This window comes from Aureimonas sp. OT7, from assembly GCF_014844055.1.
In the GTDB taxonomy this organism is placed as follows: domain Bacteria; phylum Pseudomonadota; class Alphaproteobacteria; order Rhizobiales; family Rhizobiaceae; genus Aureimonas; species Aureimonas altamirensis_A.
Map to the genome: position 1 here is coordinate 1,061,568 of NZ_CP062167.1, position 224,299 is coordinate 1,285,866.

Sequence of the window (224,299 nt, forward strand, 5' to 3'; positions counted from 1 at the left end):
CCACGCCGACAGGCGTTCCCTTCACCTTCCTCGACATCCAGACCAACGAGATCCAGGGCATGATGGTGGACCTCGTTCGCGCGGTGGGCGAGGAAGCGGGCTTCGAGGTGACCGTGCAGCCGGTGGATTTCGGCTCGCTGATCCCTTCGCTCACGTCCGGGCGTATCGACATCATCGCCGCCGCCATGATCGCCACCGATGCCCGTCGCGAAGTGATCGACTTTTCGCAGGAAGTGATGCCCTACGGCGAGGGCGTCGTGGTGGCCGCCGGCTTCGAGGGCGGCATCTCTCCCACCTTCGAAGAGCTGCGCGGCGAGGTGATCGGAGTCCAGCAGGGCACCACCTATCTGGATCGGCTGCAATCCATGGATGTTTTCGGCGAGGTCCGCGTCTATGACTCGCTCGCCGATATCCTGAACGAGGTGAACCGCGGCCGGATCGCCGCCGGCATGGGCGATAAGCCCATCATGGCCTACCAGATGTCACAGGGCCGTTTTCCCGAGGTGAAGATGGCCGACTACGAGAGCCAGCAGACCGGATCGGTGGGCCTTGGCGTACGCAAGGACGACACGGCGCTTCTGGAGCGCATCGACGGCGCACTCGCCAAGCTCAAGGAAAACGGCACGGTGGACGAGCTTGCCGCCAAATGGGGCCTGAAGTGATCGCCGCCCGGGCCGCAAGGCGCTGAGCGATGGGAGCGTTCTGGCAGAACTCCGGGCAGTATCTGCCCATCCTGATGGAAGGCGTGGCGATTACCGTCACGCTGACCCTCGCGGCGCTGGTCATCTCCACCGCGCTCGGGCTTGTCTGGGCGCTGATGCGCTATTCGGGCATCTGGCCGCTGGTGCTGATTTCCAAGACGGTGGTCAACACCGTTCGCGGCATCCCGATCCTGGTGCAGCTCTTCTATATCTACTTCGTGCTGCCGGAATTCGGCATCGACCTGTCGGCCTTCCAGGCCGGTGCCATCGGCCTTGGCATCGCCTATTCCTGCTACATGGCCGAAAACTTCCGGGCCGGGCTGGAGGCCATCGACAAGGGCCAGATCGAAGCGGCGCATTCCATCGGCATGAAATGGTCCCTGATGATGCGCCGGGTGGTGCTGCCGCAGGCCCTGCGCACCGTGCTGCCGCCCTACGGCAACACGATGATCATGCTGCTCAAGGATACGTCGCAGGCATCCGTCATCACCGTTGCCGAACTGACGATGAAGGGCAAGCTCGTCGCTTCGGCCACATTCGACAACATGACCGTCTACACGCTCGTGGCGCTCCTTTATCTGGCCCTGTCCGTGCCGCTGATCGTGCTGGCATCCTATCTCGAGCGGAGGTTCGGCACGCGATGATCCAGCTTCAGAACATTCACAAGCGGTTCGGCAATATCGAGGTTCTGAAAGGGATCGACGGAGAGATCCGCCAAGGCGAGGTGGTCTGCCTGATCGGCGCTTCGGGATCCGGCAAGTCCACGCTGCTTCGCTGCATCAACGGATTGGAAAGCTACGAGAGCGGCCTGATCACGGTCGATGGCGTAACCGTGGATCGCAAGTCCCCGTCCATCCGCGAGATCCGCACATCCGTGACCATGGTCTTCCAGCGCTTCAACCTGTTTCCGCATCGCACGGCGCTGGAAAACGTCACCGAAGGGCCGATCCATGTGAAGGGCGAGAGCCGCAAGGCGGCGGAAGAGCATGGGCGTGCCCTTTTGGAACGCATGGGCCTTGCAGCCAAGGCAGACAGCTACCCTGCAGCCCTATCGGGCGGGCAGCAGCAGCGCGTGGCCATCGCGCGGTCGCTGGCCATGCGCCCGAAGGCCATCCTGTTCGACGAACCGACATCGGCGCTCGACCCGGAACTGGTCGGCGAGGTGCTGGCCGCCATGCGCGATCTGGCGGACGAGGGCATGACCATGCTGGTCGTGACGCATGAAATGGCTTTCGCGCGGGAGGTCGGTGACCGCGTCCTGTTCATGGACGGCGGGCTGATCGTGGAAGAGGGGCCGGCCAGCCGGGTGCTGACCGATCCGCAGCATGAGCGCACGCGCGATTTCCTTCGCCGCGTGCTGGACAAGTAGCAGGTGAACTCGTGACCGAACTTCGACTTCCCGCATCGCTTTGGGCGGCGACAGCCACGGCCGCCCCGCCGACCCTGCCGCTTCAGGCGGACATTTCGGTGGACGTCTGCGTCATCGGCGGTGGATACGCTGGCCTGTCCACTGCAATCCATCTGGCAAAGGCCGGGCGCAGCGTGCAGGTTCTGGAGGCAGGCGATATCGGCTTCGGCGCGTCCGGTCGCAGTGGTGGCCAGGTCATCCCCGGCATCAAGTACGATCCCGACCAGTTGGAGACGATGTTCGGCCCGGAGGCCGGACGAAGGGCCGCACTGGCATTCGGATCGACCGCAGCCAAGGTGTTCGAGCTCATCGACGAATTCGGGATCGATTGCGACGACACGCGGGCAGGCTGGGTGCAGCCGGCACATTCCAAAGCCGCCGAAGCCGGCGCGCTGGACCGATGCCGGCAATGGCGCGCGCTCGGCGCGGACGTGGCCGCGCTAAGTCGCGAGGAAGTTGCCGCGCTTCTCGGCACCAGGCGCTATCACGCAGGCTGGATCGATCGTCGCGGAGGCAGCGTACAGCCGCTGTCCTATACACGGGGGCTAGCGCGCGCCGCACTCGGCCTGGGGGCGGCCATCGCCACCCACACCAAGGCGAGTGCACTCGAAAACCGATCCGGCCGATGGGTCGTCGCGACGCAGGCGGGGCCGAGCGTCACCGCCGAGCGTGTCGTCGTCTGCACCAATGCCTATACGGATACGCTTTGGCCGCGCCTGTCGCGTACCGTCATCGCGGCCAACAGTTTCCAGGTGGCCACGGCGCCTTTGTCCGGCAATCTCGACAAGGCGGTGCTGAAGGGCGGTGTCGTCGCCTCGGATACGCGCAAGCTGCTGTCTTATTTCCGGCGCGACCGCGAGGGACGTTTCGTCATGGGTGGGCGCGGCACCTTCGCCGAGCCATCCGGGCCGGACGATTTCGCCCATGTGGAGCGGATGATCCGCATTGCCTATCCCATTCTGGCCGACCAGCCGATCCAGTACCGCTGGGGCGGCCGCGTCGCCATCACGCAGGATTTCCTGCCGCACCTGCACGAGCCGGAGAAGGGCCTGTTGTTCCAGCTCGGTTGCCAGGGCCGCGGCGTCGGGCTGCAGAGCAAGATGGGAGAGTGGATCGCCGATTACGTGCGGACCGGCGACCCTGCCGCATTGCCGCTCCCCGTCACCGCCATCGCGCCCATACCGCTGCACGGCTTGCGCCGGCTCTATGTTTCCGCAACGCTGGCTTACTACAAGGCGGTGGATCTGGTTCACTGACTTGAGCCGAGGCGACAAGGGGTAAGGCAGGGCCGTGTTCTGGCTGGGCTGGCGCAAGGGGATGGTGCGGCGCTCGCGGGCGCTTCTGGCCTCGCGGCGCATGTGGCGCATGCGGTTGGTGTTTTGGTGCGGCGCGCTTGCCATCGGCGTCGTGGCAACGGTCTTTGCCTACGCATCCGACGCCGCGCAGCACCTCTTCTTTCTTCTGACGGACCCGCGAACCGGCCCCTGGTTGCCTCTTCTGATGACGCCGGCCGGCTTCGTCGCCTGCGCGGTCATTGCCGAGCGGTTTTTCCCCGGGTCGCAGGGCAGCGGGATTCCGCAGGCCATGGCGGCGCGCCGGCTGGAGGGGCGCGCGCGCTTCACCTACTTCACCATCCGCATCGCCATCGGCAAGTTTGTCCTGACAGTTATGGGGCTGTTGTGCGGCGCGTCGATCGGGCGCGAAGGCCCGACCGTCCAGATCGGCGCGGCGCTGATGATGCTGTCGGCGCGGCTGGGTGGCATGTCCTATGCGCGGGGGCTGATCCTCGCCGGATCGGCCGCGGGCATCGCCGCCGCCTTCAACACTCCGCTGGCCGGCATCGTCTTCGCCATAGAGGAACTCGGGCGCGCTTATAGTGCCCGCACCAACGGGCTGGTCCTGTCGGCCGTCATCATTGCCGGCATCGCTTCCCTCGGGCTGGTCGGAAACTACACCTATTTCGGCGTCTCGGACGCGGTCGCGATGTTCCCGTCCGACTGGCCCCTGGTGATCCTGTCCGGCGTCTGCGGCGGCATCCTGGGCGCGGCCTTCAGCATCGCCACCCTGTCCTTGACCCGGAGCATCCGGCGCTGGCGCTCGGTGCCCGGCCGCTGGAAGGCGGCTATCGTTGCAGGGGGCGCAGGACTTGTGGTGGCCATCGTCGGTGTGGCTGCCGGCGGCGCCACCTTCGGCACCAGTTACGACATTGCGCGCGGCGCGTCGAGGGCGAGACACTGCCGGCCCTGTTCTTTGCGGCCAAGTTCGTGGCGACCCTCGCCTCCACTGTCTCGGGTATTCCTGGTGGCCTCTTCGCACCGTCGCTCGCCGTGGGCAGTGGCCTCGGCAGCACCATAGGCGCGTTTCTGGGCTCGCCGCCCGGCCTGGCAGCCATCCTGGGTATGGCGGGCTATTTCGCCGGCGTCGTCCAGGCACCGATGACAGCCTTTATCATCGTGCTGGAAATGACGGGAACCCAGACCAACGTGATCGCCATCATGACCGCATCGATGATCGGCTACGGCGTCTCGCGGCTGATTGCGCCGGAACCGCTCTATCATGGCCTGGCGCGGCTGTGGCTGGCCGATGCCCTGCGCGCGCAGCGGCATCACGACAAGCCGGACACCTGATCCGGGCAAGATTCATTCGGCATTTTCAGACCGCCGGTTATTGCGGCGCCCCAATGGGACGCCGCGATGCATGGGATGTCGCCGCCTAGAAGCGATAGGAGAAGGTCGCGCGGCCGCTATGGTCTTCCCCGCCATCGCCGAACTGTCCGCCATAGGAGATGTTCAGGCTGGCATCCGGCGACAGGTTCAGGCCGAGCCCGATTTCGACCACGGCTGCGTCGCTTGCGATCGGTGCGCCCGCGACACTGAAGGGCAGGCTCCCGGCCAAAGCGAAGGTGGAAACCGGCGTCCTGTCGTTGAAGGCATGGCGCCAGCCGAGCATGCCGTCCAGCGTTACCGTCTGGCTGCCGACGACGACATCCGTCGTTGCCCGCACGCCCAGGGTCGAGAAGGTCGTTTCGGTGTTGCCGCCGCCGCCCGACAGTGCCGCTGCACCGCCGGCTTCGCCGAACCCGTCGACGTCGAGGTTCACATAGGCGACGCCCGCGAACGGCTCGAAGGCCACGCTGCCGGCCTGCATGGCGTAGCCCGCTTCACCGAATAGCTGCACCGTGCCGGCGTCGTAATCGGCCGAAAGCGCATCGGTGAAGCCGCCGAAGGCCACCGCGCGGCTGGCTTCCACCGCGTGCCAGGTGTAGGCGATGCCGCCGCGAAGCCCGACGCCATGCACCTGCGTGCCGCCATAGAGGCCAAGGTGGTAGCTGTCCACATCGGCGGACGAGGACAGGTCGTCGACATCGAAGCTCGACCGGCTGTAGCCGGCCAGGAGGCCGAGCCGGACATCATTCGTGACGAAGCCGTCGATACCGGCGAGGAAGCCCCCGGTGTCGCGGTCGATCTGGCCGGAGGTGCCGTTGGCGTCGGTCGTGCCCCAGGAGCCGAACACGCGGCCCCAGGCGGCAGGCTCCAGCGCGGTGCCCGCCGGCTGCGCCGACTCCCAGGGGCCGGACGTGCTGGAAACGGAGGAAGGACCAGCGAAGGCCGCGCGAATACGATCCGTCGCGGCATCGCGGATCAGGCGGCTGTCCTCGATCAGGCCGGTTCTGACGGAGGCATGAACCTCGCCCGACAGGCCCGAGAAAGCCGCGCGGGCCGTGTCGGTCGTGCCGAAGGCGACGGTGCGGCCGAGCGTTCCGTTGATCGGCAGGCTCTCCAGCGCGTTGGCGACGGCGCGCTGGTTGTCGCCTTCGGCCACCGAGGCATAGGCGATGCCGTTACGCTGGATGGTCAGGTCGACGGAGGTTGCATCATAGGACAGGAGCGCCGACACGAAGGCGTAGCTTTCGGTGAAGGCCACCCCGTCGAACTGCGTGCCGCCAAGGCTGCCGGCCGTGAGGATCGTGTAGGGCGTGCCCACCAGATAGCCGCCGAGCGGGCTGACGGCCACGGAACCGGCAAGCGTTGCGGTGCCACCCACCGCAACCAGATCGGACGCGCCGGTGGCGTCGATCTCCACTTCATAGATGTGGCCTTGTGCCAAGGTCAGGTCGCCGCCGATGGTGACGACGCCGATGGAGTTGCCGGGGGTGATCGTTCCGGCGCTGGCGAGGCTGCCCGCTATGCTCCAGTTGCCGCCCATGACGGATTGCGGCCCGACCGCGACGTCGCCCTGGACCTCTATGGGGGTTTCGATGCTGCCGCCGGTGGTGCGCGCCGCGCCCTGCAGGCCGACATTGCCGGCGATGACGCCGCCGGCGCTGCTGAATGCGATGGTGGAACCGTTGCTGTTCAGATCGCCGTTCACCACTGCCCGCTCGGTAAAGTTCACCTCGCCGCCGGCCGCCGTGTTGAAGGCGTCGACGCCGCGCAGGACGCCGGTCCAGCGGGCATTTTCGCGCAGGTTCACGATCGTCTGGCCACTCGTCTTCGTGCCGTCGTCAACGATGTCGCCAGCCGATGTCGAGCCGGAATCGAGGTTCAGCGTCACGACGCCGGCTGCGCCGGCCACGTCGCGCTCCACCTGCATCAGCGTCCCGTTGTTTTCGGTCGCGACGGTGCCGGCGCCCAGCGTTACGCTGGCCTTGCCCTGGCCGGCGACGACGCCGATGGTCGCGGCATTGCCGGCTGCGAGCGTCGCTCCGGTGACGACGATCGTGCCGCCGTCGAGGATTGCGAGCGCCGTCGCACCTTCTCCCGCGGTGCGGATGCTGCCGCCGTCGACGAGGATCGTGCCGCCGTCGCCGGCAACGGCACCGGCCGCGCTTTCGCCACTGGTGACGACGGCCACATTCGAGGCGGACAGCACGCCGCCTGCCGTGGCCGCGTCATTATTGGCGATGAGGCCGAACGCGAAGGCCCCGCGCGTCTCGATGCTGCTGTCGGACAGGGCGATGGACGAATCGGATTCCGCGAAGGCGCCGAAGCCCAGAATGCCGTCGGTGACGATGGTTGCCCGTCCAGCGATCGCGCCGCCGTCGATGGCATGCAGACCATAGGCCTGCGCCCCGCCGGTGCTGATGGTCGCGCCGGTCAGCACGACGCTGGACCCGTCCTGTCCGCCGGTGCCGTTGGTTGTGCCGAGGCCGGACTGAACCCCATGCGCGGAGACGCCCGTGGTCACGATGGTGGCGGCGCTGGTGATCGTCGACCCGCGTCCGGCGAGAATGCCGTAGCCTCTTTGGCCGGACGTCGTGATCGTGCCGTCCGTCAGGGTGATAAGCCCGCCGCGATCGGCGAAGGCGCCATAGGCCGAAGCACCCGTCGTCGTGACGTCGATCGTGCCGGAAAAGGCCTGCTCGGCGCCGATGACCCGCAATGGTTCGGTTGCCTGCTGCGCCTGCGCCGCGCCGGCGGCGCACAGGCCGATGACCATCAACGACGCAGACTGCGCCAGACCGCGTCTGCCGCAGCGTCCAATATTACCTATCATTGGTTGAGCATCCCCTCGCCAATACCGCCAAAATACAACCAACGATTACAAATTGGATGATTTAAGAAGCAATCAAACGATATGTGATCCATATGGTTTTGGGCGTGAACGATGCAAAATCGCCACAATGGCGCCGGGTCTATCGACACACGCCGACACACTTTGAAACCTGATTCGCGGCATGTCGGCTGATATGACGGCAGGGAAGGGATGGCGGTTAGCCTCCACCAGGAAGAAGTCATGCTGCAGCGTCTCGATCCACTCGATCTCCCTCAAGCCACGCAGCCGCGTCGCGCGCGGCGCAGCGCCAGCCGACGCAGGCTGGCGGTCGTCGCCGTCATCTGCCTGGTCGCCGTGGCGGCGGCGGTCTGGTTCTTCGGGCAGGAGCGCAGCGCCGCCCCCGTCTATCGGTTCGCTCCGGTCACGCGCGGCGCGGTGGAAGATACCGTCGCCGCCGTCGGCGTGCTTGCGCCGATCCGCACCGTCGACGTCGGCGCGCAGATTTCGGGGCAGTTGAAAGCCGTCCACGTAGCCGTCGGCGACCGTGTCCAGGAAGGCCAGTTGCTGGCCGAGATGGACCCCGCCATCTACGAGTACACGGTGGAGGCGACAGAGGCGCAGATCGCCAACCTGGAGGCCCAGGTGGTCAATGCGCAGGCGCAACTGGTTCTGGCGGAGCAGACGCTGACCCGGCAGGAGACGCTGCGCCGCGCCAATACCTCGGCCGCCAGCGACTATGACGCCGCCGTGGCCGCCGTGGCCGCCGCGAAGGGAGCGCTCGACAGCCTCAATGCCCAGTTGCGCGAGCGCGGTTCCGACCTGCGGCGTGCCGAAACGAACCTCGGTTACACCAAGATCTATTCGCCGCTGACCGGAACCGTCGTTTCCCAGACCTCCGAGCAGGGGCAGACGCTGGCCGCCACGCAGACCGCGCCGGTCATCGTCACCGTTGCCGACCTGTCGACCATGACGGTCGAGGCCAAGGTGTCCGAGGCCGACATCGCCCGGCTGACGCCCGGCATGACGGGCTGGTTCACCACGCTGGGCGGCGACGACAAGCGCTGGGAGGGCACGCTGCGGCTGATCGAGCCCACCCCCGAGATCGAAAACAACGTCGTCTTGTACAAGGCGCTTTTCGATGTCCCCAATCCGGATGGGCGGCTGATGATCACGATGACGGCGCAGGTTTTCTTCGTCGTTGCGCAGGCGCAGGACGTGCTTACGGTGCCCGCCGCCGCCGTGCGGAACGGCCGTGACGGCAGCGTCGTCCAGGTGCGGCAGGACGACGGCACGGTAGCGCGGCGCACGGTGGAAACCGGGCTGGCGACGCGCGCCGTGGTCGAGATCCGCTCGGGCCTGAATGAGGGCGACGACGTGGTCGTTTCGTCGGACGGCGCCCCGTCGGGCGGACGCCCATCCCAATCCCAGTCCCAGTCCCAGCGGCGCGGGCCCGGCGGCCCGCCGATCTTCTGAGCGGGAGCGGCGTCATGAACCTGCATACGCCTCGAATGGAAGCTCCGCGTACGGCGCGGGTGTCGCCGGCGCACCTGGAATTGTCCGATATCGTGCGCCGGTTCGACAGCGGCGGCGAGCCGGTCGAGGTGCTGAAGGGCGTATCCCTGGACATCGCGCCCGGCGAGTTCGTCGCCATCATGGGCCAGTCGGGCAGCGGCAAGTCGACCCTGATGAACATCCTCGGCTGCCTCGACAGGCCGACATCCGGGCACTACCGCATCGGCGGCCGGGATGTCGCCACCCTGTCGCCCGATGCCCTGGCGGACCTGCGTCGCGACACGTTCGGCTTCATTTTCCAGAGCTACCATCTGATCGCAGGGTCCAGTGCCGTCGAGAATGTCGAGCTGCCGGGGATCTATTCGGGCATGGCTGCGGAGGCCCGCGCGGCCCGCGCCGAAGGGTTGCTCGCGGCGCTCGGGCTTGCCGACCGGCTGGAACACCATCCCAATCAGCTCTCGGGCGGCCAGCAGCAACGCGTGTCCATCGCGCGGGCGCTGATGAACGGCGGGTCCATCATCCTGGCCGACGAACCGACCGGCGCGCTCGACAGCGCCTCCGGGCGCGATGTGATGGCCCTTCTGCACCGCCTGCATGCGGCCGGCCACACGATCGTCGTCATCACCCATGACCGCAGCGTCGCCGAGGAAGCCGAGCGCCAGATCGAAATCAGCGACGGGCGCATCGTTTCCGACAGCGGGCGCGTATCCGCGCAAGCGGCGGATCGGCCGCAGGATGCAGGGGAGCGGAGCGGACGGCGGCTGTCGGGCCTCGGCGAAGCCGCCCGCATGGCCATGCGCTCGCTGTTCGCCAAGCCGCTGCGCACCTTGCTGACGCTTCTCGGCATGATGATCGGCGTGGCCGCCGTCATCGTCATGCTCGCCATCGGCAACGGATCGCGGCAGGATGTCGTGGACCGCATCAGCGCCATGGGCTCCAACCAGTTGCTGGTGCGCCCCGGATCGCCCGGGCAGCGGACCCCGGATGGCGTCACCGCGACGCTCGTGCCGGACGACGCGCGCGCGATCGCCGAACTGCCGAACGTCGCCCGCGTAGTGCCGGAGATACAGGGCAGCGTCACGCTGCGCGCCAATGGCGTGGACTACCAGTCGACCGCATCGGGCACGTGGCCCGACTTTCCCGAGGCGCGGAACTGGCCGTTGAGTACCGGCACGTTCGTCACGCCGCAGGATGAGAACAGCTATGCGCCGGTGGCCGTTCTCGGCCGGACCGTCGCGGAGGTCCTGTTTCCGCAGGGTCAGGACCCGGTCGGCCAGTACATCCTGGTCAACTCAAACCCGTTCCTCGTGGTCGGCACCATGAGCGAGAAGGGCGCTTCGCCCATGGGCACCGACCAGGACGATATCGTTTTCGTACCCCTGTCCACCGGCGGCCTGCGCCTGTTCGGCCAGCGACACCTGCGATCCATCTCGGTCGTGGTGGAGGATACGGCGCGCATCGACGAAACGCAGGCCGCCATCCAGGACCTCCTGGACCAGCGCCATCGCGTCCGCGATACGACCATCCGCAACATGGCCTCGCTGCTGACGGCCGTCAGCGAAACCGCTTCGACCATGACGATCCTGCTTGGCTCCGTGGCGGCCATCTCGCTGCTTGTCGGCGGCATCGGCATCATGAACATCATGCTGGTCAACGTGACGGAGCGCACGCGCGAGATCGGCATCCGCATGGCAACCGGCGCATCGCAGGGCGATATCCTGCGGCAGTTCAATACCGAGGCCGTGGTGGTTTCGGCCATCGGCGGTGGCATCGGCTGCGTTATCGGCATCTGTGTCGCACTGGCGCTCCAGCGCTTCGGCATATCGGCGGTGATTTCGCCGGGACCGATCGTGCTGGCCTTTGCCTCGGCGTTCCTGTCGGGCCTCGTCTTCGGCTACCTGCCTGCGCGCAAGGCCGCCGCAATGGACCCCGCTGCCGCACTATCGAGCTGACGGGCTATCCATCGCAAGGGTGTAGCGCGCATAGCGGCGTTCGCCGGTGCGGCGCATCGCTCCCTTGTCCACCAGATCCTGCAGGTCACGCGTGGCGGTCGAACGCGATGCCTGGGTGATGGCAATGTATTTTTCGGCGCTCATGCCGCCCTTGAAGCCGTCGGGCCCCTCCCGGAACATGCGGGCGATAGCCTTGTGCTGGCGTTCGTTGAAGAGGCCGTCAAACGACGCGTAGAAGCGTGCTCTTGCAAGAATGAAACCGATGCGCGCAAGAGTGGCGTTCTGGGCATCGAGTATCGTCTGGCCGAAATAGACGAGCCATCCCGTTACATCCAGACCGCGCTGATAGCGCTCCAGATTATCGTAGTAGGATTTTCGGTTGCGCTCTATGGTCTGGGAAAGGGCAATCAGGCTCGGCCGTCCGATGCTTTGCGCAAGCGACTTTTCCGCGAGTGCGCGCCCGATGCGTCCATTGCCGTCTTCGAACGGATGGATGCTCTCAAAATAGAGATGCGACAGCCCTGCCCGTGTCAGCGCCGGCATCACCGCCGAGCCGGCGGCGCCGGTGTCGTTGAACCACCTTACGAATTCAGCCATTTCCTGGGGGACGCGGGCGGACGGGGGGGCCTCGAAATGGATTTGAGGCCCCTCGAGTGCTCCCGATACGATCTGCATCGGCTGCACATGCGTGCGATAGCCGCCGATGATCTCGATATGGCGGGCGCCGGCAAGCATCATGCGATGCCAGCGAAACAGGGTCGCGTCGTCCAGTGCGGTCGCGAAGCAGCGGTAGACATCCGCCGTCATCTTGGCAATTCCGCGTTCCTTCAGGCCGCCGGGCTGTCCATGCGCGGCAAGGCCGAACTGTCGGCAAAGCGAGGATTGCACGCTCGCCCGGTCGAGAACCTCTCCTTCGATCCTCGACGTCGTCAGGGCCTCGTCGATGAGGATCTCGATCCTGAGCTCTTCGCGGGTTTCGGCATCCATATGGCGGATTGTGCCGGCGACTTCGCCCGTCGAGACGAGAAATGCGCGTTCGAGAGCCAGCATGGCGTCACCATCGAAGGTGAAATGCGGCCAGTCGTCGAATGTCCAGTTCCATGCCATGGGCTATAGAATCCGTTTCTATAGCCCAGAAATAGCGCTATTCATGAGCAATAGAAAGCGGTTCTATAGCCCGCGGGCATCCCAGAGCCGATCGTAGACCGCACGGATTTCCGCAGCTTCGCGCTCCAGCGGGAAGTTGCGCCGGGCCGTTTCCAGCGATTGCACGGCGCCATCGCGGCGCCTGTCGCCATCATCCATCCAGCGCGCCGCCGCCGCGGTCATCGCCTGGAGATCGCCCGCCGGGACGATCTCGCCCGTGCCGGGCCCGACCACATCGGAAAACACCCCGGCATCGGCGGCAACCACCGGCACGCCGCTGGCCATGGCTTCCAGCGGCGTCAAGCCGAAGCCTTCCCAGCGCTGCGGCGCCACGAACAGGTCGAGCGCGCGATAATAGGGGGCGACGTCGGAAAACTCGCCGAGAAACAGGATGCGCTCGGAAAGCCCGGCATCGGCCACCTTGCGCTTCAGCTCCGCTTCGAAGCCGGCATGCTCGGCCGTCGCCCGCCCGCACAGGATGGCCTGCCAGCCGGGACGCTCGGGCAACAGCGCGATCATGGAATCGACGAAGAGGTCGCTGCCCTTCTGATGGCGGATGCGGCCGAAGCAACCGACCGTCTTCAGGTCGGCAAGGCCGAGCGACCTTCGGGCGCTGCCCGTGTCTTCGGCCGGATGGAACCGGTCGAGGTCGATGCCATGGGTTACGACGCTGTGCGGGACCGAAAGGTAGGCGCCGCTGCGGCGGCTGGTTGCTATCACCGCGTCCATGCGTGCGATCAGCCAACGCGTATAGGCGGTATGTCGCCGCTGCGACGCGGATGTGAAGACGAGCCTCAGCGGCATACGCAGCACGTCGCGCATGAGGATGCCGGGCAGCATCTCGACATTGCGGCGCGCGTGCCAGATGCGGAAGGGGCGGGTGCGCGGCCGCTTCCAGAGCCCGGCCAACTGCCAGCCATGCAGCTTGGGCAGGGTCTTCGGCAGGCCCGGGCCGAAGGCCACGACGGGCAGGGATCTGGCCTGCAGCGGCACCAGCTGGATGATGGTGGAGGTGACGCCCGACAGCCGCCGCTTGAAATTGGGAGCGATGACCAGAATGTCGGACGTCCGCATGGATCAGGCCCAGCGAATCTGCAGCACCTCGTAAGAGCGCGCGCCGCCGGGAGCGGCCACTTCCACCGTGTCGCCCTCGGACTTGCCGATGAGCGCGCGTGCGATGGGCGAGGAGATTGAAATACGGCCGTTCTTCACGTCGGCTTCCTGCTCGCCGACGATCTGGTAGACCTTCTCTTCCTCGGTATCCTCGTCCACCAGCTTGACCGTCGCCCCGAACTTGACCCGGTCGCCCGAAAGCTTCGTCACGTCGATCACTTCGGCACGGGCGGTCAGATCTTCCAACTCGGCGATCCGGCCCTCGTTGAGGCTCTGCGCCTCCTTGGCGGAGTGATATTCCGCGTTTTCGGAAAGATCGCCATGCGCCCGCGCTTCCGCGATCGCGGCGATGATGCGGGGGCGCTCTTCCTGCTGCCGGCGGCGGAGCTCTTCTCTGAGAGCCTCGAAGCCACCCGTGGTCATCGGAACCTTTTCCATGCCGTCATTCCTTGCCCGCGGCGGGAGACGCATCCGCCCCGCAATTCCGCGACCTGAATTTAAAAGAAAGACTGGCGCCCGAGGGCGCCAGCCTCAACAGAATCACTTCTGACGTACCAATCAAACACCCCGGAGGGGGGAAGTTCAAGCAGAGTGAAAGTATGACTGGAGCGGGCGGACTTCAAGGCTGCCGGCCTTCAGCGCGGCGATCGCTTCCGCGGCGGCCACCATGCCGGCAAGCGTGGTGTAGTAGGGCACCTTGTGCATCAGCGCCGCACGCCGCAGCGACCGCGAGTCGGACAGCGCCTTGGCGCCCTCGGTCGTGTTCATGACCAGCTGTACCTGCCGGTTGCGGATGGCGTCCTCGATATGCGGGCGACCCTCCAGCACCTTGTTGACGCGTTCCGCCTTGACGCCGTTTTCTTCCAGGAAGAGCTGCGTGCCCTTGGTGGCCGAAATGGTGAAGCCAAGCTCCACAAGACGGCGCACCGGGGCCAGGACCGCTTCCTTGTCGCCGTCGCGCACGGACACGAACACCGTGCCGTCACGCGGAAGGTCCACGCCGGCACCCAGCTGCGCCTTGGCGAAGGCCAGCGCATAGTCTACGTCGAGGCCCATGACCTCGCCGGTCGAGCGCATCTCCGGTCCCAGAAGCGTATCCACGCCCGGGAAGCGCGCGAAGGGGAACACAGCTTCCTTGACGGCGATGTGCTTGAGGTTCTTGACGTCCGGCCGGCCGCCATAGGCCGCGAAGGCGGCGTCCAGCGTCTCGCCGGCCATGATGCGGGCAGCGATCTTGGCAACCGGCGCGCCGATCGTCTTGGCGACGAAGGGCACGGTGCGCGACGCGCGTGGGTTGACCTCGAGCACGTAGATGTCGTCGCCCTTGATGGCGAACTGCACGTTCATCAGGCCACCGACATCGAGCGCGAGGGCCATCTCCTGGGTCTGCCGCTCGAGCTCGTCGGTCACGGATTTGGACAGGGAGTGGACGGGCAGCGAGCAGGCCGAGTCGCCGGAATGGATGCCGGCTTCCTCGATATGCTCCATGATGCCGACGACGAAGGTGTCCTTGCCGTCGCACAGGCAATCCACATCCACCTCGATGGCATCGGACAGGTAGGAATCGATCAGCACGGGGGACTTGCCCGAAACCACGACCGCTTCCTTCATGTAGCGCTCGAATTGCGCGTCGCCGCGCACGATCTCCATCGCGCGGCCGCCCAGCACGTAGGACGGGCGGATGACGACCGGATAGCCGATCCGGTCCACGATGGTGCGCGCTTCCTCGACCGAGCGGGCGATGCCGTTGTTGGGCTGGCGCAGGTCCAGCTTGTGCAGCAGCTTCTGGAAGCGGTCGCGATCCTCGGCAAGGTCGATCGCGTCGGGCGACGTCCCCAGGATCGGGATGCCGGCGGCCTCCAGCGCATTGGCGAGCTTGAGCGGCGTCTGGCCGCCGAACTGCACGATGACGCCCACCAGTTCGCCGCGCGCCTGCTCGGCGTGGAGGATCTCAAGAACGTCCTCGGCCGTGAGCGGCTCGAAATACAGCCGGTCGGACGTGTCATAGTCGGTCGATACGGTCTCCGGGTTGCAGTTGATCATGATCGACTCGAAGCCGGCGTCCTTCAGCGCGAAAGCCGCGTGGCAGCAGCAATAATCGAACTCGATTCCCTGGCCGATGCGGTTGGGTCCGCCGCCGAGGATCACGACCTTGCGCTTGTCCGATACCTCGGCTTCCGAGCGGGGCCGGCCGGCAAAGGGCGTTTCGTAGCTCGAATACATGTAGGGCGTGGGCGAGGCGAACTCCGCGGCGCAGGTGTCGATGCGCTTGAACACGGGTCGCACGTCGAGCCGAGAGCGCAAGGCAGCCACGTCCGCTTCCTCGGCGCCGGCGAGCTTCGCCAGCCGCGCGTCGGAAAAGCCCATGGACTTCAGCATCCGCAGATTGTCGGCATCCTGCGGCAGTCCATGCTGGCGCACGCGGTCTTCCATGGCGACGATCTCCTGCAGCCGGTCCAGGAACCAGGGATCGATCTTGCAGGCCTGATGGATCTGCGCCTTCGGCATGCCGATGCGCAACGCCTGCGCCACCATGCGCAGCCGGTCCGGCGTCGGCCGGCCGAGCGCCTCGAGCACGGCGTTGGTGTCGTCGCCTTCGCCAAGGCCGGGGATATCGATCTCGTCGAGCCCGTCCAGGCCCGTTTCAAGGCCACGCAACGCCTTCTGCAGGGATTCGGAGAAGGTCCGGCCGATGGCCATGACCTCGCCGACCGACTTCATGGCCGTCGTCAGCGTGGGCTCGGCGCCGGGGAATTTCTCGAATGCGAAACGCGGGATCTTGGTGACGACATAGTCGATGCTCGGCTCGAAGCTGGCCGGCGTCGCGCCGCCGGTGATGTCGTTCTTCAACTCGTCCAGCGTATAGCCCACGGCCAGCTTTGCCGCGACCTTGGCGATGGGGAAGCCGGTGGCCTTGGATGCCAGCGCGGAGGAGCGCGACACGCGCGGGTTCATCTCGATGACGACCAGCCGGCCATCGGCCGGGTTGACGGCGAACTGGACGTTGGAGCCGCCGGTCTCCACGCCGATCTCGCGCAGCACCGCGATGGAGGCGTTGCGCATGACCTGGTATTCCTTGTCGGTCAGCGTCAGCGCCGGCGCGACGGTGATCGAATCGCCGGTATGCACGCCCATCGGGTCGATATTCTCGATGGAGCAGACGATGATGCAGTTGTCGGCGCGGTCGCGCACGACTTCCATCTCGTATTCCTTCCAGCCGAGGACCGATTCCTCGATGAGCACCTCGGTCGTGGGCGAGGCGTCGAGGCCCCCCTCCACGATCTCGAAGAACTCGGACCGGTTGTAGGCGATGCCGCCGCCGGTGCCGCCCATGGTGAAGGATGGGCGGATGATGGCCGGCAGGCCGACATGCTCGAGCCCTTCGGCAGCGGCGCCCATGGCGCGGGCCATGTAACGCTGCTTGCGGTCGGTCTCGGCCAGGTTCCACTGCTGCTCCAGGTCGGCAAGCGCCTTGTCGCGCGCCGGGCCGGCCGCAATATCGCGGATGATGTCGCCGCGCTTCTCCTCGTGGGCGAGGCGGTCGGCGTGCTTAGCCTCGGTCGCGTTGGCCAGGAAGGACCTTGGCGTGGCGAGGCCGATGCGGGCCATCGCCTCGCGGAAGAGGGCGCGATCCTCGGCCATGTCGATGGCGGCGGCGTCCGCGCCGATCATCTCGACACCGTATTTTTCAAGGACGCCCATCCGCTTCAGGGACAGGGCGGTGTTGAGCGCCGTCTGGCCGCCCATCGTCGGAAGGATGGCGTCCGGCCGCTCCCTGGCGATGATGCGCGCGACCACTTCGGGCGTGATCGGCTCGATATAGGTTGCGTCGGCGAGATCGGGATCGGTCATGATCGTCGCCGGGTTCGAGTTGACGAGAACGATCCGGTAGCCTTCCTCGCGGAGGGCCTTGCAGGCCTGCGTGCCGGAATAGTCGAATTCGCATGCCTGCCCGATGATGATGGGACCCGCGCCGACGATGAGGATGGTTTTGATATCGTTGCGTTTGGGCATCTGCGATCCGTCTCGTTTGTTCGTGCGCGAAGACACCCGTGCCGCACGCGGCCGGGGTTCTGGAAATCTCTAAGGTCTGGCTAAGCCCGCCTTATAGGTGAGACAGCCGGTGGAAGGAAGGGGCAATCACCCCTTTCCTCAGGCAGCCTTGCGGCGGTGCTCGTCGATCAGGTGGAAGAAGCGCTGGAACAGGTAGTGCGAGTCCTGCGGGCCGGGCGAGGCTTCCGGGTGATGCTGTACCGAAAAGACCGGCTGGTCCTTGAGGCGGATGCCGCAATTGCTGCCGTCGAACAGCGAGACATGCGTTTCCTCGACATTGCCGGGCAGCGAGCCGCGATCCACCGCGAAGCCGTGGTTCATGGACACGATCTCGACCTTGCCCGTGGTGAAGTCCTTGACCGGGTGGTTGGCGCCATGATGGCCCTGGTGCATCTTCTCGGTCCGGGCGCCCAGCGCCAGCGCGAGGAGCTGGTGACCGAGGCAGATCCCGAACATCGGAATGCCCGTATCGGCCAGCGCGCGGATGGTAGGCGCCGCATATTGCGCGGTGGCGGCCGGGTCGCCCGGGCCGTTGGACAGGAAGATGCCGTCCGGCTTGTGGGCCAGCACCTCCTCGGCCGTTGCGGATGGCGGCAGGATGACGACCTGTGCGCCATGTCCCGACATCAGCCGCAGAATGTTGCGCTTGGCGCCGTAGTCGATGGCGACGACGGTATAGGCGGCTTCCGGATTGGCCGCATAACCCGAGTTCCACGCCCACGGACCTTCGGTCCAGACTTCCGCGCGGTCGGATGCGGCATCGAGGGCAAGGTCCAGCCCGACGAGGCCCGACCAGTCGGCCGCCTGCCGCTGCAGCGCCGGAATATCGAAGACGCCGTCCGGATGGTGGGCGATGACGCCGTTGGGCATGCCCTTGTCGCGAATCAGCGCGGTGAGGGCGCGTGTATCGACGCCCGACATGGCGACGACGCCGCGTGCCTTGAGCCAGCTGTCGAGGCTTTCGGCGGAGCGGTAGTTGGACGGGTCGGACACGGTGGCACGGAAGATGGCCCCGACCGCGCCGACGGCGTTCTCGGGCGCGAGATCCTCGAGATCCTCGAGGTTTGCGCCGACATTGCCGATATGCGGAAAGGTGAAGGTTACGATCTGCCGGGCATAGGACGGATCGGTCAGGATTTCCTGGTAGCCGGTCAGCGCCGTGTTGAAGCAGACTTCTCCCAACGCCGCGCCGGTGGCGCCGATGCCGTCTCCCTCGATCACCGTTCCATCGGCAAGGACGAGAAGCGCAGTCGGTTTCCTGCGTGTCCAGCCTTCGCTCATCGCGATCTTCCTTCGTCTGCGCGGCATGGCGCACGTGCCGGGCGCTTTCGCTGCGCCAGCCCGTTCGCGATTGTCATGCCTGATCGTTTCGGTCGAGCTATGCATATCGCTGCAACCAGCCTCCCGCGCAACCCCTTGCAGACGACCGGAGGCGATATTAATCAATATGCCCGAAACAAGGCGCGCTCCGCCCGGCTGCCCAAGGGCCCGGCGAGACAGTCATGAAAGTTCCCGAAATGCGAGAATGCCTCGCGGCCGCGCTGGATGACGCACGATCCGGCAACGATCCGCAACGCCTGTGTACGCTTCGCCTGGTGGCGACCGCCATCAAGGACAGGGATATCGCCCTTCGGGCCGAGGGGCGCGAGCGCCTCTGCGACGAGGAGATCGCCCGGCTGCTGCAACGCATGGCCTGCCAGCACGAAGAGAAGGCGGCCGCACTGGAGGCCGCCGGCGATGTCGCCCGCGCCGCCGACCAGCGCCGGCTTGCCGGAATCGTCGCCGAGCTCATGCCGCCATCGATGGATGCCGTCTCGATTCTCGCCGCCTGCGAGACGGCGGTCGCCGAAACCGGCGCGCGCGGCCTGCGTGACATCGGCCGCTGCATGGATGCCCTCAAGCGCAGGCATGGCACGGCACTGGACCTGCCCGCCGCCGGGGCGGTGGTGCGCGGCATGTTGCGCTGAGGCATAGCCGCGCCGACCGCTCTGTGGACAGCTGTGGACAGCTGTGGACAGCTGTGGACAGCGGGGGGATTTCCCGCCGGGCGGGAGAATGTCTGGATTTGTCCGCCGCTCTGGCCGATATGTCTGCCATGAGGTTTCCCCCGCACTTCCTTGAAGAGATCAAGAGCCGCATCCCGATCTCGGAGGTCATCGGCCGGCGCGTCACCTGGGACCGCCGCAAGTCACAGGCCGGCAAGGGCGACTACTGGGCCTGCTGCCCGTTCCATGGCGAAAAGACCCCGTCCTTCCACTGCGAGGACTCCAAGGGACGCTATCACTGCTTCGGCTGCGGCGTGTCGGGCGATCATTTCCGCTTCCTGACGGACCTGGAGGGAATGAGCTTTCCCGAGGCGGTGGAACGCCTTGCGGGCGAGGCCGGGCTGCCGATGCCCGAGCGCGACCCCGAGGCCGAACTGCGTCAGGAGGCGCGCACCAGCCAGATCGACGCGCTGGCCCTGGCGCGCGACTATTTCCGCCAGGCCCTGCAGGAGTCCGATGGCGCCAAGGCGCGCGCCTATCTGCGCGACCGGGGCATCGGTAGTGCGGCGCAGGCGGCCTTTTCCATCGGATACGCGCCGGACAGCCGGTCGCGCCTGAAGGAGTTTCTGGCCGGTCGCGGTGTCGGCCGCGCCGTGATCGAGGCCGCCGGCCTCGTCGTGCACGGCGATGGCATCGCCGTTTCCTACGACCGTTTCCGCGACCGGATCATGTTTCCGATCGAGGACGCGCGCGAGAAGGTGATCGCCTTCGGCGGACGCGCCTTGTCACCCGGCGCACCGGCCAAATACCTGAACTCGCCGGAGACCGACGTCTTCCACAAGGGCGCGACGCTGTACAATCTGGCGCGGGCGCGCCGCGCCGCGCGCGATGGCGGCACGCTGATCGTGGTGGAGGGCTATGTCGACGTCATCGCCCTGCACCAGGCCGGCATCGGCCACGCGGTGGCGCCGCTGGGCACGGCGTTGACCGACCGCCAGCTCGATCTCCTGTGGCGCACCACGCCGGAACCGATCCTGTGCTTCGACGGCGACGCGGCGGGCGTCAAGGCGGCCCAGCGCGCCGCCGACGTCGCCCTGCCGCTGCTCAAGCCGGGCCGCTCGCTGCGCTTCGCCCTTCTTCCAGGGGGACGGGATCCGGACGATGTCGTCCGCGAAGGGGGGGCGGACGCGTTCGACGCGATCCTGGCCGGCGCCCGGCCGCTGGCGGACATGCTGTGGACGCGCGAGACGGCCGGCGGGGTCTTCGATACGCCCGAGCGGCGGGCCGAGCTGGAAAGCCGCCTGCGGACGTTGAGCCGGCAGATCGCCGACGAGAGCGTGCGCCGCCATTACCAGCAGGATCTCCAGGAGCGCCTTTCGGGGTTTTTCGGCCCTCCGCCCGGCCAGGGGCGTGGCGGCATGCGCCGCGGCGAAGCCGGGGGGCGGGGCCCACAGCGGGCCGGCGCGCCGCGCCGCTCGGCCGTGTCCGATCGCCTGATCCGCTCCGGCCTGGCTTCATCGGCCGGCCGGGCAGATCAGGGGTCGATGCGCGAGGTCGGCATCGTCGTCGGCTTCATCAACCATCCATTGCTGATCGCGGAAGCCTTCGACTATCTCGCCGAGCTGGAACTGCCCGACGGCGCGTTGTCGCGCCTGCGCTCGGCGGTTCTGGACGTGGCGATGACGGCCCCGGCGCTGGACCGGCAGGCGATCCTGTCGGCACTGGAGGGGCGGGGGTTGCGGGGGGTCTTCGACGCGCTGGAGGCGCGGGTGCGCGCCAACAGGGACTGGATGTTCCTGGCGGAGGCCGCCGTGGAAGATGCCCGTGAGGCGCTTCGTCAGGCGCTTCACTTGCAGCATCGCCAGCGTTTCCTACATAGGGAACTCCGGAACGCGGAAGTGGCTTTTGCCGCCGAGCAGACGGAGCAGGCTTATGCGCAGATCGTCGCGATCAAGCAGGAAATGGATAATCTTGCCGGTACCGAGGCGTTGATCGACGGTTTCGGGCTGCTGTCCGGTCGTCCGGCCCGCAGCATCTAGGCGCGGTCCCTGTTTTTTTAGCGCATGGCCTTGACTCCAAAGGGTGAAATCGAAAGAGACGGTGCTCATAGCGGCATCTTCGGAATTATGGATTGTTATAATTGGCGTAGCCGGGCGGTTCTTGAGCGAATCGCCGGAGCTGCAAGTCGGGCGGTTTCGGCCGCCTGTCCGGTTCATCGAGAATTTACCGCCTTGGCGCTAGTCATGTGGCGGTTCGCCGGACGCGGCTGACGCGAATTGGAGAGATACGCGAATGGCGACTAGGGTCAAGGAAAGCGAAGCGGCCGTCGAAGAGCGTCCGGAGACGCCAGACAGTCCTCTGCTGGACCTGTCGGACGACGCCGTCAAGAAGATGATCAAGGCCGCCAAGAAGCGCGGCTTCGTCACCATGGAAAAGCTCAATTCCGTCCTGACGGCGGATGACGTGACCTCCGAGCAGATCGAGGACACGATGGCCATGTTGAACGACATGGGCATCAACGTCGTCGAGGAAGACGAGTCGGAAGAGGCCGAGGAGCGCGACACCGAGGAATCGAGCACCGAAGTCGCCGAGACGGGCGCCGGCAGCGCGGTTGCCACCACCCAGAAGCGCGAGGCCGGCGACCGGACGGACGATCCGGTGCGGATGTACCTGCGCGAGATGGGCTCGGTGGAGCTTCTGTCGCGCGAGGGCGAGATCGCCATCGCCAAGCGTATCGAAGCCGGCCGCGAAACGATGATCGCCGGGCTGTGCGAAAGCCCGTTGACCTTCCAGGCCATCATCATCTGGCGCGACGAGCTGAACGAGGGCAACATCATGTTGCGCGAGGTCGTCGACCTCGAGGCGACCTATGCCGGCCCCGAGGCGAAGATGCCGGCCGCGCCCGCGCCGACCGCCGATGAGGTCCAGCCCGAACCGGAGCCCGGCGGCGGTGAGGAAGAAGACGAGGACGATGACCTCGAGAGCAACATGTCGCTTGCGGCCATGGAGGCGGAGATCCGTCCCCAGGTGATGGCGACGTTCGACCTCGTCGCGGACAATTACAAGCGGCTGCGCAAGTTGCAGGACCAGCAGGTCGAGAACCGGCTGGCGGCACAGGGCACGTTGTCGCCCGCGCAGGAGCGCAGCTACCGCAAGTTCAAGGAAGACCTCATAGCGCAGGTCAAGTCGCTGTCGCTGAACCAGAATCGTATCGATGCGCTGGTGGCGCAGCTCTACGATATCAACAAGCGTCTCGTCAGCAGCGAGGGCAAGCTGTTGCGGCTGGCCGAGAGCCATGGCGTCAAGCGCGAGGAATTCCTGAAGAGCTACCACGGCGCCGAGCTGGACCCGAACTGGACCCGGCATATCGCCAATCTGTCGGGCAAGGGCTGGACGAAGTTCGCGCAGGGCGAAAAGGAAAACATCCGGGGCCTGCGTCAGGAAATCCAGAACCTTGCCACCGAGACGGGGCTGGAGATCACCGAATTCCGCCGTATCGTGCACATGGTGCAGAAGGGCGAGCGGGAGGCGCGGCAGGCCAAGAAGGAAATGGTGGAAGCCAACCTGCGCCTGGTCATCTCCATCGCGAAAAAATACACCAATCGCGGCCTGCAATTCCTGGACCTGATCCAGGAGGGCAACATCGGCCTGATGAAGGCGGTGGACAAGTTCGAGTATCGGCGCGGCTATAAATTCTCCACCTATGCGACATGGTGGATCCGGCAGGCCATCACCCGCTCCATCGCGGACCAGGCCCGCACCATCCGCATTCCGGTGCACATGATCGAGACGATCAACAAGATCGTGCGCACCAGCCGCCAGATGCTGCATGAGATCGGACGCGAGCCCACACCGGAAGAGCTGGCCGAAAAGCTGGCCATGCCGCTGGAAAAGGTGCGCAAGGTCCTGAAGATCGCCAAGGAGCCGATCAGCCTCGAGACGCCGGTCGGTGACGAGGAAGATTCGCATCTCGGCGACTTCATCGAGGACAAGAACGCGATCCTGCCCATCGATGCAGCGATCCAGGCCAACCTGCGCGAGACGACCACGCGCGTCCTGGCGTCGCTGACCCCGCGCGAGGAACGTGTGTTGCGCATGCGCTTCGGCATCGGCATGAACACCGACCATACGCTGGAAGAGGTGGGGCAGCAGTTCTCGGTCACGCGCGAGCGTATCCGGCAGATCGAGGCGAAGGCCCTGCGCAAGCTCAAGCATCCCTCGCGGTCCCGCAAGCTGCGCAGCTTCCTCGACAGCTAAGCCGTTCGCCGCAGTATCATATAGTCCAAGGCCGGGCGCCCAGCGCCCGGCCTTTCTGCATCGTGGGTGAACGCCGGCTGAACGGACCCTTCCACATCGGTTCAGTCGCCACGGCGCAAGGTCACGTTCGAAGGCCCGGACAGCCGGGCAGAACAGACCTTGAAGGAGGCCCCATCATGTTCGGCAAACTCATTCGTTCCGCCATGCTGACCCTGGCTCTGGCCGGCGGCGCAACCGCAGCGGCAGGTGGCCTCGCAGGCATGTCCGCCGCTGCGCAGGAACTGCGTATCGGCGTCGGCTCCGCCCCGGTCATCCAGGTGCAGGGCCGAGGCTACGATCATCGGCACGACCGCTGGCGCGAGCGGGAGCGCGGCGGTTGCGATGCCCGGCAGGCTTTGCGCAAGGCCGACCACATGGGCTTGCGCCGTGCCCGCGTCGTTGACGCCGGCCGGCGCACGGTCACCGTGGCGGGCAGGGACCGTGGTGGGCGTGCGATGGTGCGCTTCGCCAATGCGCGCGGCTGCCCCGTGATCGGCCAGCGCTGACGGACCCCCGCCGCGCGCATGGCTGCCATGCGCAGGGCGGACTACCTCGTCGGCCGTCACTATGCGATCAACGTCGCCAGCGGGCTACCTCCTCCCAGCCCGCAACTTTAAGAGCCCGCCCGGTCCTCCCCCGGTGCGGGCTTTTCTTTTTGCCGGGAACAAATTTCGTAATCGACAGTTGAGCGTTCGTGTTCGTTCACCGCCGGCGTGCGCGCGCCGGCCTGTCGATGAAAGGCGTACCCAGATGAGGAAAGTGACGATTGCCGGCTGTGCGGCGCTGTTGATGGCGGTGGCGGGTTGCCAGTCCGTCGATCGGGACATAGCGGCTCCGGCCGCAATCGGCGGGTTGGGTGGCGCGGCGATCGGCGCGGCCGCATCCGGCGACCTTGGCGGTGCGTTGATCGGTGGCGCCCTGGGCACTGCGGCGGGTGCGCTGATCGGCTCGGCAAGCCGGCCCAACGAATGCGTTTACCGCGACAGTAACGGAAGCCGTTACGTGGCGGCCTGTCCGCGCGGCTATCGCGGATGACAGGGTCCACGTCGAAGTGGCGGGCAGTGATCGCGTTTTGCCTGTTCGCCGGCAACTGGGCCCTGGCTCCCTTGCCGGCGGCCGCAGCCACGATTGCGCGACCCGCTCCAGTCGAGACGTCCTCCCGGCCGGTGATCATGGCGCAGGGTGACTTCCGCGAGATCATGCGCGGGGTGCAACGCCGCGAGGAATGGCGCAACCGTGGTGGACCGCGCTACCAGGACCGGCGTTACGACCGCGACAGGCGCTGGGAGCGCGACCGCAGACGCTACGAGCGCGACCGCTGGGAACGCCGGGGCCCGCCGTCGGCCTACCGGGGGCTCAGCTCTCACCAGGTTGCCTGCTCGCGCCGATACCGGACATACGATCCGCGCACCAACACCTACTTCATCCGGCCGGGCGTCCGCGCCGTATGCCGGTAAGTCCTTCAAAATAGCATGTCCAAGGCCGCCTGACCCGTTCAGGCGGCCTCTTTCATGCCCGGCCGGTCTTCTTGCCGCCGGCGATGGTGATGATGGCGATGATGATGAGCCCGGTGACGAGCAGCCTCAGCCCGGCACTGACGCCATAGGTGTTCAACATCGTGACCAGCAGATACATGAACAGCGAAGCGCCCCACAACCCTGCGACATTGGCCTGCCCGCCGGCCACGGACGTACCGCCAACGACGACGACGGCAATGGACGCCAGCAGATACTCTTCCCCCATGTTGAGGGACGCCCCGCCGGAAAAACCGGCCAGGACGGCGCCGCACAACCCCGCCAGGGCGGCCGAAAGCACATAGGTCGCCCAGCGCACGCGATCCACGCGGATGCCGGCCAGCCCTGCGGCACGGCTGTTCTGACCGATAGCGGTGACCGACCGGCCGTATACCGTCCGGTGCAGAAGCACGGCCATCGCGACGGTCAGCAGAAGCGTGGCAATGGCAAGGATCGGAATGCCGGCTATCCGTCCCGTCGCGAAGTCGGCGAAAGCCGAGGGCGGGCGCACGCGCAGGCCGCGGCCGAAGGCGATGGCGCTCGACATGACCAGGAAGCTGGCCGAGAGGGTGGCGATGATCGGCGGGATCGATAGAAGGCGGATCAGCCCGTAGTTAAAGCAACCGACAGCCGCACCGACGGCGAGGGCCGAGGCGACGCCTGGCAGGATCATGGCGTTGTCGCCGTTCATCACCCGCATGGCCACGGCGCCGGCAAGTGCAATCGTGGCCGGTATGGACAGGTCTATGTTGCCGGGCCCGGTGGTGATGACGAACATCTGGCCGAGGCCGACGATGACATACATGGTGGCGAAGGTGAGCGCCGTCGTCAGCACCTGCCCGGACCCCGCGCCGCCCGAGGCGGCGATGGTGGCGAAGAAGATCACGACCGCCCCGGCAAAGGAAAAGGCCGAAGGAACGCGTTGGCCGAAATCCCGGATTGCGGCAAGGGCGCTCATGCGGATGTCCTTTCGGCACGGTTGACGAGGGCGCGCAGCGCCAGCACCAGGATGAGGATGGCGCCCTGCGCGCCGATCTGCCAGTCGGGCGAGATGCGCAGGAAGGCAAGTAGCGACCCAGCCAGCGTCAGGGTGAGCGCACCGATGACGGCCCCGACGGGAGAGATCCGTCCGCCCGTGAACTCGCCGCCGCCTAGAATGACGCCGGCAATGGACAGAAGCGTATAGCGCAGCGCGATATTGGCATCGGCCGCGGTCGTCAGGCCCACCAGGGCCAGCCCGGCCAGCACGCCGAAGAAGCCGGCCAGCGCATACATGGTCATCCGCACCTTCAGCAGCGACCAGCCGGCCCGCGCCATCGCCTGCGGATTGCCGCCGGCGCCACGCAGGACGGTGCCGATCGAGGAGCGCATCAGGAACAGGTGGACCGCCAGGGCCAGGATCGCGCTGGCCACCAGGGCGAACGGAACGATGGGCGTGCGGAACTTGACGATGGCCTGCAGCCATGCCGGGGCACTGCCACCGGGCGATGGCAGGATCAGGACCGCAGCGCCGAGCCAGACGAACGACATGCCCAGCGTGACCACGATGGAAGGCAGGTTGCGCCATTGCACGAGGGCACCGACCAGCGCGTAGACCGCGATGCAGCCGGCGAGGGCGGCGATACCCAAAAGGGGAGTATCGTTCAGGAGCGTCGCGCCGATGCAGGCCACGAACGAAACGAAACTGCCGATCGACAGGTCGATGTCGTTGATGGCGATGATGAACATCTGCGCGATGGTGGCGAGCGCGATGGGCAGCGCCAGGTTGAGCATCAGGTTGAGGCCCATGAAACTCATGGCCCTCGGCTGGATGATGAAGATCGCCGTCAGCAGCAGGGCGAGGGAGACGGGTGGAAGAAGCGCCCGCATGACGCGCGGCGATGTCGGGTCCAGCTTCAAGCCGCATCCTCCGCAAAGGAACTCTGCAGCACGCGGGCCTCGGTCAGTTCGTCGCGCGGCATGTCCGCGACGATCCGCCCGGACCTGAAGACGTAGGCATGGTCGCAACTCAGCAACTCGTCGAACTCCGTCGTGTACCAGATGAAGGTGCGACCGCGCGCCGCCTCGGCGCGGATCAGGGCGTAGACATCCTGCTTTGTGCCTATGTCGACGCCGCGCATCGGATCGTCCATCAGGATGATGTCGGCGTCGGATGCGAGCGCCCGGGCAAACAGCGCCTTCTGCTGGTTGCCGCCCGACAAAGTGAGGATGTTGTTGTCCATGTCGGGAGAACGGATACCGATGCGTGTACGCCAGTCCGACGCCATGCCGGCCTCCGCGGCCTTGTCGATCAACCCCATCTTTCGAAGCGCGGGGAGCGAGCGGACGGTGATGTTCTGCCCGATGGACCAGAGCGGAAAGACCCCGTCGCTCTGCCGGTCTCCGGCAACGAAGGCGACCTTGCCCGACAGCCGCGCGAAGCGGGAGCCGCGCGCACCGGCATTCTGCATCAGGACCAGAAGCGCCGTCTGGCCGTGTCCGGCAAGGCCGGCAAGGCCCACGATCTCGCCCTTGTGCGCGACAAGGCGCCGGTCGTTGCCCTGACGCGGCGGTGCGGCCGTCGCGACGACCGGCCCGGTCCGCGCCTTCGCCTGCGGGCCGGCATGGGCGGTCTCGGCCACGACATGGCCCATCGCCTCCACCAGCGATACCCGGTCGAATTGCGCGGCAGGTCGCAACTGCGTGATCCGGCCATCGCTCATCACGGCGATCCGGTCGCATGTGGCGAGGATTTCCCCGAGGATGTGGGATATCAGGACGATGCTGCCGCCACCTTCGACGAAGCGGCGCACATGCGCCAGCAACTGCGCCGCCACCGTCTGGTCGAGCGAGGAGGTGGGTTCGTCCAGGATGATCAGGCGCGGCGCCAAATCGGAAACGGCGAAGACGATGGAGATCTCCACCATCTGCCGCTGGCCGAGCGCCAGATCGGAGAGGAGATCATCCGCGCCGATGCCATGTCCGGGGAAGATCGTATCGAGGCTGCTGCGCGACAGCGCCGCCGCACGGCGACGCCAGCCGAAGCCCTTCAGCGACGGATGCCGGATCCGCATGTTTTCGGCGACCGTCAGATTCGGGCAGAGCGACAGTTCCTGGAACACGCAGCGAATGCCGGCGCGATTGGCGGCGGCGACGCCGAAGCCGTCGGAAACCGGCGAACCGTCGATGGATAAACGCCCGGTATCGGGCATCAAATTGCCGGCCAGCACCTGCATCAGCGTCGACTTGCCGGCACCATTATGCCCGGCGAGCCCGATGCACTCCCCCCGCTTCAGGTCGAGGCTGACGCCGCCCAGCGCCTTGACGGCGCCGAAGCTTTTGGCGATGTCGCCCAGCGATACCAGTGGCGGGGAGGCCCGGTCGTCCATTGCGGTCATGATGTCGTGTCCGTCCTGTCGGGGCCTCCGCGCGCGGCAGGTGCCGCACGCGGAACGCCAAAGCGCTTACTTTGCCTCGGCGATGACCTTGCGGGCATCGTCCAGCGTGTACTCGACGTTGGCGACGCCGCCTTCCTGGGTCGTTTCCAACGCCTTTTCGAGGCCCGCCTGGTCGATGGACAGGAAGGGAACCACCAGGTCCTTCGGGACCTCCTCGCCGTCCAGGATCTGCTGCGCAACCCAGAAGGCGAGGGTGGATACGCCCGGCGCAATCGAAACCGACATGGTCTCGTAGCCGTTCGCATCCTTCTGCTGCTTCCACCAGAGAAGCTCATCCTGCCGGTTGCCCATGATGATGGTGGGCATGTCGCGGCCGGCGGCCGCGAAGGCTTCCGCCGCGCCGAAACCGTCGCCGCCCTGCGTCACCACGCCGACGACCTGCGGTATCGAGGGCAGCACACCGGCTACGGAGCGCTGGGCGACGGTCTGGGTCCAGTCGCCCTGCACCTCGGATACGATCTTGAAGCTGGGATGCTTCTGTACGCCCGCCGCGATGCCCTCGTGGATCTCGGAGTCGACCGAGGTTCCCGGCAGGCCGCGGATCTCGAGCAGGTTGCCGCCGTCCGGATAGCGGCCGGCAAGATAGTCGAGCTGGTCGGACCCCATCTTGCGGAAGTCCACCGCAACGCGCCATGCACAAGGCTCCGTCACGATGCCGTCGAACGAAACGACGGTGATGCCGGCGTCGCAGGCTTCCTTGACGGCACCATTCAGCGCGGTCGGCGATGCGGCGTTGATGACGATGGCATCGTAACCCTGCAGGATCATGTTCTGGATCTGCGCGGCCTGCTCGGTGGCCTGGTTTTCGGCGGTGGTGAAGGCGTCGGCCGCGGCGACGACGCCATCGGCGACGGCCTTCCCGGTAACGGTCTTCCAGCTTTCCAGCATGGCCTGCCGCCACGAATTGCCGGCGTAGTTGTTGGAAAGGGCGATGGTCTTATCGGCGGTCTCGGCGCTGGCCGCCAGCGGCGTTGCCAGAAGCGTGGCGGTCGACAACAAAAGGATGCTGCGTCGGATCATGGGTTCCTCCCTGTTCGAATGCGTCGCGCGGCCTCCCGTACCTGGCCCTGGACAGCGTGTGTCCGGCCGCGACCCGATGCGAAGTCTTTCCGCTCCCGCCGTTCCTGTCCAACCCTTTCATCGCAGATGCTTTGCGGGTTCGCGCAAGTGGCGTGCCAGGGGCCGGTCGATTTGCGCTAGGATGCGCGTAGGCAGGACAGGCGAAAGGTGATGCGCTGGACCCATGGCGACGATGCGATACAGTGATGCGGCGGAAGAAGTGCGACGGACGGCGCGCCGTCCCGCCATGCGGCACGAAGCGGTGTTCCGTCACCTTCTGCGTATTTCCCGCGCCATGGCCGGCCGGCTGGATTTCCAGTCCGCCATCCAGGCCGTCTCGCATGAGATGCAGGAGGTGCTGCCGCACGACCATCTGGACGTGTGCATCGTCCATCGCGACATGCATGTCGCCTATGAGGCGGGACTGCATACGGATTGGGGCCTGACGCCGGCCATGCACCCGGTGGTCGGCAGCCCGATCCGCGATCTCCTGATGGGCGTCGAGCCCTTCCTCATCAGCGACGATGCCGTGAACGATCCGCGCTTCTGCTTCGACGGCGCCTTCAACCACCCGATCCACGACCAGAACCTGCGCAGCCGGCTGCATGTGCCGCTGATCGTGCATGGCGACATCATCGGGGCGCTGTCCTGCTCGAAGCACGACAAAGGGTTCTATCGCCGCACCGATATCCCGCTGGCGCAGCATCTGGCCGATACGCTGGCGCCTTACCTCTATGCCCTGCGCGCCGCCGAGGAGCTTCGCCGTTCCGCCATCGAGGAGGCCGCCGTGCGCGCCCGGGAAGAGGGCCTGCGGGAAGGGGCCCTGCGGCTGACGGAGGAGTTGGAGCACGAGCGCCAGCGGATCGGCATGGACCTGCACGACCAGACCCTGGCGGACCTGACGCGGATCGAGCGCCGCCTCGCCCGGCTGGAGGCGGTCGACGATGCCCGCAAGGGCGAGATCGCTGCGCTGTCCGGAGCGATGCAGCGCTGCATGGCGGGCTTGCGCGAGATCATCGACGATGCCCGGCCCAACATCCTCGAACTGTTCGGCTTCGCCGACGGGGTCGAGGATTTCCTGCAGCGAGCCCTCGGCGATTCCGGAAGCGGTATCGAGGGACGTTTCGTCGACCGCAGCGCCGGGGCCGTCGACCGGCTTGCGCCGGCCCTGCGCATCGCCTTGTTCCGCATCGTGCAGGAGGCCGTCAACAACGCCGTGCGGCATGCCGAACCGTCCCGCATCGAGGTGGAGGTGGAGGTGCGCATGGTGCCCGGCGGGCACCATGCGCTGTATATCGGTGTCCGGGACGATGGGGTGGGCTTCGATTCGCCGTTGCGCCGCCGACGTGCCGGCGGCATCCGCAACATGCAGACGCGGGCACGGCTGGTATCGGCCGAACTCGAGATCGAGCGGCGGAGCGACGGAACGGGAACGCAGGTCACCCTGTCGCTGGCTTTGGAGGAGGATGCCCGATGGAGGTCCTGATCGTGGAGGACGATGCCGTCCACCGGGCGTTCCTGCGCGACGTGATCGCGGCTGCGCTGCCCGACAGCAGCCTTTACGAAGCCTCCGACGGCGAAGAAGGCGAGGCGATCGCCCGGCGCCTCGGCGCGCGCAACGTGGTGGTGGACCTGCAGATGCCCCGGCGCACCGGCGTCGACATGGCCCGCACGCTGTGGCGCGAGCGGCCGGACACGGCGATCATGTTCTGGTCCAACTATGCCGACGAAGCCTATGTGCGCGGCGTTTCGCGCATCGTACCGCCCGGCGCGGCCTACGGCTATGTACTCAAATCCGCTTCCGAGGAACGACTGACCCTGGCGGTGCGCGGGATCTTCGTGGAAGGCCAATGCGTCATCGACCGCGAAATCCGCACGGTGCAGCAAAAGGCCGCCAGCCATTTCGAGGGGTTGTCGGACGTCGAATACGAGATTCTGGTGGACGTCGCGCTGGGCCTGACGGACCGGCTGATCGCGGAGCGGCGCGGTCTGTCGTTGCGCAGCGTGCAGAACCGGCTGCAGCAGGTTTACGACAAGCTCGGCATCTATGGCGAGGACATGCCCGCTGAAGCGATCAATTTCCGGACGCGGGCCGTAAGCCTTGCACTGCTGCGGCGGCTTATCAACCGCTCGGGCCTGGAAGAGGCCGAAGCGGACCTTGCGCGCTGGTTGAAAGGCCGGTCCCGGCGCTGACGCTCAGCCGGACAGGGCATGTGCGCGGAAGAGTTCGATGGCCATGGCGTCGGCGTGTTCGCGGTGCGACTGAAGCGCCTGTGTCGCCAGGGACTCGTCCCCCGACACGAGAACATCCACAAGGCGGCGATGCTCCATATTGGAGCGGACGGGCAGGGGGCGATACGGAACGATGGCCATGCGCGCCCGAAACTGCTCGGCCCAATAGGTCCTCAGAGTCGCCTGCAGGCGCTCATTGCCGCTGGCCTCCGTGATCGCCCAGTGAAACGCGTCGTCGAGTTCCGACCAGCCGGCGACATCCTCCTTCTCGGTCGCGCGCTCCATCGCCGTCATCAACTGGTTCAGCCGCGCGTGTACTCCGGGCGCAAGCCCTTCGCGCGCGACGATCCGGCAGGCCATGGCCTCGAGCGCCGAGAACACTTCGTAGATCTGCATCAGGTCCTTCAGCGACTGCCGGCGCACCGTCATCCCACGGCGCGGACGGATATCGATCAGATGCTCGCCCTCCAGCATGATCAGGGCCTCGCGCACCGGTGTCCGGCTCATCGACAGAAGCGAGGCTACCTCCGATTCAAGCAGAGTCGTTCCCGGCGCCAGATGCCCGAGCAATATCCTTTGCCGCAGGCTTTCGTAGGCCCGCTCGCGCGCTGAGGCCGTCCCACGCTGCTCATGCTCGACACTTGTCATCGCCGAAATTCAATCCACGATGTATACATTGACAAGATGGTACGTACTAAGGATAGTTCTTGGCAAGAGGCCGAAACAGGCCCGCAGGAAACGGTCAGCGGCGACAGGTCGCCATCAATGTATCCATTGTATGGGTACACGCGGAGGTATCATGCACAGACGGACATTTATCGCATCCTCGCTCCTGGCGCTGATGGCAGCCGGCGTTCTGCCGGCCGCGGCCCAGTCGGATTTTCCGCAGCGCCCGATCCAGATGATCGTGCCGTGGGGTGCCGGCGGCGGGACCGACGCGGTCGGCCGCATCGTCGCCACGCTGCTGCAGCAGGAACTCGGCGTGCCGATAAACGTCGTCAACCGCACCGGCGGCTCGGGCGTGGTCGGGCATAGCGCCATCGCCAATGCCCGCCCGGACGGCTACACGATCGGCATCATGACGATCGAGATCGACATGATGCACTGGATGGGCCTGACCCAGATGACCTATGAGGATTTCGACATCCTCGCCATGATGAATTCCGATCCGGCCGGCCTGATGGTATCGGCGGATTCTCCCTATCAGGATGCGCCGGCTCTTCTGGCGGCCATCAAGCAACAGCCCGCCGGCACCTTCAAGGCCTCGGGCACGGGGCAGGGCGGCATCTGGCATCTCGGCCTTGCCGGCTGGCTGCTGTCGCACGATCTGGCGCCGAACCACGTCACCTTCGTACCCAGCCAGGGAGCGGCTTCCGGGATCACCGATATGGTGGCCGGCGGCGTCGACCTGATCCCCTCGTCGCTTGCCGAGGGGCGCTCCATGATCGAGGCCGGCCGCGTCAAGGCGCTCGGCACCATGTCGGAAAGCCGGCAGGAGGCCTTCCCCGACGTGCCGACGATCAAGGAGGCGCTGGATTCGGACTGGACCCTGTCCGTCTGGCGCACCGTTGCCGCGCCCAAGGGCCTTCCCGACGATGTGAAGGCCAAGCTCGAGGCGGCCCTGGAGAAGGTCTACAACACCGACGAGTACCAGACCTTCATGCGCGACCGTGGCTTCGGCGTCCGCTGGGCCGGTGGCGCGGAAGCCACCCAGATCGTCGCGCAGGACGATGCGACGCTCGGCGAAGTGATGAAGAAGGCCGGGCTCGCCAAGTAGCGGGCCCTTCTTCGCGGTTACCACCGGGGTTCAGGCATGATCAGATTGAGCGAATTCCAGCTCGGCGTCCTTACCGCCGTGCTGGCCGCAGGGTTGCTCTATGCATCGAGCGCCTTCGCCCCCATACCGGGGCAGGACTACGGCGCCGGGACCATGCCGCGGCTGATCGCCTGGTGCGGCATCGCGCTCGGGCTTTACATGATGGCGATGAGCTTCAGGACGCTGCCGGCGGCCCTGAAGCCGCATCTGTCCGAGTGGACGGGGTCACGCCGCTCGGTGCTGTCGGCGCTGGCGGTGCTGGCCGTCATCCTGTTCTATATTTTCTTCTCGTAAACGCTCGGCTTCATCCCCACCAGCTTCATCGGCCTGTTCGCGCTGATGCTGGCACTGGGCAGCCGGGCGCATATCGCGGCGCTGGCCAGCATCGCGACGACGCTCGTCGTCTACTACGCCTTCTCACGCATGCTCCTGGTGCCGCTGCCGCGCACCGAATGGCTCTCGTTCCTCGGGTGATTCCATGATGATTATCGAACAGGCGGCGGCCCTCGTCTTCCAGCCCTATGTTCTGGGCGTGATCCTGCTGTCGGCCATCTTCGGCATGTTCGTCGGGGCCATCCCCGGGCTGACGGCCACCATGGCGACCGCCCTGCTGGTGCCGCTGACCTTCTTCATGGAACCGGTGCCGGCCATCGCCGCCATCGTGACGGCGACGGCGATGGCCATCTTTGCCGGCGATATACCGGCCGCGATGCTGCGCATGCCCGGAACGCCCGCCAATGCCGCCTATGTCGAAGACGCCTACCGCATGACGGTCAGCGGAAGGGGCGATGACGCCCTCGGGGCGGCGCTTGTGTTTTCGGCCATCGGCGGGCTGTTCGGGTCCATCGTCCTGATGACCCTGTCGCCTGTGCTGGCGGAGATCGCGCTGAAATTCAGCTCCGAGGAATATTTCTTTCTGGTTCTGCTGGGGCTGTCCTGTGCCGTCTTCGTGTCGCCGGGTTCGCCGACGCGTGGCCTGATCTCGCTGCTCATCGGCCTGTTCTTCGCCACCATCGGCATCGACAATCCGTCGGGAGAGCCGCGCTTCGCCTTCGGCAACGTCGAACTGATGGCTGGCATCCAGTTCATTCCGGCGATGATCGGCCTGTTCGCCGTGTCGGAGGTGCTGCGCACCGTGACGTCGACGACGCCGCGCGGCGTGGTGCCCAGGATGGACGGCGGGGGCATCTTCAAGTCGCAGTGGAAGAACCTGAAGACCTACCCGGTGCAGGCGGCGCGGGGCAGCATAACGGGCACGGCGCTTGGTATCCTGCCGGGGGCCGGCGCCGATATCGCCGCCTGGATATCCTACGCCATTTCCAAACGTTTCTCGAAGCACAGGGAAAAATTCGGCAAGGGCCATGTCGAGGGCCTGGTTGAGGCCGGTTCGGCGAACAATTCGTCCGTCAGCGGCGCCTGGATCCCCGCTCTCGTGTTCGGCATCCCGGGTGATTCCATCACCGCCATCGTGATCGGCGTGCTGTATGTGAAGGGCATCAACCCCGGCCCCGCGATCTTCATCAACGATCCGTCGTCGATCTACGCGATCTTCATCGTCTTCCTGGTGGCCAACATCATCATGTTGCCCCTCGGCTGGCTGGCGATCCGTGGCGCGCGGCCGATCCTGTCGATCCCGCCGGCAATGCTGATGCCGATGATCCTGATGTTCTGCATCGTCGGGGCGTTCGCCATCAACAACTCCATGGCCGGCATCGTCATGATGCTGTTCTTCGGACTGCTGGGCTTCTTCATGGAAGAGAACGACATTCCCATCGCCCCCGCCATCCTGGGCCTGGTGCTCGGCCCCATGCTGGAGCAGAACTTCATCTCTTCGATGATCAAGGCGGACGGCAACCCGATGGGCTTCTTCGAGCGGCCGATCGCGGCCGGCCTCGGCGTCTTTACGATCCTGGTCTGGCTTCTGCCGCTGGCCCTGTGGGCCTGGCGTCAGGCGCACCGGCCCGCGCGGGCGGCCTGAGCGGGTGGCCCTGAGCGGGCAGCCTGAGCGCCTCTGCTCAGCAGTCCTCGCCGAAGCGATTGGCGACGAGGTCGGCGATCGCCTCTATGGCGCCCTCGGCCTCCGGCCCGGTGGCCGTCACCTCGATCGTGCTGCCCTGGCTGGCCGCCAGCATCATCAGGCCCATGATGGATCGCCCGCCGACCGAGAAGCCGTCGCGGCTGATCGTCAATTCGGCGTCGAAGCCCTCGGCGGTCTGGACGAACTTGGCGGACGCGCGCGCATGCAGCCCGCGCTTGTTGATGATGGACAAGGTCCTCGATGTTGCGATTGTGGCCGGGCCCGGTTGCGTCACAGCATCGACCATCATCTATTTCCCTGCGAGAATGCGGCTTGCCACCGCTATGTACTTGCGGCCGGCCTCCTGCGCTTCGACCAGCGCGGCTTCCATGGGACGGTTCTCCCGAACGCGGGCAAGCTTGATCAGCATCGGCAGGTTGACGCCGGCCAATACGTCGACATTCCCCTCGTCCATCACGGAGATGGCAAGGTTGGACGGGGTGCCGCCGAACATGTCGGTGAGAATGATGACGCCATCGCCTTTCTCGGCGGCGCGCACGGCGGTGACGATGTCCTCACGTCGCTGCTCCATGTCGTCGTCCGGTCCGATCGATACCGTCTCGAAAGCCTCCTGCGGACCTACGACATGCTCCACAGCGGCCTTGAACTCCTTGGCGAGTTGGCCGTGGGTTACGAGAACCAGTCCGATCATGCTTGTCGATAGTCTCCACGCTTGCGCAATTCCGAGGCAGCCTTCGATTGTGCGCCTGCTTCCTGCGGGCCGCAAGATGCCGGACGACAACAGATGGAATTATTCGAGATTACAACGAAAATTGATGCAAACCGCCCTTTCGCGGGTGTTCTCGGCGCCGCACGGGCGGCGCGATTTGTGTGCGGTGCAACCTTAAGTTTCAGGTTACCCCAGCACTTCGAGGATGATTTCCGCGCCAAGCGTCGCCTCCCGGCTGTGCAGATGCACCTGGCGAATCGGTAGGCCGCACAATTCGGCGGTGGGCAGGTCCGGCAGGCGGGGAGGCTCCGTCGACAGGGTCGCGACCAGCGATATCTCCGCTTCGGGCAGGGTGGCCTGCTGAACGATGCCGACACCGGAAATTTCCAGAAGCCCGGCGATGGAGGCCGGCGATACACCGACCAGCCGGTCGCCTTCCCGTCGCAGCAGAACCTGATCGTCGGCCACGAGGGCGGCTTGCCGTCCCTCGCGGCGGGCCAGGCGGATCAGACAGAGCGCCAGGGCCGATTTGCCGGACCGCGCCGCTCCGAGGATCAGGACACCCCGACCGTCGATGGCGACGAGGCACCCATGCCGGTTGCCGCCGCTCATGCGGCCGGCAGAGAGATGATGAAGCGAGCTCCGGCAACGCCTCCCGGCGCGGTGTCCGACCGGATGTTCTCGGCGGTCAGCGTACCGGCATGCGCCTCGACGATCTGCCGGCTGATGGACAGGCCGAGGCCGGAATTCTGGCCGAAGGCCTCGCCGGCCGGCCGGTCGGTGTAGAAGCGCTCGAAGATGCGTTCGATCTTCTCGGCCTGTATGCCCGGGCCGTTATCTTCCACGATCAGGATCACCCGCGTCCTGGATCGCTTCAGCCGCACGCCGACCCGGCCGCCCGGCTCGGCCGCGAACGATCGCGCATTGTCGATGAGATTGGTCAGGACCTGGCTGAGGCGCAGATCGTGGCCGGCCACGGCAAATCCCTTCAAGCCCTGGGGGGGCGGTTCCACGGCAAGGTCGATGGCGACCTGGCGCCCGTCGCGGCTGTGCGCGCGCGCGCCATCCACGACGGAAGCCGCCAGCCTGTCCATATGCACGATGTCCGACAGGTCGCGCGCAAGCTCGGCGTCGAGGCGGGATGCGTCGGATATGTCGGTGATCAGCCTGTCGAGCCGCTTCACGTCGTGCTGGATGACGGCCAGAAGGCGTTGCCGCGACTCCTCGTTGCGCGCCAGCGGCAATGTCTCGACCGCGCTGCGCAGCGAGGTCAGCGGGTTCTTCAATTCATGGCTGACATCGGCGGCAAAGGATTCGATGGCATCCATGCGCGCATAAAGCGCGTTCGTCATGTCGCGAAGCGATGTTGCCAGATGCCCCACCTCGTCGGCGCGGTCTCCGAAGTCGGGGATCTCCTCGCGGGCGTTGACGGAGCGCCGCACGCGCACCGCCGCGGCCGATAGCCGGCGCAGCGGCGTCGCTATGGTGGAGGCCAGGAAGATCGACAGAAACACCGTCACCGCCGCGGCAACGGCAAAGGTGCGCACGATGGCCATCCGCTCGGCCTGCACGATCTTGTCGATGTCGCCGCCCTGCGTCGACAGCAGCAGTACGCCCAGCACGGCGCGGAACCGCTGGATCGGGACGGCGACGGACACGATCAACTCGCCGTTCTCCGTCGAGCGGACAACGGTCGACGGGCCGCCGGTCAAGGCGCTCAGCACCTCCGGATAGGTGCTGCCGGAGCCGCCGGGCGTCTCGTGATAGATGGGCAGGCTGGAATTGCGGAAGAGCTTGCCGACCTCGTCACCCAGCCATTCGAAGCCGCCGCGTTCGGCCGGTTCCACCGGCGGCAGATTGTACCGCAGGATCTGGCCGCGCGAATAGAGATGGCGCGAATCGAGGATCAGGTTGGTGTCGCGGTCGTAGATGCGGGCGCGCGTGCGCGTGGGGGAGATCAGGCGACGCAGGAGCGGCGCGACCCGTTCGGGGTTGATGGGAAAGTCGAGGCTGTCCGACAGGTCCATGCCCGGTGTCAGCGTGGCGCCGGCCTGCAGTTCCAGCAGGCGCTCCGGATCGAGCGAGATGGAGTTGGTTTCCACCGTCGCCGACGAGGCGATGGCGCTGGCGATGATCTCGCCTTGCGTCAGCAGGCTTTCCACCCGCGCATCGATCAGCCCCGCCCGGAACTGGTTGAGATAGAGTATGCCGGAGACCAGCACCAGCAAAGCAACCAGGTTCAGGAAGATGATGCGGCGCGTGAGCGACGAAAAGATCGTATGGCCGAGCACCCAGCGGAAGCGCAGGAGCGCGCGCCGCACGAAGGGTACCCGCCGCCAACGCGCGCGGCGGGCGGACCTGCGGGGCTCTTCGCGCATGTCCGTCGTTGATACCAAGGCACAATTCCTGTTTCTTGTCCGTGCCTTAGCACTCGCGCGTCGAATGCGCGACAGCAAAATTCGTCAAATTTCGCGGAAGCGGTAGCCGACGCCGTAGAGCGTTTCGATCATGTCGAAATCGTCGTCGATGGCCTTGAACTTCTTGCGCAGCCGCTTGATGTGGCTGTCGATGGTGCGGTCGTCGACATAGACCTGCTCGTCATAGGCCGCATCCATCAAGGCATCGCGGCTTTTGACGACACCCGGCCGCTGCGCCAGCGAATGCAGGATCAGGAATTCGGTTACGGTCAGCGTGACCGGCTTTCCCATCCAGGTGCAGGTGTGGCGCTCCTGGTCCATGACAAGCTGGCCGCGCTCCAGCGAAGCCTCGGGGTTGGCGCCCGGCTTGGCCGTCGCGTCGCGCGGGGCGCCGCGCCGAAGGATGGCCTTGACGCGCTCGACCAGAAGCCGCTGCGAAAACGGTTTGCGGATGTAGTCGTCGGCGCCCATCTTGAGGCCGAACAGTTCGTCGATCTCCTCGTCCTTGGACGTCAGGAATATGACGGGCAGGTCGGACTTCTGGCGAAGACGCCGCAGAAGCTCCATGCCGTCCATGCGCGGCATCTTGATATCGAAGATCGCCAGATGCGGGGGTCTGGCCTGAAGCCCCTCCAGCGCCGACGCCCCGTCCGTATAGGTTTCGACCCGGTAGCCTTCGCTCTCGAGCGCGATCGAAACCGACGTCAGGATGTTCCGGTCGTCGTCGACCAGTGCGATGGTGGGCATGTGCGAAGAATCTCCTAAAATCGCGATCGCCTGCATATCTGGCGGGCAATTGTGGCATTTCTACCACAATTATCGCCGAGCATGCCAGCGGTCTCCCCAAGCTGGACGCGAACGGGCCTTCGACGAGCGGTGACCGCCCGGTCGGCGCTTTCCGGATGCCCGGTGGACAGGCAGTTCATGATAAACCGGTGATTAAATAATAGCCGGGGGTCTGATGCGCCAAAGGAAGAATAAAACGATTTAAATCATGAGATAAATTTTTGAAACGATTGAATTACTGTCGGATGATAGTAACCCTTTAAAAATGCCTTGCTGTTTCTGTTGCGGCCACGTATTTGCCGATGCAGAGGCTGGGGCGTTGTCCTGGCCGGGGCCGCCCGCGCGGCCTCGCAACTTTGCGGAGCGACATGACGATGGAAGAAATCGGGCAGAGAAATCCGGCCAGCGGCATCGAGACGACGGGGCTTTCCGGCCTGGCTTCCGTACGCTGGAACCTGACCGAAGCCGATCTGGTCGAGGCCGCCATCCGCCGGGGCGAAGGCCGGCTGACGGCCCATGGCGCCTTCCTGGCCACGACGGGGCAGCACACCGGGCGCTCCCCCAAGGACAAGTATGTCGTGCGCGACGGCGAGTCCGATGCGCGCATCTGGTGGGACAACAACAATGCGATGGAGCCCGCCGCGTTCGAGCAGCTCTACGCCGACTTCAAGGCCCATGCCGAAGGGCGCGATCTCTTCGTGCAGGACCTCGTCGGCGGCGCCGACAAGGACTACGCGATCAACACGCGGGTCGTCACCGAATTCGCCTGGCATTCGCTGTTCATCCGCAACCTGCTCATCCGTCCGGACGCGCAGGCGCTGGCAAGCTTCGTGCCGGACCTGACCATCATCGACCTGCCGTCCTTCCGCGCCGACCCGGCCAAATACGGCGTCCGCTCCGAGACGGTCATCGCCTGCGACCTGACCCGCAAGATCATCCTGATCGGCGGCACGGCCTATGCCGGCGAGATGAAGAAATCCGTCTTCACGGTGCTCAACTATCTTCTGCCCGAACAGCACGTAATGCCTATGCACTGCTCGGCCAATGTCGGCGCCGATGGCGATGTGGCCGTGTTCTTCGGCCTGTCCGGTACCGGCAAGACGACGCTGTCGGCCGACCCGCACCGCACGCTGATCGGTGACGACGAGCATGGATGGGGCGAGCACGGCGTCTTCAACTTCGAAGGCGGCTGCTATGCCAAGACGATCCGCCTGTCGGCCGAGGCCGAGCCGGAGATCTTCTCCACCACGCGCCGCTTCGGCACGGTGCTGGAAAATGTGGTTCTGGACGACCGCCGCGTGCCCGACTTCGACGATGGCAGCCTGACCGAGAATACCCGCGCGGCCTACCCGCTGCACTACATCGCCAACGCGAGCGAAACCGGGCGTGCCGGCCATCCGCGCAACATCGTCATGCTGACGGCCGATGCCTTCGGCGTGTTGCCTCCCATCGCCCGGCTGACCCCGGCCGAGGCGATGTACCATTTCCTGTCCGGTTATACCGCAAAGGTGGCCGGCACGGAGCGTGGCGTGACCGAGCCCGAGGCGACCTTCTCCACATGCTTCGGCGCGCCGTTCATGCCGCGCCATCCTTCGGAATACGGCAATCTGCTGCGCGACCTGATCGCCGAGCATCGGGTGGACTGCTGGCTGGTGTCCACCGGCTGGACGGGCGGCGCCTACGGCACCGGCAAGCGGATGCCGATCCGCGTGACGCGTACGCTGCTTGCCAGCGCCCTCGACGGATCGCTTCGCAATGTCGAGTTCCGCACCGATCCGAATTTCGGCTTCGAGGTGCCGGTCGCCGTACCCGGCGTCGAAGACGCGATCCTCGATCCGCGCGAGACCTGGGCGGACAAGGCTGCGTACGACGCCCAGGCGCGTCGCCTTTCCGAGATGTTCCGCAAGAACTTCCAGAAGTTCGAGGCGCATGTGGACGCCGATGTGCTGAAGGCCGCGCCCAGCATCGCGCTGGCTGCCGAGTAGGCCGCCCGCCCCGGGGCACCGCGTCGAAGCAGGATTTGCCCGCCGCACGCCTTGCGTGCGGCGGGCATTTTCGTGGATAGAGACATGCCACGGCTGGCGGAGGATGGTTCGATTTCTGACGATCGCGACGACAACAGGCCGGGAGGCGACCTTGCCGTTTCGCGCCGTGTCGTCATACCTGCGGCCGAACTGGAGGAAAATTTCATCCGGGCCGGTGGCCCCGGCGGGCAGAACGTCAACAAGGTGGCGACCGCCGTGCAACTGCGCTTTCTAGCGGCGTCGTCCTGCGTCCTGTCGGATGAAGTGAAGGCGCGCCTGCAGAAGCTTGCCGGGCAACGGGGCACGAAGGATGGCGACGTCCTCATCGAGGCGTCCCGCTTTCGCCTGCAGGAGCGCAATAGGCAGGATGCGCGGGAGCGCCTCGCCGAGCTTGTGCGGCAGGCCCTGGTGCCACCGCCGCCGCCACGACGCAAGACGAAGCCCTCCAAAGGCGCGATCGAGCGCCGCCTGAAGGAAAAGAAGGGGCGTTCGGGTATCAAGCGCATGCGCGGCCGCGTCGACGATTGAGGATCGCGAAAGCGTGTTCCCCTTTGCCATCCAATCGCCCCGATCCATATCAGGATAACCATGTGCAACACTTTGGGGAGCCAAGGCCAATGATCGGCCGACGAACGTTCCTGGCGGGCGGTGCCGTCGCCCTGGGTGCCGCCGTGAGCGGCATCGCATTCCGTACGGGTGCGCAGGAGGCGAGCTTCCCCGTAACCATGACGGACGCCGAATGGCGGCAGAAGCTGAGTGCGGACCAGTATGCGGTTCTGCGCCAGGAGGCGACGGAGCGCCCCTATTCCAGTCCGCTCAACAGCCAGAAGCGGCGCGGCATCTATCGCTGCGCCGGTTGTGACAGCGACGTCTACAACTCGTCCGCGAAATACGACTCGGGCACCGGCTGGCCGAGCTTCTACGAGGCGGTCGACGGTGCGGTCGGGACCCGGTCGGACTATAAGCTCGTGGTGCCGCGAACCGAAGTCCATTGCGCCGCCTGTGGCGGGCATCTGGGACATGTGTTCGATGACGGACCGCCGCCTACAGGCAAGCGCCATTGCATCAACGGAGTGGCCCTTACCTTCTCGGCCGGTACGCGGCTGGGTTGACGCCTTAACCCTTCATTCATTCTGGGGGCTCATCGTGATCCAACGGGGATGTTGAAGAGCCCGGGTAAGGTTGCCATATATCTGCAGAAGGGATGGGAGTGCCGATCTTGGGCTCTCATCCACAAAGTCGCTTGATACAAGGACTTGTCGCAGATGAGCAGGATGACTCCGTTTTCAAACCCACTTTTGCTCGGCTTCGACAGCGTCGAGCGGACGCTCGAACGCCTGCAGAAGAACGGTGACGGATATCCGCCCTATAACATCGAACGCATCCATGCGGGTGCCGGAGATGATCGCATCCACGCGGATGCAGGGGGCGGCGATACGGTCATCCGGATCACGCTGGCCGTTGCCGGTTTCGGACCCGGCGACCTCGATATAACGACCGAGGAAAACCAGCTTACGATCCGCGGCTCGCAGGCCGACCAGAAGGACCGCGACTTCCTCTACCGGGGTATCGCCTCCCGTCAGTTCCAGAGGAGCTTCCTCTTCGCGGACGGTATGCGGATTCTGGGGGCGGAGCTTCGCAACGGTCTTCTTTCGATCGACCTGGCAAGGCCGAAACCCGAGCGTGTCGTCAAGAAAATCGACATCGTCGTCGCCGACTGACGATCTCGAACCTGCTCGAAGGAGGAGCCAACATGACCAATGTCCATTCCGGCCCTTACACCGACAGCGAACTGGCTGCCCTGGGCGAGGGACACATCGCATATCTTCGCCGCATGTCCTCCGATGACATCCGCGCGAAGTTTCCGTCCGCTCAGTCGATCCGCCCCGGGTTGAACCTATGGGCGCTCTTCTCGGCAGATGGCACGCCGCTTGCCGTTTCCGACGACCGTGGCAGCATCCTGGCCAGCGCCAGCGAGAACGAGCTTCTGACGGTCAGCCTGCATTGACGGCCGGCCCCGCTGCCTGTCAGGCGGATACGCCGCCTGACAGCATCAGCCCATAGATGCCCTGGCGGTCGTCGGCGCCACGCAGTGCCGCGACCGTGTCGGGATTGCGCAGCATCCGCGCCACGCGCGACAACGCCTTGAGGTGATCGGCCCCGGCTTCCTCGGGGGCAAGCAGCAGGAAGAAAAGATCGACCGGCTCGTCGTCCAGCGCCTCGAAATCGACGGGCTTGGGCGCACGGCCGAAGACGCCGACCATCCGATCCAGATTGCGCATCTTGCCGTGCGGTATGGCGATCCCGTTCCCCACGCCCGTCGAACCGAGTTTCTCGCGCCTGACGACGGCCTCGAATATCTCGCGCTCGTCCAGGCCGCTCAGTCTGGCGGCGCGTTCGGACAGTTCCTGCAGGATCTGCTTCTTGGAGTGTCCCCTCAGCGCCGGGATGATGGCATCCTGATTGATGAAGTCGAGCGGCATGGGCAGGATTCGAGCTTTCTGTTCCGGGCATGGGCGGAGCGCGGCATGCGTCCCCGTCGCAGAGCGGGCATGCTGTAGAACAAAGCGCGGACAATTGGAACCGGAGATTACCTCGCGCCCCGCGACCGCAGCCGTCCTGGAGACGAGGGTGGAGCATTATAACGGTCCTTCAAGCCGTTCGGGCGCCGGATCGCCGGAATGTGAAAGGCCCCCGCACCGGAGCGGGCGGGGGCCGCATTGCGCTCAGACGCGATCGCGCAACGTGGATGGGTCCACCCAGCCCACATTGCCGTCCGGACGGCGATAGACGATGTTGATTTCGCCGCTGCCGGCATTCTTGAACACCACCACCGGGCTGTCGCGCCGGTCGAGTTCCATCACCGCGCCGGCAACCGAAAAGATGCCGACGGGAAAGGATGTCTCGGCCACGATGGCGGGGGCGTAGTCCTCCGGAATATCGTCGTCTTCGTCGGGGATCGGGGCAAAGACGGAATATGCCACATCCGAACTTTTGCCGTTCAGCCCCGCCTTATGGTCTTTGAGACGCCGCTTGTACCGGCGCAGGCGCTTCTCGATGCGCTCGCAAGCCTCCTGGAAACTGTTCTCGGGATCATGCGCCATTCCGGCGGCCTGGAAGGTTACGCCTGTGTCGAGGCGCAGGGAGCAATCGGTGTTGTAGCGTGACGACTCCTTGGACAGGACGACGGAACCCGAGTAGTTGCCGTCAAAATATTTCGCGACCTGTTCCTTGAGCCGGTCTTCGATCCGGGTCCGAAACGATTCACCGACATCCATGTGCCGGCCCGATACGCGAATTGTCATTCCTTTTCCCTTCCCTTGTATATGTGCGGAGCGTGTCCCGACACCGTCGAAGCAGCCCGCAGCACAGGAGCGTAATCCCAATGCAGGCAGGAGCAAGCGAAACTTGGCGGTGCCTGCGGGACAGCCACCTGAGCAACGCACGAGGATGGGGCGGTGTTGCGGCGCGAGGGCACAATCGACAGTGATCGGGGAGTCAGGAGGCGCGGCACTTGGCATTCAGTTCGCGGCGCCGCTGGATCGACGACGAGAGGCCAAGCGCCTCGCGGTACTTGGCCACGGTTCGCCGCGCCAGCTCGATGCCGTCATCCTTGAGTTTCAATGCGATATCGTCGTCCGACAGCACATTGCCGACCGTCTCGCCCGCGATGAGCCGCTGGATCCGCAGTTTGACGCTTTCGGCCGAATGCGCGTCGCCGCCATCCGTGGCGGCGATGGCGACCGTAAAAAAGAACTTCAACTCGAAGGTGCCACGCGGGGTCGCCATGAACTTGTTGGCGGTTACCCGGCTGACCGTGGATTCGTGCAACGAGACCGCCTCGGCCACCGAGGCCAGCGTCATCGGACGCAGGCCCTGCACGCCGCGCTTGAGGAACTCCTCCTGCCGGCGGACGATCTCGGCCGTCACCTTGAGTATGGTCCGGGCGCGCTGGTCCAGGGAGCGGATCAGCCAGCCGGCGGAATTCTGGCATTGTGCCAGATACTCCCGGTCACCCGCCGACGCCGCGCGGGAAACGATGTCGCGGTAGTCGTTATGCATGATCAGGCGCGGCAAGGCGCGGCTGTTCAGCCGTATGCGCCAGCCGGACCCGCCATTAGACGATACGAAGACATCGGGCACGACGCTGTGGATGGCCCGGTCGCCGAACTGCAGGCCGGGCTTCGGGTCCAGGCGGCGGATTTCCGACAGCGCTTCCATCAGGCCGTCCTCGTCCTCGCCCGTCAGGCGCCGCAGGGCTGCGAAGTCGCGCCGGGCCAGCAAATCGAGGTTGGACAGGATGCCGGCCATGACCGGGTCCATTCGGCCCTGTCGTGACAACTGGATCGACAGGCACTCGGCAAGGCTTCCGGCAAACAGCCCGGCCGGCTCGATTGCCCGTCGAATGCGCTCCAGGCAATCGACGACCTGTGTGACGGGACAGCCGAGGGAAGCCGCGATATCCTCGGCGGGGGTGCGCATGTAGCCGGCTTCGTCGAGATGCATGGCGAGCGTCTCGCCGATCGCCCTGTCGCCGGGCGGCAGTATATCGCCCAGCTCCGCCACGGCATGCGCGAGCAGGCCGGGCCTGTCGTCGGCGATGTCTTCCATCGTCGGCAGGCTGCCGACCGAAAATTCCGGTCCATGCCCACGCCGCGGCCCGCCCACATCGTCGTCGCCGCCGCCGCGCGCGGCAGGCGCCTGCGGTAGCGCGGATGCCGCCCGCTCCGCCGACGGGACCATTTCCAGAAGGGGGTTCTGCTCGATCTCGCGCTCGATGAAGCCCTGCAACTCCAACGCCCCGAACTGCAGCAGCCGGATCGACTGGAGCAACTGGGGGGTCATCACCAGAGATTGGCTCTGGCGGACCTGAAGCTTCATGGACAGGTTCATGCGCTATCGATCGCTGCACGATGAGAAACGGCCCAAGGAAACTGGTCCGCATCTTGCATGTCAAGCTGCCGGCGCGCTTTACAGCCGCGCAGCATCAATTAGTAGGTGAATTGCTCGCCCAGATAGATACGCCTGACATCGGAATTGGCGACGATCTCGTCCGGCCGGCCATGGGTCAGCACCGCACCGGCATGCATGATATAGGCGCGGTCGATCAAACCGAGCGTCTCGCGGACGTTGTGATCGGTGATCAGCACGCCGATCCCGCGCCTGGTCAGGTGGCGGACCAACTCCTGGATATCGGAGACGGCGATGGGGTCGACACCGGCGAAGGGCTCGTCGAGCAGCATGAAGCTTGGCCGCGAGGCGAGGGCGCGCGCGATCTCGCAGCGTCGCCGCTCGCCGCCGGAAAGCGCCGTCGAGGGCTGCTTTCGCAGGTGCGCGATGCCGAATTCCTCAAGAAGCGCCGTCAGTTGCCGCTCTCTCTCCTTGCGGTCCGGCTCGACCACCTCCAGGACCGCGCGGACGTTCTCCTCGACCGTCAGCCCCCGGAATATCGAGGCTTCCTGCGGCAGGTAGCCGATGCCGAGACGCGCCCGCCGGTACATCGGCACCCGCGTGATGTCGTGGCCGTCGAGCTCTATGCGCCCGCTGTCCACCGGCACGAGGCCGGTGATCATGTAGAAGCAGGTCGTCTTGCCGGCCCCGTTGGGGCCGAGCAGGCCCACCGCCTCGCCACGCCGGACGCCGACCTCCACGCCATCCACGACGCGGCGTCCGCGATAGGTCTTGGTGATGCCGCGCGCCACGAGGGTGCCGGCGGGGTAGGCTGCGCGCGCGGTGGCCGTGCGTGCCGCCGCATCATCCGTCGTCATGCTCATCCGTTCGGCTGGCTCCCGGGAGACAGCAGCATGCGTACGCGGCCGCCACCCGAAGCCGGCGCCCCGCCGCCGCAATTCTGGCTCTGCAGTTGCGCCACGCTGGTTTCCATGTTGATCGTCAGCCGGCAGCCCGTGGCCACGTTGGGACCCTGAGTCAGCACCACGTCGCCCGTCATGACGACGATCTGCGTTTTCATGTCGAAATCGGCGCGATTGGACGTCGCGACCTGGTCGGCCGACTTGACGTAGACGTCGCCCTCGGCCTCGAGGCGGTCGATGTCGCTGGAGTTGCCGGGCATGTTGCCCGCGGCGGCCGGCTGGGCACCGGCCTGGCCCTCGGCGTTGCGGACATAATGGACGATCAGCCGCGCCGTCCGCAGCAGGGTCTCTCCCTGGACGACTTCGACATCCCCCGAGAAGGTGGCCACCGATTGCGCGTCGTCGACGTCGAGCTGGTTCGATTCGATCGTGATCGGCTGGTCTCCCTGCACCTGGAGGCCGCCGAAGCTGTTGCCGAATCCTCCGGCCTGTTGGGCGACCGCAAGGTTGGGAGCCAGAAGCAGGGCGCCCGTCAGGCAGGCTCGAACAAGGTTATTCATCAAATCTACTCGCCGTTGGCTGCCCGTTGATCGCCATCCGTCGCCGGGTGCAGCGTCAACTTTACCCGATCCCCGAAGGTCAACCTGTTTCCACTATTCTGGATTGTGACGTTGCCAGACTGCAAGGTCTGATTGGGAGTTTGGATAATGACCGGTCCGCGACCTTCGAGCCGACCGTCGTTGAGCACGATGTCGGCGCTCGTCAACCGGATGGTCACGTCGTTGGACGTTCGAACGCTGATATTGTCGTAGAGCCGCAACGTCTCGGCCTTCGGGTCGTATCGGCCGGCGGCCGCGACGATGTCGGCGGTCGTCTCCGGATCGAGCGTCAGGTTGGCGTTGATCTCTTCCAGATCCACCGATCCGGTCCGGTCGAGCGCCTGCATGGCGCGGCGCGCGACGACGGTGAAGGGGCGGTCGTTCTTGTCCTTGCCGGACATGCGGGGATCTTCCATCACGAGGCGTCCATCCTGGATGGACGTTGCCGCGACGGCGATGTCGACGGGTACGGAGCGCGCCAGCCACGTGGCGAAGAGGCCCGCAGCCACGATCCCCACCGCGACGATCGGCAGGGTTATGCGCAGGATGCGCACGCGGCGCGCGTTCCGATGGGCGCGACGGAAATCCGCAGCCGAGCGGGCGCCCGCGCCAAGGGCGATCGTGTCGTCGGCGGCTCGTTTCGGCCTCTTGCCTTCCATCGTCCCTGTTCCGATCGTGAACCCGGCAATCACGCACTGTGTATGCCTGCATCGGCGCGTTACGACGCATATGCGGCTTTTGAGTGATAATTGGAAGGTGTCGAACGGGTTTTTGGGCGACTTGGCAATCATCCCGCAACGCGTTATCCCGCCTGTCAGCAACTAGCCGGGGTGAATGGCCATGAGCGCACAGGACTGGATCGACAGGCGCCGCCTGCGCCGCAAGCTGGGCTTCTGGCGGTTGGCGGCGATCCTGCTTCTCGTCGCAGGGCTGCTGGCCATTCCCTTCCTGATGACGGGCGGTACCGATGCGCTGCGCGGCCCCCAGATCGCCTCCGTCGAGATATCGGGGGTCATCACCGAGGATGACGAGCGGCTGGCGCTGCTGGAGGATCTGGCTGACAACCCACGCGTGCGCGCCGTGATCCTGAAGGTGAATTCGCCCGGTGGAACCACCGTCGGCGGCGAGACGCTCTATAATGCGGTCCGACGGCTGGCCGAGGCCAAGCCGGTCGTGGCCGAGATCGGCACGCTGGGGGCTTCGGCCGCCTACATGGTGTCGCTTGGGGCCGATCGGATCGTGGCCCATGATTCGTCCATTGTGGGCTCCATCGGGGTGATTTTCCAGTACGCGGACGCATCGCGCCTTCTGGACACCATCGGGCTGCGGGTCGACGCCGTGCGGTCCGCGCCGCTGAAGGCGGAGCCGTCGCCTTTCGCGCCCGCACCGCCGGAGGCGCTGGAGATGATCCGGCGGCTAGTATCGTCGAGCTTCGACTGGTTCGTCGGGCTTGTCGTCGAACGGCGGCCGCTGGACGAGCCCGCGGTGCGCCGCCTGGCGGACGGGTCGATCTTCACCGGCCTGCAGGGGTTGCAGAACGGCCTGGTCGACGCCCTGGGCGGCGAAGCGGAATCGCGCCGCTGGCTGGAACAGGAGCGGGGCGTCGAGCCGGGGCTCGATATCGTAGAGCACGAACCGCAGCGCAAGGGGCGCTACGGCTTCCTGCGAAGTGCGACCTTTTCGCTTCTGGGGCTTGACCCGGCCGCCTCCAGCCTTCAGGACGCGCTCTTCGGAACGGGCGCTCGCCTTGACGGTCTCCTGTCCCTCTGGCAGCCTCCCACGGGCTGACCATCGCGTGGCACGGGGCCAAGGTCGTCCCAAGCCGATCGGTTGGCCCTCCGGGCCGGTTCCAACGAGGATTGAAGTTTCGTGATCAAGTCCGAACTCGTGCAGATCATCGCAAGCCGGAACCCGCACCTCTACCAGCGGGACGTGGAAACGATCGTCAATGCGATCTTCGACGAGATCACCGACGCGCTCTGCCAGTCCAACCGCGTCGAACTGCGCGGTTTCGGGGCATTCTCGGTCAAGAACCGTCCGCCGCGCGCCGGCCGCAACCCACGCACCGGCGAGGCTGTCAACGTCGAGGAAAAGTGGGTGCCGTTCTTCAAGGCCGGCAAGGAACTGCGTGAGCGGCTCAACGGCGAGTAAGCGGCCGGCGGCGGATTGACGCCAGCGCGACGGGCGTTACCTACCGCGCCAGGGCATTGCGGCCATGCACCCGGCCAGCGGATCGATCCAGGGGACCAAGACAGGCATGTTGTCCAAGCTTCTGACATTTCTCATCGGGTTGCCCCTCGCGGTGCTGCTCATCGTCTTTTGCGTGGTCAACCGCCAGCCGACGACGATCAGCCTCGACATGTTCGGAACGACGCCGTCCCTGTCGCTGACGCTGCCGCTTTTCGTGCTGCTGCTCCTGTGCGTCATCATCGGCCTCTTGCTCGGCGGCGTCGGCACCTGGCTCACCCAATCGCATTATCGCGCCAAATCGGCCCGCCGCCGCCGCGAGATCGAGGGCCTGAGGCACGAGGTCGAGGTTTCGCAGGAGCGTCTGCGCCGGCTGCGCGAAGAGCGCGACCGGGATTTGTCGGCGGGTCCGGCGCTTGCCGCGCCGGCCGGGCGGCCGGCCATCGCCGCTTCGCAGCGCTGACCGCCCGTCAGAAATTGCCTTCTTCGATGCGCGCCTGAAAGCGCTGAAAGAAGCGCTCCGCCAGCTTGCGGCCGGCCTTTTCGATCCATGCCTGGCCAAATTCGGCAAGCTTGCCGCCGGCCGAGGCTTCGGCCCGGTAGGCGAGGCGCGTTCCGCCATCGGCGTCGGACAAGTGCACATGCGCACGCCCGGACGCCGCGCCGGCAATGCCGCGGCCTTCTCCGTTGAGGACGTATCGTTCGGCAGGCACGACGTCCGACAAGCGGATCGTGCCATGAAACCGGACCCTGGCGATGGACACCTTCACGGCGACGGTGGCCTCCAGGAGGTCCGGCCCGACCCATTCCAGGTGCTCACAGGCGTGGATGCAATCCTTCAGGACGCCGGGGTCGTTGAGGCCCTGCCAGACGCGCTCGCGTTCCAGCGGCAGCCATACCTCGCCCTCGATCTTCATCATGTACGCTCCACGACATCGGCGTCCTCTTGATAGGGATGCAGGGCCGGCGCTTCAAGCAAGGGGCCCGGGGAATTCCGCTGCGGCCGAAAATGCTCTACAGCACCATCCCATGAAGAAACCACATGACAGACGGGCCGGTGGCGCAACCGGCCGCAAGGCCGAGCGGCACGAGGGCAAGGCGCGGCCACAGGCCGCGCCGCCGCGTGTTCAGGCACGCAAGCCCGCCCCGCCCGAGCCGGAGGCGGCCCCGCGCCTCAGCGCCGCGGAGAAGGGCGAGGAGGCGCGCGCCGCGCGGCCGCCTCTGCGCTATCCGGAAGGGCCCCTGCCGGCATTGTCCATGCCGGTCATCCTGACCGTCGAGCCCACCGAGGAATACGCCCTGATCGATTCCGGCGATGGCGAAAAGCTGGAGCGCTACGGATCGCTGACGCTGCGCCGGCCGGAAAACCAGGCCATCTGGCGACCGCGCCTGGCGTCCAAGGCCTGGGACGCCGCCGACGCCGCCTTTACCGGCGACACCGACGAGGAGGGCATGGGCCGCTGGCGCTTTGCGTCGGGCAATCTCAACGAGACCTGGCCGATGACGCAGGATGGGCTGCCCTATTGGGGCCGCTTCACCTCGTTCCGGCATGTCGGGGTTTTTCCCGAGCAGGCGGCGCACTGGCGCTTCGTCACCGATGTCATCGCCCGCGCCGGCCGCCCCGTGCGGCTTTTGAACCTGTTCGGCTATACGGGCGTCGCCTCGCTGCTGGCGGCGCGGGCAGGGGCCGAGGTCACGCATGTCGACGCCTCGCGCAAGGCCATCGGCTGGGCCCGCGAGAACCAGGCCCACGCCGGCCTCGACGACAGGCCCATCCGCTGGATCTGCGAGGACGCCGTGCGCTACGCCGAGCGCGAGGCGCGCCGCGGCTCGACCTACGACATCATCCTTCTCGATCCGCCGAAATTCGGCCGTGGCCCCAAGGGCGAGGTCTGGCAGCTCTTCGAGGACCTGCCCTACCTCCTGTCGCTGATGCGCACGCTGATGTCGGACGATCCGCTGGCCCTCGTGCTGACGGCCTATTCCATCCGGGCGTCGTTCTACTCCCTCGCCGCCTTGATGGCCGATCATTGCCGGGGCCTCGGCGGGCGGATCGAATCCGGCGAACTCGTCATAAGGGAGGCGGGGGAAGAGCCGCGCCTTCTGTCCACGTCCCTTTACTCCAGATGGGTGGCCGCAGAATGAACGATGGCAGGACAGAGCCGCGCGGACGCCCGCTTTCCGCGCCGGGCCGGGTCAAGGAAGTCACCAGCGTCTCCAACCCGATCGTAAAGGGCATCCGCAACCTTGCCATGCGCAAGACCCGCGACGAGACGGGGCTGTTCATGGCCGAAGGGCTGAAGCTGGTTTTCGACGCACTCGAGGCCGGCTGGAAGATCGATACGCTGATCGTGTCCCGCAACCAGTTGGCCGACAGTCCGCACCTGACGCGGGCCGCCGCGCGGACGGTCGCCGCGGGCGCCGACGTGCTGGAGGCCTCCGACAAGGTGTTGGCCGCCATCTCGCGCCGCGACAATCCGCAGCCGGCCATCGGCATCTTTCGCCAGCATCTGGCCGAACTGCCTTCGCTGGACCTCGGAAAGGACGGGCTCGTCGTCGCGCTGGACAGGGTGCGCGACCCCGGCAACCTCGGCACCATCCTGCGCACCGCCGACGCGGCGGGCGTCAAGGGCGTCGTACTGATCGGCGACACGGTCGATCCGTTCTCGCTGGAGGCGGTCCGCGCCACGATGGGCTCGATCTTCTCGGTGCCGGTTGCCCGCATGGGCGAGGCCGCCTTCCTGAAATGGCGCGGCGGCTTCAAGGGCCTTGTGGCCGGCACGCACATGGCCGGCACGGTCGATTACCGCAAGCCGGACTACGCCGCGCGGCCGAGCGTCCTTCTGATGGGCAACGAGCAGGCGGGGCTGTCGGAGGCGCTCGCCGCCGCCTGCGACGTCCTGGTGCGGATACCGCAGGTCGGCAAGGCGGACAGCCTCAATCTTGCCATCGCGACCGGCCTGATGATCTTCGAGGCGCGACGGCCTCTCCTGACACTCGGTTCGGATGGATGATGACGTGAAGTTCGTTCTCGGCAACGTATTCCTGGTCGTCATGGCGATCTTCCTCGACCAGTTCGTCAAGCTTGTCGTGGTGGCGACCATGCCGCTCGGCTCGGCCATCCCCATCCTGCCCTTCTTCGCGCTGCTGCACGCGCGCAACGAGGGGATCGCCTTCTCGATGTTTTCCAGCCTCAGCGGCTGGACGCTGGCCGCGGCGTCGTGCGTGGTGCTGCTGTTCGTGCTGTGGCTGTGGTGGAACACGCCCCGCAATCGCATGCTCACCCATGTCGCCTTCGCGATGATCTTCGGCGGCGCGGTCGGCAACCTGATAGACCGGGTGACGCTCGGCTATGTCACCGATTACCTCTATTTCCACACGCCGGTCTGGTCCTTCGCGGTGTTCAATCTCGCCGACACGTTCATAACCGTCGGAGCGGGGCTCATCATCCTCGACGAGTTCGTACTGCAGCCCCGCGACGCGCGGCGCAAGCGCGCGATTGCCGGTGACGGCAAGCAGGAGTAAGCTCTGCGGAAAACGGGCCCGGGCGCGGTCATCAAAACTTTGCGATCCGTCGCTAGATGAGGCCGCATGCGCCGGGCGTCCCGGCGCGAATGACTGGGGAGGGGCGTATCTTGAGCGTCTATCGTGCGGATGGAGCGGTCGGCAGGGGGTTCTCGGCATATCGGCTCCTGCCTGACAGGTTGCGCCGGTCAGGCCTGGCGTCCGCCGAACCGGTGCTTGGCCGCATCGGCGACCTGGAGGTTCGCGTCGCGGCATCCAGGACTGAGGTTCGGGCCGCGCAGGCCTTGCGCTACCAGGTCTTCTACAGCCAGGGCGGAGCGAAGCCTTCGGCGCTCCAGCGTGTGACGCGCCTCGACAAGGATGCGTTCGACCGCATCTGCGACCACCTGATCGTGCTGGACAAGAGCCTGCCCGGCAGCACCGCACAACAGATCGTCGGCACTTACCGCCTGCTCCGGCAGGAGAGGCTGCCCGTCGGCGGACGCTTCTATACCGAGCAGGAATTCGAGATCGGATCGCTCGTCCGCCGCCACCCGCACAAACGCTTCCTGGAACTTGGCCGCTCTTGCGTCCTGAAGAATTATCGCGGCAAACGGACCGTGGAACTCTTGTGGCAGGGCATCTGGGCCTATGTGCTGCGCCATCGGATCGACGTCCTGTTCGGCTGCGCATCGCTGGCCGGAACGGACCTCGCCACCCTGGAGACCTCCCTGTCATTCCTGCGCGAGAACGCGTCGGCACCCGACGAATGGCAGGTCAGTGCCCTGCCGCATCGGCACGTTGCGATGGGCGCCAGCCGCTGCGCAGACCCGCGCCGTGCGCTTGGCGGGCTGCCTCCGCTCCTGAAGGGGTATCTGAGGCTCGGGGGGTACATCGGGGACGGCGCAGTCGTCGACCGGCAGTTCGGCACGACCGATGTGCTCGTCGTCCTGCCCGTTTCGCGTATCAGCGCACGCTATGTCAGCCATTACGGCGAGGATGCGGGCCGCTTCGCCGCCTAGCCGATGCGGACGATGGAGCGCGTGGTCATGTCCACCACGATGGGGCGGCCTTCATAGTAGAAGTAGCCGTAGACGCCATTGCCGCCTTCGGCCTGATGCACCTCCACGTTCTGCGGCACCGAGGCACCGACGGAGGGCGGCGAGGGAAGCCGGGCGTCTTCGGTCGGGTGCTGGAGGGCATAGTCGTAGATCGACGGGGCGGAGTCCTGCGCCAGCGCGGCGCCGGCAAGGCAAAAGAGGGCCACGACGGCGAAGCCGAGTTTGCGCATCATACCAACCATCCCTTCGAACAGACCCTAAACTAGCATTCGCCGCTGAACGCTGCATGAACGCTTTCTGCTCATATCGTGCGTTTGCGCCCGGCTGCAAGAACCCGTCCGTTGATGTGGACGAGGCGCCGCCGCCGCTTCCCACGCCGAGGCTCGGCGGATAGAAGTCCGGCATGAGGCAGAGCGCATTTTCACCCCGGACCTTGCGATGAGCGAAGCGGACACCGCCCCGACGCCCATGATGGCGCAGTACCTTGCCATCAAGGAGGCCAATCCGGACTGCCTCCTGTTCTACCGGATGGGCGATTTCTACGAGCTGTTCTTCGACGATGCGGTCAAGGCGGCCGCGGCGCTGGGAATCGCACTGACCAAGCGCGGCAAGCATCGGGGAGAGGATATCCCGATGGCCGGCGTTCCGGTGGTTTCATCCGAGGATTATCTGCAGCGCCTGATCGCCGAAGGCTTCAGGGTCGCGGTCTGCGAGCAGACCGAAGACCCGGCCGAGGCGAAGAAGCGCGGTTCCAAATCGGTCGTCGCAAGAGACGTCGTGCGGCTGGTCACGCCGGGCACCATCACCGAGGAAACCCTGCTGGAGCCGGGCCGCCCCAACTACCTTGCGGCCATCGCGCGGCTCGGGGGCAGCGGCGCCGGTGCCGAGTATGCCATCGCCTGGACGGATCTCTCGACCGGCCATTTCCGCATCGCCGGTACCGACCGGGACAGGCTTTCGACCGATATATCGGCGCTCGAGCCGAGCGAGCTGATCTATCCGGACCAACTTTCAGGCGAGCCCGAAATCGTGCCGCTGGTGCGCCGCCTGCAACGCGCTGCCCGGGCGGAGCCGTCGGTCCTGTTCGACGGCGCGACGGCCGGTGAGCGGTTGTGCCGCTTCTTCGGCGTGTCCACCCTGGCCGGGTTCGGCGCGTTTTCGCGGGCCGAGCTTTCGGCCGGCGCGGCGCTGGTATCCTATCTCGGCAAGACGCAGTTTTCGGCACGGCCGGCGCTCGAGCGTCCGCGCAAGGTGGTTCCCGGCTCGACCATGCTGATCGATCCGGCAACCAGGGCCAGCCTGGAGTTGACGCGCACCCTGTCGGGCCGCAGGCAGGGTTCGCTTCTGGCAACCATCGACAGGACGCGGACGGGGGCGGGCGCCCGGCTTCTGGCGGCGCGCCTCGCCCAGCCCCTGACAGACCCTGCCGCCATCCGCGAGCGGCACGATTCCGTGGGGTTCTTCGTTGAGGAACCGGCCATCGCCACGGCGCTTCGGCTGACCATAAAGGGTGCGCCGGATCTGGAGCGCGCGCTGTCGCGCCTGTCGCTGGACCGGGCCGGCCCCCGCGACCTCGGCGCCGTGCTCCAGACGCTCGACCGGTTCCGCCAACTGCAGGACCTCATGGCAGGAGCGGTCTTGCCGGCCGAACTGGCCGCAGCCCTCGGCGCCATTGCCGCCGTACCGGCCGAGCTGGAGCGGCTGCTATGCACCCTTCTGGCCGACGAGCTGCCGCTGCAGAAGCGCGACGGCGGCTTCATCGCAAGCGGGGCGATCGGGCCTCTGGACGATGCCCGCGCCCTTCGCGACGAGTCGCGCCAGTATATCGCCGCGCTGCAGGCCCGCTATATCGAGGAAACCGGCGTGCGGAGCCTGAAGGTCAAGCACAACAACGTGCTCGGCTACTTCATCGAGGTGCCGGAGGCGCAGGGCAAGTCGCTGCTCGGCTCCTATGCGGGCTTTACGCACCGGCAGACCATGGCCAGCGCCATGCGCTTCGCGACGGTAGAGCTGGCCGATCTCGAGGCCCGTATCGTCGAGGCCGGGTCCACCGCACTCAAGCTGGAGCTCGAGGCGTTCGACCACCTGCGCGCGGCGGTGCTGGCCGACATGGCAGCCTTGCGGGCCGCTGCCGATGGCGTTGCGGTTCTGGACGTGTCGTCAGCCCTCGCCGATCTTGCGCGCAGCGACGCCTGGGTGCGGCCCGAGGTGGACGATACCCTGTCCTTCTGCATCGAATGCGGCCGCCATCCGGTGGTGGAGGCGGCGCTCAAGGCCGCTGGCGGGGAGGCGTTCGTGGCCAATGATTGCGACCTGTCGCCACCCGCCGGGTCCGGTGGCAAGGGCGGCGCGATCTGGCTTCTGACGGGGCCGAACATGGGCGGCAAGTCCACCTTCCTGCGGCAGAACGCGCTGATGGCCGTTCTGGCCCAGATGGGCGCCTTCGTGCCGGCCACCAAGGCGCGCATCGGCATCGTCGACCGCCTCTTCTCCCGCGTGGGGGCTTCCGACGACCTCGCGGAGGGTCGGTCCACCTTCATGGTCGAGATGGTGGAGACCGCCGCGATCCTGAACCAGGCGGGGCCGCGGACGCTGGTGATCCTGGACGAAATCGGGCGCGGTACGGCAACCTATGACGGGTTGTCCATCGCGTTTGCCGCGGTCGAGCACCTGCATGAGGCCAATCGCTGTCGCGCGCTGTTCGCCACCCATTTCCACGAGCTGACGGCGCTTGCCGCGCGCCTCGGCCGGCTCAGCAACGCGACCATGCGCGTGAAGGAGTGGGAAGGGGAAGTGATCTTCCTGCACGAGGTGAAGCCGGGCGTCGCCGACCGCTCCTACGGCATCCAGGTGGCGCGGCTGGCGGGGCTTCCGGCGGCCGTCGTGGAGCGTGCGCGCCATGTGCTTTCAGAACTGGAGAAGGGTGAGCAAGGCGAGAAGCGCACTGCCTTCGTGGACGACCTGCCTCTGTTCTCCATGCTGTCGAAGCCCGCTCCCGTGGCGGTGCCACCGAGGGTGGAGCCGGTGCTGGAAGCCTTGAAGGCACTGGAACCGGACGCCATGACGCCGCGCCAGGCGATGGATGCCCTGTACGAGTTGAAGCGGCTGGAGCGCTCTGCGGCTTTGCCGCAGGGGAGAAAGGGGCTATAGCCGCGCCAGACCTATTTCAGACGGATATCCATGGCCTCTCACGATGCCCGACCCCGCCGCGGCGGAGCGCATGTCCAGGACCAGCTCCGCATCGCCGAGATCGTCGACGTCGCCCAGCTGACGGCGGACCTTGACAGGATCGGCGCGGCGCGCGGGGACAGTCGGCCGGCCCTGCTGCAGCGTTTGCGCCAGGCCAAGGACGAAGGGCGCGCGGAGGCCGAGCGCATGCTCTTCGAGGACGGCAGCGGCCTGCTTTGCGCACAGCGCATCAGCGTGCTCCAGGACATCCTGATCCGCGCCATCAGCGAATTCGCGCTGGACCATGTCTTCGAGGCGCAGAACCTGTCCGCCGCGGAACGCGTAGCCGTGCTGGCGGTGGGCGGCTACGGGCGCGGCACGCTGGCGCCGGGCTCCGACATCGACCTTCTGTTCCTGCTGCCCTACAAGCAGACGGCGCTGGGCGAGCAGTGCGCCGAATACCTGCTCTACCTGTTGTGGGATCTCGGCTTCAAGGTCGGGCATGCCACCCGATCGGTGGAAGAGTGCATCCGGCTGTCGCAAAGCGACTTCACCATCCGCACCGCGATCCTGGACCGGCGGCTGATCGTCGGCAACGCGGCGCTGTTCGACGAATTGTCGCAGCGCTACGACAAGGAGATCGTCGCCGGCACCAGCGCCGAGTTCATCGCGGCCAAGCTGGCCGAGCGCGATGCCCGCCACGCCCGCTCGGGCGATACGCGCTATCTGGTCGAGCCGAACGTCAAGGAAGGCAAGGGCGGCCTGCGCGACCTGAACACGCTGTTCTGGATCGCCAAGTATCACTACGGCGTCGGCACCCCGGGCGAGCTGGTGACCGCCGGCGTCCTGTCGCGGCGCGAGGGACGCCTCTTCGACAAGGCGGAGGATTTCCTGTGGGCCGTCCGCTGCCACATGCATTTCCTGACCGGCAAGGCGGAGGAGCGCCTGTCCTTCGATATCCAGCCCGAAATCGCCGACCGCCTCGGCTACAGCACCCACCCCGGCCTGCGGGAGGTGGAGCGGTTCATGAAGCACTACTTCCTCATCGCCAAGGATGTCGGCGACCTGACGGGCATCCTCTGCGCCGCCCTGGAAGAGGAAAACGCCAAGCCACCCTCGGGCATGGTCCGACTGTTGGGCAGTCTGCGCGGCCGGTCCCGGTCGATCCCCGGAACGCTGGCCTTCCAGATCGACAATGGGCGCATAAACGTCACCTCCCGGACCGTCTTCTCGGACGATCCGGTCAACCTGATCCGCATGTTTCGCCTGGCGGCGCGGCATGAACTGGACTACCACCCCGACGCTCTGAAACTGGTGCGCCGCTCGCTGCGCCTGATCGATGCGAAGCTGCGCGACAATGCCGAGGCCAACAGCCTTTTCATCGACGTCCTGACCGATCGCCACAATCCCGAACTGCATCTGCGCCGCATGAGCGAGGCAGGTGTGCTGGGACGCTTCATCCCCGATTTCGGACGCATCGTCGCGATGATGCAGTTCAACATGTATCACCACTACACGGTGGACGAGCATCTGTTGCGCTCCATCGACATCCTGTCGCGCATCGAGCGGGGCCTCTACCGGGACGAGCTGCCGCTGATCGCCGGCATCATCGGTACGATCAAGGATCGCACGGCGCTCTACGTGGCGCTGCTGCTGCACGATATCGCCAAGGGCCGCCCGCAGGATCATTCCATCGCCGGAGCGGCGATCGCGCGCCGCCTGTGCCCGCGCTTCGGGCTCGACGAACGCGAGACCGAACTGGTCGAGTGGCTGGTTCAGGAACACCTGACCATGTCCATGGTGGCCCAGCAGCGCGACCTCAACGACCGCAAGACGATCCTCGATTTCGCCGAGAAGGTGCAGTCTCTGGACAGGCTTCGCCTGCTCGTCATCTTGACCGTGTGCGATATCCGCGCCGTGGGGCCGGGCGTATGGAACGGCTGGAAGGGCCAGTTGATCCGCACCCTCTATTGGGAGACCGAGCCGGTGTTGACGGGCGGCTTCACGCAGATGTCGCGGTCCAACCGGGTGGCGCTGGCGCGGAGCGAGCTGGAAGCGCGGCTTGCCGAATGGCCGGAGGCAGACCGCAAGGCAGCCCTGGAGAGCCATTACGACAATTACTTCCTGACCGTGCCGCTGGAGGACCAGGTGCGGCTGGCCGAGTTCATCCGCGGGACGCAAAGCGCTTCGCTGGCCACCGACATCCGGACGGACCGCTTCCGCGGCATGACGGAAATCACCGTCATCGCTCCGGACCATCCGCGCCTCCTGTCCATCATCGCAGGCGGCTGCGCCGCCGCCGGGGCCAACATCGCGGATGCGCAGGTGTTCACCATGGTGGACGGGCGCGCCCTCGATATCGTCACGATCAGCCGCGCCTTCCCGGACGACGAGGATGAGTTGCGCCGTGCCGAGCGCGTCGTGCGCAATATCCGCGACCTTCTCGGCGGCAAGGAGGCCATGCCCACGATGCTGGCGCGCCGCCGCACGCGCGACCTCTCCACCTTCGCCGTGGCGCCGCAGGTGCGGATCGACAATGCCCTGTCCAACACGCTCACCGTCATCGAGGTCGAGGGGCTGGACCGGCCGGGATTGCTGAGCGACCTGACGGGCGCGATCTCCGATCTCAACCTCGACATCCGCTCGGCCCACATCTCGACCTATGGCGAGAAGGCGGTCGACGTCTTCTATGTCACCGACCTGATCGGCATGAAGATCACCGGGGAAAACCGTATCGAGCGGATCGAAAGGCGGCTGGCCAGCGTGCTCGAAAGCGCCGAGGGAGAGTTGAGCTCGAGCACCGCAAGCCGCGAACCCTCGATGTCGGGACTGGGACGCGCGTGAGCCTGGTATCCAAATTCGCGACTGTCGGCGGCGCAACGCTCGTATCGCGCATTTTCGGCTTCGCGCGGGAAATGATGATGGCGTCGGCGCTCGGCGTCGGGCCCGTGGCCGACGCCTTCAACCTGGCGTTTCGCTTCCCCAACCTGTTCCGCCGTTTCTTCGCCGAGGGTGCGCTGAACGCCGCTTTCGTGCCGCTGTTCTCTCGCGCGCTGGAGGAGGAGGGCGAGGCCGGTGCACGGCGCTTCGCCACGGAGATTTTCTCCTCGCTGACGCTGGTGCTGTTTACGCTGACCATACCGGCCATCGTCTTCATGCCGTTCCTGGTGCGCACCATCATCGCACCCGGCCTCAACCTGTGCATCGATGAGGCGGCGGCCGCGCAGGCGCTGAGCTGCGCCGACCGGTTCGACATAACCGTCGCCTTCTCGCGCATCATGTTTCCCTACCTGGCCTCCATGTCGCTCGTGGCCATGGTGAGCGGCATCCTGAACGCCTATCGCCGGTTCTTCGCAGCGGCGGCGGCGCCGGCGCTGCTGAACGTCTTCCTGATCGCCGTTCTCGGCTGGTCGCTCTGGACCGGACAGACCACGCGAACACTCGGCTTTGCCATGAGCTGGGGCGTTTTGGCCGCCGGCGTCGCGCAATTCGTGATGGTGGCCGTCGCCATGCGCATGGCCGGCTTCTCGATCGCGCTGCAACGCCCGCGCTGGACGCCGGGGCTGAAGCGGCTCCTGGTGCTGGCGGGGCCGGCGGCGCTGATCGGCGGCATCACGCAGATCAACCTCTTCGTCGGGCAGGCCGTCGCGTCCTTCAAACCGGGCGCGGTGTCCATTCTCACCTATGCCGACCGCCCCTACCAGTTGCCGCTCGGCATGGTCGGCGTGGCCATCGGCGTCGTGCTGTTGCCGGAGCTGTCGCGCGCCTTGAAGGGCGGGCGCCTCGCCGAGGCCCAGCACACGCAGAACCGCAGCCTGGAGTTCGCGCTGTTCCTGACACTCCCGGCAGCCGTCGCCCTGTTCATCATTCCAGAGCCGATCGTCCGTGTCATCTACGAGCGCGGTGCCTTCGGCCCGGATACGACGGCGGCGGTGGCCGCCGTCCTCGGCATCTATGCGTTGGGCCTGCCGGCCTTCGTGATGATCCGCGTGTTCACGCCCGGCTATTTCGCCCGGGAGGATACGCGACGCCCGATGCTGGTGACGGTGGCGTCCGCCGTCGCCAACACGGTGCTGTCCGTCGGCCTTTTCTTCGTGATGGAAGAGAAGGGCATAGCGCTCGCCACGACGCTGGCCGGATGGCTGAACGCCCTTCTGCTGTTTCATGGCCTGTATGCACGCGGCCTCTGGGCCGTCGACGGACCATTGGTGCGCCGATGCCTGATGCTGCTGGTCTGCGCCCTTGCCATGGGCGGCCTCTTGATATTCGCGATGCCCCTGCTGGACGGATGGATCATGCCGTCGGCCGGGCTGCACCGGCAGCTGGCCGGCATTGGCGTCCTGGTGTTGATCGCCATGGCGGCCTATTTCGCGTTGTGCCTTCTGACCGGGGGTGCCGATCGGCAGACGGTGGGCCGGCTGCAGCGGCTCAGGCGGCCACGTCGCGGCGCTTGATCGCGGCGGCGCGGCGATCCATAAGACGCCCGTCACGAAAGGACGAAGCGTCATGGCGGAATTCACGCAGCGGGTATTTTCAGGCGTCCAGCCGAGCGGCAATCTGCATCTGGGCAACTATCTGGGCGCGGTCCGCCGGTGGGTGGAGCTGCAGGACAGGTATCCGTGCATCTTCTGCGTCGTCGACCTGCATGCGATCACCGTCTACCAGGAGCCGAAGGCACTGGAACACGCCACCCGCGAAGTGGCCGCCGCCTACATCGCCGCCGGCATCGACGCGAAGAAGCACATCGTCTTCAACCAGAGCCGCGTGCCGGAGCACGCCGAGCTGGCATGGCTGTTCAACTGCGTCGTTCGCCTTGGCTGGCTGAACCGCATGACGCAGTTCAAGGACAAGGCGGGCAAGGACAGGGAGGCGGCCTCGGCCGGGCTCTACGTCTACCCGTCGCTGATGGCGGCCGATATCCTCGCCTATCGCGCCACGCACGTGCCGGTCGGCGAAGACCAGAAGCAGCATTTGGAACTGACGCGCGACATCGCCGCCAAGTTCAACCACGACTATGCCGAACGCATCGCCGAGCGCGGTGTCGGCGTGCCGACGACGATCGGCGAGGAGACCGTGGATGCCTGGTTTCCGCTGACGGAACCGTTGATCGACGGTCCGGCGACGCGCGTGATGAGCCTGCGCGACGGCACCAAGAAGATGTCTAAATCCGACCCTTCCGACCTGTCGCGCATCAACCTGACCGACGACGCGGAGCAGATTTCCCGTAAGATCCGCAAGGCCAAGACCGATCCGGACGGCCTTCCCTCCGAGCTCGCCGGGCTGGCCGGCCGGCCCGAGGCCGACAACCTGGTGGGCATCTATGCGGCCCTGGCCGGCAAGGGCCGGCAGGACGTGCTGGCCGAGTTCGGCGGCCGCCAGTTTTCCGAGTTCAAGCCGGTGCTGGCCGACCTTGCGGTGGAGGTGCTGTCGCCGATCTCGGCCCGTATGCGCGAGCTTCTGGCCGATCCGGCCGGTATCGACGCGACCCTGCGGGATGGTGCCGGCCGCGCCCGCGAGATCGCAACCGCCACGATCGCCGAGACGAAGGCGATCATGGGGCTGATCGACAATTGACATGAACAGCGCGGCTGCCCGCTTGCGGGCGGCCGCTGCGACTGCCATTTTGCCGCCATGGTTTCAAAACGCATCGGCCGCCACGAAGGCGGCAAACGAAAATTCCTGGCCGTCATCGACGAGACGCCCGAATGCACCAGGGCGGCGTCCTATGCCGCGCGGCGCGCCAAGGCCAGCGGCGGCGGCGCGGTCTTCCTCTATGTCATCGAGCAGGACGAGTTCCAGCACTGGGCCGGGGTCGAGAAGATCATGCGGGCGGAGGCTCAGGCCGAGGCGGATTCGCGCCTGTCGCGCATTGCCGAAACCCTGCGCGCCGAAGTCGGCATCGAGCCGGAACTCGTCGTGCGCGAAGGCAAGAAGGAAGAAGAAATCCACAAGCTGATCGAGGCCGACCGCGAGATCGCCATCCTGGTGCTGGCGACCAGCCAGGGGAACGAGGGCCCGGGCCCGCTCGTCTCCGCCGTCGCCGGGCGGTCGGGTGGCTTCGCCATCCCCGTGACGATCGTACCGGGCGCCCTGACCGAGGAAGAGATCGAAAGCCTCTCCTGACCGTGCCGGTTGCGCACTGTTGCCACCGGACTTACATGATGTTCACACATTTCCGACGACAAAGGCCCTGAAGCCATGTTCATCCAGACCGAAACGACACCGAACCCGCAGACGCTGAAGTTCCTGCCAGGTCGTGTGGTGCTGGAACAGGGCACCGCTGAATTTCTCGACGCCGAAGACGCAGCTCGCCGCTCGCCGCTGGCCGCGCGCCTGTTGGGTATCGACGGCGTGACCGGCGTCTTCTTCGGATTCGACTTCATCACCGTCACCCGCGACGACACGGCATGGCAGCATCTGAAGCCGGCGATCCTGGCCGGCATCATGGAGCATTTCATGTCGAACCAGTCCGTCATGGCGGACGATGCCGGCCATGCGCCCTCCGGCTCGGATGCCGGCGAAGAGTTCTACGAGCCGGGCGACGAGTCGGTCGTGGCGACCATCAAGGAACTGATCGAGACCCGCGTGCGGCCTGCCGTGGCGCAGGATGGCGGCGATATCACCTTCAAGGGATTCCGCGAAGGAACCGTGTTCCTCAACATGCGCGGGGCCTGCGCCGGCTGTCCGTCGTCCACGGCGACGCTGAAGCACGGTATCGAAAACCTGCTGCGCCACTTCGTGCCCGAGGTCGAGGCTGTCGAAGCCGTGGCCGCCTGACGCGAACCCGCAGCTCTGATGACTGCCGTGAGCCGCGACTCATCGTACGATAATCGCTACTGCCTCCTCCTCGACACCGCCGCGGCCCGTTCCGCGGCGGCGGTCTATGACATGCAGGCCATGCAGATCGTGTCCTGCGTCGACAGCCTGATCGGCAAGGGCCACGCGGAACTGCTGCTCGACCAGGTCGCCGAGGCTCTGGTCGGGGCCGGTATCGTCATGCGCGACCTGTCGCGGATCGGCGTCACCGTCGGGCCCGGATCGTTCACGGGGCTCAGGGTGGGCATCTCCGCCGCGCGCGGCCTGGCGTTGGCGCTCGATATAGAGGCGGTCGGGGTCGGGACTCTCGAAGCCCTGGCTTTTCCCTGGCTGCGGCAGGGAGGGCCGGTGCTGGCCGTGCAGGATGCGCGGCGCGGCGAAGTCTTCGCGGCCCTGTACGACGCCGACGGCGGCGTGATGGCCCCCGCCGCGGCGCTGTCGCCGGCGGCGGCCGCTTCCCTCGTGCCGCAGGACGGTCGGCTGCTGCATATCACGGGTTCCGGTGCGGAACTCGTCGGGCCTCTGATCGCCGGCGGTTTCAAGCAGCTTCACGATTACGAGGGCTTTCCGCAGGTGGCCGCGATCGGGGCCATCGCGGCGACGCGGCAGCCGGGAGAGCCGGTGCGACCGCTGTATCTGCGCGGGGCGGATGCCAAGCCGCAGGCCCCGGTTGCCGGAATCAGCCGAACGGGGCTTCCATCCGCCTGAATCGGCTTCTACAGGATGTCCGAAGGGATATCCCGAGGGGCACGCATGGTTTGGCATCTTCCCTTGAACTGGACACTGGCATTCTGGGAGGGGCTCTTGGGGCAGGGCGGTTCCTATGTCGCGACGGCGCTCGTCAGCGAGCAGGACCTGGCGGCCGTTGCGGCTGTCCATGGCGGTGCCTTCGCCCATGCCTGGGATGAGGACGAGTTCGCGGCGCTCATTGCCCAGCCCGGCACGTTCGGCTTCGTGGCGCGGCGCGCCGGCCATCGCGAGCCGGAAGGGCTCGTGCTGGCACGTCTTGTCGTGGACGAGGCGGAAATCCTCACCATCGCGGTCGACCGGAGCGCGCGCGGCAAGGGTGTCGGGCGCCTGCTGATGGACATGGTCCTGCAACATCTGCATGCCGAACGCGCGCTGGCCCTGTTTCTCGAGGTCGACGAAACCAACGTGCCTGCGCTTGCGCTGTATCGCCGGTTGCGGTTCGAAGAGGTGGGCCGCCGCCCTGCCTATTATCCCGGCCCCGATGGCCAGCGCACCAGCGCGCTGATCATGAAGCGCACCCTGCGCGGCTGAGGGCGCGATGCCGGGGCGCTTGCGAATCGCTGTCGTCGCCGTCGGCCTCGCCGGGTTGACCGCCGTGCTTGCGCCCCTCCAGCTGCTGGCCATGCGGTTCCAGTGGCCGCTGGCGCGTCGGCTGCCGTTCCTGTGGCATAGGGTCGCCGCCCGCCTGTGCGGCATGCGGGTGCATGTGCGCGGCCAGGCCGAGTCGGGCCGCCCCCTGCTGATTGCCGCCAACCATCAGTCATGGGCCGACATCGTGGCGCTGGGCAGCGTCATGCCGCTGAGTTTCATCGCAAAGTCCGAGGTCGGCACCTGGCCCGTCTTCTCCGTTCTCGCCCGCCTGCAGCGCACCGTCTTCGTGACGCGCGGCGAGCGGCGCCAGACGGGGCGACAGGCCGCGTCCATCGCCGAACGGCTGCGCACGGGCGACGTCATGGTGCTGTTTGCCGAGGGGACGACCTCGGATGGCAACCGGGTGCTGCCCTTCAAGACGGCGCTGTTCGGCGCGGCCCAGGCGGCGCTGCGGGGCGCCGGGCAGGATCGTGTGTTGATTCAACCCGTGGCCGTAGCCTATACGCAGGCGCATGGACTGCCGCTGGGTTTTCATGGGCGTCCGCTTGCGGCCTGGCCGGGACACGTCGCGCTGATGCCGCATCTTCTGGCGTTCCTGCGCTGCGGCGCGGTGGACGTGGAGGTTTCGTTCGGGGATCCGGTCGAATTCTCCGAAGGCTCGGACCGCAAGATCGTGGCGCGGCGGTGCGAGGCCGGCGTCCGCGTCATGCTGGAGGCCAGCCTTTACGGCCGGCGCCCGCAGGAAAGCATCGCAAAGCATGGGGACGGAACCTGAGGGCGCTTGCGCAGCCGCCTTATCGGGCCGATATTGAAGGACGTGGGCCGGCTCGCCGGCATCCCGGAAGGATCGATGACCGAAACAGCGAACGAAGGTAAGTCGGGCAGCAATAGCCGCAAGGTCTTCATCCGGACCTATGGTTGCCAGATGAACGTCTACGACAGCCAGCGCATGGGCGATGCGTTGTCGCGCGACGGGTACGAACCCACGGACACGATCGAGAACGCCGACCTCGTCCTCATCAACACGTGCCACATCCGTGAAAAGGCAGCCGAGAAGATCTACTCGGAACTTGGCCGCATCCGCGAGCTGAAGGCCGAGCGCGCCGAGCGCGGCGAGGCCATGACCATAGGCGTCACGGGCTGCGTGGCGCAGGCCGAGGGCGCCGAGATCATGGCGCGCGCGCCGGTGGTGGACCTCGTCGTCGGCCCCCAGACCTACCACCGTCTGCCCGAGGCGCTGGGCCGCGTGGCCCGCGGCGAGCGCGTCGTCGATACCGATTATGCCGTGGAGGACAAGTTCCGCCATCTCCCCGGGCAAAACCGGAAGCAGATCGCCAGCCGCGGCGTCACCGCGTTCCTGACCGTGCAGGAGGGCTGCGACAAATTCTGCACCTTCTGCGTGGTGCCCTATACGCGCGGCGCGGAAGTCTCGCGGCCGATGGCCGACGTCGTCGAAGAGGCGCGGCGCCTTGCCGATGCCGGCGTCCGCGAGTTGACCTTGCTTGGCCAGAACGTCAACGCCTGGACCGGCGCGACCGGCGATTTCGCCGACCTGCTCCATGCGCTGGCAGAGGTGCCGGGCATCGCGCGCCTGCGCTACACGACGTCCCATCCGCGCGATATGGACGATGCGTTGATCGCGGCGCATCGCGACCTGCCGCAACTCATGCCGTATCTGCACCTGCCGGTCCAATCCGGTTCCGATGCGATCCTGAAGGCGATGAACCGTCGTCACAAGGCGGCGGACTACGTCCGGCTGGTCGCGCGCATTCGCGCAGCGCGTCCCGACCTGGCGTTGTCGGGCGATTTCATCGTGGGTTTCCCGGGCGAGACGGACGCCGATTTCGAGGCGACTTTGCAGATCGTGCGCGAGATCGGCTATGCGCAGGCTTACTCCTTCAAGTATTCGCCGCGCCCCGGCACGCCGGGCGCCACGATGGACGGCCATGTCGCCGAGGCCGTGAAGTCCGAGCGCCTCGAACGGCTGCAGGCCCTGCTGCGGGAACAGCAGGTAGCCTTCCAGGAAAGCTTCGTCGGCCGCACCACCGACGTGCTCATCGAGAAGTCCGGCCGGCACGCCGGGCAGATGGTTGGGCGCTCGCCCTTCCTGCTGCCGGTGGTCGTGCCCGATAGCGCCGGCGCGGTCGGCGACATCGTATCCGTTCGGATCGCCTCTTCACTGCCCAATTCGCTGATGGCAGAGGGCGCCGAGCCCCGGGTCCAAGGCGTCCGTGCCGGCGCCGCCGGAAACTTCACCCAACACGACCTGAGGGAGAGCGCATGACACCAGCGCGCGGCATGTCACCGGCTTCCGGTGCTTCGGACATGGCCCATATCGTGCTGACCTTCGACGATAATCGTCTTGCAGGGGCGCTTTTCGGAAAGTTCGACGAGAATCTCGCCCTTCTGGAGCAGAAACTGCATGTCGATGCGCGTGCGCGCGGCAACCAGGTGGAGCTTCGCGGCGAGCCCATGGCCTGCGAACAGGCCCGCCGGACACTCGATATGCTCTATGCCCGCCTTCAGGCAGGGCACGATATCCAGCCGTCCGACGTCGAAGGGGCCATTCGCATGGCCGTGGCGCAGGACGACCAACTCGTCCTTCCGACGCTCGAGAAGAAGGGTCGAATGGCGTTGGCCCAGATATCCACCCGCAAGAAGACCATCCACGCCCGCACGCCGACCCAGGACGCCTACATGCGGGCGATGGAGCGGGCCGAACTCGTATTCGGCGTCGGGCCGGCCGGCACCGGCAAGACTTACCTTGCGGTAGCCTACGCTGCCCAACTGCTGGAGCGCGGGCAGGTGGAGCGGATCATCCTGTCGCGTCCGGCCGTGGAAGCCGGCGAGCGGCTGGGCTTCCTGCCCGGCGACATGAAGGAGAAGGTCGACCCCTATCTGCGCCCGCTCTACGACGCGCTTTACGACATGATGCCCGCCGAAAAGGTGGAGCGGGCCATCGCGGCCGGCGCCATCGAGATCGCGCCGCTCGCCTTCATGCGTGGCCGCACCCTGGCCAACGCCGCCGTGATCCTGGACGAGGCGCAGAACACGACCACCATGCAGATGAAGATGTTCCTGACCCGCCTTGGCGAAAACGCCCGTATGGTGGTGACGGGCGATCCGTCCCAGATCGATCTGCCGCCCGGCCAGAAGTCCGGCCTGGTGGAGGCGCTTCGCGTGCTGGCCGGCGTATCCAACATCGTGACGGTGCGCTTCCAGTCCGCTGACGTGGTGCGGCACAAGCTGGTCCAGGCCATCGTCGAAGCCTATGAGGGCGATGCAACACGCCAGCGGGAAGCGGTCCAGGCGGGAGCCGCATCGCCGGCATGAACGATGAGCCGTTGCACGCGGCCGGCTATCCGTCGGTCGATCTGATCCTGTCGATCGAAGACGCGGATTGGAACAGCATCCTGCCGGATGCGGCGCAGCTCGCGGTCGAGGCCGTGGGCGCGGCCCTGGCCGGGGCCGGCATGATGCCAAGCCTCGTCACCGAGGTCGGCGTCACGCTTGCCGACGATACGATGCTGCGCGCTTTGAACGGCCAGTGGCGCGGCAAGGACAAGCCGACGAACATCCTTTCGTTTCCCATCGTGCAACTGGCGCCCGGCGACACGCCCGGAGCCATGGCGGGAGACCTGGTGCTGGCGCGCCAGACGCTGGAGCGGGAGGCGCTGCGCGACGGAAAATCGCTGGCGGATCATTTCCGTCATCTGGTCGTTCATGGCATGCTGCACCTTCTGGGCTACGATCATGAAGAGGCCGAGGAGGCCGAACAGATGGAGCGTCTTGAGGTTCTTGTGCTTTCGACGCTTGCAATTGCCGATCCTTACGCCGATTCTGGCGGGGTAGCCGGTGTGGATCCGGTCGACTGAGATGTTGAACATACGATGGATAAAGGGATGAACAGGACCGCGAGCGGCAGCACGTCTGCCGACAACGCGCATGACTCGGTCGAGGCCGCCTATAGCGATGGCGACGCCGCCAACGAAGACCGAAGTCCGCGCCCCGACGAGCGCAAATCGTCGGAACCCGGCTTTTTCGAGCAGTTTCTCTCGCTGCTCAAGCCGAAGGTACCCCTACCTCTGAGAGAAAAGATCGCCGAGGCACTCATGAATGCCGAGGAGGGATCCGGCCTGACCGGCGAAGAGCAGGTCATGCTGACCAATATTCTCGGGCTTCACGAAGTTCGCGTCGAAGACGCGATGGTGCCGCGATCCGAGATCGAGGCCGTCGACATCAACGCCACGATGGGCGAGTTGCTCGTGAAGTTCCGAGAGTGCGGCCATTCCCGCCTGCCGGTCTATGGCGATGGCCTGGACGACCCGCGCGGCATGGTGCACATCCGCGACCTGGTCGACCATATCACCGAGTGCGCACTGGGAGCCGAGGGTGGGGGAGCCCCGGCACTGAACCTTGCTGCCGTGCGCCTGGACAAGCCGCTTTCCGAGCTGGCCCTGATTCGCAAGGTTCTGTTCGTCCCGCCTTCGATGCCCGCGCTCGAACTGATGAGCCGCATGAAGGTCAGCCATATCCAGATCGCCCTCGTGATCGACGAGTATGGTGGTACGGACGGTCTGGTTTCCATGGAAGACCTCCTCGAGATCGTCGTCGGCGACATCGAGGACGAGCATGACGACGAGGACAAGCTGATCCAGCCCGAGGCCGATGGCGTGTTCATGGTCGACGCGCGTGCCGACCTCGACGACGTCCGCGACCGCGTCGGGGTCGATTTCGACATCGCGCCCTATGCGGACGAAGCCGATACGATCGGCGGGCTCGTCGTGCTCGAATACGGCGATATACCGCCCGAAGGCGTCATCATCGACGCCATCAGCGGCTATCGGCTCGAAGTCCTCGAGGCCGACAGCCGCCGTGTCCGCAAGGTACGTATCCTGCGCAACGTCGATGGAGCCGCCAACGCCGTGGCGTTGCACGCTTGACGCTGCCGGCCGGGGTGCCTGCGGCCGTCATTGAACGGCCGTTCGGCGCGGCTGGCTGGCGCCGCGCCGCGCTGGCCGCCCTGGCGGGCGCCATCGCCACGTTGGGCCTGGCGCCGTATCATATCGTGCCGGCGGCCTTCATCGCTTTTCCCATGCTGGTCCTGGCCATCGACGGTCTGGCGCGACGGGGCGAGGGATTGGCTGCCGCCTTCCGACTCGGCTGGTGGTTCGGCTTCGGCTATTTCATCGGTGGACTCTGGTGGCTCGGCGCCGCCATGCTGGTGGATGCCGCCGCCTTCTGGTGGGCGCTGCCGCTGGCCGTCCTGGGCCTGCCGGCGGTGCTGGCCGTGTATTTCGGCCTGGCCGTCGCCACCGCACGGCGTTTCTGGTCGTCGGGTGCCGAACGCATCCTCGTGCTGGCGCTGGCCTTCACGCTGGCCGAATTTCTACGCGCCCGGCTGTTGACCGGCTTTCCCTGGAACGAAATCGGCATGATGGCGGCGCCCTGGCCGCTGTTCATGCAGTCCGCGGCGATATGGGGCACGCACGGGCTGACGCTGGTGGGCGTCGTGGTGTTTTCGCTGCCCGTGCTGGCCCTCCGCAGGCAGGCAGGACGGCCGACGGTGGCGGCTATCGGCCTGTCCCTTCTTGCGTTTCACAGCGTGTACGGGGCGTGTCGCCTGGCGGCGGAGCTGCCCGCGCCGGAGCCGGAGCCCGCTCATGTCCGGATCGTCCAGCCGGCGATCGACCAGAGCCGCAAATGGGACCCGGCCGAAGCGAACGCGATCTTGCGGCTGCTGATGGACATGACCGCCCCCCGCGCGGACAGCCCCCCGGACGAGATCGTCGTGTGGCCGGAATCGTCCTTTCCATACCTGATCTCCGACAGGTCGCCCGTCGTCGATGCCGTCGCGCAGAGCCTGGGCCCGGGTGCCCGGCTTCTGGCCGGCGCCGCCCGCATGGAAGAGCGCGCCGGCGCCGAGCCGCGCTACTACAATTCCATCCTGGCGATCCGGCCGGACGGCACGGTCGACGGCCGCTTCGACAAGCTGCACCTCGTCCCCTTCGGCGAGTATCTACCGTTCCAGTCGTTGCTGGAGCAGCTCGGGATCATGCAGCTGACGCAGCTCCCGGGTGGCTTCTCGGCCGCGCAGGAGCGGCGATCGGGCAAAGTGGACGGCGTTCCTCCCTTCCTGCCGCTGATCTGCTACGAAGTGATCTTCCCGGGCGAAATCCGGCGACAGCCCGGCGACGCGTTCGTCCTCAACGTCACAAACGATGCCTGGTACGGCGATACGCCCGGCCCCTACCAGCATCTCGCCCATGCCCGGCTGACGGCCCTGGCGCTGGGCCTGCCGCTGGTGCGGGCGGCCAATTCGGGCATCTCGGTCGTCACCGATTCGGTTGGCCGGGACGTGGCGCGCATGGACCTCGGCGAACGTGGAACCATCGCCGCCGCATTGCCGGCGCCAGGCCCGGAAACGATGGTCTCGAAACATGGAAACCTCGTCGCCTGGCTGTTGTCGGCAGCCGCACTGCTGACGGTCGTCGCCCTCCGCCGCAGCCATTCCTGATCGCCATTGACGGTTGCGCAATTCTGCGCAATAAACATAATCCTATAGAGTAAGATGGATATTGTTGGATAAATATGGTTACAAGGAAATTGGTGGAGACAGAGGTATTGAAGCCCATGGATTTGACAGTGCAGCAAAATCAATTGCCCGAAGGTCGGGTCAACAAGAAAAAGCCCGACGAGGCCGACGTCATCGTCGGTCGTCAGATCCAGGCGATCCGGATGCGCGCCCGCGTCAGCCGCGAATGGCTCGGAGATCGTCTCGGCATCACGTTCCAGCAGGTGCAGAAGTACGAGAACGCCACCAACCGCATTACGGTTGGCCGTCTCTGCGATATCGCACGCGTCCTGGAAGTGCCGCTGATGCGCTTCTTCGAAGGGGTTCCGGCGGTGGCGTCGGCCCGTGGCGGCATGGCCGAGGGCGAGGGAAGCGGCTGGATCGGTGGCGACAGCCTTTCGGCCGAAGAGGCCCGGTTGCTGGAGCGGTTCCGCGATATCAGCGATCCGAACGTCCGGCGCATGGTCCTGGAGCTCGCCGACACGCTGGCCGCAACCAACCGCAAGCCGCAGCGCGGTTTCCGGCAGTAAGCCCCGGTAACGGACTGAACGGGCGTTCAGGCGCCCGTTCGCATCTTCCCCCTTGACGCGGAAGCCGCGTCTCGCCAAACCCCTTGCGTTGAACGATCGTGCCTCCCGCACCGTCGTTCCCCCGTCGATCGGCCGGTTCCGCCGGCTGTCCAGGGCCCTTGGGCCGCGTCATTCCGCTTCGGCGGCAAGGTTTGGCATTCATGCAGCGCAACGAGTTCTTCTTCACGTCCGAGAGTGTGTCGGAAGGCCATCCGGACAAGATTTGCGACCGCATATCCGACGAGGTCGTGGACCTGTTCTACCGCGAGGCAAAGAAGATCGGCATGGACGCCGGCCAGATCCGCGTCGCCTGCGAGACACTTGCAACCACCAATCGGGTCATCATCGCCGGTGAGGTGCGATGCTCGCTCGACGAGCGGCAGATCCGCTCCAAGGTGCGGGCCGCGGCGCGCCGCGCGATCAAGGCGATCGGCTACGAGCAGGAAGGCTTCCACTGGAAGAAAGTCAAGATCGACGTTCTGCTGCATGCCCAGTCCGCCGATATCGCGCAGGGCGTGGACGCAGGCAACAAGGCCAGCGAAGGCGCCGGCGACCAGGGCATCATGTTCGGTTATGCCTGCCGGGAGACCGCCGAGCTGATGCCGGCACCGATCTATTATTCGCACAAGATCCTCGAGCGCCTGACGCAGGCCCGCAAGGCAGGCGAGGGGGAGGCCGGCAAGCTCGGCCCCGATGCGAAGACGCAGGTGACGGTTCACTACAAGGACGGCGCCCCTTCGGCGATCAGCTCGATCGTCCTGTCGACGCAGCATTTCGACGAGTCCCTCGGCTCCGAGGATATCCGCCGCATCGTCGAGCCCTTCGTGCGCGAAGCCACGGCCGAGCTTCCCATCGCCGAGGACTGCGTCTGGCACGTCAACCCGACCGGCAAGTTCGTCATTGGCGGTCCCGATGGCGATGCCGGGCTGACCGGCCGCAAGATCATTGTCGATACCTATGGCGGCGCGGCACCCCATGGCGGCGGCGCCTTTTCCGGCAAGGATCCGACCAAGGTGGACCGGTCCGCCGCCTATGCGGCGCGCTATCTGGCCAAGAACGTCGTCGCGGCCAGGCTGGCCGATCGCTGCACGATCCAGCTTTCCTACGCGATCGGCATCGCCGAGCCCGTCTCCATCTATGTCGACCTGCACGATACCGGCAAGGTTGGCGAGGATGTCGTGGAAAAGGCAATTCGCGACGTCATGAAGCTGACGCCGCGCGGCATCCGCGAGCATCTCCAGCTTGCCCGTCCGATCTATGCGCGCACCTCCGCCTATGGACATTTCGGCCGCAAGCCCGGCCGCGACGGTGCGTTCTCCTGGGAGAAGACCGATCTTGCGCCCAGGCTGAAGGCGGCAGTGGCAGCGGCCAGGGCGTGATGTCGCACCCCGTACGCTCGCGGGAGGCCTTCTTCGGCCGCCACAAGGGCAAGACGCTGACGGCATGGCAGCAAGGCCTGATCGATGGCCGTCTGCCGAACCTTGCCGTGGACCTGTCGAAACCCGCCCCGGCGCGGACGGAGGAGTTGTTCGCCCGCCCGGTCGAAGCCGTCAGGCTGGAGATCGGCTTCGGGGGCGGCGAGCATCTGCGTCACGAGGCGGCGCGGTTTCCCGATGTCGGCTTCATCGGCGTCGAACCCTTCGTCAACGGCATGGCCAAGATGCTGGCTGCGTTGGAGGCCGATCCGCTTCCCAACCTGCGCCTGTACGGCGACGACGCGACCCGGCTGCTCGACTGGCTGCCGGAAGCCTCGCTTGCCGGCATCGATCTCTTCTATCCGGACCCCTGGCCCAAGAAGCGGCATTTCAAGCGGCGCTTCGTCAATCCGCGCAATCTGGACCGGTTCGCCCGGGTGCTGCGGCCCGGCGCAAGGTTCCGGTTTGCGTCCGACATCGATACCTATGTCAACTGGACACTCGCCCATATCGACGCGCATGCCGCCTTCGACTGGGCGGCAACGAGCGCCCGCGACTGGCACACGCCCTACGAGGCGTGGCCCGGCACGCGCTACGAGGCGAAGGCTTTCCGGGAGGGGCGTCGGCCCGCCTATCTGACCTTCCTGCGCCGGGACATTGCCTGATTGGCTTGAAAAGACGGGCCGGAGTGGGTATATGCCATCTCAAATTCTCTGCGATGTCTTCGTGAGAGTGGGTCCAGCCGGTCCCGCTCTTTTTTGTTGATAGGGCTTCGCAGCGATGAATCCCTGTCGGGGGTCTCCCCGGCACGATCGCTTTTCCGGAGTGTCCGTGAACGTAGACAACCGCATCATCGTCGAGGAAGGGCTCGAAGGGCGCATCGCCGCCATCGTCGAGCCCGTCATCGAGCAATTGGGGTATCGCCTCGTCCGCATCCGCATGTCGGGCCTTAACGGTACGACGCTGCAGATCATGGCGGAGCGGCCGGACGGCACCATGACCGTCGAGGATTGCGAGGCCGTCAGCCGCGGCGTTTCGCCGGTGCTCGACGTGGAAGACCCGCTGGATCGGGCCTACCATCTCGAAGTGTCCTCGCCCGGCATCGACAGGCCGCTGGTGCGTCGCAACGACTTCGAAGTCTGGGCCGGGCATCTGATGAAGCTGGAGACGAACCGCCTGCTCGATGGCCGCAAGCGGTTTCGCGGCAAGGTCACGGGTGTCGAGGGCGATTCGATCCGCCTCGACCGCGATCAGCCCGCCTATGGCGAGGAGGCCAGCGTTCTCGTGCCTCTCGATGCCATTGCCGAGGCCCGTCTGATCCTGACGGATGAACTGATCCAGGCATCGCTGCGCCACGAGAAGATGGCGCGCAAGGGCGTGGCCGGCGATGGCGGTGACGATGCGGATATCGGGGCGCGCCAGTAGGTCGGCCCCGACGCCCAGAGTTGGACAGCGCCGCCATTGGCGAGCGCCAAGCGGCCGGCATGACAGCCCGGCGGGCCGGAAGGCCGCGAACAGGAGATGACGTCAATGGCAGTCAGTGCGAACAGGCTTGAGCTTCTGCAGATCGCAGACGCCGTCGCGCGCGAGAAGTCTATCGACCGCGAGATCGTGATCGCGGCCATGGCCGACGCGATCCAGAAAGCGGCGCGGGCCCGGTACGGGCAGGACACCAATATTCGCGTGGACATCAACTCCCGCACCGGCGAGATCAAGCTCCAGCGCCTGCTGGAAGTGGTCCACGATGTGGACGATCCCTCGACGCAGATCTACCTGGAGTTGGCGCGCGACAAGAACCCCGACGCCGAGCCGGGCGACTTCATCGCCGAGCAGTTGCCGCCGATGGAATTCGGCCGCATCGCGGCCCAGTCGGCCAAGCAGGTCATCGTGCAGAAGGTGCGCGAGGCCGAGCGCGACAAGCAGTACGAGGAATACCGCGACCGCGTCGGCGAGATCGTCAACGGCACGGTCAAGCGCGTGGAATACGGCAACGTCATCGTCGATCTCGGCAAGGGCGAGGGCATCATCCGCCGCGATGAGCAGATCCCGCGCGAGATCTTCAGCTATGGCGACCGCGTGCGCGCCTATGTCTACGATGTCCGCCGCGAGCAGCGCGGCCCGCAGATCTTCCTGTCGCGGACGCATCCGCAATTCATGGCGAAGCTGTTCACCATGGAGGTTCCGGAGATCTACGATGGCATCATCGAGATCCGGGCCGTGGCCCGCGATCCCGGCTCGCGCGCCAAGATCGCCGTGGTCTCGCGCGATTCGTCCATCGACCCGGTCGGCGCCTGCGTCGGCATGCGCGGCTCTCGCGTGCAGGCGGTCGTCGGCGAGTTGCAGGGCGAAAAGATCGACATCATCCCCTGGTCGCCGGATGCCGCGTCCTTCCTGGTCAACGCCCTGCAGCCGGCCGAAGTCGCCAAGGTCGTGCTGGACGAGGACGCCGAGCGTATTGAAGTCGTCGTTCCGGATGACCAGCTATCCCTTGCGATCGGTCGCCGGGGCCAGAACGTGCGCCTTGCTTCGCAGCTGACCGGCTGGGATATCGACATCCTGACCGAGCAGGAAGAATCGGAACGCCGACAGAAGGAATTCGTCGAGCGGTCGGCGCTGTTCATGGACGCGCTCAACGTCGACGAGATGGTCGGCCAGCTTTTGGCGTCGGAAGGCTTTTCCTCGGTAGAGGAAGTAGCTTATGTTGATTCGGACGAGGTGTCTGCAATCGAAGGTTTCGACGAGGATACGGCTTCGGAAATCCAGACCCGGGCGCGTGAGTATCTCGATCAGCGCGAGGCGGAGCTGGACGCACGTCGCCGCGAACTCGGCGTTTCAGACGATCTGCGTGAGATCGACGGGCTGACGACACCCATGCTCGTGGCCCTCGGCGAGGACGATGTGAAGTCGCTCGAGGATTTCGCCGGTTGCGCCGCGGACGACCTCGTCGGCTGGACCGAGCGCAAGGACGGAGAAACCAAGCGTTTTACCGGCGCCCTCTCGGCCTTCGATGTCAGCCGCGCGGATGCCGAAGCCATGGTCATGCAGGCGCGCATCAAGGCGGGCTGGATTTCGGCCGACGCCGTCGAGGAAGCCGAGACGGCCGAAGACGAGGAAGCCTGACCGACACCTATCGGCGCAGGCAGGACGGGAACGAGGTGACGAACGGTGGAAGAGGAGGTGCAGTTGAACGATCGCATGTGCATCCTCTCCCGCACGACCATGCATCCGGACGCGCTTGTCCGGCTGGTCGCGGCGCCGGACGGCACCGTCGTACCGGATTTGCGGCGGCGGTTGCCCGGACGCGGCGCGCACGTCGAGGCGCGGCGCAGGGTGGTGGAGGAGGTCGTCCGCAAGGGGCTTCTGAAACGGGCGCTGCGCCAGGACGTGAAGGCCGGGCCGGAACTGGCCGATACGGTGGACGCGGCTCTGTCGCGCTCTGCGCTCGGATCCCTCGGGATGGCCCGCAAGGCCGGCCAGGTGGTGACGGGCGCATCCAAGGTCGATGCCGCCATCCGTGGCGGCAAGGCCGTCGCGCTGATCCACGCGCTGGATGGTGCGCCCGACGGAATCCGCAAGCTCGATGGCGCCGTCAAGGCGGCGACGGCGGGCGGGGTGAAGCCGGTATCGGTGTTCAGTTCCTTTTCCAGCGACGAAATGGGTTTGGCACTCGGCGGCGATAATGTGATACATGCTGCCGTTCTTGCCGGAAGTGCGGGTACGGCGTGCCTGAAGCGCCTTCGGGCGCTGGCGAATTTCAGGGAGCAAGGCTCCGATGAGAACGGGTTGCCGGAGCGGGATGCCGCCCGGGGCGACACGGTCTCGAACGAACATGCAGGGAAGCCCGGCTATCTCTGCGGCACGGACGATAGGCGTGGGACGACACCCACGCAGGAAGCGGAAGCGTAAATGAGCGATACCAAATCCGGCGACGACAAGACTCTGAGCGTCAATTCGAAGAAGACTCTGTCGATCAAGCCCGGTGGGGTCCAGCAATCCACCGTGCGGCAGAATTTTTCGCATGGGCGCACGAAGAATGTCGTGGTCGAAACGAAGAAGCGCAAGTTCTCCAAGCCCGAGGATGCGCGTCCCGGCGATGGCGCTGCCCGGAGCGGCCTGACGCCGGCGCAGGCGCAGGCGCTTGCCAATGCGCAGGCCGAGGACGAAGCGAAGGCGGCACGCGCCGCCGCCGAGGAATTGGCACGGCAGGAAGGGGCCCGCAAGGCCGCCGAGGCTGAGGCAGCAGAGGCTGCAGCGGCGGCAGCAGCCGCCGCCAGCGCCGCGGCAGCCGAAGCGGACACGGCGCGCCGTGCCGCCGAGGCCGAAGCTGCGGCCGCCAAGGCCGCCGAGCCCGTTGCCGAAGCACCGAAGCCGGCCCCGACGCCCGCCCCGGCGGCGCGTGAGGCGGCGCCTGCCGTTGCCGCTCCGGCTCCGGCCGCCCCGGCTGCGGCCACCACGGCCCCGGCGACCACGCCCCCTGCCGCAACGGCACGTCCGGCAAACCCGGCGGCTTCGCGCCCCGCGGCGCCGGCGTCCTCTGCCGGCGCTCCGCGCCAGGATGCATCCCGCCAGGATCGCGGGGGTGGCAATATGGCCTACCGCAACCGCGGGACGACACCCGGCCGATCCGGCCCGGGTGGCCAGGGCAATCGTGACGGCAACCGCGGTGCACCGGCCCCGGCCGGCCGGCAGCCGCGTGGCGCCGTACTGTCCGATCTGTCGTCCAAGGAAATGGATGCGCGCAAGCGCGCCCTCGAACTGGCGCGCCAGCGCGAGGTAGAAGACCGCCGCCTGTTCCAGGAAGCGGAAGCACGCCGCATCGGTGAAGACCAGCGCCGCCGTGCCGAACTCGAGGAAAGCGAGCGTCGGCAGGCCGAAGAGGCGGCGCGCGTCGAGATGGAAGCAGCGGCGCGCCGCAAGGCCGAGGAGGATGCCGCACGGCGTGCCCAGGCCAAGCCGCAGAAGCGCGGCGGCGGTGTTGCCGAAACGGTCATCCCCGGGCCGCCGCCCGTCGATGACGGGCTGGGCCTCAAGCCGGCGGCCCGCAGCGATCTGTCGCGTGGAAGCCGCCGTGCCACCGAGGACGACGACAGCGCCAACCGGGCAGGTGCGCGCCGTCGCAGCCCCGGCCCCGGTGCCGGAGTGGCGGCGGATGCCGCCCGTCCCGCCCGCACGCGCGGCACGGACGACCGGCGCGCCGGCCGGGTCAACCTCGACCGCGCGCTGTCCGACGAGGATTCACGCGGACGTTCCCTCTCCTCGATGCGTCGTCGTCAGGAGAAGTTCAGGCGTTCCCAGCAGTCGCAAAGCCGAGAGAAGATTTCCAGAGAAGTGATTATTCCAGAGACGATCACCATCCAGGAACTGGCCAACCGCATGTCGGAACGTGCGGTAGACGTGATCAAGTACCTGATGCAGCAAGGCCAGATGATGAAGCCGGGCGACGTCATCGACGCCGACCTTGCCGAGATCATCGCCGGAGAATTCGGCCATACGGCGAAGCGCGTGGCGGAGTCCGACGTCGAGGAAGGCTTCTTCAACGTCGTCGACAACCCCGACAAGATGCTGCCCCGCGCGCCGGTCGTGACCATCATGGGTCACGTCGACCACGGCAAAACGTCGCTTCTGGACGCGATCCGCAAGACCAGCGTCGTCTCCGGCGAAGCCGGCGGCATCACGCAGCACATCGGCGCCTACCAGATCGAGCATAACGGGCAGAAGGTGACCTTCATCGACACGCCCGGCCACGAGGCGTTCTCGGCGATGCGTGCCCGCGGCGCCCAGGCGACCGACATAGCCGTCCTGGTGGTGGCGGCCGACGACAGCGTCATGCCGCAGACGATCGAGTCCATAAAGCACGCCAAGGCCGCGAACGTGCCGATCATCGTGGCGATCAACAAGATCGACAAGCCGTCGGCCGATCCGTCCAAGGTGCGCAACGGCCTGCTGCAGCACGAGGTCTTCGTCGAATCGATGGGCGGCGAAGTGCTGGACGTCGAAGTGTCGGCCAAGGCCGGCACGAACCTCAACAAGCTGATCGATGCGATCCTGCTGCAGTCCGAAGTGCTCGAACTGAAGGCCGATCCGGACCGGCCGGCAGAAGGCGTCGTCATCGAGGCCCAGCTGGACCGCGGTCGCGGCCCGGTGGCCACCGTTCTGGTGCAGGCGGGTACGCTGCGCACCGGCGACATCATCGTGGCCGGCAACGAGTGGGGCAAGGTGCGTGCGCTGGTCGACGATCAGGGCCGCCAGGTAAAGGAAGCCGCGCCGTCGATGCCCGTCGAGGTTCTCGGCATGCAGGGCACGCCCCGTGCGGGCGATCGTTTTGCCGTCGTGCAGAACGAGGCGCAGGCCCGCCAGATCGCCGAGTACCGCCAGCGCGTCTCCCGCGAGAAGGCCGTCGCCAAGTCGGCCGGTCAGCGCGGCTCGCTCGAGCAGATGATGAGCCAGCTTCAGGCGACCGGCCTGAAGGAATTCCCGCTCGTCATCAAGGGTGACGTGCAGGGTTCGGTCGAAGCCATCGCCGGGGCGCTCGAAAAGATCAGCACCGACGAAGTCGCGGCACGCCTGGTGCATTCCGGTGCCGGCGCGATCACCGAGTCGGATGTGGCGCTGGCCGCCGCCTCCAATGCGGCGATCATCGGCTTCAACGTCCGCGCCAACGCACAGGCCCGGCAGGCCGCCGAGCGCGAAGGCATCGAGATCCGCTACTACAACATCATCTACGATCTGGTGGATGACGTTAAGCAGGCGATGTCGGGCCTCCTGTCGCCGGAGCGCCGCGAGACGTTCCTCGGCAATGCGGAGATCCTCGAGGTCTTCCACATCACCAAGGTCGGCAAGGTTGCCGGTTGCCGGGTCACCGAGGGCCGCGTCGAGCGCGGCGCCGGGGTGCGCCTCATCCGCGACGGTGTCGTCATCCACGAGGGCAAGCTGTCGACGCTCAAGCGCTTCAAGGACGAAGTGGCGGAAGTGCCGGCCGGCCAGGAGTGCGGCATGGCCTTCGAGCGGTACGACGCCATCCGCCAGGGCGACGTCATCGAATGCTTCCGCGTGGAGCACATCGCCCGCTCGCTCTAGGGGCGTCTTCGGCGGCAATGCTTTCGGCCCGGCGTCATGCGCCGGGCCTCTTGCCGTTATCGCTCAACGTCGCTCCCGGCCGGCATGGTCGGCGGGTGCGTCCATCGATTTCCATCATGCCAGGCTGAACGACGTAACATGGCCCGAAGCCCCAATCCCTCCAAGGCGCCCTCGCAGCGCCAGCTCAGCGTCGGCGAAAAGGTTCGCCACGCGCTGACCGAAATTCTGCAACGCGGCGAGTTGCGCGATCCGCTCCTGGAGCGGGCGGTCGTGTCCGTCACGGAAGTGCGCATGACGCCCGACCTGAAACTGGCGACCGCCTATGTGACGGTGCTTGGCCAGGAGGATTGCGAACCCTTCGTCGCCGCGCTGAACCAGAACCGGAAATACCTGCGGGGCCGCGCCACGCCCGCTCTCAGACAGATGAAGTACATGCCCGATATCCGCTTTCGCGCCGACGACAGTTTCGACAATTTCGCCCGTATCGACGCTATTCTGCGCTCACCTGCCGTTGCCCGCGATCTCGACGACGCGGACGACGACGATACCGGCGGGGAGGGACGCTGATGGCCCGCCGCGGCAAGCCGAAAGGGCGCCCGATCTCGGGCTGGGTCATCCTGGACAAGCCGAAGGGCCTCGGCTCTACGGATGCGGTCTCCAAGCTGAAATGGCTGTATTTCGCGCAGAAGGCGGGCCATGCAGGCACGTTGGACCCGTTGGCATCCGGGATGCTGCCCATCGCCTTCGGCGACGCGACCAAGACCGTGCCCTATGTCATGGATGGCCAGAAGGTCTATCGCTTCACCGTCCGGTGGGGTGCCGAGACGGCGACCGACGATACCGAAGGCCCGGTGCTGCGGGCGAGCGACCTGCGCCCGGAACAGGCTGCCATCGAGCAGGTGATGCACGCCTATCGCGGCGAAATCTCGCAGGTGCCGCCCCAGTACTCGGCCATCAAGATCGATGGGGAGCGGGCCTACGACCTCGCCCGGGGCGGTGAATCGGTCGAGATCGCCGCGCGCGGCGTGACGATCCACCGGCTCGACATCGTGTCCATGCCCGACGCCCAGACCACGATTTTCGAGGCGGAATGCGGCAAGGGCACCTATGTCCGCGCCCTGGCGCGCGACATGGGCCGCGACCTTGGTTGCTTCGGGCATGTGATCGACCTTCGGCGCCTCAGCGTCGGCGCCTTCGACGAGGCCGACATGGTGACGCTGGAGGAGCTGGAAGCCGCCGCCGACGAAGGCCGCGAAACCCTGGGCGAGGAGGCCGTGACGGCGGGCGCGCGGGCGCGGGTCGTGGACTTCACGCCGCTCGACGATTATCTCCTGGACGCATCCGAGGCGCTCGGCGAGTTGTACGAAGTCAGCCTCAGCGACGAGCAGTCGGCGCGGGTCCTGTCCGGCAACCCCGTGCTGCTGCGCGGCCGCGACGCGCCGGCCTTCTGCGACGAGGCGTTCGCCACGGGGCTTGGGCGGCTGATCGCCATCGGCACGATCGAGCAGGGCTCCTTCCATCCGCGCCGCGTCTTCGGCGGTCGCTGACGCGGGCATGATGCGGCCCGCATGGGGCGGGCTGGCATTTCGAACGGTTTTGGCTTATATCCCGCCGATCGCCGGCCCACGGGCCAGAGCGAGTAACGACCCATGCTGGACGACATCCCGGCTTTGGGTGTCCCGACCCTCCTGAATACGAAAGGGAAACACGATGTCGATCACGCTTGAGCGCAAGGCCGAGCTTATGAAGGAATTCGCGACCAAGGAAGGCGACACCGGTTCGCCGGAAGTGCAGGTAGCCCTGCTTTCCGAGCGCATCGCCAACCTGACCGAGCACTTCAAAGGCCACAAGAAGGACAACCACTCGCGTCGCGGCCTCCTGAAGATGGTCTCGCAGCGTCGTCGTCTTCTTGACTACCTGAAGAGCCGCGAAGAAGAGCGCTACCAGGCGCTGATCTCGCGCCTCGGCCTGCGTCGCTAAAGACTGAAAGTGGCGGGTTTCCTGACGGAGCCCGCCCTTTCGATATCTGCCCCAGGCGCCCATGGGGCAGGATTGCCGGATGCTTGCGCCGCCCTTGCGCAGTGGAAGCCTCCCGCCGTCTTGCCCATGTGCGTTTCCAACCAACGGAACGCCGGCGGCGCCCTTTGCGCCGCGGCAATCAGAAGAGAACGATTCAACGATGTTCAACACCCATAAAGTGGAAATCGAATGGGCCGGCCGCCCGCTGACGCTTGAGACGGGCAAGATCGCCCGGCAGGCCGACGGCGCCGTCCTTGCCACCTACGGCGAGACCACGGTCCTGGCGACCGTCGTCTCCGCCAAGGCGCCCAAGCCCGGCTTCGACTTCTTCCCGCTGACCGTCAACTACCAGGAAAAGGCCTTTGCGGCCGGTCGCATCCCCGGTGGTTACTTCAAGCGCGAAGGCCGCCCGTCCGAGAAGGAGACGCTCGTCTCCCGCCTGATCGACCGGCCGATCCGCCCGCTCTTCGCCGAAGGCTACAAGAACGACACGCAGGTCGTGGTCACCGTTCTGCAGCACGACCTCGAGAACGATCCGGACGTCGTGTCCATGGTGGCCGCATCCGCCGCGCTGACGCTGTCGGGCGTGCCCTTCATGGGCCCCATCGGCGCGGCGCGCGTCGGCCTCATCGGCGGGGAGTTCAAGTTGAACCCGCATGTCGATGAAATGGTCGAATCCAAGCTGGATCTCATCGTTGCCGGCACGCAGGACGCCGTCCTGATGGTCGAGTCCGAAGCGCAGGAGCTCGACGAAGAGACGATGCTCGGCGCCGTCATGTTCGGTCATCGCGGCTTCCAGCCGGTGATCGACGCGATCATCCAGCTGGCCGAGCATGCGGCCAAGGAGCCGCGCGATCATGCCGCGCCGGACTACTCCGCCCTCGAAGGCGAGATGCTGAAGCTGGCCGAAACCGAACTGCGCGACGCCTACAAGATCACTGACAAGCAGGCTCGTTATGCCGCCGTCGACGCCGTCAAGGCAAAGGTCTCGGCGCATTTCCTGCCCGAGGGCGACGAAGCCCCGCGCTTCACGAAGGAAGAGATCGGCTCGGTCTTCAAGGAGCTCCAGGCCAAGATCGTGCGCTGGAACATCCTCGACACCAAGAGCCGCATCGACGGCCGCAGCCTCGATACGGTCCGCCCGATCGTCGCCGAAGCCGGCCTTCTGCCGCGGACGCACGGCTCGGCCCTGTTCACGCGTGGCGAGACGCAGGCCCTCGTAGTGGCGACGCTCGGCACCGGCGAGGACGAGCAGTATGTCGACTCGCTGACGGGGACCTACAAGGAAACCTTCCTGCTGCACTACAACTTCCCGCCCTATTCCGTCGGCGAGACGGGCCGCATGGGCTCGCCCGGCCGCCGCGAGATCGGCCACGGCAAGCTGGCCTGGCGGGCGATCCGGCCGATGCTGCCGGCGAAGGAAGCCTTCCCCTACACGCTGCGCGTCGTGTCCGAAGTCACCGAATCCAACGGCTCCTCGTCGATGGCCACGGTGTGCGGCACCTCGCTGGCGCTGATGGATGCCGGCGTGCCGCTCGGCCGTCCGGTTGCGGGTATCGCCATGGGCCTCATCAAGGAAGACGAGCGCTTCGCCGTTCTGTCGGATATCCTCGGTGACGAGGATCACCTCGGCGACATGGACTTCAAGGTGGCCGGTACGGACGAGGGCATCACCTCGCTCCAGATGGACATTAAGATCCAGGGCATCACCGAGGAGATCATGAAGATCGCCCTCGAGCAGGCCCGTGGCGGACGTATCCATATCCTCGGCGAGATGGCCAAGGCCCTGTCCCAGAGCCGTTCCGAGCTGGGCGAGTTCGCCCCGCGCATCGAGGTGATGCAGATCCCGACCGACAAGATCCGCGACGTGATCGGCTCCGGTGGCAAGGTGATCCGCGAGATCGTCGAGAAGACCGGCGCCAAGATCAACATCGAGGATGACGGCACGGTGAAGATCGCGTCGTCCTCCGGCAAGGAGATCGAGGCGGCCCGCAAGTGGATTCACTCCATCGTGGCGGAGCCGGAAGTCGGCGGCGTCTACGAAGGCACGGTCGTCAAGACGGTCGAGTTCGGCGCATTCGTCAACTTCTTCGGTTCGCGCGATGGTCTCGTCCATATCAGTCAGCTCGGCGCCGACCGCGTCGCCAAGACGACCGACGTCGTCAAGGAAGGCGACAAGGTATGGGTGAAGCTGATGGGCTTCGACGAGCGCGGCAAGGTCCGCCTGTCGATGAAGGTCGTCGACCAGGCGTCCGGCCAGGAAATCCGCAAGGACGCGGAAGACGCCGCCTAAGCTGCGCTTGCGTCAAAACTATCGGAAAGGCCGGGGCGACCCGGCCTTTTCGTGTTCAGGCGTTCAGGCTTCCGCATCCGGCGCGATCATTGGCGCGTCAGCCGCCCCCGGACATGATGGCGTCGATCAGGGCGCGCGCATCGGCATCGGCCAGCTCGGCGCCGACCGCGTCGCCAAGACGACCGACGTCGTCAAGGAAGGCGACAAGGTATGGGTGAAGCTGATGGGCTTCGACGAGCGCGGCAAGGTCCGCCTGTCGATGAAGGTCGTCGACCAGGCGTCCGGCCAGGAAATCCGCAAGGACGCGGAAGACGCCGCCTAAGCTGCGCTTGCGTCAAAACTATCGGAAAGGCCGGGGCGACCCGGCCTTTTTGCGTTCAGGCGTTCAGGCTTCCGCATCCGGCGCGATCGTTACGCGTCAGCCGCCCCCGGACATGAAGGCGTCGATCAGGGCGCGCGCATCGGCATCGGCCAGCTCGGCGCCGACCGCGTCGCCAAGACGACCGACGTCGTCAAGGAAGGCGACAGGGTGTGGGTGAAGCTGATGGGCTTCGACGAGCGCGGCAAGGTCCGCCTGTCGATGAAGGTCGCCGACCAGGCGTCCGGCCAGGAAATCCGCAAGGACGCGGAAGACGCCGCCTAAGCTGCACTTGCGTCAAGACTATCGGAAAGGCCGGGGCAACCCGGCCTTTTCGCGTTCAGGCGTTCAGGCTTTCGCATCCGGCACGATCATTGGCGCGTCAGCCGCCCCCGGACATGAAGGCGTCGATCAGGGCGCGCGCATCGGCCCCGGCCCATTCGGCCGGCCCGTTCATGACGCCGCGGGCACAGCCCGTCTTGTCGACGAGCATGGTGACCGGCATGCCGAAGGCGACTCCGTTGCCCTTCAGATCGTTGAAGAGTTTCAGCGTTTCGTCCCGGTACATGGGCAGATGGGTCAGCCCGATCTCGTCGTAGAAGGCCTGCGGCTTGTCGGTCTCGCCGAGATCCAGGTTGATCGGCACCACCGCGAAGGCATCGCTGCCCGCTTCCGCCTGGAGACGGTCGAGCTCCGGCATTTCGACCCGGCAGGGCACGCACCACGTTGCCCACAGGTTGACCAGCAGCGTCTGCCCGGCCATCGCGCCGATGCTGGTCTGCACGCCGTCCGCATCCTTGAAGGCCAGCGCGGTGGCATCGAAGGGCGTGTCCATGGCCACCATCGCCGCCACTTCGCCGCGCGCGGCCGCGTCGATCCGCGCCTTCAACTGATCGTCGACGGGGCAATTGCCCGCAACTTCGTTGCCAGAGCGGCTTTCGATCACGTATACGCCAAGTGCGCCGGCCGCGACGCCGGCAAAGAGCGCCAGGGTGCCGAAGCTGAAAAGCGAGCGCTTGCGCGGCTCCTTGCCGGGGGACGGTTGCTGCGGCGACGACTGCATGATGGAAAACCTTCAGGACGCATGAGCCAGGAGACCGGAATGACCAGAAAGCCTGGCAACGAAATGTGGGGCGGCCGGTTCGCACAGGGGCCGGACGCGATCATGGAAGCCATCAACGCCTCCATCGACTTCGACAAGAGGCTTTACCGCGAGGATATTGCAGGGTCGATGGCCCATGCCGCCATGCTGGCCGAAAACGGCATCATTTCGGCAGAAGATGTCGCTGCCATTCACAAGGGCCTGACCGATATCCGTGCCGAGATCGAGGAGGGGCGCTTCCCCTTCTCGCGCGAGCGCGAAGACATCCACATGAATATCGAGGCGCGGCTTGCGGAATTGATCGGTCCGGCAGCCGGCCGGCTGCATACCGCCCGTTCGCGGAACGATCAGGTGGCGGTGGACTTCCGCCTCTACGTCAAGCGTGCCCTGCAGGAGCTGGAAGCCGGGCTGGGCGCCTATATGGGGGCACTGCTGGCGCGCGCGCAGGAGCACGCGGCAACCGTCATGCCGGGCTTCACCCATCTGCAGGCGGCCCAGCCGGTAACCTTCGGCCATCACTGCCTAGCCTATGTGGAGATGGCGGGCCGCGACCGATCACGCGTGCGGGATGCAATCCGCCGCATGGACGAATCGCCGCTCGGCGCGGCCGCGCTGGCCGGCACCGGGTTCCCGATCGACCGGCATCGCACGGCCCACGAACTGGGCTTCCGGGAGCCGACCCGCAACTCCCTGGACTCCGTCTCCGACCGCGATTTCGCCATCGAGTTTCTGGCCTTGGCCGCGATGACGGCCATGCACCTGTCGCGTCTGGCGGAAGAGATCGTCATCTGGTCGACGCCGCAATTCGATTTCGTTCGCCTGTCGGACGCTTTCTCGACCGGCTCGTCCATCATGCCCCAGAAGAAGAACCCCGATGCCGCCGAGCTGGTGCGCGCCAAGACCGGCCGCATCAATGGCGGCCTCGTTGCGCTGCTGACGGTGATGAAGGGTCTGCCGCTGTCCTATTCGAAGGATATGCAGGAGGACAAGGAACAGGTGTTCGACGCCATCGACTCGCTGTCGCTGGCCCTTTCGGCCATGACGGGCATGGTCCGCGACCTCGAAGTGAACGTGGCGCGGATGCGGGCCGCCGCCGGCGCCGGCTTCTCTACCGCAACCGACCTTGCCGATTTCCTGGTGCGCGGCGCGGGCCTGCCGTTCCGCGAGGCGCATCATGTGACGGGCCGGGTGGTGGCTCTGGCGGAATCGCGTAAGGTCGCGCTGGAGGATCTGCCGCTGGAGGCCCTGCAGGCGATCGACGGGCGGATCGGGCGCGAGGTCTTCGACGTGCTGTCGGTCGATGCATCGGTGGCCAGCCGCAAGAGCTTCGGCGGCACGGCCCCCGACAATGTCCGCCAACAGGTTGCCTATTGGCAGCAACGCCTGTCCACGGGCGAGTGAGTTCTGATCGGGAGTGATGGGCGATGCGAGTAATGACCCTTGTAAGCGTGGCGCTGATGCTCGGCCTCGCCGCCTGCGGACGCAAGAACCTGCCGGTGCCGCCAACGCCCGAAGGCCAGCCGGCACGGCCCTATGTCGTCGCACCGGGCGCCGACGGGCTGGCGCGCGCGCCCGAAATCACCAATCGCTCGTCCGAGACGTCGGTGGTGCCGAAAGAGGTGACACGCAATCCCGGGGCGCCGGATCGGCGCTTCCTCCTCGACGGCCTGTTGAACTGACGATCCATTTAAGAAGCACGCCATGAACCATTTTGACTATGTCGACGGCGTCCTGCACGCCGAGGACGTCGATATCCGCACGATCGCGGACACCGTCGGCACGCCCTTCTATTGCTATTCCACGGCGACGCTCGAACGGCATTACCGCGTCTTCGCGGAGGCATTCTCCGATATCGACGCGCTCGTCTGCTACGCTATGAAGGCCAATTCCAACCAGGCCGTGCTGAAGACGCTGGCAGCTCTGGGCGCAGGCGCGGACGTCGTGTCCGACGGCGAGTTGAAGCGCGCTTTGATGGCCGGCATCCCGGCCGAACGGATCATGTTTTCCGGGGTGGGCAAGACGGATTCCGAGATCGATGCCGCCCTCGATGCGGGGATATTCTGCTTCAACGCGGAGTCCGAACCCGAACTGGAGGCGATCTCGCGGCGGGCGGCGGCATCGGGGCGCGTGGCGCACATCTCGTGCCGCATCAACCCCGACGTCGATGCGCGCACGCACGCCAAGATTTCCACCGGCAAGAAGGCCGACAAGTTCGGCATCGCCTTCGACCGCGCGGAAGAGGTGTACGATCTGGCCGCGCGGCTGCCCGGCCTGAAGGTGTCGGGCATCGATATGCATATCGGCAGCCAGATCACCGAACTGGAGCCCTTCGACGAAGCCTTTGGCCGTCTGGCCGATCTCGTTCGCCGCCTGCGCGCGCTCGGCCACCGGATTACGCATGTGGATCTGGGCGGCGGCCTCGGCGTGCCCTACCGGCGCGATAACATGCCGCCCCCGGAGCCGCCCGCCTATGCCGAGATCGTCAAGCGCCATGTGCGCGATCTCGGTACCCGCGTGATCTTCGAGCCGGGGCGCCTGATCGCCGGCAATGCCGGCATTCTCGTCGCGCGCGTCATTTACGTGAAGCGCGAGAGCGGGCGCACCTTCGTCATCGTCGACGGGGCGATGAACGACCTCATCCGCCCGACCCTCTACGATGCCTGGCACGATATCGCCCCGGTGCTCGAACCGGCCGCAGGGGCACCGGTGCAGCGCGTGGATGTCGTCGGCCCGGTGTGCGAAAGCGGCGATTTCTTCGCGCGGGACCGGGATCTGCCGGAGTTGAAGGCAGGCGACCTCGTCTACGTGTCGACGGCCGGAGCATACGGGGCCGTTCAGTCCGGGACGTACAATACCCGCCCCCTGATCGCCGAAATTCTCGTCAAGGGAGACGCCTTCCACGCGGTGCGGCCAAGGCAGACGCTCGAAGAATTGATCGGACTCGACCGCATTCCGCCCTGGCTTTGACGGCAAGCAAGGGGCGCGCCTCGCCTTCGCCTTAAAAGCTGGTAAGCTCGGTGTGGGCGGCGCGCCGTCCGATCCAGCCGCCGGAACGAAGGCCCGCGCCATGGCATCAGCCGACAGCAACGACCAGAACCGCGGACAGGGCGGCGACCCGGGCTTCATGCCGGCCCGACTGTCGGCCTGGTTCTCGATCGCGGTCGAACGGTTCTGGCCGCTCGTCCTGGGCCTGTCGAGCCTTGTCGGCCTGTTCCTCATTCTGGCCTGGACGGGCTTCTTCGCCGCCATGCCGGCGCCGGCGCGCATTGCCGTCCTGGCCGCGCTCTGCCTTGCGGCGCTGGGCGTTGCATGGCGCAGCCGTCACCTGCGTCTGCCGGGGGCAGGCGCCGTGACGGCGCGTGTGGAAGAGGCGAGCCGCCTCGCCAACCAACCGCTGCGCGCCCAGGAAGAGCGCGCCATGGGCGACGACCCGGTCTCCATGGCGCTTTGGCGAATTCACCAGAGACGCATGGCCGAACGCTTGACGGGGCTGACCGGCGGGCTTCCCAACACGCGGACGGAACGGCTGGACCCCTATGGGCTGCGCGTTCTTGTCGCCCTCGGCGTCGCGACGGCCTTCGCCTATTCCTTCGGGCCCGGTGGCGGGCGTATCTCCGATGCCATGACGCCGCTCGAAGGGACCGTGCTGGCCGCGGCGCGCGTCGACGCCTGGGTGACGCCCCCGGGATATACGGGCCGTGCTCCCGTCTTCCTGACCGGGGCGCAGGAGTCCGGGCCGCTCAGCGTACCGGCGGGCAGCGTTCTGTCCGTGCGCGTATCGGACGGCAATGGCGTCGATATGAGCTTCCGAGGGGCCGACGCGGCGGAAGCCGACATCGTCCCGCGCGCGGTCGATGCACCCACGGATGGCGAAGCCGCTTCGCCGGCATCTACCGTCGGTGCCGCCGAATACGAGCTTACGCTGGATCGCTCCGGTGCGGTGGCCGTGGAAACCCGGTTCCGGACACTAGGCTCGTGGCGCTTCGAGGTGGTACCCGATGCCGTGCCCATCATCGCCTTCGACGGCGAGCCCCGTTCCGCGCGCAACGGCGCGTTGGAAATCGGCTTCACCGTGGAGGACGACTATGGGGCGCCCCAGGGGCAGGCGTCGATCGAGCCGGTGGACGTGGCCGAGGATGCCCGTGCGCTGATCGAGCCGCCATCGATCAACCTTGCCATGCCCAGGCGCACGAAAGGCATTGCCAGGGGGCGCACATCGGCCAATCTGGTGGACAGCCCCTATGCCGGGGCAACCGTCCGCATGACGCTGGCGGCGCGGGACGATGCCGGGCAGGAGGGCCGCTCCGACCCGCTCGAGCTCGTGCTGCCGCAACGCCCCTTCAACAACCCGCTGGCGCGGGCCGTAGTGGAACAACGCCGTATCCTGGCGTTGGACGCCAATGCGGCGCGGCGCGTGGTCGATCTTCTCGATGCCGTCACGCTGCATGCCGACAGTTTCATCCCGCGCACCGCCGATTACCTCGCCCTGCGCGCAGCGCGCGAGCGCATCGCCCATGCCGCCAGTGACGACGATCTTCGCTCGTCGGTCGACTTCCTGTGGGAAATCGCGCTCGGCATCGAGGACGGCGACTTGTCGTTTGCGGAACGCCGCCTTCGCGATGCCCGGCAAGCCTTGTCGGAAGCCTTGCAGAACGGGGCTTCGGAAGAGGAAATCGCCGAGTTGATGCAGGAACTGCGCGAGGCGATGCAGGAGTTCATGCAAGCCATGGCAGAGGCCATGCGTAACCAGCCGCCGCAGAATTTGGGCCAGATGGATAATGCGCAGGAGATCAGCCCGCAGGACCTGCAGCGCATGATGGACCGGATCGAGGATCTGGCGCGCTCGGGTTCGCGGGAGGCGGCGCAGCAGCTTTTGTCCGAGTTGCAGGACATGATGAACAATCTGCAGATGGCACAGCCCGGGCAGCAGCAGCCACAGGGCGAGAGCCCGATGCAGCAGCAGATGAACGAGATGGGAGAGCTTCTGCAGCAGCAGCAGCAGTTGATGGACCAGACGTTCGAACTGGGCCGGGAGGATCTGCGTCGGCAGATGCAGGAGGGCATGGAAGGAATGCCGCAGCCACCGGGCGCGCAAGGGGGTGAGGGTGCCGAGCCTCCGTCGGCCGAGGAGTTGCGCCAGCGGATGGAAGACCTGCAGCGGCGGCAGGGCCAGCTGCAGGAAAGGCTTGAGGCGCTGCAGCGGCAGATGGAGGAGTCCGGGCTCGAACCCGGCGACGGCATGGGACGCGCCGGCGAGGCCATGGGCCAGGCAGAGGGCGCCCTTGGCCGTGGCAGCGACGGCGAGGCCGTGGACCGGCAGGGCGAGGCTCTGCAGGCCCTGCGCGAAGGCGCCCAGGACATGATGCGGCAGATGCAGGAAGCCATGCAGGGGCAGCCTGGCCAGATGGGGCCGCAGCAGGGCGGTACGATGGGGCAGGGCGCGGCGCCCGGCGAGCAGCGCTCCGGCCGCGATCCGCTGGGCCGTCAACGCCAGACGCAGGGCCCGGATTTCGGTCAGGATGTCGATATACCCGACGAGATCGACATACAGCGCGCACGGCGCATCCTGGACCAGATCCGAGAGAAACTCGGTGACAGGCTGTCACCCCAGCAGGAGCGCGACTATCTGGAGAGGCTGTTGAGGGCCCAGTAAGGGCTTTCAGCCGGCGCGGCGGATAGGCTCGGCGCGTGTCCGGGGCGGATGCGCGGCGAAGAGATCGTCCATGGCACGGCGGATCTGCGTCAGGGTGAATGGCTTCTCGACGACGCCAAAAACGATGCGGGTCAGGCTCTCGGCCGCTTCCTTCTGCTCCGCATAGCCGGTCATCAGCAGGATCGGCATATCCGGAAAGACAGCCTTGACGGCGTGCGCAAGCTCGATCCCGGTCAAGGCCGGCATGCGGATATCGGACAGGACGGCATCGAACCCGTCATTGTCGGCGGCGATGACTTCGAGCGCTTCCTCGCCATCCGCTGCGGTGACGATGTCGTGGCCTTCGAGGGTAAGGGCGCGCGCTACGAGAAGGCGTATTCCCGCTTCATCTTCGGCGATCAGGATCCTGGCCATCGCTCACTCCGGCAAGTCGGCCCCCATCCCATTGATCGGCATGAGAGATTTCGCAATGCATAGACGCACGGACCAGCAGGTCCGTTCCCCTATTATGCAGAAAATTCTTTCCCAGAACTTTCAGCCGTTGCTCAAATGCAACCCTGACGAAATATTCTGACGATCGAAGCCTATTCGACGACGCGACCGACGAAAGGCAGCTCGCGGAACGCGTGGCCGACATCCATGCCATAGCCGACGACGAAGTAGTCGGGGCAGTCGAAGCCGATATGATCGGCCTCGATTTCGGATTTCCGGCGCATGCGCTTGTCCAGCAGAACGGCGATCTCGGCCCGCGCCGCGCCGCGCTCGAGCATCAGGTCGCGGGCATATTTCAGCGTGCGGCCGGATTCCAGGATATCGTCGACAAGCAGAACCTGCCGGCCCCGCACATCGCTTTCGATGTCGCGCAGGATACGGACCTCACCGCCGACGGTGCCGGCGCCGTAGCTGGACAGGGTTATGAACTCGACTTCCGGGGCAACCCCGGCCCGGTGAAGGGCGCGGATGAGATCGGCCGCGAAGACGAAGGAGCCTTTCAGCACGGAGACGACGAGCAGATCGTCGCTTGAGGTGGCGGCAACCTCGGCTGCGACGCGCTCCACGGCCGAGGCGATCTCGGATTCGGAGTAGAGGGTGTCGATCTGCTTGCCGCGAACTTCGATCATGGAACAGCCGTTTCCATCCTGGATTGACAGGATGACTGCCTACATCGCCACGTCATGGAATGCGAGCCCCACATGCTCAGCCCCTGCAGAAGCGCCCGAGCCTGCGGACCGCTTCCCGGAACGCGGCGGCAAACCCGCGCTTCAGCGGCACGGGGCGCCGCAGCTCCGGGCCGGCTGGCCTGCGAACGGTCCAGCACTCCGCGTCGATGATGCGCCATTGTGGACGGCGGGCGGCGCTGCTGCGAGACGTCTGTGCCATCGACCCTCTCCGGCGCTTCAAAGACGATTGCGAAAAGGTTAACGACGGGTGGTTAATGAACGGTAAAGGAATTGACGTCACACTTCGGGTTGCGTCATGCCCGGCCGTCACCACGGCGTAGGCGGCGGAGGGACAGGATCTTGATCAGGTTCGAGAATGTTGGGCTAAGATACGACATGGGGCCGGAGGTTCTGCGCGACCTCAGCTTCCGCATCGACGCCCAGTCGTTCCAGTTCCTGTGCGGCCCTTCCGGCGCCGGCAAGACAAGCCTGATGCGTATGCTGTTCCTGGCCCTGCGGCCGACGCGTGGCATGGTGACGGTGATGGGGCGCGACGCGGCCACCATGCGCCGCGACGAGCTGCCGGAATTGCGGCGGCGCATCGGCATCGTCTTCCAGGACTTCCGGCTTCTCGACCACCTGACCACCTACGAGAACGTGGCGCTTCCGCTGCGGGTGCGCGGCCGCGAGGAAGCGACCTACCGCCAGGATGTCGTGGACCTTCTGCGCTGGGTCGGCCTGGGCGACCGCATGGACGCGCCGCCCATCGTGCTGTCGGGCGGCGAAAAGCAGCGGGCCGCGATCGCCCGCGCGCTGATCGACCGGCCGGACCTTCTGTTGGCCGACGAGCCCACCGGGAATGTCGATCCGCCGCTTGCGCGCCGGCTGCTGCGCCTGTTTCTGGAGATGCACAGGCTGGGGACTTCGGTTGTCATCGCCACGCACGACGTGAGCCTGATGGAGCAGGCGCCGGCCCGTCGGCTGGTGCTGGCGGACGGGCGGATGAGCATCCATGACTGAGCTGCGCGAACGCCTGGTCTTCGGCTTCGGAACGCTGTCGCGACGGGTGTCGGCGCTGGCGCGGCGATCGGCCGCAAGGCGCCCCGTGCCGATCGTGCCGGCGCGCAGCGTAACGAGCACGGCGCTGATGGCCGTCATCGCCATCATGACCTTCCTTGCCAGCCTGACGCTCGGCGGCGTCCTGATGGTCTCGGACACGGCGCGCGCATGGCGCGACGACATCGCCCGCGAGGCGACGATCCAGATCGAGCCGGAGCCCGGCCTCGATATGCAGGCGGCGATCGGCGAGTTGCAGCTCCTGGCACTGTCGACCCCGGGGGTGACGGCCGCCATGCCCGTCGGCGAGGACGAGGCCGGGGCGATGCTGCGGCCCTGGCTGGGCGGTCTGGACGTGGCCGGTCTGCCCATGCCGCGCATGATCGCGGTGGAAATAGACCCGGCATCGCCGCCGGATTTCGATGCGCTGCGCGAGGCGGTAGAGCGCGCCGTGCCACAGGCGACGCTGGACGATCATCGTATGTGGATGTCGCGCCTCGTCGCCATGGCGCAGGCCACCGTGCTTGCCGGAATCGCCATACTGGTGCTGGTGGTGATCGCGGCCGTGCTGACGGTGGTGTTCGCAACGCGAGGGGCTATGGCCGGCAACCGCCACATCATCGAGGTGCTGCATTTCGTGGGCGCCCGGCATGGCTTCGTCGCGGCACAGTTCCAGCGCCATTTCCTGCGACTGGGGCTGATCGGGGGCGCCATCGGCGGGCTGGCGGCGCTGGGCATCTTCGCCCTGGCAGGCTGGTACGCGGCCCCGGATGCCGTCTCGGCCGAGGGCGATCAGCTTCGAGCCCTGTTCGGAACGTTCAGGCTGGGGCCGTGGGGTTACTTCGCCGTCGCGCTGCTGGCGTTCGCCGCCGCGCTGTTGACGGCACTGACATCGCGCTTCACCGTTCGTGCGCAACTTTCGGAGATGGACATCCTGTCGCCTGCCGGCACGGCTTGAACGGCTTGGAAACCACAAGGCTCGGGCATAGTTCCTTGCTCATATGTACGGATTGGACAGTGTACGCAGGCAGGCACATGCAGGCAGACGGAAACAGGGCGGGGCGCAGGGGCGGTACACGGCCCGGGATGCGCCTTGGCCTGCTTCTGTCGCTGGCGTTCCTTGGCCTTGCCGCCTATCTGGCCGGGGGCTTCCTGCGCTTCGCCAACGACGTGGCGAGCCTGCGGGCGCCGGCGTCCATCGCCGATGTCGGTGGCATCGTGGTGCTGACCGGCGGCGAAATGCGGCTTCAGCAGGCGGTGGATCTGTTGACCAGGGACAGCGGCCAGCGGTTGCTGATCAGCGGCGTCAACCCCGGCACCAGCCTGTCGACGCTGGCGCGCATCACCGGCGGCGACCCGACATTGTTCCAGTGCTGCGTCGACCTGGACTATGCCGCGCTCGACACGATCGGCAACGCGCGCATGACGGTGGAATGGGCGCGGTCGCACGGTATCGACCGGATCGCCCTGGTAACGAGCGACTATCATATTCCGCGGGCGATGACGGAGCTCGGCGGCGTTTCCGGCGCACCGGAGATCGTGCCGTATCCCGTCTCGCCGCAGAAGTTGTGGCGCGCCAATGGTTTCCCGAGCCGGCTGGGCCTCCGGCTGCTGCTGAGCGAGTACGTCAAGGTGCTTGCAGCGCGCGCCCGTCTTGCAACGGGGTTCGACATCGTCGATACGCTGGGGCAGCGCGTGACGTCGCAGGGCCATACCGGCCACGGGTGAAGCGCCGGCCACTCGAGATACAAGCGGGACAGCCATACAGATGATCGCCCTGCGCTCCCTTGCGTTCCAGATCCTGTTCTACGCCAACCTGATCGGGCAGCTTCTGTTCTTCTCCCCGGTCTTTTTCCTGCTGCCCGAGCGGACCTGCTGGCGGATCGTCAAGAACTGGGCACGCTCCTCGCTGTGGCTTTTGCACCGGGTGGCCGGCGCGAGATCCGAGATCGTCGGGCAGGAGCATCTGCCGGCCGGCGCCACCATCATAGCCTCCAAGCACCAGTCCTTCTGGGAAACCTTCGCGCTGGTTCCGGAGCTCGATCGCCCGACCTTCATCCTGAAGAAGGAGCTGATGGCCATACCCGTCTTCGGGGCCTACTGCCGCCGCATGGGGATGATCCCGGTGGACCGCAGCCGTCGCGGGGCCGTGCTGGCCAGCATGCTGGAGGATGTAGAGAAAGCGATGGCCGAAGGGCGGCAGATCATCATCTTTCCGGAAGGCACCCGCAGCGCACCCGGCGCCGCGCCGAACTACCGGCCGGGCATCCATTTTCTCTACAACGCGACCCATGTGCCCGTGACGCCGGTCGCGCTGAATTCCGGGCTGTTCTGGCCGCGTCAGGCCTTCTACCGCCGACCGGGCACCATCCGCGCCGAGTTCCTGCCGCCCATCGAGCCGGGCCTGGACCGCGCGACCTTCCTGGCGCGCCTGACGGACGAGATCGAGGCGCGGTCCATCGCGCTGATCCGGCGGGCCTACGAGGACCAGCCCGAGCTGCCGATGAGCAAGCTTGTGGCAAGCCGACTGGGGCAGGATGGGTTTGCGGCCGGTAACGTCGAAGCTTGAGTCTTTCGGTGGAATGGCCCATAAATGAAAAATTCTGCATGATGACGTTTATATGATCCGCTCTTGATGGCGGACCGACGCCGGGCAAGGGGTGAGCCGATGGCATATGCGGATTTTCTGTCATTTCCCGACCGGGCGCCGACATTGCCCGCCTGGTTCGCCGAGCCACGGGTGCTAAGCCTGGATCGGCATGCCGATCTCGGCGTGCGGCGCAGCGGCAACCTGCGCTTTGCCGCCACTATCGAGACGGCGCCCCTGGCCTTGAGCGAATTCGGTGCAGCCATGCGCTGCTATCCCATCTGCTTCACGCAGGGCGACGACCCCGCGCCTGTGGCGGTCATGGCGCTCGAAAAGGGGCGCAACCTTTTCGTCGATGCGCTCGGCGGCTGGAAGCGAGACCACCATGTTCCCTCCTGCCTCAGCCGATACCCGCTTGCCGCGCTGGCGGGCCATGACGGCAGGATCCGGCTCTACGCCGATTTTTCCAGTGGCCGCCTCGTCCGGATGCGGCCCGGCATGGACGAGGACGTCGACCCCATCTTCGAGCCATCCGGCGGTTTGTCCTCCTTCGGAAAATCGTCGGTCATTCGCAGCCAGCTTGCAGAGCGAAGCCTTGCTGATTCCGCCGAACTGGGGCGGGCGCTTGCCGAGGCAGGCGCCCTGACGCCCTGTAAGGCGCCGGGTATCGGCGATGCCGGACAGGCGCTCCGCGAAGATCTCCTCTGCGTCGACGAGGGGGCCCTGAACAGCCTGCCGGCGGCGCTGCTGGCCGAATTCGCCCGCCGAGGCTGGCTCGAGCCGATCGTCCTGTCCATCGTCTCGCGCCAGAACTGGCACGCCCTGGCCCAGATGGCCCATCGATACAACCCGACGGGGCGCGCCCGCGCCGCCTGAGGGCGTCGTCTAGAACGGGCGCGGCCCCATCAGCTCCGCGTCGGCCCGTGCCGGTGCATCGGCGTAGCCGGACACAGCAAGGTTGAAGGCCCGGGCACCGGAGGTGTCGGCGCCGGGCCAGACCGGCCGGACAAGGCCGCCCTCCATCAGCAGCACCAACGACTGGTTCAAAAGCCCGGGCCGGCCGGAAAACGGCTGGAGACGCTGCAACTCGTCGAAGCTCCGGTCGCCTGCCGCGAAGGCGTCGAGAAGCGGAGCGAAGATCGCGGCGGCGCCCTCCACGGGCCCCACCCGGGTCTGAACCGTGACGGCACCGCCGGCAATGTCCGCCATGCGGCGGAACCGCAAGCCGGCAAGCGCCTCCATATGAGCCTGGGGGGTAAGTGGCCGGCCGTTCTTCACATAGAGATCGCGGCGCAGGGCCTGGTCCCGGGCGATGTCCTTCAACACTTCGCGCAGGGGCACGCGATCGAGCCCGTCCAGCGCGGCGAGGCAATCCTGAGGCAGGGACATGCGGTCGACATTCTCGATGGGGGTGGCGCTGCCGGCGAAGGTGCATCCGCGCGCCGCCATCGCTGCGATCACATCGCCGCTCGACAGGGGCTCGAACGTATCGCCTGCCAGTTCGTGAGCGATATAGGCATCGGGCTGGTTCGCCAGACTGTCCCATGATGTCCCGGCCTGGGGATGGGCGAGGAACAGGCCCGCGCCACGCCGCATGCGCGCCAGAAGCGGCCGGGTCTTGTCAAGGCGCTCCATCGGCGTGCCACCCGGCGCCGCGGCCCGCATCGCGGCGTTGAGCGCGGAGAAGGTGGAGGCGCCCGGCTGGCAGGCATAATGAAGATAGGCGATGCCTCCATCCTTCAACGCCGCGCCGACAAACCGGAAGATCGCTTCGCGGACATCCGCCGGCACCCAGGACAGGACGCCATGCACGACGACGATATCGTAGGTGCGGGGCGGGTTCTCCGCGAGCCGGCGGATGTCGGCGGTGGCGAAGCGGATATTGCCGAGGCCGGCGCTGTCCGCCAGCCGTCCCGCCATTTCGATATGGCCCGCATCGGCATCGAAGCCATCGACCTCGGCGGACGGCACGGACGCCGCTGTCAGCGCCGCCGAATAGCCGGTGCCGCAAGCCAGGTCGCAAATGGCGAGCGGGCCGGCGGCCGGATGGCGGAAACCCAGCATGGCGGCAAGCGCCAGGAGCCATCCCGGAGAGGTCTCCCGCCAGGCGGTATGGATATAGGCTTGCGTGCGCGGCAACATTGCAACGCCCCCTCGATCGTGGCCGGACCCTGCCCGTCAACGATGCGTGACCAGCAATGTTGCCTTTTGGCATCACAAGTCACCAGTTGCAATAGTTGAGTATCCGAATCTACTTTTAGGTTTCGGGCTCCTGTGTCACATGGGAGCGAACCTGAAAGTCCGGGCAGTAGCCGCCGCCAGTCGCCACGGTTTTCCATTCCAGTTCTTCACCGGATCCCGGCTTCTCCCAAAAGCCGGGAAACGGCCTGCCTATGGAGATTCACCATGTCGCGTACTCTTTCCAGCCGAACCGTCCTTCGCTCCGGTACCGCCCTCGGGCTGCTCGTCGCGCTTTCCGGGCCGATCGGCCACGCCGCAGCCCAGGAAGGGGTCGTTGCGCAGGAACAGATCGAGGAAGGCGAAAGCGTCCTTCCGGCGGGCGAGGCCATCGCGCTCGACGAGGTGCTGGTGCTTTCCGCGGACGAACAGTTGAAGCAGGCGCCGGGCGTTTCGATCATCACGGCCACCGACATCGATCATCGGCCGCCGGTCAACGATCTGTCCGACATCATCCGCCGGCAGCCGGGCGTGAATCTCACGGGCAACTCGGCCTCGGGCGTGCGAGGCAACAACCGTCAGATCGATATTCGCGGCATGGGGCCGGAAAACACCCTGATCCTGATCGACGGCAAGCCTGTCCTGTCGCGCAATGCCATAAGGTACGGCCGCTCCGGCGAGCGTGACACGCGTGGCGATTCGAACTGGGTGCCGCCCGAGGCGGTGGAGCGCATCGAGGTGCTGCGCGGCCCGGCCGCCGCACGCTACGGCTCCGGCGCTGCCGGCGGTGTCGTCAACATCATCACCAAGCGTCCGGCCGAGCAGAGCGTCACCGTTTCTAGCTACGTCAACATTCCGCAGCACTCGGAAGAGGGCAAGACCTTCCGCGGCAACGTTTTCGCGGGCGGGCCACTGGGGCAGGACTTCGCCTATCGGGTCTATGGCAGCTACAGCAAGACCGACGCCGACGACCCGGCGATCAACGCCGAAGCGGCGCTGTTGCCGACCGACATTCCAGCCGGACGCGAGGGAGTCGTCAACAAGGACGTGCGCGGCGTACTGACCTGGTACGCCAACGAGTCCAACGAGTTCGAATTCGAGGCGGGCTACAGCCGGCAGGGCAACATCTTTACCGGCGACCGGCAGCTTTCCGGCACGACGGATGTCATCGAGGAACTGGCCGGCCAGGGCGAGGAGACCAACACGCTCTACCGGACCACGCTGGCGCTGACGCATCGCGGCAATTACGAGTTCGGCACCTCGAACTCCTATGTGCAATGGGAGAACACCCGCAACAACCGCTTCCTGGAGGGAACGGCCGGAAGCGGTGAAGGGGCGATCAGCAGCAATCTGGAGAAGGGCACGATCACGCTCGACAACTGGGCGGCGAAGTCGGAGTTCAACATCCCCTTCACCTATCACTTCGACCAGAACGTCACGGTGGGCGCCGAATTCCGCGGCGAGTACATGGACGACCCCGTGTCGCTGCGACAGGGGGTTGCCAGTGGCGTGGTCATCCCGGGCGTCCCGTCCAATCCCGCCGAACGCGACTCAAAGATCGACGCGCAGCTCTATGGCCTGTATCTCGAGGACAATATCCACGTCACGGACAAACTGATCGTGACGCCGGGCATAAGGGGCGATTATCACAGCGAGTTCGGCGGCAATGCCAGCCCCAGCCTCAACGCCTCCTACGACCTGACCGACGAGATTTCGCTGAAGGCGGGTATCGCCCGCGCCTTCAAGGCGCCGAACCTGTACCAGCTGAACGAGAACTACGTCTATTTCACCATGGGCAATGGCTGCCCCATCAACTTCCCGTCGCTCGGGCTCGGGTGCTACGTCATCGGCAATCCCGACCTGAAGGCCGAGACGAGCGTCAACAAGGAAGTCGGCATCAACTACATCAACGACGCCGGATGGCAGGCGGGCCTGACCTACTTCCACAACGACTACAAGGACCGCATCACGGCGGGCGTGGTGCCGGTGGGTATTCTGGGGCGTGCGCAGCTTTTCCAGTGGGACAACACGCCGAAGGCGGTACTGTCCGGGCTCGAGGGCAACCTGCTGGTGCCGCTGCTGGACACCGTGAACTGGCGCACCAATGCCACCTACATGCTGGAATCGGAAGACAAGGAAACCGGCAATCCGCTGTCCCTCGTGCCGGAATACACGATCAACACCGCGCTGGAATGGCAGGCCACGGAGCGCCTGTTCACCGCCCTGACACTCACCCATTACGGCAAGACGGAAGCGCCGTCCCGTAACGTCGTGACAGGCAGCCTCGCCGCCAATACGGACGACCTCGATCCCTATACGCTGGTGGGCTTCAACGTGGACTTCCAGGCCAACGAGCAATTGCGGATCGGCGCCGGCGTCAGCAACATCTTCGACGAGCGGCTGTTCCGCAAAGGCAGCGGCAACGCGGCCGGCGCCGCGACCTTCAACGAACCCGGCCGCTCCTTCTACCTCAGGGTCAGCACGACGTTCTGAGGCGGCGGGCGGCGAAATATCCGCACGCACACCTTGTGCCACCGTGTTCCCCGCACCTATGAGTGGGGAGCACGAGGGGGAACGACATGATCGATATCGCAATGGGGGAGGCGATCTGGCTCGCCTTGGCGCTTCTGGCCGGTGGGGCGGTCACCGGCCTCCTGGCCGGGGTATTCGGCGTCGGCGGCGGCGCCGTGGCGGTGCCGATCCTGTACGAGCTCTTCCGCATCCTGGGCGTTCCGGAAGATGTGCGCATGCCGCTGTGCATCGGCACATCCCTCGCCATCATCATCCCGACCTCGATCCGCTCCTTCAGCGCGCACCGGCGGCGCGGCGCGGTGGACATGTCGATCCTGAAAGTATGGGCGATACCGGTGGTACTGGGCGTTGCAGCCGGCAGCTTCATCGCCCGCTATGCCCCGGCCGACCTGTTCAAGATCGTCTTCATCGTCGTGGCGGGCATATCGGCCGTCAAACTCCTGTTCGGCCGGGAAAGCTGGCGCCTCGGCCTGGACATGCCCGGCCGAGTGGTGATGGTGATCTATGGCTGGATCATCGGCATCCTGTCGGCATTGATGGGCATCGGCGGCGGCCAGCTTTCGTCGCTTTTCATGACCTTCTACAGCCGCCCCATCCATCAGGCTGTGGCAACCTCGTCGGGGCTTGGCGTCATCATCTCCATTCCCGGGACGATCGGCTACATCTATGCCGGCTGGCCGGCGGCGGCACAGTTCCCCGGTGTCGCGGCGCTGCAGCCCCCGCTTGCATTCGGCTACGTCTCGGTGATCGGCTTCGCGCTGTTTTCCGTCACCAGCGTCATCACCGCGCCGATGGGCGCCGCGCTGGCCCACAGGCTGAACAAGAAGCGGCTGGAAATGGCCTTCGGCGTCTTCCTGCTGCTGATCTGTGCGCGTTTCCTCTATTCGCTTTTCGCCTGAGGTAGATTTCGATGGTCGCGATCGACATCGCAACGCGCGTCTGGAACCATACGTTCAAGCTGGATCCGATCATCCGGAGCCTTCTCGATACCGATTTCTACAAGCTCCTGATGCTGCAGCTCATCTGGGGCCGCTATCGCGATACGCAGGTCACCTTCGAGCTGATCAACCGGACGGCCTCGGTGCGCATCGCCGACGAGATCGACGAAGCGGAGCTGCGCGCCCAACTGGACCATGCGCGCACGATCCGCTTCTCCAAGCGCGAGATGATCTGGCTGGCCGGCAACAGCTTCTACGGCAAATCGCAGATCTTCCGCTCCGACTTCCTGGACTGGTTGAGCGGCTTCGAATTGCCGCCCTACGAACTCAGCCGGCGCGACGGCCAGTATGAGCTGCAGTTCCATGGCCCATGGACCCATACGATGATGTGGGAGATCCCGGCGCTCGCCATCATCAACGAGCTGCGCTCGCGCGCGGCGATGCGCGGCTTCAAGCGCTTCGAGCTGGACGTGCTCTACGCGCGCGCCAAGACGAAGATGTGGGAGAAGGTCGAGCGGCTGGCCGAGCTTCCCGATATCCGCATCTCGGATTTCGGCACGCGCAGGCGCCATTCCTTCCTGTGGCAGCGCTGGTGCGTGGAAGCGTTGAAGGAAAAGCTCGGAAGCCGCTTCTCCGGCTCGAGCAACGTGCTTCTGGCCATGGAAACCGACCTTGAGGCCATCGGCACCAACGCGCACGAGCTGCCGATGGTGGCCGCCGCGCTTTCGACGGACGACGCCAGCCTTCGCGAAGCGCCCTATCGCATGATGCAGGAGTGGCAGGACTGGTACGACGGCAACCTTCTGGTGGTGCTGCCCGATACATTCGGAACCCGGTCTTTCCTGGACAATGCGCCGGACTGGGTTGCCGACTGGACAGGCTTCCGGCCCGATTCCGCGCCGCCCATCGATGGCGGGGAGACGATCATGGACTGGTGGCGGCAGCGCGGGGTGGACCCCAGGGAGCGACTTCTGGTCTTTTCCGACGGGCTCGATATCGAGACCATCGAGGAAACCTACCGCCATTTCCATGGCCGCGTCCGCATGAGCTTCGGCTGGGGCACGAACCTGACCAACGATTTCAGGGGCGTCGCGCCTGAGCCGACCAACGGGCTGAAGCCCATTTCGCTCGTCTGCAAGGTCAAGGATGCGAACGGCCGCCCGGCGGTGAAGCTGTCGGACAACCCGGCCAAGGCGACGGGGCTGCCCTCCGAAATCGAGCGGTATCGCCGCGTCTTCGGAACCGAAGGGGCCATTCCACGCAAGGTGGAAGTTTAAGAAAAATCTTTCTCGCAATAGGATGGTTTCTGCGGCATGAACGCCTCGTATGCCGCCAGAACGTCCAGATAACGCCAAAGGCCGAACGACATGAACGCTATCGTCAAGCCGCAGGATGAGGCGCAGCCGGTATTCCCTGTGCCCGCGAACGTCTTCGCCGAGACGGTGACGGAAGTCCACCACTATACGGACAGCCTGTTCCGCTTCCGCATGACGCGGCCGGCCAGCTTCCGGTTCCGGACCGGCGAGTTTGCCATGATCGGCCTTCCCAATGCCGAAAAGCCGGTGTTTCGGGCCTATTCCATCGCCAGCCCGTCCTGGGACGAGGAACTGGAATTCTTCTCGATCAAGGTGCCGGGCGGCCCGCTGACCGAGCATCTGCAGAAGATCAAACCGGGCGATACGGTGCTGATGCGCAAGAAGCCCACGGGAACGCTCGTGCTCGACGCGCTCATTCCGGGCCGGCGCCTGTACCTGTTCTCGACCGGCACGGGCATCGCGCCGTTCGCCGGGGTCATCCGCGATCCCGAGACCTACGAGAAGTTCGAGAAGGTCATCCTGACGCACACGACCCGCGAGACCGCGGAACTGCAGTACGGCAAGGATCTCGTGGCTTCCATCGCGGAAGACGAGATCCTGTCCGAGATCGTCGGGGACAAGCTTCTCTATCATGGGTCGGCCACCCGCGAGGGCGAGCCGCGCGGCCAGCGCATCACGACCATGATCGAGAATGGCTCGCTGTTCTCCGGCCTCGGCCTGCCGCCGCTGGACCCGGCCATCGACCGCGCCATGATCTGTGGCTCCATGGCGATGCTGAAGGATACGGCGGCACTCCTGGAGAAGGCCGGCCTGGAGGAAGGGGCCAACAACAAGCCCGCCACCTACGTGGTTGAACGCGCCTTCGTCGATTGATAGCAAGGGGCGGGGTGCCGCAGTGCGGCGCCCTTCTCGCAACGCTTTAAACGGGGGCACGCCGTGCGCGCCATCTTCGTCCAGTTCAAGTGCCGGCCGGGCCGGGCCTATGCCGTGGCCGAAGCCCTCGTCGAGACGGTGGAGGAACTGTCGGAGGTTTATTCCACGTCCGGCCAGTTCGACCTGATCGCGAAGTTCTATCTCGATCCCGACAGCGATACGGGGCATTTCGTGACGGAGCGGCTGCAGACGGTGGACGGCGTGTCGGACACGTTCACCACCGTCGCCTTCAAGGCGTTCCGGTAGTTTTCCCCGGCCGAATCGGGAAATCTTCCCGAAATCGTTTCCGAAATTCCCTTGGCCTTCCCATGATGGTGCGGACGGCATAGCGTTTGCCCCGGGCACCGATGCGTCTTGAGGGAGGATAGCGTGACACGTAGCCTGGTCGCGTTGACACTGGCCCTGACGGTCCTGCCGGGCATTGCCCTTGCGCACGGCCCGTCGCGGCAGAAGCATGCCACGTCCATCGAAGTCGACATGGCGCCGGCCGCCGTATGGCAGAAGATCGGCAATTTCGACGATCTGTCGTGGAATCCGCTGGTTGCCTCGGTCAAGGCCGAACCCGGCAACGCGGTGAACAGCGTGCGCGAGGTCACGTTGAAGGATGGCGGTGTCCTGCGACAGGAGCTTTACAAATACGATGCCAAGCGCATGAGCTACCAGATCCAGATGCCCGAGGTGGACACCGCGGTCCTGCCCGTGACCAATTACAGCGAGTTCCTGACGGTAAAGCCCGTGGCCGGAAGCGAGAAATCCGAAATCGAGATCCGCAGCGCCTATTACCGGGGTTATCCGAACAACGAGCCGCCGGAAAACCTCAATGACAAGGCCGCCAACGATGCCGTCGCGGCCATGCAGGAAAAGGTTGTGGAGGGGCTGAAGGCCAGCCTGGAAAACGGGTCCTGATCCCATGTCGGCGTCGGTCCTTGGCTGCATGGCGCTGGCGGCCGCCCTCCTGACGGCAACACACGCCCGGGCGGACACGGCCTATGTCACCAACCAGTCGAGCGATGATCTGTCCGTCGTGGACCTGACGTCCATGCGTGTCGTGGCGACCATTCCCATCGGCGGCAAGCCCGCGGGTGTCGCCGTGCCGCCGGATGGGCGCCATGCCTATGTGACCAGCCCGGAATCCGGGACGCTCACCGTAATCGACACCGCGGCGGCCAGTGTTGCCCGCCGCATCGAGGTGAAGGGCGGGCCGCTGGGTGTCGCGGTGCATCCATCGGGGGCGCCGGTCTATGTGGCGGACTGGTATGACCATCGATTGTCGGTCGTAGACCCCAGGGATGGGCGCATCGTCGCCGAGGTGGCGACCGGCCTTTCGCCATCGGGCGTCGCGGTATCGCCGGACGGCAAGCTGGTCGTGACGGCAGACCGGGATTCCAACCGGATCTCCGTTTTCGAAACCGGCGGAATGTCGCTCGTGGGAACCGTCGCGGTGGGCGAGCGCCCGTTCGGCGTCGAGTTCTCGCCCGATGGCCGCCGGCTGCATGTCGCCAACGTCGTCTCCAACGACGTCAGCGTCGTCGATGTGGCCTCGCTGACGATACTGGCCAGCGTGCCCGTCGGCGACAGGCCCTATGCGACGGCCACCGCATCCGGCCAGGTCTTCGCTACCGACCAGCACGGTGCGACGGTGAGCGTCTTCGACGCCGAAACCTTCGCGCCCACCGGGACGGTCGATGTCGGGGAATATCCGGAGGGCATCGCGGCTGCCGGGGATGGACGCGCGCTCTATGTCGTCAACTGGTTCGACAATACGTTGATGAAGATCGATGCTGTGACGTTGCAGCGTGTGGGCGAGGTGACGGTGGGCGACGGCCCGCGCGCCTTCGGCAAGTTCGTCGCCTATGACGGCGGACAGGGGAGGTCCGAATGAAGAAGCGATCCACCGGCCGTGTGGCCATCCTGGCATGGGGGCTGGCCGCCGCACCCTCACAGGCCATCACGACCGACTATCCGACGGATGCCGTTGCCGACTACGTCTTTGCCTGCATGCAGACCAACGGACAGACGCAGCAGGCGCTGCGCCAGTGCGCCTGCTCGTTCGACGTGGTCGCCTCGATCGTTCCATACGACCGCTATGTCGAAGCCAGCACCTATCTGTCGATGGGGCAGGTGACCGGTGAAAAGGGCGTGGTCTTCCGCACGTCCGCCCCGGCGAAAGCTGCCATCGGCGATCTACGCCGCGCGCAGGCCGAGGCCGAGGTGCGCTGCTTCTGACCGGCCGTCAGCCCTCGCCGGGGCTGAACGCCCGGGCGAAGGTCTGCCCTTCGGTGTCCGATGCGATCACCTTGAACACGCCATCCGGCCCGTCGTAGCGGAAGCGGAAATTCGGGTCCTCGGAAATACTGATCCCACCGCTCATGGACAGGAACGGCTTGTCGTCCAGCCGGATTTCCAGGTCGGAAACGAAGTGCGCCGGAATGTAGAGATGCGTTACCTGATCGCGCTGCAGCCCGGAATTGTTGGGATGGCGGATCATCAATTGGGCTTCCTGCGTCTGGCCGTTCGCCGCTTCCAGCAGCCGTCGCAGACGCATCTCGCCCAGGGTCGACGCGGCCTCGGCAGGGTTGCGGGCCGCAGGCGCGGCGCAGCCGCCCGATGCCTTCACATAGACGACCGACTCGTGCAGCGATCCGTCGGCCGTCTCGGCAACGGCCCGCACATTGCTGTAGGCGTTGATCCGCAACCGCGTTTCGATGGAGCGGATGCCCGTATCCGGCCCGAGCGTGAAGGTGGCGGCGACGGGCGCCGGGTTTTCATCGACGATGAGTGTCAGCTGCCTGATCGCCGCATCTTCGGATAGCCGGATGACAACGGGCACGACCGCCGGGTCGGTGGCCCGGGACGGCGCTTCCAGCGCGACGACGCGATCGTCCGCGATGGCCCGATCCCCGAAAATGGCGCCCTTCAACTCGCTCCAGCTATCGGCCGCATAAGCTGGCCGGGCCCCCGCCGCGACCGACAGGCACAGGACGAGCGCGGCAAGAGCCGCCCTTGAAAGGCGGTTGATAGGCATGGCGGCCATGTCCGATCCTCCCGATCGACGGTGCCCATCATGAATGTGGCGTGCCGCGACGAAATTGGGAAGCCTATTCCCATTCGAGCTCGGTGAAGGCGGCGGAAACGTTCTGACCCTGATACGCATCGAAAAGCGCCCATCGATCCCGTTCGGACGCCGCGGCGCCCGCCTGGGCGGCGCCGATCGAACCGCCGGACGCGATCTGCGCCCTGATGTCGCGGGCAAGAACGGCAAGGTAACGGGACTCGTCCTGGAGCGCATCCGGCCAGGGCCGTGGAGCGGGGCCATGACCGGGCACGACCTGCCGGGCAGGAAGGGCCGCCAGCCGCGGCCAGGCGGCGATCCAGCCTTTCAGGCTGCCATCGAGCGTCGGCACGTGATCGACGAAAACGAGATCGCCGGCGATCAACGTCCCGGACGCCTCGTCAAGCACGGTCAGGTCGCTCGCCGTATGGGCGACCGGCCAGGATGTCAGCCGCAGCCGCCGGTTGCCGAGGTCGATGATACGATCGCCCTCCACCACCTCGTCGGCGACGGGGAAAAAGAACGCCTCCGGATCACCGGCCTGCCGCCGAACTTCGAGATCGCGGTAGAAGTCGCGGCGCGGCGCAATGGAGGCTTCGTACCCTGCATGCGCGATCACGGTTGCCCCCGCTTCCACCAGCGGGCCGGATCCGGCGACATGATCGGGATGCATATGCGTCAGAATCAGCCAGCCGACCGGCTTGTCCGTTACCGTCCGGATCGCGGCCAGCGTGGCCTGCCCGACAGCCCGGCTGCCGCCGGCATCCACGACCGCCACCATGTCGTCGCCGACGACGAAGGCGATGTTGGAGGTGTCGCCCTGATTCGCGCTGTCCGGCAGCGCGACATGGCCGACATGGATGTACAGGCCAGGCTCTGCCTCGTAAAACTCGATGGGCTCGGCGGCTTGCGACAAACCCATGCCGCAGGACATCAGGACGGCCGCAAAGGCCTGCGCTGCTTGAAATCGGGAAAAAGTCCATGTCGGATTCTGGATACGAATCATAATAGAATCTTTCCATTAGGCGGAAGCAAAGGGGGCTGGGAAACAATTCAAGGTTGCATCTCCGGACCCCAGACGCTCAACCGAAGTTCATCGAGCCCGCCGATGCCAGCTTAGACCTCTGTCCATCCGGCCGGTTCAAAGCCGATCTTCGATATGGCGCTTCGTTTAGACACGATTTAATCTTGTATTGATGGGCGTTGTCGACGACATTTACTTACATTATTTTTTATAATGCGATGCAACGATATATCTGTTTGCATTGCAGCAACACTTTCTTGCAATTGATACTTGCACAATCGGAAAACTCGGCCTAGCCTCATCCTTGGTTTCCGGCTTCAAGGCTGTCGATGTTGGGAGCGTCGACAGATCTCGAAGGCCTCGGTAGGGCGAACTTTAACGGTGCCCACCAGGACCCCTATTGGCGGTCGTGACACGCTGCCGGAAACCGTCCCCAATAAACATTGCGATGTTGTTCGTGCGGTTCCGCGACCGCGCTTGGCTTGCTGATGCTTGCTTTGGGAGGAATCCGTGCTGAAATCCATCACGAAGGCGGCCGCCGCCTCGACAATGCTGCTTGCCCTGAGTTCCGGTGCGGGGGCCAACGACGCCCTGGCCGAACTCGGCAAGGATACCGCCAACTGGGTCATGCAGTCGGGCGACTACGCCAATACCCGGTACTCGCCGCTCAAGAACATCGACAAGGACAATGTGGGCGATCTCCAGGTCGCCTGGTCGTTCTCGACCGGCGTCCTGCGCGGCCATGAAGGCGGCCCCCTCGTGATCGGCGACACGATGTTCGTGCATACGCCATTCCCCAACATCGTCTATGCGCTCGACCTTTCCGAGGACGGCGCCATCAAGTGGAAATACGAGCCCCGTCAGGATGCCAACGTCATCCCCGTCATGTGCTGCGACACCGTCAACCGCGGCGTCGCCTATGTCCCGGCCGAGGGCGATCAGCCGGCCAAGGTGATCCTGCATCAGGCCGACACCTCGGTGGTCGCGCTCAATGCCGAGACGGGCGAGCAGCTATGGTCGGTCAAGAATGGCGACGCATCCAAGGGCGAAACCGGCACGGCCGCGCCGCTTGTGGTGAAGGACAAGGTCTATATCGGGATTTCCGGCGGTGAATTCGGCGTGCGCGGCTCGCTGACCGCCTACAACCTGAAGGACGGTTCCGTTGCCTGGCGCGCCTATTCGACCGGGCCAGACGAGGAGATGCTCTTCGATCCGGAAAAGACGACCGAACTCGGGAAGCCGGTGGGCAAGGACTCGTCCCTGAAGACGTGGGAAGGCGATCAGTGGAAGATCGGCGGCGGCACGACCTGGGGCTGGTTCTCCTACGATCCGGACACCAACCTCGTCTATTACGGCTCGGGCAACCCGTCGACCTGGAACCCGTCGCAACGCCCTGGCGACAACAAGTGGTCGATGACGATTTTCGCCCGTGATGCCGACACCGGCATGGCAAAGTGGGTCTACCAGATGACGCCCCATGACGAGTGGGATTTCGACGGCGTCAACGAGATGATCCTGGCGGATATTCCGGTGGACGGACAGGAGCGCAAGGCGCTCGTGCATTTCGACCGGAACGGCTTCGCCTACACGCTCGACCGGGTAAGCGGCGAGTTGCTGGTGGCCAAGAAGTACGACCCGGTGGTGAACTGGGCGACCGAAGTGGTGATGGACAAGAATTCCGACCAGTACGGGCGGCCACAGGTGGTGGACCAGTACTCGACGGAATTCAACGGTGAGGACGTCAACACCACGGGCATCTGTCCGGCGGCCCTGGGCACCAAGGACCAGCAGCCGGCTGCCTTCTCGCCGGACACGGGCATGTTCTATGTTCCGACCAATCACGTCTGCATGGATTACGAGCCGTTCCGCGTGGCCTACACGGCCGGACAGCCGTATGTCGGCGCAACCCTGTCGATGTATCCGGCGCCCGACAGCCATGGCGGCATGGGCAATTTCATCGCCTGGGATGCGGGCACGGGCGAGATCAAATGGTCGATCCCCGAAAAGTTCTCGGTATGGTCGGGCGCCTTGGCCACTGGCGGCGGCGTCGTCTTCTACGGAACGCTGGAAGGCTACCTGAAGGCTGTCGACGCGGAAACGGGCAAGGAGCTGTACAGCTTCAAGACGCCGTCCGGCATCATCGGCAACGTCACGACCTACGAGCGTGACGGGCAGCAGTACGTGGCCGTCCTGTCGGGCATCGGTGGCTGGGCCGGAATCGGCCTCGCGGCTGGCCTGACCGATGCCAATGACGGCCTCGGCGCGGTCGGCGGCTATGCTTCCCTGTCCCGATATACGGCACTGGGCGGGCAGCTCACCGTCTTCACCGTACCCGACCAGACAGCCTCCGCCACCGATGCCAATTGAGATCAGAGACGGTTTGTCGATGAAGAGAGTAATCATGGCATTTGCCGGCGTCGTCCTCCTCACAATGGGGACGGCGTCGGCCCAGCAGCCTTCGGCCCATCCGTCACTCGACACCGTCAATAACGGTGCCGAGGCGACGGAGGGCGAGAACGGCAAGTTCGAGGATTCCGCCGGGGTGCCGACCTATTCGCTCCAGGAGGATGGGACCGCCGATTTCTATACCTGGCGCGGCTACAAGAAATACACGGCCAACTGCATGCAGTGCCATGGCCCGGACGGGCAGGGGTCGTCCTTCGCGCCCAACCTGACGGACTCCCTCAAGCAGATGGACTACTACGCCTTCACCGGCGTCGTCGTCGGTGGTCAGCAGAACGTCTGGAACACCAGCGGCAACTCGGTCATGCCGGCCTGGGGCGAAGACAAGAACGTCATGTGCTATCTCGATGCCATCTACGTGTACCTCAGGGCCCGTACGGACGGCGTCGTCGGCAAGGGAGAGCCGAAGCGTCCGCCGATCAACGAAGCGGCGCGCGCGGCGGAAAACGAATGCCTCGGCTTCTGACCTGCGTGATGGCGCTCGTGGTGGCCGGCGCCTTCGCACCGGCTTCCGCCCGCGCGCAGGACAGGGATTTCGGCGGCGCCATCGAGCTGGTCGATCCGGATGTGCTGCGCGTCTGCGCCGACCCCAATTCCATGCCCTATTCCAACCAGAAGGGCGAAGGGTTCGAGAACGAGCTTGCGACCTTCCTGGCGGGCAAGCTCGGCCGCAAGTCGGTCAGCTATACCTATTTCCCGCAGGCAACCGGCTTCGTGCGGATGACGCTCGGCCTGCACCGCTGCGATATCATCATGAGCTATCCGCAGGGCGACGAGCTGGTCCAGAACACCAACGCCTATTACCGCACCGCCTATGCGCTCGTGTATCGCAAGGGCAGCGGGCTCGACGGCGTCGATACGCTTGAGGACGCGCGGCTGAAGGACAAGACGGTCGGCGTTGTGGCCGGCACCCCGCCGGCCACCTTCATCGCCAAGGCCGGTCTGATGGGCAAGGCCAAGGGTTACCAGCTGATGGTCGATACGCGGATCGACAATTCCGCAGCCGACATGATGGCGGATCTGGAAAACGGCGTCATCGATGCAGCCGTGCTCTGGGGCCCGCTTGCCGCTTATCAGGCCCGCAGGGGCGGCAACGACTACGTCGTCGTGCCGCTGCTGAAAGAGCCGCGCGGACCCGCGATGGTGTTTCGCATCACGATGGGCGTCCGGCCGAGCGACCAGGAGTGGAAGCGAACCTTGAACCGGGTGATCGCGGAGAACCAGGACGAGATCAACAAGATCCTGTTGTCCTACGGCGTCCCGCTGCTGGACGAGCAGAACCGGCCCATCACTCCGGTGCAGGGCGGATAAGGCCATGCGGCGCTCCGCACCAGCCATGCTGGCGCTGCTGTCGGTGATCTTCGGCGCGCAGGCGGGCGCTGAGGTGAGCGAACCCGGCGATTATCGTCGCTCCGACTATCGTGCGCCCACACCGGTCACGCTGGCCGGGGCGCGCGTATTGACCACCGGGGAAGCGGTCGCGCTCTGGCGCGACGGAGAGGCGGTGTTCGTCGATGTGCTCCCGCGCGCGCCGAAGCCCGCCAAGCTGCCGGAAGGGACCATCTGGCATTCCGCGCGTCGAGACGCCATTCCGGGCTCCATCTGGCTTGCCGATACGGGCTATGGCGATCTCGCCCCGCAGGTGGAGCGCTACTTCAGCGAGGGACTCGCGAGGGCCAGTGGTGGCGACCCGGCGCATCCGCTGGTCTTCTATTGCCAGCGGGATTGCTGGATGAGCTGGAATGCCGCCCGGCGCGCCATCGCGATGGGCTACACCTCCGTCGCATGGTATCCGGAGGGCACCGACGGCTGGTCGGAGGCCGGGCAGCCCATGCAGCCGCACGAGCCGCAATAGGCGACACCGCCGCCGCCGGGCGGCATCGGGAAACTCCCGCCAAATTGCCGGAACCTCGCCTTGCCAAGCAGGGTCGCAAGGCAAGATAGATGACCGTCGGGACGCGACGGGATTCGACTGTGAGGGACTGGGCATGAGTATCGGACTGATCGCGCTTCTGGACGACATCGTCGCCCTGACCAAGGTTGCGGCGGCATCGCTGGACGATGTCGCGGCGCAGGCGGCGAAGGCCGGCGCCAAGGCGGCCGGCGTCGTCATCGACGATGCGGCGGTGACGCCGCGCTACGTCGTCGGCTTTTCCGCCGACCGGGAGCTTCCCATCGTCTGGCGTATCGCCCGTGGCTCGCTGATCAACAAGCTGCTCTTTCTTCTGCCCGGTGGGCTTGTGCTGAGCAGCTTCGCGCCGTGGGCGATCACGCCCCTCCTGATGCTGGGCGGACTCTACCTCGCTTATGAGGGTGCGGAAAAAGTCTACGAGAAGATCGCCCCGCACAAGGCGCACAAGCACGAGGCGAAGATCGGCACCGTCGCCCCCGATGCACGGACGCTGGAAGACGAGCGCGTTGCCAGCGCCATCAAGACGGACTTCATCCTGTCGGCCGAGATCATGGCGATCACCTTGGCGGGCCTTGGACCGGACACCGTGTGGATGCGCGCGGCCGTGATGGCGGTGGTGGCCATCGGCATCACGGTCGCCGTCTATGGTGCCGTTGCGCTGATCGTGAAGGCCGACGACGTCGGCCTGGCGATGGCCAGACGCGGCAATGGAGCGTTGGCCACGATCGGGCGGGGACTGGTGCGCGGCATGCCGGGCTTCCTCAAGGGGCTCGCCATTCTCGGTACGGCTGCGATGGTCTGGGTGGGCGGCGGAATCATCGTCCACAGCCTGGCCGGCTATGGGATCGCCGCGCCCGAACATTTCATCCACGATATCGCCGTAGCCGCGGGCGGCCTCGTGCCTGCAGCGTCCGGCGCGGTGACCTGGGCGGTCACGGCCATCGGATCGGGCGTCGTCGGCCTTGCCGCCGGCTTCGCGTTGATTCCGATCGTCGAGAAAGTCCTCGGGCCCCTCTGGAAGGCGGCGACGGGCCTGCGCTCCATCAAGGAGAAGAAAGCCTAGCGAGGTCTGGCCGCCGGTCGGCCGGGCGTCCATAATGGCCGCATGAACACGAACCATCCGGGCGTTACGGTCGAGGAGGACGGCATCATGCTGGATGCCGGCTTCCTGGCCGCGCGTTTTTCCCTCACCGAGGCGCAGATGCGCGGCCTGATGGCCAGGCGGTTGGTGCAGAGCCGCGTGGAACGCGGCGAGGGCGAGGATGTCGGCCGCTGGCGGTTGACCGTGCGGATCGGCAACCGCGTCTGGCGCGGTGTCGTGGCGGCGGATGGCGCCCTGCAGTCGGAATCGATGGGCCTGTCGCCCGCCAGGTCTATCGATCGTTTGCCGCAAAATCCCTGAGCACCCGGCCGAGCGCGAACATGCGCTGCTCGATCAGGACAGGCACCTCGCAGACATATGTCAGGGATTGGCGGCGCTCGTCGAAGATCCGGGTCTGCCAAAGGAGCGCCTCCTGCTCCCGGGCGACTTCGTTCTGGTCGGGCGTGGGTTGGCTCATCAACCTGTCGAACTTCGCCGTCTCGGCGCGGATGCTTTCGGCAAGGGTCTTCTGCTTGCCGGCATAGCGGCCGATGCCGTTGATGACGTCGGCCCGCTCGCGGTTCAATTCATGCAGCAGATCGATGAAGACCGTTTCGGCGGCGGCCCTGCGCCGTTCCGGCGGCAACGCCGACAGATGGTCGGTCAGGCGCTGGCGCGCATCGGGAATCGGCACGCGACGCTGGGCGATCTCGCGGACAAGCTGGCGTTCGGCCGGCGTGCGCTCCTGCTCTACGGCGGTTTCAGGCGGGGCGGGCCAGATCTGCGCGGCGTCCATCCGCGCAACCTTGCGCTGGATGCAGGGCCAGTCGGCGCTGCCATGATGCTCCGGCGCGGCCAGGACGGGGTTTGCGGCGGCATTGCCCGTGGGGGGCGGACCGGGCAGGACGAAGCCTTCGGGAATGTCGCGCGGGGCCGGCGCCTGGGCCAGCGCCAGGGTGGGGAGGAGCCAGAGCCCGCAGGCGATGAGGGCGGGAATGCGCATTAGGCATCTCCTGTTCAGCTTGCGGGACGCGCCTCGCCCTTGCGGGCGATCGTTCCGCGCATGGGGTCGTAGGCAAGGACGGCAAGGCCCAGAAAGGCCGCCGTGCAGGCCGTGACGATGGCGAGGGCGGGTAGATTGAGCTGTCCGTACAGCGCGAAGCGGATCAGCTCGACCGCATGGGTGAAGGGGTTCAACTGGCAGATGTGGTAGAGCAGCGGCGAGGACTCCCGCACCCGCCACAGCGGGTACAGCGCCGACGAGGCGAAATACATCGGGAAGATGACGAAGTTCATCACGCCGGCGAAATTCTCGAGCTGGCGCACCAGTGACGACAGCAGCATGCCGAGCGCGCCCAGCATCAGGCCCGACAGGATAATGGCGGGCAATACGGTGAGGTAGCCGAGCTCGGGCGGACGGACGCGCCAGAACCAGGCGATGGCGAGGAACACGTAAGCCTGCAGCACTGCGACCATCACCCCCGCCGCAAGCTTGGACACCAGCAGGAACCAGCGGGGCAGCGGGCTGACGAGCAACGTCTTCATCGAGCCGGATTCGCGGTCATAGACCATCGACAGCGAGGATTGCATGCCGTTGAACAGGAGGATCATGCCGATCAGCCCCGGCGTTATGAAGACCTCGTAGAGAATGTAGGTGCGGTAGGGCGGAATGATGGAAACGCCCAGCACCTGCCGGAAGCCGGCGGCGAAGATGAAGAGCCAGAGCAGCGGGCGCACCAGGGCGGAGACGAACCGCTCGCGCTGGTGCAGGAAGCGCAGCGCCTCGCGCACCACGATTCCGGAGAAGCAACGCCAGTAGACGATCATGGCGCCCTCGCAGCCTGCACGGGCGCAAGCGCCGTCAGTCTTGCGAAGGCCTCGCCGATGGAGCCGGCGCCCTCCGCTTCGATCACGTCGCGGCAGCCGCCTTCGGCCAGGACCTGGCCGCGATGCAGCACCACGACGCGGTCCTCATCCTCGATCTCGTCGATGAGGTGGGTTGCCCACAGCACGCTGACACCTTCTTCGCGCACCAGCCGGCGCACGGTGCGGATGATCTCCGCCCGAGAGGCGATGTCCAGCCCCACCGTCGGCTCATCCAGCAGGATCAGGCGCGGTCGATGCATGTAGGCCCGGACGATTTCCACCCGTCGCAACTGGCCGCCGGACAAGGCGCGCCCCTTGTCGCGCAGGCGGTCCAGAAGTTCCGATCCGTCCAGGATCTCGCGCGCCCGCGCCCGCGCCTCGCGCCCGGACATACCGTGCAGGGCGGCATGATAGGCAAGGTTCTGGCCGATCGACAGATCGAGATCCAGCGTCCTGCCCTGGAAGACCACGCCCAGATGCCGCAACGCGTGCCCAGGGTGCCGCGACAGATCGTGGCCCAGGATGCGGATCGTGCCTTCGCGCGCGTTGAACAGGCGGGTGACGAGAGAGAAGAGCGTGCTCTTGCCGGCCCCGTTGGGGCCGATCAGCGCAGTGAAGCTGCCCTGCGGCACGACGAAGGACACCTCGTCGAGCGCGCGCCGCCGGCCATAGGCATGGCCGACGCCGTCGACTTCCAGCGCCTGCGGGCGGGTCGCTGTTGCGGAGGGCGGCACGATAGCCTCAGGGAACGACGGTGATGGTGCCCTTCATGGCTTGCGCCCCGTCGAGCCCATCGATCCACCACTCGAAATTGCCGGGGCGGACCGTGTTGAACTGGATTTGGATCGTGCCCTTGGCGTCATATTCGAGCCATGCGGGTGGCCCGGCCATATGCAGCTCCAGGTCGCTTATGACAATCTGGTTGAACCAGATGTTGCGGAAGAAATCCGGCGCGCGGAACTTGTATTCCAGGGCGCCGTCGGAGCTGATGCGCCAGCGATAGGCCTGCCCGGCCCGCATGACGAAATCCTTCTTGTTCACCGCGAAATCGCTGTCGGCGCTGCCGAGAACCAGCTCCTCCACATCCTGGCTCGACCGGGACAGCGGCGGCAGCCCCAGCGCGTCTGCCGACATGGCGCTCGCGGGCATCTGTGCGTTGCCCGCGCCGGCCGGTGCGGCCGCAGCCGGCGCCTCTGCCGCGTCATCGTCGTCGTCATCATCGTCGTCGGCCTGTACCTGCGCCGCATTGCCGCCCTGCGCATGCGCCGCGACATGCGGTGCGAAGGCAAGGCAAGCGGCCATCAGCGTCAGCCAGTGCGCCCTGATCGTCATTCTGTTCCTCCCTCTCGTATCCGGTCGTCCTGACCCTTTATTGCGTGTCCGCCACCGCGACGCCCCAGGGCTGCTCCCCGACCTGCACGGACTGGATCACCTCGTCCCTCGCGGTATCGATGATCGAAATGTCGTTGGAGATGCCGTTGGTGGAAAACAGATGGCTGCCATCGGGCGAGAAGGCCAGTTGCCACACCCGCTGGCCCACCAGCAGATAGTCCTTCACCTCATAGGTATTGGCATCCACCACGGCGACCCGGTTGGCGGGGCCGAGGGCGACATAGGCCTTGGACCCATCCTCAGTGATCCGCACGCCCACCGGCTGGATCAGTTCCGCGCTGATGCCCGGGATGTCGAAGGTCACCTTGTGCTTGATGTCACGCGTCGCGGCATCGATCACGCTGACGGTGCCCCCGATTTCCGCCGATACCCAGACCTCGGAATTGTCTGCCTTGAACTCGGCGAAGCGCGGCCTGGAATCCACCAGCACATTGGCCACGATCTGCTGGGAATCGCGGTCGATGAAGTGCGCCATGTTGGTGGTTTCGGAGGTGTTGACGATGATCTTTCCGTCGGGGGAGACACCCATGCCCTCCGGCTCGACGCCGACGGGGATCTCCACCACCCGGCTGCCGGTCTTAAGGTCGATGACGGTGACGAGGTTGTCGTCTTCGTTGGCGACGTACATCAGCGTTCCGTCCGGTGACACGACCATCAGTTCCGGGTCCGGCCCCGAAGGGAGCGTGCCGGTGATCTGGTGCGTGGCCGTATCGATGACCTCGATCGTGTCGTCGTCGCTGGCGCAGACGTAAAGCTTGGTCCCATCGGGCGAGACGACGATACCGCGCGGGCGTTGGCCCACCTTGATCGTTTCGACCACCTCGAACGTCGCGGAATCGAGCACGGTGACATCGTTGCCGCGCTCGTTCGATACGTAGATCTTGTAGGCGAATGCCGGGCTTGCCGACATGCAGAGCACGGCGGCCATCGCCGCCAGAACAGGCTTCGTCATCGATCCTCCCCACGCGCTTCTTTTCCTGGACGCTAGGGAATAATGTCACCGCGACCCATGGGAATAGTTCCCGTAATGGGCGGCACCCGCGCTAAATACGACCGGCAATGCTCAGATACCGCCCACGAGCCGGCCGCCGCGCGTCTCGACCGCGAAGCGGATCAGGTCCGAGGTTCGCTCCAGGCCGAGCTTTTCCTTGATGCGGGTCGAGCTGTTGGCGATCGTCTTGTAGGCGACGCCGAGGCCGGAGGCGATGTCGTTGAGGCTCTGGCCCTCGCCCAGCATATGCAGGATTTCAAGCTCGCGCGTCGAAAGCCGCGCCGCCACGTTGACGGCGGCGTTTTCCTGCGCCGCCGCCGTGACGCAGTCCACATAGGATTCGCCGCGCAGGGCGCGGCGGATGGCCGTCAGCAACTCGTCGGATGGCGCGCTCTTGGACACATAGGCGAGCGCGCCCTCGCGCCGGGCCGAGGTAGCGTAGACGAGGTCCGAATACATCGAGAACACGACGATGCGGGCCCTGGAGTCGTCCGCGTGGAGCCGGCGCAGGACTTCCAACCCGCTGCCGCCGCGCAGGTTGATATCCAGGATCACCAGGTCCGGCCGCGTCCGCCGGAATGCGTCCAGCGCGTCGCGCGGGGTCTCGGCCTCGGCAATGGCTTCGGGATGCAGGGGGGCGATCAGCCGGCGGACGCCGTCGCGGACCACCATGTGGTCGTCGACGATCAAAACCTTGGTCATGCCGCGGCCTCCAGTCTGTGCACGCGGTCGTCTACCGCGATGGGAAGACGGCCTTCGACGCGCAGCCCGGCAGGCGCGTCCACGGCCATGATGCGCAGCCTGCCACCGGCGGCCTCGACCCGCTCGCGCATGCCGATGATGCCGAAGCCGTCGGCGCCCGCATCGCGGCCGCCGCCATCGTCGACGACCGAAAATTCGGCCTGGCCGGCGATGGCGCGCACACTGACGTCCAGCCGTGTCGGCTCGCCGTGGCGCAGGGCGTTCAGCATCGCCTCCCGCAGCACCATCAGAAGCGTCGCGTCCGTCTGGGCGTCGAACCCCTCCTCCGGCACGGCAATTCGAATGCGGATACCCGGGCGACGGCTTTCGAAGTCGTGGGCGAGATGCATGAGGGTTTCCCGCAGGCCGAGGCCGGGCAGGAGGCCGGGGCGAAGGTCGGCCAGGATGCGGCGCACGGCCTGTCGGGCCCGCGCCGTCGCCTGGCGGATCGCGCCGGCGCGCTCCTCGTTGACAGCGGCGGCCGGCTCCCGCTCGATGGCCGCGGCGTCGACATCGATGGTAAAGAGGAAGGGCCCGACCTCGTCATGCAGGTCACGGGCGAGTTCGGCGCGCTCTTCCTCCTGCATCCGGTACACGAGTTCGCCGAGGCGGCGGTTGTCCGCCGACATCGCGGACAATCGCGCCGCCATGTCGTTGCAGCTCTGTGCAAGGGCCCGGATTTCCGGAGGCCCGGCCAGGGCTGCCCGCTCGTCCGTACGGCCATGCCCGATGGCGCCGAGCGTGTGCCGCAACGCGTTAAGCGGTTTCAGCGACGTGCGGGCGATCACCCAGACCAGCGCCAGCGTCGTCACCACGAACAGGCCGAGCAAGGTGAGGCCGAGCCCGAGGTCGGTCCACACGTCGCGTGTGTGGCTGGCCGGGTCCACCGTCAGCTCCAGCGCGGCGACCGGCCCCGGGACCGGCAGCGGAATGATGCTCACCTCCGGCCCGGGCGCGAACAACGCCGCGAACCACGCCGGCGCGGGGTGTCGGGGGCCGTCGAGATGCGAGCGCATGATCGTCCGTCCATCGCGGCCGATGAGCGAAAGGCGGGCATGGCGGTCGCTGTCGAAGGTGCGGATGAGGGCCCGGAACTTGGCTTCATGATCCATCGTCGCGGGCAGTTCGGCGATCTGCCGCGCGACGCGATGTTCGGCAACGATATGGGCGGAGCGCATCTCCAACTCGATGCGCTCGCGCACGTGCAGGACGGTTGCGAGACCACCCAGCAGCAGCATGGCGCCAAGCGCACCCAGAATGGCGAGAATCAGCCTCGTGTGCAGCGACACCCTCGATCGAGCCTCCCATTGCGGATCGTGCGTCGATCACAGATTGCAGCTTTCGCGGTGTTTTGTCACGGCACGAGATGACAGGCGGTCTCTGGCCGGTCGACGCCCAATGTATCGAGTTCCGTCGTCTGGTGCAGGAACCCCTCCTGGGGGGACGCGGAAACGACCGACCGGCCTTCGCCGAGCAGGATCGGCTGGCGCAACTGCCAGTTCCAGTCCCGGAAGGTCAGCTTCTGGCCCTTGAAGGCGGCGATGGAGAAGTCCGGATTCTTGATATAGTCCAGGATCTTGTCCGGTTCCGCCGATTGGGTGCGGGTCGCGGCCTCGCCCACGATGCGGATCGCGGTCCATACCTGCATGTCCTTCGCCAGCATGCGGCGGCCGGCCATCTTCTCGAAGCGGTTCTGGATCTGCGCGCCGCCCCACTGCTCGCTGGCCGGGTGCCAGGAGGCGGCGACAAGCCCCGCGGTGCCCGCGACCGGGCGAGGCAGCCATGTGCGCCAGGGTATGAAACTGCCGAAGACCTCGCTCTCGTCGGCCACCAGCACCACGTCATGATCAGGCAGGCCCTGCATGAAGACGGGGATCTGACGTTGCACCTGTGCCTGTCCGGAATCCGTGGCGCGGGCGCCGCCCGCATCCTCGAACGTACGCTCTTCCAGGATGTCGCCGCCGAACTTGCGGGCGGACGCCCTCATCGCGTCGGCGAAAAGCCGGTCGTTCTCGTGCTCGCCCGCGATCAGTACCCAGTTGCGCCACTGTTTCCACATCAGATACTGCGCCAGCGCATCGGTCAGCATCGAACGGGTCGGCGCCGTATGAAGCATGTTGGACCGGCAGTTTTCTTCGCGCAGGCTGTCGTCGGTCGCCCCGGCATTCAGCACGCTTGACCCGGCCACCCGGGCCAGGTCGGCCGCTTTCAGCGTATCGGCAGCCGGCAGGTCCGTGACGATGAAGTGCACGCCGGCATCGGCGAAGGCCTGCATGGCCGGACCGATGTCCTCGCCCGGCTTGAGGGTCGAGACGGTCAGCTCGAAATCCTGGCCCATGAACGCGCCGGTCGTGTCGTTGTCCGCGATGCCGAGTTCCGCCCCGGCGATGCCGATCGTCTCCGGCGGGATATCCAGCGCCGAGAGGGCCAGCACGGGCTCGTAGGCGCGCAGCAGGCCGATACGGATGACGGTGGTTTCCGGGCCCGGCTGCTGGGCCTCTGCCACGCCGGCAAGGCCGAGGGCCATCGCGGCGACCAGGGTGGCGATGGGTATCTTCATGGTCGAGCCTCCCCCCGAAGTTTTGCCCAAGGGAAAGGCATAAAGATGCCCAGCCGCAAGGTGACTTTTTCCCGTTCGTCGCCCTGTCCCTGTTCAAGAACGGGCGCTGCGGCCTATAGGGAGATTGGCCCCGCAGCGATGGATGACCCGAGATCATGGCGACGAAATTCCTGGCAAGCGTCCGAAACCGCGCCGAGGCCCTGACCGCCTTGGAAAACGGCGCCGACATCATCGACGTGAAGGAACCCGATGCCGGCGCGCTGGGGGCGGCCGACCCGGAAAGCCTGGCCGACGTGCTGGCGGCGGTTGCCGGGCGCACGCCCGTTTCCGCCGTCGCCGGAACGCTGTCCATGGCGCCGGAGGCGCTCGCGGCCGCAGTCGCCGCGCGGCGGCAGGCGGACTTCGTCAAGGTGGGGCTTTCGACGCCGGACACCGCGCAACTGGATGCGGCCCTTGAAAAACTTGCAGCACATGCCGGCGCGACGCGGCTGATCGCGGTCCTGTTTGCCGACGAGGGCGTCGATCTCCGGTTGCTGGACCGCATCGCGGCAGCTGGATTTGCCGGCGTCATGCTGGATACGGCGCGCAAGGACGGTCGCCGCCTGATCGACCATGCGCCGCTTCCTACCCTGTCGGCTTTCGTGGAAGCGTCGCGCAGCCTCGACCTTTTCTGCGGGCTTGCCGGAGCACTCGAGGCTCCAGACGTGCCCCGCCTGATGCCGCTGCGCCCGGATTATCTCGGCTTTCGCGGCGCCCTGACCGACGGCAAGCGGGGAGGCGGCATCGCGGCGGCGCGGGTGGCCGACATTGCCGCACTCGTGCATCCGCGGGCGGGCCCGGCGGCGGAAGGATCGGCGGGGGCCGGCCCGGTGGACCGGGTCTTCATCCGCGACTTCGTCCATGACATGGAGATCGGGGCCTATGGCTTCGAGCGCGGGCGGCGGCAACGCGTGCGATTTTCCATCGAGGCCGAGGTTCCGAGACGGAAGACCGGTCCGGGCGGGATGGCCGACATCTACTCCTACGACCTCATGATGGATGCCGTGCGCGGCATCGTGGCGCGCGGGCACGTCGATCTCGTGGAAACGATCGCGGAAGAACTCGCCGCCACGATCCTTATGGACAGCCGCGTGGCCGCCGTGACCGTGAAGGTCGAGAAACTCGATCTCGGACCGGAGGCGGCAGGCATAGAAATCCGGCGCGAAGCCAGCGCGGCATGCTGCGGCGCAGCATCGAATTGATCGGCCGTCACCCTTGCCCTTCGTCGGAAAAAGGCGAAAGAGTGGCGGCCGGCCGCACGGTGCCTTCCGGGATCGCCGCGCGCCTTGCCTGAACGATCAAGGAGTCCGCAGAGTGAAGGACCTGCTCATCGTCAAAGTCGGAGGAAGCTCGATTTCTTCTCCCGACCTGAAACTGTGGGTCGCAAGCATGGAAAAGGCGTCCCGGCCGCTGGTCCTGGTGCCCGGAGGCGGACCCTTCGCGGATGTGGTGCGCCGGTTCCAGCCGGTGATCGGCTTTGACGACGATGCGGCCCACCACATGGCCATCCTGGCCATGGAACAGTTTGGCCGCGCCCTTGCGAGTCTTGGCGACAGGCTTGTGGCCGTCGCCTCGATGGAGGCCATCCGGCGCGAGCTGGATGCCGGCCGAATACCGGTCTGGATGCCTGCGAAGCTGGCCCTGCGTGCCGGCGAGATTCCACGCAACTGGAGCGTGACGTCCGACAGCCTGGCCGCGTGGCTGGCGGGGCAGTTCTCCGGCTGCTCGCTCTGCCTCATCAAGCAGCTCGACATGCCCGAAGGCTCGACGCTCGACGCCATCTCGGCGGCGGGCGTGGTGGATTCCTCCTTCGTCAAGCTGCTTCAGCCGGAGACGAGCGTCTATGTAGCCGGCCCTTCGGACCTGACCCTGGCGGCCAAGCGGCTTTCAGGAGGAGGCGTCCCGGGCCGCGCCATTCGGCGCAGCACGCCGCCCGGGTCCTACGCCGTCGAAGCGGCGGAGTGAACGGGGCGCCGCCGCCTGCAAGTCCGTTTACCGGCCAGCGCCTCCTGTTCCTGACCGGACGGCTGGCGCTGCCCCGGCTGGAGCGCGTCCTGGCCGAGATGGGGCCGACCGACTTCCATTTCTCCATCCGCGACATGGGCGTAAAGGTCGCCGCGCTGTTGACGGGCGATATCATCCGGCGGCGGCTGGAACTGCCGGTCGATACCGACAGGATCGTCGTACCGGGTCGATGCCGCGCCGATCTCGAAAGCCTGGAGCGGCATTTCGGCGTCGCCGTCACCCGCGGGCCGGACGAGGTCGCGGACCTGCCGCAGTTCCTGGGGCGAGGCCGCAAGGCGGCGGACCTATCCAGGCACGACATGCGCATATTCGCCGAGATCGTCGATGCCTCCGCCCTGTCACTGCCCGCCATCGTCGAAAGGGCGCGGGCCATGGCATTGTCCGGCGCCGATGTGATCGATCTCGGCTGCCTGCCGGATACGCCCTTTCCGCATCTGGAGGATGCGGTGCACGCGCTGAAGGCGGAAGGGCTGGCCGTCAGCGTCGACAGTGCCAACAGGGGAGAGTTGGTACGCGCGGCGCGCGCGGGCGCCGATTTCCTGTTGAGCCTGACCGAACATACGCTCGACATCGCGCAGGAAGGCGATTGCATTCCGATTCTCGTGCCGGCCGAGCCGCGCGACCTCGGATCGCTCCTGCGCGCGGTGGACGCCGCGACGGATCGCGGCCTGTCCTTCATCGCCGATCCGGTCCTCGACCCGATCCATTTCGGTTTCACCGACTCGCTGGCGCGCTATCACGCGTTGCGCGCGGCGCGGCCCCATATCGACATCATGATGGGGACCGGCAACCTGACGGAACTGACCGAGGCCGACAGCTCCGGCATCACGGCGCTGCTGCTGGGCATCGCCTCCGAGCTGTTCGTTCGTAACCTGCTCGTCGTGCATGTCAGCGCCCACACACGCCGCACCATCGAGGAACACGACATCGCCCGCCGCATCATGCATGCCGCGCGCGCCGACAACGCTCTGCCGCGCGGCTATTCCCCGGCGCTGTCGCAGGTGCACGACCTGAGGCCGGTGGCCAACAGCGCCGCCGACATTGCGGAGCAGGCCGCTGCGGTGCGCGACCGCAACTACCGTATCGAGGTGGCCGAGGACGGCATCCACCTTTTCACGCGCGGGCAGCATGCGGTGCATGGCGATGCCTTCTCGTTCTATCCGCTGCTGGACGTGGCGGGAGACCCGGCCCACGCTTTCTATCTGGGTGCCGAACTGCAGAAGGCGGAGATCGCCTTTCGCCTCGGCAAGCGCTTCGCGCAGGACGAGCCCCTGCGGTTCGGGGTGGCGACGCCGGAAGCCGGGGACGAGGATCGCACCCGCCTCGCGGAGGCGGGCCACACGCTGAAGGCCCGGCGCGACGGGGCGGGCGAGCCATGATCCGGGAAACGATCCTGACCAGCGTGTCGGCAGCGGGCCGCGTTCATATCGCCCCGCTGGGCATCATCGCGGCGGGCGAGGATGAGGCTGGGCAATGGATCGTCGCGCCGTTCCGCCCGTCGACGACGCTCGCGAACATCGAGGAGACGGGCTTCGCCGTCGCCAATTATACCGACGACGTGCTGATCTTCGCCGGCTGCCTGACCGGTCGGAAAGACTGGCCGCTGGTGCCGCTGGACAATTGCCCCGTGCCGCGCCTTGCCGCGGCGCTGGCCCATGACGTGCTGCGGGTCGAGCATGTGGAAGAGGATGCGGTACGACCGAGATACCATTGCCGGGTCGTCGCATCCGCCGCGCATGCGCCCTTCACCGGCATGAACCGGGCACGTGCCGCGGTGCTGGAACTGGCCATCCTGGCCAGCCGCCTGTCGATGCTGCCGCGCCGGAAAGTAGAGGATGAGATCGCCTACCTGCAGATCGCGGTGGACAAGACCGCCGGTCCGCGCGAAAGGCAGGCTTGGGACTGGCTGATGGACAAGGTTGCGGCATTCTACCGCGACGAGCGCGCCGGAACCTGATCGGGGCAGGGGCGGCATGAGGGGCTATGATGAGCGATAAAGGCGGTTACTTCCCGCGCTGGACGTTGAAGACCGAAGGGCGGATCCTGCCCGACGAGCGACTGCCGGCCGGCCAGACGGTCGTGCTGGGGCTCCAGCACGTCGTGGCCATGTTCGGCTCCACCGTCCTTGCGCCGATCCTCATGGGTTTCGACCCCAATGTGTCGATCCTGTTTTCCGGCATCTCCACGCTGATCTTCTTCATCGCCGTCGGCGGGCGCGTGCCGAGCTATCTGGGCTCCTCCTTCGCCTTCATCGGACCGGTCCTCGTGGCCACCGGCGCGATGGCCGGCGCACCCAACCCCAATATCGCCCTGGCGCTGGGCGGCATCATCGTCGCCGGCGCGATCTACGCGCTAATCGGCCTTGTCGTGATGGCGGCAGGACATCGCTGGATCGAGCGCCTGATGCCTCCGGTGCTGACGGGCGCGATCGTGGCCGCCATCGGCCTCGTGCTCGCACCCATCGCCATCGCAAGCGCATCGGGCATATCGCCGGCCAGCCCGGATGGCGACCAGCTGTCGCGCTGGGTGGCCATCGCCACGGTTGCCGCCGTCGGGCTTGTGGCCGTGTATGCGCCCGGCATGGCGCGGCGGCTGCCGATCCTGATCGGCGGGGCAGCCGCGTATATCCTCTATCTCGTCCTTGCCAATGGCATGGGCCTCGGCGCGCCGGTGGATTTTTCCGGCGTCGCGGCGGCGGCGTGGTTCGGGCTGCCGCGCTTTACGGCACCCGTCTTCTCGGCGTCGGCCGTCACGCTCATTGCCCCGGTCGTCATCATTCTGGTGGCCGAGAACCTCGGACACATCAAGGCCATCGGCGCGATGACCGGCCGCAACCTCGATCCCTATCTCGGCCGCGCCTTCATCGGCGACGGCATCGCGACGATGGTGTCGGGTTCGTTCGGCGGAACCGGCATGACGACCTATGCCGAGAACATGGGCGTCATGGCCGTCACGCGCATCTTCTCGACGCTCCTGTTCCTGGTGGCCGCTGCCATCGCCGTCCTGCTCGGCTTCTCGCCGAAATTCGGCGCGCTCATCCAGACCATCCCCGGGCCGGTGCTTGGCGGATTGTCCGTCGTCGTCTTCGGCCTCATCGCCGCGACGGCCGGCCGCATCTGGGTGGAGAACAAGGTGGACTTCGCCGATCCGCGCAACCTGATCACGGTGGGGGTGGCGCTCGTTCTGGGCGCCGGCAATTTCAAGCTGGATGTCGCCGGCTTTACGCTGGACGGCATCGGCACCGCCACCATCGGCGCCATCGTCCTCTACCATGCGCTGGGATGGGGCCGCGCGCCGCGCGGCGAATGAGGCCATAGCGCACGGTACCGTCGGACGGCTCTGAAAGCCGTCCGCTAACGGCCGGGCGCCTTACCTTACGGTCAGGCTTGCCGGCCCCCGCAGGCAAGGGCAACGGCCGGTGCGGCACGGCTGGCCGCCTCGCGCAGGCCGGGCCGGCAGTCCGCCAGATCGGCAAACTCTATGACGCCCCGGTCCAGGCGCTGCGCAAGCCGGCGCAACAGCGGACGGCCCGTACCGGCGATGACCAGCGGGGCGTCCGGCGCCAGATCCCCCCGCGACAGGACAAGCGACAGGGCGTCGTGGACGAGCCGCAACTGTGCTTCCGTGAGGGCCTGTGCAACGCCGCGCCAGTCCTCGTCGCTGCCGTCGGCCGCATCCGCGCCCAGCATGCGGGCCAGACGGGCCCGCGAATGGGCCGGCGTCTTGTCCCGGCCGTCGGCCGTGGGCATCTGGTCGTCCTCCTCGTCCAGATGGCCGGCCAACCGCGCCGCATCCGCCATGGTTGCGAAATGCTCGGCCATCAGCGGCGCCATCCGGCCCTGGAAGGGAACCGCGCGCGCCACCGCCATCAGGCTGGTGCGCGTGAAGCCCTGGTAGACGAGTTCTCCGCAGGCCAGCCGCTCGCTGTCCGTGTAGCCGGCATTGCGTACCGCCCGGCCGGCGATTGGAACGATATCCGTGGTCGTCGACCCCATGTCCAGGAAAAGCGCGGTTTCGACCGTATGGGCAACGAAGGCGGCGCTGGCATGCCAGTTGGCCGAGCCCACCAGCCCCGGGTGCCGGGCGGCGTCGGCCGCCGACAGCAACCCGCGCGGGCCGGCATGAACGAGCAGTTCTTCGCCCAGCCGGGCGGCCAGCCGCTGGCACAGGAGCCGCACCCCGCTGGCCCTGTCCTGAAAGATGTCGGCCAATTCGCCCGTCATCGTCAGGTGGTGGCGCTGGACGGCGCCTGTCGCGGCAAGGATGCGGTCGAGTGCCGAATCGAGGTGTTCCAGCCCCCGCCACAACGGGGAGGGCTCCTGCCAGACGCCGACGAGCCGCCCGTTTTCGAAGAGCGCGGCCTTCAGATGGGCCCCGCCCACATCCCAGCCGAGCCGCCGTTCCATGCCGGTCATTGCCTTTGCGTACCTGCGCCTGTTTGCGACAAGGTCCGAAAGGACCGTAAAATGGCATGAAAGGAAAGAGGCGAATGCGGATCGTTCCGGTTCTGGACCTGATGGGCGGCGTCGTCGTGCATGGGCGCGGCGGGCGGCGCGAAGCCTATGCGCCGATCCGCACGCCGCTCGGCTGCGCCGACGATGCGCCCGACCTCGCCGCCGGGCTGGTGCGCGCAGCCGGTGCGGACACGCTCTACGTCGCCGACCTCGATGCGATCATGGGCGGCGCGTTGCAGCGGGATCTTCTGGCGCGCATCGGCATGCGCGTGCCGGGCGTGGACATCTGGGTGGATGGTGGCTTCGGCGCGCCCGGGCACGCGGCCCGGCTGCCGGACGGCATGCGCCCGGTCTTCGGCACGGAAAGCTTGGCCCCGGCCGCGGTGGAACTGCCATCGGAGGCGGTGCTGTCGCTGGATTTCTCCGCCGTGGGTTTCCTTGGAGGGCCCTCCTGGCTGACCGCCTGCCGCTCCTGGCCGACGCGCGTCATCTGCATGACGATGGCCGCGGTGGGCAGCGGCGCGGGACCGCAGATCGACACCATACGGGCGGTCCTGGACCGTGCGGAGGGACGGGACGTATATGCCGCCGGCGGCGTCCGCCATGCCGACGATCTCGAGACGCTGGCAAGGCAGGGATGCGCCGGGGCCCTGGTGGCCACGGCGCTTCACGATGGGCGGATCGGCGCCCTCTACTGAAACCCGAATATGGCGGCCAATCGCCGAAGAAGGCCTGCTTTCATCGCCGGTTCGTCTTCCTCGGGATGGTCTCGTGTCTAGGCGCCCGCTCCGGCGAAGGGGTGGTGCGCGGCGCCCTTCTGCGCCACCACTTCGGCGGCCGTCGGCTTGCCGTTGACGGCGCGCTCGATGGATTCCAGCGTGGCGCGATAGTTGTAATCCCGGATCTTGGCGTCGTCCTCGGCTTCCCAGTGGATGAAGACGCCGACGCAGATGAAGATGTCGTCGGCCTCGTCCTGCGGGATGATCCCCTTTTCGACGGCGTCGGCAACGGCGCGCGCCACGGCGGTCTGCGCCGGACCGAACATCTGCACGGCCTGCTTGGCGCCCTTGATCGTCACCTTGTTGAACATGACCGTGTTGGGCTTGGTCACGAGATTGGGCGCGATGACGGCGAGCAGCGAGGTGAAGCCGTCCTTGTTGTTGGTCAGCGCGTTGCAGAAGGCGCTTTCGGCGGCCGAGCCGCGCGGCCCCATGATGAGGTCGATATGCGCGACTTCGTTGCCCTCGCCGACAAGCGACTCGCCGACCAGAACCTTATTGATCTTCGCCATGGTCAATGTCTCTCCCTGGTTGTTCACGATCCGGCTGGTGCCGGCGCGATGCCGGACCCCCGTCGGAACAGTCGTGCGGAATGGAAAGACGCCCCTCGCGGCGCACGAATTTCCCCCCGCAAACCCGACCCTCCTCCGGGTTGGTCCTGACTGCCCTTGTTCTCAACGTCCGTGGGGGACCGGTTAGCCAGACAGTTGGCAAGAGACTGACCTCCAGTTGCGGCCTCGTCAATCCTTTCCATGGCTCCAAGGCCGTGTTCCGCATGGCGTCGACGCTTTTTCGTCCAGCGCGGCGGCAAACAGCGACGCAACCGTCATGTCCGCGCTGGTGCCGGGGTTCAACCCCTCGGCCTTCAGCACGCGATCGAAGGTCGCCAACGCCTCCTGCGGGGCGCCGGCCAGGGCGCGAAAGCGATACATCAGGTCGGTCGCCGTTGCATGGCCGAACTTGCGGGCGACATGGCTGTCGGGTGCCGCCGTGGCGAAGGCCAGGAAGACGTCCTGTGCCGCCCTTTCCATGGGGCGGCCCGCCGCGAGCGGAACGCCGATATCGAAGATGTCCGCAAAGCCGTTCGCATATTGGCGCGCGATGAGGTCACGGTCGGCGGCAAGGCGCATCGCCGCGCGCAGGCCGATGTGCGGCTGTTGGCGGACGTCCGCCTCGGGCGCCGTGCCGAGCCCGCCGGGAGCGGCCAGCGCGATGGCGCGGAACGTGTCTTCGGCATCCTGCGGGCTCATATCGGCAAGCACCGTTTGAAGTTGCGTGCGCAGCGGCCCTTCCGTCCGCTCGGCCGCCTTCGCCAGTGGGGCGCAGAGCAGCAGGATGCCGAGATTGGTGTTCTGGCCCACAGCCTTGCGCGTGGCCGAGACCGCCCGAAGGACACGCGCGCCGACGCCGGCGCCCCGAGCGCAGAGAAACGGCGCCGATATATCGGCGCTCGTCTCGAAATCCTCGACCGTCATGCCGTGGCCGGCTTCGAAGCGATGCACGTTGCCCGGCTTCAGCGCTTCCAGTTCGGCGCGGCATGCCATTATGAACAGGGCCGCGATCTCGTCCGCGCTTTTCACCGCACGCTCCGGATGCGACGCCGGTCTTCTGCGCGAAGCGCGGCGACGAGGTCGCGGGCGCGGATGGCGGCGACGTCGATGCCGGTTGCCTGTTCCATCCCGGTCCAGGCCGGCATGGAATTGACTTCGATCACCTGCGCCGCGCCATCGGCGTCCCGTATCAGGTCGACGCCGCAGAACTGCGCTCCCACCGCGTCCGCCGCAGCGACGGCAAGCCGCTCCAGCTCGGGATCCGGCGCGATGCCGACGGCCTCCGCGCCCTGGGCGACATTGGTGATCCAACTGGCCGGCGAGCGACGCATCATGGCGCCTACCGCCACCCCCCGCGATACCAGGACGCGATAGTCGCACCATGCCCCTGCACGCCGATGGCCGATAAACTCCTGGAGATAGTACACGCCGCCGACATCGGCGGGCTCTGGCAGGTCGTCCGGCGTTTCCACCAGCCGGATGCCCTTTCCCTGTGCGCCGAACAGCGGCTTCAGCACCAGGGGCCCCGGTGCCGCGGCCAGGATGGCCAGCGCCTGATCGCGCGTCTCCACCGCATGGCTGCGCGGGGAGGGCAGCCCGGCCCGCGCCAGCAGGAAGCTCGTCATCGATTTGTCGGTACAGCGCTCCACCGTCCGCGCGTCGTTGGACACCACGACGCCGAGCGCCGAAAGGGCATGCAGGATGGCGAGACGACGGGTGATCGCCTCGAAGCTGCCGCCGGCCATGGTGCGCAGGCAGACGGCGTCGGGCAACGCCTCGCCCAGCCACGGCATGACGACGCCGTGGGCAGCGCCGGTGTCGAAGCCGATCTGCGCCGTTTCGAAGCGGCGGCAGTCGCAGCCGAGCGCCGAGAATGCCTTTTCCAACTGCCGCGCATGTCGGTCGGGCGCGGCGGACAGAAGCACGATGCGCATCGTGGCCTCAACCGAAGGATTTGTCGACGAGCCGTTCGTCGAGCCCGCCGGACCGGAAGGTTTCGCCGGTTTCGAGCGCCACGACCGTCACCTCCGCAGGCGAGAAGAGCGTCGGATCGATCTTGTAGAAATCGCCGTTGAAGCGGCGGAATATCTCCGCGAAAGGTTCTCCGTAATCCTTGCACATGCTGCTGGGCAGGTCTTGTGCCAGGCGTCGCGCCTCGGCAGCCGGCCCTTTGACATGCAGACGGATACGCCCGCCATAGATGACGGCATCGTTGGTGCGCCCCATGGCGGTGATGAAGTCGGGGTGGGGCGGCGGCAGCGGGGCGGTGCCGATGCCTTCGACGATGTCGGCAAGGGCGAACCCCATCTCATGGGCCTTGTGCAGCGCCACTTCGACCACCCGCCCCACGATCTGCACCGTCCCGGCAAGGCTTTGCGTCGGGGCATAGATCAGTGTCAGGTTTGCCGGCTCAACGCCGCAATCCTCGCACAGGCGGCGCACCAGGGCCTCCGGCGGTGCACTCGACGTCTCCAGCACCAATGTCGCGGCATCGCTGTCGTCCCGGTAGTCGATATCCTTGAACAGGGGTTCGCGGCGGGCCAATGCGCGGGCCGGGCCGGAGCCCATGGCGAAATAGCCCTCCTTACCCGTGCCATGCGTCAGTTGCCAGCCGGCATATTGGCTGGCAAGGCAGGCGAGTACGGGCCGCGAGGTGGCCACGGTGACGCCGAAGGGGTGGTTGGGCAGCCCCGTGCCGGTATCGAGCCGCACGGTGCCGAGGCCGCCCAGGCAAATTTCCGCGATGACCCGGCCCGCCTCGATGCTGCCCTGCGTCCGGGCCCCGGCATCGATGAGGGTTTCGCCGGCTGCGCCTTGCGAGACCGCAACGCGCAGCGCGGCGGCGTGCCGCTTCAGCCTGTCGACGAGCGGCAGCGCCCCCCGGTTGACGGAAACATGGTCGCTCGTCATGCGGCATCCCTTCTGAGACTGGAGAGAAGATGGGCGCGCCGGCTGTCGAAAAGCCGGCGGGCATCTGCCTCCCCTCCGTCGTGGGCCCCGTCTTCCACGCAGACGGTGCATAGCGGTTCCCCGGCGGCGACCTGCGCACCGTCGGCAGGCAGGTCGGCCGCCCAGCCGGGCCACGCGAAGGCCCTGTCCACGATGCCGGCTTCGCTGGCCCAGGCCAGGCCGCTGGCCCGGATGCCCGGCCGCTTCGGCCGCCACCGGCTGCCCAGGCCCTGCACGGCTGCAAGGTGATGGACCAGCAGCGGATCGTCCGGGGTATCGTGGACATCCAGCGTGGCCCCGGGGCGCGGGTTGAGTTCCAGTAGGGTCGCTACCGAGCCGTCGACCACGAAATCGGCGCTGCCGATGCCGATCAGCGGAATCCGGCCGAGCACGCCTTCGACGGCCTCGGCGAGCTGCGTCTCGACGCCGAGGTCCAGCGGCCCGACGGCCCCGCCATACCGGTAGGGGGCAGACGCCACCGGATCGCACCATTGGCGCGTGATGCCGAGGCTGGCGATATGGCTGCCGTGCGCGACGAAGCCCAGCGACAGGCGCTCGCCCGGAACGATGCGCTGGAAGTAATGGCCGGCCGGGTCCACCAGGCTTTCGGCGGGCACGACATGCCCGCCGCCGGCGCCGCCTTGCCGCTTGGCCAGCCAGCCACGCCTGTCGGCCGGCGGTGTCATGCGCGTTTCCGGGTGCGGCACGCCGGCCGCCGCGCAGGCTCCGGCAAACAGGATGGGGTCCTTGATGCGGCGCACGGTCGCGGCATCGTTGCCCAGTACCGGCCAGAACCGCGCGATCTCGCTGAGAAGGTCGGGCCGATCCTCGAATCCGGCGCCGTAGACGAAGCCGAAGGGGCGCCGCCCTTCGGCCAAACGCGTCAGCGCAGCCATCAGCGCCGGGCCTGAAAAGCCGTCCGGATAGTCGCCCGGGAGGCATTCGCTGGCAAGGCACAAGGGGGCCAGGTCCCTGTCGTTGAAGAAATCGACCGCAAGGACGTCGTAACCCGCCGCGACGGCCGAGCGGGCGATCTGGCGGGCGGAGAACGCCGCGACGAGGAGACAGGCTGTCGCCACCCTATCCAACCTTGATCTGGCGGGCGAAGGCGAAGGCGTCGCGGAAGTCGAGGACCAGCGGCGCATCGCTTTCGATCATCCGTTTGAACAGCCCGGATTCGGTCTTGTACTTGACGTTGCCTATGGCCAGCGCACCGATGCCCACGGCATTCGTGCCTTCGATGGGCTTGCCGTCGTCGAACGGGTCGATGCCCTCGATGCCGGCGGGCGGAACCGCGTTGACATCGGCGGCGACGCGCAGGCTGTCCGAACCCTGCAGAACGCTGCGATCCAACACGCGGACGCCCGCCTTGGCAGCGGCCAGCGCCACGTCGACCCTGCCTAGTATGTCTGCCTTGGCGGTGTCGTCCGGCCCATCCACCGCATCGACGGTCACGTCGAAGCGCGCCTTCATCTCGTCGGCCCGCTTGCGCACCCTCTCTACCCCGTTGTGCCCGACAAGGGTTACGCGGGCGCCCTCGAGGGCGGCGATGACGGCGGCGCAATAGCCGACGACGCCGGTTGCGCCGAATACGGCCACCGAACTCTGCCCGAGCGTCTTGCCTTGCCCGGCCTTCAACACGGATTCGACGGATGCCACCATGGCGGCCGCGGTGGTGAAGGAGCCGGCGGGATCGGCGAAGAGGTGGACACCGAACGGCGGCACCATCGCCTTGCGCGCCGCTTCCATCATGTCGAGGGCCAGGACCGCGTCGTCGCCGCCGAAGAAGATCGCCGTCGAGCGCCCCCATTTCGGCGGACGCGAGAATATGGCGTCCTGGACCAGATCCGCCACCTCCGACAACTCCACCGATTCATAGGGAAGCACGACGCCGAAGCCCGCATCGACAGCCATGTTCACGTCGAACGGGCTGACATGCTTGTGCGGCGTCAGCATGTGCAGAATTTTCGCTTCGCTCATCGGGCTCCCTCCATCCTGTCATGTTCCATGCCCTCCAGCCCGTGCGAGACGGTCTCGACGACCGCTCCGCCACCACGCGCCGCAACGACGCGTATGTCGAGGCCGTCGGCCAGGCCCCTGCCGACGAGACCGCGCCGGAGATTCTGCGCGGTATCCTCGCTGTCGGCGAAGGCAAATCCCGTCGGCCCCCAGGAGCTTTGCCCGGTACCGTGAGCACCCATGGCATCCAGGGCCGCCATGGCCGCGCCGACGCGCGGGCTGGTGAAGACGCCGCCCTGGGCCGGGGCGAAGTGCGCGCCGACCATGCGCTGGATTTCGTGGACGGCGGCGCCGAACCCCTCGATGTCACGTTCCGCGACGCATGGCAGCATCTGCATCAGGGTGAGGCGGCAGATGCGCGCCGCATCGCCCTCCGGGAAGGGAGGGAGCCGCTGGAAGGCCTGCGTCTCGGCCGCACCGTGGATGCCTTCATCGTTGCTGTCCATGACCAGGAGCACGCGCCAGTCGGACGGAAACTGCAGATGCGACACGATGGGCGGAGGCGTATCCCGGCTGCCCTTGCCGCCATCCACCATCAAGCCGCCACGGCGGAACAGGCCGGCCCCCAGGCCGGAGCGCAGACCCCGGCCAAGCCGCGCCGCATCGCCCTCCGGATCCAGCGGCAGTTTCTGCAGATGGCGCACCGCCGCCGCGACGGAGAGCGCCAGTTGCGTGCCGGAGCCGAGCCCCGCATGAGAGGGAATGGCCTGCGATACATGTAGCGAGAAGGGGCCCGGCAGCGCCAGTTGATGCGAGATCGCCTCCAGGTAGCGCGCGGCGCGCCGACCTTCCATTCCGGTAATGCTGTGGGCTCTACCCGCGGCATGGCACAGGGTCAGGCATGTCAGGGGCTCGGCAATGCCAAGCCCGATGCCACCGAATGTGCGGCCAAGACTGCCGCTCATGTCAAGAAAGCCAAGATGTAGGCGCGCCGGAGCCAAGACGCGGACGACGTCCGTTTTCACGAATCCCCCTGCCATCGCGTGCCCAGGGGTATTATGAGTCAAAAGATTGCAACCGCCAAGACAAGTCGCGCTTGCCGCCATTGCGCATTGCAGCACCTTTTTGCGCTTCACCTCCATGGCCGCCTCGACTAGAAATCGTTTCAGGGCGCCAGAAAGCGATCAAGTTGGGCAGTGCATTCGTTGCGGGGGCCGAGATTGCCCTCGATCAAGCCATCGACGCCGCGGCCCTGGCCCTTGTCCAGGCGAGGCACGTCCTGGTGACCGGGCTGGATGCGGACGCCAACGTCGTGCGCTCGGCCCACCGCCTCGCCCGTGCCTGCGGCGGTGTCATCGACCACGCCGGGTCTGGCCGCATCTATCCGTTTCTGTCCGCATTCCGCGATCATGGGTTGATCCTGGGCGTGCCGTCGGAAGTGCGCCGCCGCGCCGACCGGGTGCTGGTGGTGGGCGCCGACGCCGCGGCGCCGGCGCCCGGCTTTCTGGAGGGCCTTGCAAAGGCCGGGCCGGACCTGCCGGCACCGCAGCCAGGCCCAAGGCGCCTTTTCTGGCTGGGCCCGGCAAGCCCACCCTGCGCCATTCCCGCGATGATCGAGGCGGAGTTCGCCGCCTGTCCGCCGGACCGCCTGACGGAGGCCCTTGCCGTTCTGCGCGCCTCTCTCAAGGGACAGCGCCACGGTTCCGGCCCGCTGGCAGAGGCGGATCACGCGCGGCTTCTCGGCTTCGTGCAGGGGGGCCGGTTCGGTGTGGTCGTCTGGCCGGCGGCTGCGACCGACGCGATCGGCAACGAGATGGCGGCCGGGCTGGTGGACGATCTGAATACGGGACGTCGCTTTACCGCCATGCCGCTTTTGCCGGACGATGGCGCCTATGGCGCGGCGCTCCTCTCCACGTCCATCACCGGCTTCCCTCTGCGCGTATCCTACGCGGGCGGAGCGCCGCACCACGACCCCTATGCGTTCGACGGCAGGCGCATGATCGCGGACGGAGAATGCGACCTCGTAGTGGCCGTATCCGAAAAGGCCGACGTCATCGACGGCAGCCATATCGCCATCGGGCCGGCGTTCCGGGACGATGCCGCCGGCATCGTCATCCGTGCCGCCGTGCCCGACCGGCCCGTCTATTATCGCCCGCAACTCGGCAGTTTCGGCCAGAGCTCCACGGCCGAGCAACCGGCGAGGACCGCGATGCATCAGGTGCTGCGTGCCCTCGAGCAGGCGGTGCGACAGCAGGTTTCAGCGGAGGGGCGGCCATGACGATCCTGTTGAAGGGCGGCCGCGTCCTGGACCCGGCCGCAGGGCGCGACGCGGTCGGAGATGTCGTCGTCGCCGATGGCCGGATCGCGGAAGGCGCTTCCGGCACGGTCGAGGCAATCGACTGCACCGGCCTTGTCGTGATGGCCGGCGGCATCGACATCCATTCCCATATCGCCGGCGGTTTGGTGAATACGGCGCGGCTCCTGCTGCCCGAGTTTCACCCGGCCCATGCGCCGCGTCCGGCCGGAACGCCCCTTTCGCAGGTGGGGTGGACCACCTGGGAAACCGGTACACGCTATGCCCAGATGGGCTTTACCATGGTGGTGGAACCGGCCATGGGGCCGTCGGGCGCGCTGCATACGCATCTGGAACTGGCCGATATCCCGATCATCGACCGTGCGGCGCTGGTGGTCCTGGGCAATGACGACTTCCTGCTGTCACGCTTGCGGGACGGCGCAAGCGAGGCCGAAATCGACGATTATGTCGCCTGGCAGGTTTCCGCCGCCGGGGCTCTCGGCGTCAAATGCATCAATGCCGGCGGGTCAGCCGCCTTCAAGGCCGATGTGCGAAGCTTCGGTTTCGACGACGAGGTGCCCGGCTACGGGCTCTCGTCGCGGCGTATCGTCAAGGCCCTGCAGGACAGCGTACAGAGGCTGGGCATAGCCCATCCCCTGCACGTCCACTGCAACAATCTGGGAGTGCCGGGCGACGGAGAGGCCGCCGCGGAGGCGACGATGATTGCCGCCGAAGGCGTTCCGATGCACCTGGCTCATATCCAGTTCTACGGCTACGGCACCGATGGCCGGCGTGGCTTCTCTTCGCTGGCACGGCGGCTCGCCGACCTCGTCAACGCCCGGCCGGAACTGACCGTGGACATCGGCCAGGTCATGTTCGGCCAGACCGTTACCGTCTCGTCCGATGAATTGCGCCAGTTCGCCGGGCGGCCGCTGGCCCGCCCGCGCAAATCGGCCATCATCGACGGCGATGCCAATGGCGGCGGCGCGGTCCCGATGAACTATCGTCAGACGGACTACTACAACGCCATGCAGTGGGCGATCGGGCTCGAACTGTTCCTGATGATCGACGATCCGTGGCGGGTCTTCTTTACCACCGACCACCCCAACGGGGCTCCCTTCACCACCTATCCGGATCTTTTCGCGCTGCTGATGAGCCGCGACCTGCGGGCCGAGTGGCTGAACGCCCTGCCGCCGGGCGTGCGCAGGCGCAGCGCGCTGGCGGACCTTTCGCGCGAATACACGCTGCCGGAAATCGCCATCATGACGCGCGCCGCCCCGGCGCGGCTGCTGGGCCTGCCGGACCGGGGCACGCTGGCGCCCGGCGCACGCGCCGATATCGCCGTCTATCGCCCGGGCGCGGATGTCGCCGCGATGTTCGGCGCAGCCGAGCATGTGCTGAAGGATGGCGTCCCGGTGGTGCGCGGCGGACGGGTAACCGCCACGCCCGCCGGCCATACGATGGCGCTGTCGCGCCCTCGCGACCGCGCGATGGTGCGTCGGCTGGAGACCTTCTACGACGAAAAATACGGCCTGCCCCTCCATTGGTTCGAGGTGGAGGACGACGCCCTCGGCGGCGACGTGCTGGAGGTCGTGCCATGAGCGCGCGGGTCGTCAATGGCGTGACCGTGGACGACACGTTCGCCGAGGCGTTCCCGATGCGGGGCACGGCCATCGTGATCACGGCGGTCGACGCGGCATGGGCCATGGAGGCAGCCCGCTCCTTCACCGGTTTTGCCACATCGGTCATCGCCTGTGGGTGCGAGGCCGCCATCGATGCCGTCCTGTCGCCGGGCGATACGCCGGACGGGCGGCCGGGCGTGCGCATCCTGATCTTCGCGATGGATAGCAAGGGTTTGGAGAAGCAGCTCGCCACCCGCCTTGGCCAGTGCATCCTGACCAGCCCGTCCTCGGCCTGCTACGCGGGGCTGGACGGTGCGACGCGGCTGCCGCTTGGCGACGCGATCCGCTATTTCGCCGATGGCTGGCAGGTCTCCAAGCGTATCGGCGCACGCCATTTCTGGCGGCTGCCGGTGATGGAGGGCGAGTTCCTGTGCGAGGCCACGACCGGGTTGACGAAGGAGGCGGTCGGCGGCGGCAACCTGCTGCTGCTGGCGGCCGATGCGGCTCGCGCACTGGCGGCGGCCGAGGCCGCACGCGATGCCATCGCCGCCCTGGACGGCTGCATCATGCCGTTTCCCGGCGGCATCGTGCGGTCCGGCTCCAAGATCGGCGGCAAGTACAAGGGCATGATGGCCTCCACCAATGACGCCTACTGCCCGACATTGAAGGGCACGGTCGACAGCGCCCTGTCGCCCGACATCGGCTCGGTGCTGGAGATCGTCATCGACGGCCTGAGCTTCGACCACGTCGCCGCAGCGATGCGCGCCGGGCTGTCCGCCGCCGTCGCGCTCGGGCCCGACAGGGGCGCCACGCGCATCTCGGCCGGCAATTACGGCGGCAAGCTCGGCCCCCATCACTTCAAACTTCTGGATCTCCTGCCATGACCCGGTCCATCCTTTCCTTGCGTGCATCGCCGGGCGAGCGGCTGGACCTGTCGCGACTGGACCCGGTGGCGTTCGCGGCATCGACACAGGGGGAGGTCGCCCGGTTGCCCGTCGGCATGGGTGGCGGAGGGCCGCTGCTGGGCGATCTTTTCGATATCCGCCTCGGCGACGAGGATACGCTTGTGATCGAGGGTGGATCGCCGCGCTTCGACCGGCTCGGACAAGGGCTGGCGGCCGGCACGATCCGCGTCGTCGGCGATGTCGGGCAACTTGTCGGTCGCGGCATGACGGGAGGACACCTCGACATCGAGGGCGCGGCCGGGCCGTTGGCAGGCTCCGGCATGGCAGGGGGCAGCATCCGCATCGGCGGCGATGCCGACGATTGTCTGGGCGGGACGATGCCGGGCGAGATGGCCGGAATGCGTGGCGGGCAGATCGTCGTCGAGGGCAATGCCGGCCTGCGCGCCGGCGACAGGATGCGGCGCGGCACGATCATCGTTGCCGGAAGTGCCGGGGCCTATGCCGGATCGCGCATGATTGCCGGCACGCTGGTTGTCGGCGGTGGCTGCGGAGCAGGGGTCGGGCAGCTTATGCGGCGCGGCACGATCATCCTTGCGGCTGCGCCGGCGTCGGTTCCCGCGAGCTTCGTCGACAACGGCGTCGCCGAACTCCTGTTCATCCGACTGCTGACCGGCCTGGATCCGCGGATGCCGGCCTTGCCCTCCAGGCTGAGACGGTTGACTGGCGACATGGCGACCATTGGTAAAGGCGAAATCCTGTTGCCTACCGAATGATCGATCGCGGCCGAGAGCACACCAGGTGGGCGCAATGCTCAAATAATGACCTGCGGTTGCGGGGCGATCCTGCCGCTTTTGATGCCGCCGCGGTCTCCTGCGAATAAAATAGGCTTTCGTTTCAGGTGCCGGGTCAGATCATGGATCGAGTATCGGGACTTGGCATGAGGCTTGCAAATCCATCCGTCAGAAACCGCATGTCGCGGTCGATGGAATGGAGATGGGGATGACTTCTGCTTTGCAATGGGTGCGGGGGGCGCTCGGCGCCACCGTGATTACGGCGGCAAGCCTGTCGGGAGCCTTCGCGCAGGATGCCGCCGCGCCGCAGGGCGAGCCGATCAAGGTCGGTGTTCTGCATTCCTTGTCCGGCACGATGGCCATTTCCGAAACGACGTTGAAAGACGCCATGCTCATGCTCATCGACGAGCAGAACAAGAAAGGCGGCCTCCTCGGACGGCCGCTCGAGGCAGTGGTGGTCGATCCGGCGTCCGACTGGCCGCGCTTTGCGGAACTGTCGCGCCAGCTCCTGACGCAGGACAAGGTCGCCGCCGTCTTCGGCGCCTGGACATCCGTGTCGCGCAAGTCGGCCCTGCCGGTCTTCGAAGAGTTGAACGGCATCTTGTTCTACCCCGTCCAGTACGAGGGCGAGGAATCCTCCCGCAACATCTTCTACACGGGCGCGGCCCCCAACCAGCAGGCCATTCCGGCTGTCGACTACCTGGCGCAGGAAGAAGGCGTCGAGCGCTGGGTCCTTGCGGGCACCGACTATGTCTATCCGCGCACGACGAACCGCATCCTGGAAACCTACCTGAAGGACCAGCTCGGTGTCGCCCAGGAAGACATCATGATCAACTATACGCCGTTCGGCCAGTCCGACTGGCAGTCGATCGTTTCCGAGATCAAGGCCTTCGGCAGCGCCGGCAAGCGGACCGCCGTCGTATCCACCATCAATGGCGATGCCAACGTGCCCTTCTACCGCGAGCTGGCCAACCAGGGCGTGAAGGCCGAGGACATCCCGGTCGTGGCGTTTTCCGTCGGCGAGGAAGAGCTTGCCGGTATCGATACCGCGCCGCTGGTCGGCCATCTGGCGGCCTGGAACTACTTCATGAGCGTCGATACGCCCGAGAATGAAGAGTTCATCAAGAACTGGCACGCCTTCATCGGCAACGAGGACCGCGTGACCAACGACCCGATGGAGGCCCACTACATCGGCTTCAACATGTGGATCAAGGCCGTCGAGAAGGCCGGCACGACCGATCCGGACGCCGTCATCGACGCCATGGTCGGCGTCTCGGTGCCGAACCTGTCGGGCGGTTACTCCAGCATGATGCCGAACCATCACATCACCAAGCCGGTGCTGATCGGCGAGATCCAGGACGACGGCCAGTTCGAGACCGTGTTCGAAACGCCCGGCCTTGTCGTGGCGCAGGAATGGTCCCCCTATCTCGAAGGCTCCAAGGACCTGATCTCCGACTGGCGCAAGCCCATGTCCTGCGGCAATTTCAATGTCGTGACCGGCAAGTGCGGCGGCCAGGGTGAACAGGCGGCCGCCCAGTAAGGGCGCTCCCCGGTAAACCACCCATCCACCCTACGGCGCGCCGGGCCATGCCCCGGCGCGCTTCTTGCCAGGGCGAACGGAACAAGATGCTCCGCACCATCATCGCAACCACGCTTCTATGGCTGGCCTGCCTATGCCTGCCGACCGCCGCGCTTGCGCAGGACGATCTTAACGCGCTCGTCGACGCGCTCGGCCAGGGCAACTACAACCAGACCGAAGCAGCCATCGGGGCGCTCGCCGCCACCGGACGGCCGGAAGCCGCCCGCGTCCTGAACGAGCTGGAAGCGGGCAATCTCGTCGCGCGCAAGGCCGACGGCGCCGTCTTCATCGGCACGCGCGACGGCAGTGTCTACGAGCTCGAGAACCCGTTGACGGGCGCGGCCGCCGGACAGGCGCAGCGCAGTGCGGTGGAGGCGATCCGCGTCAACAACCGTATCCGGCGCGCAGTGCGCGCGGCCATGGGCTCGCTGACGCTGCAGAGTGCGGACGCCGCCCAGCGCCGCGCGGCCGCCAACGCCATCTTCGCGGGCCGCGACCCGGAGGCGATCGGGGCGCTGGATGCAGCCATCGCCGCCGAGCCGGATGCCGGCATCGCCACCGTGATGCGCCAGGCCCGGGCCAGCGCCATCCTCAACTCCGACCGGCCAGAGGCCGAAAAGATCGAGGCGGTGACCGTCATCGGCGCGCGCGGCGACCGCGACGCGCTGGTGATCCTGACGCCGCTGGCCGAGGGCGAAGGCGCGCTTGCGCAGGCCGCCGGCAGCGCATTGGAGGCGGTGCAGGGCCGGTTGGCGCTGATCGACATCGCGCAGAACGTCTTCTTCGGGCTGTCGCTCGGCTCCGTGCTGCTTCTGGCTGCCATCGGCCTTGCCGTCACCTTCGGCGTCATGGGCGTCATCAACATGGCGCATGGCGAGATGGTGATGCTTGGCGCCTACACCACCTTCATGGTGCAGCAACTGCTGCGCGACCACGCGCCGGCCCTGTTCGATCTGTCGCTGCTGATCGCGCTGCCGGCAGCCTTTCTGGTGGCCGGCCTGGTCGGCGTCGCGATCGAGCGCGGCGTAATCCGCTTCCTGTACGGTCGCCCGCTGGAAACGCTGCTCGCCACATGGGGCGTCAGCCTGATCCTGCAGCAGGGCGTCCGCACGCTGTTCGGCGCGTCCAACCGCGAGGTCTCCTCGCCGTCCTGGATGTCGGGCACCATCGACGTGTTCGGCGCAAGCCTGACCGTCAATCGCCTGGTCATCATCCTGTTCGCCATGGCGGTGCTGGCCGGGCTGATGCTGCTTCTGAAGGCGACGCGCTTTGGATTGTCCATCCGCGCCGTGACGCAGAACCGGCGTATGGCGGCGGCCATGGGCATACGGACGCCCTGGGTGGATGCGATGACTTTCGGCCTCGGCTCGGGCATTGCGGGTGTCGCCGGCGTCGCGCTCAGCCAGATCGACAATGTCAGCCCCAATCTCGGCCAGAGCTACATCATCGATTCCTTCCTGGTCGTCGTCTTCGGCGGTGTCGGATCGCTGTGGGGCACGCTGACCGCCGCGATGTCGCTGGGCGTCGTCAACAAGTTCCTCGAACCCTATGCCGGCGCGGTGCTGGCCAAGATCTTCATCCTGGTGCTCGTGATCCTGTTTATCCAGAAACGTCCGCGCGGTCTCTTCGCGCAGAAGGGAAGGGCGGTGGAAGCATGATCGCCAAGCGTCTCTTCGGCGGGCCAGGCGGCCTCGTCTTCGTTGCCGTGCTCCTGTCCATCGCGGTCTATGTGCCGCTGGCCAACATCGTCTTCGGGCCGGATTCCCCGGCCTCGCTGCCGACTACCTGGGTGGTCCTTCTGGGTCGCTGGCTGGCCTTCGCCATGCTTGCGCTGGCGCTGGACCTCGTCTGGGGCTATTGCGGCATCCTGTCGCTCGGCCACGGCGCGTTCTTCGCACTCGGCGGTTACGCCATGGGCATGTACCTGATGCGGCAGATCGGCTCGCGCGGGGTCTATGGCAACCCGGATCTGCCCGACTTCATGGTGTTCCTGAACTGGTCGGAGCTACCCTGGTACTGGTGGGGCATGGGCAATTTCGGATTCGCCATGCTGATGGTGGTGCTGGTGCCGGGCCTGCTCGCCTTCGGCTTCGGCTGGCTGGCCTTCCGCTCGCGCGTTACCGGCGTCTACCTGTCCATCATCACGCAGGCGCTGACATTCGCGCTGATGCTGGCCTTCTTCCGCAACGAAATGGGCTTCGGCGGCAATAACGGCCTGACCGACTTCCGCGATCTCCTCGGCTTCGACCTGCGTTCCCGCGAAACGCGCATTGCGCTGTTTTCCATCACGGCGCTGACGCTGGCCGCCGCCTTCCTGCTGGCGCGCGGCATCGTCACATCCAAACTGGGCATCGTGCTGGTTGCGATCCGTGATGCGGAAAGCCGCACGCGCTTCCTCGGCTACCGGGTGGAGCGGTTCAAACTGTTCGTCTTCACCGTTTCGGCCATGCTGGCCGGGGTGGCCGGCGCGCTCTACGTGCCGCAGACCGGCATCATCAACCCCAGCGAGTTCGCGCCGGCCAATTCCATCGAAGCGGTCATCTGGGTCGCTGTCGGCGGGCGCGGAACCCTTTGGGGCGCGGCGCTGGGCGGCCTCGTCGTCAACGCCGCGAAAAGCTGGCTGACGGGCGTCGCGCCGGGCCTGTGGCTGTTTTTCCTCGGCGGCATGTTCATCGCCGTCACCATCCTGCTGCCGCGCGGCATCGTTGGCACCGCCCAGCACGGCTGGACCGCGCTGTCGGACAGGCGCCGCGCGATGCGGGCGGAAAAAGGCGTGATCGCGGAAAGCGCGGCGGAGTAGGTGGATATGAGCACGCAGATCATCGGCATGCCGAGCCAGCCCGACAAGGGCGGCTCGCTTCTCTACCTCGACAACGTCTCCAAGAGCTTCGACGGCTTCAGGGCCATCAATGCCCTGTCGCTGGTGATCGGCAAGGGTGAGATGCGGGCCATCATCGGTCCCAATGGCGCCGGCAAGACGACGATGATGGACATCATCACCGGCAAGACCCGGCCCGATACGGGCGAAGTCTTTTTTCGAGGCTCGGTCGACCTGACGCGCCACGACGAGGCGGAGATCGCCAATCTCGGCATCGGACGCAAATTCCAGAAGCCGACCGTCTTCGAGAACCTGACCGTCACCGACAATCTCAGCCTGGCCATGGCAGGCACGCGCGGGGTCTTCGGAACCCTGTTCTTCAATGCCTACGCGACCCAGTCCAGGCGCATCGCCGCCATATTGGACGTGACGCGGCTGACGGCAAGGCGCACCGTCATGGCGGCGGACCTCAGCCACGGGCAGAAGCAGTGGCTGGAGATCGGCATGCTGCTGGCGCAGGACCCGGAGCTGCTGCTGATCGACGAGCCGGTGGCCGGCATGACCGACGCCGAAACGGAAGAAACCGCCCGCCTGCTGCGCGAGATCGCCGAGACGCGGTCCGTCGTGGTCGTGGAGCACGACATGCATTTCGTGCGGGAGCTTGGCGTCAAGGTGACGTGCCTGCACGAGGGCCATGTGCTGGCGGAAGGCACGCTCGACGCGGTCTCGGCCGATCCGCGCGTCATCGAAGTCTATCTGGGGCGCTGAGGACATGCTGAAAGTCGACGATATCGACCTGTATTACGGCGCGGCGCAGGCGCTGCGCGGCGTCTCGCTGACGGCGGGACAGGGCCAGATCACCTGTGTCCTGGGGCGCAACGGCGTCGGCAAGACCAGCCTAATGCGCGCCATCGTGGGGCAGCAGGCCATACGGCGGGGCGCCATCGGCTTCGACGGCGCCGACATCGCCGGCGAAGCGCCCTACCGCCGCGCCCGGCGCGGTATCGGCTTCGTGCCGCAGGGGCGCGAGATATTTCCACTGCTGACGGTGCGCGAGAACCTGATGACCGGATATGCGCCGCTGAAACGCGCCGACATGACGATTCCCGACCATGTCTTCGAACTGTTCCCCGTACTGAAGAGTATGCTGGGCCGGCGCGGCGGCGACCTGTCGGGCGGCCAGCAGCAGCAACTGGCCATAGGGCGGGCACTCGTCGCCCGGCCGCGCCTCCTGGTGCTGGACGAGCCGACCGAGGGCATCCAGCCATCCATCATCAAGGACATCGGGCGGGCCATCCGCTTCCTGAAGGAAGAGGCGGGGCTGGCGATATTGCTGGTGGAACAGTATCTGGATTTCTGCCGCGATCTGGCAGACAAGGTCTACATCATGGATCGCGGGCAAATCGTATTCAATGGTGTGGGCGAGGATCTGGACGATCCGTCCGTGCGCAGGCACCTGACCGTCTAGGCGACCATGCGCCGCCGCGTCAGCGCGGTAGGTCCGCGACCATGCCTCCGTCCTTCTCGACGAAGCGGTAGCGCCCTTCAATGGCGGAATAGAAGGCAGGCCCGGTCCGGTCGCCTATGGTGACGATGCGGGTCGTGTCGGACGCGCCCGTTCCGGCCGCGCCGGACGACAAGGCTACCAGGGTCAGCCCTCCGGCGAGGGCGATGAGGGGTTTCATGGTTTCCGTTTCCACCAGTCGGTGATGCGGGGCCTGAATACGCTTGCAATGCAAACTTGTCTTCATATGTGACCGGCCCACGCACCGTTCAATACGCTTATGGTTAACGGAAACGATGGTCATTCGGTTGCGTCAGCGCGCTGGATGGCGCGAATGCGCCACCCTCAGGATCCGTCCGGCTTCGGTGTCGCGCTCGGCCACATGCGGAGCGCAGAGCGGATCTCTTCCAATTGCACGCCGACATGCGGGCGCGGGATGTCGTAGAGGCGGGAAGGGCCCGTCCCGGCCAGAGACTGGAAATCATCCGTGCCGCCATAGGCGCCGCCAATGCCGGTGGCCGCCCCGAAATCCCCCGTGCGGGCGGCATCGTCGACATTCAGGCTGTTGATGCTGGACGAGCCGGCAGAAGCCGCCGGGCTGGGTCCGGCGCCGACGCCGCTGGCCGTTCCGCCCACGGAAACGCCCGCGCCGCCGAGGCTCGGCGTCGAGCCGCCGCCGGCACCCGCTCCGCCGAGGTCCTGCGCCACGGCGGGAAGGCTGAAGCCCAGGGCCGTCACGATTGCTATGGAAAACCTGGATACGGCCATGGCTAAGATCCTTGTGTTGGAAGCGGAACCGTCGACTCAACTTGTGCGAGAGTGACGTGGTTCCGTCCGGTTGCAAAGCCCTATTCCACGATGCGGGCGCGGTCCCTGACACGGGGTGGCTTCAACTGCGGGCGGGTGACGCCGCTGCGGCTGATGACCCCCGGGTCCGACCGCGAGAAGACGCCGGAATTGATGGTGTTGAGATCGGACCGGCCCTCCGTTGCCCGCAATTCCACGGGAGGGGCGGCACGAGGCTGCACGACCTTCGGGCGCAGGTAGCTGTCGTCGTACTCGCGCCCGTAGGCACGCTCCTCCACAGTGTCGCCGAACACCTTGGCGCGCGGAATGTCGACATTGCGCCGGACGCGTGGCGCACCGTCGATCCGCATGCCGGAAACGGAAGAGCCCGGCACCCGGCCAAGGGGACCCGGCTCATAGGGCTGTGCCGCCGTTTCAGCGGCAAGCATCGTCGCAAGGGCGGTCAGCCCCGCAAGAACGAGGCCTGTTCGGGTATCCATGGGAGTCTCCCTTCCCTTGCCTGTGCCGCCCGATCGTCGAGATCGGGCCCGACCATAACCATCTAGGGCGATTGCGAGAAGTTTTGCGGCCGCAGGCCGATCCGCATTGGCGCAAGCACTATTTCCTGTTCGCAATCGGACTTTATCTAAGGTGAGGAGACTATCGCAACGGAGCGCCCGCCATGTACCGCCTCTTTGCCGCCGCCATGCTGCTCGCGCCGGTGGCCGCGTCCGCCGCCCCGGTCGAGCTGAATCTGCCCGGACAGGTCCAGCGGACGAGCGTCGCCTATTCATGTTCCGACGGCGTCGACCGTACCGCGGACTATATCAATGTAGGCGAGAACAGCCTGGCGGTCGTCGACATCGACGGCGCGCCCATCGTGTTCGTCAACGTGATGTCCGGCTCGGGCGCGCGCTACGCTGCGCGCCAGTATGTGTGGTGGGGCAAGGGGGACAGCGTGACGTTGTCCGACGAGATGAAAACCGACGATGCTCCCGTGACATGCACGCAGAAGAAGGCTTGAAACCGGCGTGATCGAAGCTGAAACCATTATTGCCCGCGAGGCCGGGCCAGGTCCCCTAGCCGATACCATAACCCTGGACGAAAGCCAGCGGATGAGACGCCGCATGGCCATGGTTTCGGATGGCGGCATCGCCTTCCTGCTGAACCTCGCACAGGCCGTGACGCTTCGGGCAGGCGATGCCATCGTGCTGGGTGACGGGCGGCTGGTGGAGGTGCGCCCCAAGCCGGAAGAGGTCTATGCCGTGCGCGGTCGCGACACGGCGCACCTTTTGGAACTGGCCTGGCACCTTGGCAACCGCCATCTGCCGACCGCGATTTCCGACGATCGCCTGCTGATCAGGCGCGACGATGCAATTGCCGAGATGGTACGCGGGCTTGGCGGCACGCTGGATGAGGTGGAAGCCGTCTTCGAACCGGCCGCCGGTGCGACGGCGGATGTGAGGTGATGTATGCCGCAGGCATCCGCGCAATGGCCGACGATCGCGGCATGATCGTGCCGGCGGCCATCCATATGGGGCGCGGGAATGGGCTGGACGTCACCCTCGCCATCCTCGAAGATGCGGCTTGTCCGATCCGACCCGCCGCCGCTCAGGAGCGCGCATGACCGCCATCCGTTTCCTGCTCAATGGGGAAGAGCGCCATGCCGAGGGCATCGCGCCCACCACCACGGTGCTCAATCATCTGCGCTACGGGGAGCGCCTGACAGGCACCAAGGAAGGCTGCGCCGAGGGCGACTGCGGGGCGTGCACGATCCTTGTCAGCGAGCCGGACGGCGCGGGCGGCATCCGTCGCCGCGCGATGAACAGTTGCATCCTGTTCATGCCGGCGCTGCACGGAAAGGCGGTCGAGACGGTGGAGCATCTGGCGCGTGACGGGCTGAACCCGCTGCAGGAGGCGATGGTGCGCCACCATGCGAGCCAGTGCGGTTTTTGTACGCCGGGTTTCGTGATGCAGCTACACACCGCATGGCTGAACGGCGCGCTCGGCGACCGGCAGTCGGTGAAGGACGCCGTGTCCGGCAATCTGTGCCGCTGCACCGGTTACGGGCCCATCGTCGATGCGGGCGCGGAGCTGGCAAGCCTGACACCGCCCGATACGGCGCAGGGCGACGCGGCGCTGGCGACCCGGCTGGACGCGCTGCGCGGGCCTGGAGTGCAGGCCTATTGCGCGGCTGGCGGCGTCTGGTACGGACCGCGCGACAGCGACGACCTCGCCGATCTCTATGCAGCCAATCCGGACGCCATCCTGGTGGCCGGCGCAACGGATGTCGGCCTTTGGGTGACCAAGCAGCATCGCCATCTGCCGGTGCTGATCGATGTTTCCAGGGTGTGGGATCTGGCGATGATCGAGGAGGCGGCCGGCCGCGTCTATCTCGGCGCGGCGGTGACGCATGGGCAGGCGCTGGCAACGCTGGCCGACATCCACCCGGCGCTCGGCGCGATGATGCGCCGCTTCGCCGGCTATCAGGTGCGCAGCGCCGGAACGATCGGCGGCAATATCGCCAACGGCTCTCCAATCGGCGACCTGCCGCCCGCCCTGATCGCCCTGGGCGCACGGCTGCACCTGCGCAGGGGCGACGACGCGCGCAGCATCGCTTTGGAGGATTTCTTCATCGATTACGGGCGGCAGGACCGTCAGGAGGGCGAATTCGTCGCCGCCGTGGAAGTGCCGCGCCCGGCGGACGACGAGGATATCGCCGTCTACAAGATTTCCAAGCGGATGGACTCCGACATATCGGCCGTGCTTGCCGCCTTCCTCCTGAAGCGCGGGGCCGATGGCCGCGTCGTGGAGGCGCGGCTTGCCTATGGCGGAATGGCGGGCACGCCGAAGCGGGCGCGTGCGGCGGAGGCCGCGTTGCTGGGCCGGCCTTTCGATGCGGCGGCGGTCGCCGGCGCGCGGCTTGCCCTGGCCGAGGATTTTTCGCCGCTCACCGACATGCGGGCCAGCGCGGCCTACCGTCTGGAGGTGGCCGGAGCCTGCCTCGAACGATTCCGGCTCGAACTCGAAGGCGCGCCGACGCGCCTGTCGGAGCTGACATGATGGACGAGACCCGCATCCAGGACAGGGGCGAGGCCGGCACCGTGCCGCCGGAGGCCTTGCACGAGAAACCGCCCGAGCCGCGCGCGCATCTCAAGGGCGGCGTCGGACAGGCGATCCCGCACGATAGCGGGCCCCTGCATGTCAGCGGGGCGGCGCGCTACACCGACGACGACCCGGAACTGCCCGGCACGCTGCAGGTGCACATCGCCATGTCGGGGCGCGCCCATGCGCGCATCGCCGCGATGGACCTGTCGGCGGTGCGCTCGCATGCCGGCGTGGCCGTCGTGCTGGCGGCGGCGGATGTGCCCGGCAGGAACGACTATTCCCCCGTCTTCGGCGACGATCCGATCTTTGCGGAAGGGTATGTCTTCTATGTCGGCCAGCCGCTGTTCGCGGTGGCGGCGAGGGATCTGGCCACCGCACGCGCGGCGGCCGCGCTGGCAATCGTGGACTACGAGAATCTGCCGGCGGCCAACACCATCGACGAGGCCATCGCGCTCGCCGATGCCGAGGGAGAAGACCTTCTGCCCCCGCATGAGATGCTGCTCGGCGACGTGGCCGCCGCCATGGCTGCCGCGCCGCGCCGGGTGGAAGGGCAGGTCGAGACCGGCGGTCAGGATCATTTCTACCTGGAGGGGCAGGTGGCCTATGCCCTGCCCCAGGAAAACGGCGACATCGTCGTGCGGTCGTCGACGCAGCACCCTTCGGAAGTGCAGCACAATGTGGCCAAGGCGCTGGGCCTGGCGGACCATGCCGTGACGGTGGACGTGCGCCGCATGGGTGGAGGCTTCGGGGGCAAGGAAAGCCAGCCGGCGCTGATGGCCAGCGTTGCGGCGCTTGTGGCGGCGCGCACGGGCCGGCCCGCCAAATGCCGTCTCGACCGCGACGACGACATGGAGATGACCGGCAAGCGACACGAGATGCGCACGGTCTACGCCGTGGGCTTCGACGAGGCCGGCCGGGTGCTGGCCGCCGACTTCGCCCATGCCGTGCGATGCGGCTATTCCCGCGATCTTTCCGCGGCCATCGCCGACCGCGCGATGTTTCATGCGGACAACGCCTATTGGCTGCCGGCCGCGCGCATCCACTCGCGCAGGTTGAAGACGCATACCGTCTCCAATACCGCCTTCCGCGGATTTGGCGGGCCGCAGGGCATGGTGGCCATCGAACGCGCCATGGATCGCATCGCCTTCGAGCTGGGCGTCGATCCACTCGATGTGCGGCGGCGCAATTTCTACCCGGCGGGTGGCGATGCGGTGACGCCCTACCACATGCCCGTCACGGACAGCATCATCGGCGAGATCGTCGACGAGCTGGAGAAAACATCGGATTATCGCGCGCGGCGCGCCGCCGTCCGCGCGTTCAACGCCGACAGCCCCGTGTTGAAGAAGGGCATTGCGCTGACGCCGGTCAAATTCGGCATCTCGTTCACGACCTCGCATCTGAACCAGGCCGGCGCGCTGGTGCATGTCTACAAGGATGGATCGGTGCAGCTGAACCATGGCGGCACCGAGATGGGGCAGGGCCTGTTCACCAAGGTCGCGCAGGTGGTCGCCGAGGAATTCCAGATCGACGTGGAGCGCATCCGCATCACCGGCACCAGCACGGGCAAGGTGCCGAACACATCGGCTACGGCGGCCTCCTCGGGCACGGACCTGAACGGCATGGCGGCGCAGGCCGCGGCCCGCACCATCCGCGACCGGCTGGTCGCCTATGCGGTGTCGCGCTACGCGGTTTCCGCCGGGCAGGTGGCGTTCCTGCCGGGTCGCGTGCGCATCGGCGACAAGGAATTGCGCTTCGAGGATCTGGTCGGGGAGGCCTATCTTGCGCGGGTTTCCCTGTCTGCCACCGGGTTCTACGCCACGCCCGGCATCCACTACGACCGGGAGAGCGCCAGCGGCGTGCCCTTCTATTACTTCGTCTATGGGGCGGCCGTTTCCGAGGTCGCCATCGATACGCTGACGGGCGAGAACCGGTTGCTGCGCGCCGATATCATCCACGATGTCGGCACGTCGCTCAATCCTGCCATCGACCTCGGGCAGGTGGAGGGCGGTTTCATCCAGGGTATGGGATGGCTGACGACCGAGGAGTTGTGGTGGGATGCGAAGGGCCGCCTGCGCACGCATGCGCCCTCGACCTACAAGATCCCCACCGCCAACGACCGCCCCGACGACCTGCGCATCCGACTGTGGGACAAGGGGCGCAATCCGGCCGCCACCATCTACCGCTCCAAGGCCGTCGGCGAGCCGCCCTTCATGCTGGCCCTATCGGTCTTTTCGGCCCTGTCCGATGCCGTGCTGGCCGCCGGTGACTACCGGACGTTTCCGGCGCTCGACGCGCCGGCGACGCCGGAACGCGTCCTGGCCGCCGTCAACGCGGTGCGCGCCCGATGAAGCTGTCGGTCGCCCTGGCGGATCGGCTCGCGGCGGGGGAGCCTGCCGTATTGGTTCGTATCCTGGCCGCGCACGGCTCCACCCCGCGCGAGGCGGGTGCGGCGATGATGGTGACGCCGGACGGCTCCAAGGGCACGATCGGCGGCGGCGCGCTGGAAATGGAGGCCATCCGCAAGGCCCGGTCGATGATCGCCTCCGGCACGGCGGATGGCTTCATGGACGTGCCGCTCGGCCCCGCCATCGGGCAGTGCTGCGGTGGACGGGTCGAGCTTTCGCTCGAACGCCTGGATGCGGGGGTGCTGGACGGCGTCCGCCGGGCGGAGGCGGCGGCAAGCGGCAGCGCCATACCGGTTCTTGTCTTCGGTGCCGGCCATACCGGCCGCGCCATCGCCCTCGCGCTGCAGCCGCTGCCCTTCCACGTCACCGTGGTCGACACCCGGCCGCAGCTTCTGGCCGAACTGCCCTCCGACATCGATTCGCGCGCGATGCCGCTGCCGGAGCAGGCAGTGGCCGCGGCGCCCGCGCAGGCCGCCTTCCTTGTGGTCACGCATGACCATGCCCTGGATTTCCATATTGCCGCGTCGGCGCTGGCGCGCGCGGATGCCGCCTATGTCGGCATGATCGGCTCCGCCACCAAGCGGGTCCGGTTCAACCGGCATCTGGAGGAAGCGGGGCTGGGCGGTCAGGCGATGCGCCTGCATCTTCCGATCGGCGGTCGCCAGGTGCGCGACAAGCGCCCCGAAGTCATTGCCGCCATGGTTGCATCCGAGCTTCTCGTTCACTTCATGGGTACAGACGTGGAAAACCCGATGCACAGGCTTTGCACATGCCCATAGGCCGTGCATAAAACAAACATTCCAGCCTTCGCGCGGGATGTCGATCGATAACGGGAGTACCATGCCGCCACGGCTCGAGCTCAGCCATGTGACGAAGCGCTATCCAGGTGTGGTGGCCAACAGCGACGTCTCCTTCGCCGTCGAGCCGGGGCGCATCCATGCGCTGCTGGGCGAAAACGGCGCCGGCAAGTCGACCCTGGTGAAGATCATCTACGGCGTCCAGAAGGCCGACGAAGGCAGCGTATCCATCGACGGCACGATGGTGGACATCGCCTCCCCACGGGAAGCGCGGGCCCATGGCATCGGCATGGTGTTCCAGCACTTCTGCCTGTTCGAGGCGATGACCGTGCTGGAAAACATCGCCCTCGGCATGGACGAGCCGCCGCCCCGCCGCGAACTGGAGGGACGGATCGCCGAAGTGATGCTGGCCTATGGGCTGGAACTCGATCCGCATCGCGACGTCCACACCTTGTCCGTCGGCGAGCGCCAGCGCATCGAGATCGTCCGGGCGCTGCTGGGGCGGCCGCGCATCCTCATCATGGACGAGCCGACCTCCGTGCTGACGCCGCAGGAGGTGGAGGTGCTGTTCTCCACGCTGCGCAAGCTGCGCCAGGAGGGTTGCTCCATCCTCTACATCTCACACAAGCTCGACGAGATCCGCACCCTGTGCGACAGCGCCACCATCCTGCGCGGCGGCAAGGTGGTCGCCACCTGCGACCCTGCCCGGGAAACGGCGCGCTCCATGGCCGAGATGATGATCGGCGCGACGCTCTCCGACGTCTCCCGGCACGGCGGCACGACCGATGGGCCGGTGAAACTGCTGGTCGAGCGCCTGGGCCTGCCGGGCGAGCCGCCATTCGGCACCACGCTTGCCGATATCTCCTTTGCCGTGCGGGCCGGCGAGGTGCTGGGCATTGCAGGCGTTGCGGGCAATGGCCAGAACGAGCTGGTCGCCGCCCTCGCGGGTGAATCGCGCGACGGGCTGACGGGGCGTGTCACCCTGAACGGCGTCGATATCACGGCGCGGGGCGTGTCGGGCCGGCGCGCCGCGGGCCTTGCCACGGTGCCGGAAGAGCGCAACGGCCATGCAGCGGTGCCGGCCATGAGCCTTGCCGAAAACGCCATCCTGTCCGCGCGCCAGCGCCGGGGACTGGCATCCGGCGGGCTCTTGAAGCTCGGCAAGGCGTCCGCCTATGCCGCCGAGATCATCCGCGCCTTCTCCGTGCGGGCGACGGGGCCACAGGCCGCCGCGGCCAGCCTTTCGGGCGGAAACCTGCAGAAATACATCATGGGACGCGAAATCATGCAGGAGCCGGCCGTGCTGGTGGTCGCCCAGCCGACATGGGGTGTCGATGCCGGGGCGGCAGGCTTCATCCGGCAATCCATGCTGGACCTCGCGGCGCGCGGGTCCGCCGTCGTCGTCGTCAGCCAGGACCTGGACGAGCTTCTGGACATCTGCGACCGGATCGCGGTCATCAACGGCGGCCGCCTGTCGGAGCCGCATCCAGTGGGTGCCATCACGCTGGACGAGATCGGCCTTCTCATGGGCGGCGTCCATGGCGACGGCGCAGGCGAGACACACGCCGTGGAAGGCTCCGGGACGGAGGCGGGCCCCCATGCGTAACGCCGGCCCTTTCCTGCGCTTCCAGCCCCGGCTGCAGCCCTCGCGCACCATGCTCTATCTGTCCCCGGCGCTGGCCGTGGTGGCGACGTTGCTTGTCGGTGCGCTGCTGTTCACCCTGCTCGGCTATGACGGGGTGGGGGCCGTACGCGAAATCTTCGTGACGCCGCTGTTCAACCCCTATCGCTGGCAGGATCTCCTGGTGAAGGCGGCACCGCTGGCGCTTATCGCCCTGGGGTTGTCCATCGGCTTCCGCGCCAATGTCTGGAATATCGGGGCCGAAGGGCAGTATGTCGTCGGCGGGCTCGCCGGCACCGGCATCGCCCTCCTGACGCTCGACATGGACGGACCCTGGATTTTGCCGGCCATGGTCGTGGCAGGCATTGCCGGGGGCGCGCTCTATGCCGCCATCCCGGCCTTTCTGCGAGTGCGGCTCGGCGTCAGCGAAATCCTGTCCAGCCTCATGCTCAACTATACCGCCATCCAGCTACTGTACTATCTGATGCGCGGCCCCTGGAAGGATCCGATGGGGTTCAACTTCCCGCAGACGGCCATGTTCTCTTCCGTCCAGACGCTGCCGATCGTGGTTCCTGGCACGCTGATCCATCTCGGCATTCCGCTGGCGCTGGTCGCCGCGCTGACGGTCTGGTTCGTCATGGCGCGCACCATCGCAGGCTTCGAGGTGCGTGTGGCCGGCCTGGCGCCCAATGCCGCGCGCTATGGCGGCTTCCGCGAAGGGCGCATCGTCTGGTTGTGCCTTCTGGCCGGCGGCAGTTTCGCGGGGTTGGCCGGCATATTCGAGGCGTCAGGACCGTTCGGGCAGATGGTGCCCTCGTTTCCCACCGGCTACGGCTTCACCGCGATCATCGTCGCCTTCCTCGGCCGGCTTCACCCGCTTGGCATCATCGTCTCCGCGCTGGTGCTGGCTCTGACCTATGTGGGGGGTGAAAGCGCCCAGACGGGTATCGGCCTTCCGGCCGCTGCCATCGGCGTGTTCCAGGCGATGCTGCTGTTCTTCCTGCTGGCGTCGGATATCTTCGTGCGCTACCGGCTGGCCTTCGGCCGCGAGGGGGCAAAGGCATGACGCCCGAATTCGCCGTCGCCATCTTCGTCGCCGTCGTCGCCGCCGCGACCCCGATCCTGATCGCCGCGCTCGGCGAGCTGGTGGTCGAGCGGTCCGGCGTGCTGAACCTCGGCGTCGAGGGCATGATGCTCATCGGCGCCGTGACCGCCTTCATCGTGTCCGTCAGCACCGGGGTTCCGGCGCTCGGCGCGCTGGCCGCGATGGCCGCCGCTGCCGCATCCTCGCTGATCTTCGGCTATCTCACGCTGACGCTGGCTGCAAACCAGGTCGCCACGGGCCTCGCCCTGACCATTTTCGGCACCGGGGTCTCGGCGCTCGTGGGGGCCAACTATGTCGGCATGACGACGCCGGCCTTCGGCAGCATCTTCCCGGTTGCCATGGCGCAGGACCCGATCTGGCGGGTCGTCTTCGGCTATTCGCCGCTGGTCTATGCCTCGCTGCTGCTGACCCTGGCCGTCTGGTGGTTCCTCAAATACAGCCGCGCGGGGCTGATCCTGCGGGCCGTCGGCGAGTCCGATACCTCGGCCCATTCCATCGGCTATCCCGTCCTGAAGGTGCGCTATCTCGCGGTGCTTTTCGGCGGGGCGATGGCCGGTCTTGGCGGCTCCTTCTTCTCGCTGGTGCTGACGCCCATGTGGGCCGAGCGGCTGACCTCAGGGCGCGGCTGGATCGCCATCGCCCTGGTCGTCTTCGCGTCATGGCGGCCCGGCCGGCTGCTGCTGGGCGCATACCTGTTCGGCGCGGTCATCACGCTGGAGCTGCAGGCCAAGGCCGCCGGATGGTCGGGGCTTGCGCCGGAGTTCCTGACCAGCCTTCCCTACATCGCGACGATCGTCGTGCTGGCTTTGATCTCGGCGCGCAAGGCAAGCGCCAGGAATACCGCGCCGGCTTGCCTGGGCAAGCCGTTCCGCCCCACTGCCTGACTGATTAGAACCGACAGAGGAGTACAGTCCATGTTCGCCACCACCCGCCGCAAGCTCATGCTGGGCGCCGCCGCGCTCCTGTCCTTCGCCGTGGCCGGCACGGCCTCGGCCCAGCCGCACGACGGCCCCGTCAAGGCTGCCTTCGTCTATGTCGGCCCGGTGGGCGATTTCGGCTATTCCTTCGCGCACGACCAGGGACGAAAGTTCCTGGAGGAGAGGCTCGGCGACAAGGTCGAGACGACCTATGTCGAAAACGTCGCGGAAGGGCCCGACGCCGAGCGCGTCATCCGCCAGCTTGCGCAGGATGGCAACGACATCATCTTCGCCACCTCGTTCGGCTTCATGAACCCGACGCTGAAGGTGGCCAAGCAGTTTCCGGACGTGAAGTTCGAACATGCGACCGGCTACCAGACCGCCGAGAACATGGCCGCCTACAATGCCAAGTTCTACGAGGGCCGCGCCGTATTGGGCACCATCGCCGGCATGATGTCGAAATCCGGCAAGGCGGGCTATGTCGCCTCGTTCCCGATCCCCGAAGTGGTCATGGGCATCAACGCCTTCACGCAGGCAGCCCGCAAGGTGAACCCGGATTTCGAGACGCAGGTCGTGTGGGTGAACTCCTGGTACGACCCGGCCAAGGAGTCGCAGGCCGCCAGCGCGCTGCTGGACCAGGGCGCCGACGTCATCACCCAGCATACCGATTCCCCCGGGCCCCTGCAGGAAGCCGAGAAGCGCGGCGCCATCGCCTTCGGTCAGGCGTGGGACATGCAGAGCTTTGCGCCGAATGCCCACATGACGGCCATCGTGGACCAGTGGGGGCCCTATTACGTGCAGCGCGTGCAGGCGGTGCTGGACGGCACCTGGGAGACGCAGAACGTGTGGCTGGGCATGAAGGAGGGCGAGGTCGTGATGTCGCCCTTCAACGACAAGATGCCCGACGACGTGAAGGCCGCCGCCCAGAAGATCGTGGATGGCACGATCGACGGCAGCTACCATGTCTTCGCCGGCCCCATCAACGACCAGAGCGGTGCCGAAAAGGTGCCGGCGGGCCAGACCGTTTCGGACGAGGATCTCCTCAAGATGGACTGGTACGTCGAGGGCGTGCGTAACTGAGCCTAACGAACGATACCGGCGCGGCCCTTGTCGCCGCGCCGGCATACACGACAGGAGCCATCGGCATGAACCACGAGATCGCGGCCGAAGGCATAACCGCGCTCCGCGCCCGGATATTCACCTTCGGTGCCGACGCGGGGCAGCCGATCCACCATGCCGATGGCCTCGTCGTCATGCGTGGCGGGCTGATCGAGCGGGTGGGCGACTATGCCGATATTGCGCCGCTGCTGCCCCCCGGCACCCGGATAACGGACCACCGGCCCAATATCGTGATGGCCGGTTTCATCGATCCGCATCTGCATATGCCGCAGACGCAGGTGATCGCCTCTTACGGAACCGAACTTCTGGACTGGCTGTCGAAATACACCTTCCCGGAAGAGAGCCGTTATCACGACCGCGCCGTCTGCGACGCGGCCTCGCGCTTTCTTCTGGATACGCTGCTGCGCAATGGCACGACGACGGCCGCCGCCTATTGCACCTCGCATCCGCAATCGGTCGAAAGCCTGTTCGAGGAGGCTGCCCGGCGTAACATGCGCATCACCGCCGGCAAGGTGATGATGGACCGCAACGCCCCGGAAACGCTGACGGACACGCCCGAGCGCGCCTATGAGGAGTCGCGGGCGCTCATCCAGCGTTTCGACGGTGTCGGCCGCCTGTCCTATGCCATCACCCCCCGCTTCGCGCCGACCTCGACGGAGGCTCAATTGGAAGTTGCTGGCGCGCTGGCGGCCGAAAACCCCGGCATGGCCATCCAGACGCATCTGTCGGAAAACCATGCGGAGATCGCCTTCGTCGCGGAGCTGTTCCCGTGGGCGCGGGACTATCTGGACGTCTATGAGCGTTTCGGGTTGGTGCGGCGCGGCGCCCTGTTCGGCCATTGCATCCATCTGACGGAGCGTGAGCGCACATCCATGGCCGAGCGGCAGGGCAGTGCGATCTTCTGCCCGACTTCTAATCTCTTTCTGGGGTCCGGCCTGTTCGACAGGCAGGGCCTGCAGGCCGCGGGCGTCATCACCGGCATTGCAACGGATATCGGCGGCGGCACCTCCTACTCGATGCTGGTAACGGCGGCCGAGGGCTACAAGGTGCTGGCGCTGCGGGGCGAGCGGATGACGGCCGTCGAGGCCTTCTACTGGATGTCCGCGGGCAATGCCGAGGCGATGAACCTTGGCGACAGGATCGGCCGGATTGCGGAAGGGATGGAGGCCGACCTCGTCGTCCTGGACCCGTATGCCACGCCGGAGATGCGACACAGGATGCAGCGCGCCGACAGCCTCCACGACGAGCTGTTCGCGCTCCTGATGATGGGCGACGACCGGGCCATAGCGGCAACTTATGTCGGCGGTCACCCGGCCTATCTGCGCAGCGGGAAGGGGTTGCCGGCAAGGCAGGACGGCGAAACCCATTCGGGCGATCCCCGGGAGGGTGCGGCGCAGGCTCAGCAATAGCTGCCTCAAAATTTGTGCGAAGTTTCTGGACATCGAATAAAAAACATTTTCTAATCGAGAAAAGACGGTCTCGGGAGGAAAAGTTGAAGCTCGTCACTTATCAATCCGTACGCGGGCCGGTTGTCGGCGTCGTGGTGGACGGCCAGGTCCATTCCGTAGTGGACCTCGTTCCGGGCTCTCCCGATACGATGATCGGCGTGATCGGCGGCGGCGCCGTGCTGCTGTCGGACATCCGTGCGGCTCTGGCGGCCGCCACCACGCCCGGCCTGCCGCTTTCGCAGACGGAACTGCTCGAACCGGTGCCGGGCCATGGGAAGTTCCTCTGCATGGGGCTCAATTATCTGGAGCACATCCGCGAGGGCGGGCGCGACCGCCCGGTGCCGGAGTTCCCGACGCTGTTCCTGCGCACGCGCACCAGCCTGTTGCCGCCGGGCGGCGCGATCGTCGCGCCACAAGCCTCGGAGCGGCTCGACTACGAGGCGGAGCTCGTCGTGGTGATCGGCAAGCGCGTGCGGAACGTGGATGAGGCGACGGCGCTCGAGGCCGTCTTCGGATACACGGCCTTCAACGATGGTTCGCTGCGCGATTTCCAGAAGCATACGACGCAATGGACGGCCGGCAAGAACTTCGATGCGACGGGCCCTTACGGCCCCGCCATCGTCACGGCGGACGAACTGCCCTCGGGGGGCGCGGGCCTCTGGATTCGTTCGCGCCTCAACGGTGCGATCATGCAGGACGGCAATACCGACGACATGATCTTTTCCGTGGCCCGGATCATCGCCTATGCCTCGCAGGCGATGACGCTGGAGCCGGGAGACCTGATTGCCACCGGCACGCCCTCGGGTGTCGGACAGGCGCGTACACCGCCGGTCTTCATGAAGCCGGGGGATGTCGTCGAGATCGAGATCGAGGGTATCCCCGCGCTCCGAAACCCGGTGGTAGCCGCGGCCTGACCGGCGTCAGGCCGCCGGCATGCGGCCGAAATAGCGCTCGATGACGGCGAATGTCGTCATGTAGTGTTGCGTCAGCCGGGCAACGGCCAGTTCCGTATCGCCGGCCATCGCCGCATCGGCGATGGCTCGATGCTCGTCCAGCGAGTCGCGCCGCTTGAAGTTGGTGGAAGCGATGTGCCGGTATCGATCGGCCCGCTCCCGAAGTTCCCGGCAATAGGCCAGCATGATCTGCGAACCGCAGGCGGAAAGGAGGGCGTCGTGAAACGCGTTGTGCCGGGGGCCCCATTCAGGGTTGGCGGTCTTTTCGTCGGCGCTCCAATGCTGGGTGCGCGACAGCCAGTGCAGGGCCACGACCACGCGCTCTTCCCACGCCTCGTCGCGACGGCGGATCGCCTCGCCCAGGGCGCAGCCCTCCATCAGGCAACGCGCGCGGACCACGTCGCGCCAATCCTCCAGCGAGATCGGCGCCACGGAGAAGCCGCGCTGGTCTTCCTGGGTGACGAGGCCCTCGGAGGTCAGGCGGTTCAGCGCCTCCCGCAGGGGGTTGATCGTCGCGCCATAGGCCTTGCACAGACCGTCGATCCGCAATTTGCGCCCCGGTGCCAGCACGCCGCTCAGTATATCGCGCCGGATGGCGGCGAAGGCCGTGCTGGCCGCCGTCGACCTGGCGGGGGGAGCGTGTTCCGGAATGGTCGTTTCGAGCATGAGGATGTCGCAGGCCGGATGTCGTCGATAGAAGCGACATTATAATGCATTATTTTTCTAGGGAGGATAAAAAATGTAAAAACACAGGAAGATCCTGGTCTCGCTTGTCGCAGCGGTGCTGGTGGCAGCCACCGGGGCGCGGGCGGAGGACATCATCATCGCGACCCCCAACCCAAGCTACGTGCCGCTGCTGCCGATCACGGTGGCGCTGGGCGAGGGCTATTTCGAGGATGAAGGGCTCAACGTCCGCGTGGAGGCGCTGAACGGTTCGGGCGCGGTCCTGCAATCGCTGGCATCGGGCCAGGCGCAGATCGGCAATCCGGGCGCCGGCCCATTCCTGTCGGCACGGGCGCGCAATCTGGATGTGACGTTTCTCTACCGCCTCAATCCCAACAGCTCCTATGGCCTGGTCGTGCCCGAGGCGTCCGATGCCGATACGCCGGAGAAGCTCAGGGGCAAAGTCATCGGCATCGGCACGGCGGACGGCGCGGAGGCCGCCTTTACACGCTCGATCTTCAACGATTCCGGCATGACGGAAGGCGCCGACTACTCCTTCCTGGTGGTGGGCGATGGCGGACTGGCCATCGCGGCATTCTCGCGCGGCGATATCGACGCCTATGCGGCGGCGACCGGCGATGCCGCCATCCTGAACAGTCGCGGCATCCCGGTACGGAACATCACCCCCGACCGGTTCCGCAAGTTCTTCGGCAACGGGCTTGCGGCGATGACCGCCTATATCGAGGAGAACCCCGATGTGGTGGAGCGGTTCGGGCGGGCCGTCGTGAAGGGAGCCCGCTTCGCCGAGAAGCCGGAAAACATCGATGCGGTGGTGGATCACATCGCCACGATCAATCCGCAGGAGGCCGAGGACCGCGACTTCGTCAAGGCGCTGGTTGAGCAGATCATCGTCCGTCAGGCGCCTTTCGAACCGGCAAAGGGGTTCGGCTACCAGGACCACGAAGCCTGGGTTGCATGGCAGGACAGCCTCGGCCAGTCGGGCGACCTCGAGAAGCCCGTCGCCGACCTGAATGCCGTCTACACGAACAAGTTCGTGGAGCGCTGGAACGCCGTCGACTGAGAAATGTCATCCGCCCGGGTCTTTTTCGCCCGGGCGGAACTGGATATGTCCTGAAGGATTCCTATCCCTTTAGTGCACCGCACGGGGCAGGGGACCGACGACATGGATGCCAAATCGTCTAAAGAGAAGTCGCGCAGCCCGAAGCGGGCGGACATGCCGCCGGCTCCGGATGGGCTGCGCATGCTCGCGCGCAACCGCGTGGCGATCGAAGGCGTGACGCCGCTTGTCGATGGCGGCCGCTTTGCCATCAAGCGGCTCGAGGGCGAGCCGCTGCGAATCGAGGCCGACGTTTTCTGCGACGGGCACGAGAAAATCGGCGCCGCCATTCTGACGCGGCCGGCCGGCGAGGCCGGCTGGACGGAGACTCCCCTGGTCTTCGTCGAAAACGACCGCTGGGCCGGCGAAGTCGTGTTCGACCGGCCGGGGCCCTGGCGCTTTACCATCATCGGCTGGCGCGATGCCTTCGGTACCTGGGCCAGCGATACGAGAAAGAAGCGCGATGCCGGGCAGGTCATCGCGCTGGAGTTGAAGGAGGGGCGCGCCCTTCTGGACCGCGCCGTTGCCGGCAAGCGTGGCACCAAGGCCGAATGGGCGGCGTTGGCCGCGCTGATCTCGCGGTTCGACGCACTGCCGGAAGCCGATAGCGAAGCCCGCTACGCGCTGTTGGAGGAAGACGAGACCGTGGCCTTGCTGGGCCGGACGGGCCCGCGTGACGAGTTGTCGACCTTCGAGGTCGAGGTGCCTGTCTGGGTCGACCGCGAGCGGGCCGGCTTTTCCGCCTGGTACGAGTTGATGCCGCGCTCGCAGAGCGGCGACGTGAACCGGCATGGCACGTTCGACGATGTCGTGAAGCGGCTTCCGGACATCCAGGAAATGGGCTTCGACGTCCTCTACTTCCCACCCATCCACCCGATCGGCAAGACCAACCGCAAGGGGCGCAACAACGCCTTGAACGCCGCCCCGGGCGAGCCGGGTTCGCCTTACGCCATCGGCTCGGAAGAAGGCGGTCATCGCGATATCCACCCGGAACTCGGCACCTTCGACGATTTCGCGCGCCTGATCGACGAGGCCAGGGCGCACGGGCTGGAAATCGCGCTGGACTTCGCCATCCAGTGCTCGCCCGACCATCCCTGGATCAAGCAGCATCCGGACTGGTTCGACTGGCGGCCCGACGGTACGATCAAATATGCCGAGAACCCGCCCAAGAAATACCAGGACATCGTCAATGTGGACTTCTACCGCGAGGGGGCCATCCCGTCGCTGTGGTACGAATTGCGCAACACGGTGCTGTTCTGGCTGGACAAGGGCGTGCGCATCTTCCGCGTGGACAATCCGCACACCAAGCCCTTTCCCTTCTGGGAATGGCTGATCGCGGAAGTGCGCGCGGCCGACCCCGGGGTGATCTTCCTGGCGGAAGCCTTCACCCGGCCCAAGCTGATGAAACGGCTTGCCAAGGTCGGCTATAACCAGTCCTACTCGTACTTCACGTGGCGGAACGAAAAGTGGGAGCTGGAGGAGTACCTGACCGAGCTGACGCAGGAGGAGTGCGCCGAATACATGCGGCCGAACTTCTTCGTCAACACGCCGGACATCAACCCGCTCTACCTGCAGACAAGCGGGCGCGCCGGCTTCCGCATCCGGCTGGCGCTGGCCGCGTCCCTGGCTGGCAACTACGGTGTCTATTCGGGCTTCGAGCTGTGCGAGTACGAGCCGGTACCGGGCAAGGAAGAATATCTGAACTCGGAAAAATACGAGATCCGGGCCTTCGACTGGCATGCGCCCGGCAACATCCGCGACGATATCGCCTTCTTCAACCGGTTGCGGGCCGAAGAGCCGGCGATGAAGGACTTCCGCAACCTCGCCTTCTATAATTTCTACAACGAGAACATCCTTTATTACGGCAAGCGGACGCAGGACAGGTCGTCCTTCCTGCTGTTCATCGTCAGTCTCGACCCGCACAACCCGCAGGGTGGCCATTTCGAGGTGCCGCTGTGGGAGTTCGGCCTGCCGGACAACGGGTCCTTGAAGGTGGAAGATCTGACGGACGGGCGGCAGTTCGTCTGGCAGGGCAAGGTGCAGCATTGGTGGATCGCCCCATCTCAGCGCCCCTATGCCGTATTGCGTATTTCAGCCTGAGGCCAAGGAACCGCCCCACCATGTGGGGCTTTTCCTCTGACGACGATTTGGGGAGCCAAGATGAACGAGCATGTGTCCGTATTGCCGGCCGTTGAAACCGCCGCGCCGAACCCGGAAGCGAACGACTGGTACAAGGACGCGATCATCTACCAGCTCCACGTCAAGACCTACGTGGATTCCAACGGCGACGGCATCGGCGATTTCGAGGGCCTGATCTCGCGCCTCGACTACATCAAGGAACTGGGTGTCACCTGCATCTGGCTGTTGCCCTTCTACCCCTCGCCGCTGCGCGACGATGGCTACGACATCGCCGACTATCGCGCCGTCAACCCTAGCTACGGCACGATGGATGATTTCGAGCGGCTGGTGGATGAGGCGCACAAGCGCGGCCTTCGCATCATCACCGAGCTCGTTATCAACCACACGTCCGACCAGCACCCGTGGTTCCAGGCCGCGCGCAGCGCGCCGGCCGGCAGCCCGGAGCGCGACTTCTATGTCTGGGCCGATGACGACAAGGGCTATGACCTGACACGCATCATCTTCCTGGATACGGAGACCTCGAACTGGACCTGGGACCCGGTGGCCGGCCAGTATTTCTGGCACCGCTTCTACTCGCACCAGCCGGACCTCAACTTCGACAATCCCAGGGTGCTGGAGGAAGTGCTGTCCGTCATGCGCTTCTGGCTGGACAAGGGGGTCGACGGGCTGCGCCTCGATGCCATCCCGTACCTGGTGGAGCGCGAGGGCACCAATAACGAGAACCTGCCGGAGACGCACGACGTCCTGAAGAAGATCCGCGCGGAGCTGGACAGGGTCTATCCGGACCGGATGCTGCTGGCCGAGGCCAACCAGTGGCCGGAAGACACGCGCCCGTATTTCGGCGACGGCGACGAGTGCCACATGGCTTTCCATTTTCCGCTGATGCCGCGCATGTACATGGCGCTGGCCCAGGAAGACCGGCACCCGATCACCGATATCCTGCGCCAGACGCCGGATATCCCGGCCAATTGCCAATGGGCCATCTTCCTGCGCAACCATGACGAGCTGACGCTCGAAATGGTGACGGAAGAGGAGCGCGACTACCTCTGGGCCACCTACGCCTCGGACAAGCGCGCGCGCATCAACCTCGGCATTCGCCGGCGGCTGGCGCCCCTGATGGGCAACGACCGCCGCAAGGTGGAGCTGTTGAACGCGCTCCTGATGTCGATGCCCGGCACGCCGACCGTCTATTACGGCGACGAGATCGGCATGGGCGACAATTACTACCTCGGCGACCGCGATGGTGTGCGTACTCCCATGCAATGGTCTCCCGATCGCAATGGCGGCTTCAGCAGGGCCGATCCGCAGCGTCTGTACCTGCCGCTGATCCAGGACCCGGTCTACGGGTATCAGGCTGTCAACGTCGAGGCACAGTCGGCCAACCCGGCCAGCATGCTGTCGTGGATGCGCCGCCTGATCCAGGTGCGCGCGACGCGGGAGGCATTCGGCCGCGGCGAGATCGTGTTCCTCTATCCGTCCAACCGCAAGATCCTCGCCTATGTTCGCCAAAGCGGGGAAGATCGCATCCTGTGCGTCGCCAACCTGTCCAGCCAGGCGCAGGCGGTGGAACTGGACCTGTCGGCCTATGCCGGCTCGATCCCGGTGGAGATGCTGGGGCTTTCGGCCTTTCCTCCCATCGGCGAGGCGCCTTACGTCCTGTCGCTGCCCAGCTACGGCTTTTTCTGGTTTGCGCTCGGCGCCCCCGATCAGGTGCGGGCCGCCGGCGACATCCTGCCGGCCCCGGAATTCACGACGCTGGTCATCACCGGCGACCTCAAGGACACCATTCCGGGCCGCAACCGACGCGAGTTGGAAAGCGTCCTGCCCGGCTTCATCGGGCGGCAACGCTGGTACTCGGGCAAGGCGGACGCGCCGAAGAGCGTGCGGTACGAGATCATGGGGGCGCCGGAGCCAACCAACCGCAAGCACATCCTGGCGGAAGCCATCGTGACGTCCAGGAGCGGCGAAACCCAGACCTACTTCCTGCCGCTGGCCGCCCGCTGGGGAGAAGCGAACCCCGGCCGCGACGCCAACAACCTGCCATACACGCTGGCGCTCATCCGGCAGGGGCCGCAGATGGGTTCGGTCATCGATGCCGGGCGTGATCCGCAATTCTGCATCGACCTGACGAAGATCCTGGCGGCCGGCAAGTCGCTGACGCTCGGAGACTGGACAATCGAGGTCGAGGCGTCCGCGGCGCGCACGGAGGCGCTGGAGAAGGCCCAGTCCATCGAGGCCGACGCCGTCATGCCGCTCTCGGGAGAGCAATCCAACACCTCCATCGCCATCGGCACGGCGGCGATCCTGAAGATCTATCGCCTGCTGCGCGATGGGATCCAGCCGGAACTGGAGGTGACGCGCTTCCTGACGGAGAAGACCGGCTTCACCGCCGCGCCGGCGCTGTTGGCCAGCGCCGAGGTGGTGCGCCCGGACGGCACCCGCGCGGCCATCGCGGCGCTCTTTGAGCGGATCGAGAACCAGGGCGACGCGTGGAGCCGCATCACCGAAAGCCTGTCGCGCCATTTGCGGGATACGGCCTATGGCGTCGAGGGGGTGAGCGAGGCGGACGAGGAGGGGACCGGCGAGGCCATGTTTGCCCTGCAGTTCGACCCGGGCGAGGCCATCGGCCGGCGTACCGGCGAAATGCATGCAGCCCTGCAGACGCGCACCGGCGACGCTGCCTTCGACCCGGAAGAGATGACGCCGGAGTGGCTGGGCGCCGCCGCCCGCAAGGCGGCCGACGAGGCCGATGCCGTGCTGGACAAGCTGGCGGAGTTGCGTGCCCGGGGCGCCGATGGCCTGGAAGAGGAAGTCGATCAACTGCTGGCGGCGCGGTCCGCGGTTCGCCAGTGGTTCGAAGCCATCGCCGGCGGGGAGGCCAGGGGCGTGCTCACGCGCATCCATGGCGATTTCCATCTGGGACAGGTCCTCGTCGCCCGCAACGATGTCGTCATACTGGACTTCGAGGGAGAGCCGGGCAGGCCGCTGGAAGAGCGGCGGGCCAAATCCTCGCCGCTGCGCGACGTCGCCGGCATGCTGCGCTCCTACGACTACGCAGCCTTCGCCGCGCGCGACCGCACCGGCCCGACGGACGATGCCACCAGCGAACGCATCCGCGACACGGCCGAAAACTGGCGCGACCAGGTCAGCGCCGATTTCCTGGCGGCATGGTCGCAGGCCAGCGGGATCGATCTGGACGATGCGGGCAACCGCGCGCTCCTGGATATGTTCCTGGCCCAGAAGGCATTTTACGAACTGAATTACGAATTGTCGTCGCGGCCGGCATGGCTGTCCATTCCGCTGCGCGGCATCGTCACCCTTCTCAAAGAGAGGCAGGTCATCTGAATGGCAAAGGCACAATCGAAGGCAGCCGTCGCTCCGTCACTGGAGCATCGGCTGGACGAGGGCGCCGTGTCCGCCTTGGAGAACGGCTCCCATGGCGACCTCTTCTCCATCCTGGGTGCACATGGCGGCGGCGCGATGCGCGTCATGCGCTGTTTCCGCCCGGGCGCGGAGGCCGCAAGTGTCGTTGACCGTGACGGCTCCGTCGTCGCCGAACTGGAGCCCCAGGGCGCTTCCGGTCTTTTCACCGGGACCATTCCCGGCACTTTGGAAGACTACCGCTTTCGCTTTCGCCATGGCTCGGTGGAATGGGAAGAGGTGGATCCATATCGCTTCGGCCTCATCCTCAGCGACCTCGATGCCTATCTTCTGGCCGAGGGGCGCCACTACCGGCTGTACGAAAAGCTCGGCGCGCACCCGACGCATATGGATGGTGTCGCCGGAACGCGTTTCGCCGTCTGGGCGCCGAACGCGCGCCGGGTCTCGGTGGTCGGCAACTTCAACGCCTGGGACGGGCGCCGGCATGTGATGCGCCACCGCTACGAGACCGGCATCTTCGAGATGTTCATCCCTGGCATTGCGCCGGGCGAGATATACAAGTTCGAGGTCGTCGGCCCGCACGGCGAGGTGCTGCCCCTGAAGGCGGATCCGGTGGGCTTCCTGCAGGAGTCCGCGCCATCGACGGCCTCCGTCGTTGCCGGCCTCGTCGAGCATGAGTGGGCCGACGGCGATTTCAGGGCCAAGGATCAGGGTTGGCAGGGCCGCGACAAGCCCGTCACCATCTATGAGGTGCATCTGGGCTCATGGCGCCGTGGAGAGGACAACAGCTTCCTCGACTACGACGCGCTGGCGCGCGAGCTGGTGCCCTACGTGCAGGAGATGGGCTTTACCCATGTCGAGTTCCTGCCGGTGTCGGAGCACCCGTTCTACGGGTCCTGGGGCTATCAGCCCATCGGCCTTTATGCGCCGACCGCGCGCTACGGCGACCCTGCCGGCTTCGCGCGGCTGGTGGATGCCCTGCACAAGGCCGATATCGGCGTGCTTCTGGACTGGGTGCCCGGCCATTTCCCGACCGACGTACACGGGCTTGGCCGATTCGACGGCACGCCCCTCTACGAGCATCCCGATCCGCGCCGCGGGTTCCACAAGGATTGGAACACGCTGATCTACGATTACGGACGGACGGAGGTGAAGAACTTCCTCGTCGCCAACGGGCTCTACTGGCTGGACCGCTTCCATGTGGACGGCCTGCGCGTCGATGCCGTCGCCTCGATGCTGTATCTGGACTACTCGCGCAACCATGGCGAGTGGGAGCCCAATATCCATGGCGGCCGCGAGAACCTGGAGGCCATGGCCTTCCTGAAGGAAACCAACGAGCGCGTGGGAGAGTATTTCCCCGCGACGGCGACCCATGCGGAAGAGTCCACCGCCTTTCCGAACGTGTCGCGGCCGACTTATGAAGGCGGGCTCGGTTTCCATTTCAAATGGAACATGGGCTGGATGCACGACACGCTGGATTACATGGAGAGGGATCCGATCCACCGGCGTTACCATCAGCACCAGATGACGTTCGGCCTTGTCTACGCCTACTCGGAGAACTTCATCCTGCCGCTCAGCCACGACGAGGTCGTTTACGGCAAGGGCTCGCTTCTCGGCAAGATGCCGGGCGACCAGTGGCAGAAATTCGCGAACCTTCGCGCCTATTTCGGATTCATGTGGACGCATCCCGGCAAGAAGCTTCTGTTCATGGGCGGCGAGTTCGGGCAGTCGGCCGAATGGAACCACGACCAGTCGCTGGACTGGCATCTGCTGCAATATCGCGAGCATGCCGGCGTCCAGCGCCTCGTCCGGGACCTGAACACATTGTATCGGGGCGTGCCGGCGCTCTACGAGATGGACTGCGACCCGGCCGGCTTCGAATGGGTGGACACGTCCAACGAGGCGGACAGCATCATCACCTTCCTGCGCAAGGACAAGCATGGCGGGCCGGTGCTGGTGGTCTGCAACTTCACACCGAAACCGCATCATGGCTATCGCGTCGGCGTACCCAGGGACGGCTTCTGGCGCGAGGCGATGAACACCGACGCGGATATCTATGGCGGGTCCAATGTCGGCAATATGGGCGGCAGGCAGGCCGACGCGTTCGGCGTCAACGGCCGGCCCTTCTCGCTCGAATTGTCCATCCCGCCACTGGCGACGATGGTCTTCGTTCCGGAGGAGTGAGCCGCCCGCTGCCGATGCGGACGGCTTGCTGCAGCTTACCGGTCGGCCGGCAGCGCTTCGCGGCGACCCAGCCGGCCGCCGCGGCGCTGGATCGCTCCGATCGCCAGTTGCTGCGAAATAGGCTTGGACAGGACCGGCAGGACGCGGGCTTCCCAAATGCCGCGTTCTTCCGCCGACAGGTGGCCCTGGCCCTTATCGGCGACGATGGAGGCAACGCGCGCATCTTCGGAGCGGGGCTTCAACAGGCCCGCATCGAGGGCTTCGACGATGAGGTTCCGCAATTCCGGATCCACCGCGCGATTGTGTATGGCTGACATTTCGACTGTTTCCCCACCTGATGCGAGCGGAACTTAAGCGCGGAAAATGAGATGTCCATGACACAATCACGGATTTCTCATGATGCTTCGTCAGACCCGGACAAGCTCCGCTGCACGAGGGCGATCCAGTAGGACGCGCCATAGGCGATGGCCTCGTCGGCAAAATCGTAGGCGGCATTATGCAGGCCGGCGCTCGGCCCGTTGCCGATGAAGATGAACGCACCCGGCCGCTCTTCCAGCATGTAGGAAAAGTCCTCCGCCGCCATCAGCGGCGGACAGGATAGGTCGACGGCGTCGTGCCCGGCAACCGACGCAGCAGCCTTGGCGGCCTCTGCCACCTCGGCCGCGTGATTGCGCGTCACGGGATAGTTGCGGCGATAGGTCAGCGTCACGGACAGGCCATGGACGGTCGCGATGCCTTCGGCGATCGCACCCATGCGCGCCTCGACATGGTCGCGCGTCTGCGCCGAGAGGCTGCGCACCGTGCCCGATACCCGTGCCGTGTCGGGGATGACATTGTGGGCGAAGCCGGAATGGAACTCCGTCACCGACACGACCAGGCTGTCCAGCGGATCGGCATTGCGCGAGACGATCTGCTGCAGGGCGCTCACCAGCGCCGTGCCGGCCAGGATGGGGTCCGCCGTCTTCTGCGGGATCGCCGCATGGCCGCCCCGGCCCGTGATGGCGAAGGCGAATTCGTCGGTGGCGGCCATGATGGGCCCATCCCGCATGGCGAAGCGCCCCACGGCCAGCCCCGGCAGATTGTGCATTCCGTAAACGCGGCCGATGGGGAACCGCGTAAACAGGCCATCCTCGATCATCGCTTTCGCGCCGGCGCCGCCTTCCTCGGCCGGCTGGAAGATCAGCGCGACGCTGCCGTTGAAATCGCGCGTCCGGGCCAGCGCCCGGGCCGCGCCGAGCAGCATCGCCATGTGTCCGTCATGGCCGCAGGCATGCATCGAACCAGGGCGTGCCGACGCGTAGGCAACGCCGCTGGCCTCGTCGATCGGCAGCGCGTCCATGTCGGCGCGCAGGCCGATCATCGGGCCGCCAGGGCCGGATCGCCCGTGCACGATGCCGACGACGCCTGTCCGCCCGATGCCCGTCTCCACGACGTCGCAGCCGAATTCGACGAGTTTTCCGGCAATGAAGGCGGCCGTATCGACCGTGTCGTACAGGAGCTCCGGAATGGTATGGAGGTGCCGGCGCCAGGCGGTGATTTCCGGGCTCTCGTCGGCGATGCGGTTGTGAATCGGCATGGAGTTCGCGGTCCGATTTCGTTATTTCCGGGGCAAAGGCTACAATCTTCGCCTCACCCATGCCACGTGACGGGCGCAAGGGTTAAGCCTGGCTCAAGGTTCGCGCATGGCGGGCCGACGACGCAAGCTTGATGAAAGGGTTCGATCGAATGGCTGGGGCAGGCGGACGACGAGTTTGCGCGGCTTTGGCGCTGCTGATGGCGCTGTCCGTGTTTCCCGCACAGGCCGGGCCGTCCATCGCCGTCGACGTGGCAACGGGAAAGGTGCTGTCGCAGGACAATGCCAGCCAGCGCTGGTATCCGGCCTCGACCACCAAGCTGATGACCGCCTATCTGGTGCTGCGCGAGGTGCAGGCCGGCCGTGCCTCGCTGGATACGCCCATCGTGATCACGCGCCTCGCCGCTGCGCAGGCGCCCAGCAAGATGGGGTATCCCGCCGGTTCCGTCATCCGGCTGGACAAGGCGTTGCGGATGCTGCTCGTCAAATCGGCCAACGACGTCGCCGTCGCGCTGGCCGAGTCCATCGGAGGTTCTCACGAGGGCTTCGTGGCCCGCATGAATGCCGAGGCGGCGCGCCTGGGCATGCGCGATACCCACTTCATCAACCCCAACGGCCTGCCCGGACCGGGCCAGTATTCCAGCGCCAAGGACCTTGCCATCCTGGCGGTGGCCATCCGCCACGAATTTCCGGCCTTTACCGATTACTTCTCCACCGAGGCCATCCGAGCCGGCGACGCGACCATGGTCAACGGCAACGGACTGCTGGGCCGCCTGCGCGGCGCGGACGGGATGAAGACGGGCTATATCTGCGCATCGGGCTTCAACCTCGTGTCCAGCGCCACGCGCGATGGGCGCACGATCGTCGCCGTCGTCCTCGGGGCGCAGGGACCGATCTCCCGCGAGCGGGAATCCGCCCGCCTCCTGGAAGACGGGTTCAAGGTCGATCCCGCAAAGGCCGAATTTACGGTGACGCAACTGCCATCCTCGAGCGGGCCGCCCTTCGACGTGTCCGACACGGTCTGCTCGCCCGAGGCGCGCACCGCGCGCGCCAACGAGCGCAAGCTGGAGGACGAGCGGGAACAGCCCTTCGGCTCGCCCTTCCTGACGGCGCTGGACCGCGACCCGGTCGTCTACCCGGTCGAACTCGGCGGTGCGGCAGGGGGCCACGGCGCGGCGCCAGGCGTGTCCGTCATCGCCGGCTACGGCATCCCGGTGCCGACATGGCGGCCGGAGCCGCCCCAGCTCGTCGAGACGGGCGATGCCGCCACCGATGCCGGGCGCGCCGCGCGCGTTCTGTCATCGCCGCCTGAAAACCGGGAAGCATCGCAATGAACCTTCCTTTGCGCGTAACGGTGTTGACGGGGTTTCTCGGCGCCGGCAAGACCACGCTTCTCAACGCACTGCTGAAGCATCCCGACATGGCGCGCAGCGCCGTGATCGTGAACGAGTTCGGAGAGGCGGGCCTGGATCATCTGCTGGTCGAGACCGCCAGTGAGGAGGTCGTCGAGCTTTCCAATGGCTGCATCTGCTGCTCCGTACGCGGCGAGCTGGTGGACCGCCTGGCCGATATCGTGGACCGCCTGCAGACCGGCCGCCTGCCGCCGATCGAGCGCGTTTTGATCGAAACCACCGGAATGGCTGACCCGACGCCGGTCCTTACCTCCATGATGGGGCATCCGGTGCTGGCGCAGGCTTATGCGCTGGACGGGGTCGTGACGCTGGTCGACGCCCATGCCGGCCTTGCCGGCATCGGCGGCCGGGTCGAGGCCGAACGGCAGGTTGCCGTGGCGGACCGGATCGTGCTGACCAAGACCGATCTGTCGGAGCCGGGCGCCGACCTTCTGGCGTGGATCGCGCGGCTGAACCCGCGCGCGCGGCTTCTGGATGCCGCCAGGGGCGAGGCCGCGCCCGCCGCGCTCATGGAGGCCGGCGTGATCAACTCCCACACGCGGGAAGCGCAGCTGGCCGCGTGGCTGGGCGATGGCGGCTGCGACTGCGGTGATCCGGAACACCACGATCATCATCACCACGATCATCACCATCACGACCATCATCATCACGATCATGCGGGGCACCGGCACGGTACGGTGAACACCGTATCGATACTGTCGGACGCCCCTTTGCCCATCGGTCAGATGGAGGAATTCATAAACCTCGTCCTGTCGATGCACGGCGACAGGCTGCTGCGCATGAAGGCCATGCTGCTGACGCGGGAAAACCCGACCCGTCCGCTGGTCGTGCATGCGGTGCGCCGGTTTCTGCATCCGCCGGTCTTCCTGCGCGAATGGCCGGCGTCCATCCGCCCGCACAGCCGCTTCGTGCTGATCGGCGAGCGGCTGGACGAGGGCAAGCTGCGCGACCTGTTTGCCGCATTCGCCGGCGGCCTGCGCAGCGACGCGCCCGACAGGGCCGCTTTGATGGACAATCCCCTCGCTATCCGCGGCGGATGACGAATCGCCAGCCGCCGCCGGACAGCGGCGTGGCCGACACAAGGGCGTGCCCCCCCTGGTTGCAGAGGTGCGTCATATCCAGCGGGGCCAGCGGGTCGTCCGCGAGGATGCTCAGGCGGCTGCCCGCCGGCAGGGCGGCCAGCGCCTTTTCCGTGCGCAAGGCCGGCAGCGGACATTTGAGGCCCATGAGGTCCAGTTCCTGCATGCAGCCGTTTCCCTGCCCATGAATTTATCCAAGACGCGCACTATCTTGGGGTGAAAGGCGGATGCAAGCCGCAAGATAGCGAAAGGCTCGAAACTGGAATGAGTGAGACGATCCTCGATCCGCAGGTCATCGTGGATTTCTGGCGCGAGGCCGGGCCGGAAAAATGGTTCGAGAAGGACGAAGCCTTCGACGAGACGATCAGGCAGCGCTTCGGCGATCTGTACGAACGTGCGGCGCTCGGCGATCTGGATTCCTGGGCGGATGAGCCGAATGGCGCGCTGGCGCTGATCCTCCTGCTGGACCAGTTTCCGCGCAACATGTTTCGCGGCAGCCCACGCATGTACGCGACAGATGCGAAGGCGGCGGAAATTGCCCGGGCCTCCCTGGATGCCGGCGATGCCGAACACCTGCCCGACGACGTGAACCAGTTTCTGGTCCTTCCGCTGATGCATTCGGAATCCAGGGCCGATCACGATGCCTGCGTAGCCTGGATGGACCGCATCGGCACCGACGAGAACCGCAAGTTCGCGCGGCATCACCGCGAAATCATCGAGCAGTTCGGGCGTTTTCCCCATCGCAACGCCATACTTGGGCGGGAAACCACTGCGGAAGAACGCAAATTCATTGCGGATGGTGGCTTCACCGGGTGAGCGGGCGGCCTTGCGAACGAGACCGGCGCCGTGTCGAAATCGATCAAACACGAAAACGCCCTGGGAGCCATTCGCCATGTCCGAAACACTGATCGCCGCGACCTCGGAGTTTTCCACGCTGTTTCCTGCCGGGGCGGCTCTGGAGCGCGTCGCGACAGGGTTCGTCTGGGCCGAGGGCGGCGTCTGGGTTCCCGGAGCGAACGAGTTGCGCTTCTCCGACATCCCGAACAACCGGATCATGGCCTGGTCGCCGGAGACGGGGCTTCGGACCTTCCGCCAGCCTTCCCAGCGCACCAACGGGCATACGCTGGACCTTTCCGGGGCGATGGTGAGCTGCGAGCATGGCGGACGCTGCGTCAGCCGCACGACGGCGGATGGAACCTATGAGGTGCTTGCCACCCATTGGCAGGGCAAGCGGCTGAATTCTCCCAACGACGTCGTGGTCAAGAGCGATGGCAGCATCTGGTTCACCGACCCGCCCTACGGCATCATCTCGGACCACGAAGGCATCCGCGCCGACAGCGCCATCGGGTTGAACCAGGTCTACCGGCTGGACCCTCTGTCCGGAGCGGTGGAAGCGGTCAGCGATGCCTTCGACAGGCCCAATGGGCTGGCCTTCTCGCCGGATGAGAGCGTTCTCTATGTCGCGGATTCGGGCCGGGCCCGTGGACACGGCTTCGGCTTCGACGACAGCCGACCGCATGACGTGCGCGCCATGGAGGTGGTGGACGGTCGCAGGCTCGGCGCCTCGCGCCGGGTGGCCGAGGTCGACGTGGTTCCCGATGGGCTGCGGGTGGACCGCGAAGGAACCCTGTGGGTGTCCGCCGCCGACGGGGTCCACTGCTTCACGCCCGAAGGCCTGCACCTTGGCCATATCGCCGTGCCGGAAACCGTCGCAAATCTCTGCTTCGGCGGGCCGGATGGGCGGCGGCTCTTCATCAGCGCCAGCAGCTCGATCTACGCAATCGATACGACGCGGCAGGATGCCGCCGCGGCCGCGCGGAAGGTTTATGGCTGAGCGCGGCTGCGTTGCGCTCAAGCGCTGTCGCGTGCTGAGCCGGCAGATTCAAGCCGTCATCAACCTCCCGACACCTCCCGCGCCATCAGCACCTCGGTCAGGAACGCGCCGCCCAGCCCGGCCCCTTCGGGCGAGATCGTATGGCCGAGCCTCGGCAGGATGCGCAGGGCCGTATCCACGCCGGCAGCGCGCAGGCGCGGCGCGGCGACCTCGCTTTCTTCCGGCGGCACCGCCGTATCGGCGGAACCATGGATCAACAGCACGCGGGACGCCGTGCGAGGCCGCAACGGATCGCGCGTCGCCAGCCGGCCTGAATAACCGAGCACTGCGGCAACCGGCCATCGCCCGCTGGCAAAGGCGTCGAGCGCCATGATCGTGCCCTGCGAGAATCCCACGAAGACGACCCTGTCCAGGCGGTCGGCCATGCCGTGCCAGTCGAGTATGCCCTGCACGACCCGGTCGAAGGCCGGCCGCGCCGCCGCGACCCTGTCCGGCCGGTTGTCGGGCGTTATACCGGTCAGGCTGAACCATTGGTGCAGCAGGCCCCCGCCATCGAAGGGAAAGGGCGCGTCGGGCGCGGAGAAATCCGTGTCGGGGAGGCTGCGCCCCCAGACGCGGCCCAGCGGGGACAGGTCCGCGCCACGGGCCCCGACCCCATGGAACAGGATGACGAGATTACGATACGTCGCCATCTGCGAGCCTCACCACGACACGCCCGCGAACCTTGCCGGCAAGGATTTCCTCGGCAATGCGCGGCACCTCTGAAAGGCCGACCGTCTGTGTCATCGAAGCGAGCTTGTCCCTGTCGAGGCTTTCGTCCAGCAACGCCCAGGCGGCCTCGCGGCGGGCGTGCGTCTCGGTAACGGAGTTGACGCCGATCAGGGCGTCGCCCCGCAGGATGTAGGGCATGACAGTGCCGGGCAGGTCGGCGCCACCGGCCAGCCCGCAGGCGGCGACGGCGCTATCGCGCCGCAACTCGGCCAGGACGCTGACCAGAGTGGTGGAGCCGACACTGTCGACCGCGCCGCTCCACCGTTCCTTTCGCAGCGGCGGCCCGGCTGCCGACAACTCCTCCCGCGAGACGAAGGACGACGCGCCGAGTGCGGCAAGATAGTCGTGCGTCCCGGGCCGCCCCGTCGACGCCGCGACGGTGTGGCCGCGCGCCGCCAGCAGGGCCACGGCAACCGAGCCGACGCCCCCGGCGGCCCCTGTGACGAGCACGGGCAGTCCCTCGCGTCCGAGAGTACCCCAATCCTCCAGCCGGTTGACGCAGAGCGCCGCCGTGTACCCGGCGGTGCCGATGGCCATGGCTTCGTCCAGGCCGAACCCGTCCGGAACGCGGGTCAGCCATTCCGGCTTGAGCCGCTGGAAGCGCGTGTAGCCGCCCCACTCCGTCTCCGAAAGGCCCCAGCCGTTCACCAGGACCCGGTCTCCCGGCTGCCAGTGCGGATCGCGGGACTCGACGACGGTTCCGGCGAGGTCTATGCCGGCCACCATGGGCAGGCGGCGCGCGATCCGCCCCTTGCCGGTGACGGCGAGCCCGTCCTTGTAGTTCACGGTGGAATAGGCGACCTCCACTGTCACGTCGTGATCCGGCAGGTCGGCCAGCGTCAGCGTGCGGAAGGCGGCTTTCTGGCCTCCTTCGGCTTCGTCGATCACCAGTGCCTCGAAGCCCGTGTCGCTCATGCGTTCTTCTCCTGTCGCCCGAGTGCGTAGAATTCGGCATTGGGCCGCATGGAGAAGGCATTAGCGAGGCGGTTCGACATGCCGAAGAAGGCCGCGATGGCGGCGATGTCCCAGCCGTCCTCTTCGGGGAAGCCATGTTCGGCCAGCCGCTCGTAATCGTCCTCGTCCACCGTTTCGGCAGCCAGCGCCACCTGCATCGCAAAGTCCAGCATCGCCATCTGGCGCGGGGTGATGTCGGCCTTGCGATAGTTGACGGCCACCTGATCGGCGATCAGCGGGTTCCGCGCCCGGACGCGCAGAATGGCGCCGTGGGCGATCACGCAGTACTGGCACTGGTTGGCGGCGCTGGTGGCCACCACGATCATCTCGCGCTCGGCAGGCGTCAACCCGCCCGGTTTTTCCATCAGCGCGTCGTGATAGGCGAAGAAGGCACGAAACTCGGCCGGCCGCGCGGCCAGGACCAGAAAGACGTTCGGCACGAAGCCGGCCTTTTCCTGCACCGTCCTGATTCGCTCCCGGATGTCCGGGGGCAAGGTGTCGAGTTCCGGCGGCGTGAAGCGGCTGATCTTCCGGTCCTGCATGCGGTTTCCTCCCTCATGTCGTGTCGTTCGAAGCCGGATTGCCCGATCGCCCGCGCTCGACCTATGCTCGCCCGACGTCATCGACCCGGGGAGGAGACTGGAAGATGCGGGATGATGCAATGGGGGAGGGAGCGCCCGTCCGCGTCCGGCGCGACGGTGGCGTCGCATACCTGATCCTGGATCGGCCGGCGCAGCTGAATGCGCTTTCGCAAGAGCTTCTGCTCAGGCTGCGCGAAGAGCTTGGGCGGCTGGCGGAAGATGAGGGCCTGCGCGCCGTCGTCGTGTCCGGCAACGGCCGCGCCTTCTGCGCCGGCCACGATTTGAAGGAGATGCTGGCTGCGGACGACATTCGCGCTCATCGCGCGCTGTTCCATCTGTGCAGTCAGGTCATGCAGGCCATCGTGGACCTGCCGGTGCCGGTGATCGCCAAGGTGCACGGTATCGCCACCGCAGCCGGTTGCCAGCTCGTCGCCACCTGCGACCTCGCCATTGCCGGGCAGAGCGCACGTTTCGCCACATCGGGCATCAATACCGGGTTGTTCTGCTCTACCCCTGCCGTGGCCCTGTCACGCAACGTCGCCGCCAAGCGCGCCTTCGAGATGCTGGTGACGGGCGCGTTCATCGATGCCGAGAAGGCCGCCGACTGGGGCCTCATCAACGCCGCCGTGCCGGATGACGCGCTGGACGCCGCGGTGAACGGGCTTCTGGCTTCCATCCTGGCCAAGAGCCCGGCCGCCATCCGCCACGGCAAGGCGCTGTTTCACCGCCAGCGGGGCCTTCCCCTGGCGGACGCCTATGGGCAAGCCAGCGAAGTGATGGCCTGCAACATGATGGAAGCCGATGCCCGCGAAGGCATTTCCGCCTTCGTCGAAAAGCGCCAGCCGATCTGGCAGTCATGAAAGAGGATCGCATGGATACCGTCAGCGGCAACATCTACCGGCAGGGCCTCGATCGGCGTCCGGCCAACTTCACACAGCTTTCGCCTGTCAGCTTCATCACCCGCACCGCGGATGTGTACCCGGACCGCGACGCGGTCATCTACGGGGAGCGGCGCGACAGTTGGGCCACCACCTATGCACGGTCGCGGCAACTGGCGGGCGCCCTGGCCGCACGGGGCATCGGACCCGGCGATACCGTATCGCTGATGCTGCCCAACGTCCCGGCGATGGTGGAGGCGCATTTCGGCGTGCCCTTCACCGGCGCCGTCATCAATGCCCTCAACATTCGTCTCGACGCGCCCACCATCGCATTCATGCTGGACCACAGCGAAGCGAAGGTGGTCCTGACCGATCCGGAATTTGCGCCCGTCATAGCACAGGCGCTCGCCGTCATGAAGGGTGCGCGCCCTCTGGTGATCGACGTGCCGGACCCGGTGGCCGGCGTGACCGGGCCGGCCATCGGCGACATGGAGTACGACGCCTTCCTGGCCACGGGGGATCCAGACTTCGTTCCTCGCCTGCCGGAGGACGAATGGGACGCCATCGCCCTCGGCTACACGTCGGGTACGACCGGCGACCCGAAGGGCGTCGTGACGCATCATCGCGGCGCGTATCTCAACGCGGTCAGCAACGTCCTGGTGTGGAGCATGCCGCAGCACCCCGTCTACCTCTGGACGCTGCCGCTGTTCCATTGCAACGGGTGGTGCTTCCCCTGGGTCATCGCAGCCGTCGCGGGCACCAATGTCTGCCTGCGCCGCGTCGATACCGCCCGCATCTTCGAGGCCATCCGCAGCCATGGCGTGACGCATTACTGCGGCGCGCCCATCGTGCATGCCATGATGGCCGACGCGCCGGCCGAACAGCGCGCCGGGATCACGCACCGCGTGTTCGGGATGGTCGCGGGCGCGCCGCCACCACCCAGCGTCTTCAAGCGCATCGAGGCCATCGGGATCGACCTTCTTCATGTCTACGGCCTGACGGAAACCTACGGTCCCGCCGTCGTCTGTGCCCCGCAGCCTTCATGGGAAGCGCTGGATGTGGATGCGCGTGTCGGCCTGAAGGCGCGGCAGGGCGTACGCTACACGCTGGAAGAGGCGGTCGAGGTGTTGAACCCGGATACGATGGAGCCCGTGGCGCGCGATGGCGAGACCGTGGGCGAGATCATGTTTCGCGGCAACGCAGTGATGAAGGGCTACCTGAAGAACGAGGCGGCGACGGAAAAGGCGCTCGCCGGTGGCTGGTTCCACTCGGGCGATCTCGCGGTCGTCTATCCGGATGGCTACATCCGCATCAAGGACCGGTCCAAGGATGTCATCATCTCGGGCGGCGAGAACATCTCCTCCATCGAGGTGGAGGACGTGCTGCATGCCCACCCGGACGTGCAGGCGGCGGCGGTGGTGGCCATGCCCGACGAGAAATGGGGCGAAGTGCCGGCCGCCTTCGTGGAACTGCGGTCCGGCGCACGGCTGGAGGAGGCGGAGCTGATCGCCTTCGCGCGGGAGCGGCTGGCCGGGTTCAAGACGCCCAAGAAGGTGATCTTCTCGGAGCTTCCGCGCACGTCGACCGGCAAGATCCAGAAATTCGCCCTGCGTGCGATGCTCAACGCGTAAGCCGGGAGACGACGTCGGCCAGCCATGCATCCCTGAGGCCGAGCGCGGCGATCTCCCGGTGCGCCGAGAGGACATAGTCGATATTGGCGCCCGATTGGCCGTGCGACCGGGCAACGATATGGGCTGCCGCTTCCGGCGTCAGCCGCCCGGCATACTGGGCGTGGCCCCTGTCGGCGACATAGGTGACGGCATGGATGCTCCGCCCGTCGGCGAGGCGGATGGCCTGCACGGTTTCGCGATAGACGTTGGTCACCAGTTCCCGCCCGCGCAGATAGGCGATGGTCTCGTCGCGACGGTCGGCGGCCACGCGAAAGGCCATGCCGACGCAGGAGCCGCCCTTGTCCAGGCCGAAGACAAGGCCGGGCCTTTCGGGTGTGCCGCGATGGACATGACTGAGGATGCAGAGCGCCCGGTGGTAGCCCGACAGGCGGGCCTTGGCCCGTTCCTCGAAGGCGAAGCCTGGCCGCCAGATCAACGAGCCATAGCCAAAAACCCATAAATCGGTCATGTCCAAACGCCAAGTTGCAGCGAACGCCGGTCGAAAGGAAAGCCTTATGAACAAACCGCGCCAAAGAAGAAAGAGCGGGGCGATGCGCGCCATGGTGGGCGTCGTGGTGGTGGCGTTGCTTCTTGCCGGGGCTCTCACCGGCGCATGGTTCTATCTTGCGGGCCAGCTCGACCGGAAGATCGTCGAGGTGGTGGACCGCGCGGCCGGCGGCGGCACGACGATCGTATGCGACGGGCGGCGCGTCTTCGGCTATCCGTTCCGCATGGGCCTGGCTTGCGATGGCGTCGCGGTGCAGGCGCCGGCCAGCGGCGTCGACGCGTCTGCCGGGGCGTTCCGCGCGGTGGCTCAGATCTACGACCCGAACCTGATTGTCTCGGAGTTGACCGGCCCGGTGCGCATCGCCGCCCCGAACGTGCCGGCCGTGGAGCTGGCCTATGCGCTGGCGCAATCCTCGACCCATCTGTCGGATGGGCGGCTGCAGCGCTTTTCGCTGGCTGTGGACCAACCGGTCCTGACACTGGGCGGTGGCGGGCAGCCGCTCGCCAATTCCGCCCGGTTGGAGGTGCATGCGCGGCAGAACGGCGATGACCTCGACCTGGCCCTCAGCGATGCCGGCGTCATCGTGACGCCGCCGGGCCTTGGCCCTCTGCCGCCCTTTGATTTCGGGCTGGACATGGCGGTGACGGGCGGCGCGGAGTGGCTGCGCGGAGTGCTGCCGGGCGGGCGCCTGGAAACGGCCTTGCGCGGGCGCTCCGGCCAGTTGCGCGCGATCCGCGTCAATCTGGACGGCGGCGGCGCCGCCGAGATCGCCGGGCCTTTCAGCTTTTCGCCGGAAGGATTGCTGAGCGGCGACTTTCATATCGCGCTGGAAGATCCCCGGGCCATCGCCGATCTCGTGGGGCGGATCGCGCCGGCGGCCGGTGGCGTTGCCAACGCTATTGCCGGCGGCATCGGCTTTGCCGGACGCCAGGAAAACGGCCGCTCGGTAATCGACGTGCAGGTTCGAAACGGGCGGGCCCAGTTGGGCTTCATTCCGCTCGGCGAAATCCCGCCCCTTTAAGGGCGGGATCGCAGACCGCAGGGGGATGCCGGGGCTTATTGCTGCCCCGCGTCTTCCAGTTCGAAGACGATGCGCACGCGGGCGGTGGTGGTGTTCTCGCCAGCTTCCACGGGCACGCTCGAATCTTCGGCGGCCATGCGCATGGCGGCTCCCATGGGCATCGGCATGGGCGGACGCCCGCCATAGCTTTCATCGCTGATGGCGATGATGTCGCCGAGGCCGAGCTCGGCGGCCTGCGCCATGACTTCGGCCGTGGCGCGCGCCTTGGCGATCGCGTCGCGGCGGGCCGCATCGGCAAGCGGGGCAGGGTCGTCGAGCGTGAAATTGATGTCTCCACCCTGGTTCACGCCCAGCGAGATGGCCTTGTCGAGCACCTCGCCGACCTTGGCGATGTCGCGCACGCGCACGGACAGGGAGTTGCGGACCTCATAGCCGACGATCTTCGGTGGATTGGCCGGCTGCCCGTCCTGACGATTGTCGTACTGGTACTGCGGGTTGACGGAAAAACCGACGGTCTGCAGGTCGCGGCCCTCGATGCCAAGTTCCCGCATGGCGGCGGTGACGGCGGACACGGCCTCGTTGGCCTGCCGTGTGGCGTCGGCGGCGGTCTCCGCGTTGCGCAGCACCGTCAGCGTCGTCGTCGCGATATCGGGAGCGGCGCTGGCGCGGCCTTCGCCGACGATGGTGAGGGTGCGTGTCTCGCTGTCGGGCGCCTGCGCGGAGGCGGCCATCGGGACGGCTGCCAGCAGCACGGCGAGCGGCAATGCCAGGGTCTTCGAAAACATCTGCGAGTATACCTCCGGTTCATTCGATTCGGCGAATGTGCCAGACAATTGAGGCGTGAACCGGCCGTGGGAAGGGGCCGGGAATTTCGCGTGGCCGTCGCTTGTGGTTGACCGGCCTTTCGGCTAGAGCCTTGGCGCGTAGGGTCCGTAGCTCAATGGTTAGAGCCGGCGGCTCATAACCGCTTGGTTGGGGGTTCGAGTCCCTCCGGACCTACCACGCACAGTTTGTACAGCCCGAAGACGTCAGCCAAACGCCATCGTCAAGCTCGTTCAATCCGGGCCTCCGACCTTGCGGCGTCGTTCGTCAGGTGAGGTCGGCGACCAGATCGGAGGCCACCCACAGCACGGTGGCGTTTCCCGGCCCCTCCGATACCAGCACATGCGCCATGGCTGAATCGAAATAACAGCTATCGCCGACGTCGAGCGTGAGCGGCTCGTACAGTTCGGTCAGGATGCGCACCCTGCCGGACAGGACATAGACGAACTCTTCGCCGGCATGGCGTACGTAATCCCGCGAGGAGATGCTCTCTCCCATGCCGATGGTGGCGACGATGGGGTGGAACCGCTTGTTGGACACATCGGCCGACAGCATCTCGTAATCGTAATGCTGCGCCTCGATGCGCGCGCCGCCGCCGGCACGCGTGACGGAGCGCCGGCCAGATCGCATGCTCGTCGCCTCGTCGACGAAGAGCGTCTCCATCTCGGCCCCGAGGCCGAGGGCGAGACGCAGGATGATGTCGTAGGTCGGCGACATCCGCGCATTCTCCACCTTGGAAATGGTGGATGCGGCCACGCCGCAGCGCGCCGCAAGATCCCTGACGGTCAGCCCGCGATCCTTGCGCAGGCTTTTGATCCGCTGGCCGAAGCGATCGATTCGCGTCTGCACGAGTTGCGCCGATACGACGGGCCGGGGCGGTTCGAACGTATGTGTCACCGATGATGCCTTTCGATGCCTGCGGCCGGACGCACCCCTCGTCGAGGAGGGTCCGGGCACGACGACAACCCGCTTTTTGCACAGGATTTCCAGCTTTTTGCCGAAAGTTGGGGCAGCGCCCCGGATTGACCTGCACAATCCTGCTGTGTTCATTATAGGAAACAAGATCATTATCGGACACAGGCTTCGGCTTGTCGACAGGCTGGAGGGGCCATGACGGAACTATCATTGTCCTACGACGCGTTGACAGCGGCGCTTCGGGATATTTTTGTTGCCTACGGCTGCTCGCGCACCGTAGCGGACGCCCTGGCCGCCAATTGCGCGTCGGCGACGCGTGACGGCAGCGAGAGCCATGGCCTTTTCCGTATGGCTGGATACGTCTCGACACTGCGCAGCGGCTGGGTGGATGGGCGTGCCGAGCCGGTGGTGGAGGATGTCGCTCCCGGCTTCGTCAGGGTGGATGCCCGCAACGGATTCACGCTTCCGGCCCATGCGGCTGCGCGGCCTTTGCTCGAAGAGAAGGCGCGGCAGAACGGCATCGCGATCCTCGCCATCCGCGATTCGCACCATCTCGGCGCGCTGTACCTGGATATAGAACCTTACGCGCAGGCGGGCTTCGTCGCCCTTTCCGTCATCAACTCGATGGCGGTCGTGGTGCATCCCGGCGGAACGAGGCCCGTCTACGGCACGAACCCGGTCGCCTTCGCCGCCCCGCGCGCGGAGGGCGCTCCGCTGGTGTTCGACATGGCGACATCCACCATGGCGCATGGCGACGTGCGCGTCGCCGCGCGGGAAGGGCGGTCCGTGCCGGAGGGTGTCGGCGTCGATGCCAGGGGCGATCCGACCACCGATCCCGCCGCCATCCTGGAGGGCGGCGCCCTGCTGGCCTTCGGTGGCCACAAGGGCACCGCCATCGCCCTGATGGTGGAACTTCTGTGCGCCGCGCTGGTCGGTGGGCAATTCTCGTTCGAGGTGGACTGGAGCGCCTATCCCGGCGCACAGACGCCGCGCACCGGCCAGACCGTCATCCTGATCGATCCCGCCCGGGCATCGGCGCCGCTGGCGCCTTTCGCCGACCGCGTCGAGCTGCTTCTGCAGACCATTCTCGCGTCCGGCGACGTCCGGCTGCCGGGCGAAAAGCGGCTCGCCCGCCGCCGCGCGGCCGAAGCCGGCATCGTCGTGGACGCCGCGCAATGGCAATCCATTCTAGACCTGAAGGACAAGACATCCGCATGACGACAGACACAATGGCCGCGCCCAGCGCGGCGCATCGGCGCAAGGCACTGGTTGCCAGCCTGATCGGAAGCTCGATCGAGTGGTTCGACTATTTCCTCTATGGCACGGCGGCGGCACTGGTGTTCAACCGGCTGTTCTTTCCCAGCGCCGACCCGGCCATCGCGCTGCTCCTGTCCTATCTGTCCTTCTCTCTCACTTTCTTCATCCGCCCGTTCGGCGGCATCATCTTCGCCCATATCGGCGACCGGATCGGCCGCAAGAAAACGCTGGTCATAACCCTTTCGCTTATGGGGGCGGCAACGGTCGGCATCGGCCTGCTGCCCACCTACGAGACCATTGGGATCTGGGCTCCGATCATCCTGATCCTGCTGCGCGTGGTGCAGGGGCTCGGCATCGGCGGCGAGTGGGGCGGCGCGCTGCTGCTGGCGTACGAGTATGCCCCCAATAACCGCAAGGGCTTCTTCGGATCGGTGCCGCAGACCGGCGTCACCATCGGCATGCTGCTCGCCACCCTGTCCATCACGGCGATGCTGCTGATCCTCCCAGAGGACGCTTTCCTGTCCTGGGGATGGCGCATTCCGTTCCTGTTATCGGCGAGCCTCGTCTTCCTGGGCCTGTGGATCCGCTCCGGCATCGACGAGACACCCGACTTCAAGAAGACGCAGGCGGAAGGCAGGGTCGTGCGCATGCCCGTGGTGGAGACGCTGCAGACGCAGTGGCGCGAGGTGCTGATCGCCGCCGGGTTGAAGGTCGCGGAGACCGCACCCTTCTATATCTTCACCACTTTCATCGTCAGCTATGCCGTGACCAATGTGGGCTATGCGCGCGAAAGCATCCTGACGGCGGTGATGATCGGGGCGGCGATCTCGACCGTGATGATCCCGCTGATGGGCCTTCTGTCCGATTATGTCGGGCGCAAGATCGTCTACACCCTGGGCTGCGCGGCCATGGGGCTGTTCGTGTTTCCCTATTTCATGATGGTGAACACCAACGACATCGTGCTCCTGACGGTCGCCACCGTCATCATCTTCGGCTTCATCTGGTCGCCGGTGACGGCGGTCCTGGGCACACTGTTCTCGGAAATCTTCCCGAGCCGGGTGCGCTATACCGGCGTTACGCTCGGCTACCAGATTGGCGCGGCGCTGGCCGGCGGCACCGCGCCGCTGATCGCCACGTGGCTGCTGACGCGTTTCGACAACGACTGGCGCACCGTTGCGGCCTACGTGCTTGCCACGGTCGTGCTGTCGCTGACGGCGGCGTTCATGATCCGCAAGCGGCCGGTGAACATAGGCGGTTGAGCTGGCGGGCAAGCCCGGGCTGGTCGAGGCTTGTGCCTCGCCAGCCGATGTGCCCGTCCGGCCGCACCAGCCAGAAGCGTGCGCTGTGCCCGTAGGCGCCGACGAAGCCATCCGCTGCGTCCGCCAGGAGCACGATGCCGGGCAAGTCCGGCCAGGGCGCGGCATCGCCCGTATTTATGACGACGATGCCGAGTTGCCCCGCGCGACGCTTCGGCTGCCGTTCGAGCCACGCCTGCACCTCCCCGGCGTCGGCCGCCGCCACCAGCGTCGGCCGGCCGCTGCGCAGCGTATCGAACAGGCGGAGCGGAAAGCCGAAGCCACGTCGCAGCAGACCGTTGACGTCCGGCGCGCGATCCCCCGCGGCGGGTTCGTCCGGGCCGGCCACCGGCGCGTCCTCGTCCACGAAGGCCGTGCCCCTGTAGGAAATCCTGATCTGCGTGTCGGCGTAAGGGTCGGGCTTGCCGTGCTCCCGCCCATAGCCGAGGCTCGCCTGCCGGGTCCGTTCGAGGACTGCGGCGCCGACAGGGCGCCGCTCGGCCTCATAGCTGTCGAGCAGGCCGGCATCGACGCCCTGACGCAACACGGCCGCCAGCTTCCAACCCAGGTTCCATGCATCCTGTATGCCGGTATTCATGCCCTGGCCGCCCGTGGGCGGGTGGATATGCGCGGCATCGCCTGCCAGGAAGACGCGCCCGACGCGGTAGCTGTCCGCAAGCCTGAGGCTGATCCGGAAGAGGGAAGACCACCTAAGATCCGATAGCGGGGGTTTTCCCGGCAGAAGGTCGTCCGCGATGGCTTGCAGATCGGGCAGCGTCGGGCCGGGCATATCCGCCTGTATGCCGTGGTCCGTTCCGCCCGGCGGGACGATCGTCGATGGTGCGGGCATGGAGACGCGGTAGCGCCCCGGCTCCGGCAGGGGAATCGCAATAAACATGTCGGGTGGCCCGTCCTCATGCAGGCGCAGCGCGCGAAGGGCCATCCCGTAGGGCAGGTCCCACGCGATATGCACGTCGCCCAGCATGAAGGGCCAGGGGAAGGCATCGCCGGTAAAGCCGACGCCGACCTGATGTCGCACGGTGCTGTGCGCCCCGTCGCAACCGATGACATAGGCAAAGCGCGCTTCTTCCACGCCGGCCTTGCCCGACAGGGTCACTGCCACGCCGCCCGCGTCCTGCGACAGCGCAGTCAGCGCCATGCCGCGCTCAGGCATCACGCCATGAAGCATCAACCGTCGCGTCAATATGGCTTCCGTTTCATACTGCGGAATTCCCAGTTCCGCGTAGGGGATGGGCAGTTCGGGCCTGACCGCATCCTGCGCCGGGCCACCGGCGATCACCGAACGCATACCGCGCAGCCAGAGGCCGGACCCGATCATCGCGTCGGAGAGGTCCATCGCTTCCCACACTTCGAGGGTGCGGGGCGTTACGCCGATGGCGCGGCAATAGGGCAAGGGTTCGGCAAGCCGGTCGACGATCCGGCACGGCACGCCGCGACGCGTAAGGTCCAGCGCCATCGTCAGCCCGACGGGGCCTGCGCCTACGACGAGAACATCCCGTGCCATGTTCAACCTCCCGAATGGCGCGACCGGGGATAGAGTATGCTGAACCCGGGTGCGTTGGCACCCATCACGAAAGCCCGTGATCGTTACCTGCGAAGGCCTTGGGCGTCCCGGGTGGCATAGATGTCGCCAGACTGCGCATCGTCGGCGAGGTCGAGGATTTGCTGCCGCATGGACGCCGCGTCGCACCAACTGGTCGTGACCCAGCGGTTGCTTTCTCCGACCACGCGGTTGAACCGGTAGGGGGCAAGGGACGCAAGCCTGTCGATGGCGCCCAACGCCACCTCACGCATCGGCGGGACGTATTCGAAGGCGACTGTCTGGATCGGATGGCTCAACCCGGCCAGGATCGCCGCCTCCGCCCCCTCGACGTCGATCTTGCAGAAGGCAGGCATGCCATGGCGCGCAATCAGCATGTCGAGCGTCTCGATGTCGACAGGCTGCCGCCCGTCCCAGCGCACCTTGCGGAAGCCCGGCGCGCGGGAGGCGCCGTCGATGAAGTCGGCCGATATCGTGGACACCGTCGGATGCCGTGACGAAACATGCAATATCGCTTGCCCCGGCTCTGCACCGAGGGCACAGCGCTCGAGCGCAACCAGCCGCCCGCCCATGCTGCGTTGCAGGAAATCGGCGTAGGGCCGCTGGGGCTCCACTGCGACCACCCGGGCTCCGAGCCGCACCATGGCGATGCTGCGGTTGCCGACATGCGCGCCGATGTCGAAAACAAGGTCGCCGGGGCGGACGAAGCCGGCAAGGAAATGCCGGAGTGCGCGATCCTTCCAGGGACGGGCGCGATATATGGCCAGCGAGCGTGCCAGTCCCAACAGTGCGGAAAGCCGTGCCAGATCGCTTCTCCTCTTGCCGGATGCCCGGTTGCCGTAAAATAGGGCGCCAAGCCGCTTTGCCTTCCGTCACGGCTGCCCAATCTTAACCTGCCTGACAGGAAGGCGACTGTCGCCGATGAACATGGACGTGGGACGCATGGCGCGGGCACTGTGGCTGGAAAGCGAAGGAACGGCGCGGCTGCGGCAGGAGCCGACGCCGCATGCCGGACCAGGCGACGTCGTGGTGCGTGCAGCCTATTCCGGCATAAGCCGCGGTACGGAACGGCTGGTGTTCGACGGTCGGGTTCCGCCCGGTTCGTGGCAGGACATGCGCGGGCCGCATATGCAGGGCGGCTTCGGCTTTCCGCTCAAATACGGCTATGCCGTCGTCGGCGACATCGTCGCCGGCCAGCCGGACAGGGTGGGTGAAACCGTCTTCTGCCTGCATCCCCACCAGGATGTCTTCAGCATCCCGGCGACGGACGCCGTGCCGGTGCCCGCAAGCGTGCCGCACCGCCGCGCTGTTCTGGCCGCCAACATGGAAACGGCGCTCAACATCGTATGGGACGCCAATATCCTGCCGGGAGACCGGGTAGCCGTCTTCGGGGCGGGGGTGGTCGGCTGCCTCGTCGCCTATCTGGCGGCGCGCATTCCGGCAACAAAGGTCGTCATCATCGATCGGCAGGCCTGCCGCGCCGAAACTGCCGAGGCCCTCGGCGTCGCATTCGCCGGCTCTTCCACGGGGCAGAGCGACTGCGACGTGGTGGTCAACGTGACCGGTTCCAGTGAAGCCTTGTGCGAGGCGATCGAGATTGCCGGCATCGAGGCGCGGATCGTGGAGGCAAGCTGGTACGGCAGCCGGCCGGCAGAGTTGCACCTGGGTGGCGCCTTCCACTCCCGGCGGCTGACGATTGCGAGTTCGCAGGTTGGGGCCGTCTCTCCGTCGCGCGCCCCGCGCTGGGCGTCGAGGCGGCGGCTGGAGACCGCGCTGGCCCTGCTCGCGGATGAACGGCTCGACTGTCTCATCGTTGGTGAAAGCGCATTCGACAGCCTCGATGCAGATTATGCCGGCATCCTCGCCGACCCATCCACCCTGTGCCATTGCGTCCGCTACTGAGGGAGCTTTCATGTACGCCGTCGAAGTCCGTGACCATATCATGATCGCCCATAGCCTTCCCCGGCCGGTCTTCGGCCCGGCGCAGGCGATGCATGGGGCGACCTTCGTCGTCGACGCGGCCTTTTTCACGGACGATCTGGACGAGGACGGGCTTGCGGTCGATATCGGCCGCGCCACCCAACTGCTTGCCAGCGTCCTGAAGCCCTTGAACTATGCCAACCTCGACGCGTCGCCGGCCTTTGCCGGCAAGGTGTCGACCACGGAGGCCATCGCCAGGCACATATTCGATGCGCTTGCCGGGGCGATATCGGCCGGCGGTCTGGGCGGCGCGGGCGCGCCGGTGCGCAAACTGCGGATCACCCTGCATGAATCGCATGTCGCACGGGCCTGGTACGAGGCCGCCCTGTGAGCGGAGACTTTGCGGCGGACTGGCTGACCCTGCGCGAGCCCGCCGATCTCGAAGCGCGCGACGCAAGCCTTTTGGGTCGCCTCGGATCCCTTTGCGGCGAACTGTCGATCAACGAGGCGGTCGATCTCGGTTGTGGAACGGGTTCGACCTGGCGCGCGATGCCGCCCGCTTTGGCCGATGGCCTTCGCTGGACGCTGGTCGACCGCGACACGCGCCTGTTGGACGAGGCGCGTCATCGCCTTGGCGACAGGCCGAATGTCCGGTTTCGTGCGATGGATCTCGGCGAAGTCCAGGCGATCCCGTTGCCAGTGCGTGGACTGGTGACGGCCTCGGCGCTTTTCGATCTGTGTTCCGCCGCCTGGATCGACACTTTCGTGGCCCGGATCGTCGAAAGCCATGGCGTTCTTTATGTCGCGCTGACGCATGACGGCGAGGTTTCGTTTGCGCCGTCTCATGCGGGCGACCGCGACATAGGCCGCGCCTTCGATGCGCATCAGAGAACCGACAAGGGGCTGGGCGTCGCGCTGGGGCCGGATGCCGCCGCCCATCTTGCCACCCGTCTGCGCGCTGCGGGGATGCATGTCCTGGAGGCGCGCTCCGACTGGGTCCTGACGGTGCGGGACGCCAGCCTGCAGCGCGCCTATATCGGCGGCTATGCGGCCGCCCTCGGCGATGACCCGTCCGTGCACGGCATCCTGGACTCCTGGCTGTCGCATCGCTTTTCGGCAATCGATGCCGGCGCGGCGTCCTGCGTCGTCGGCCATCGCGACGTCCTGTCCTGGCCGCGCGGTCGAGGGCGCAGCGTCGCTCGGCCGTCGAGAAGGCCGATGTCCCGCTTTATCTCGTCCGGCAGGTCATCTTCCTGAACAATGCGTGGTCCATCGAGCAGCCGCCGTATAAGTGTATTCGATATGCGACGAAGCAGGGAGGTAAGCATGAGGCGATCCTGTCCGTTTGTGTCGAATGGACAGTGAGCCCCTTTGCATGCGATGACCAATCGAAGTTCTTGCCTCCGGCATAAGGTATTTCGATAGGATGTCGCCGCTTCCGCCGCTGTCCGCCCTGCGCGCCTTCGAGGCGGTCGCACGCAATCTCAGCTTCAGCCGCGCCGCCGAGGAGCTCGGGATGAGCCAGGCCGCCATCAGCTATCAGATCAAGGTTCTGGAAGACCGGGTAGGCAAGCTGTTTCACCGCCGTCACCGCCATATCGAGCTTACGGAGACCGGCCGCCTGCTGGCGCCGGGCGTCCGGCAGGCATTCCAGCAATTGTCGCAAGCCTTCGCCCATGCCCTTTCGGATCGAACCGAAGTGCTCTCCATGACGGTGGTGCCGACCTTCGCGTCGCAATGGCTGGCGCAACAGATCGGCACCTTCCAGATGGCTCATCCGGATATCGCCGTGCGGATCGAGGCGGGAACCGCGCTCGAGGATCTGTCCTCGGGCCGCTTCGACATGGCGATCCGGTCGGGTCCGGGCGGCTGGCCCGGCATCCGCGCGACGCGGCTGCTGCCGGTGGAGTTTACGCCGATGGTATCGTCTGCGGCGCTCGACCGCTTCGGACCGCTTTCGAGCCCGGGGGATCTGGCCGACTTTCCATTGCTCGACCCCGGCGACCCCTGGTGGGGCCAGTGGTTCGACGAGGTCGGCGTTCGCCGCGCGCCTCCAACGGGCAGGGTCTCGACGATGGGCGCCCAGCATCTGGAGGCGATGGCCGCGATGGCGGGCCATGGGGCGGCAATCCTGTCGCCTTTCTTCTACCGGGCGGAGCAGGCCGATGGCCGCCTGATCGCCCCCTTCGACCATGTGGCGCGCAATGGGCACTTCTACTGGCTTTGCGCGCCGCCCGGTCCCGTGCCGCGCAAGCTGCGCCTGTTCACAGAATGGCTGCTGCCGGCGCTTGGCGTGGACGCCTGAGTGTCCGTCAGACGGCGGTAAAGCCGCCGTCGACGGGCAGGCAGATACCGTTCAGCATCGCAGCGGCGGGGCCGAGCAGAAAGGCGATCGCCTCCGCCACTTCCACCGGCTCCACGAAGCGCCCCATCGGAATGCGCTGGAGCATCGGCCGCGCCTTGTCGGCGTCGCTCCATGCCTTCACCGCCATCGGGGTCAGCGTCACGACCGGGTTGACCGCATTGGCGCGAATGCCGTGCGGCCCGTATTCCAGCGCCATCACGCGCGTCGCCGCGTCGAGCGCGCCCTTGGAGGCGCAGTAGACGAGGTGGTCGCGGATGCCGACGGTGGAGGCGATGCTGGATACGTTGACGATGCTGCCGCCGCCGCCCCGCTCGATCGCCTGTCGTGCGAAGTCGCGCGACAAGGCCATGGGCGCGCGCACGTTGACGGCCATGATCTCCTCGAAGGTCTGCCGGCTGAACTCCGACGCCGGCTCAAGGGTCGTCGTGCCGGCACAGTTGACCACATCCTCCACACGGCCGGCGCGGGCGATGAGGCCGTCGACGGCGTCCGCGTCGGCAAGATCGGCCTCGACCGTCTCGCAGCCTGTTTCCGCGGCAAGGCTTTCGAGGTCGGCGCGTGTGCGCGCCACCGCGATGACGCGCGCCCCCTTGCCCGCCAGCAGACACACTGTCGCCCGTCCGATGCCCTTTCCCGCGCCGGTCACGAGTATGCGCCTGCCCGTCAGCTCGCTCATGGTCCCTCCCGACCGGTGAAATTTTGTATTTTGATTTTTACAAAATCTCTTCACAACCGCAAGTTTGTATCTTAACCTTTGGTTCAGATCGCCTGGGAGCGCGATCTTACCGGGAGGAAATCATGAGACAGTTCCTGTTGGCCTGCGCCAGCGTGGCGGCGCTTGCCTGCGCAGCTCCGCAAGCCATGGCGCAAGGAGAAGGCTGGAGCCTGGAGAAGGCGGCGGAGCCCTACAAGGGGTCCGAAATCAGCGTCATTTTCCTGGATCGGCCGGGCTACCGCGCGATCATAGACCTGTTGCCCCAGTTCGAGGAGGCGACGGGCATCAAGGTCAATTACGAGATCGTGCCCTACGAGAACACGCGCGAGCGCCAGGTTCTCAATTTCACGTCGATGGGAGACCTGACCATCGCCCTGGTCGATCTGGTCTGGATCGGCGAGTTCGCCGAGAATGGCTGGATCGTCCCGGTGGAGGATTTCACCTCCGATCCCGAGATCACCGATCCGAAGCTGAACCTGCAAGGGTTCTTCCCCCTCCTGCTCGATGCGTTCGGCACCTGGGACGGCACGGTCTACGGACTTCCCTTCGACAATTATTCCGGCCTCTTGTTCTATAATCGCTGCATGCTCGAGGAGGCCGGTTTCGATGGGCCGCCCGACAGCTGGGCGCAGTTGAAGGACGAGTATGGCCCGAAGCTGACCAATGACGGCAAGTTCGCCTTCGCGCTGCAGTCGCGCCGTGGCGAGACGCAGTCCGCCGACAGCTTCATGCGGGTTCTCTGGCCTTTCGGGGGCTCGCTCCTGAACGACGAGTTCCGCTCGAACCTGATGAGCGAGGGCAGCCAGGCAGGCCTGAATTTCCGGCAGGAGCTGATGCAGTACATGCCGCAGGGCATCGTCAGCTACGATCATAACGAAGCCGTCAACGCACTGGCGCAGGGCCAGGTCGCGATGATCACCGAGTGGTCGTCCTTCTACTCCACGCTTGCCGACCCCGCCACGTCGACGCTCGGCGACTGCCTTGCCGTCGCGCCGGAGCCGGAAGGTCCGGCCGGCCGCCTGCCGGCGCTGGGCGGCTTCTCGCTTGCCGTCGCCTCGCAGGCGCCGGAAGAGCTCCAGAAGGCATCCTGGCTGTTCATCCAGTGGGCGACATCGGAAGACATCGCCCAGGCTTACGTGGATGCAGGCGGCGTCTCCGGCCGCACGGCGGTCTATGAAAACCCGGAAGTTCGGGAAAAGTACCAGTTCGTCGAGCCGATGGTGGCGTCATGGCAGAAAGGCGTGCCGGAATTCCGTCCGCGCTTCCCCGCCTGGCCGGCCATTTCGGAGATCGTCGCCGAATGGGGCACCAAGATCATGCTGGGCGAGGTGACCGTGGAGAACGGCGCCAAGGAAATCGGCCAGCGGATGGAGCAGGTGCTGGAGCAGGAAGGCTATTACGGCGGCGACAAGGCGCTGCTGCAATAGTGCCGCCGAGGATCGGCCCCTACCGGGCCGCGCTGGAGGAGATCGGCGCCGCTCTGGACGCACTGGACGAAGGCGGTTTCGCCGCCTTCGTCCAGGCCATCGCCTCGGCGCGCCGCATCGCCCTTTACGGCGTCGGCCGCGAGGGGTTGGCGATCAAGGGCTTCGCCATGCGCCTGTTCCATCTGGGGCTCGACGTGTCCATGGTGGGCGACATGACGACACCGCCCATCGGGCCGGGCGACCTCCTGGTCGTTTCGGCCGGGCCCGGCGGCTTTTCGACCGTTAACGGGCTGATGGGCGTGGCGAGGGCGGCGGGTGCGCGCATCGCCCTCGTCACCGCCAATCCCGGCGGCAGCGCCGCGCGGCTTGCCGACACCGTGCTGGTGGTGCCGGCACAGACGATGGCAAACGATGTCGGCGGCCACTCCGTGCTGCCGATGGGCTCGCTCTTCGAGGGGGCCGAATTCATCCTTTTCGAGATGGCCGTCATGGCCCTGGCCGAGCGTCTGCATATCGATGCCGGCGCAATGCGCGCACGACACACGAACTTGGAATAGGGCAGGCGGATGACCAGCGACACGCGAACACCGAACAGGGGCTACGGGCGCTTCACGCCGTTCTGGTTTCTGGCGCCGTCGATCTTCGTGCTGCTGGCGGTCGGCATCTATCCGCTGCTCTTCGCGCTCGTCACATCGTTCCGACGATACAATATCACCCGCCCACGCGACGGGTTTCCCTTTATCGGGTTCGACAATTACATCGCCGTCTTCAACGACTCCAGTTTCTGGAACGCGCTCCTGCTGACGCTGCGCTTCTATGTGACGGCGCTGCCGGTGCAGATCGCGCTCGGCCTGTTCGTGGCGCTGCTGCTGCACCGGCCGGGGCTCGGCTTCCTGCGCGCCTTCGCCCGTGTGTCGCTGGTCGTGCCGCTGGCGACCACCTATGCGGTCGTCGGCCTCGTCGGGCGCCTCATCTTCAACGGCAATTTCGGCGTCGCCAACCAGATCATCGGGTGGGCCGGTGTGCCGGGCTTCGACTGGCTGGGCTCTCCGGCAGGTGCCTTCGCCGCCATCGTCATGATGGACATCTGGCAGTGGACGCCCTTCTGCGCGCTCATCTTCCTGGCCGGGCTGTCGATGGTGCCGGTGGAGATCGAAGAGGCGGCACGCCTGGAGACACGGTCGAAGCTTGCTTTGCTGCGCCATGTACAACTGCCCTATCTTCTGCCCGGGCTCACGGCCATCCTGATCCTGCGCTCGGCCGACGTGCTGAAGCTGTTCGACATGGTCTTCGTGATGACGCGCGGCGGTCCCGGCTCGGCCACCGACCTCGTCTCCGTCTATATCCAGAGGGTGGGCTTCCGCGTCTTCGACATGGGGATGGCGTCGGCCCAGGCGATCATCCTGCTCATCTTCACCATCATCATCAGCCGCCTTTACATCCGCCTCTTCTACCGGGAGATCGAATGATGACCTCGCCGCTTTCGCGCGCCCTGCACGCGCTCGGCCTTCTGGCCGTCATCATCTTCACGCTGTTTCCCTTCTACTGGATGGTCTCCTCCAGCCTGAAGCAGCAATCGGACCTCCTGGCCTCGCCGCCATTGTGGATATTCAACCCGACGCTCGACCATTATCGCGCCGTCCTGGCCGACCCGCGTGTCCTGTCGTCCATCGGCGACTCGCTCATCGTCGCCAGCGTCACGACCGCCATCGCGGTGCTTCTGGGCACGCCGGCGGCCTATGCCCTGGCGCGGTTCGACTTTCGCGGCAAATCCGATCTCTGGTTCTGGTTCATCTCCAACCGCATGGTGTCTCCCATCGTGCTGGCGCTGCCGGTCTACCTTCTGGCAAACCAGCTTCGGCTGCTCGACAGCTATGCCGTGCTGGTGCTGATCTACCTGACCTTCAACCTGCCGATCGTCGTCTGGATCTGCACGGACCAGTTCCGCTCCATTCCCGGCGAGCTGGAGCAGGCCGCGCGGCTGGATGGCGCCAGCCAGTTCACCATCTTCCGCCGCATCTACGTGCCGCTCGGCGTGCCGGGCATCGCCGTCTCGGCGATCTTCAGCTTCATCTTCTCGTGGAACGAGCTGATGTACGCGCTGGTGCTGACGCGGCGCAACGTGCAGACCGCGCCCGTCATCGCAACCAGCTTCATGTCGGGCTACGAGCTGCCCTGGGGCAAGATCATGGCCACGGGCACGCTGATCGTCCTGCCGGTCACCGTCTTCGCCATCCTCGTCTCGCGCCACATGATCCGCGGCCTGACCATGGGCGCCACCAAATGAGCGTCGTAGAAAGCGGCTTTGCTCCCGACGGGTCGTTGCCGGAGGGCGGCGAACTGACGGCGCGCGCCATCTGGTACTATTATGTCGGCGGCATGACCCAGCAGCAGGTGGCCGAAAAACTCGGCCTGACCCGGCTTCGCGTCAACCGGATCATCGGGCAGGCGCGAGCCGACGGGCTCGTCCGTTTCGACATCCGCATGCCCATTGCCGGCTGCATCGCGCTGGCGGAGGCGCTGGCGGAACGGTTCGGCCTTGCCGAAGCCGTCGTCGTGCCGGCGCTGGGCTCGGTCGAGGAAACCCAGCGCGCGGTAGGCGAGGCGGCCGGAACGCTGCTGGATGCGATGCTGGAGCCGGGAATCGACCTCGGACTCGGCTGGGGCCGCACGCTGTGGGCGGGCGTGCGCAACCTGACCGCCCGCAGGCTGGCCGACGCCGACGTGGTGACGCTGATGGGCAGCCTGACGCGGGGCTCGGGCATCAACACGATCGGCGTGGCCACCGCCGTCGCCACTCGCATCGCCGCCGAATGCCATTATCTGGCGGCCCCCATCTACTGCCCGACGACCGACATCCGCGCCGCGCTGCTGTCGCATCCGGGGCTGGAAGAGGTGCTGGCACGCGCGGCGGCGGTGGACATCGCCATGGTTTCGGTGGGCGATCTTTCGTCCCGCTCCATCCTCGCCTCCACCAGCATCGTGGCGCACGAACTGGAGAGCCTGCGGCAGGCGGGCGCGGTAGGCGACGTGCTCGGCACCTTCCTCGATGTCGACGGCCGTCCGGTGGATCATTCGCTGCGCCAGCGCGTCGTCGGGCTGTCGCCCGACACCTTCGCCGCCATCCCCGTGCGCATCCTGGCGTCGGGGGGGCTGCACAAGGTTCCCATCGTCCGGGCCACCCTTCTGGGGCCCACCGTCACCCATCTCGTTACCGACGAAGCCGTCGCCCGACGCCTTTTGGCCGGAGACGACATCGAACATGCAGAGGCTTGAACCCATGTCCTTCCTTGCCCTCGACACCGTCACGAAAACCTATGGCGACCACGAGGTCATCAAGGGCGTCAGCTTCTCGGCGCAGAAAGGCGAGTTCGTCGTCTTCGTCGGTCCGTCCGGCTGCGGCAAGTCCACCTTGCTGCGGATGATCGCCGGGCTGGAGGAGATCACCGGCGGCGACGTTTCCATCGACGGGCGCGTGGTCACCGATGTCGAGCCCGCCTTGCGCCAGGTCGCGATGGTGTTCCAGAGCTATGCGCTCTATCCGCACATGACCGTCTTCGACAACATGGCCTTCGGCCTGACCATGGTGAAGACGCCGAAGGACGAAATCCGGCGCAAGGTGGACGAGGCGGCACGCATCCTGCAGATCGAACCGCTGCTGCAGCGCAAGCCGCGCCAGCTTTCCGGGGGACAGCGGCAGCGCGTGGCCATCGGCCGCGCCATCGTACGCGATCCCAAGCTGTTCCTGTTCGACGAGCCGCTGTCCAACCTCGACGCCGAGCTGCGCACCCAGATGCGGGTGGAGATCGCCCGCCTGCATCGGGCGCTCGGCGTCACCATGGTCTATGTCACGCACGACCAGATCGAGGCGATGACGCTGGCCGACCGCATCGTGGTGCTGCGGGCCGGCAAGGTCGAGCAGGTCGGCACGCCCACCGAACTCTACGACCGGCCGGCCAACCTGTTCGTTGCCGGCTTCATCGGCTCGCCGCGCATGAACTTCCTGACGGTGGACGTGGTGGAGGCGGGGCAGAGTGCGATAACGCTGGCGCATCCGGCGTTTTCCGGAGGCCGGATGCGGCTGGCGCGGTCCGCCGGCGGCCTTGCGACGGGCGGGCGCGCTATCGTGGGTCTTCGGCCCGAGCATCTTCACATGGGCGGTGCACCGGCGCTGTCGCTCATCGTCGATTTTTCGGAGAATCTCGGCGGGGCGACGCAGATCTATGCGCGGCCGCCGGGCGGCGACATGATCACCGCCGTCGCACCCGGCCGGCCGGGGCTGGAGCCGGGCGCAACGGTCGATCTTTCCGTCGACCCCGCCCATGTCTACCTGTTTACGGAGGACGGCCTCGCGCTCTAGCGCGCGGCCGATTGCGGCAGGACGTTCTGGTAGCCGTAGGCATTCTGCCGCGTCGCCACCGGGAACGGGTCCGGCGGGTTGTCGTAGACCGGCGCGAGGTGCAGCAGCGGCAGGATCCGCTCGAAGATGCGGCCGCCGGCCGGCACGGCATTCCAGCCCGAGGTGCGGAAGCCGTAGGTCTCCTTCGATCCCTTCGGCTCGTCCAGGATCACGAGCATCAGGTATTTCGGATTGTTGGCCGGCAGTACACCCATGAAGGAGGTCATCACGCGCGACTTGTCATAGCGTCCGTTGACGACCTTTTCGGCCGTGCCCGTCTTGCCGCCGATGAAATAGCCGGGCACGTTCGCGCGCTTGGCGGAGCCCATCACGGCGTTCAGCCGCATCAGGTAGCGCAAGGTCTCGCTCGTTTCCGGGGCCACGACATTGTCGGCGATCATGCGGTCGGCGACGGGCGTATCCTTGATGAATGTGGGGCGGATCAGGTGACCGCCATTGACGAGCCCGGCCACGCCCGTCGCCGCCTGCAGGGGCGTAACGGCAAGGCCATGGCCGAAGGCGATGGTGGCGGTGTTCACTTCGGTCCACCGCTTCGGCACGATGGGGGCCGCGCTTTCCGGCAGCTCCGTGGTCAGCCGGGTCGTCTCGCCCATCTTGGCCAGGAAGGCCTTGTGCTTCTCCACGCCGACCGCCAGCGCCATCTTGCCGAAGGCGATGTTGGACGACACCAGGAACGCTTCCGGAAGGTTCAGCGGCCGGTACTCGCCGCGATAGTCGCGGATGGCGAAGCGCCCGAAGCTCAGCGGCTTGGATGCGTCGATGACCGAGCGGAGGTTGAACTGCCCGCTATCGATCGCCATCGCGGTGGTGAGGGCCTTGAAGGTGGAGCCCATCTCGTAGACGCCGACATTGATGCGGTTGATATTTTCCTTCTTCAAGGCCTGTGTCGGATCGTTGGGATCGAAGTCGGGCAGGGACACCAGCGACAGGACCTCGCCATTGGTGACGTCCATCAGCAGCCCGGCCCCGCCGACGGCCTCGTATTTCTCGATCTCCTTCGCCAACTGGTCGGTAAAGGCGTGCTGGACATACAGATCGATGGATAGCTGGACCGGGTCGAGGTCGGCGCGCTCATAGCGCATGCCGGTGGTGCGCAACACGCCGAGGCCGGACGTGTCGATCCATTTCTCGATGCCGGCGATGCCGACATTGTCCACGTTGACCGCCCCGAGCACCTGCGCCGCCGCCGGCCCGTTCGGATAGAGGCGCTTGACCTCCTCGCGGAAGCCGATGCCCGGAATGCCGAGGTTCAGGATTTCCTGTTGCTTGGCGGGGCTGATCGACCGCTTGATCCAGGTGAAGCCGGATTTGCCGCTGAGCCGCTGATAAAGCGACCTGGCATTCAGGTCCGGCATCGCCGTCAGAAGCTTTTCCACCGCCTCGTCGGCGTCCACGATGCGGCGCGGCTCGGCGTAGACGGAGAAGGTGGCAAGGTCGCGCGCCAGGATGTTGCCGTTGCGGTCGAGGATGTCCGGCCGTGCCGTGGAGGGGGCGGCGATGCCGTAATTGGGCACCGCTGGCTCGCTGTAGGCGAAATCCACGAGCCGCGCGACGATGGCGACATGCGCGGCGAGGAAGATGCCGAGCACGAGGTTGACGCGGACACGGCTCTTGCCGGATTCCATCCTGTTCTGGGGCATTGGCGGCTCACGCTCTGTCGAAGGCCCGAAGGCCCGTCCATCCATCCATGATGGCAGTCGCCGCGTTGAGAACTGGTTAACCTTGATTGATGCCCGGCATGAAAGTTTCGTGCACAGAGCTACGGGGTGTTGCGGCGCGCCAGCTTTTCTTCCCAGCGCAGCGCGCTGCGCACGATGCCGGGCAGGTCGTCGTGACGGGGTGTCCAGTCGAACAGCGCGCGGGCCCGGCTGCCGTCCGCCACGATGGCGGAGGCATCGCCCGGCCGCCGCCCGGCCGTCTCCACCGGAAAATCGTGCCCCACCACCTCCCGAACGGTGTCGAGCACCTCCAGCACCGAATAGCCGCGTCCGTAGCCGCAATTGGCCACGGTGCTGGCGCCGCCACTGCGCAGATAGTCCAGCGCGCCGGCATGCGCCCCGACGAGGTCGGTGACATGGATATAGTCGCGGACGCAGGTGCCGTCCCGCGTGGGGTAGTCCGTGCCATAGACCTTCATGCCGTCGCGCTTGCCGAGCGCCGTCTCGCAGGCAACCTTGATGAGGTGCGTGGCGCCGCGCGTCGACTGGCCGGTACGGCCATCCGGATCGGCCCCCGCCACGTTGAAATAGCGCAGGATGGCATAGCGCATCGCGTGGGCTGCGCCGACGTCCTCCAACATGCGCTCGGTCATCAGCTTGGAGGCGCCATAAGGCGATTCGGGTGTCGTCGGCGCGGCCTCCGTCACCGGTACGGCCTCGGGCGATCCGTAGACGGCGGCCGTGGACGAGAAGATGAAATTGTCGACGCCGCCGGCCACCGCCGCGGCGATGAGGCTGCGGCTGCGCACGGTGTTGTTGAGGTAATATTCCAGCGGGTCGGCGACCGAGTCCGGCACCACGACGGAGCCGGCGAAATGGATGATCGAATCGACATTGCGTTCGGCGATGAGGCGCTCGACCATGGGCTGGTCGCCGATATCGCCCACGACCAGTTCCGCGCCGGGCGCGACGGCCCAGTCGAAGCCGGTGGACAGCCGGTCCAGCACGACCACCGTCTCTCCCCGGTCGAGGAGTTCATAGACCATGTGGCTGCCGATATAGCCTGCGCCGCCGGTTACCAGAATCGTCATGTAGCCTGCCTTCTTTCGGTTTCGCCGTCAGCCGCGCGTCTGCCGCAACGCCTCTCCCAGCACCATGGCCGCGCTGACGGCAAGGTTCAAGGAGCGCGCGCCCGCAACCATCGGAATGGTCAGGCGGACATCGGCCGCGTCGTGCACATGGGCGGGAACCCCGGCGCTTTCACGGCCGAACAGCAGAATATCCCGCGCGTCGTAGGAAAAGTCGGTGTAAGCGCGCTCTGCCCTGGTGGTCAGAAGGACGATGCGCCGCCCCGCCTCGCGCCGGGCCCTGTCGAAGGCCGGGTACTCGACATGGCGGCGCAGCGTCGCCAATTCCAGGTAATCCATGCCGGCGCGCCGCAGATTGCGGTCGGACAGGTCGAAACCCGCGGGCTCGATGATTTCGACGGGCACGCCCATGCAGGCGCCCAGCCGCAGGATGGTGCCGGCATTGCCTGCGATGTCCGGCTGGTAGAGAGCGATGGAAACTGTCATGTCGGATTGATAGACGATGGCGCGCCATGACAGAAGACGAGGGATTCCAGGCCATGTACCGGAAGTTCGAACGGCTGGTGAATCCCTTCCCGGATAGCGGCGGCCGCCGGCCGCCGGCATCCCTCATGGCCTTCGTCTGGTATTATGTGCGGCCTCTCTGGCCGCTTTTCCTTGCCGTCGCGGCGCTGACCGCCGCGGTGGCGGTGCTGGAAGTGATGTTGTTCTCGTTCGTTGGCTCGATCGTCGACTGGCTCACCTCCACCCCGCGTGAGACCTTCCTGGCGGAACAGGGCTGGACGCTGGCCGGCATGGCCGCCGTCATCCTGGTGCTGCTGCCGGCACTGGTGCTGCTGGAGTGCCTGTTCACCTTCCAGGGCATCTTCGCCAATTTCCCGATGCGCTTCCGCTGGACGGTGCACAACTGGCTGCTCGACCAGTCCCTCGGCTTCTTCCACGACGAATTCGCGGGCCGCGTCGCCACCAAGCTCATGCAGACGGCGCTGGCGGTGCGCGAAACCGTGATGAAGAGCATCGAGGTGCTGCTGTATGTCACGGTGTACTTCACCGGCGTCGTGGTGCTGATCGCCGCCGCGGACTGGCGCCTGACCCTTCCCTTCATCGGCTGGCTGGTCCTGTATGTCGCGATGCTGCGCTATTTCATCCCGCGGCTGATGGTCGTTGCCGAAAACCAGGCCGACGCTCGCGCGCTGATGACCGGGCGTATCGTCGACGCCTATTCCAACATCGGTACCGTCAAGCTGTTCGCCCATACGCGGCGCGAGGCCGACCATGCACGCGACTCGATGCGCGGCTTTCTCGGCACCGTCTACGGGCAGGCACGGCTGATCACGGCCTTCTATGTCTGCCTCTACCTTCTCAACTCGCTGCTGCTCTTCTCGGTCGCCGCGGTGGGAATCGGCCTGTGGCTCGGCGAGCTTCTGACGGTCGGCGCCATCGCCGTCGCCACCGGGCTGGTGCTGCGGCTCAACGGCATGTCCCAATGGATCATGTGGGAGGTGTCCAGCCTGTTCGAGAACATCGGGACCATTCGCGACGGCATATCCACATTCACCCTGCCGGTCGCGCTGGAAGACAGGCGCGATGCAACCGAACTGCGCGTGACGGCGGGGGAGGTCGTGTTCGACAAGGTCTCCTTCTCCTATGCGGCGGCCCTGCCGCACCGGCCGGCCGGCCCGGTGGTGGAGGACTTCTCGCTCACCATCCGTCCCGGCGAGAAGATCGGGCTGGTCGGGCGCTCCGGCGCCGGCAAGTCCACGCTGCTCAACCTTCTCCTGCGCTTCTACGATGTATCCTCCGGCCGAATCAGCATCGACGGGCAGGACATCGCCGGCGTCACCCAGGCATCGCTGCGGCGTCAGATCGGCATGGTCACGCAGGATACCTCGCTGCTCCATCGTACGATCCGCGACAATGTCCTGTACGGCCGCCCGGACGCCGACGAGGAAGATCTGCTGCGCGCCATCCGGCGCGCCGAGGCCGAGGGCTTCATTGCAAGCCTTTCGGACAGGGAGGGCCGCAACGGCCTCGATGCCGAGGTGGGAGAGCGGGGCGTCAAGCTGTCGGGCGGGCAGCGGCAGCGGATCGCGATCGCCCGCGTCATGCTGAAGGATGCGCCCATCCTGCTTCTCGACGAGGCGACCTCGGCGCTCGACTCGGAGGTCGAGGCCGCCATCGCCGAGAACCTGTACCGGCTGATGGAAGGCAAGACCGTCATTGCCATCGCCCATCGCCTGTCCACCATCGCCGCGCTTGACCGCCTGGTGGTGATGGACAAGGGACGGATCGTGGAGCAGGGCACCCACGCCCAGCTGCTGGCCGCGGACGGCATCTACGCGCAGTTGTGGCACCGCCAGGTGGGCGGATTCCTGGAATGTACCGACGCGCCGCAGCCCGAGGATAATGCCGCCTATATGCAGCCATAGTCTGGACAAGTTCCAAGTGGCCGCTTAAGAAAACCCGCCGGTCCACGGACCTTCGGCCAGGCGGATTCACGCATCTGGGCGAATCGTTTTCCTGCCGGCCGACAGTGCCGGTTCGCGCCGGCAAGCCTGAGGGAGCATGATTGGCCGTGAGCGTTGACCACACATCGGAACCCACCCGCCGGGATTTCCTCTACATCGCGACGGGTGCCGCAGGCGCCGTAGGCGCGGCAGCGCTGGCCTGGCCATTCATCGACCAGATGAACCCCGATGCCGCCACGCTGGCGCTGGCCCAGATCGACGTCGATGTCAGCCAGATCGCCGAAGGCCAGTCGATCACCGCGAAATGGCGGGGTCGCCCCGTCTTCGTGCGCCAGCGCACGCCGGCCGAGATCGAGGAAGCCAAGCAGGTTCCGCTCGCAGATCTGAAGGATCCTCTGGCACGCAACGCGAATCTTTCTGCCGATGCGCCCGCCACCGACGCCAACCGCGCCGTTCCGGAGCGGGAGCAGTGGCTGGTCATGATCGGCGTGTGCACGCATCTCGGCTGCATCCCGCTTGGCCAGGCAGGCGATTACGATGGCTGGTACTGCCCGTGCCACGGCTCGCACTACGACACGGCCGGGCGTATCCGCCAGGGCCCGGCACCGGAGAACATGCATATTCCGGTCTATGAATTCACCAATGACACGACTATCCGTATCGGTTGACGAGGGGGAAACGCTGCAATCATGAGTGGTCACTCGTCCTATGTCCCATCCACCGGTCTTACCCGGTGGATCGACTCCCGTCTTCCGCTTCCGCGCCTCGTCTATGATTCGTTCATCGCCTATCCGACGCCGCGCAACCTGAACTACGCCTACACGTTCGGCGGTATTCTTTCCCTGTTCCTGGCGGCGCAGATCGTCACCGGCATCGTGCTGGCGATGCACTACGCCGCTTCGGTGGACGTCGCCTTCAATTCGGTCGAGCACATCATGCGCGACGTGAACTGGGGCTGGCTGCTACGCTACATGCACGCCAACGGCGCTTCCTTCTTCTTCATCGCCGTCTACCTGCATATCTTCCGCGGCCTCTATTACGGGTCGTACAAGGCGCCGCGCGAGATCCTCTGGATTCTCGGCGTCATCATCTTCCTTCTCATGATGGCTACCGCCTTCATGGGTTACGTGCTTCCGTGGGGGCAGATGTCCTTCTGGGGCGCCACCGTCATCACCGGCTTCTTCACCGCCTTCCCGGTCATCGGAGAGCCGATCCAGACGCTGCTGCTCGGCGGTTTCGCCGTGGACAACCCGACGCTCAACCGCTTCTTCGCGCTGCATTACCTGCTGCCCTTCATGATCGCGGGCGTCGTCGTGCTGCACGTCTGGGCGCTGCACGTCGCAGGCCAGACCAACCCCACCGGCGTCGAGGTCAAGACCCCGAAGGACACGGTTCCCTTCACCCCCTACGCGACCATCAAGGACGCGTTCGGCATGGTCTTCTTCCTGATCTTCTTCGCTTATTTCGTCTTCTATCTGCCCAACTATCTGGGCCATCCGGACAATTACATCCCGGCCAACTCGCTGCAGACGCCGGCACACATCGTGCCCGAATGGTACTTCCTGCCCTTCTACGCGATGCTGCGGGCCATCACCTTCAACATCGGCCCGATCGATTCCAAGCTGGGCGGCGTGCTGGTGATGTTCGGCTCGATCATCGTGCTGTTTTTCCTGCCCTGGCTCGACACGTCCAAGGTGAAGTCGACGGCCTATCGCCCGGTCTACAAGGTCTTCTTCTGGATCTTCGCGGTCAACGCCGTCTTCCTCGGGTGGCTCGGTTCGCGTCCGGCCGAGGGCATCTATCCGCTGCTGTCGCTGATCGGCACGATCTACTACTTCGGCCACTTCCTGATCGTCCTGCCCGTTCTGGGCCTGGTCGAGACTCCGAAGAAGCTGCCGGCGTCGATTACGGAGGCCGTGCTGGCCAAGCACGCCGCCCGTCATGGTGGTGCCGAAGCGGTGGCCAAAGGCTGATGAAGCGCACGAAGGAACTTGCAATGAAAAGGCTTCTATCAGCACTCCTTGCGGCGGCATTTCTTGCTGCGCCCCTGCCTGCCTTCGCCCAGACCGCGGAGCCTGCCCCGGCGGCAGAGGCTCCCGCCCCGGGCGAGGCGCCCGCCGCTTCCACCGGCGTCAACACGGTCTCCGGCGAGCAGGAGGGCGAAGCCCATGCCGCCGAGGCGGAAGAGCACGCGTCTCCGCACTATCCGCTCAAGAAACCCGAGCACATGGAGTGGAGCTTTGCCGGCCCGTTCGGCAAGTGGGATCTGGGCCAGTTGCAACGCGGCATGCAGGTGTATCGCGAGGTCTGCTCCTCGTGCCACTCGCTGAACCTCGTCGCCTTCCGCAACCTGGAAGCCCTCGGCTACAGCGATGCGCAGGTTCGCGCCCTCGCTGCCGAATATCAGATCCAGGACGGCCCGGACGCCAATGGCGAAATGTTCGAGCGGCCCGGGATTCCGAGCGATCATTTCCCGGCACCGTTCCCCAACCCGGAAGCGGCTGCCGCGTCCAACGGCGGAGCGCATCCGCCAGACTTCTCGCTCATCGCCAAGGCACGGGCTGTCGAGCGCGGCTTCCCCACCTTCGTGTTCGATATCTTCACCCAGTATGCCGAAGGCGGCCCGGATTACATCCACGCGCTGCTGACCGGCTACGGAGAAGAGCCGCCTGCTGGCCTCGAACTGCAGCCGGGCACGCATTACAACCCCTATTTCATCGCCTCTTCGGCGCTGGCCATGGCGCAACCGATCAGCGATGGGCAGGTCACCTACGGCGACGGATCCCCCGAGACCGTCGATCAGTATTCGCGCGATATCGCGGCCTTCCTGATGTGGGCGGCAGAGCCGCATTTGGTGGAGCGCAAGTCGCTGGGCTTCGTGGTGATGATCTTCCTCATCGGCTTCGCCGGCATGCTCTATGCCGTGAAGCGCCGGGTCTGGTCCAAGATCCCACACTGACAGCGTTTCACAGCTGGCAAACGTTCAGGGGCCTTTCGGGGCCCCTGTTTCGTTTCCGGCCGCGGGATGCAGGTCTTCTGCCGATATTGTCGGGCCATGCGGATGTGCCCGGCGCCATGCGCTTGGCGGCATGCCCATGACGCGCAGAAATTCGCGGTTGAAGTTGGATTTCGTCATGAAGCCGGAATCGAGCATGATCGCGGTGACGCTATCGCCCGTTCCGCGCAGCAACCGGCTCGCATGGCGCACCCGATGCTCATTCACATACTGCGATACGCTGATGCCGTGGCTGCGGTTTATGGCAATGGAGACTTGGCGAGACGGTAGCCCGAGCCTTCGGGAAATCCTGGCAAGGTTAAGGTCCAGATCCATGTAAAGCTCGGTATCGCGCATGAGCGCTTCGACACGCCCGGCAATGAGCGTTTCGCTGCCGTTGGGGACGGGCGGCGGGGTTGGCCTGCTTTCGGGCGAAGCGACCTCGTCAGGGGCGCTGTCGCGCGCCACCGTGGCCGCCACGCCAAGGGTTACGAGCGCCAGCACATTTCCGGCTGCAACGATGGCGGGTGCGTGAGCGCCTCCGGACCAGTCCAGGTCCAGACCGATAACGACATCCGAGGCGGCCGACCCAAGCAGCGCCAGCCCCGTCACGTACACGGCGCGGTAGGAGTGCAGCACCCCGTCGAGACGCGAGGTGACGAGCCTATCCGGCCCCGATCATGCATCCCATAGAAGCGCAACCCCATAAGCGACGAACAGGGCGACGATCACGAGACCGACCGGTGCCGGCCAGAAAACAACCAGCCCGGCCACGGCAACCGCCGGCGTCAGATGCAGGGCTATCGTCCGTGGCCGGGGGTGGAAGCGATCGCTGCACAGGGAGCGGAAGGAAAGCCAGGCCAAAGGCGCGATAGCTGATGCCATGATGGCCATGGCGGGCAGTACGGCGAGGATTCCGTAGCCCCACCGAAGACCGATCAGAACGGACTGGATGGCGTAGGCAATGATCAGAACGGTGAAGAGCGAGCCGTGAAACGGCTCGCCGTCCGCATCGCGTCCGACATACTCCCTGGCGAGCAGGATCACGATCAGGAAGGCAACGAAGAAGGGCAGGGGAACGAGAAACATGGCCGGTCAGACTCCGTGATCCGAGACAGGATCAGGTCCCCGATGACCTGGATCACGATCAGGATCGACCTTTATCACGATCCGGGACGCGCGATCGCGCACCATTCTGCTTCTGGGGGTATCGAAACCGCATCGGAAGCCAATCATGCAATCGAAATCCATTCTGGCGCTGGCGATCCTTTTTCTTGCCTGTGCCCCGGCAAAGGCGGCCGACGCCGCTGCAAACCTCGACCTTTCCGGCGTCACGCAGGTACAGGTGAGCGGCGATGCAAGCGTCATCCGGCTGACGGCGTCGCCCGGGCAGGAGCATCGGGTCACGGCATCGGCGGTTCGAACGGGATGGTTCGGGCGTTGGTGGCTGTCGAGCTGGTTCTACGAAGACTGCCGGTCGCAGACGCGGATGTGGCTCGACGGCGATAAATTGATGCTCGATGCCGGGTCAGCCTGGTCGTTCGGTCCGGGCGAATGCCGGGTCGAGTTTACCGCAGGCCTTCCGTCGGATGTGCCGGTGACGATCGATCAGCAGGCCTCCGACATCCACCTGTCCGGCGCGTTCGCTGCGGTGCGCCTCGCGGGCCAGGCAGCGGATCTGAGCTTTTCAGGCACCGCATCTTCCGTGGAGTTGCGCACGCGCGCCCTGAGGGCAAATCTTGTGTTCAAGTCTTCGGCCGAGCCCTCAACGACGCTCGTGGACAGCGATGCGCTGGATTTGAGCGTTCGGTACACCGATGCCACCAGCATCCATTACCAGGTCAAGGCTTCCGCCGCTCTGGTCGACAGCAGTCGCCCGGACGTACCGGATGCCTCCACCAGATTGCTGGTCAACGCCGACTATGTCCGCGCCACCATCCGCTAGGCGGTGCGCAGGAAAACGCTTGCGTCGAAACCAAGGGCGGCTTTGCCGTCCTGGGTCTCGGCATCGACGCGGCTGTCGATGACGGCCCATCCGTGCCGGCGTTGCGACAGGCGCTTGGCCGTCGCCGTCGTGCGATAGGTAATCCGGTCGCCGGCATAGACGGGCCGCAGCCACTTGATGTTGCGGACACCGGGCGAGGGGCCCCATTGGGGCTCGTCAAGCCCTTCGGCGGCGCGCCGAGCCGCGGTGGCCGCCATGAACGCCACGTTGAGCTTCATGAAGACGGCCGTCGTATGCCATCCGGACGCGCAAAGGCCGCCGAACAGGCTGGCTTTCGCGGCCTCCGCATCGAGGTGGAATGGCTGCGGATCGAAGGCGCGTGCAAAGCGCACGATCTCTTCCGCCGTGAAGAGGTGCGTGCCGATCTCTACCGGTTCGCCGATGACGATATCGTCGAAGAAGCTCATGCGGCCTCGCGCCTTAGCAGCATCACGCTGTACTCGCTCTCGACCACCCGCTCGCCAGCCTGGTTCTGCAACCATGTCCGCAGCTTCAGGAAACCGATACGGGGGCGGGACGCGGAACCGCGCGCGCCCAGCACCTCGGTTTCCCCCGTCAGGCTGTCACCGGGGCGCACCGGCGCCAGCCAGTTGACGAAGTCGACGCCCGGCGACCCCTGCGAGGACGAGGAATGGATGAAGGCATCGCACATCATCCGCATCATCATGCCGCAGACATGCCAGCCCGATGCCGACAGGCCGCCCAGAAGGCTGCCGGCGGCCGCATCCTCGTCAAGATGCATCGGCTGCGGGTCGTACTCCTGCGCGAAGGCGACGATCTCCTCGCGCGTCACCGGATAGGGGCCCATGGGCAGGCGTGTCCCGACCGGGAAATCCTCGAACATCTGCAAGGCCGGTTCCTCCCGAAGCGCGTCAGACGTTGAACTTGAACATCATGATATCGCCATCCTGGACGACGTATTCCTTACCTTCGTCCCGTGCCTTGCCGGCTTCCTTTGCGGCGGATTCTCCGCCTAGCCGTACGAAATCGTCATAGGCGATGGTTTGGGCGCGGATGAAGCCCTTCTCGAAGTCGGTGTGGATGACGCCGGCCGCCTGCGGCGCCTTGTAACCCCGCAGGATGGTCCAGGCGCGCGTCTCCTTCGGCCCGACCGTGAAATAGGTAATGAGATCCAGCAGGTCGTAGCCGGCGCGGATCAGCCGGTCCAGCCCGGGCTCCGTCAGGCCCATGGCCTCGAGATAGTCGCCGACCTCGTCATCGGGCAATTGGGCGATCTCGGCCTCGATGGCGGCGGAAATGACGACGCTGCGCGCTCCCTGCTTTTCCGCCATGGCCGCGACGGCGGCCGAATAGGCATTGCCGGTTGCGGCATCCTCTTCGGCCACGTTGCAGACATACAGGACGGGCTTGGAGGTCAGAAGGTTCAGGTTGCGCAGCTGGCTTCGCTCGTCCGCGTCGAAGCCGGCGATCAGCGTGCGCGCAGGCTCGCCGGTCTGAAGCTTGGCCAGGACCGCTTCCATCACCGGCAACTGGGCAATGGACTCCTTGTCCTTGCCAGCGGCGCGCTTGCGCGTGTTGACGATGCGCCGCTCGATGCTTTCGAGATCCGACAGCATCAGTTCGGTCTCGACGGTCTCGGCGTCTGCAACCGGATCGATCCGGCCTTCGACATGGGTGATGTCGTCGTTCTCGAAACAGCGAAGCACGTGCGCGATGGCGTCGACTTCGCGGATATTGGCAAGGAACTGATTGCCGAGCCCCTCACCCTTGGATGCGCCCCGCACGAGGCCGGCAATATCCACGAACGTGATCCGCGTCGGAATGATCTGCGCGGACTTGCCGATGCGGGAGATTTCCGCAAGACGCGAATCCGGTACGCCGACATCGCCCGTATTCGGCTCGATGGTGCAGAACGGGTAATTCGCGGCTTGCGCGGCGGCCGTCTTGGTGAGCGCGTTGAAGAGGGTGGACTTGCCGACATTCGGCAGACCGACGATACCGCAGCGAAAACCCATGATGCACTTTCATCCGATGGCCCCGCCGAGCGGCCGGGTAGGGGCCCTGACTGTTCAATCCTTGCCGAAAATCCGCTTCAGCATGTCGGCCATCGGGCCGCTCGTCGGAATGCGCTGCGGGGCCGCGCCCCGCGCCTGCCGGATATGGCTGGCACTTTTCTGCTTCGCCTTCGGCTCGGCCACCGCGCCCGCCGACGGCTTGTCCGTCGGCTTCGCGCCGCCGCCGGACAGCCGGTTCATGAAGCCTGCATCGTCGCCGGAGGCAAGAAGATCCGCATTGCGCGCGACGTTTTCCAGAAGAGGACGCAGCCATTCCTGGTCGGCCATGGCGAAGTCGCCGAGCACGTAGGGCGAAACGAGTTCCCTGGCGCCCGGATGGCCGATGCCCAGGCGCACGCGCCGGTACTCACGGCCGAGATGGGCGTCGATGCTCCGCAATCCGTTGTGGCCACCATGGCCGCCACCCGTCTTGACCCGTACCTTTCCGGGCGGCAGGTCGAGCTCGTCGTGCAGCACGATGATGGATGCGGGTTCTATCTTGTAGAAGCCGGCAGCAGCGGCGACACTTTCGCCCGAGGCGTTCATGAAGGTCTGCGGCTTGAGCAGCAGCACCTTCTCGGCACCGATGCGACCCTCGGAGATTTCGCCCTTGAACTTCTGCGACCAGGGCGAGAAGGACGGGTCGCAATGGATTTCATCCACCGCCATGAAGCCGATATTGTGTCGGTTTCCGGCATAGCGGGGGCCGGGATTTCCCAGACCTGCGATCAGCAGCATGAAGCCCGGCCCCCTCGATGGTCGATCCTGCGGCCCGGAAGGGCCGATGGATCAGTCTTCCTTGGCGTCGTCTTCGGACGTGGACTCTGCAGCCTCGGCGGCTTCATCGTCTTCCGCGACTTCGACCTTCGGCGCCACGATGGAGGCGACCACGAAGTCGCTGTCGTCGACCAGTGTCACGCCCTTCGGCAGCTTGAGCTGCGAAGCGTGGACGGAATCGCCGATCTCCATGCCCGTCAGGTCGACGGTGAAGGCATCCGGAATGCCTTCGGCGGGGGCATGCACGTTGATGTCATGCTCGGCGATGTTGAGAACGCCGTTCTTCGCCTTGATGCCAGGCGCTTCGTCTTCGTTCTCGAAGTGAACCGGCACGCGTACGGTAACGATCGACTTGGCGGAAACGCGCAGGAAGTCGACATGGACCAGCGTGTCCTTGACGACGTCGAGCTGGTAGTCCTTCGGCAGGACGCGGATCTTCTTGCCGTCGACTTCGATGGTGGCGACCGTGGTCAGGAAGCCGCCCGAATGAAGGCGCAGGAAGGTTTCCTTGTAATCGATGGCGATCGGCAGGGGCTCCTGCTTGTCGCCGTAGATGACCGCTGGCACTTTGCCGTTGCGACGGAGATTTCTGGCGGCCCCCTTGCCGACCTTCTCGCGCGCCTCGGCCTTGACCGTGTAGCTCTCGCTCATGGGTAAGTCCTTGCTTTAAATTCGGAGAAGCCGTTCCGGTGCACCATGCACGCAACGACGAAAAGCGCCATATGGCCAACGGCCAGCCTTGCGGCTGCGCCGCGACCCATGGTCGCTTCACTCCGCGCTGCCTCCAAGGGTGTCTGCGCGGATGGAGGTGCCTATAGACCAGCCCTCGCCATAATTCAAGAAGCGGGAGCGGCAGCCGGGGGAGGCTGTCTGCCGACACGTGCGCGTGATAGCGTCCCGGCTGCAATTCCTGCGGAGGCGATGATGGCGGAACTTATCCTGTACACAAACCCGATGTCGCGCGGGCGGATCGCGCGCTGGATGCTGGAGGAGGTGGGCGTTCCGTACGAGACGCAGGTTCTCGCCTACGGGCCGGACGGCATGAAAGGCCCTGCCTATCGCGCCATCAATCCGATGGGCAAGGTGCCCGCAATCCGCCACGACGGCGTCGTCGTGACCGAGGCGGCGGCGATCTGCGCCTATCTTGCCGACGCCTTTCCCCAGGCCGGGTTGGCGCCGGCGCATGACTCGAAGGAGAGGGGGCCATATTACCGTTGGCTCTTCTTCGCGGCGGGGCCGTTGGAGCAGGCCGTCGTCAACAAGGCTTGCGGGTTCCAGCCAACCTCCGAGCAGGGCCGCATGGTCGGCTATGGCAGTTATGGCGAGACGCTGGACGCCCTGGAAGCTGCCGTCGCCGCCGCCGACTACATCGCAGGCGACAGGTTCAGCGCGGCGGACCTTTATGTCGGCGCTCACCTCGGATGGGGCCTTGCCTTCGGCACGATCGAAAAGCGTCCGGCCTTCGAGGCTTATGCCAGGCGCATGAGTAATCGCCCCGCCTGCAAGCGAGCGGCCGCGATCGACGATGCGCTGATGCCAAAGAAGGAGTGACCTTGCCCGGCTTTGCCGCTCAGTCGAACAGGCTGGAGACGGACTGTTCGGTAGCCGTCCGTGCGATGGCTTCGCCGAGCAGGTTGGCGGTCGTTACGACGCGGATGTTGCGCGCCTCGCGGATCGCCGAATTGGGCTGGATGGAATCGGTGATCACCAGCTCTTCCAGATTGGAGTTGACGATGCGCGGTACCGCCCCGCCCGACAGGACGCCGTGGGTGATGTAGGCCCGAACGCTTTTTGCACCATGGGCCATCAGGGCGTCCGCCGCGTTGCACAGGGTGCCGCCGGAATCGATGATGTCGTCGATGAGGATGCAGTGCCGTCCATCGACATCGCCGATGATGTTCATGACTTCGGATTCCCCCGGCTTTTCGCGGCGCTTGTCCACGATGGCCAGCAAAGCGTCGAGGCGCTTGGCCAGCGAGCGGGCGCGGACCACGCCCCCGACATCGGGCGAAACGACCATGACGTTGTCGAGGTCGAGATGCTCCTTGATGTCGCGGGCCATCAGCGGCACGGCGAAGAGGTTGTCGGTAGGGATATCGAAGAAGCCCTGGATCTGCCCGGCATGCAGGTCCAGCGTCATCACGCGGTCGGCGCCGGCCTCGGTGATGAGGTTGGCGACGAGCTTGGCGGAGATCGGGGTGCGGCCACCGGCTTTACGGTCCTGCCGCGCATAGCCGAAATAGGGGAGGACGGCGGTGATGCGGCGAGCCGAGGCCCGGCGCATGGCGTCGATCATGATGAGAAGTTCCATCAGGTGATCGTTGGCCGGGTATGAGGTCGACTGGATGATGAAGACATCCTCGCCGCGCACGTTCTCCTGAATTTCGACGAAGATCTCCTGGTCGGCGAAGCGCCGCACGGTTGCCTTGCCGAGGGGCAGTTCGAGGTAGCGCGCAATGGCCTCGGCAAGGACCCGGTTCGAATTGCCGACGAAGAGTTTCATGCGGTTTCCGCTCGCGACCGATCAAAAGGGACAAACGGGCCTTGCCGTCCGATGCCGTGGCTCTAAGCGGCTTTGCGAGTCGTTTCAAGGATTTCCGTCACCCGACCACCGTCACGCATATGATACCGCCGGTTACCTCGTCAGCATGTATTCATCTAAAGTTGAAATTTTAAACAATGTACATATTGAAGCCAGACACATGTTTCTGTTAGGCAGCGTATCAACGCTTCCTCCTCCCCTCGCCCCCAAAAACGCATTGAGCAATGAATGCATTAAAAGTAGATCCGATCATTATAATAATAATTATTTCCAAGGCAACTCCCTTATTTTTCATTGTTCTTAACATTATCTTTAAAAAACCAAAACTGCTTTTAATATCAATAATTTCGGAGTTTATACTTGGCTTTTACATGGGGTTCTACTTGTACTTTGGCGCGTATCCTAGAGATTTGTTAGAAAGAATTGCAAGAATATACGACCATGGCGGACTACTGGAAATAGCAAAAGTCACATTCTTTATGCCGATGCCGCAGACTAGCTGGGCATCTGCAGTAATTTTGATTCCGATGGTATTAAGTAAAAAGTAAAATTTATGGCTATATTGCGTATACATTAATAAATATTCATATTCTTGCCTTGTGTCTATTCTTGTTGGCGTTATCGTTGTGAGATTGTAAATGTTAGGAATAGAGATCAATGAAGTGCTGACAATATCAATTGTGGAGCAGGGAGCGTATTGGATTAATAACGTTTCCACAACTCTGGCGTTGCCAGTGGGTTGGAGGCAATAGATAAGCGGGCAAAGAAGGCTCGTATCACGACGATTACGATATCCAATCGCACGCGCCTCCTAGGTCAGATGGACCGGATACTGTTTCTGACGGCTGGGGAGGTTCGCGCCTATGGCGCTCCCGCCGAGGCCGACTATATCCTCACGCCGTTTGCGGATGCGGCGTTCCGCGAGGAATAGGCCATCACTACAATACCTGCCTCGGTCACCCCACGACCGTCATTTCCAGCGGCAGCCGGGAGAGCGGCTCTGGCGCGCCGGTTGTCGTGAGGTAGGTGCGGCCGAGGCACATGGCGGTGCCGGAATCGGAATCCATGATGATCATATGGGCGAAAAGCGTCATGTCCGGCTGGATCGCCTCCGGATTGCCGGCATAGAACATCTGCGGGTCCATCCAGGACGGCGCGAAGCGCGCGCCCAGCGAGTAGCCGCAGGCCGTCAGGCGGTGGCGGACCAGATTATGCTCTTCCATAACGCGCGCATGGGCGTCGAAGACGTCGCCAAAGGTCTGGCCCGGCCGCATCACCTCCTCCACTGCCAGCAGCGCCTCGTGCGCCGCGGCGAAGAGTTCCTCGTGCCGCATCAGTGGGCTGCCGAGGATCAGCGTGCGCATCAAGGCCGAATGGTACTGTGATTTGACCCCGGCCCATTCGAGCGTCAGCTGGTCTTGCGCGGAAAGCTTGCGGCGCCCCGCCTTGTAGCGACACAGAAGCGCATCCGGGCCCGACCCGATGATGAACGGGTTGGCCGGGTAGTCTCCGCCCTGCCGCAGGATATCGCCCTGCAGCACGGCAAGAAGCTCGCCTTCGTCGGCTCCCTCCTTCACGAGCGGCAGCATGGCCTCGTAGGCATCGTCGGCAAGCCGCGCCGCCTCGCGGACATGGACGATCTCGGCCGGACTCTTGATCAGGCGCAACGCCGGCACGAGGTCGGACGCGTCGCGCAAGGTAGCAAAGGAGCCGAGCTTTTCCTGGACCAGCCGCCCATTGGCGGCGGTCAGCCCGTGCGTCGCCCATTCGACGCCGATCTTCGCACCCAGAAGACCCATCTCGTCGCACAGGTCGCGCAGGTCGATGGATGGATCGGCCCCGGCGCGGTCGCGCCAGAGGACGATATCCTTGATGATGGACGTCGCCTGGGCCTGACGCAGGTCTGCCGAGCGGGTGAGCAGCTTCATCTCACCATCGGCCTTCACGATGAGGCACTGGAAGAAGCAGAACCCGAACGTGTCGTACCCCGTCAGCCAATACATCGAATCCTGGGCGAACAGCAGCATGGCGTCGAGCTTCTGCTCGGCCATCTCCACCATCAGCCGGTTCAGCCGCGCGGCATACTCGTCGGGCGCGAAATGAAGCATGGGGGTTTTCCTCAGAAGCTGTCGTTCAGCATGATGGCCGACAATTGACGCCCGTAATCCGGCTCGCCCCGATGGGTCGTGCGGCGGAACGAGTAAAAGGCGGCAGGCTCGCCATAGGTGCAACGGCCAACGAAATGGCCTTCTACCCCAGCGTGCTCCAGTGTCGCAAGAATGAAGCCCGGCAAGTCGAACTGGCGCTTCTCCGAGGTCGCTCCGGGCGCGAAGAAGCGCGCGAAGGCAGGATCGGCCGCGACGAACTCCGCCTCCATGGCGGCTCCTACCTCGTAGTTGAGGGGCGTGATGCAGGGGCCGAGAACCGCGACAATGTCGCCGCGTGCGGCGCCAAGCCCTTCCATGGCCGCGACGGTGGATTCCAGCACGCCGCCCAGGGCGCCGCGCCAGCCGGCATGGGCCGCGCCCACCGCGCGCCCCTGCCTGTCGGCGAAGAGAACCGGGCCGCAATCGGCCGTGACCACGCCGATGGCGAGGCCCGGCTTCGCCGTGACCACGCCGTCCGCCCTGGGGCGCGTGCCCGGGAAGGGCGCGTCGATCACCGCGACATCGGGCGAATGGACCTGCCAGGGCGTGGCCGGCCCTTCGCCGGCCGCGCCGAGCCAGCGCATGGCGGCGCGGCGATTGGCGGCGACATGGGCCGGATCGTCGTCGGAGCCGATGCCGACGTTCAACCCCTCATAGATGCCGCGCGAAACGCCGCCGCGGCGGGTAAAGAAGGCGTGGCGCACATGGGCCAGCGCATCCAGCGGCGCACCTGCGACGACATCGTCCGGCGTCAGCGTGGGATCTGCTTCGAGACTCGCTTCGATCATGGCGCGGATGGTGGTTGAGCGGCAGGCGCAAGTCAATCGAAGGGCGGCAGGGGCAACGCGGTGGAGCCGGCGGCGACGACCTTGAAAAGGTCTCCCATCTCGCCGGGGCCGGTGCCGGCCAGCCGGTGGGCCTGAGACGCGATCTCGGCCCGCCCTGCCGCGTCGCGCGTGGCGCCGAGCGCGCCGGCACGTTCGGCAAGGCCAAGTGCCAGCAGAAATTGCCCCTGCGTCACGATGGGCGAAACGGCGACACCCGCATGGCGCATGGTTTCCGCAAGGTCGGCGAAATCGACATGCGACGTGATGTCATGCAGCCCCGGCTCTGCGAGCGGGTCGGCGAAGGCGTGGCTGCGCATGGCCTGAAGCGTATCTCCATAGCCACTCTGCGCATGGCCGTAGTCGAAACAGAGAAACGCCCCGCCGCGCTGCACCAGCATGGACGCCAGGCGGGCGGCAAGGCGCCTTCGGGCCGGCGACACTTCCAGGATATCGCCGGCGCGTGGCGGTGGCAGGCGCGCGGGCACTCCGATCGGGCCCGCCGGCCCCTCCACGAAGCGAAAGCCGCCGCCGGGCGCGGTGGCCACCAGCCGCTCTTGCAGACCCGTGCCGTCATGAACGAACTGGCGGATCGCGATGGCGTCGAACAATTCGTTGGCCACCGCCAGCAACGGCATGGCGGGCAGTCGGTCGATGCTGCGGTGACGGCGCAGCGGCAGGTCGAAGCCGGACAGCCTCTCGTGCTGGATGCCGGCCAACCGGTCACTGACTTCGATCAGGTGCACACGGGCCGCCCGCGAAAAGCCGGTGTCGAGCTGCCGGACGGTGCGCAGGATGTCGGCCATCAAGGTCCCGCGCCCCGGACCGATTTCGACAAGGGCGAAGGGGGAGGGGCTTCCCAGGGCGCGCCAGGCGGCCACGAGCCATGCGCCGACAAGCTCGCCGAACATCTGGCTGACATCGGGTGCCGTGATGAAATCGCCCTCCGCACCGAAGGGCCGGCGGCTCGTGTAGTAACCGTCCACGGGATCGAAGAGGGCGGCGTTCCAGAATTCGGCGAGCGTCAGCGGGCCTCGTGCCGCGATGCGCCTGGCCAGGCGCTCCGCGAGCGGCTCCGTCATGGCCTTGCATCTGCGGCCGGCGCCGTGGCGATCGCCCAAAGGCCAATCAGCACCATCGGCAGCGACAGCACCATGCCCATGGTGAGCCAGCCGGTGCCGAGAAGGTAGCCGAGTTGCGGATCCGGCAGACGGAAGAATTCGACGAAGATGCGCGCCAGGCCGTACAGCAGCACGAAGGCCCCGCTGACGAGGCGCGGCCGGCCCAGAGCGTGGAAATGGTGGGTCATGATGCGCAGGACGATGAAGATGAGCACGCCTTCGAGAAGCGCCTCGTAGAGCTGGCTCGGGTGGCGGGGCTCCGGCCCGGCATGCGGAAAGACCATGGCCCAGGAAACGCTGGTCGGCGCACCCCACAATTCGCCGTTGATGAAATTGGCGATCCGTCCGAAGAACAGGCCGAAGGGCACCGACGCCGCGACCACATCGATCAGGCTGAATATCGGCACGCTGTGCCTGCGGGCGAAAATGATCATGGCTATGGTGACGCCGATCAGCCCGCCATGGAACGACATGCCCCCTTCCCAGATGCGCAGGGCCGATATCGGGTCGGCGGCGATGCGGGCGAAATCGTAGAAGAGAATATGGCCGATGCGACCGCCGGCCACGATGCCGATCGTGATCCAGACGATGAAGTCGTCGATATCCTCGCGGGTCAACGGCGAGCGACCACCCGGCCACAGGCGGGGGTTGGACACCAGCGCCCTGCCGTAGAGCCAGCCGCACAGGATGCCCGCCACATAGGCGAGACCGTACCAGCGCAGGGCGATGGGGCCGACCTGCAGAAATACGGGGTCGATCTGCGGATAGGTCAGCACGCTGAGAAAGGGCATCGCGTTCATGGCAGGTCCGTCGCATGGGTCTTGGCGGGCAGGTGTGTCGTGCCGGCGCGCCCCGGTCAAGCGCGCATTGCCCGCCGCCATTGCCAACGGGCCCGCCATCACCTACCTCAGACTTCCGGCTTAGATGGAGACAGCGACGATGACGAACAGCGGCCCGAACCGAATCTTCGACGAGTTCGCCAAGGTGTTCACCGATACGGCCGGTGCCGCACAGGGCGTGCGCCGCGAAGTGGAAACCATCGTGCGGACGCAGGTGGAGCGTCTTCTGAACCAGCTGGAGATCGTCCAGCGCGAAGAGTTCGAGGCCGCGCGCGACATGGCCGTGCGGGCGCGCACGGAAAACGAGGAGTTGAAGCGCCGGATCGCCGCGCTGGAGGCGCGCCTAGACGCCGGCGCGGCGCCCGCCGTGCCCGGCGAAGGGCCGCCAAGCCCGGCCGCGCCTACGCTTTAACCGGCGATCTACAGGTTTTCCACAGCCAGCCCGGCATTTATCCACCGGCATTATCGTGCCGGTGGAAAAGGCAAAAAGCGCTTGGCCCAGAGTCGCTTGGCGCGGGCGCATCCAGCTTGGGCGGTGCGCGTGCCTGTCATACAAGGGTTAAAAACCGGTTACCCCTCTGGCGTCCGGACTCTCTCCCTATACACTGATTCTAAAGGTTGATTCGGTGTCCGGCGCGTCGTCGCGCCAGAGGGGAATGACTGCTCATCATGCGCTTTGGCGAACTGGAATTCGTGCGACATTCGCACCCCGTGGATGTCATCGAGGTTGTCGCGGCCGATCGCGACTGGAGTTTTGAACGCCCTTGCGACGACGAGATCGCGATGAGCGTCACGGGGCGCTGGGCCGATTACTCCGTTTCCTTCTCATGGGTCGAGGATTGCGAAGCCCTGCATCTGGCCTGCGCCTTCGAGTTGAAGGTGCCGGAGCGGCGCTTGTGCCAGATGCACCGGCTTCTGGCGCAGGTGAACGAGAAACTTCTCGTCGGTCATTTCGACCTCTGGAATTCCGAAAGTGCCATCATGTTCCGCCATGCGCAGCTTCTGTGCGGCGGCGCCGACCCGACCAGCCAGCAGGTGGAGCGCATGCTGGTTCTGGCTCTCGACAGTTGCGACCGATACTTCCAGGCATTCCAGTTCGTGGTCTGGGCCAACAAGCCGGCCGATGAGGCCCTGGCGGATGCCCTGTTCGAAACGGTCGGCAACGCCTGACGGCGATGATCCGCATGCCGGCCACGGCCGGGCGATGGAGGTGAGCGGTATGACGGTTCCGAAGAGGGTTCTTCTGGTTGGTGGTGGCAATATGGGTGCCGCGATGGCGCATGGCTGGCTCGATGGGGCGCTTGCTCCCGCCGGCCTGACGGTGCTGGACCCGAATGCCGGGGCGCCATTGCAGCCCTTGATCGCCAAGGGCGCGCGGCACGTGACGGAGGCTCCCTCGGAAAGCTTCGATATCGTCGTGGTGGCGGTGAAGCCGCAGGTGATGGAGGCGGCGCTTCCGGCTTTGCGCCCGGCCCTGTCCGGCGATACGCCGGTCGTGTCGGTGGCGGCGGGCAAGACGGTCTCCTTCATCGAGCGGCTTCTGGGCGAGCGACCGGTCGTGAGGGCCATGCCGAACACCCCCGCGATGATCGGCCGCGGCATCACCGGCGCCTATTCCAACCAGCGTGTCACCGCAGGGCAGCGCGCCATGGCGCAGACACTGCTGGAGGCCAGCGGCCCGGTGGAATGGGTCGAGCGCGAAAGCGATATCGACCTTGTGACGGGGGTCTCCGGTTCCGGGCCGGCCTATGTGTTCCTGCTGGCCGAGGCGATGGCCGCGGCCGGCGCGAAGCTTGGCCTTTCGCCGGAACTGGCCATGCGCCTCGCCCGCCACACGGTGGCTGGCGCCGGCGAATTGATGATCCGCTCGGACGAGGAGCCGGCGACGCTGCGCCGCAACGTCACCTCTCCCAATGGCACCACGGCCGCCGCGCTGGCGGTGCTGATGGAGCCGGATGGGCTCGAGCCGCTGATGCAGAAGGCGATTGCCGCCGCGGCGCGGCGGGCCGCCGAACTTTCGAAGGACTGATGGCATGAGTGCAGGCGGGGCGGTGGCCGAGGCGATCGGTTACGATGACTTCCTCAAGGTGGACATCCGCGTCGGGACCATCGTCCAGGCGGAGCCGTTTCCGGAAGCGCGCAAGCCGGCCTTCCGGCTGATGATCGATTTCGGGCCTGAGATCGGCGTGAAGAAGTCTTCGGCGCAGATCACCGTGCGCCATTCGCTGGACGAGCTTGTCGGGCGGCAGGTCATGGCGGTCGTGAACTTCCCGCCACGGCAGATCGGGCCGATGCGCTCGGAAGTGCTGACGCTGGGTTTCCCGGACGAGAGCGGCAACGTCGTTCTGGCGGGCTTGAGCCATAGCGTGCCGAATGGCGGCCGGCTCTTCTGACTAAGGCCGGCTCCGCCGCGTCGATGGCGCACAGCGGCGTAAGCGCAAACCACTTCGACTGCAAACAGCGTCTATGCGGGTATCCGGATCATGGCGCGCAGGCCGCCCAGGGCCGAATCCGACAGGAGGATGTCGCCGCCATGGCTGCGGGCGATATCGCGTGCTATGGCCAACCCAAGCCCGGTTCCGCCATCGTCGATGTTGCGTGCGGTATCCAGGCGGACGAACGGCTTGAAGGCTTCCTCGCGGTCGTCCGGAGCGATCCCCGGTCCGTCATCCTCCACCGTGATCGTCAGCCAGCGGCCCTCGTGCCTTGCGGTCACCTCGACATGGCCGGCATGGCGCAAGGCATTGGCGACGAGATTGCCGATGGCCCGCGTGAAACTGTCCGGCCGCACCAGGATCGTCGGGTCGCCCTCGATGGTGGCGGTCAGGCTTTTGCCCTTCATGGCCGCTTCCGTTTCGAAGCGGGCGAGGATCGATTCCAGATCGAGGACGCCGACTTCCTCGCCGGCCTCGCCGCGGGCGAAGGCCAGGTAGCCTTCGAGCATGCGCTGCATTTCGTCCACGTCGCGTTCCAGCTCGCGGCGATCTTCGCCGTCGGCAAAGAAGGTGAGTTGCAGGCGGAACCGCGTCAGCACGGTGCGAAGGTCGTGGCTGACGCCGTTCAACATCTGGGTGCGCTGCTCGATCTGCCGTTCGATGCGGTCGCGCATCTGGATGAAGGCCAGTGCCGCCTTGCGCACCTCCAGGGCACCCCGCAGCCGGAAATCCGGAGGCAGCGGCTGGCCGCGGCCGAAGCCTTCGGCAGCCGACGCAAGCTGCTGGATGGGCCGGATCTGGTTGCGCAGGAACAGAACCGCGATCAGGATGAGCACTAGCGAGGTGCCGACCATCCAGACGATGAAGATATGGGTGTTGGACGCATAGGCCGAGTTGCGCCGTGCGAAGACGCGCAGCATGTGGTTTTCAAGTTGGATGCGGATTTCGACAAGGCGGGAATCGCCGACGGTGTCGATCCAGAAGGGCCGGCCGATCTGCGCGGTGATCTCTTCCGACAGGACGCCGTCCAGAATGTTGAAGAAGGGCTTGGGCGCCGGGGCGGGCAGCGGCTCCGGCGGCAGCACCAGGATGTTGAGATCGAGGTTGTCGCGGGCGATTCGGGTGATCTCGGCGAAATCGGGATCCTGGGGGAAGGTTTCGATGACGTCGATGACGGCCGCGATGTCCTGTACCACCGCGGCGGAGAGCCGCTGCGTGACCGTTGCCCAATGACGCTCCATGAAAACCGAGGCGACCACCGCCTGCAACAGGACCATCGGCGCGATGATGATGATCAGCGACCGCGCATAGAGGCCCTTGGGGGTGCGCCGCGACAGCCATCGCATTCCCGGCAGGTCGCGCAGGCGCGGC

The 224,299-nt window shown here is 66.2% G+C and carries 216 protein-coding genes, 1 tRNA gene and 4 pseudogenes (1 of these 221 running past the window's edge); 142 read left to right on the plus strand and 79 right to left on the minus strand.

Annotated features, from left to right (window positions below; translation table 11 throughout):
- The 5 genes and pseudogenes from IGS74_RS05135 to IGS74_RS05155 form a co-directional block, all read left to right on the plus strand.
- On the plus strand, window positions 1-662 hold the 3' portion of the coding sequence (locus IGS74_RS05135) for an ABC transporter substrate-binding protein (protein WP_192389894.1). Its footprint begins 88 nt before the window's first position; 662 of the gene's 750 nt are visible here — the last part of the coding sequence; its start codon lies beyond the left edge, outside the window; its stop codon occupies window positions 660-662.
- A 29-nt stretch (window positions 663-691) separates the two neighbouring features.
- Window positions 692-1,345 (plus strand): amino acid ABC transporter permease, encoded by a 654-nt coding sequence (locus IGS74_RS05140; RefSeq protein ID WP_192389896.1) that lies wholly within the window; start codon window positions 692-694, stop codon window positions 1,343-1,345.
- Window positions 1,342-2,070: an amino acid ABC transporter ATP-binding protein gene (locus tag IGS74_RS05145; protein ID WP_192389898.1), complete on the plus strand. Its 729-nt coding sequence runs from the start codon at window positions 1,342-1,344 to the stop codon at window positions 2,068-2,070. Before IGS74_RS05140 ends, IGS74_RS05145 begins: the two co-directional genes overlap by 4 nt.
- A gap of 11 nt (window positions 2,071-2,081) precedes the next feature.
- Window positions 2,082-3,365, plus strand: a complete 1,284-nt coding sequence (locus tag IGS74_RS05150) for an FAD-binding oxidoreductase (RefSeq protein ID WP_192389900.1) — start codon at window positions 2,082-2,084, stop codon at window positions 3,363-3,365.
- Between the two features lie 61 nt (window positions 3,366-3,426).
- Window positions 3,427-4,736 (plus strand): annotated as a pseudogene (locus IGS74_RS05155) (chloride channel protein).
- 85 nt (window positions 4,737-4,821) lie between these two features.
- Here the strand turns inward: IGS74_RS05155 and IGS74_RS05160 are convergent.
- Window positions 4,822-7,605, minus strand: a complete 2,784-nt coding sequence (locus tag IGS74_RS05160) for an autotransporter domain-containing protein (protein ID WP_192389908.1) — start codon at window positions 7,603-7,605, stop codon at window positions 4,822-4,824.
- Between the two features lie 240 nt (window positions 7,606-7,845).
- Here IGS74_RS05160 and IGS74_RS05165 point away from each other — a divergent pair, with 240 nt between their 5' ends.
- Window positions 7,846-9,078 carry an efflux RND transporter periplasmic adaptor subunit gene (locus tag IGS74_RS05165; RefSeq protein WP_192389909.1) on the plus strand — a complete coding sequence of 411 codons (1,233 nt, stop codon included), beginning with the start codon at window positions 7,846-7,848 and terminating at the stop codon, window positions 9,076-9,078.
- Window positions 9,079-9,092: 14 nt separating this feature from the next.
- On the plus strand, window positions 9,093-11,069 hold the full coding sequence (locus tag IGS74_RS05170) for a MacB family efflux pump subunit (RefSeq protein ID WP_246722949.1): 1,977 nt from the start codon (window positions 9,093-9,095) through the stop codon (window positions 11,067-11,069).
- Here the strand turns inward: IGS74_RS05170 and IGS74_RS05175 are convergent.
- The 5 genes from IGS74_RS05175 to carA form a co-directional block, all read right to left on the minus strand.
- Entirely contained in the window at window positions 11,058-12,176 is a 1,119-nt protein-coding gene (locus IGS74_RS05175) for a Fic family protein (RefSeq protein ID WP_192389910.1), read from the minus strand. The two genes, IGS74_RS05170 and IGS74_RS05175, sit on opposite strands and share 12 nt — an antisense overlap.
- Before the next feature lie 63 nt (window positions 12,177-12,239).
- On the minus strand, window positions 12,240-13,289 hold the full coding sequence (locus tag IGS74_RS05180) for a glycosyltransferase family 4 protein (RefSeq protein ID WP_192389912.1): 1,050 nt from the start codon (window positions 13,287-13,289) through the stop codon (window positions 12,240-12,242).
- A 3-nt stretch (window positions 13,290-13,292) separates the two neighbouring features.
- Window positions 13,293-13,766 carry a transcription elongation factor GreA gene (greA, locus tag IGS74_RS05185; protein WP_039188303.1) on the minus strand — a complete coding sequence of 158 codons (474 nt, stop codon included), beginning with the start codon at window positions 13,764-13,766 and terminating at the stop codon, window positions 13,293-13,295.
- A gap of 144 nt (window positions 13,767-13,910) precedes the next feature.
- Window positions 13,911-17,342, minus strand: coding sequence for a carbamoyl-phosphate synthase large subunit (gene carB / locus IGS74_RS05190; protein ID WP_192389921.1), 3,432 nt, complete (start codon window positions 17,340-17,342; stop codon window positions 13,911-13,913).
- 138 nt (window positions 17,343-17,480) lie between these two features.
- On the minus strand, window positions 17,481-18,662 hold the full coding sequence (gene carA / locus IGS74_RS05195; protein ID WP_192389931.1) for a glutamine-hydrolyzing carbamoyl-phosphate synthase small subunit: 1,182 nt from the start codon (window positions 18,660-18,662) through the stop codon (window positions 17,481-17,483).
- A 221-nt stretch (window positions 18,663-18,883) separates the two neighbouring features.
- On the opposite strand from carA, the gene IGS74_RS05200 reads away from it, so the two are divergent.
- The 6 genes from IGS74_RS05200 (at window position 18,884) to IGS74_RS05225 (ending at window position 25,119) form a co-directional block, all read left to right on the plus strand.
- Window positions 18,884-19,348, plus strand: a complete 465-nt coding sequence (locus IGS74_RS05200; protein WP_192389933.1) for a GatB/YqeY domain-containing protein — start codon at window positions 18,884-18,886, stop codon at window positions 19,346-19,348.
- A gap of 128 nt (window positions 19,349-19,476) precedes the next feature.
- Window positions 19,477-21,405, plus strand: coding sequence for a DNA primase (gene dnaG / locus IGS74_RS05205; RefSeq protein ID WP_192389935.1), 1,929 nt, complete (start codon window positions 19,477-19,479; stop codon window positions 21,403-21,405).
- A gap of 253 nt (window positions 21,406-21,658) precedes the next feature.
- Window positions 21,659-23,623 (plus strand): RNA polymerase sigma factor RpoD, encoded by a 1,965-nt coding sequence (gene rpoD / locus IGS74_RS05210; protein ID WP_039188307.1) that lies wholly within the window; start codon window positions 21,659-21,661, stop codon window positions 23,621-23,623.
- A 176-nt stretch (window positions 23,624-23,799) separates the two neighbouring features.
- Complete coding sequence (locus IGS74_RS05215) at window positions 23,800-24,168, plus strand: hypothetical protein (RefSeq protein WP_246722956.1); 369 nt, start codon at window positions 23,800-23,802, stop codon at window positions 24,166-24,168.
- Window positions 24,169-24,451: 283 nt separating this feature from the next.
- Window positions 24,452-24,697: a hypothetical protein gene (locus IGS74_RS05220; protein ID WP_245282976.1), complete on the plus strand. Its 246-nt coding sequence runs from the start codon at window positions 24,452-24,454 to the stop codon at window positions 24,695-24,697.
- Window positions 24,698-24,723: 26 nt separating this feature from the next.
- Complete coding sequence (locus tag IGS74_RS05225; protein WP_192389937.1) at window positions 24,724-25,119, plus strand: BA14K family protein; 396 nt, start codon at window positions 24,724-24,726, stop codon at window positions 25,117-25,119.
- 52 nt (window positions 25,120-25,171) lie between these two features.
- On the opposite strand, the gene IGS74_RS05230 is transcribed toward IGS74_RS05225, so the two are convergent.
- The 4 genes from IGS74_RS05230 to IGS74_RS05245 all read right to left on the minus strand — a co-directional run bounded on the left by IGS74_RS05230 (window position 25,172) and on the right by IGS74_RS05245 (window position 29,633).
- Window positions 25,172-26,134 (minus strand): ABC transporter permease, encoded by a 963-nt coding sequence (locus tag IGS74_RS05230; protein WP_039188310.1) that lies wholly within the window; start codon window positions 26,132-26,134, stop codon window positions 25,172-25,174.
- On the minus strand, window positions 26,131-27,075 hold the full coding sequence (locus tag IGS74_RS05235; protein ID WP_206688215.1) for an ABC transporter permease: 945 nt from the start codon (window positions 27,073-27,075) through the stop codon (window positions 26,131-26,133). The genes IGS74_RS05230 and IGS74_RS05235 overlap by 4 nt, the downstream gene beginning before the upstream one ends.
- The gene (locus tag IGS74_RS05240) at window positions 27,072-28,553 is read right to left on the minus strand and encodes a sugar ABC transporter ATP-binding protein (protein WP_348641884.1); all 1,482 of its coding nucleotides are present in this window, start codon (window positions 28,551-28,553) and stop codon (window positions 27,072-27,074) included. Before IGS74_RS05240 ends, IGS74_RS05235 begins: the two co-directional genes overlap by 4 nt.
- A 66-nt stretch (window positions 28,554-28,619) precedes the next feature.
- Window positions 28,620-29,633, minus strand: a complete 1,014-nt coding sequence (locus tag IGS74_RS05245; protein WP_192389939.1) for a substrate-binding domain-containing protein — start codon at window positions 29,631-29,633, stop codon at window positions 28,620-28,622.
- A 223-nt stretch (window positions 29,634-29,856) separates the two neighbouring features.
- Between IGS74_RS05245 and IGS74_RS05250 the strand changes: the two genes are divergently transcribed.
- Together IGS74_RS05250 and IGS74_RS05255 are read left to right on the plus strand one after the other, a co-directional pair.
- Window positions 29,857-31,158 (plus strand): GAF domain-containing protein, encoded by a 1,302-nt coding sequence (locus tag IGS74_RS05250; protein ID WP_245282911.1) that lies wholly within the window; start codon window positions 29,857-29,859, stop codon window positions 31,156-31,158.
- Window positions 31,146-31,865, plus strand: a complete 720-nt coding sequence (locus tag IGS74_RS05255) for a response regulator transcription factor (RefSeq protein ID WP_039188315.1) — start codon at window positions 31,146-31,148, stop codon at window positions 31,863-31,865. The genes IGS74_RS05250 and IGS74_RS05255 overlap by 13 nt, the downstream gene beginning before the upstream one ends.
- A 3-nt stretch (window positions 31,866-31,868) precedes the next feature.
- Here IGS74_RS05255 and IGS74_RS05260 read toward each other — a convergent pair whose 3' ends face one another.
- On the minus strand, window positions 31,869-32,552 hold the full coding sequence (locus IGS74_RS05260) for a GntR family transcriptional regulator (protein ID WP_192389941.1): 684 nt from the start codon (window positions 32,550-32,552) through the stop codon (window positions 31,869-31,871).
- Between the two features lie 151 nt (window positions 32,553-32,703).
- On the opposite strand from IGS74_RS05260, the gene IGS74_RS05265 reads away from it, so the two are divergent.
- The 4 genes from IGS74_RS05265 to IGS74_RS05280 are packed head-to-tail and all read left to right on the plus strand — an operon-like array spanning window position 32,704 to window position 35,698.
- Window positions 32,704-33,681 carry a tripartite tricarboxylate transporter substrate binding protein gene (locus IGS74_RS05265; protein ID WP_192389943.1) on the plus strand — a complete coding sequence of 326 codons (978 nt, stop codon included), beginning with the start codon at window positions 32,704-32,706 and terminating at the stop codon, window positions 33,679-33,681.
- A 36-nt stretch (window positions 33,682-33,717) separates the two neighbouring features.
- Window positions 33,718-34,014 carry a hypothetical protein gene (locus IGS74_RS05270; protein ID WP_192389945.1) on the plus strand — a complete coding sequence of 99 codons (297 nt, stop codon included), beginning with the start codon at window positions 33,718-33,720 and terminating at the stop codon, window positions 34,012-34,014.
- Window positions 34,015-34,026: 12 nt separating this feature from the next.
- Window positions 34,027-34,194, plus strand: coding sequence for a hypothetical protein (locus IGS74_RS05275; RefSeq protein WP_281413063.1), 168 nt, complete (start codon window positions 34,027-34,029; stop codon window positions 34,192-34,194).
- 4 nt (window positions 34,195-34,198) lie between these two features.
- Window positions 34,199-35,698 (plus strand): tripartite tricarboxylate transporter permease, encoded by a 1,500-nt coding sequence (locus IGS74_RS05280; RefSeq protein WP_192389947.1) that lies wholly within the window; start codon window positions 34,199-34,201, stop codon window positions 35,696-35,698.
- A 37-nt stretch (window positions 35,699-35,735) separates the two neighbouring features.
- Here the strand turns inward: IGS74_RS05280 and IGS74_RS05285 are convergent, their stop codons facing one another.
- The 5 genes from IGS74_RS05285 to IGS74_RS05305 all read right to left on the minus strand — a co-directional run bounded on the left by IGS74_RS05285 (window position 35,736) and on the right by IGS74_RS05305 (window position 39,631).
- A complete protein-coding gene (locus IGS74_RS05285) occupies window positions 35,736-36,044 on the minus strand; it encodes an HPr family phosphocarrier protein (RefSeq protein ID WP_192391385.1) in 309 nt (102 codons plus the stop codon).
- Window positions 36,045-36,047: 3 nt separating this feature from the next.
- Entirely contained in the window at window positions 36,048-36,449 is a 402-nt protein-coding gene (locus IGS74_RS05290) for a PTS sugar transporter subunit IIA (RefSeq protein ID WP_192389949.1), read from the minus strand.
- A 204-nt stretch (window positions 36,450-36,653) separates the two neighbouring features.
- Window positions 36,654-37,079 (minus strand): hypothetical protein, encoded by a 426-nt coding sequence (locus tag IGS74_RS05295; RefSeq protein ID WP_192389951.1) that lies wholly within the window; start codon window positions 37,077-37,079, stop codon window positions 36,654-36,656.
- Entirely contained in the window at window positions 37,076-38,845 is a 1,770-nt protein-coding gene (locus IGS74_RS05300; RefSeq protein ID WP_192391388.1) for a stimulus-sensing domain-containing protein, read from the minus strand. Before IGS74_RS05300 ends, IGS74_RS05295 begins: the two co-directional genes overlap by 4 nt.
- 84 nt (window positions 38,846-38,929) lie before the next feature.
- Window positions 38,930-39,631, minus strand: a complete 702-nt coding sequence (locus tag IGS74_RS05305) for a response regulator transcription factor (RefSeq protein ID WP_060604783.1) — start codon at window positions 39,629-39,631, stop codon at window positions 38,930-38,932.
- Between the two features lie 413 nt (window positions 39,632-40,044).
- Here IGS74_RS05305 and IGS74_RS05310 point away from each other — a divergent pair, with 413 nt between their 5' ends.
- The 5 genes from IGS74_RS05310 to IGS74_RS05330 all read left to right on the plus strand — a co-directional run bounded on the left by IGS74_RS05310 (window position 40,045) and on the right by IGS74_RS05330 (window position 43,702).
- Window positions 40,045-41,655, plus strand: coding sequence for a phosphoenolpyruvate carboxykinase (locus tag IGS74_RS05310; RefSeq protein WP_192391391.1), 1,611 nt, complete (start codon window positions 40,045-40,047; stop codon window positions 41,653-41,655).
- Window positions 41,656-41,739: 84 nt separating this feature from the next.
- Entirely contained in the window at window positions 41,740-42,222 is a 483-nt protein-coding gene (gene arfB, locus IGS74_RS05315; RefSeq protein ID WP_192389953.1) for an alternative ribosome rescue aminoacyl-tRNA hydrolase ArfB, read from the plus strand.
- Window positions 42,223-42,311: 89 nt separating this feature from the next.
- A complete protein-coding gene (gene msrB, locus IGS74_RS05320) occupies window positions 42,312-42,806 on the plus strand; it encodes a peptide-methionine (R)-S-oxide reductase MsrB (protein ID WP_192389955.1) in 495 nt (164 codons plus the stop codon).
- Window positions 42,807-42,959: 153 nt separating this feature from the next.
- Window positions 42,960-43,415, plus strand: a complete 456-nt coding sequence (locus IGS74_RS05325) for an Hsp20 family protein (RefSeq protein ID WP_039188331.1) — start codon at window positions 42,960-42,962, stop codon at window positions 43,413-43,415.
- A gap of 32 nt (window positions 43,416-43,447) precedes the next feature.
- A complete protein-coding gene (locus IGS74_RS05330) occupies window positions 43,448-43,702 on the plus strand; it encodes a DUF1150 domain-containing protein (RefSeq protein WP_039188332.1) in 255 nt (84 codons plus the stop codon).
- Window positions 43,703-43,721: 19 nt separating this feature from the next.
- On the opposite strand, the gene ptsN is transcribed toward IGS74_RS05330, so the two are convergent.
- The 6 genes and pseudogenes from ptsN to lptC form a co-directional block, all read right to left on the minus strand.
- Entirely contained in the window at window positions 43,722-44,177 is a 456-nt protein-coding gene (ptsN, locus tag IGS74_RS05335; RefSeq protein WP_039188334.1) for a PTS IIA-like nitrogen regulatory protein PtsN, read from the minus strand.
- Window positions 44,178-44,420: 243 nt separating this feature from the next.
- Window positions 44,421-44,999: a ribosome-associated translation inhibitor RaiA gene (gene raiA, locus IGS74_RS05340; RefSeq protein ID WP_039188336.1), complete on the minus strand. Its 579-nt coding sequence runs from the start codon at window positions 44,997-44,999 to the stop codon at window positions 44,421-44,423.
- A 193-nt stretch (window positions 45,000-45,192) separates the two neighbouring features.
- Window positions 45,193-46,575 (minus strand): RNA polymerase factor sigma-54, encoded by a 1,383-nt coding sequence (gene rpoN, locus IGS74_RS05345; RefSeq protein WP_348641885.1) that lies wholly within the window; start codon window positions 46,573-46,575, stop codon window positions 45,193-45,195.
- A 110-nt stretch (window positions 46,576-46,685) separates the two neighbouring features.
- Window positions 46,686-47,405, minus strand: a pseudogene (gene lptB / locus IGS74_RS05350) (LPS export ABC transporter ATP-binding protein); the annotation flags it as partial.
- Window positions 47,406-47,464: 59 nt separating this feature from the next.
- Window positions 47,465-48,067: an LptA/OstA family protein gene (locus IGS74_RS05355; protein WP_192389961.1), complete on the minus strand. Its 603-nt coding sequence runs from the start codon at window positions 48,065-48,067 to the stop codon at window positions 47,465-47,467.
- Between the two features lie 5 nt (window positions 48,068-48,072).
- Entirely contained in the window at window positions 48,073-48,765 is a 693-nt protein-coding gene (gene lptC / locus IGS74_RS05360; RefSeq protein WP_192389963.1) for an LPS export ABC transporter periplasmic protein LptC, read from the minus strand.
- Window positions 48,766-48,946: 181 nt separating this feature from the next.
- Here lptC and sppA point away from each other — a divergent pair, with 181 nt between their 5' ends.
- The 3 genes from sppA to IGS74_RS05375 all read left to right on the plus strand — a co-directional run bounded on the left by sppA (window position 48,947) and on the right by IGS74_RS05375 (window position 50,756).
- Window positions 48,947-49,894, plus strand: a complete 948-nt coding sequence (gene sppA / locus IGS74_RS05365) for a signal peptide peptidase SppA (RefSeq protein WP_192389965.1) — start codon at window positions 48,947-48,949, stop codon at window positions 49,892-49,894.
- An 81-nt stretch (window positions 49,895-49,975) separates the two neighbouring features.
- Entirely contained in the window at window positions 49,976-50,257 is a 282-nt protein-coding gene (locus IGS74_RS05370; protein ID WP_192389967.1) for an integration host factor subunit beta, read from the plus strand.
- A 106-nt stretch (window positions 50,258-50,363) separates the two neighbouring features.
- Window positions 50,364-50,756, plus strand: a complete 393-nt coding sequence (locus IGS74_RS05375) for a lipopolysaccharide assembly protein LapA domain-containing protein (RefSeq protein ID WP_192389969.1) — start codon at window positions 50,364-50,366, stop codon at window positions 50,754-50,756.
- A 7-nt stretch (window positions 50,757-50,763) separates the two neighbouring features.
- On the opposite strand, the gene IGS74_RS05380 is transcribed toward IGS74_RS05375, so the two are convergent.
- Complete coding sequence (locus tag IGS74_RS05380; protein WP_192389971.1) at window positions 50,764-51,213, minus strand: carbon monoxide dehydrogenase subunit G; 450 nt, start codon at window positions 51,211-51,213, stop codon at window positions 50,764-50,766.
- A gap of 109 nt (window positions 51,214-51,322) precedes the next feature.
- Between IGS74_RS05380 and IGS74_RS05385 the strand changes: the two genes are divergently transcribed.
- From IGS74_RS05385 to IGS74_RS05400, 4 genes are all read left to right on the plus strand, one after another.
- Window positions 51,323-52,438 carry a class I SAM-dependent methyltransferase gene (locus IGS74_RS05385; protein WP_192389974.1) on the plus strand — a complete coding sequence of 372 codons (1,116 nt, stop codon included), beginning with the start codon at window positions 51,323-51,325 and terminating at the stop codon, window positions 52,436-52,438.
- Window positions 52,435-53,307 carry an RNA methyltransferase gene (locus IGS74_RS05390; protein WP_192389976.1) on the plus strand — a complete coding sequence of 291 codons (873 nt, stop codon included), beginning with the start codon at window positions 52,435-52,437 and terminating at the stop codon, window positions 53,305-53,307. The genes IGS74_RS05385 and IGS74_RS05390 overlap by 4 nt, the downstream gene beginning before the upstream one ends.
- Before the next feature lie 40 nt (window positions 53,308-53,347).
- Window positions 53,348-53,818 (plus strand): signal peptidase II, encoded by a 471-nt coding sequence (lspA, locus tag IGS74_RS05395; protein WP_246723117.1) that lies wholly within the window; start codon window positions 53,348-53,350, stop codon window positions 53,816-53,818.
- A 110-nt stretch (window positions 53,819-53,928) separates the two neighbouring features.
- Window positions 53,929-54,819 carry a GNAT family N-acyltransferase gene (locus IGS74_RS05400; protein WP_246722958.1) on the plus strand — a complete coding sequence of 297 codons (891 nt, stop codon included), beginning with the start codon at window positions 53,929-53,931 and terminating at the stop codon, window positions 54,817-54,819.
- On the opposite strand, the gene IGS74_RS05405 is transcribed toward IGS74_RS05400, so the two are convergent.
- Window positions 54,816-55,091: a hypothetical protein gene (locus IGS74_RS05405; protein WP_192389982.1), complete on the minus strand. Its 276-nt coding sequence runs from the start codon at window positions 55,089-55,091 to the stop codon at window positions 54,816-54,818. The genes IGS74_RS05400 and IGS74_RS05405 overlap by 4 nt on opposite strands.
- 205 nt (window positions 55,092-55,296) lie before the next feature.
- On the opposite strand from IGS74_RS05405, the gene mutS reads away from it, so the two are divergent.
- The 27 genes and pseudogenes from mutS (at window position 55,297) to IGS74_RS05535 (ending at window position 86,452) form a co-directional block, all read left to right on the plus strand.
- Window positions 55,297-58,008: a DNA mismatch repair protein MutS gene (gene mutS, locus IGS74_RS05410; protein WP_192389984.1), complete on the plus strand. Its 2,712-nt coding sequence runs from the start codon at window positions 55,297-55,299 to the stop codon at window positions 58,006-58,008.
- A gap of 30 nt (window positions 58,009-58,038) precedes the next feature.
- The gene (locus IGS74_RS05415) at window positions 58,039-60,870 is read left to right on the plus strand and encodes a [protein-PII] uridylyltransferase (protein ID WP_192389986.1); all 2,832 of its coding nucleotides are present in this window, start codon (window positions 58,039-58,041) and stop codon (window positions 60,868-60,870) included.
- Window positions 60,867-62,480, plus strand: a complete 1,614-nt coding sequence (gene murJ / locus IGS74_RS05420) for a murein biosynthesis integral membrane protein MurJ (RefSeq protein WP_192389988.1) — start codon at window positions 60,867-60,869, stop codon at window positions 62,478-62,480. Before IGS74_RS05415 ends, murJ begins: the two co-directional genes overlap by 4 nt.
- Before the next feature lie 52 nt (window positions 62,481-62,532).
- Window positions 62,533-63,600: a tryptophan--tRNA ligase gene (gene trpS, locus IGS74_RS05425; RefSeq protein WP_039188354.1), complete on the plus strand. Its 1,068-nt coding sequence runs from the start codon at window positions 62,533-62,535 to the stop codon at window positions 63,598-63,600.
- A 57-nt stretch (window positions 63,601-63,657) separates the two neighbouring features.
- Window positions 63,658-64,149 carry a universal stress protein gene (locus IGS74_RS05430; protein ID WP_039188356.1) on the plus strand — a complete coding sequence of 164 codons (492 nt, stop codon included), beginning with the start codon at window positions 63,658-63,660 and terminating at the stop codon, window positions 64,147-64,149.
- A 75-nt stretch (window positions 64,150-64,224) separates the two neighbouring features.
- Entirely contained in the window at window positions 64,225-64,803 is a 579-nt protein-coding gene (locus tag IGS74_RS05435) for a NifU family protein (protein WP_039188360.1), read from the plus strand.
- 27 nt (window positions 64,804-64,830) lie between these two features.
- Window positions 64,831-65,550: a tRNA (adenosine(37)-N6)-threonylcarbamoyltransferase complex dimerization subunit type 1 TsaB gene (gene tsaB / locus IGS74_RS05440; RefSeq protein ID WP_192389990.1), complete on the plus strand. Its 720-nt coding sequence runs from the start codon at window positions 64,831-64,833 to the stop codon at window positions 65,548-65,550.
- A gap of 45 nt (window positions 65,551-65,595) precedes the next feature.
- Complete coding sequence (locus IGS74_RS05445; RefSeq protein ID WP_192389992.1) at window positions 65,596-66,123, plus strand: GNAT family N-acetyltransferase; 528 nt, start codon at window positions 65,596-65,598, stop codon at window positions 66,121-66,123.
- A gap of 19 nt (window positions 66,124-66,142) precedes the next feature.
- A complete protein-coding gene (locus IGS74_RS05450) occupies window positions 66,143-66,958 on the plus strand; it encodes a lysophospholipid acyltransferase family protein (protein WP_348641886.1) in 816 nt (271 codons plus the stop codon).
- Window positions 66,959-67,033: 75 nt separating this feature from the next.
- On the plus strand, window positions 67,034-68,467 hold the full coding sequence (miaB, locus tag IGS74_RS05455) for a tRNA (N6-isopentenyl adenosine(37)-C2)-methylthiotransferase MiaB (protein WP_052194675.1): 1,434 nt from the start codon (window positions 67,034-67,036) through the stop codon (window positions 68,465-68,467).
- The gene (locus tag IGS74_RS05460) at window positions 68,464-69,516 is read left to right on the plus strand and encodes a PhoH family protein (RefSeq protein WP_192389996.1); all 1,053 of its coding nucleotides are present in this window, start codon (window positions 68,464-68,466) and stop codon (window positions 69,514-69,516) included. The genes miaB and IGS74_RS05460 overlap by 4 nt, the downstream gene beginning before the upstream one ends.
- Complete coding sequence (gene ybeY, locus IGS74_RS05465) at window positions 69,513-70,058, plus strand: rRNA maturation RNase YbeY (protein ID WP_192390006.1); 546 nt, start codon at window positions 69,513-69,515, stop codon at window positions 70,056-70,058. Before IGS74_RS05460 ends, ybeY begins: the two co-directional genes overlap by 4 nt.
- A gap of 27 nt (window positions 70,059-70,085) precedes the next feature.
- Entirely contained in the window at window positions 70,086-71,126 is a 1,041-nt protein-coding gene (locus IGS74_RS05470; protein WP_192390008.1) for a hemolysin family protein, read from the plus strand.
- Window positions 71,123-72,700: an apolipoprotein N-acyltransferase gene (lnt, locus tag IGS74_RS05475; protein WP_246722967.1), complete on the plus strand. Its 1,578-nt coding sequence runs from the start codon at window positions 71,123-71,125 to the stop codon at window positions 72,698-72,700. Before IGS74_RS05470 ends, lnt begins: the two co-directional genes overlap by 4 nt.
- Window positions 72,701-72,816: 116 nt before the next feature.
- Window positions 72,817-73,287 carry a helix-turn-helix transcriptional regulator gene (locus IGS74_RS05480; RefSeq protein WP_052194492.1) on the plus strand — a complete coding sequence of 157 codons (471 nt, stop codon included), beginning with the start codon at window positions 72,817-72,819 and terminating at the stop codon, window positions 73,285-73,287.
- A 200-nt stretch (window positions 73,288-73,487) separates the two neighbouring features.
- Window positions 73,488-74,705: a methionine adenosyltransferase gene (metK, locus tag IGS74_RS05485; RefSeq protein ID WP_192390010.1), complete on the plus strand. Its 1,218-nt coding sequence runs from the start codon at window positions 73,488-73,490 to the stop codon at window positions 74,703-74,705.
- The gene (locus IGS74_RS05490; protein ID WP_192390012.1) at window positions 74,705-75,406 is read left to right on the plus strand and encodes a tRNA (guanine(46)-N(7))-methyltransferase TrmB; all 702 of its coding nucleotides are present in this window, start codon (window positions 74,705-74,707) and stop codon (window positions 75,404-75,406) included. The genes metK and IGS74_RS05490 overlap by 1 nt, the downstream gene beginning before the upstream one ends.
- Window positions 75,407-75,521: 115 nt before the next feature.
- Complete coding sequence (gene rimP / locus IGS74_RS05495; RefSeq protein WP_192390013.1) at window positions 75,522-76,166, plus strand: ribosome maturation factor RimP; 645 nt, start codon at window positions 75,522-75,524, stop codon at window positions 76,164-76,166.
- 105 nt (window positions 76,167-76,271) lie between these two features.
- Complete coding sequence (gene nusA, locus IGS74_RS05500; RefSeq protein WP_192390014.1) at window positions 76,272-77,861, plus strand: transcription termination factor NusA; 1,590 nt, start codon at window positions 76,272-76,274, stop codon at window positions 77,859-77,861.
- A 57-nt stretch (window positions 77,862-77,918) separates the two neighbouring features.
- Entirely contained in the window at window positions 77,919-78,647 is a 729-nt protein-coding gene (locus IGS74_RS05505; RefSeq protein ID WP_246723118.1) for an RNA-binding protein, read from the plus strand.
- Window positions 78,648-78,791: pseudogene (locus tag IGS74_RS20455) on the plus strand (translation initiation factor IF-2 associated domain-containing protein); the annotation flags it as partial.
- A 330-nt stretch (window positions 78,792-79,121) separates the two neighbouring features.
- Window positions 79,122-81,818 (plus strand): annotated as a pseudogene (gene infB / locus IGS74_RS05510) (translation initiation factor IF-2); the annotation flags it as partial.
- Between the two features lie 138 nt (window positions 81,819-81,956).
- Window positions 81,957-82,385 carry a 30S ribosome-binding factor RbfA gene (rbfA, locus tag IGS74_RS05515; RefSeq protein ID WP_039188376.1) on the plus strand — a complete coding sequence of 143 codons (429 nt, stop codon included), beginning with the start codon at window positions 81,957-81,959 and terminating at the stop codon, window positions 82,383-82,385.
- Window positions 82,385-83,365 carry a tRNA pseudouridine(55) synthase TruB gene (truB, locus tag IGS74_RS05520; RefSeq protein WP_192390016.1) on the plus strand — a complete coding sequence of 327 codons (981 nt, stop codon included), beginning with the start codon at window positions 82,385-82,387 and terminating at the stop codon, window positions 83,363-83,365. The genes rbfA and truB overlap by 1 nt, the downstream gene beginning before the upstream one ends.
- Before the next feature lie 163 nt (window positions 83,366-83,528).
- On the plus strand, window positions 83,529-83,798 hold the full coding sequence (gene rpsO, locus IGS74_RS05525) for a 30S ribosomal protein S15 (RefSeq protein ID WP_039188381.1): 270 nt from the start codon (window positions 83,529-83,531) through the stop codon (window positions 83,796-83,798).
- Window positions 83,799-83,997: 199 nt separating this feature from the next.
- On the plus strand, window positions 83,998-86,130 hold the full coding sequence (pnp, locus tag IGS74_RS05530) for a polyribonucleotide nucleotidyltransferase (protein WP_039188383.1): 2,133 nt from the start codon (window positions 83,998-84,000) through the stop codon (window positions 86,128-86,130).
- A gap of 7 nt (window positions 86,131-86,137) precedes the next feature.
- Window positions 86,138-86,452, plus strand: coding sequence for a hypothetical protein (locus IGS74_RS05535; protein WP_192390017.1), 315 nt, complete (start codon window positions 86,138-86,140; stop codon window positions 86,450-86,452).
- A 418-nt stretch (window positions 86,453-86,870) separates the two neighbouring features.
- Here the strand turns inward: IGS74_RS05535 and IGS74_RS05540 are convergent, their stop codons facing one another.
- Complete coding sequence (locus IGS74_RS05540) at window positions 86,871-87,551, minus strand: TlpA disulfide reductase family protein (protein ID WP_192390018.1); 681 nt, start codon at window positions 87,549-87,551, stop codon at window positions 86,871-86,873.
- Window positions 87,552-87,572: 21 nt separating this feature from the next.
- On the opposite strand from IGS74_RS05540, the gene argH reads away from it, so the two are divergent.
- The 4 genes from argH (at window position 87,573) to IGS74_RS05560 (ending at window position 93,243) form a co-directional block, all read left to right on the plus strand.
- Window positions 87,573-88,991, plus strand: a complete 1,419-nt coding sequence (argH, locus tag IGS74_RS05545; protein WP_192390019.1) for an argininosuccinate lyase — start codon at window positions 87,573-87,575, stop codon at window positions 88,989-88,991.
- A 32-nt stretch (window positions 88,992-89,023) separates the two neighbouring features.
- On the plus strand, window positions 89,024-89,269 hold the full coding sequence (locus IGS74_RS05550; protein ID WP_192390020.1) for a hypothetical protein: 246 nt from the start codon (window positions 89,024-89,026) through the stop codon (window positions 89,267-89,269).
- Between the two features lie 22 nt (window positions 89,270-89,291).
- Window positions 89,292-90,557, plus strand: a complete 1,266-nt coding sequence (lysA, locus tag IGS74_RS05555) for a diaminopimelate decarboxylase (protein WP_192390022.1) — start codon at window positions 89,292-89,294, stop codon at window positions 90,555-90,557.
- A 100-nt stretch (window positions 90,558-90,657) separates the two neighbouring features.
- A complete protein-coding gene (locus tag IGS74_RS05560; protein WP_246722969.1) occupies window positions 90,658-93,243 on the plus strand; it encodes a TIGR02302 family protein in 2,586 nt (861 codons plus the stop codon).
- 6 nt (window positions 93,244-93,249) lie between these two features.
- Here IGS74_RS05560 and IGS74_RS05565 read toward each other — a convergent pair whose 3' ends face one another.
- From IGS74_RS05565 to IGS74_RS05575, 3 genes are all read right to left on the minus strand, one after another.
- On the minus strand, window positions 93,250-93,657 hold the full coding sequence (locus tag IGS74_RS05565) for a response regulator (RefSeq protein WP_192390024.1): 408 nt from the start codon (window positions 93,655-93,657) through the stop codon (window positions 93,250-93,252).
- Between the two features lie 170 nt (window positions 93,658-93,827).
- Window positions 93,828-94,364, minus strand: coding sequence for a hypoxanthine phosphoribosyltransferase (gene hpt / locus IGS74_RS05570; protein WP_192390026.1), 537 nt, complete (start codon window positions 94,362-94,364; stop codon window positions 93,828-93,830).
- 76 nt (window positions 94,365-94,440) lie between these two features.
- Window positions 94,441-94,623, minus strand: a complete 183-nt coding sequence (locus IGS74_RS05575) for a hypothetical protein (RefSeq protein ID WP_192390028.1) — start codon at window positions 94,621-94,623, stop codon at window positions 94,441-94,443.
- A 140-nt stretch (window positions 94,624-94,763) separates the two neighbouring features.
- On the opposite strand from IGS74_RS05575, the gene ftsE reads away from it, so the two are divergent.
- The 5 genes from ftsE (at window position 94,764) to IGS74_RS05600 (ending at window position 98,922) form a co-directional block, all read left to right on the plus strand.
- Complete coding sequence (ftsE, locus tag IGS74_RS05580) at window positions 94,764-95,423, plus strand: cell division ATP-binding protein FtsE (RefSeq protein WP_192390030.1); 660 nt, start codon at window positions 94,764-94,766, stop codon at window positions 95,421-95,423.
- Window positions 95,416-96,417: an ABC transporter permease gene (locus IGS74_RS05585; RefSeq protein WP_192390032.1), complete on the plus strand. Its 1,002-nt coding sequence runs from the start codon at window positions 95,416-95,418 to the stop codon at window positions 96,415-96,417. The genes ftsE and IGS74_RS05585 overlap by 8 nt, the downstream gene beginning before the upstream one ends.
- 77 nt (window positions 96,418-96,494) lie before the next feature.
- On the plus strand, window positions 96,495-97,187 hold the full coding sequence (locus IGS74_RS05590) for a YdcF family protein (RefSeq protein WP_052194497.1): 693 nt from the start codon (window positions 96,495-96,497) through the stop codon (window positions 97,185-97,187).
- Between the two features lie 40 nt (window positions 97,188-97,227).
- A complete protein-coding gene (locus IGS74_RS05595; RefSeq protein WP_192390034.1) occupies window positions 97,228-98,028 on the plus strand; it encodes a lysophospholipid acyltransferase family protein in 801 nt (266 codons plus the stop codon).
- 99 nt (window positions 98,029-98,127) lie between these two features.
- A complete protein-coding gene (locus tag IGS74_RS05600) occupies window positions 98,128-98,922 on the plus strand; it encodes a SapC family protein (RefSeq protein ID WP_192390036.1) in 795 nt (264 codons plus the stop codon).
- Between the two features lie 9 nt (window positions 98,923-98,931).
- Here IGS74_RS05600 and IGS74_RS05605 read toward each other — a convergent pair whose 3' ends face one another.
- Window positions 98,932-100,188 (minus strand): class I SAM-dependent methyltransferase, encoded by a 1,257-nt coding sequence (locus IGS74_RS05605; RefSeq protein WP_192390038.1) that lies wholly within the window; start codon window positions 100,186-100,188, stop codon window positions 98,932-98,934.
- A gap of 264 nt (window positions 100,189-100,452) precedes the next feature.
- Here IGS74_RS05605 and IGS74_RS05610 point away from each other — a divergent pair, with 264 nt between their 5' ends.
- The 8 genes from IGS74_RS05610 (at window position 100,453) to IGS74_RS05645 (ending at window position 108,169) form a co-directional block, all read left to right on the plus strand.
- Window positions 100,453-102,717, plus strand: a complete 2,265-nt coding sequence (locus IGS74_RS05610) for a FepA family TonB-dependent siderophore receptor (protein WP_192390040.1) — start codon at window positions 100,453-100,455, stop codon at window positions 102,715-102,717.
- Window positions 102,718-102,803: 86 nt separating this feature from the next.
- Complete coding sequence (locus IGS74_RS05615; RefSeq protein ID WP_192390042.1) at window positions 102,804-103,655, plus strand: sulfite exporter TauE/SafE family protein; 852 nt, start codon at window positions 102,804-102,806, stop codon at window positions 103,653-103,655.
- Window positions 103,656-103,666: 11 nt separating this feature from the next.
- Complete coding sequence (gene pncB, locus IGS74_RS05620) at window positions 103,667-104,971, plus strand: nicotinate phosphoribosyltransferase (RefSeq protein WP_192390044.1); 1,305 nt, start codon at window positions 103,667-103,669, stop codon at window positions 104,969-104,971.
- Between the two features lie 90 nt (window positions 104,972-105,061).
- Complete coding sequence (locus IGS74_RS05625; protein ID WP_192390046.1) at window positions 105,062-105,883, plus strand: ferredoxin--NADP reductase; 822 nt, start codon at window positions 105,062-105,064, stop codon at window positions 105,881-105,883.
- Window positions 105,884-105,946: 63 nt separating this feature from the next.
- Window positions 105,947-106,189 carry an Lrp/AsnC ligand binding domain-containing protein gene (locus tag IGS74_RS05630; protein ID WP_192390048.1) on the plus strand — a complete coding sequence of 81 codons (243 nt, stop codon included), beginning with the start codon at window positions 105,947-105,949 and terminating at the stop codon, window positions 106,187-106,189.
- A gap of 123 nt (window positions 106,190-106,312) precedes the next feature.
- Window positions 106,313-106,849, plus strand: coding sequence for an SRPBCC family protein (locus IGS74_RS05635; RefSeq protein ID WP_082015955.1), 537 nt, complete (start codon window positions 106,313-106,315; stop codon window positions 106,847-106,849).
- A 4-nt stretch (window positions 106,850-106,853) separates the two neighbouring features.
- On the plus strand, window positions 106,854-107,825 hold the full coding sequence (locus tag IGS74_RS05640) for a beta-propeller fold lactonase family protein (protein ID WP_192390050.1): 972 nt from the start codon (window positions 106,854-106,856) through the stop codon (window positions 107,823-107,825).
- Window positions 107,822-108,169, plus strand: a complete 348-nt coding sequence (locus IGS74_RS05645; RefSeq protein ID WP_192390052.1) for a hypothetical protein — start codon at window positions 107,822-107,824, stop codon at window positions 108,167-108,169. Before IGS74_RS05640 ends, IGS74_RS05645 begins: the two co-directional genes overlap by 4 nt.
- A 7-nt stretch (window positions 108,170-108,176) precedes the next feature.
- Here IGS74_RS05645 and IGS74_RS05650 read toward each other — a convergent pair whose 3' ends face one another.
- Window positions 108,177-108,977: a quinoprotein dehydrogenase-associated SoxYZ-like carrier gene (locus tag IGS74_RS05650; protein ID WP_192390054.1), complete on the minus strand. Its 801-nt coding sequence runs from the start codon at window positions 108,975-108,977 to the stop codon at window positions 108,177-108,179.
- A gap of 64 nt (window positions 108,978-109,041) precedes the next feature.
- Window positions 109,042-109,917 (minus strand): quinoprotein relay system zinc metallohydrolase 2, encoded by an 876-nt coding sequence (locus IGS74_RS05655; RefSeq protein ID WP_192390056.1) that lies wholly within the window; start codon window positions 109,915-109,917, stop codon window positions 109,042-109,044.
- Window positions 109,918-110,568: 651 nt separating this feature from the next.
- Here IGS74_RS05655 and IGS74_RS05660 point away from each other — a divergent pair.
- The 6 genes from IGS74_RS05660 (at window position 110,569) to IGS74_RS05685 (ending at window position 115,796) form a co-directional block, all read left to right on the plus strand.
- Entirely contained in the window at window positions 110,569-112,386 is a 1,818-nt protein-coding gene (locus tag IGS74_RS05660; RefSeq protein ID WP_192391407.1) for a methanol/ethanol family PQQ-dependent dehydrogenase, read from the plus strand.
- A 34-nt stretch (window positions 112,387-112,420) separates the two neighbouring features.
- A complete protein-coding gene (locus IGS74_RS05665) occupies window positions 112,421-112,948 on the plus strand; it encodes a c-type cytochrome, methanol metabolism-related (RefSeq protein ID WP_246722972.1) in 528 nt (175 codons plus the stop codon).
- Entirely contained in the window at window positions 112,933-113,793 is an 861-nt protein-coding gene (locus tag IGS74_RS05670) for a substrate-binding domain-containing protein (RefSeq protein ID WP_192390058.1), read from the plus strand. Before IGS74_RS05665 ends, IGS74_RS05670 begins: the two co-directional genes overlap by 16 nt.
- A 25-nt stretch (window positions 113,794-113,818) precedes the next feature.
- On the plus strand, window positions 113,819-114,337 hold the full coding sequence (locus IGS74_RS05675; RefSeq protein ID WP_246723119.1) for a PQQ-dependent catabolism-associated CXXCW motif protein: 519 nt from the start codon (window positions 113,819-113,821) through the stop codon (window positions 114,335-114,337).
- A gap of 133 nt (window positions 114,338-114,470) precedes the next feature.
- Window positions 114,471-115,457: a DUF808 domain-containing protein gene (locus IGS74_RS05680; protein ID WP_192390062.1), complete on the plus strand. Its 987-nt coding sequence runs from the start codon at window positions 114,471-114,473 to the stop codon at window positions 115,455-115,457.
- Between the two features lie 42 nt (window positions 115,458-115,499).
- Window positions 115,500-115,796, plus strand: a complete 297-nt coding sequence (locus tag IGS74_RS05685) for a DUF6522 family protein (protein ID WP_192390064.1) — start codon at window positions 115,500-115,502, stop codon at window positions 115,794-115,796.
- Here the strand turns inward: IGS74_RS05685 and IGS74_RS05690 are convergent.
- The 8 genes from IGS74_RS05690 to IGS74_RS05725 form a co-directional block, all read right to left on the minus strand.
- Window positions 115,768-116,478, minus strand: a complete 711-nt coding sequence (locus IGS74_RS05690) for a hypothetical protein (protein ID WP_192390066.1) — start codon at window positions 116,476-116,478, stop codon at window positions 115,768-115,770. The two genes, IGS74_RS05685 and IGS74_RS05690, sit on opposite strands and share 29 nt — an antisense overlap.
- Window positions 116,479-116,492: 14 nt before the next feature.
- Complete coding sequence (locus IGS74_RS05695) at window positions 116,493-117,302, minus strand: ABC transporter permease (RefSeq protein WP_192390068.1); 810 nt, start codon at window positions 117,300-117,302, stop codon at window positions 116,493-116,495.
- Window positions 117,299-118,075 (minus strand): ABC transporter ATP-binding protein, encoded by a 777-nt coding sequence (locus tag IGS74_RS05700; RefSeq protein ID WP_192390070.1) that lies wholly within the window; start codon window positions 118,073-118,075, stop codon window positions 117,299-117,301. The genes IGS74_RS05695 and IGS74_RS05700 overlap by 4 nt, the downstream gene beginning before the upstream one ends.
- Before the next feature lie 7 nt (window positions 118,076-118,082).
- Window positions 118,083-118,673, minus strand: coding sequence for a hypothetical protein (locus IGS74_RS05705; protein WP_192390072.1), 591 nt, complete (start codon window positions 118,671-118,673; stop codon window positions 118,083-118,085).
- A gap of 37 nt (window positions 118,674-118,710) precedes the next feature.
- Window positions 118,711-119,685 (minus strand): PQQ-dependent catabolism-associated beta-propeller protein, encoded by a 975-nt coding sequence (locus IGS74_RS05710; protein ID WP_039188438.1) that lies wholly within the window; start codon window positions 119,683-119,685, stop codon window positions 118,711-118,713.
- A gap of 111 nt (window positions 119,686-119,796) precedes the next feature.
- Complete coding sequence (locus IGS74_RS05715; RefSeq protein ID WP_192390074.1) at window positions 119,797-120,426, minus strand: response regulator transcription factor; 630 nt, start codon at window positions 120,424-120,426, stop codon at window positions 119,797-119,799.
- A complete protein-coding gene (locus IGS74_RS05720; protein WP_192390076.1) occupies window positions 120,423-121,754 on the minus strand; it encodes a histidine kinase in 1,332 nt (443 codons plus the stop codon). Before IGS74_RS05720 ends, IGS74_RS05715 begins: the two co-directional genes overlap by 4 nt.
- Window positions 121,755-121,819: 65 nt before the next feature.
- Window positions 121,820-123,025, minus strand: coding sequence for an ABC transporter substrate-binding protein (locus tag IGS74_RS05725; RefSeq protein ID WP_039188443.1), 1,206 nt, complete (start codon window positions 123,023-123,025; stop codon window positions 121,820-121,822).
- A 155-nt stretch (window positions 123,026-123,180) separates the two neighbouring features.
- Between IGS74_RS05725 and IGS74_RS05730 the strand changes: the two genes are divergently transcribed.
- The 5 genes from IGS74_RS05730 to IGS74_RS05750 all read left to right on the plus strand — a co-directional run bounded on the left by IGS74_RS05730 (window position 123,181) and on the right by IGS74_RS05750 (window position 128,398).
- Window positions 123,181-124,266: a (5-formylfuran-3-yl)methyl phosphate synthase gene (locus IGS74_RS05730; protein WP_192390078.1), complete on the plus strand. Its 1,086-nt coding sequence runs from the start codon at window positions 123,181-123,183 to the stop codon at window positions 124,264-124,266.
- 112 nt (window positions 124,267-124,378) lie between these two features.
- Window positions 124,379-125,029 (plus strand): amino acid kinase, encoded by a 651-nt coding sequence (locus IGS74_RS05735; RefSeq protein ID WP_039188446.1) that lies wholly within the window; start codon window positions 124,379-124,381, stop codon window positions 125,027-125,029.
- On the plus strand, window positions 125,026-126,468 hold the full coding sequence (locus tag IGS74_RS05740; protein ID WP_192390080.1) for a DUF6513 domain-containing protein: 1,443 nt from the start codon (window positions 125,026-125,028) through the stop codon (window positions 126,466-126,468). The genes IGS74_RS05735 and IGS74_RS05740 overlap by 4 nt, the downstream gene beginning before the upstream one ends.
- Complete coding sequence (locus IGS74_RS05745; protein WP_192390082.1) at window positions 126,465-127,046, plus strand: DUF447 domain-containing protein; 582 nt, start codon at window positions 126,465-126,467, stop codon at window positions 127,044-127,046. Before IGS74_RS05740 ends, IGS74_RS05745 begins: the two co-directional genes overlap by 4 nt.
- 29 nt (window positions 127,047-127,075) lie before the next feature.
- Window positions 127,076-128,398: a solute carrier family 23 protein gene (locus tag IGS74_RS05750; RefSeq protein WP_192391414.1), complete on the plus strand. Its 1,323-nt coding sequence runs from the start codon at window positions 127,076-127,078 to the stop codon at window positions 128,396-128,398.
- A 71-nt stretch (window positions 128,399-128,469) separates the two neighbouring features.
- Here the strand turns inward: IGS74_RS05750 and IGS74_RS05755 are convergent, their stop codons facing one another.
- Window positions 128,470-129,504: a hydantoinase/oxoprolinase family protein gene (locus IGS74_RS05755; RefSeq protein WP_246722975.1), complete on the minus strand. Its 1,035-nt coding sequence runs from the start codon at window positions 129,502-129,504 to the stop codon at window positions 128,470-128,472.
- A gap of 74 nt (window positions 129,505-129,578) precedes the next feature.
- On the opposite strand from IGS74_RS05755, the gene IGS74_RS05760 reads away from it, so the two are divergent.
- Window positions 129,579-130,241: a HisA/HisF-related TIM barrel protein gene (locus IGS74_RS05760; protein WP_246722983.1), complete on the plus strand. Its 663-nt coding sequence runs from the start codon at window positions 129,579-129,581 to the stop codon at window positions 130,239-130,241.
- A 77-nt stretch (window positions 130,242-130,318) separates the two neighbouring features.
- On the opposite strand, the gene fae is transcribed toward IGS74_RS05760, so the two are convergent.
- From fae to IGS74_RS05795, 7 genes are all read right to left on the minus strand, one after another.
- Window positions 130,319-130,834 carry a formaldehyde-activating enzyme gene (fae, locus tag IGS74_RS05765; RefSeq protein WP_060605320.1) on the minus strand — a complete coding sequence of 172 codons (516 nt, stop codon included), beginning with the start codon at window positions 130,832-130,834 and terminating at the stop codon, window positions 130,319-130,321.
- Window positions 130,835-131,062: 228 nt separating this feature from the next.
- The gene (locus tag IGS74_RS05770) at window positions 131,063-131,902 is read right to left on the minus strand and encodes a triphosphoribosyl-dephospho-CoA synthase (protein WP_281413052.1); all 840 of its coding nucleotides are present in this window, start codon (window positions 131,900-131,902) and stop codon (window positions 131,063-131,065) included.
- Entirely contained in the window at window positions 131,899-132,807 is a 909-nt protein-coding gene (locus tag IGS74_RS05775) for a RimK family alpha-L-glutamate ligase (protein ID WP_192390086.1), read from the minus strand. Before IGS74_RS05775 ends, IGS74_RS05770 begins: the two co-directional genes overlap by 4 nt.
- Window positions 132,808-132,814: 7 nt before the next feature.
- Window positions 132,815-133,783: a methenyltetrahydromethanopterin cyclohydrolase gene (mch, locus tag IGS74_RS05780; protein ID WP_039188455.1), complete on the minus strand. Its 969-nt coding sequence runs from the start codon at window positions 133,781-133,783 to the stop codon at window positions 132,815-132,817.
- Window positions 133,780-134,901, minus strand: a complete 1,122-nt coding sequence (locus IGS74_RS05785; RefSeq protein ID WP_192390088.1) for an ATP-grasp domain-containing protein — start codon at window positions 134,899-134,901, stop codon at window positions 133,780-133,782. Before IGS74_RS05785 ends, mch begins: the two co-directional genes overlap by 4 nt.
- 1 nt (window position 134,902) lies before the next feature.
- Window positions 134,903-135,802, minus strand: a complete 900-nt coding sequence (locus tag IGS74_RS05790) for an NAD(P)-dependent methylenetetrahydromethanopterin dehydrogenase (protein ID WP_192390090.1) — start codon at window positions 135,800-135,802, stop codon at window positions 134,903-134,905.
- Window positions 135,799-136,821, minus strand: coding sequence for a beta-ribofuranosylaminobenzene 5'-phosphate synthase family protein (locus IGS74_RS05795; RefSeq protein WP_192390092.1), 1,023 nt, complete (start codon window positions 136,819-136,821; stop codon window positions 135,799-135,801). The genes IGS74_RS05790 and IGS74_RS05795 overlap by 4 nt, the downstream gene beginning before the upstream one ends.
- A gap of 149 nt (window positions 136,822-136,970) precedes the next feature.
- Here IGS74_RS05795 and IGS74_RS05800 point away from each other — a divergent pair, with 149 nt between their 5' ends.
- The 9 genes from IGS74_RS05800 to urtE all read left to right on the plus strand — a co-directional run bounded on the left by IGS74_RS05800 (window position 136,971) and on the right by urtE (window position 147,257).
- The gene (locus IGS74_RS05800; RefSeq protein WP_192390094.1) at window positions 136,971-138,059 is read left to right on the plus strand and encodes a hypothetical protein; all 1,089 of its coding nucleotides are present in this window, start codon (window positions 136,971-136,973) and stop codon (window positions 138,057-138,059) included.
- A complete protein-coding gene (locus tag IGS74_RS05805) occupies window positions 138,056-139,675 on the plus strand; it encodes a formylmethanofuran dehydrogenase subunit A (RefSeq protein WP_192390096.1) in 1,620 nt (539 codons plus the stop codon). The genes IGS74_RS05800 and IGS74_RS05805 overlap by 4 nt, the downstream gene beginning before the upstream one ends.
- Entirely contained in the window at window positions 139,672-140,580 is a 909-nt protein-coding gene (fhcD, locus tag IGS74_RS05810; RefSeq protein ID WP_192390098.1) for a formylmethanofuran--tetrahydromethanopterin N-formyltransferase, read from the plus strand. Before IGS74_RS05805 ends, fhcD begins: the two co-directional genes overlap by 4 nt.
- Complete coding sequence (locus IGS74_RS05815; protein WP_192390100.1) at window positions 140,577-141,374, plus strand: formylmethanofuran dehydrogenase subunit C; 798 nt, start codon at window positions 140,577-140,579, stop codon at window positions 141,372-141,374. Before fhcD ends, IGS74_RS05815 begins: the two co-directional genes overlap by 4 nt.
- Window positions 141,375-141,600: 226 nt before the next feature.
- A complete protein-coding gene (gene urtA, locus IGS74_RS05820) occupies window positions 141,601-142,932 on the plus strand; it encodes an urea ABC transporter substrate-binding protein (protein WP_192390102.1) in 1,332 nt (443 codons plus the stop codon).
- A gap of 86 nt (window positions 142,933-143,018) precedes the next feature.
- Window positions 143,019-144,629: an urea ABC transporter permease subunit UrtB gene (gene urtB / locus IGS74_RS20020; protein ID WP_246722988.1), complete on the plus strand. Its 1,611-nt coding sequence runs from the start codon at window positions 143,019-143,021 to the stop codon at window positions 144,627-144,629.
- A complete protein-coding gene (gene urtC / locus IGS74_RS05825) occupies window positions 144,626-145,771 on the plus strand; it encodes an urea ABC transporter permease subunit UrtC (protein ID WP_039188470.1) in 1,146 nt (381 codons plus the stop codon). Before urtB ends, urtC begins: the two co-directional genes overlap by 4 nt.
- Window positions 145,772-145,777: 6 nt before the next feature.
- Window positions 145,778-146,557 carry an urea ABC transporter ATP-binding protein UrtD gene (urtD, locus tag IGS74_RS05830; protein ID WP_246722995.1) on the plus strand — a complete coding sequence of 260 codons (780 nt, stop codon included), beginning with the start codon at window positions 145,778-145,780 and terminating at the stop codon, window positions 146,555-146,557.
- A 4-nt stretch (window positions 146,558-146,561) separates the two neighbouring features.
- On the plus strand, window positions 146,562-147,257 hold the full coding sequence (urtE, locus tag IGS74_RS05835) for an urea ABC transporter ATP-binding subunit UrtE (protein WP_192390106.1): 696 nt from the start codon (window positions 146,562-146,564) through the stop codon (window positions 147,255-147,257).
- A gap of 19 nt (window positions 147,258-147,276) precedes the next feature.
- On the opposite strand, the gene IGS74_RS05840 is transcribed toward urtE, so the two are convergent.
- From IGS74_RS05840 to IGS74_RS05850, 3 genes are all read right to left on the minus strand, one after another.
- A complete protein-coding gene (locus tag IGS74_RS05840) occupies window positions 147,277-147,474 on the minus strand; it encodes a hypothetical protein (protein WP_156122198.1) in 198 nt (65 codons plus the stop codon).
- A gap of 164 nt (window positions 147,475-147,638) precedes the next feature.
- The gene (locus IGS74_RS05845) at window positions 147,639-148,061 is read right to left on the minus strand and encodes a hypothetical protein (RefSeq protein ID WP_192390108.1); all 423 of its coding nucleotides are present in this window, start codon (window positions 148,059-148,061) and stop codon (window positions 147,639-147,641) included.
- 80 nt (window positions 148,062-148,141) lie between these two features.
- Window positions 148,142-148,579 (minus strand): hypothetical protein, encoded by a 438-nt coding sequence (locus IGS74_RS05850; RefSeq protein WP_192390110.1) that lies wholly within the window; start codon window positions 148,577-148,579, stop codon window positions 148,142-148,144.
- A gap of 182 nt (window positions 148,580-148,761) precedes the next feature.
- On the opposite strand from IGS74_RS05850, the gene IGS74_RS05855 reads away from it, so the two are divergent.
- From IGS74_RS05855 to IGS74_RS05910, 12 genes are all read left to right on the plus strand, one after another.
- Window positions 148,762-149,103, plus strand: coding sequence for an MliC family protein (locus tag IGS74_RS05855; protein WP_192390112.1), 342 nt, complete (start codon window positions 148,762-148,764; stop codon window positions 149,101-149,103).
- Window positions 149,104-149,110: 7 nt separating this feature from the next.
- Window positions 149,111-149,548: an urease accessory protein UreE gene (locus tag IGS74_RS05860; protein WP_039188485.1), complete on the plus strand. Its 438-nt coding sequence runs from the start codon at window positions 149,111-149,113 to the stop codon at window positions 149,546-149,548.
- Window positions 149,548-149,706, plus strand: a complete 159-nt coding sequence (locus IGS74_RS05865) for a hypothetical protein (RefSeq protein WP_192390114.1) — start codon at window positions 149,548-149,550, stop codon at window positions 149,704-149,706. Before IGS74_RS05860 ends, IGS74_RS05865 begins: the two co-directional genes overlap by 1 nt.
- A complete protein-coding gene (xdhA, locus tag IGS74_RS05870) occupies window positions 149,703-151,142 on the plus strand; it encodes a xanthine dehydrogenase small subunit (protein ID WP_192390116.1) in 1,440 nt (479 codons plus the stop codon). The genes IGS74_RS05865 and xdhA overlap by 4 nt, the downstream gene beginning before the upstream one ends.
- The gene (gene xdhB / locus IGS74_RS05875; RefSeq protein ID WP_192391426.1) at window positions 151,142-153,535 is read left to right on the plus strand and encodes a xanthine dehydrogenase molybdopterin binding subunit; all 2,394 of its coding nucleotides are present in this window, start codon (window positions 151,142-151,144) and stop codon (window positions 153,533-153,535) included. Before xdhA ends, xdhB begins: the two co-directional genes overlap by 1 nt.
- On the plus strand, window positions 153,532-154,371 hold the full coding sequence (gene xdhC / locus IGS74_RS05880; protein WP_192390118.1) for a xanthine dehydrogenase accessory protein XdhC: 840 nt from the start codon (window positions 153,532-153,534) through the stop codon (window positions 154,369-154,371). The genes xdhB and xdhC overlap by 4 nt, the downstream gene beginning before the upstream one ends.
- Window positions 154,372-154,408: 37 nt before the next feature.
- On the plus strand, window positions 154,409-155,995 hold the full coding sequence (locus IGS74_RS05885; protein WP_206688217.1) for an ABC transporter ATP-binding protein: 1,587 nt from the start codon (window positions 154,409-154,411) through the stop codon (window positions 155,993-155,995).
- Window positions 155,988-157,076 carry an ABC transporter permease gene (locus IGS74_RS05890; RefSeq protein ID WP_192390122.1) on the plus strand — a complete coding sequence of 363 codons (1,089 nt, stop codon included), beginning with the start codon at window positions 155,988-155,990 and terminating at the stop codon, window positions 157,074-157,076. Before IGS74_RS05885 ends, IGS74_RS05890 begins: the two co-directional genes overlap by 8 nt.
- Entirely contained in the window at window positions 157,073-157,999 is a 927-nt protein-coding gene (locus IGS74_RS05895) for an ABC transporter permease (protein ID WP_192390124.1), read from the plus strand. Before IGS74_RS05890 ends, IGS74_RS05895 begins: the two co-directional genes overlap by 4 nt.
- A gap of 30 nt (window positions 158,000-158,029) precedes the next feature.
- Window positions 158,030-159,112: a BMP family ABC transporter substrate-binding protein gene (locus tag IGS74_RS05900; protein ID WP_192390126.1), complete on the plus strand. Its 1,083-nt coding sequence runs from the start codon at window positions 158,030-158,032 to the stop codon at window positions 159,110-159,112.
- Window positions 159,113-159,177: 65 nt separating this feature from the next.
- Complete coding sequence (gene guaD, locus IGS74_RS05905; protein ID WP_192390128.1) at window positions 159,178-160,560, plus strand: guanine deaminase; 1,383 nt, start codon at window positions 159,178-159,180, stop codon at window positions 160,558-160,560.
- A gap of 83 nt (window positions 160,561-160,643) precedes the next feature.
- Window positions 160,644-161,513 (plus strand): fumarylacetoacetate hydrolase family protein, encoded by an 870-nt coding sequence (locus tag IGS74_RS05910; protein WP_246722997.1) that lies wholly within the window; start codon window positions 160,644-160,646, stop codon window positions 161,511-161,513.
- Window positions 161,514-161,519: 6 nt separating this feature from the next.
- On the opposite strand, the gene IGS74_RS05915 is transcribed toward IGS74_RS05910, so the two are convergent.
- The gene (locus tag IGS74_RS05915) at window positions 161,520-162,218 is read right to left on the minus strand and encodes an FCD domain-containing protein (protein WP_192390130.1); all 699 of its coding nucleotides are present in this window, start codon (window positions 162,216-162,218) and stop codon (window positions 161,520-161,522) included.
- Window positions 162,219-162,339: 121 nt separating this feature from the next.
- On the opposite strand from IGS74_RS05915, the gene IGS74_RS05920 reads away from it, so the two are divergent.
- The 4 genes from IGS74_RS05920 to glgB all read left to right on the plus strand — a co-directional run bounded on the left by IGS74_RS05920 (window position 162,340) and on the right by glgB (window position 171,036).
- Entirely contained in the window at window positions 162,340-163,296 is a 957-nt protein-coding gene (locus tag IGS74_RS05920; RefSeq protein WP_206688218.1) for an ABC transporter substrate-binding protein, read from the plus strand.
- 102 nt (window positions 163,297-163,398) lie between these two features.
- Window positions 163,399-165,432, plus strand: coding sequence for an alpha-1,4-glucan--maltose-1-phosphate maltosyltransferase (locus IGS74_RS05925; protein ID WP_206688219.1), 2,034 nt, complete (start codon window positions 163,399-163,401; stop codon window positions 165,430-165,432).
- A 60-nt stretch (window positions 165,433-165,492) separates the two neighbouring features.
- Complete coding sequence (gene treS, locus IGS74_RS05930; protein WP_192390131.1) at window positions 165,493-168,816, plus strand: maltose alpha-D-glucosyltransferase; 3,324 nt, start codon at window positions 165,493-165,495, stop codon at window positions 168,814-168,816.
- Window positions 168,817-171,036 (plus strand): 1,4-alpha-glucan branching protein GlgB, encoded by a 2,220-nt coding sequence (glgB, locus tag IGS74_RS05935; protein WP_192390133.1) that lies wholly within the window; start codon window positions 168,817-168,819, stop codon window positions 171,034-171,036.
- Between the two features lie 35 nt (window positions 171,037-171,071).
- Here glgB and IGS74_RS05940 read toward each other — a convergent pair whose 3' ends face one another.
- Together IGS74_RS05940 and IGS74_RS05945 are read right to left on the minus strand one after the other, a co-directional pair.
- Complete coding sequence (locus IGS74_RS05940; RefSeq protein ID WP_039188502.1) at window positions 171,072-171,353, minus strand: hypothetical protein; 282 nt, start codon at window positions 171,351-171,353, stop codon at window positions 171,072-171,074.
- A 77-nt stretch (window positions 171,354-171,430) separates the two neighbouring features.
- A complete protein-coding gene (locus IGS74_RS05945) occupies window positions 171,431-172,612 on the minus strand; it encodes a M20 aminoacylase family protein (RefSeq protein WP_192390135.1) in 1,182 nt (393 codons plus the stop codon).
- Between the two features lie 197 nt (window positions 172,613-172,809).
- Between IGS74_RS05945 and IGS74_RS05950 the strand changes: the two genes are divergently transcribed.
- Together IGS74_RS05950 and IGS74_RS05955 are read left to right on the plus strand one after the other, a co-directional pair.
- Window positions 172,810-173,943: a D-alanyl-D-alanine carboxypeptidase family protein gene (locus IGS74_RS05950; protein WP_192390137.1), complete on the plus strand. Its 1,134-nt coding sequence runs from the start codon at window positions 172,810-172,812 to the stop codon at window positions 173,941-173,943.
- Window positions 173,940-175,061, plus strand: a complete 1,122-nt coding sequence (locus IGS74_RS05955; RefSeq protein ID WP_192390139.1) for a GTP-binding protein — start codon at window positions 173,940-173,942, stop codon at window positions 175,059-175,061. The genes IGS74_RS05950 and IGS74_RS05955 overlap by 4 nt, the downstream gene beginning before the upstream one ends.
- Here the strand turns inward: IGS74_RS05955 and IGS74_RS05960 are convergent.
- Window positions 175,045-175,266 (minus strand): sulfurtransferase TusA family protein, encoded by a 222-nt coding sequence (locus IGS74_RS05960; protein WP_192390141.1) that lies wholly within the window; start codon window positions 175,264-175,266, stop codon window positions 175,045-175,047. The genes IGS74_RS05955 and IGS74_RS05960 overlap by 17 nt on opposite strands.
- A 98-nt stretch (window positions 175,267-175,364) precedes the next feature.
- Between IGS74_RS05960 and IGS74_RS05965 the strand changes: the two genes are divergently transcribed.
- Together IGS74_RS05965 and IGS74_RS05970 are read left to right on the plus strand one after the other, a co-directional pair.
- Window positions 175,365-175,916 (plus strand): DUF924 family protein, encoded by a 552-nt coding sequence (locus IGS74_RS05965; RefSeq protein ID WP_192390143.1) that lies wholly within the window; start codon window positions 175,365-175,367, stop codon window positions 175,914-175,916.
- A 76-nt stretch (window positions 175,917-175,992) separates the two neighbouring features.
- On the plus strand, window positions 175,993-176,934 hold the full coding sequence (locus IGS74_RS05970; protein ID WP_192390145.1) for an SMP-30/gluconolactonase/LRE family protein: 942 nt from the start codon (window positions 175,993-175,995) through the stop codon (window positions 176,932-176,934).
- 59 nt (window positions 176,935-176,993) lie between these two features.
- Here the strand turns inward: IGS74_RS05970 and IGS74_RS05975 are convergent, their stop codons facing one another.
- Genes IGS74_RS05975 through IGS74_RS05985 form a run of 3 tightly spaced genes read right to left on the minus strand, consistent with a single transcriptional unit; the run spans window position 176,994 to window position 179,201 of the window.
- Window positions 176,994-177,626 (minus strand): prolyl oligopeptidase family serine peptidase, encoded by a 633-nt coding sequence (locus IGS74_RS05975; protein ID WP_192390147.1) that lies wholly within the window; start codon window positions 177,624-177,626, stop codon window positions 176,994-176,996.
- Window positions 177,610-178,620 (minus strand): MDR family oxidoreductase, encoded by a 1,011-nt coding sequence (locus IGS74_RS05980; RefSeq protein WP_192390149.1) that lies wholly within the window; start codon window positions 178,618-178,620, stop codon window positions 177,610-177,612. Before IGS74_RS05980 ends, IGS74_RS05975 begins: the two co-directional genes overlap by 17 nt.
- A complete protein-coding gene (locus IGS74_RS05985; protein ID WP_192390150.1) occupies window positions 178,617-179,201 on the minus strand; it encodes a peroxidase-related enzyme in 585 nt (194 codons plus the stop codon). The genes IGS74_RS05980 and IGS74_RS05985 overlap by 4 nt, the downstream gene beginning before the upstream one ends.
- A 104-nt stretch (window positions 179,202-179,305) precedes the next feature.
- On the opposite strand from IGS74_RS05985, the gene IGS74_RS05990 reads away from it, so the two are divergent.
- Window positions 179,306-180,100 carry an enoyl-CoA hydratase gene (locus tag IGS74_RS05990; protein WP_206688220.1) on the plus strand — a complete coding sequence of 265 codons (795 nt, stop codon included), beginning with the start codon at window positions 179,306-179,308 and terminating at the stop codon, window positions 180,098-180,100.
- A gap of 11 nt (window positions 180,101-180,111) precedes the next feature.
- Window positions 180,112-181,749 carry an acyl-CoA synthetase gene (locus tag IGS74_RS05995; protein WP_192390151.1) on the plus strand — a complete coding sequence of 546 codons (1,638 nt, stop codon included), beginning with the start codon at window positions 180,112-180,114 and terminating at the stop codon, window positions 181,747-181,749.
- Here IGS74_RS05995 and IGS74_RS06000 read toward each other — a convergent pair.
- On the minus strand, window positions 181,739-182,257 hold the full coding sequence (locus IGS74_RS06000; protein WP_039188522.1) for a gamma-glutamylcyclotransferase: 519 nt from the start codon (window positions 182,255-182,257) through the stop codon (window positions 181,739-181,741). The genes IGS74_RS05995 and IGS74_RS06000 overlap by 11 nt on opposite strands.
- 46 nt (window positions 182,258-182,303) lie before the next feature.
- Here IGS74_RS06000 and IGS74_RS06005 point away from each other — a divergent pair, with 46 nt between their 5' ends.
- Window positions 182,304-183,317, plus strand: a complete 1,014-nt coding sequence (locus IGS74_RS06005; protein ID WP_192390152.1) for a DUF2125 domain-containing protein — start codon at window positions 182,304-182,306, stop codon at window positions 183,315-183,317.
- Between the two features lie 35 nt (window positions 183,318-183,352).
- Here IGS74_RS06005 and IGS74_RS06010 read toward each other — a convergent pair whose 3' ends face one another.
- On the minus strand, window positions 183,353-184,102 hold the full coding sequence (locus tag IGS74_RS06010; protein ID WP_039190596.1) for an SIMPL domain-containing protein: 750 nt from the start codon (window positions 184,100-184,102) through the stop codon (window positions 183,353-183,355).
- Window positions 184,103-184,243: 141 nt separating this feature from the next.
- On the opposite strand from IGS74_RS06010, the gene IGS74_RS06015 reads away from it, so the two are divergent.
- A tRNA-Ile gene (locus IGS74_RS06015) sits at window positions 184,244-184,319 on the plus strand.
- Window positions 184,320-184,406: 87 nt separating this feature from the next.
- Here the strand turns inward: IGS74_RS06015 and IGS74_RS06020 are convergent.
- Entirely contained in the window at window positions 184,407-185,036 is a 630-nt protein-coding gene (locus IGS74_RS06020; RefSeq protein WP_192390153.1) for an XRE family transcriptional regulator, read from the minus strand.
- Window positions 185,037-185,249: 213 nt separating this feature from the next.
- On the opposite strand from IGS74_RS06020, the gene IGS74_RS06025 reads away from it, so the two are divergent.
- Complete coding sequence (locus IGS74_RS06025) at window positions 185,250-186,272, plus strand: Ldh family oxidoreductase (protein WP_192390154.1); 1,023 nt, start codon at window positions 185,250-185,252, stop codon at window positions 186,270-186,272.
- Entirely contained in the window at window positions 186,269-187,570 is a 1,302-nt protein-coding gene (locus IGS74_RS06030) for an MFS transporter (protein ID WP_192390155.1), read from the plus strand. The genes IGS74_RS06025 and IGS74_RS06030 overlap by 4 nt, the downstream gene beginning before the upstream one ends.
- Here the strand turns inward: IGS74_RS06030 and IGS74_RS06035 are convergent.
- Together IGS74_RS06035 and IGS74_RS06040 are read right to left on the minus strand one after the other, a co-directional pair.
- Window positions 187,533-189,131, minus strand: coding sequence for an FAD-dependent monooxygenase (locus IGS74_RS06035; protein ID WP_192390156.1), 1,599 nt, complete (start codon window positions 189,129-189,131; stop codon window positions 187,533-187,535). The two genes, IGS74_RS06030 and IGS74_RS06035, sit on opposite strands and share 38 nt — an antisense overlap.
- Before the next feature lie 83 nt (window positions 189,132-189,214).
- Window positions 189,215-189,952 (minus strand): FkbM family methyltransferase, encoded by a 738-nt coding sequence (locus tag IGS74_RS06040; RefSeq protein ID WP_246722999.1) that lies wholly within the window; start codon window positions 189,950-189,952, stop codon window positions 189,215-189,217.
- Between the two features lie 136 nt (window positions 189,953-190,088).
- Here IGS74_RS06040 and IGS74_RS06045 point away from each other — a divergent pair, with 136 nt between their 5' ends.
- From IGS74_RS06045 to IGS74_RS06060, 4 genes are all read left to right on the plus strand, one after another.
- Window positions 190,089-191,069: a zinc-binding alcohol dehydrogenase gene (locus tag IGS74_RS06045; protein WP_206688221.1), complete on the plus strand. Its 981-nt coding sequence runs from the start codon at window positions 190,089-190,091 to the stop codon at window positions 191,067-191,069.
- 10 nt (window positions 191,070-191,079) lie between these two features.
- Entirely contained in the window at window positions 191,080-191,478 is a 399-nt protein-coding gene (locus IGS74_RS06050; RefSeq protein WP_039188535.1) for a 6-carboxytetrahydropterin synthase, read from the plus strand.
- The gene (locus IGS74_RS06055; protein WP_192390158.1) at window positions 191,475-192,344 is read left to right on the plus strand and encodes a class I SAM-dependent methyltransferase; all 870 of its coding nucleotides are present in this window, start codon (window positions 191,475-191,477) and stop codon (window positions 192,342-192,344) included. The genes IGS74_RS06050 and IGS74_RS06055 overlap by 4 nt, the downstream gene beginning before the upstream one ends.
- A 169-nt stretch (window positions 192,345-192,513) precedes the next feature.
- Complete coding sequence (locus IGS74_RS06060; RefSeq protein WP_192390160.1) at window positions 192,514-193,392, plus strand: LysR substrate-binding domain-containing protein; 879 nt, start codon at window positions 192,514-192,516, stop codon at window positions 193,390-193,392.
- A gap of 7 nt (window positions 193,393-193,399) precedes the next feature.
- Here the strand turns inward: IGS74_RS06060 and IGS74_RS06065 are convergent, their stop codons facing one another.
- Window positions 193,400-194,128, minus strand: coding sequence for an SDR family oxidoreductase (locus tag IGS74_RS06065; RefSeq protein ID WP_192390162.1), 729 nt, complete (start codon window positions 194,126-194,128; stop codon window positions 193,400-193,402).
- Window positions 194,129-194,250: 122 nt separating this feature from the next.
- Between IGS74_RS06065 and IGS74_RS06070 the strand changes: the two genes are divergently transcribed.
- The 6 genes from IGS74_RS06070 to ugpC are packed head-to-tail and all read left to right on the plus strand — an operon-like array spanning window position 194,251 to window position 199,954.
- On the plus strand, window positions 194,251-195,594 hold the full coding sequence (locus IGS74_RS06070) for a sugar ABC transporter substrate-binding protein (RefSeq protein WP_192390164.1): 1,344 nt from the start codon (window positions 194,251-194,253) through the stop codon (window positions 195,592-195,594).
- Complete coding sequence (locus tag IGS74_RS06075; protein WP_245282924.1) at window positions 195,594-196,151, plus strand: SIS domain-containing protein; 558 nt, start codon at window positions 195,594-195,596, stop codon at window positions 196,149-196,151. The genes IGS74_RS06070 and IGS74_RS06075 overlap by 1 nt, the downstream gene beginning before the upstream one ends.
- Window positions 196,152-196,160: 9 nt before the next feature.
- Window positions 196,161-197,063, plus strand: a complete 903-nt coding sequence (locus tag IGS74_RS06080) for a sugar ABC transporter permease (protein ID WP_039188549.1) — start codon at window positions 196,161-196,163, stop codon at window positions 197,061-197,063.
- On the plus strand, window positions 197,060-197,881 hold the full coding sequence (locus IGS74_RS06085; protein ID WP_192390166.1) for a carbohydrate ABC transporter permease: 822 nt from the start codon (window positions 197,060-197,062) through the stop codon (window positions 197,879-197,881). The genes IGS74_RS06080 and IGS74_RS06085 overlap by 4 nt, the downstream gene beginning before the upstream one ends.
- Window positions 197,878-198,870, plus strand: a complete 993-nt coding sequence (locus tag IGS74_RS06090) for a sugar-binding transcriptional regulator (RefSeq protein ID WP_192390167.1) — start codon at window positions 197,878-197,880, stop codon at window positions 198,868-198,870. The genes IGS74_RS06085 and IGS74_RS06090 overlap by 4 nt, the downstream gene beginning before the upstream one ends.
- A 4-nt stretch (window positions 198,871-198,874) precedes the next feature.
- On the plus strand, window positions 198,875-199,954 hold the full coding sequence (gene ugpC / locus IGS74_RS06095; RefSeq protein WP_192391450.1) for a sn-glycerol-3-phosphate ABC transporter ATP-binding protein UgpC: 1,080 nt from the start codon (window positions 198,875-198,877) through the stop codon (window positions 199,952-199,954).
- On the opposite strand, the gene IGS74_RS06100 is transcribed toward ugpC, so the two are convergent.
- The 3 genes from IGS74_RS06100 to IGS74_RS06110 form a co-directional block, all read right to left on the minus strand.
- The gene (locus tag IGS74_RS06100; protein ID WP_082015962.1) at window positions 199,951-201,654 is read right to left on the minus strand and encodes a penicillin-binding protein 2; all 1,704 of its coding nucleotides are present in this window, start codon (window positions 201,652-201,654) and stop codon (window positions 199,951-199,953) included. The genes ugpC and IGS74_RS06100 overlap by 4 nt on opposite strands.
- A 119-nt stretch (window positions 201,655-201,773) precedes the next feature.
- The gene (gene galE / locus IGS74_RS06105; RefSeq protein WP_192390169.1) at window positions 201,774-202,763 is read right to left on the minus strand and encodes a UDP-glucose 4-epimerase GalE; all 990 of its coding nucleotides are present in this window, start codon (window positions 202,761-202,763) and stop codon (window positions 201,774-201,776) included.
- A gap of 27 nt (window positions 202,764-202,790) precedes the next feature.
- A complete protein-coding gene (locus IGS74_RS06110; RefSeq protein ID WP_192390171.1) occupies window positions 202,791-203,246 on the minus strand; it encodes a tRNA (cytidine(34)-2'-O)-methyltransferase in 456 nt (151 codons plus the stop codon).
- Window positions 203,247-203,299: 53 nt separating this feature from the next.
- On the opposite strand from IGS74_RS06110, the gene IGS74_RS06115 reads away from it, so the two are divergent.
- The 4 genes from IGS74_RS06115 (at window position 203,300) to IGS74_RS06130 (ending at window position 208,187) form a co-directional block, all read left to right on the plus strand.
- Complete coding sequence (locus IGS74_RS06115) at window positions 203,300-205,189, plus strand: ABC transporter ATP-binding protein (protein WP_192391454.1); 1,890 nt, start codon at window positions 203,300-203,302, stop codon at window positions 205,187-205,189.
- 146 nt (window positions 205,190-205,335) lie between these two features.
- On the plus strand, window positions 205,336-205,896 hold the full coding sequence (petA, locus tag IGS74_RS06120; protein ID WP_192390173.1) for a ubiquinol-cytochrome c reductase iron-sulfur subunit: 561 nt from the start codon (window positions 205,336-205,338) through the stop codon (window positions 205,894-205,896).
- 21 nt (window positions 205,897-205,917) lie between these two features.
- Window positions 205,918-207,201, plus strand: coding sequence for a cytochrome b N-terminal domain-containing protein (locus IGS74_RS06125; RefSeq protein WP_192390175.1), 1,284 nt, complete (start codon window positions 205,918-205,920; stop codon window positions 207,199-207,201).
- 23 nt (window positions 207,202-207,224) lie between these two features.
- Window positions 207,225-208,187, plus strand: a complete 963-nt coding sequence (locus tag IGS74_RS06130) for a cytochrome c1 (protein WP_039190617.1) — start codon at window positions 207,225-207,227, stop codon at window positions 208,185-208,187.
- 24 nt (window positions 208,188-208,211) lie between these two features.
- On the opposite strand, the gene IGS74_RS06135 is transcribed toward IGS74_RS06130, so the two are convergent.
- The gene (locus IGS74_RS06135; RefSeq protein ID WP_192390177.1) at window positions 208,212-208,862 is read right to left on the minus strand and encodes an AraC family transcriptional regulator; all 651 of its coding nucleotides are present in this window, start codon (window positions 208,860-208,862) and stop codon (window positions 208,212-208,214) included.
- A 39-nt stretch (window positions 208,863-208,901) separates the two neighbouring features.
- On the minus strand, window positions 208,902-209,312 hold the full coding sequence (locus IGS74_RS06140) for a hypothetical protein (RefSeq protein WP_192390179.1): 411 nt from the start codon (window positions 209,310-209,312) through the stop codon (window positions 208,902-208,904).
- Between the two features lie 145 nt (window positions 209,313-209,457).
- On the opposite strand from IGS74_RS06140, the gene IGS74_RS06145 reads away from it, so the two are divergent.
- Window positions 209,458-210,168 (plus strand): hypothetical protein, encoded by a 711-nt coding sequence (locus IGS74_RS06145; RefSeq protein ID WP_192390181.1) that lies wholly within the window; start codon window positions 209,458-209,460, stop codon window positions 210,166-210,168.
- Here the strand turns inward: IGS74_RS06145 and IGS74_RS06150 are convergent.
- The 5 genes from IGS74_RS06150 to IGS74_RS06170 are packed head-to-tail and all read right to left on the minus strand — an operon-like array spanning window position 210,165 to window position 213,671.
- A complete protein-coding gene (locus IGS74_RS06150) occupies window positions 210,165-210,635 on the minus strand; it encodes a MaoC family dehydratase (RefSeq protein ID WP_192390183.1) in 471 nt (156 codons plus the stop codon). The genes IGS74_RS06145 and IGS74_RS06150 overlap by 4 nt on opposite strands.
- Window positions 210,632-211,072, minus strand: a complete 441-nt coding sequence (locus tag IGS74_RS06155; protein WP_192390185.1) for a MaoC family dehydratase — start codon at window positions 211,070-211,072, stop codon at window positions 210,632-210,634. Before IGS74_RS06155 ends, IGS74_RS06150 begins: the two co-directional genes overlap by 4 nt.
- Before the next feature lie 28 nt (window positions 211,073-211,100).
- Window positions 211,101-212,204, minus strand: coding sequence for a redox-regulated ATPase YchF (ychF, locus tag IGS74_RS06160; RefSeq protein ID WP_039188573.1), 1,104 nt, complete (start codon window positions 212,202-212,204; stop codon window positions 211,101-211,103).
- Window positions 212,205-212,258: 54 nt separating this feature from the next.
- A complete protein-coding gene (pth, locus tag IGS74_RS06165) occupies window positions 212,259-212,981 on the minus strand; it encodes an aminoacyl-tRNA hydrolase (protein WP_192390186.1) in 723 nt (240 codons plus the stop codon).
- Between the two features lie 51 nt (window positions 212,982-213,032).
- A complete protein-coding gene (locus IGS74_RS06170; protein ID WP_039188578.1) occupies window positions 213,033-213,671 on the minus strand; it encodes a 50S ribosomal protein L25/general stress protein Ctc in 639 nt (212 codons plus the stop codon).
- Window positions 213,672-213,941: 270 nt separating this feature from the next.
- On the opposite strand from IGS74_RS06170, the gene IGS74_RS06175 reads away from it, so the two are divergent.
- Complete coding sequence (locus IGS74_RS06175; protein WP_192390187.1) at window positions 213,942-214,571, plus strand: glutathione S-transferase; 630 nt, start codon at window positions 213,942-213,944, stop codon at window positions 214,569-214,571.
- Between the two features lie 19 nt (window positions 214,572-214,590).
- On the opposite strand, the gene IGS74_RS06180 is transcribed toward IGS74_RS06175, so the two are convergent.
- The 5 genes from IGS74_RS06180 to lgt all read right to left on the minus strand — a co-directional run bounded on the left by IGS74_RS06180 (window position 214,591) and on the right by lgt (window position 220,454).
- Window positions 214,591-215,523 carry a ribose-phosphate pyrophosphokinase gene (locus IGS74_RS06180; protein ID WP_039188583.1) on the minus strand — a complete coding sequence of 311 codons (933 nt, stop codon included), beginning with the start codon at window positions 215,521-215,523 and terminating at the stop codon, window positions 214,591-214,593.
- Between the two features lie 995 nt (window positions 215,524-216,518).
- The gene (locus tag IGS74_RS06185) at window positions 216,519-217,670 is read right to left on the minus strand and encodes a Xaa-Pro peptidase family protein (RefSeq protein ID WP_192390188.1); all 1,152 of its coding nucleotides are present in this window, start codon (window positions 217,668-217,670) and stop codon (window positions 216,519-216,521) included.
- 11 nt (window positions 217,671-217,681) lie between these two features.
- On the minus strand, window positions 217,682-218,497 hold the full coding sequence (gene pgeF / locus IGS74_RS06190; RefSeq protein WP_192390189.1) for a peptidoglycan editing factor PgeF: 816 nt from the start codon (window positions 218,495-218,497) through the stop codon (window positions 217,682-217,684).
- Window positions 218,498-218,529: 32 nt separating this feature from the next.
- Complete coding sequence (locus IGS74_RS06195; protein WP_192390190.1) at window positions 218,530-219,615, minus strand: SAM-dependent methyltransferase; 1,086 nt, start codon at window positions 219,613-219,615, stop codon at window positions 218,530-218,532.
- Entirely contained in the window at window positions 219,612-220,454 is an 843-nt protein-coding gene (lgt, locus tag IGS74_RS06200) for a prolipoprotein diacylglyceryl transferase (protein WP_192390191.1), read from the minus strand. Before lgt ends, IGS74_RS06195 begins: the two co-directional genes overlap by 4 nt.
- Before the next feature lie 139 nt (window positions 220,455-220,593).
- Between lgt and IGS74_RS06205 the strand changes: the two genes are divergently transcribed.
- The 4 genes from IGS74_RS06205 to IGS74_RS06220 all read left to right on the plus strand — a co-directional run bounded on the left by IGS74_RS06205 (window position 220,594) and on the right by IGS74_RS06220 (window position 222,886).
- Window positions 220,594-220,905 (plus strand): accessory factor UbiK family protein, encoded by a 312-nt coding sequence (locus IGS74_RS06205; protein ID WP_039190619.1) that lies wholly within the window; start codon window positions 220,594-220,596, stop codon window positions 220,903-220,905.
- A gap of 257 nt (window positions 220,906-221,162) precedes the next feature.
- Entirely contained in the window at window positions 221,163-221,663 is a 501-nt protein-coding gene (locus tag IGS74_RS06210; protein ID WP_192390192.1) for a YbjN domain-containing protein, read from the plus strand.
- A 49-nt stretch (window positions 221,664-221,712) separates the two neighbouring features.
- On the plus strand, window positions 221,713-222,522 hold the full coding sequence (gene proC, locus IGS74_RS06215; RefSeq protein ID WP_192390194.1) for a pyrroline-5-carboxylate reductase: 810 nt from the start codon (window positions 221,713-221,715) through the stop codon (window positions 222,520-222,522).
- A gap of 4 nt (window positions 222,523-222,526) precedes the next feature.
- Window positions 222,527-222,886, plus strand: coding sequence for a tRNA-binding protein (locus IGS74_RS06220; protein ID WP_192390196.1), 360 nt, complete (start codon window positions 222,527-222,529; stop codon window positions 222,884-222,886).
- A gap of 71 nt (window positions 222,887-222,957) precedes the next feature.
- On the opposite strand, the gene IGS74_RS06225 is transcribed toward IGS74_RS06220, so the two are convergent.
- Entirely contained in the window at window positions 222,958-224,274 is a 1,317-nt protein-coding gene (locus IGS74_RS06225; RefSeq protein WP_039190625.1) for an ATP-binding protein, read from the minus strand.
- Window positions 224,275-224,299 lie beyond the last annotated feature (25 nt).

Bases quoted from the DNA above. Each gene is read 5' to 3' on its own strand.
- IGS74_RS05140 (WP_192389896.1), top strand. From the start codon at position 692: ATGGGAGCGTTCTGGCAGAACTCCGGGCAGTATCTGCCCATCCTGATG.
- IGS74_RS05145 (WP_192389898.1), top strand. From the start codon at position 1,342: ATGATCCAGCTTCAGAACATTCACAAGCGGTTCGGCAATATCGAGGTT.
- IGS74_RS05160 (WP_192389908.1), bottom strand. From the start codon at position 7,605: ATGATAGGTAATATTGGACGCTGCGGCAGACGCGGTCTGGCGCAGTCT.
- IGS74_RS05165 (WP_192389909.1), top strand. From the start codon at position 7,846: ATGCTGCAGCGTCTCGATCCACTCGATCTCCCTCAAGCCACGCAGCCG.
- IGS74_RS05170 (WP_246722949.1), top strand. From the start codon at position 9,093: ATGAACCTGCATACGCCTCGAATGGAAGCTCCGCGTACGGCGCGGGTG.
- IGS74_RS05175 (WP_192389910.1), bottom strand. From the start codon at position 12,176: ATGGCATGGAACTGGACATTCGACGACTGGCCGCATTTCACCTTCGAT.
- IGS74_RS05180 (WP_192389912.1), bottom strand. From the start codon at position 13,289: ATGCGGACGTCCGACATTCTGGTCATCGCTCCCAATTTCAAGCGGCGG.
- greA (WP_039188303.1), bottom strand. From the start codon at position 13,766: ATGGAAAAGGTTCCGATGACCACGGGTGGCTTCGAGGCTCTCAGAGAA.
- carB (WP_192389921.1), bottom strand. From the start codon at position 17,342: ATGCCCAAACGCAACGATATCAAAACCATCCTCATCGTCGGCGCGGGT.
- carA (WP_192389931.1), bottom strand. From the start codon at position 18,662: ATGAGCGAAGGCTGGACACGCAGGAAACCGACTGCGCTTCTCGTCCTT.
- IGS74_RS05200 (WP_192389933.1), top strand. From the start codon at position 18,884: ATGAAAGTTCCCGAAATGCGAGAATGCCTCGCGGCCGCGCTGGATGAC.
- dnaG (WP_192389935.1), top strand. From the start codon at position 19,477: ATGAGGTTTCCCCCGCACTTCCTTGAAGAGATCAAGAGCCGCATCCCG.
- rpoD (WP_039188307.1), top strand. From the start codon at position 21,659: ATGGCGACTAGGGTCAAGGAAAGCGAAGCGGCCGTCGAAGAGCGTCCG.
- IGS74_RS05215 (WP_246722956.1), top strand. From the start codon at position 23,800: ATGTTCGGCAAACTCATTCGTTCCGCCATGCTGACCCTGGCTCTGGCC.
- IGS74_RS05220 (WP_245282976.1), top strand. From the start codon at position 24,452: ATGGCGGTGGCGGGTTGCCAGTCCGTCGATCGGGACATAGCGGCTCCG.
- IGS74_RS05230 (WP_039188310.1), bottom strand. From the start codon at position 26,134: ATGAGCGCCCTTGCCGCAATCCGGGATTTCGGCCAACGCGTTCCTTCG.
- IGS74_RS05240 (WP_348641884.1), bottom strand. From the start codon at position 28,553: ATGACCGCAATGGACGACCGGGCCTCCCCGCCACTGGTATCGCTGGGC.
- IGS74_RS05245 (WP_192389939.1), bottom strand. From the start codon at position 29,633: ATGATCCGACGCAGCATCCTTTTGTTGTCGACCGCCACGCTTCTGGCA.
- IGS74_RS05250 (WP_245282911.1), top strand. From the start codon at position 29,857: ATGGCGACGATGCGATACAGTGATGCGGCGGAAGAAGTGCGACGGACG.
- IGS74_RS05255 (WP_039188315.1), top strand. From the start codon at position 31,146: ATGGAGGTCCTGATCGTGGAGGACGATGCCGTCCACCGGGCGTTCCTG.
- IGS74_RS05260 (WP_192389941.1), bottom strand. From the start codon at position 32,552: ATGACAAGTGTCGAGCATGAGCAGCGTGGGACGGCCTCAGCGCGCGAG.
- IGS74_RS05265 (WP_192389943.1), top strand. From the start codon at position 32,704: ATGCACAGACGGACATTTATCGCATCCTCGCTCCTGGCGCTGATGGCA.
- IGS74_RS05270 (WP_192389945.1), top strand. From the start codon at position 33,718: ATGATCAGATTGAGCGAATTCCAGCTCGGCGTCCTTACCGCCGTGCTG.
- IGS74_RS05280 (WP_192389947.1), top strand. From the start codon at position 34,199: ATGATGATTATCGAACAGGCGGCGGCCCTCGTCTTCCAGCCCTATGTT.
- IGS74_RS05285 (WP_192391385.1), bottom strand. From the start codon at position 36,044: ATGGTCGATGCTGTGACGCAACCGGGCCCGGCCACAATCGCAACATCG.
- IGS74_RS05290 (WP_192389949.1), bottom strand. From the start codon at position 36,449: ATGATCGGACTGGTTCTCGTAACCCACGGCCAACTCGCCAAGGAGTTC.
- IGS74_RS05295 (WP_192389951.1), bottom strand. From the start codon at position 37,079: ATGAGCGGCGGCAACCGGCATGGGTGCCTCGTCGCCATCGACGGTCGG.
- IGS74_RS05300 (WP_192391388.1), bottom strand. From the start codon at position 38,845: ATGCGCGAAGAGCCCCGCAGGTCCGCCCGCCGCGCGCGTTGGCGGCGG.
- IGS74_RS05305 (WP_060604783.1), bottom strand. From the start codon at position 39,631: ATGCCCACCATCGCACTGGTCGACGACGACCGGAACATCCTGACGTCG.
- IGS74_RS05310 (WP_192391391.1), top strand. From the start codon at position 40,045: ATGGAAGAAATCGGGCAGAGAAATCCGGCCAGCGGCATCGAGACGACG.
- arfB (WP_192389953.1), top strand. From the start codon at position 41,740: ATGCCACGGCTGGCGGAGGATGGTTCGATTTCTGACGATCGCGACGAC.
- msrB (WP_192389955.1), top strand. From the start codon at position 42,312: ATGATCGGCCGACGAACGTTCCTGGCGGGCGGTGCCGTCGCCCTGGGT.
- IGS74_RS05325 (WP_039188331.1), top strand. From the start codon at position 42,960: ATGAGCAGGATGACTCCGTTTTCAAACCCACTTTTGCTCGGCTTCGAC.
- IGS74_RS05330 (WP_039188332.1), top strand. From the start codon at position 43,448: ATGACCAATGTCCATTCCGGCCCTTACACCGACAGCGAACTGGCTGCC.
- ptsN (WP_039188334.1), bottom strand. From the start codon at position 44,177: ATGCCGCTCGACTTCATCAATCAGGATGCCATCATCCCGGCGCTGAGG.
- raiA (WP_039188336.1), bottom strand. From the start codon at position 44,999: ATGACAATTCGCGTATCGGGCCGGCACATGGATGTCGGTGAATCGTTT.
- rpoN (WP_348641885.1), bottom strand. From the start codon at position 46,575: ATGAAGCTTCAGGTCCGCCAGAGCCAATCTCTGGTGATGACCCCCCAG.
- IGS74_RS05355 (WP_192389961.1), bottom strand. From the start codon at position 48,067: ATGAATAACCTTGTTCGAGCCTGCCTGACGGGCGCCCTGCTTCTGGCT.
- lptC (WP_192389963.1), bottom strand. From the start codon at position 48,765: ATGGAAGGCAAGAGGCCGAAACGAGCCGCCGACGACACGATCGCCCTT.
- sppA (WP_192389965.1), top strand. From the start codon at position 48,947: ATGAGCGCACAGGACTGGATCGACAGGCGCCGCCTGCGCCGCAAGCTG.
- IGS74_RS05375 (WP_192389969.1), top strand. From the start codon at position 50,364: ATGTTGTCCAAGCTTCTGACATTTCTCATCGGGTTGCCCCTCGCGGTG.
- IGS74_RS05380 (WP_192389971.1), bottom strand. From the start codon at position 51,213: ATGATGAAGATCGAGGGCGAGGTATGGCTGCCGCTGGAACGCGAGCGC.
- IGS74_RS05385 (WP_192389974.1), top strand. From the start codon at position 51,323: ATGAAGAAACCACATGACAGACGGGCCGGTGGCGCAACCGGCCGCAAG.
- IGS74_RS05390 (WP_192389976.1), top strand. From the start codon at position 52,435: ATGAACGATGGCAGGACAGAGCCGCGCGGACGCCCGCTTTCCGCGCCG.
- lspA (WP_246723117.1), top strand. From the start codon at position 53,348: ATGGCGATCTTCCTCGACCAGTTCGTCAAGCTTGTCGTGGTGGCGACC.
- IGS74_RS05405 (WP_192389982.1), bottom strand. From the start codon at position 55,091: ATGATGCGCAAACTCGGCTTCGCCGTCGTGGCCCTCTTTTGCCTTGCC.
- mutS (WP_192389984.1), top strand. From the start codon at position 55,297: ATGAGCGAAGCGGACACCGCCCCGACGCCCATGATGGCGCAGTACCTT.
- IGS74_RS05415 (WP_192389986.1), top strand. From the start codon at position 58,039: ATGGCCTCTCACGATGCCCGACCCCGCCGCGGCGGAGCGCATGTCCAG.
- trpS (WP_039188354.1), top strand. From the start codon at position 62,533: ATGGCGGAATTCACGCAGCGGGTATTTTCAGGCGTCCAGCCGAGCGGC.
- IGS74_RS05430 (WP_039188356.1), top strand. From the start codon at position 63,658: ATGGTTTCAAAACGCATCGGCCGCCACGAAGGCGGCAAACGAAAATTC.
- IGS74_RS05435 (WP_039188360.1), top strand. From the start codon at position 64,225: ATGTTCATCCAGACCGAAACGACACCGAACCCGCAGACGCTGAAGTTC.
- IGS74_RS05445 (WP_192389992.1), top strand. From the start codon at position 65,596: ATGGTTTGGCATCTTCCCTTGAACTGGACACTGGCATTCTGGGAGGGG.
- miaB (WP_052194675.1), top strand. From the start codon at position 67,034: ATGACCGAAACAGCGAACGAAGGTAAGTCGGGCAGCAATAGCCGCAAG.
- IGS74_RS05460 (WP_192389996.1), top strand. From the start codon at position 68,464: ATGACACCAGCGCGCGGCATGTCACCGGCTTCCGGTGCTTCGGACATG.
- ybeY (WP_192390006.1), top strand. From the start codon at position 69,513: ATGAACGATGAGCCGTTGCACGCGGCCGGCTATCCGTCGGTCGATCTG.
- IGS74_RS05470 (WP_192390008.1), top strand. From the start codon at position 70,086: ATGAACAGGACCGCGAGCGGCAGCACGTCTGCCGACAACGCGCATGAC.
- IGS74_RS05480 (WP_052194492.1), top strand. From the start codon at position 72,817: ATGGATTTGACAGTGCAGCAAAATCAATTGCCCGAAGGTCGGGTCAAC.
- metK (WP_192390010.1), top strand. From the start codon at position 73,488: ATGCAGCGCAACGAGTTCTTCTTCACGTCCGAGAGTGTGTCGGAAGGC.
- IGS74_RS05490 (WP_192390012.1), top strand. From the start codon at position 74,705: ATGTCGCACCCCGTACGCTCGCGGGAGGCCTTCTTCGGCCGCCACAAG.
- rimP (WP_192390013.1), top strand. From the start codon at position 75,522: ATGAATCCCTGTCGGGGGTCTCCCCGGCACGATCGCTTTTCCGGAGTG.
- nusA (WP_192390014.1), top strand. From the start codon at position 76,272: ATGGCAGTCAGTGCGAACAGGCTTGAGCTTCTGCAGATCGCAGACGCC.
- rbfA (WP_039188376.1), top strand. From the start codon at position 81,957: ATGGCCCGAAGCCCCAATCCCTCCAAGGCGCCCTCGCAGCGCCAGCTC.
- truB (WP_192390016.1), top strand. From the start codon at position 82,385: ATGGCCCGCCGCGGCAAGCCGAAAGGGCGCCCGATCTCGGGCTGGGTC.
- rpsO (WP_039188381.1), top strand. From the start codon at position 83,529: ATGTCGATCACGCTTGAGCGCAAGGCCGAGCTTATGAAGGAATTCGCG.
- pnp (WP_039188383.1), top strand. From the start codon at position 83,998: ATGTTCAACACCCATAAAGTGGAAATCGAATGGGCCGGCCGCCCGCTG.
- IGS74_RS05540 (WP_192390018.1), bottom strand. From the start codon at position 87,551: ATGCAGTCGTCGCCGCAGCAACCGTCCCCCGGCAAGGAGCCGCGCAAG.
- argH (WP_192390019.1), top strand. From the start codon at position 87,573: ATGAGCCAGGAGACCGGAATGACCAGAAAGCCTGGCAACGAAATGTGG.
- IGS74_RS05550 (WP_192390020.1), top strand. From the start codon at position 89,024: ATGACCCTTGTAAGCGTGGCGCTGATGCTCGGCCTCGCCGCCTGCGGA.
- lysA (WP_192390022.1), top strand. From the start codon at position 89,292: ATGAACCATTTTGACTATGTCGACGGCGTCCTGCACGCCGAGGACGTC.
- IGS74_RS05560 (WP_246722969.1), top strand. From the start codon at position 90,658: ATGGCATCAGCCGACAGCAACGACCAGAACCGCGGACAGGGCGGCGAC.
- IGS74_RS05565 (WP_192390024.1), bottom strand. From the start codon at position 93,657: ATGGCCAGGATCCTGATCGCCGAAGATGAAGCGGGAATACGCCTTCTC.
- hpt (WP_192390026.1), bottom strand. From the start codon at position 94,364: ATGATCGAAGTTCGCGGCAAGCAGATCGACACCCTCTACTCCGAATCC.
- IGS74_RS05575 (WP_192390028.1), bottom strand. From the start codon at position 94,623: ATGGCACAGACGTCTCGCAGCAGCGCCGCCCGCCGTCCACAATGGCGC.
- IGS74_RS05585 (WP_192390032.1), top strand. From the start codon at position 95,416: ATGACTGAGCTGCGCGAACGCCTGGTCTTCGGCTTCGGAACGCTGTCG.
- IGS74_RS05590 (WP_052194497.1), top strand. From the start codon at position 96,495: ATGCAGGCAGACGGAAACAGGGCGGGGCGCAGGGGCGGTACACGGCCC.
- IGS74_RS05595 (WP_192390034.1), top strand. From the start codon at position 97,228: ATGATCGCCCTGCGCTCCCTTGCGTTCCAGATCCTGTTCTACGCCAAC.
- IGS74_RS05600 (WP_192390036.1), top strand. From the start codon at position 98,128: ATGGCATATGCGGATTTTCTGTCATTTCCCGACCGGGCGCCGACATTG.
- IGS74_RS05605 (WP_192390038.1), bottom strand. From the start codon at position 100,188: ATGTTGCCGCGCACGCAAGCCTATATCCATACCGCCTGGCGGGAGACC.
- IGS74_RS05610 (WP_192390040.1), top strand. From the start codon at position 100,453: ATGTCGCGTACTCTTTCCAGCCGAACCGTCCTTCGCTCCGGTACCGCC.
- IGS74_RS05615 (WP_192390042.1), top strand. From the start codon at position 102,804: ATGATCGATATCGCAATGGGGGAGGCGATCTGGCTCGCCTTGGCGCTT.
- pncB (WP_192390044.1), top strand. From the start codon at position 103,667: ATGGTCGCGATCGACATCGCAACGCGCGTCTGGAACCATACGTTCAAG.
- IGS74_RS05625 (WP_192390046.1), top strand. From the start codon at position 105,062: ATGAACGCTATCGTCAAGCCGCAGGATGAGGCGCAGCCGGTATTCCCT.
- IGS74_RS05640 (WP_192390050.1), top strand. From the start codon at position 106,854: ATGTCGGCGTCGGTCCTTGGCTGCATGGCGCTGGCGGCCGCCCTCCTG.
- IGS74_RS05645 (WP_192390052.1), top strand. From the start codon at position 107,822: ATGAAGAAGCGATCCACCGGCCGTGTGGCCATCCTGGCATGGGGGCTG.
- IGS74_RS05650 (WP_192390054.1), bottom strand. From the start codon at position 108,977: ATGGCCGCCATGCCTATCAACCGCCTTTCAAGGGCGGCTCTTGCCGCG.
- IGS74_RS05655 (WP_192390056.1), bottom strand. From the start codon at position 109,917: ATGGGTTTGTCGCAAGCCGCCGAGCCCATCGAGTTTTACGAGGCAGAG.
- IGS74_RS05660 (WP_192391407.1), top strand. From the start codon at position 110,569: ATGCTGCTTGCCCTGAGTTCCGGTGCGGGGGCCAACGACGCCCTGGCC.
- IGS74_RS05665 (WP_246722972.1), top strand. From the start codon at position 112,421: ATGGCATTTGCCGGCGTCGTCCTCCTCACAATGGGGACGGCGTCGGCC.
- IGS74_RS05670 (WP_192390058.1), top strand. From the start codon at position 112,933: ATGCCTCGGCTTCTGACCTGCGTGATGGCGCTCGTGGTGGCCGGCGCC.
- IGS74_RS05675 (WP_246723119.1), top strand. From the start codon at position 113,819: ATGCTGGCGCTGCTGTCGGTGATCTTCGGCGCGCAGGCGGGCGCTGAG.
- IGS74_RS05680 (WP_192390062.1), top strand. From the start codon at position 114,471: ATGAGTATCGGACTGATCGCGCTTCTGGACGACATCGTCGCCCTGACC.
- IGS74_RS05685 (WP_192390064.1), top strand. From the start codon at position 115,500: ATGAACACGAACCATCCGGGCGTTACGGTCGAGGAGGACGGCATCATG.
- IGS74_RS05690 (WP_192390066.1), bottom strand. From the start codon at position 116,478: ATGCGCATTCCCGCCCTCATCGCCTGCGGGCTCTGGCTCCTCCCCACC.
- IGS74_RS05695 (WP_192390068.1), bottom strand. From the start codon at position 117,302: ATGATCGTCTACTGGCGTTGCTTCTCCGGAATCGTGGTGCGCGAGGCG.
- IGS74_RS05705 (WP_192390072.1), bottom strand. From the start codon at position 118,673: ATGACGATCAGGGCGCACTGGCTGACGCTGATGGCCGCTTGCCTTGCC.
- IGS74_RS05710 (WP_039188438.1), bottom strand. From the start codon at position 119,685: ATGACGAAGCCTGTTCTGGCGGCGATGGCCGCCGTGCTCTGCATGTCG.
- IGS74_RS05715 (WP_192390074.1), bottom strand. From the start codon at position 120,426: ATGACCAAGGTTTTGATCGTCGACGACCACATGGTGGTCCGCGACGGC.
- IGS74_RS05725 (WP_039188443.1), bottom strand. From the start codon at position 123,025: ATGAAGATACCCATCGCCACCCTGGTCGCCGCGATGGCCCTCGGCCTT.
- IGS74_RS05730 (WP_192390078.1), top strand. From the start codon at position 123,181: ATGGCGACGAAATTCCTGGCAAGCGTCCGAAACCGCGCCGAGGCCCTG.
- IGS74_RS05745 (WP_192390082.1), top strand. From the start codon at position 126,465: ATGATCCGGGAAACGATCCTGACCAGCGTGTCGGCAGCGGGCCGCGTT.
- IGS74_RS05750 (WP_192391414.1), top strand. From the start codon at position 127,076: ATGAGCGATAAAGGCGGTTACTTCCCGCGCTGGACGTTGAAGACCGAA.
- IGS74_RS05755 (WP_246722975.1), bottom strand. From the start codon at position 129,504: ATGACCGGCATGGAACGGCGGCTCGGCTGGGATGTGGGCGGGGCCCAT.
- IGS74_RS05760 (WP_246722983.1), top strand. From the start codon at position 129,579: ATGCGGATCGTTCCGGTTCTGGACCTGATGGGCGGCGTCGTCGTGCAT.
- fae (WP_060605320.1), bottom strand. From the start codon at position 130,834: ATGGCGAAGATCAATAAGGTTCTGGTCGGCGAGTCGCTTGTCGGCGAG.
- IGS74_RS05775 (WP_192390086.1), bottom strand. From the start codon at position 132,807: ATGCGCATCGTGCTTCTGTCCGCCGCGCCCGACCGACATGCGCGGCAG.
- mch (WP_039188455.1), bottom strand. From the start codon at position 133,783: ATGACGAGCGACCATGTTTCCGTCAACCGGGGGGCGCTGCCGCTCGTC.
- IGS74_RS05790 (WP_192390090.1), bottom strand. From the start codon at position 135,802: ATGAGCGAAGCGAAAATTCTGCACATGCTGACGCCGCACAAGCATGTC.
- IGS74_RS05795 (WP_192390092.1), bottom strand. From the start codon at position 136,821: ATGGCAGGGGGATTCGTGAAAACGGACGTCGTCCGCGTCTTGGCTCCG.
- IGS74_RS05805 (WP_192390096.1), top strand. From the start codon at position 138,056: ATGACGATCCTGTTGAAGGGCGGCCGCGTCCTGGACCCGGCCGCAGGG.
- fhcD (WP_192390098.1), top strand. From the start codon at position 139,672: ATGAGCGCGCGGGTCGTCAATGGCGTGACCGTGGACGACACGTTCGCC.
- IGS74_RS05815 (WP_192390100.1), top strand. From the start codon at position 140,577: ATGACCCGGTCCATCCTTTCCTTGCGTGCATCGCCGGGCGAGCGGCTG.
- urtA (WP_192390102.1), top strand. From the start codon at position 141,601: ATGACTTCTGCTTTGCAATGGGTGCGGGGGGCGCTCGGCGCCACCGTG.
- urtB (WP_246722988.1), top strand. From the start codon at position 143,019: ATGCTCCGCACCATCATCGCAACCACGCTTCTATGGCTGGCCTGCCTA.
- urtC (WP_039188470.1), top strand. From the start codon at position 144,626: ATGATCGCCAAGCGTCTCTTCGGCGGGCCAGGCGGCCTCGTCTTCGTT.
- urtD (WP_246722995.1), top strand. From the start codon at position 145,778: ATGAGCACGCAGATCATCGGCATGCCGAGCCAGCCCGACAAGGGCGGC.
- urtE (WP_192390106.1), top strand. From the start codon at position 146,562: ATGCTGAAAGTCGACGATATCGACCTGTATTACGGCGCGGCGCAGGCG.
- IGS74_RS05840 (WP_156122198.1), bottom strand. From the start codon at position 147,474: ATGAAACCCCTCATCGCCCTCGCCGGAGGGCTGACCCTGGTAGCCTTG.
- IGS74_RS05845 (WP_192390108.1), bottom strand. From the start codon at position 148,061: ATGGCCGTATCCAGGTTTTCCATAGCAATCGTGACGGCCCTGGGCTTC.
- IGS74_RS05850 (WP_192390110.1), bottom strand. From the start codon at position 148,579: ATGGATACCCGAACAGGCCTCGTTCTTGCGGGGCTGACCGCCCTTGCG.
- IGS74_RS05855 (WP_192390112.1), top strand. From the start codon at position 148,762: ATGTACCGCCTCTTTGCCGCCGCCATGCTGCTCGCGCCGGTGGCCGCG.
- IGS74_RS05865 (WP_192390114.1), top strand. From the start codon at position 149,548: ATGTATGCCGCAGGCATCCGCGCAATGGCCGACGATCGCGGCATGATC.
- xdhA (WP_192390116.1), top strand. From the start codon at position 149,703: ATGACCGCCATCCGTTTCCTGCTCAATGGGGAAGAGCGCCATGCCGAG.
- xdhB (WP_192391426.1), top strand. From the start codon at position 151,142: ATGGACGAGACCCGCATCCAGGACAGGGGCGAGGCCGGCACCGTGCCG.
- xdhC (WP_192390118.1), top strand. From the start codon at position 153,532: ATGAAGCTGTCGGTCGCCCTGGCGGATCGGCTCGCGGCGGGGGAGCCT.
- IGS74_RS05885 (WP_206688217.1), top strand. From the start codon at position 154,409: ATGTCGATCGATAACGGGAGTACCATGCCGCCACGGCTCGAGCTCAGC.
- IGS74_RS05890 (WP_192390122.1), top strand. From the start codon at position 155,988: ATGCGTAACGCCGGCCCTTTCCTGCGCTTCCAGCCCCGGCTGCAGCCC.
- IGS74_RS05895 (WP_192390124.1), top strand. From the start codon at position 157,073: ATGACGCCCGAATTCGCCGTCGCCATCTTCGTCGCCGTCGTCGCCGCC.
- IGS74_RS05900 (WP_192390126.1), top strand. From the start codon at position 158,030: ATGTTCGCCACCACCCGCCGCAAGCTCATGCTGGGCGCCGCCGCGCTC.
- guaD (WP_192390128.1), top strand. From the start codon at position 159,178: ATGAACCACGAGATCGCGGCCGAAGGCATAACCGCGCTCCGCGCCCGG.
- IGS74_RS05915 (WP_192390130.1), bottom strand. From the start codon at position 162,218: ATGCTCGAAACGACCATTCCGGAACACGCTCCCCCCGCCAGGTCGACG.
- IGS74_RS05925 (WP_206688219.1), top strand. From the start codon at position 163,399: ATGGATGCCAAATCGTCTAAAGAGAAGTCGCGCAGCCCGAAGCGGGCG.
- treS (WP_192390131.1), top strand. From the start codon at position 165,493: ATGAACGAGCATGTGTCCGTATTGCCGGCCGTTGAAACCGCCGCGCCG.
- glgB (WP_192390133.1), top strand. From the start codon at position 168,817: ATGGCAAAGGCACAATCGAAGGCAGCCGTCGCTCCGTCACTGGAGCAT.
- IGS74_RS05940 (WP_039188502.1), bottom strand. From the start codon at position 171,353: ATGTCAGCCATACACAATCGCGCGGTGGATCCGGAATTGCGGAACCTC.
- IGS74_RS05945 (WP_192390135.1), bottom strand. From the start codon at position 172,612: ATGCCGATTCACAACCGCATCGCCGACGAGAGCCCGGAAATCACCGCC.
- IGS74_RS05950 (WP_192390137.1), top strand. From the start codon at position 172,810: ATGGCGCTGTCCGTGTTTCCCGCACAGGCCGGGCCGTCCATCGCCGTC.
- IGS74_RS05955 (WP_192390139.1), top strand. From the start codon at position 173,940: ATGAACCTTCCTTTGCGCGTAACGGTGTTGACGGGGTTTCTCGGCGCC.
- IGS74_RS05960 (WP_192390141.1), bottom strand. From the start codon at position 175,266: ATGCAGGAACTGGACCTCATGGGCCTCAAATGTCCGCTGCCGGCCTTG.
- IGS74_RS05965 (WP_192390143.1), top strand. From the start codon at position 175,365: ATGAGTGAGACGATCCTCGATCCGCAGGTCATCGTGGATTTCTGGCGC.
- IGS74_RS05970 (WP_192390145.1), top strand. From the start codon at position 175,993: ATGTCCGAAACACTGATCGCCGCGACCTCGGAGTTTTCCACGCTGTTT.
- IGS74_RS05975 (WP_192390147.1), bottom strand. From the start codon at position 177,626: ATGGCGACGTATCGTAATCTCGTCATCCTGTTCCATGGGGTCGGGGCC.
- IGS74_RS05980 (WP_192390149.1), bottom strand. From the start codon at position 178,620: ATGAGCGACACGGGCTTCGAGGCACTGGTGATCGACGAAGCCGAAGGA.
- IGS74_RS05985 (WP_192390150.1), bottom strand. From the start codon at position 179,201: ATGCAGGACCGGAAGATCAGCCGCTTCACGCCGCCGGAACTCGACACC.
- IGS74_RS05990 (WP_206688220.1), top strand. From the start codon at position 179,306: ATGCGGGATGATGCAATGGGGGAGGGAGCGCCCGTCCGCGTCCGGCGC.
- IGS74_RS05995 (WP_192390151.1), top strand. From the start codon at position 180,112: ATGGATACCGTCAGCGGCAACATCTACCGGCAGGGCCTCGATCGGCGT.
- IGS74_RS06000 (WP_039188522.1), bottom strand. From the start codon at position 182,257: ATGACCGATTTATGGGTTTTTGGCTATGGCTCGTTGATCTGGCGGCCA.
- IGS74_RS06005 (WP_192390152.1), top strand. From the start codon at position 182,304: ATGAACAAACCGCGCCAAAGAAGAAAGAGCGGGGCGATGCGCGCCATG.
- IGS74_RS06010 (WP_039190596.1), bottom strand. From the start codon at position 184,102: ATGTTTTCGAAGACCCTGGCATTGCCGCTCGCCGTGCTGCTGGCAGCC.
- IGS74_RS06025 (WP_192390154.1), top strand. From the start codon at position 185,250: ATGACGGAACTATCATTGTCCTACGACGCGTTGACAGCGGCGCTTCGG.
- IGS74_RS06030 (WP_192390155.1), top strand. From the start codon at position 186,269: ATGACGACAGACACAATGGCCGCGCCCAGCGCGGCGCATCGGCGCAAG.
- IGS74_RS06035 (WP_192390156.1), bottom strand. From the start codon at position 189,131: ATGGCACGGGATGTTCTCGTCGTAGGCGCAGGCCCCGTCGGGCTGACG.
- IGS74_RS06045 (WP_206688221.1), top strand. From the start codon at position 190,089: ATGAACATGGACGTGGGACGCATGGCGCGGGCACTGTGGCTGGAAAGC.
- IGS74_RS06050 (WP_039188535.1), top strand. From the start codon at position 191,080: ATGTACGCCGTCGAAGTCCGTGACCATATCATGATCGCCCATAGCCTT.
- IGS74_RS06060 (WP_192390160.1), top strand. From the start codon at position 192,514: ATGTCGCCGCTTCCGCCGCTGTCCGCCCTGCGCGCCTTCGAGGCGGTC.
- IGS74_RS06065 (WP_192390162.1), bottom strand. From the start codon at position 194,128: ATGAGCGAGCTGACGGGCAGGCGCATACTCGTGACCGGCGCGGGAAAG.
- IGS74_RS06070 (WP_192390164.1), top strand. From the start codon at position 194,251: ATGAGACAGTTCCTGTTGGCCTGCGCCAGCGTGGCGGCGCTTGCCTGC.
- IGS74_RS06080 (WP_039188549.1), top strand. From the start codon at position 196,161: ATGACCAGCGACACGCGAACACCGAACAGGGGCTACGGGCGCTTCACG.
- IGS74_RS06085 (WP_192390166.1), top strand. From the start codon at position 197,060: ATGATGACCTCGCCGCTTTCGCGCGCCCTGCACGCGCTCGGCCTTCTG.
- IGS74_RS06090 (WP_192390167.1), top strand. From the start codon at position 197,878: ATGAGCGTCGTAGAAAGCGGCTTTGCTCCCGACGGGTCGTTGCCGGAG.
- ugpC (WP_192391450.1), top strand. From the start codon at position 198,875: ATGTCCTTCCTTGCCCTCGACACCGTCACGAAAACCTATGGCGACCAC.
- IGS74_RS06100 (WP_082015962.1), bottom strand. From the start codon at position 201,654: ATGCCCCAGAACAGGATGGAATCCGGCAAGAGCCGTGTCCGCGTCAAC.
- galE (WP_192390169.1), bottom strand. From the start codon at position 202,763: ATGACGATTCTGGTAACCGGCGGCGCAGGCTATATCGGCAGCCACATG.
- IGS74_RS06110 (WP_192390171.1), bottom strand. From the start codon at position 203,246: ATGACAGTTTCCATCGCTCTCTACCAGCCGGACATCGCAGGCAATGCC.
- IGS74_RS06115 (WP_192391454.1), top strand. From the start codon at position 203,300: ATGTACCGGAAGTTCGAACGGCTGGTGAATCCCTTCCCGGATAGCGGC.
- IGS74_RS06125 (WP_192390175.1), top strand. From the start codon at position 205,918: ATGAGTGGTCACTCGTCCTATGTCCCATCCACCGGTCTTACCCGGTGG.
- IGS74_RS06130 (WP_039190617.1), top strand. From the start codon at position 207,225: ATGAAAAGGCTTCTATCAGCACTCCTTGCGGCGGCATTTCTTGCTGCG.
- IGS74_RS06140 (WP_192390179.1), bottom strand. From the start codon at position 209,312: ATGTTTCTCGTTCCCCTGCCCTTCTTCGTTGCCTTCCTGATCGTGATC.
- IGS74_RS06145 (WP_192390181.1), top strand. From the start codon at position 209,458: ATGCAATCGAAATCCATTCTGGCGCTGGCGATCCTTTTTCTTGCCTGT.
- IGS74_RS06150 (WP_192390183.1), bottom strand. From the start codon at position 210,635: ATGAGCTTCTTCGACGATATCGTCATCGGCGAACCGGTAGAGATCGGC.
- IGS74_RS06155 (WP_192390185.1), bottom strand. From the start codon at position 211,072: ATGTTCGAGGATTTCCCGGTCGGGACACGCCTGCCCATGGGCCCCTAT.
- ychF (WP_039188573.1), bottom strand. From the start codon at position 212,204: ATGGGTTTTCGCTGCGGTATCGTCGGTCTGCCGAATGTCGGCAAGTCC.
- pth (WP_192390186.1), bottom strand. From the start codon at position 212,981: ATGCTGCTGATCGCAGGTCTGGGAAATCCCGGCCCCCGCTATGCCGGA.
- IGS74_RS06170 (WP_039188578.1), bottom strand. From the start codon at position 213,671: ATGAGCGAGAGCTACACGGTCAAGGCCGAGGCGCGCGAGAAGGTCGGC.
- IGS74_RS06175 (WP_192390187.1), top strand. From the start codon at position 213,942: ATGATGGCGGAACTTATCCTGTACACAAACCCGATGTCGCGCGGGCGG.
- IGS74_RS06180 (WP_039188583.1), bottom strand. From the start codon at position 215,523: ATGAAACTCTTCGTCGGCAATTCGAACCGGGTCCTTGCCGAGGCCATT.
- IGS74_RS06185 (WP_192390188.1), bottom strand. From the start codon at position 217,670: ATGCTTCATTTCGCGCCCGACGAGTATGCCGCGCGGCTGAACCGGCTG.
- pgeF (WP_192390189.1), bottom strand. From the start codon at position 218,497: ATGATCGAAGCGAGTCTCGAAGCAGATCCCACGCTGACGCCGGACGAT.
- IGS74_RS06195 (WP_192390190.1), bottom strand. From the start codon at position 219,615: ATGACGGAGCCGCTCGCGGAGCGCCTGGCCAGGCGCATCGCGGCACGA.
- lgt (WP_192390191.1), bottom strand. From the start codon at position 220,454: ATGAACGCGATGCCCTTTCTCAGCGTGCTGACCTATCCGCAGATCGAC.
- IGS74_RS06205 (WP_039190619.1), top strand. From the start codon at position 220,594: ATGACGAACAGCGGCCCGAACCGAATCTTCGACGAGTTCGCCAAGGTG.
- IGS74_RS06210 (WP_192390192.1), top strand. From the start codon at position 221,163: ATGCGCTTTGGCGAACTGGAATTCGTGCGACATTCGCACCCCGTGGAT.
- proC (WP_192390194.1), top strand. From the start codon at position 221,713: ATGACGGTTCCGAAGAGGGTTCTTCTGGTTGGTGGTGGCAATATGGGT.
- IGS74_RS06220 (WP_192390196.1), top strand. From the start codon at position 222,527: ATGAGTGCAGGCGGGGCGGTGGCCGAGGCGATCGGTTACGATGACTTC.
- IGS74_RS06225 (WP_039190625.1), bottom strand. From the start codon at position 224,274: ATGCGATGGCTGTCGCGGCGCACCCCCAAGGGCCTCTATGCGCGGTCG.